The sequence below is a fragment of the Pseudomonas sp. W2-17 genome (assembly GCF_041060445.1).
In the GTDB taxonomy this organism is placed as follows: Bacteria; Pseudomonadota; Gammaproteobacteria; order Pseudomonadales; family Pseudomonadaceae; genus Aquipseudomonas.
The window spans coordinates 1-214,507 of sequence record NZ_JAUFNS010000010.1 but is presented as its reverse complement, the minus strand read 5'-3'; the positions used below and the strand labels follow the sequence as shown (position 1 = coordinate 214,507).

The 214,507-nt window shown below is 60.8% G+C and carries 190 protein-coding genes, 1 tRNA gene and 4 pseudogenes; 111 read left to right on the top strand and 84 right to left on the bottom strand.

All coding sequences use genetic code 11. The features are described 5' to 3' along the window. Together QWI20_RS15075 and QWI20_RS15070 are read right to left on the bottom strand one after the other, a co-directional pair. Nucleotides 1-2,172: DUF6531 domain-containing protein (locus tag QWI20_RS15075; protein WP_369306170.1), on the bottom strand; the 2,172-nt coding region annotated here is incomplete at its 3' end. A 411-nt stretch (nucleotides 2,173-2,583) separates the two neighbouring features. Beyond that, nucleotides 2,584-3,027, bottom strand: coding sequence for a hemerythrin domain-containing protein (locus QWI20_RS15070; protein WP_369306169.1), 444 nt, complete (start codon nucleotides 3,025-3,027; stop codon nucleotides 2,584-2,586). A gap of 208 nt (nucleotides 3,028-3,235) precedes the next feature. Between QWI20_RS15070 and QWI20_RS15065 the strand changes: the two are divergent. The 4 genes and pseudogenes from QWI20_RS15065 (at nucleotide 3,236) to QWI20_RS15050 (ending at nucleotide 6,613) form a co-directional block, all read left to right on the top strand. After that, nucleotides 3,236-4,169, top strand: a pseudogene (locus QWI20_RS15065) (aliphatic sulfonate ABC transporter substrate-binding protein). A gap of 15 nt (nucleotides 4,170-4,184) precedes the next feature. Beyond that, nucleotides 4,185-5,510, top strand: a complete 1,326-nt coding sequence (locus QWI20_RS15060; RefSeq protein WP_369306168.1) for an LLM class flavin-dependent oxidoreductase — start codon at nucleotides 4,185-4,187, stop codon at nucleotides 5,508-5,510. Nucleotides 5,511-5,636: 126 nt separating this feature from the next. Continuing rightward, a complete protein-coding gene (locus tag QWI20_RS15055; protein ID WP_369306167.1) occupies nucleotides 5,637-6,359 on the top strand; it encodes an alpha/beta hydrolase in 723 nt (240 codons plus the stop codon). Nucleotides 6,360-6,442: 83 nt separating this feature from the next. After that, the gene (locus QWI20_RS15050) at nucleotides 6,443-6,613 is read left to right on the top strand and encodes a hypothetical protein (protein ID WP_369306166.1); all 171 of its coding nucleotides are present in this window, start codon (nucleotides 6,443-6,445) and stop codon (nucleotides 6,611-6,613) included. Nucleotides 6,614-6,714: 101 nt separating this feature from the next. Here the strand turns inward: QWI20_RS15050 and QWI20_RS15045 are convergent, their stop codons facing one another. After that, complete coding sequence (locus QWI20_RS15045; protein WP_369306165.1) at nucleotides 6,715-7,899, bottom strand: MFS transporter; 1,185 nt, start codon at nucleotides 7,897-7,899, stop codon at nucleotides 6,715-6,717. A 279-nt stretch (nucleotides 7,900-8,178) separates the two neighbouring features. Between QWI20_RS15045 and QWI20_RS15040 the strand changes: the two genes are divergently transcribed. The 3 genes and pseudogenes from QWI20_RS15040 to QWI20_RS15030 form a co-directional block, all read left to right on the top strand. Continuing rightward, nucleotides 8,179-9,099 carry a Ku protein gene (locus tag QWI20_RS15040; RefSeq protein ID WP_369306164.1) on the top strand — a complete coding sequence of 307 codons (921 nt, stop codon included), beginning with the start codon at nucleotides 8,179-8,181 and terminating at the stop codon, nucleotides 9,097-9,099. A 60-nt stretch (nucleotides 9,100-9,159) separates the two neighbouring features. Then, nucleotides 9,160-11,835 carry a DNA ligase D gene (ligD, locus tag QWI20_RS15035; RefSeq protein WP_369306163.1) on the top strand — a complete coding sequence of 892 codons (2,676 nt, stop codon included), beginning with the start codon at nucleotides 9,160-9,162 and terminating at the stop codon, nucleotides 11,833-11,835. A gap of 18 nt (nucleotides 11,836-11,853) precedes the next feature. Beyond that, a pseudogene (locus QWI20_RS15030) lies at nucleotides 11,854-11,954 on the top strand (carboxymuconolactone decarboxylase family protein); the annotation flags it as partial. A gap of 79 nt (nucleotides 11,955-12,033) precedes the next feature. Here the strand turns inward: QWI20_RS15030 and QWI20_RS15025 are convergent. After that, nucleotides 12,034-12,369, bottom strand: coding sequence for a hypothetical protein (locus tag QWI20_RS15025; protein ID WP_369306162.1), 336 nt, complete (start codon nucleotides 12,367-12,369; stop codon nucleotides 12,034-12,036). Between the two features lie 502 nt (nucleotides 12,370-12,871). Between QWI20_RS15025 and QWI20_RS15020 the strand changes: the two genes are divergently transcribed. Next, on the top strand, nucleotides 12,872-13,819 hold the full coding sequence (locus QWI20_RS15020; protein ID WP_369306177.1) for an aldo/keto reductase: 948 nt from the start codon (nucleotides 12,872-12,874) through the stop codon (nucleotides 13,817-13,819). 53 nt (nucleotides 13,820-13,872) lie between these two features. Here QWI20_RS15020 and QWI20_RS15015 read toward each other — a convergent pair whose 3' ends face one another. The 5 genes from QWI20_RS15015 to QWI20_RS14995 form a co-directional block, all read right to left on the bottom strand. Next, complete coding sequence (locus QWI20_RS15015) at nucleotides 13,873-14,949, bottom strand: nucleoside hydrolase (protein ID WP_369306161.1); 1,077 nt, start codon at nucleotides 14,947-14,949, stop codon at nucleotides 13,873-13,875. Nucleotides 14,950-15,105: 156 nt separating this feature from the next. Then, nucleotides 15,106-16,419, bottom strand: a complete 1,314-nt coding sequence (locus QWI20_RS15010) for an MFS transporter (protein WP_369306160.1) — start codon at nucleotides 16,417-16,419, stop codon at nucleotides 15,106-15,108. A gap of 147 nt (nucleotides 16,420-16,566) precedes the next feature. Beyond that, complete coding sequence (locus QWI20_RS15005; RefSeq protein WP_369306159.1) at nucleotides 16,567-17,214, bottom strand: N-carbamoylsarcosine amidohydrolase; 648 nt, start codon at nucleotides 17,212-17,214, stop codon at nucleotides 16,567-16,569. A 35-nt stretch (nucleotides 17,215-17,249) separates the two neighbouring features. Continuing rightward, nucleotides 17,250-18,068, bottom strand: coding sequence for an alpha/beta fold hydrolase (locus QWI20_RS15000; RefSeq protein WP_369306158.1), 819 nt, complete (start codon nucleotides 18,066-18,068; stop codon nucleotides 17,250-17,252). Beyond that, nucleotides 18,065-19,213, bottom strand: coding sequence for an FAD-dependent monooxygenase (locus tag QWI20_RS14995; protein WP_369306157.1), 1,149 nt, complete (start codon nucleotides 19,211-19,213; stop codon nucleotides 18,065-18,067). The genes QWI20_RS15000 and QWI20_RS14995 overlap by 4 nt, the downstream gene beginning before the upstream one ends. Nucleotides 19,214-19,573: 360 nt before the next feature. On the opposite strand from QWI20_RS14995, the gene QWI20_RS14990 reads away from it, so the two are divergent. From QWI20_RS14990 to QWI20_RS14975, 4 genes are all read left to right on the top strand, one after another. Further along, the gene (locus QWI20_RS14990; protein ID WP_369306156.1) at nucleotides 19,574-20,623 is read left to right on the top strand and encodes a 2,5-dihydroxypyridine 5,6-dioxygenase; all 1,050 of its coding nucleotides are present in this window, start codon (nucleotides 19,574-19,576) and stop codon (nucleotides 20,621-20,623) included. A gap of 228 nt (nucleotides 20,624-20,851) precedes the next feature. Beyond that, on the top strand, nucleotides 20,852-21,310 hold the full coding sequence (locus tag QWI20_RS14985; RefSeq protein WP_192174747.1) for a MarR family winged helix-turn-helix transcriptional regulator: 459 nt from the start codon (nucleotides 20,852-20,854) through the stop codon (nucleotides 21,308-21,310). A gap of 260 nt (nucleotides 21,311-21,570) precedes the next feature. Next, nucleotides 21,571-22,089 (top strand): (2Fe-2S)-binding protein, encoded by a 519-nt coding sequence (locus tag QWI20_RS14980; RefSeq protein ID WP_369306155.1) that lies wholly within the window; start codon nucleotides 21,571-21,573, stop codon nucleotides 22,087-22,089. Then, on the top strand, nucleotides 22,086-25,667 hold the full coding sequence (locus tag QWI20_RS14975; RefSeq protein WP_369306154.1) for a molybdopterin cofactor-binding domain-containing protein: 3,582 nt from the start codon (nucleotides 22,086-22,088) through the stop codon (nucleotides 25,665-25,667). Before QWI20_RS14980 ends, QWI20_RS14975 begins: the two co-directional genes overlap by 4 nt. Before the next feature lie 450 nt (nucleotides 25,668-26,117). Here QWI20_RS14975 and QWI20_RS14970 read toward each other — a convergent pair whose 3' ends face one another. The 3 genes from QWI20_RS14970 to QWI20_RS14960 form a co-directional block, all read right to left on the bottom strand. After that, nucleotides 26,118-26,762, bottom strand: coding sequence for a TetR/AcrR family transcriptional regulator (locus QWI20_RS14970; RefSeq protein WP_346628331.1), 645 nt, complete (start codon nucleotides 26,760-26,762; stop codon nucleotides 26,118-26,120). A gap of 5 nt (nucleotides 26,763-26,767) precedes the next feature. After that, nucleotides 26,768-28,111: a CDP-diacylglycerol--serine O-phosphatidyltransferase gene (pssA, locus tag QWI20_RS14965; RefSeq protein WP_192174743.1), complete on the bottom strand. Its 1,344-nt coding sequence runs from the start codon at nucleotides 28,109-28,111 to the stop codon at nucleotides 26,768-26,770. A 136-nt stretch (nucleotides 28,112-28,247) separates the two neighbouring features. Then, nucleotides 28,248-29,252, bottom strand: a complete 1,005-nt coding sequence (locus QWI20_RS14960) for an NADP-dependent oxidoreductase (RefSeq protein ID WP_369306153.1) — start codon at nucleotides 29,250-29,252, stop codon at nucleotides 28,248-28,250. Between the two features lie 252 nt (nucleotides 29,253-29,504). Here QWI20_RS14960 and QWI20_RS14955 point away from each other — a divergent pair, with 252 nt between their 5' ends. The 10 genes and pseudogenes from QWI20_RS14955 to QWI20_RS14910 all read left to right on the top strand — a co-directional run bounded on the left by QWI20_RS14955 (nucleotide 29,505) and on the right by QWI20_RS14910 (nucleotide 36,360). Next, the gene (locus QWI20_RS14955; protein WP_369306152.1) at nucleotides 29,505-30,266 is read left to right on the top strand and encodes an SDR family oxidoreductase; all 762 of its coding nucleotides are present in this window, start codon (nucleotides 29,505-29,507) and stop codon (nucleotides 30,264-30,266) included. A gap of 92 nt (nucleotides 30,267-30,358) precedes the next feature. Further along, a complete protein-coding gene (locus QWI20_RS14950; RefSeq protein WP_369306151.1) occupies nucleotides 30,359-31,831 on the top strand; it encodes a mechanosensitive ion channel domain-containing protein in 1,473 nt (490 codons plus the stop codon). A 53-nt stretch (nucleotides 31,832-31,884) separates the two neighbouring features. Further along, nucleotides 31,885-32,145 (top strand): hypothetical protein, encoded by a 261-nt coding sequence (locus tag QWI20_RS14945; RefSeq protein WP_369306150.1) that lies wholly within the window; start codon nucleotides 31,885-31,887, stop codon nucleotides 32,143-32,145. Nucleotides 32,146-32,175: 30 nt separating this feature from the next. Next, entirely contained in the window at nucleotides 32,176-32,514 is a 339-nt protein-coding gene (locus QWI20_RS14940) for a hypothetical protein (protein ID WP_369306149.1), read from the top strand. A gap of 105 nt (nucleotides 32,515-32,619) precedes the next feature. Further along, the gene (gene sseB / locus QWI20_RS14935; RefSeq protein WP_369306148.1) at nucleotides 32,620-33,420 is read left to right on the top strand and encodes an enhanced serine sensitivity protein SseB; all 801 of its coding nucleotides are present in this window, start codon (nucleotides 32,620-32,622) and stop codon (nucleotides 33,418-33,420) included. Nucleotides 33,421-33,502: 82 nt separating this feature from the next. After that, the gene (locus tag QWI20_RS14930) at nucleotides 33,503-33,943 is read left to right on the top strand and encodes a hypothetical protein (RefSeq protein WP_369306147.1); all 441 of its coding nucleotides are present in this window, start codon (nucleotides 33,503-33,505) and stop codon (nucleotides 33,941-33,943) included. A 141-nt stretch (nucleotides 33,944-34,084) separates the two neighbouring features. After that, the gene (locus QWI20_RS14925) at nucleotides 34,085-34,531 is read left to right on the top strand and encodes a GNAT family N-acetyltransferase (RefSeq protein WP_369306146.1); all 447 of its coding nucleotides are present in this window, start codon (nucleotides 34,085-34,087) and stop codon (nucleotides 34,529-34,531) included. 151 nt (nucleotides 34,532-34,682) lie between these two features. Further along, nucleotides 34,683-35,246, top strand: a complete 564-nt coding sequence (locus QWI20_RS14920; protein WP_369306145.1) for a hypothetical protein — start codon at nucleotides 34,683-34,685, stop codon at nucleotides 35,244-35,246. Nucleotides 35,247-35,587: 341 nt separating this feature from the next. Further along, the gene (locus QWI20_RS14915; RefSeq protein ID WP_369306176.1) at nucleotides 35,588-35,938 is read left to right on the top strand and encodes a T6SS immunity protein Tdi1 domain-containing protein; all 351 of its coding nucleotides are present in this window, start codon (nucleotides 35,588-35,590) and stop codon (nucleotides 35,936-35,938) included. Between the two features lie 121 nt (nucleotides 35,939-36,059). Next, nucleotides 36,060-36,360: pseudogene (locus QWI20_RS14910) on the top strand (hypothetical protein). Between the two features lie 197 nt (nucleotides 36,361-36,557). Here the strand turns inward: QWI20_RS14910 and QWI20_RS14905 are convergent. From QWI20_RS14905 to QWI20_RS14895, 3 genes are all read right to left on the bottom strand, one after another. Next, nucleotides 36,558-36,869: a hypothetical protein gene (locus tag QWI20_RS14905; RefSeq protein WP_369306144.1), complete on the bottom strand. Its 312-nt coding sequence runs from the start codon at nucleotides 36,867-36,869 to the stop codon at nucleotides 36,558-36,560. A 134-nt stretch (nucleotides 36,870-37,003) separates the two neighbouring features. Beyond that, the gene (locus tag QWI20_RS14900) at nucleotides 37,004-37,402 is read right to left on the bottom strand and encodes a YrhB domain-containing protein (RefSeq protein WP_369306143.1); all 399 of its coding nucleotides are present in this window, start codon (nucleotides 37,400-37,402) and stop codon (nucleotides 37,004-37,006) included. Between the two features lie 388 nt (nucleotides 37,403-37,790). Then, nucleotides 37,791-39,530 (bottom strand): hypothetical protein, encoded by a 1,740-nt coding sequence (locus QWI20_RS14895; protein ID WP_369306142.1) that lies wholly within the window; start codon nucleotides 39,528-39,530, stop codon nucleotides 37,791-37,793. Between the two features lie 25 nt (nucleotides 39,531-39,555). Here QWI20_RS14895 and QWI20_RS14890 point away from each other — a divergent pair, with 25 nt between their 5' ends. The 5 genes from QWI20_RS14890 (at nucleotide 39,556) to QWI20_RS14870 (ending at nucleotide 47,080) form a co-directional block, all read left to right on the top strand. Further along, complete coding sequence (locus QWI20_RS14890) at nucleotides 39,556-39,804, top strand: hypothetical protein (RefSeq protein WP_369306141.1); 249 nt, start codon at nucleotides 39,556-39,558, stop codon at nucleotides 39,802-39,804. A gap of 232 nt (nucleotides 39,805-40,036) precedes the next feature. Further along, nucleotides 40,037-41,383 carry an antiviral reverse transcriptase Drt3a gene (gene drt3a / locus QWI20_RS14885; RefSeq protein WP_369306140.1) on the top strand — a complete coding sequence of 449 codons (1,347 nt, stop codon included), beginning with the start codon at nucleotides 40,037-40,039 and terminating at the stop codon, nucleotides 41,381-41,383. Nucleotides 41,384-41,729: 346 nt separating this feature from the next. Further along, nucleotides 41,730-43,424: an antiviral reverse transcriptase Drt3b gene (drt3b, locus tag QWI20_RS14880; protein ID WP_369306139.1), complete on the top strand. Its 1,695-nt coding sequence runs from the start codon at nucleotides 41,730-41,732 to the stop codon at nucleotides 43,422-43,424. 590 nt (nucleotides 43,425-44,014) lie between these two features. After that, the gene (locus tag QWI20_RS14875) at nucleotides 44,015-44,944 is read left to right on the top strand and encodes an LD-carboxypeptidase (protein ID WP_369306138.1); all 930 of its coding nucleotides are present in this window, start codon (nucleotides 44,015-44,017) and stop codon (nucleotides 44,942-44,944) included. Between the two features lie 165 nt (nucleotides 44,945-45,109). Beyond that, nucleotides 45,110-47,080, top strand: a complete 1,971-nt coding sequence (locus tag QWI20_RS14870; RefSeq protein WP_369306137.1) for a methyl-accepting chemotaxis protein — start codon at nucleotides 45,110-45,112, stop codon at nucleotides 47,078-47,080. 412 nt (nucleotides 47,081-47,492) lie between these two features. Here QWI20_RS14870 and QWI20_RS14865 read toward each other — a convergent pair whose 3' ends face one another. Both QWI20_RS14865 and QWI20_RS14860 read right to left on the bottom strand, forming a co-directional pair. Continuing rightward, a complete protein-coding gene (locus tag QWI20_RS14865) occupies nucleotides 47,493-48,680 on the bottom strand; it encodes a benzoate/H(+) symporter BenE family transporter (RefSeq protein WP_369306136.1) in 1,188 nt (395 codons plus the stop codon). 129 nt (nucleotides 48,681-48,809) lie between these two features. Then, complete coding sequence (locus tag QWI20_RS14860) at nucleotides 48,810-49,253, bottom strand: MarR family transcriptional regulator (protein ID WP_192175054.1); 444 nt, start codon at nucleotides 49,251-49,253, stop codon at nucleotides 48,810-48,812. 81 nt (nucleotides 49,254-49,334) lie between these two features. Between QWI20_RS14860 and QWI20_RS14855 the strand changes: the two genes are divergently transcribed. From QWI20_RS14855 to QWI20_RS14845, 3 genes are read left to right on the top strand one after another with little or no spacing between them, the layout of a single operon-like run. Beyond that, nucleotides 49,335-50,501, top strand: a complete 1,167-nt coding sequence (locus tag QWI20_RS14855; protein ID WP_369306135.1) for a PLP-dependent aminotransferase family protein — start codon at nucleotides 49,335-49,337, stop codon at nucleotides 50,499-50,501. Between the two features lie 60 nt (nucleotides 50,502-50,561). Continuing rightward, the gene (locus QWI20_RS14850) at nucleotides 50,562-51,164 is read left to right on the top strand and encodes a glutathione S-transferase family protein (RefSeq protein WP_369306134.1); all 603 of its coding nucleotides are present in this window, start codon (nucleotides 50,562-50,564) and stop codon (nucleotides 51,162-51,164) included. Between the two features lie 33 nt (nucleotides 51,165-51,197). Further along, nucleotides 51,198-51,584, top strand: coding sequence for a lysozyme inhibitor LprI family protein (locus tag QWI20_RS14845; RefSeq protein WP_369306133.1), 387 nt, complete (start codon nucleotides 51,198-51,200; stop codon nucleotides 51,582-51,584). Between the two features lie 421 nt (nucleotides 51,585-52,005). Here the strand turns inward: QWI20_RS14845 and QWI20_RS14840 are convergent, their stop codons facing one another. Continuing rightward, on the bottom strand, nucleotides 52,006-52,371 hold the full coding sequence (locus tag QWI20_RS14840) for a glutathione S-transferase N-terminal domain-containing protein (protein ID WP_282373082.1): 366 nt from the start codon (nucleotides 52,369-52,371) through the stop codon (nucleotides 52,006-52,008). Between the two features lie 79 nt (nucleotides 52,372-52,450). Continuing rightward, nucleotides 52,451-52,996 (bottom strand): GTP cyclohydrolase I FolE, encoded by a 546-nt coding sequence (gene folE / locus QWI20_RS14835; RefSeq protein WP_065989346.1) that lies wholly within the window; start codon nucleotides 52,994-52,996, stop codon nucleotides 52,451-52,453. A 235-nt stretch (nucleotides 52,997-53,231) separates the two neighbouring features. On the opposite strand from folE, the gene QWI20_RS14830 reads away from it, so the two are divergent. Together QWI20_RS14830 and QWI20_RS14825 are read left to right on the top strand one after the other, a co-directional pair. Continuing rightward, the gene (locus QWI20_RS14830) at nucleotides 53,232-53,426 is read left to right on the top strand and encodes a hypothetical protein (RefSeq protein ID WP_369306132.1); all 195 of its coding nucleotides are present in this window, start codon (nucleotides 53,232-53,234) and stop codon (nucleotides 53,424-53,426) included. Nucleotides 53,427-53,626: 200 nt separating this feature from the next. Next, nucleotides 53,627-53,806, top strand: a complete 180-nt coding sequence (locus tag QWI20_RS14825) for a hypothetical protein (RefSeq protein WP_369306131.1) — start codon at nucleotides 53,627-53,629, stop codon at nucleotides 53,804-53,806. 110 nt (nucleotides 53,807-53,916) lie between these two features. Here the strand turns inward: QWI20_RS14825 and QWI20_RS14820 are convergent, their stop codons facing one another. From QWI20_RS14820 to QWI20_RS14810, 3 genes are all read right to left on the bottom strand, one after another. Then, nucleotides 53,917-54,477, bottom strand: a complete 561-nt coding sequence (locus tag QWI20_RS14820; RefSeq protein ID WP_369306130.1) for a Smr/MutS family protein — start codon at nucleotides 54,475-54,477, stop codon at nucleotides 53,917-53,919. 106 nt (nucleotides 54,478-54,583) lie between these two features. After that, nucleotides 54,584-54,901, bottom strand: a complete 318-nt coding sequence (locus QWI20_RS14815) for a hypothetical protein (protein ID WP_369306129.1) — start codon at nucleotides 54,899-54,901, stop codon at nucleotides 54,584-54,586. Nucleotides 54,902-55,136: 235 nt separating this feature from the next. After that, on the bottom strand, nucleotides 55,137-55,760 hold the full coding sequence (locus tag QWI20_RS14810) for a cysteine hydrolase family protein (protein WP_282373320.1): 624 nt from the start codon (nucleotides 55,758-55,760) through the stop codon (nucleotides 55,137-55,139). A gap of 253 nt (nucleotides 55,761-56,013) precedes the next feature. On the opposite strand from QWI20_RS14810, the gene prmB reads away from it, so the two are divergent. Further along, the gene (gene prmB, locus QWI20_RS14805) at nucleotides 56,014-56,922 is read left to right on the top strand and encodes a 50S ribosomal protein L3 N(5)-glutamine methyltransferase (protein WP_369306128.1); all 909 of its coding nucleotides are present in this window, start codon (nucleotides 56,014-56,016) and stop codon (nucleotides 56,920-56,922) included. 264 nt (nucleotides 56,923-57,186) lie between these two features. Here prmB and QWI20_RS14800 read toward each other — a convergent pair whose 3' ends face one another. Together QWI20_RS14800 and QWI20_RS14795 are read right to left on the bottom strand one after the other, a co-directional pair. Further along, complete coding sequence (locus QWI20_RS14800; protein ID WP_369306127.1) at nucleotides 57,187-57,987, bottom strand: hypothetical protein; 801 nt, start codon at nucleotides 57,985-57,987, stop codon at nucleotides 57,187-57,189. 135 nt (nucleotides 57,988-58,122) lie between these two features. Further along, on the bottom strand, nucleotides 58,123-59,118 hold the full coding sequence (locus QWI20_RS14795) for an alpha/beta hydrolase (RefSeq protein WP_369306126.1): 996 nt from the start codon (nucleotides 59,116-59,118) through the stop codon (nucleotides 58,123-58,125). Nucleotides 59,119-59,245: 127 nt separating this feature from the next. On the opposite strand from QWI20_RS14795, the gene aroC reads away from it, so the two are divergent. The 6 genes from aroC to QWI20_RS14765 all read left to right on the top strand — a co-directional run bounded on the left by aroC (nucleotide 59,246) and on the right by QWI20_RS14765 (nucleotide 64,514). Then, nucleotides 59,246-60,337, top strand: a complete 1,092-nt coding sequence (gene aroC, locus QWI20_RS14790; RefSeq protein ID WP_369306125.1) for a chorismate synthase — start codon at nucleotides 59,246-59,248, stop codon at nucleotides 60,335-60,337. 31 nt (nucleotides 60,338-60,368) lie between these two features. Continuing rightward, nucleotides 60,369-61,523 (top strand): MFS transporter, encoded by a 1,155-nt coding sequence (locus QWI20_RS14785; RefSeq protein ID WP_369306175.1) that lies wholly within the window; start codon nucleotides 60,369-60,371, stop codon nucleotides 61,521-61,523. After that, nucleotides 61,520-62,134: a methylthioribulose 1-phosphate dehydratase gene (locus QWI20_RS14780; protein WP_369306124.1), complete on the top strand. Its 615-nt coding sequence runs from the start codon at nucleotides 61,520-61,522 to the stop codon at nucleotides 62,132-62,134. The genes QWI20_RS14785 and QWI20_RS14780 overlap by 4 nt, the downstream gene beginning before the upstream one ends. Nucleotides 62,135-62,240: 106 nt before the next feature. Next, complete coding sequence (locus QWI20_RS14775) at nucleotides 62,241-62,786, top strand: acireductone dioxygenase (RefSeq protein ID WP_133776627.1); 546 nt, start codon at nucleotides 62,241-62,243, stop codon at nucleotides 62,784-62,786. Nucleotides 62,787-62,791: 5 nt separating this feature from the next. After that, nucleotides 62,792-63,475 carry an acireductone synthase gene (gene mtnC / locus QWI20_RS14770; protein WP_369306123.1) on the top strand — a complete coding sequence of 228 codons (684 nt, stop codon included), beginning with the start codon at nucleotides 62,792-62,794 and terminating at the stop codon, nucleotides 63,473-63,475. Nucleotides 63,476-63,797: 322 nt separating this feature from the next. Continuing rightward, on the top strand, nucleotides 63,798-64,514 hold the full coding sequence (locus QWI20_RS14765; RefSeq protein ID WP_369306122.1) for a LuxR C-terminal-related transcriptional regulator: 717 nt from the start codon (nucleotides 63,798-63,800) through the stop codon (nucleotides 64,512-64,514). Between the two features lie 155 nt (nucleotides 64,515-64,669). Here QWI20_RS14765 and QWI20_RS14760 read toward each other — a convergent pair whose 3' ends face one another. Further along, nucleotides 64,670-64,948, bottom strand: a complete 279-nt coding sequence (locus QWI20_RS14760; RefSeq protein WP_074891912.1) for a DUF3509 domain-containing protein — start codon at nucleotides 64,946-64,948, stop codon at nucleotides 64,670-64,672. Between the two features lie 512 nt (nucleotides 64,949-65,460). Between QWI20_RS14760 and QWI20_RS14755 the strand changes: the two genes are divergently transcribed. The 15 genes from QWI20_RS14755 (at nucleotide 65,461) to QWI20_RS14685 (ending at nucleotide 81,618) form a co-directional block, all read left to right on the top strand. Next, on the top strand, nucleotides 65,461-65,997 hold the full coding sequence (locus tag QWI20_RS14755; RefSeq protein ID WP_122624151.1) for an ankyrin repeat domain-containing protein: 537 nt from the start codon (nucleotides 65,461-65,463) through the stop codon (nucleotides 65,995-65,997). A 66-nt stretch (nucleotides 65,998-66,063) separates the two neighbouring features. After that, on the top strand, nucleotides 66,064-66,588 hold the full coding sequence (locus QWI20_RS14750; protein WP_369306121.1) for a hypothetical protein: 525 nt from the start codon (nucleotides 66,064-66,066) through the stop codon (nucleotides 66,586-66,588). Nucleotides 66,589-66,697: 109 nt separating this feature from the next. After that, nucleotides 66,698-66,889, top strand: coding sequence for a PLDc N-terminal domain-containing protein (locus QWI20_RS14745; RefSeq protein ID WP_037009073.1), 192 nt, complete (start codon nucleotides 66,698-66,700; stop codon nucleotides 66,887-66,889). Nucleotides 66,890-67,070: 181 nt separating this feature from the next. Continuing rightward, complete coding sequence (gene speE, locus QWI20_RS14740) at nucleotides 67,071-67,931, top strand: polyamine aminopropyltransferase (RefSeq protein ID WP_369306120.1); 861 nt, start codon at nucleotides 67,071-67,073, stop codon at nucleotides 67,929-67,931. Nucleotides 67,932-68,057: 126 nt separating this feature from the next. Further along, nucleotides 68,058-68,309: a helix-turn-helix domain-containing protein gene (locus QWI20_RS14735; RefSeq protein WP_192175037.1), complete on the top strand. Its 252-nt coding sequence runs from the start codon at nucleotides 68,058-68,060 to the stop codon at nucleotides 68,307-68,309. Nucleotides 68,310-68,314: 5 nt separating this feature from the next. Further along, nucleotides 68,315-69,517: a type II toxin-antitoxin system HipA family toxin gene (locus QWI20_RS14730; RefSeq protein WP_369306174.1), complete on the top strand. Its 1,203-nt coding sequence runs from the start codon at nucleotides 68,315-68,317 to the stop codon at nucleotides 69,515-69,517. 270 nt (nucleotides 69,518-69,787) lie between these two features. After that, nucleotides 69,788-71,860 (top strand): LTA synthase family protein, encoded by a 2,073-nt coding sequence (locus QWI20_RS14725; RefSeq protein WP_369306119.1) that lies wholly within the window; start codon nucleotides 69,788-69,790, stop codon nucleotides 71,858-71,860. Between the two features lie 168 nt (nucleotides 71,861-72,028). Continuing rightward, on the top strand, nucleotides 72,029-72,265 hold the full coding sequence (locus QWI20_RS14720) for a hypothetical protein (protein WP_369306118.1): 237 nt from the start codon (nucleotides 72,029-72,031) through the stop codon (nucleotides 72,263-72,265). A gap of 249 nt (nucleotides 72,266-72,514) precedes the next feature. Further along, nucleotides 72,515-72,853 carry a ribonuclease E inhibitor RraB gene (locus tag QWI20_RS14715; RefSeq protein WP_065989401.1) on the top strand — a complete coding sequence of 113 codons (339 nt, stop codon included), beginning with the start codon at nucleotides 72,515-72,517 and terminating at the stop codon, nucleotides 72,851-72,853. A gap of 454 nt (nucleotides 72,854-73,307) precedes the next feature. Continuing rightward, a complete protein-coding gene (locus QWI20_RS14710; RefSeq protein WP_074891898.1) occupies nucleotides 73,308-74,717 on the top strand; it encodes a circularly permuted type 2 ATP-grasp protein in 1,410 nt (469 codons plus the stop codon). A 12-nt stretch (nucleotides 74,718-74,729) separates the two neighbouring features. Next, on the top strand, nucleotides 74,730-75,689 hold the full coding sequence (locus tag QWI20_RS14705; protein ID WP_065989404.1) for an alpha-E domain-containing protein: 960 nt from the start codon (nucleotides 74,730-74,732) through the stop codon (nucleotides 75,687-75,689). Then, nucleotides 75,686-76,540 carry a transglutaminase N-terminal domain-containing protein gene (locus QWI20_RS14700; protein ID WP_369306117.1) on the top strand — a complete coding sequence of 285 codons (855 nt, stop codon included), beginning with the start codon at nucleotides 75,686-75,688 and terminating at the stop codon, nucleotides 76,538-76,540. Before QWI20_RS14705 ends, QWI20_RS14700 begins: the two co-directional genes overlap by 4 nt. Before the next feature lie 792 nt (nucleotides 76,541-77,332). Next, a complete protein-coding gene (locus tag QWI20_RS14695) occupies nucleotides 77,333-78,538 on the top strand; it encodes an acetyl-CoA C-acetyltransferase (RefSeq protein ID WP_369306116.1) in 1,206 nt (401 codons plus the stop codon). 67 nt (nucleotides 78,539-78,605) lie between these two features. Next, nucleotides 78,606-80,747: a 3-hydroxyacyl-CoA dehydrogenase NAD-binding domain-containing protein gene (locus QWI20_RS14690; protein ID WP_369306115.1), complete on the top strand. Its 2,142-nt coding sequence runs from the start codon at nucleotides 78,606-78,608 to the stop codon at nucleotides 80,745-80,747. A 148-nt stretch (nucleotides 80,748-80,895) separates the two neighbouring features. Then, on the top strand, nucleotides 80,896-81,618 hold the full coding sequence (locus QWI20_RS14685; protein WP_369306114.1) for an amidotransferase: 723 nt from the start codon (nucleotides 80,896-80,898) through the stop codon (nucleotides 81,616-81,618). A gap of 234 nt (nucleotides 81,619-81,852) precedes the next feature. On the opposite strand, the gene QWI20_RS14680 is transcribed toward QWI20_RS14685, so the two are convergent. From QWI20_RS14680 to QWI20_RS14635, 10 genes are all read right to left on the bottom strand, one after another. After that, nucleotides 81,853-82,824 (bottom strand): magnesium and cobalt transport protein CorA, encoded by a 972-nt coding sequence (locus QWI20_RS14680; protein ID WP_192175029.1) that lies wholly within the window; start codon nucleotides 82,822-82,824, stop codon nucleotides 81,853-81,855. 92 nt (nucleotides 82,825-82,916) lie between these two features. Continuing rightward, nucleotides 82,917-83,672, bottom strand: a complete 756-nt coding sequence (locus QWI20_RS14675; RefSeq protein ID WP_369306113.1) for a lysophospholipid acyltransferase family protein — start codon at nucleotides 83,670-83,672, stop codon at nucleotides 82,917-82,919. A gap of 152 nt (nucleotides 83,673-83,824) precedes the next feature. After that, complete coding sequence (locus QWI20_RS14670) at nucleotides 83,825-84,514, bottom strand: crotonase/enoyl-CoA hydratase family protein (RefSeq protein WP_369306112.1); 690 nt, start codon at nucleotides 84,512-84,514, stop codon at nucleotides 83,825-83,827. Nucleotides 84,515-84,653: 139 nt separating this feature from the next. Next, on the bottom strand, nucleotides 84,654-84,947 hold the full coding sequence (locus QWI20_RS14665; protein ID WP_122537871.1) for a DUF6388 family protein: 294 nt from the start codon (nucleotides 84,945-84,947) through the stop codon (nucleotides 84,654-84,656). Between the two features lie 192 nt (nucleotides 84,948-85,139). Continuing rightward, nucleotides 85,140-86,642, bottom strand: coding sequence for a cytosine permease (locus QWI20_RS14660; RefSeq protein ID WP_369306111.1), 1,503 nt, complete (start codon nucleotides 86,640-86,642; stop codon nucleotides 85,140-85,142). Between the two features lie 184 nt (nucleotides 86,643-86,826). Continuing rightward, nucleotides 86,827-87,225, bottom strand: coding sequence for a nuclear transport factor 2 family protein (locus QWI20_RS14655; protein WP_369306110.1), 399 nt, complete (start codon nucleotides 87,223-87,225; stop codon nucleotides 86,827-86,829). 162 nt (nucleotides 87,226-87,387) lie between these two features. After that, nucleotides 87,388-87,804: a DUF4124 domain-containing protein gene (locus tag QWI20_RS14650; protein WP_369306109.1), complete on the bottom strand. Its 417-nt coding sequence runs from the start codon at nucleotides 87,802-87,804 to the stop codon at nucleotides 87,388-87,390. Between the two features lie 85 nt (nucleotides 87,805-87,889). Then, a complete protein-coding gene (locus QWI20_RS14645) occupies nucleotides 87,890-88,384 on the bottom strand; it encodes a helix-turn-helix domain-containing protein (protein WP_369306108.1) in 495 nt (164 codons plus the stop codon). Between the two features lie 470 nt (nucleotides 88,385-88,854). After that, nucleotides 88,855-88,944: transfer RNA gene (locus tag QWI20_RS14640), tRNA-Ser, on the bottom strand. Nucleotides 88,945-89,108: 164 nt separating this feature from the next. Next, entirely contained in the window at nucleotides 89,109-89,858 is a 750-nt protein-coding gene (locus tag QWI20_RS14635; RefSeq protein WP_369306107.1) for a 3-oxoacyl-ACP reductase family protein, read from the bottom strand. Between the two features lie 119 nt (nucleotides 89,859-89,977). Here QWI20_RS14635 and QWI20_RS14630 point away from each other — a divergent pair, with 119 nt between their 5' ends. Together QWI20_RS14630 and QWI20_RS14625 are read left to right on the top strand one after the other, a co-directional pair. Next, nucleotides 89,978-90,901, top strand: coding sequence for a LysR substrate-binding domain-containing protein (locus QWI20_RS14630; protein ID WP_369306173.1), 924 nt, complete (start codon nucleotides 89,978-89,980; stop codon nucleotides 90,899-90,901). A gap of 248 nt (nucleotides 90,902-91,149) precedes the next feature. Then, nucleotides 91,150-91,713, top strand: coding sequence for a cysteine hydrolase family protein (locus QWI20_RS14625; protein WP_369306106.1), 564 nt, complete (start codon nucleotides 91,150-91,152; stop codon nucleotides 91,711-91,713). Between the two features lie 6 nt (nucleotides 91,714-91,719). Here the strand turns inward: QWI20_RS14625 and QWI20_RS14620 are convergent. After that, nucleotides 91,720-93,658, bottom strand: a pseudogene (locus QWI20_RS14620) (methyl-accepting chemotaxis protein). A 339-nt stretch (nucleotides 93,659-93,997) separates the two neighbouring features. Continuing rightward, nucleotides 93,998-95,443 carry a SulP family inorganic anion transporter gene (locus tag QWI20_RS14615; protein WP_369306105.1) on the bottom strand — a complete coding sequence of 482 codons (1,446 nt, stop codon included), beginning with the start codon at nucleotides 95,441-95,443 and terminating at the stop codon, nucleotides 93,998-94,000. A gap of 203 nt (nucleotides 95,444-95,646) precedes the next feature. Here QWI20_RS14615 and QWI20_RS14610 point away from each other — a divergent pair, with 203 nt between their 5' ends. Continuing rightward, nucleotides 95,647-96,855: an MFS transporter gene (locus tag QWI20_RS14610; RefSeq protein ID WP_369306172.1), complete on the top strand. Its 1,209-nt coding sequence runs from the start codon at nucleotides 95,647-95,649 to the stop codon at nucleotides 96,853-96,855. Between the two features lie 9 nt (nucleotides 96,856-96,864). Then, the gene (zapE, locus tag QWI20_RS14605) at nucleotides 96,865-97,986 is read left to right on the top strand and encodes a cell division protein ZapE (RefSeq protein WP_369306104.1); all 1,122 of its coding nucleotides are present in this window, start codon (nucleotides 96,865-96,867) and stop codon (nucleotides 97,984-97,986) included. 125 nt (nucleotides 97,987-98,111) lie between these two features. Here zapE and rarD read toward each other — a convergent pair whose 3' ends face one another. Further along, a complete protein-coding gene (gene rarD, locus QWI20_RS14600) occupies nucleotides 98,112-98,996 on the bottom strand; it encodes an EamA family transporter RarD (RefSeq protein WP_369306103.1) in 885 nt (294 codons plus the stop codon). A gap of 280 nt (nucleotides 98,997-99,276) precedes the next feature. Between rarD and QWI20_RS14595 the strand changes: the two genes are divergently transcribed. Together QWI20_RS14595 and QWI20_RS14590 are read left to right on the top strand one after the other, a co-directional pair. Continuing rightward, nucleotides 99,277-99,918: an HD domain-containing protein gene (locus QWI20_RS14595; RefSeq protein WP_369306102.1), complete on the top strand. Its 642-nt coding sequence runs from the start codon at nucleotides 99,277-99,279 to the stop codon at nucleotides 99,916-99,918. Nucleotides 99,919-100,624: 706 nt separating this feature from the next. After that, the gene (locus QWI20_RS14590; protein WP_369306101.1) at nucleotides 100,625-101,776 is read left to right on the top strand and encodes an MFS transporter; all 1,152 of its coding nucleotides are present in this window, start codon (nucleotides 100,625-100,627) and stop codon (nucleotides 101,774-101,776) included. Nucleotides 101,777-101,791: 15 nt separating this feature from the next. Here the strand turns inward: QWI20_RS14590 and QWI20_RS14585 are convergent, their stop codons facing one another. Continuing rightward, complete coding sequence (locus QWI20_RS14585; protein WP_282370820.1) at nucleotides 101,792-102,229, bottom strand: carboxymuconolactone decarboxylase family protein; 438 nt, start codon at nucleotides 102,227-102,229, stop codon at nucleotides 101,792-101,794. 118 nt (nucleotides 102,230-102,347) lie between these two features. Then, nucleotides 102,348-102,836 (bottom strand): multidrug/biocide efflux PACE transporter, encoded by a 489-nt coding sequence (locus tag QWI20_RS14580; protein WP_369306100.1) that lies wholly within the window; start codon nucleotides 102,834-102,836, stop codon nucleotides 102,348-102,350. A 120-nt stretch (nucleotides 102,837-102,956) separates the two neighbouring features. On the opposite strand from QWI20_RS14580, the gene QWI20_RS14575 reads away from it, so the two are divergent. Continuing rightward, the gene (locus QWI20_RS14575) at nucleotides 102,957-103,844 is read left to right on the top strand and encodes a LysR family transcriptional regulator (protein WP_369306099.1); all 888 of its coding nucleotides are present in this window, start codon (nucleotides 102,957-102,959) and stop codon (nucleotides 103,842-103,844) included. A gap of 6 nt (nucleotides 103,845-103,850) precedes the next feature. Here the strand turns inward: QWI20_RS14575 and QWI20_RS14570 are convergent, their stop codons facing one another. Then, nucleotides 103,851-104,777, bottom strand: a complete 927-nt coding sequence (locus QWI20_RS14570) for a LysR family transcriptional regulator (protein ID WP_369306098.1) — start codon at nucleotides 104,775-104,777, stop codon at nucleotides 103,851-103,853. 307 nt (nucleotides 104,778-105,084) lie between these two features. Between QWI20_RS14570 and QWI20_RS14565 the strand changes: the two genes are divergently transcribed. The 5 genes from QWI20_RS14565 to QWI20_RS14545 all read left to right on the top strand — a co-directional run bounded on the left by QWI20_RS14565 (nucleotide 105,085) and on the right by QWI20_RS14545 (nucleotide 110,503). Beyond that, complete coding sequence (locus QWI20_RS14565; protein ID WP_369306097.1) at nucleotides 105,085-105,813, top strand: DUF969 domain-containing protein; 729 nt, start codon at nucleotides 105,085-105,087, stop codon at nucleotides 105,811-105,813. Beyond that, on the top strand, nucleotides 105,810-106,760 hold the full coding sequence (locus tag QWI20_RS14560; protein ID WP_369306096.1) for a DUF979 domain-containing protein: 951 nt from the start codon (nucleotides 105,810-105,812) through the stop codon (nucleotides 106,758-106,760). The genes QWI20_RS14565 and QWI20_RS14560 overlap by 4 nt, the downstream gene beginning before the upstream one ends. Before the next feature lie 340 nt (nucleotides 106,761-107,100). Further along, nucleotides 107,101-108,021, top strand: a complete 921-nt coding sequence (rbsK, locus tag QWI20_RS14555) for a ribokinase (RefSeq protein WP_369306095.1) — start codon at nucleotides 107,101-107,103, stop codon at nucleotides 108,019-108,021. 68 nt (nucleotides 108,022-108,089) lie between these two features. Continuing rightward, nucleotides 108,090-109,421 (top strand): L-fucose:H+ symporter permease, encoded by a 1,332-nt coding sequence (fucP, locus tag QWI20_RS14550; RefSeq protein WP_369306094.1) that lies wholly within the window; start codon nucleotides 108,090-108,092, stop codon nucleotides 109,419-109,421. Continuing rightward, on the top strand, nucleotides 109,418-110,503 hold the full coding sequence (locus QWI20_RS14545; RefSeq protein ID WP_369306093.1) for an aldose 1-epimerase family protein: 1,086 nt from the start codon (nucleotides 109,418-109,420) through the stop codon (nucleotides 110,501-110,503). The genes fucP and QWI20_RS14545 overlap by 4 nt, the downstream gene beginning before the upstream one ends. Nucleotides 110,504-110,650: 147 nt before the next feature. On the opposite strand, the gene deoR is transcribed toward QWI20_RS14545, so the two are convergent. Further along, nucleotides 110,651-111,421: a DNA-binding transcriptional repressor DeoR gene (gene deoR / locus QWI20_RS14540; protein ID WP_172611587.1), complete on the bottom strand. Its 771-nt coding sequence runs from the start codon at nucleotides 111,419-111,421 to the stop codon at nucleotides 110,651-110,653. Between the two features lie 130 nt (nucleotides 111,422-111,551). Between deoR and deoC the strand changes: the two genes are divergently transcribed. The 4 genes from deoC (at nucleotide 111,552) to QWI20_RS14520 (ending at nucleotide 115,100) form a co-directional block, all read left to right on the top strand. After that, on the top strand, nucleotides 111,552-112,232 hold the full coding sequence (gene deoC / locus QWI20_RS14535) for a deoxyribose-phosphate aldolase (RefSeq protein ID WP_369306092.1): 681 nt from the start codon (nucleotides 111,552-111,554) through the stop codon (nucleotides 112,230-112,232). 178 nt (nucleotides 112,233-112,410) lie between these two features. Continuing rightward, nucleotides 112,411-113,364 carry an alpha/beta hydrolase gene (locus tag QWI20_RS14530; RefSeq protein WP_369306091.1) on the top strand — a complete coding sequence of 318 codons (954 nt, stop codon included), beginning with the start codon at nucleotides 112,411-112,413 and terminating at the stop codon, nucleotides 113,362-113,364. Between the two features lie 66 nt (nucleotides 113,365-113,430). Further along, nucleotides 113,431-114,270, top strand: coding sequence for an AraC family transcriptional regulator (locus QWI20_RS14525; RefSeq protein ID WP_369306090.1), 840 nt, complete (start codon nucleotides 113,431-113,433; stop codon nucleotides 114,268-114,270). A gap of 449 nt (nucleotides 114,271-114,719) precedes the next feature. After that, nucleotides 114,720-115,100 (top strand): cupin domain-containing protein, encoded by a 381-nt coding sequence (locus QWI20_RS14520; RefSeq protein ID WP_369306089.1) that lies wholly within the window; start codon nucleotides 114,720-114,722, stop codon nucleotides 115,098-115,100. On the opposite strand, the gene QWI20_RS14515 is transcribed toward QWI20_RS14520, so the two are convergent. Next, nucleotides 115,101-116,021: a LysR family transcriptional regulator gene (locus QWI20_RS14515; RefSeq protein WP_369306088.1), complete on the bottom strand. Its 921-nt coding sequence runs from the start codon at nucleotides 116,019-116,021 to the stop codon at nucleotides 115,101-115,103. A gap of 129 nt (nucleotides 116,022-116,150) precedes the next feature. Here QWI20_RS14515 and QWI20_RS14510 point away from each other — a divergent pair, with 129 nt between their 5' ends. From QWI20_RS14510 to dctM, 8 genes are all read left to right on the top strand, one after another. Next, on the top strand, nucleotides 116,151-116,990 hold the full coding sequence (locus QWI20_RS14510; protein WP_369306087.1) for a MaoC family dehydratase N-terminal domain-containing protein: 840 nt from the start codon (nucleotides 116,151-116,153) through the stop codon (nucleotides 116,988-116,990). A gap of 63 nt (nucleotides 116,991-117,053) precedes the next feature. Beyond that, a complete protein-coding gene (locus tag QWI20_RS14505) occupies nucleotides 117,054-118,217 on the top strand; it encodes an acyl-CoA dehydrogenase family protein (protein WP_369306086.1) in 1,164 nt (387 codons plus the stop codon). Nucleotides 118,218-118,227: 10 nt separating this feature from the next. Further along, on the top strand, nucleotides 118,228-119,577 hold the full coding sequence (locus QWI20_RS14500) for an MmgE/PrpD family protein (RefSeq protein WP_369306085.1): 1,350 nt from the start codon (nucleotides 118,228-118,230) through the stop codon (nucleotides 119,575-119,577). A 129-nt stretch (nucleotides 119,578-119,706) separates the two neighbouring features. Beyond that, nucleotides 119,707-120,906 (top strand): CaiB/BaiF CoA transferase family protein, encoded by a 1,200-nt coding sequence (locus QWI20_RS14495; protein WP_369306084.1) that lies wholly within the window; start codon nucleotides 119,707-119,709, stop codon nucleotides 120,904-120,906. Between the two features lie 69 nt (nucleotides 120,907-120,975). Beyond that, on the top strand, nucleotides 120,976-121,800 hold the full coding sequence (locus tag QWI20_RS14490; protein WP_369306083.1) for a CoA ester lyase: 825 nt from the start codon (nucleotides 120,976-120,978) through the stop codon (nucleotides 121,798-121,800). A gap of 181 nt (nucleotides 121,801-121,981) precedes the next feature. After that, nucleotides 121,982-122,980, top strand: a complete 999-nt coding sequence (locus QWI20_RS14485; RefSeq protein WP_369306082.1) for a TRAP transporter substrate-binding protein — start codon at nucleotides 121,982-121,984, stop codon at nucleotides 122,978-122,980. A 120-nt stretch (nucleotides 122,981-123,100) separates the two neighbouring features. Beyond that, nucleotides 123,101-123,733 (top strand): TRAP transporter small permease, encoded by a 633-nt coding sequence (locus tag QWI20_RS14480; protein WP_369306081.1) that lies wholly within the window; start codon nucleotides 123,101-123,103, stop codon nucleotides 123,731-123,733. After that, nucleotides 123,733-125,016 carry a C4-dicarboxylate TRAP transporter large permease protein DctM gene (gene dctM / locus QWI20_RS14475; RefSeq protein ID WP_369306080.1) on the top strand — a complete coding sequence of 428 codons (1,284 nt, stop codon included), beginning with the start codon at nucleotides 123,733-123,735 and terminating at the stop codon, nucleotides 125,014-125,016. Before QWI20_RS14480 ends, dctM begins: the two co-directional genes overlap by 1 nt. 1,049 nt (nucleotides 125,017-126,065) lie before the next feature. Here dctM and QWI20_RS14470 read toward each other — a convergent pair. Next, nucleotides 126,066-126,998, bottom strand: coding sequence for a hypothetical protein (locus tag QWI20_RS14470; RefSeq protein ID WP_369306079.1), 933 nt, complete (start codon nucleotides 126,996-126,998; stop codon nucleotides 126,066-126,068). A 343-nt stretch (nucleotides 126,999-127,341) separates the two neighbouring features. Here QWI20_RS14470 and QWI20_RS14465 point away from each other — a divergent pair, with 343 nt between their 5' ends. From QWI20_RS14465 to QWI20_RS14455, 3 genes are all read left to right on the top strand, one after another. Further along, nucleotides 127,342-127,818 (top strand): GNAT family N-acetyltransferase, encoded by a 477-nt coding sequence (locus tag QWI20_RS14465; RefSeq protein WP_192174343.1) that lies wholly within the window; start codon nucleotides 127,342-127,344, stop codon nucleotides 127,816-127,818. A 361-nt stretch (nucleotides 127,819-128,179) separates the two neighbouring features. After that, nucleotides 128,180-128,440 (top strand): DUF1652 domain-containing protein, encoded by a 261-nt coding sequence (locus tag QWI20_RS14460; RefSeq protein WP_369306078.1) that lies wholly within the window; start codon nucleotides 128,180-128,182, stop codon nucleotides 128,438-128,440. An 86-nt stretch (nucleotides 128,441-128,526) separates the two neighbouring features. Further along, nucleotides 128,527-129,000 carry a hypothetical protein gene (locus QWI20_RS14455; RefSeq protein WP_369306077.1) on the top strand — a complete coding sequence of 158 codons (474 nt, stop codon included), beginning with the start codon at nucleotides 128,527-128,529 and terminating at the stop codon, nucleotides 128,998-129,000. A gap of 11 nt (nucleotides 129,001-129,011) precedes the next feature. Here QWI20_RS14455 and QWI20_RS14450 read toward each other — a convergent pair whose 3' ends face one another. Beyond that, nucleotides 129,012-129,326 carry a hypothetical protein gene (locus QWI20_RS14450; protein ID WP_346626473.1) on the bottom strand — a complete coding sequence of 105 codons (315 nt, stop codon included), beginning with the start codon at nucleotides 129,324-129,326 and terminating at the stop codon, nucleotides 129,012-129,014. Between the two features lie 888 nt (nucleotides 129,327-130,214). Between QWI20_RS14450 and QWI20_RS14445 the strand changes: the two genes are divergently transcribed. After that, nucleotides 130,215-131,642 carry a pyridine nucleotide-disulfide oxidoreductase gene (locus QWI20_RS14445; RefSeq protein WP_369306076.1) on the top strand — a complete coding sequence of 476 codons (1,428 nt, stop codon included), beginning with the start codon at nucleotides 130,215-130,217 and terminating at the stop codon, nucleotides 131,640-131,642. Nucleotides 131,643-131,822: 180 nt separating this feature from the next. Further along, entirely contained in the window at nucleotides 131,823-132,755 is a 933-nt protein-coding gene (locus QWI20_RS14440; protein WP_369306075.1) for a ketopantoate reductase family protein, read from the top strand. Between the two features lie 22 nt (nucleotides 132,756-132,777). On the opposite strand, the gene QWI20_RS14435 is transcribed toward QWI20_RS14440, so the two are convergent. Beyond that, on the bottom strand, nucleotides 132,778-134,031 hold the full coding sequence (locus tag QWI20_RS14435; protein ID WP_369306074.1) for a M20/M25/M40 family metallo-hydrolase: 1,254 nt from the start codon (nucleotides 134,029-134,031) through the stop codon (nucleotides 132,778-132,780). A gap of 163 nt (nucleotides 134,032-134,194) precedes the next feature. Here QWI20_RS14435 and QWI20_RS14430 point away from each other — a divergent pair, with 163 nt between their 5' ends. Then, on the top strand, nucleotides 134,195-134,431 hold the full coding sequence (locus tag QWI20_RS14430) for a DUF465 domain-containing protein (RefSeq protein ID WP_192174336.1): 237 nt from the start codon (nucleotides 134,195-134,197) through the stop codon (nucleotides 134,429-134,431). Nucleotides 134,432-134,710: 279 nt separating this feature from the next. On the opposite strand, the gene csrA is transcribed toward QWI20_RS14430, so the two are convergent. The 3 genes from csrA to QWI20_RS14415 form a co-directional block, all read right to left on the bottom strand. Then, a complete protein-coding gene (gene csrA / locus QWI20_RS14425; protein WP_065989520.1) occupies nucleotides 134,711-134,899 on the bottom strand; it encodes a carbon storage regulator CsrA in 189 nt (62 codons plus the stop codon). Nucleotides 134,900-135,487: 588 nt separating this feature from the next. After that, nucleotides 135,488-136,840, bottom strand: a complete 1,353-nt coding sequence (locus QWI20_RS14420) for a GntP family permease (protein WP_065989522.1) — start codon at nucleotides 136,838-136,840, stop codon at nucleotides 135,488-135,490. Between the two features lie 128 nt (nucleotides 136,841-136,968). Further along, a complete protein-coding gene (locus QWI20_RS14415; RefSeq protein ID WP_369306171.1) occupies nucleotides 136,969-137,496 on the bottom strand; it encodes a gluconokinase in 528 nt (175 codons plus the stop codon). 268 nt (nucleotides 137,497-137,764) lie between these two features. Between QWI20_RS14415 and QWI20_RS14410 the strand changes: the two genes are divergently transcribed. Then, nucleotides 137,765-138,781 (top strand): LacI family DNA-binding transcriptional regulator, encoded by a 1,017-nt coding sequence (locus tag QWI20_RS14410; RefSeq protein ID WP_369306073.1) that lies wholly within the window; start codon nucleotides 137,765-137,767, stop codon nucleotides 138,779-138,781. A gap of 616 nt (nucleotides 138,782-139,397) precedes the next feature. Here the strand turns inward: QWI20_RS14410 and QWI20_RS14405 are convergent. From QWI20_RS14405 to glcD, 5 genes are all read right to left on the bottom strand, one after another. Further along, nucleotides 139,398-141,575, bottom strand: coding sequence for a malate synthase G (locus QWI20_RS14405; protein ID WP_369306072.1), 2,178 nt, complete (start codon nucleotides 141,573-141,575; stop codon nucleotides 139,398-139,400). Nucleotides 141,576-141,633: 58 nt separating this feature from the next. After that, a complete protein-coding gene (locus tag QWI20_RS14400; RefSeq protein ID WP_369306071.1) occupies nucleotides 141,634-142,041 on the bottom strand; it encodes a heme-binding protein in 408 nt (135 codons plus the stop codon). 66 nt (nucleotides 142,042-142,107) lie between these two features. Next, the gene (gene glcF, locus QWI20_RS14395) at nucleotides 142,108-143,331 is read right to left on the bottom strand and encodes a glycolate oxidase subunit GlcF (protein WP_369306070.1); all 1,224 of its coding nucleotides are present in this window, start codon (nucleotides 143,329-143,331) and stop codon (nucleotides 142,108-142,110) included. Between the two features lie 3 nt (nucleotides 143,332-143,334). Beyond that, nucleotides 143,335-144,447 carry a glycolate oxidase subunit GlcE gene (gene glcE / locus QWI20_RS14390; RefSeq protein ID WP_369306069.1) on the bottom strand — a complete coding sequence of 371 codons (1,113 nt, stop codon included), beginning with the start codon at nucleotides 144,445-144,447 and terminating at the stop codon, nucleotides 143,335-143,337. Then, nucleotides 144,447-145,946, bottom strand: a complete 1,500-nt coding sequence (glcD, locus tag QWI20_RS14385; protein ID WP_369306068.1) for a glycolate oxidase subunit GlcD — start codon at nucleotides 145,944-145,946, stop codon at nucleotides 144,447-144,449. The genes glcE and glcD overlap by 1 nt, the downstream gene beginning before the upstream one ends. Before the next feature lie 286 nt (nucleotides 145,947-146,232). Here glcD and glcC point away from each other — a divergent pair, with 286 nt between their 5' ends. From glcC to hppD, 3 genes are all read left to right on the top strand, one after another. Further along, nucleotides 146,233-147,018 carry a transcriptional regulator GlcC gene (gene glcC / locus QWI20_RS14380; protein ID WP_369306067.1) on the top strand — a complete coding sequence of 262 codons (786 nt, stop codon included), beginning with the start codon at nucleotides 146,233-146,235 and terminating at the stop codon, nucleotides 147,016-147,018. Nucleotides 147,019-147,160: 142 nt separating this feature from the next. Next, nucleotides 147,161-147,793, top strand: a complete 633-nt coding sequence (gene maiA / locus QWI20_RS14375) for a maleylacetoacetate isomerase (RefSeq protein WP_369306066.1) — start codon at nucleotides 147,161-147,163, stop codon at nucleotides 147,791-147,793. 142 nt (nucleotides 147,794-147,935) lie between these two features. After that, nucleotides 147,936-149,012, top strand: coding sequence for a 4-hydroxyphenylpyruvate dioxygenase (hppD, locus tag QWI20_RS14370; protein ID WP_369306065.1), 1,077 nt, complete (start codon nucleotides 147,936-147,938; stop codon nucleotides 149,010-149,012). Nucleotides 149,013-149,209: 197 nt separating this feature from the next. Here the strand turns inward: hppD and QWI20_RS14365 are convergent, their stop codons facing one another. Beyond that, nucleotides 149,210-150,004, bottom strand: a complete 795-nt coding sequence (locus QWI20_RS14365; RefSeq protein WP_369306064.1) for an IclR family transcriptional regulator — start codon at nucleotides 150,002-150,004, stop codon at nucleotides 149,210-149,212. Nucleotides 150,005-150,112: 108 nt separating this feature from the next. On the opposite strand from QWI20_RS14365, the gene hmgA reads away from it, so the two are divergent. Together hmgA and fahA are read left to right on the top strand one after the other, a co-directional pair. Continuing rightward, nucleotides 150,113-151,429: a homogentisate 1,2-dioxygenase gene (hmgA, locus tag QWI20_RS14360; RefSeq protein ID WP_369306063.1), complete on the top strand. Its 1,317-nt coding sequence runs from the start codon at nucleotides 150,113-150,115 to the stop codon at nucleotides 151,427-151,429. Beyond that, nucleotides 151,426-152,724 carry a fumarylacetoacetase gene (gene fahA, locus QWI20_RS14355; RefSeq protein WP_369306062.1) on the top strand — a complete coding sequence of 433 codons (1,299 nt, stop codon included), beginning with the start codon at nucleotides 151,426-151,428 and terminating at the stop codon, nucleotides 152,722-152,724. The genes hmgA and fahA overlap by 4 nt, the downstream gene beginning before the upstream one ends. 115 nt (nucleotides 152,725-152,839) lie before the next feature. On the opposite strand, the gene QWI20_RS14350 is transcribed toward fahA, so the two are convergent. The 4 genes from QWI20_RS14350 to QWI20_RS14335 all read right to left on the bottom strand — a co-directional run bounded on the left by QWI20_RS14350 (nucleotide 152,840) and on the right by QWI20_RS14335 (nucleotide 158,174). Next, on the bottom strand, nucleotides 152,840-154,297 hold the full coding sequence (locus QWI20_RS14350) for an amidohydrolase family protein (protein WP_369306061.1): 1,458 nt from the start codon (nucleotides 154,295-154,297) through the stop codon (nucleotides 152,840-152,842). 4 nt (nucleotides 154,298-154,301) lie between these two features. Continuing rightward, entirely contained in the window at nucleotides 154,302-155,162 is an 861-nt protein-coding gene (locus tag QWI20_RS14345; protein ID WP_369306060.1) for a MurR/RpiR family transcriptional regulator, read from the bottom strand. Then, a complete protein-coding gene (locus QWI20_RS14340) occupies nucleotides 155,163-156,512 on the bottom strand; it encodes a gluconate:H+ symporter (RefSeq protein ID WP_369306059.1) in 1,350 nt (449 codons plus the stop codon). A gap of 678 nt (nucleotides 156,513-157,190) precedes the next feature. Next, nucleotides 157,191-158,174 (bottom strand): GlxA family transcriptional regulator, encoded by a 984-nt coding sequence (locus tag QWI20_RS14335; protein WP_369306058.1) that lies wholly within the window; start codon nucleotides 158,172-158,174, stop codon nucleotides 157,191-157,193. 161 nt (nucleotides 158,175-158,335) lie between these two features. Here QWI20_RS14335 and QWI20_RS14330 point away from each other — a divergent pair, with 161 nt between their 5' ends. Further along, nucleotides 158,336-159,016, top strand: coding sequence for a DJ-1/PfpI family protein (locus tag QWI20_RS14330; protein WP_369306057.1), 681 nt, complete (start codon nucleotides 158,336-158,338; stop codon nucleotides 159,014-159,016). A gap of 9 nt (nucleotides 159,017-159,025) precedes the next feature. Here QWI20_RS14330 and QWI20_RS14325 read toward each other — a convergent pair whose 3' ends face one another. After that, nucleotides 159,026-159,655: a TetR/AcrR family transcriptional regulator gene (locus QWI20_RS14325; RefSeq protein ID WP_369306056.1), complete on the bottom strand. Its 630-nt coding sequence runs from the start codon at nucleotides 159,653-159,655 to the stop codon at nucleotides 159,026-159,028. A gap of 236 nt (nucleotides 159,656-159,891) precedes the next feature. Between QWI20_RS14325 and QWI20_RS14320 the strand changes: the two genes are divergently transcribed. After that, the gene (locus QWI20_RS14320) at nucleotides 159,892-160,989 is read left to right on the top strand and encodes an MBL fold metallo-hydrolase (RefSeq protein ID WP_369306055.1); all 1,098 of its coding nucleotides are present in this window, start codon (nucleotides 159,892-159,894) and stop codon (nucleotides 160,987-160,989) included. Nucleotides 160,990-160,999: 10 nt separating this feature from the next. Here QWI20_RS14320 and QWI20_RS14315 read toward each other — a convergent pair whose 3' ends face one another. The 3 genes from QWI20_RS14315 to QWI20_RS14305 all read right to left on the bottom strand — a co-directional run bounded on the left by QWI20_RS14315 (nucleotide 161,000) and on the right by QWI20_RS14305 (nucleotide 163,403). After that, nucleotides 161,000-161,155 (bottom strand): hypothetical protein, encoded by a 156-nt coding sequence (locus tag QWI20_RS14315; protein ID WP_192174314.1) that lies wholly within the window; start codon nucleotides 161,153-161,155, stop codon nucleotides 161,000-161,002. Between the two features lie 46 nt (nucleotides 161,156-161,201). Then, nucleotides 161,202-162,749 (bottom strand): FAD-dependent oxidoreductase, encoded by a 1,548-nt coding sequence (locus QWI20_RS14310; RefSeq protein ID WP_369306054.1) that lies wholly within the window; start codon nucleotides 162,747-162,749, stop codon nucleotides 161,202-161,204. Between the two features lie 165 nt (nucleotides 162,750-162,914). Then, a complete protein-coding gene (locus QWI20_RS14305) occupies nucleotides 162,915-163,403 on the bottom strand; it encodes a GFA family protein (RefSeq protein ID WP_369306053.1) in 489 nt (162 codons plus the stop codon). Between the two features lie 192 nt (nucleotides 163,404-163,595). Here QWI20_RS14305 and QWI20_RS14300 point away from each other — a divergent pair, with 192 nt between their 5' ends. After that, a complete protein-coding gene (locus tag QWI20_RS14300) occupies nucleotides 163,596-165,221 on the top strand; it encodes a methyl-accepting chemotaxis protein (protein ID WP_369306052.1) in 1,626 nt (541 codons plus the stop codon). A 264-nt stretch (nucleotides 165,222-165,485) separates the two neighbouring features. Then, nucleotides 165,486-166,730, top strand: a complete 1,245-nt coding sequence (locus QWI20_RS14295) for an AGE family epimerase/isomerase (RefSeq protein ID WP_369306051.1) — start codon at nucleotides 165,486-165,488, stop codon at nucleotides 166,728-166,730. A gap of 376 nt (nucleotides 166,731-167,106) precedes the next feature. On the opposite strand, the gene QWI20_RS14290 is transcribed toward QWI20_RS14295, so the two are convergent. Together QWI20_RS14290 and QWI20_RS14285 are read right to left on the bottom strand one after the other, a co-directional pair. Next, a complete protein-coding gene (locus QWI20_RS14290; protein WP_369306050.1) occupies nucleotides 167,107-167,889 on the bottom strand; it encodes an exodeoxyribonuclease III in 783 nt (260 codons plus the stop codon). Between the two features lie 107 nt (nucleotides 167,890-167,996). After that, nucleotides 167,997-169,094, bottom strand: coding sequence for an AbrB family transcriptional regulator (locus QWI20_RS14285; protein WP_369306049.1), 1,098 nt, complete (start codon nucleotides 169,092-169,094; stop codon nucleotides 167,997-167,999). A 147-nt stretch (nucleotides 169,095-169,241) separates the two neighbouring features. Between QWI20_RS14285 and QWI20_RS14280 the strand changes: the two genes are divergently transcribed. Together QWI20_RS14280 and QWI20_RS14275 are read left to right on the top strand one after the other, a co-directional pair. After that, nucleotides 169,242-170,144, top strand: a complete 903-nt coding sequence (locus QWI20_RS14280) for a LysR family transcriptional regulator (protein WP_282373606.1) — start codon at nucleotides 169,242-169,244, stop codon at nucleotides 170,142-170,144. 65 nt (nucleotides 170,145-170,209) lie between these two features. Then, nucleotides 170,210-170,419 carry a hypothetical protein gene (locus QWI20_RS14275; protein ID WP_369306048.1) on the top strand — a complete coding sequence of 70 codons (210 nt, stop codon included), beginning with the start codon at nucleotides 170,210-170,212 and terminating at the stop codon, nucleotides 170,417-170,419. A gap of 177 nt (nucleotides 170,420-170,596) precedes the next feature. Here the strand turns inward: QWI20_RS14275 and QWI20_RS14270 are convergent, their stop codons facing one another. Further along, nucleotides 170,597-171,100: a nucleoside 2-deoxyribosyltransferase gene (locus QWI20_RS14270; protein WP_369306047.1), complete on the bottom strand. Its 504-nt coding sequence runs from the start codon at nucleotides 171,098-171,100 to the stop codon at nucleotides 170,597-170,599. A gap of 163 nt (nucleotides 171,101-171,263) precedes the next feature. Between QWI20_RS14270 and QWI20_RS14265 the strand changes: the two genes are divergently transcribed. After that, nucleotides 171,264-172,925 (top strand): VRR-NUC domain-containing protein, encoded by a 1,662-nt coding sequence (locus QWI20_RS14265; protein ID WP_369306046.1) that lies wholly within the window; start codon nucleotides 171,264-171,266, stop codon nucleotides 172,923-172,925. A 577-nt stretch (nucleotides 172,926-173,502) separates the two neighbouring features. Here QWI20_RS14265 and QWI20_RS14260 read toward each other — a convergent pair. From QWI20_RS14260 to mfd, 3 genes are read right to left on the bottom strand one after another with little or no spacing between them, the layout of a single operon-like run. Then, the gene (locus QWI20_RS14260; RefSeq protein WP_369306045.1) at nucleotides 173,503-176,211 is read right to left on the bottom strand and encodes a DEAD/DEAH box helicase; all 2,709 of its coding nucleotides are present in this window, start codon (nucleotides 176,209-176,211) and stop codon (nucleotides 173,503-173,505) included. Between the two features lie 13 nt (nucleotides 176,212-176,224). Then, nucleotides 176,225-176,761 (bottom strand): CsiV family protein, encoded by a 537-nt coding sequence (locus tag QWI20_RS14255; RefSeq protein ID WP_369306044.1) that lies wholly within the window; start codon nucleotides 176,759-176,761, stop codon nucleotides 176,225-176,227. 9 nt (nucleotides 176,762-176,770) lie between these two features. Beyond that, nucleotides 176,771-180,235, bottom strand: coding sequence for a transcription-repair coupling factor (mfd, locus tag QWI20_RS14250; protein ID WP_369306043.1), 3,465 nt, complete (start codon nucleotides 180,233-180,235; stop codon nucleotides 176,771-176,773). A gap of 169 nt (nucleotides 180,236-180,404) precedes the next feature. On the opposite strand from mfd, the gene QWI20_RS14245 reads away from it, so the two are divergent. Next, the gene (locus QWI20_RS14245) at nucleotides 180,405-181,868 is read left to right on the top strand and encodes a glyceraldehyde-3-phosphate dehydrogenase (protein ID WP_122538023.1); all 1,464 of its coding nucleotides are present in this window, start codon (nucleotides 180,405-180,407) and stop codon (nucleotides 181,866-181,868) included. Between the two features lie 510 nt (nucleotides 181,869-182,378). Here the strand turns inward: QWI20_RS14245 and QWI20_RS14240 are convergent. Continuing rightward, nucleotides 182,379-183,671 carry an MFS transporter gene (locus QWI20_RS14240; RefSeq protein WP_369306042.1) on the bottom strand — a complete coding sequence of 431 codons (1,293 nt, stop codon included), beginning with the start codon at nucleotides 183,669-183,671 and terminating at the stop codon, nucleotides 182,379-182,381. Nucleotides 183,672-183,967: 296 nt separating this feature from the next. On the opposite strand from QWI20_RS14240, the gene QWI20_RS14235 reads away from it, so the two are divergent. Next, entirely contained in the window at nucleotides 183,968-188,530 is a 4,563-nt protein-coding gene (locus QWI20_RS14235) for a DUF6543 domain-containing protein (RefSeq protein ID WP_369306041.1), read from the top strand. Nucleotides 188,531-188,816: 286 nt separating this feature from the next. Next, nucleotides 188,817-190,211, top strand: a complete 1,395-nt coding sequence (gene sthA / locus QWI20_RS14230; RefSeq protein WP_122538030.1) for a Si-specific NAD(P)(+) transhydrogenase — start codon at nucleotides 188,817-188,819, stop codon at nucleotides 190,209-190,211. 42 nt (nucleotides 190,212-190,253) lie between these two features. On the opposite strand, the gene QWI20_RS14225 is transcribed toward sthA, so the two are convergent. Both QWI20_RS14225 and QWI20_RS14220 read right to left on the bottom strand, forming a co-directional pair. Then, on the bottom strand, nucleotides 190,254-190,976 hold the full coding sequence (locus QWI20_RS14225) for a glycerophosphodiester phosphodiesterase (protein WP_369306040.1): 723 nt from the start codon (nucleotides 190,974-190,976) through the stop codon (nucleotides 190,254-190,256). A gap of 60 nt (nucleotides 190,977-191,036) precedes the next feature. Next, nucleotides 191,037-191,630: a PilZ domain-containing protein gene (locus QWI20_RS14220; protein WP_369306039.1), complete on the bottom strand. Its 594-nt coding sequence runs from the start codon at nucleotides 191,628-191,630 to the stop codon at nucleotides 191,037-191,039. A 149-nt stretch (nucleotides 191,631-191,779) separates the two neighbouring features. On the opposite strand from QWI20_RS14220, the gene QWI20_RS14215 reads away from it, so the two are divergent. The 5 genes from QWI20_RS14215 to queF all read left to right on the top strand — a co-directional run bounded on the left by QWI20_RS14215 (nucleotide 191,780) and on the right by queF (nucleotide 196,488). Continuing rightward, nucleotides 191,780-193,030 carry a lipoprotein-releasing ABC transporter permease subunit gene (locus tag QWI20_RS14215; protein WP_108119677.1) on the top strand — a complete coding sequence of 417 codons (1,251 nt, stop codon included), beginning with the start codon at nucleotides 191,780-191,782 and terminating at the stop codon, nucleotides 193,028-193,030. 7 nt (nucleotides 193,031-193,037) lie between these two features. After that, entirely contained in the window at nucleotides 193,038-193,721 is a 684-nt protein-coding gene (lolD, locus tag QWI20_RS14210) for a lipoprotein-releasing ABC transporter ATP-binding protein LolD (protein ID WP_167355799.1), read from the top strand. A gap of 68 nt (nucleotides 193,722-193,789) precedes the next feature. After that, a complete protein-coding gene (locus QWI20_RS14205) occupies nucleotides 193,790-195,034 on the top strand; it encodes a lipoprotein-releasing ABC transporter permease subunit (protein WP_369306038.1) in 1,245 nt (414 codons plus the stop codon). A gap of 3 nt (nucleotides 195,035-195,037) precedes the next feature. Further along, nucleotides 195,038-195,577, top strand: a complete 540-nt coding sequence (locus QWI20_RS14200) for a plastocyanin/azurin family copper-binding protein (protein WP_369306037.1) — start codon at nucleotides 195,038-195,040, stop codon at nucleotides 195,575-195,577. Nucleotides 195,578-195,657: 80 nt separating this feature from the next. After that, nucleotides 195,658-196,488 (top strand): NADPH-dependent 7-cyano-7-deazaguanine reductase QueF, encoded by an 831-nt coding sequence (gene queF / locus QWI20_RS14195; protein WP_369306036.1) that lies wholly within the window; start codon nucleotides 195,658-195,660, stop codon nucleotides 196,486-196,488. A gap of 79 nt (nucleotides 196,489-196,567) precedes the next feature. Here queF and QWI20_RS14190 read toward each other — a convergent pair whose 3' ends face one another. Together QWI20_RS14190 and QWI20_RS14185 are read right to left on the bottom strand one after the other, a co-directional pair. Then, nucleotides 196,568-196,831, bottom strand: coding sequence for a DUF4404 family protein (locus tag QWI20_RS14190; RefSeq protein WP_074885178.1), 264 nt, complete (start codon nucleotides 196,829-196,831; stop codon nucleotides 196,568-196,570). A gap of 111 nt (nucleotides 196,832-196,942) precedes the next feature. After that, nucleotides 196,943-197,578 carry an HAD family phosphatase gene (locus QWI20_RS14185; RefSeq protein WP_369306035.1) on the bottom strand — a complete coding sequence of 212 codons (636 nt, stop codon included), beginning with the start codon at nucleotides 197,576-197,578 and terminating at the stop codon, nucleotides 196,943-196,945. 201 nt (nucleotides 197,579-197,779) lie between these two features. Here QWI20_RS14185 and QWI20_RS14180 point away from each other — a divergent pair, with 201 nt between their 5' ends. Continuing rightward, a complete protein-coding gene (locus QWI20_RS14180) occupies nucleotides 197,780-198,481 on the top strand; it encodes a VacJ family lipoprotein (protein WP_369306034.1) in 702 nt (233 codons plus the stop codon). A gap of 97 nt (nucleotides 198,482-198,578) precedes the next feature. Here the strand turns inward: QWI20_RS14180 and QWI20_RS14175 are convergent, their stop codons facing one another. Beyond that, nucleotides 198,579-198,878 (bottom strand): PilZ domain-containing protein, encoded by a 300-nt coding sequence (locus QWI20_RS14175; protein WP_192174294.1) that lies wholly within the window; start codon nucleotides 198,876-198,878, stop codon nucleotides 198,579-198,581. 264 nt (nucleotides 198,879-199,142) lie between these two features. Here QWI20_RS14175 and rssB point away from each other — a divergent pair, with 264 nt between their 5' ends. Beyond that, nucleotides 199,143-200,324 carry a two-component system response regulator RssB gene (gene rssB / locus QWI20_RS14170; protein WP_282372705.1) on the top strand — a complete coding sequence of 394 codons (1,182 nt, stop codon included), beginning with the start codon at nucleotides 199,143-199,145 and terminating at the stop codon, nucleotides 200,322-200,324. Further along, on the top strand, nucleotides 200,324-200,806 hold the full coding sequence (gene rssC / locus QWI20_RS14165) for an anti-sigma factor antagonist RssC (RefSeq protein ID WP_037009276.1): 483 nt from the start codon (nucleotides 200,324-200,326) through the stop codon (nucleotides 200,804-200,806). Before rssB ends, rssC begins: the two co-directional genes overlap by 1 nt. Nucleotides 200,807-200,908: 102 nt before the next feature. Here rssC and tal read toward each other — a convergent pair whose 3' ends face one another. The 5 genes from tal to QWI20_RS14140 all read right to left on the bottom strand — a co-directional run bounded on the left by tal (nucleotide 200,909) and on the right by QWI20_RS14140 (nucleotide 204,208). Next, nucleotides 200,909-201,835: a transaldolase gene (gene tal, locus QWI20_RS14160; protein WP_369306033.1), complete on the bottom strand. Its 927-nt coding sequence runs from the start codon at nucleotides 201,833-201,835 to the stop codon at nucleotides 200,909-200,911. 340 nt (nucleotides 201,836-202,175) lie between these two features. Then, on the bottom strand, nucleotides 202,176-202,484 hold the full coding sequence (csgH, locus tag QWI20_RS14155; RefSeq protein ID WP_369306032.1) for a curli-like amyloid fiber formation chaperone CsgH: 309 nt from the start codon (nucleotides 202,482-202,484) through the stop codon (nucleotides 202,176-202,178). A gap of 5 nt (nucleotides 202,485-202,489) precedes the next feature. Continuing rightward, nucleotides 202,490-202,654 carry a hypothetical protein gene (locus QWI20_RS14150; RefSeq protein ID WP_369306031.1) on the bottom strand — a complete coding sequence of 55 codons (165 nt, stop codon included), beginning with the start codon at nucleotides 202,652-202,654 and terminating at the stop codon, nucleotides 202,490-202,492. A 128-nt stretch (nucleotides 202,655-202,782) separates the two neighbouring features. Beyond that, nucleotides 202,783-203,277 carry a hypothetical protein gene (locus QWI20_RS14145; RefSeq protein WP_369306030.1) on the bottom strand — a complete coding sequence of 165 codons (495 nt, stop codon included), beginning with the start codon at nucleotides 203,275-203,277 and terminating at the stop codon, nucleotides 202,783-202,785. 1 nt (nucleotide 203,278) lies between these two features. Continuing rightward, a complete protein-coding gene (locus QWI20_RS14140; RefSeq protein ID WP_369306029.1) occupies nucleotides 203,279-204,208 on the bottom strand; it encodes a hypothetical protein in 930 nt (309 codons plus the stop codon). Between the two features lie 193 nt (nucleotides 204,209-204,401). Here QWI20_RS14140 and dusA point away from each other — a divergent pair, with 193 nt between their 5' ends. Then, nucleotides 204,402-205,397, top strand: a complete 996-nt coding sequence (gene dusA, locus QWI20_RS14135) for a tRNA dihydrouridine(20/20a) synthase DusA (protein ID WP_369306028.1) — start codon at nucleotides 204,402-204,404, stop codon at nucleotides 205,395-205,397. Between the two features lie 730 nt (nucleotides 205,398-206,127). Here the strand turns inward: dusA and QWI20_RS14130 are convergent. The 4 genes from QWI20_RS14130 to xylA form a co-directional block, all read right to left on the bottom strand. Next, nucleotides 206,128-207,264 carry a sugar ABC transporter permease gene (locus QWI20_RS14130; protein WP_369306027.1) on the bottom strand — a complete coding sequence of 379 codons (1,137 nt, stop codon included), beginning with the start codon at nucleotides 207,262-207,264 and terminating at the stop codon, nucleotides 206,128-206,130. Next, nucleotides 207,261-208,847 (bottom strand): D-xylose ABC transporter ATP-binding protein, encoded by a 1,587-nt coding sequence (gene xylG / locus QWI20_RS14125; RefSeq protein WP_369306026.1) that lies wholly within the window; start codon nucleotides 208,845-208,847, stop codon nucleotides 207,261-207,263. Before xylG ends, QWI20_RS14130 begins: the two co-directional genes overlap by 4 nt. A gap of 227 nt (nucleotides 208,848-209,074) precedes the next feature. Next, nucleotides 209,075-210,076, bottom strand: coding sequence for a D-xylose ABC transporter substrate-binding protein (gene xylF, locus QWI20_RS14120; RefSeq protein ID WP_369306025.1), 1,002 nt, complete (start codon nucleotides 210,074-210,076; stop codon nucleotides 209,075-209,077). A 305-nt stretch (nucleotides 210,077-210,381) separates the two neighbouring features. Further along, a complete protein-coding gene (xylA, locus tag QWI20_RS14115) occupies nucleotides 210,382-211,698 on the bottom strand; it encodes a xylose isomerase (RefSeq protein WP_369306024.1) in 1,317 nt (438 codons plus the stop codon). A 190-nt stretch (nucleotides 211,699-211,888) separates the two neighbouring features. Here xylA and QWI20_RS14110 point away from each other — a divergent pair, with 190 nt between their 5' ends. Next, nucleotides 211,889-213,076 carry a XylR family transcriptional regulator gene (locus QWI20_RS14110; RefSeq protein WP_369306023.1) on the top strand — a complete coding sequence of 396 codons (1,188 nt, stop codon included), beginning with the start codon at nucleotides 211,889-211,891 and terminating at the stop codon, nucleotides 213,074-213,076. Nucleotides 213,077-213,142: 66 nt separating this feature from the next. After that, nucleotides 213,143-214,069, top strand: coding sequence for a Gfo/Idh/MocA family protein (locus QWI20_RS14105; RefSeq protein WP_369306022.1), 927 nt, complete (start codon nucleotides 213,143-213,145; stop codon nucleotides 214,067-214,069). Nucleotides 214,070-214,507: the final 438 nt, after the last annotated feature.

Genomic DNA, 214,507 nt, shown 5'->3' with positions numbered 1-214,507 from the left:
GCCGCCCTCGCCATCGCTGATTTTGATCAGATGGCTTTTGTCGTCGTAGGCATAGTTCATCACGCTGTGATCAGCGCGGGTGTGCTCGGTCAGGTTGCTGAGTTTGTCGTACCGATAGCGGTCTGTACTGCCATCGGTATGGATGTGGCGAATGATGTTCTTCGCCTGATCACGAAAGAACCACTCGGAGCGCCCGTCGGCGTGGCAAATGCGATAGGTGTAACCGAGGCTGTCGTAGTAGTGCCGGGTTTCATGACCCAAAGCGTCAGTGACGTAGGTCAGACGGATGTTTTCATCCCACGCCAATCGCGTGTCAAAACTGCCGTCGTCCGCCCATTCGCGGATGGCTTTCGCGTCGGGGCCCGTGCCTTGCCACTGCAAATTCAAGCCACGATTGGTGCGGTCTGTGTAGCGAGTGATCAGGTGGTGTTGGTATTGATAACGCCATGTAGCGCCGTTCTCGTCCTGAGCTAGAACAAGATCGCCAGAATCATCGTACTGATACGCGCACAGTTGGCGTTTAACGTCGCCATCACGTATTTCCCAAACACCCATCAGCCGCCCCTGATCATCGATCAACGTGCCCAGGCGCAGATGGACTTTGTTTACATCTTTCTGCGAGTACGTCACCAGCTCGGAGAGCACCGAATGCCCGTCATGCCGATGCTCGTAATGCAGCATCACCCCGGCGCCATTCGGCAAAACCTTATTGATCAGAACGAAACGATCACCCCGGCGAACATAGGTTTCCCTGTGCTCAAGGCCCCGCATCAGCACCAACCGATCTTTGCTGAGGCGAACGACGGTCAGATTTTCAATGGCGTTGAAGTGAAACAGCTTGACCTTGGGAAGGGGGAACTCATGGCTGCGTCCGTCGAAGTCATGAAACACCAAACTGTCGCCGACGAGATCGAAACGTGTAGTAAACGCCGTAATCCACCGCGCACCGACAACATCCTCATCGAACGCATCCAGACTCGAACAGTAAGTCCGAGTCCACTCAATGGGAAAAGGCCCCAGCAGGCTGAAATCGGTATGGGTAACCGACTCCGAACCCATCGCAAAACTGATGCTCCTGGCCGTCGACCCACAAGCACATTCACAAGGGCACGGACACGTACAGTTCTTCCGCTTGTTGGGCCGGGCTTTCGCAGGCTTCTCGAAACCAACCGCCTCCAGCTTCCCTTCGCCGCCCTGGCGCCTGGCCTGATTAACAACCCTCGGCTTGATGTTGAAGGCTTGCCCATGCCCATTGCGCGAACGCCAACTGACAACCGCGCCCGCCAATGTCTGCAGCAACGCTCCAATCGAGTTCTGAACCCCTGGATCCGCCAGACGATTTATCTGGGCCCGAAGCTCTGACCCCATGGCACGCAACGACTCAGCCTGCCTGCGGATCGAGTCTTTCAGCGCTTCAGGCACAAGATGTTCGACGGTGCCGTTGACGATTTTTTGGCCGGCTGCGATGTAAACATCGGCAACCGCGATGAAGATGTTGGAAATCGCGCCTTTGGGATCGTAGTCCCACTGCTTGCGCCCATCGCTGATCAGTTGCACCGCCTCAAGCAGATTGCCCTCGGCATCGAGATCGCCGTCGACCACGCTCTCCAGACCCTTGGCGATCTCGTTCAGCACGCCTTCGCCAAGCTTCCCCGCCTCATCGAGAATGCCAGCGAGCTTGCCCTGCGCCTGAGTCACAAAGTCATCAAGCGTCCCGACGATGTCGGCATTGAGGTGCCCGATCAGCACCTCGATCAGCGAATCGCCAAGCACCACTTTCCCCGCCTGACGCATCTCCTGGCGCACCAGAAACAGCGTCGGCCGCAGGCTCATCCGCGCTGCCGCCATGGTCGGCGGCGTTGGCAGCACACCAATCAAATTGATGCCCAAGCTGACCCAATCCAGCGGGTCGCGCTTCTCGCTCGTCGCCAGCCGAACGATGTCATTCAGCGCATCAACCAGCGCCATGATGTTGCCCACCACGGGCAAAAAGCCCGCAGCGTTCTTGATCCTCTCAAGCGAAATGACCCCGCCGCTGATGTCCCGCAGCCAGGCATCGACATTGGCCGCACCGGCGCCAACGTCCTCAAGCTGAATCAGATCAAGCGGAACGATCGCCACCTGAGCCTCGTTTTTTGCGTCACTGCCGGACGTAACTGCGGGGTTTGCCAACGATGCTCTCCGTGCTCAAAAACCATCCGGCAGGCGTGAATGCCGATCCGGGGGGCACGGAGATATCAAGGGCTGTGCCAGCTATGAATTAGCCAATAAAAATCAATGACTTAATAAATAATGAGGAAGGTTTGAGCGACCGCCAAACCAGTGAACCCATAAACCCTGCGCAAGAAGTTGCGCACTGCTGTGCAACTTCTTGCGCACTCGCCTGCAGGCCACAAACGACCTGGCTTCTCGAGCAGTAAGGCCCCTAAGACACACAATCAAATGCGCAACTTCTTGCGCACTCCATCAGACCCGCACCCAACCGCTCTTCACCCGAAACACCGCATCGCCAACAAAATGCGGCAGCGAAAAATGGCCAAAAAAAAGCCCCGAACATTCGGGGCTTTGAGCATTCAGAGCGGCTTAAGCTTTAGCCAGTTGCTCCTCATACTCCTTGTGATACTCACGGGCCAGCGATTGCTTCTGCTGGTCATCCAGCAGTTTGCCCGCCGACTGGAAGAACTTCTGCTCTTCTTCCTTCAGGTGGTGGTGGACCTTCTCCGACAGCTTCTTGGCCGTGGCCATCCAGGACGGGCTGGACATCTCGGTCTCGTCGAGCTCTTCCATCATCTCGTCCATTTCATGGTGCTCGGAAATGGCATGGCGGCTGAGGTCGACACCGTTGTCGAACTGCATCAGCGGGATATAGAAGAAGCGCTCTTCGGCGGTTTCATGGGCCTGCAGTTCAGCTTTCAGCTGTTTGTAGACCTCGACACGCTCCTCGCTGTCGCCATGGGTTTGGATCAAGGCATCGGCATAGCCGCGTTGCCGTTCATGACTCTCTCTCAGGGCTTCGAAAATGTTCACGGGTGCTCCTTGGTTCGGCGACGGACTGATGTGCTTATCCCTAGACCGCAGCGGGTATTCAGCCGTTCCGTTGCGCGTCGGGCATATGCATAGATCTATAAGTTTCTTTCATAACCTGTGTCGTTTTTTATAATGAAAGTGAAGCTGTTTCGATGTGCTCATTCGTTTTCGCGCTGAGCGCTCCTCCTGTGCCCGTTCAAGGATCCTCATGTCCCTGCGAAAGATCATCGTGGCCGCCGCGTTAATGCTGGCTACCTTCACCGCTCACGCCGAGCAGGTCATCAACATCGGTTATCAGCGCTCGTCCACGCTGTGGATTCTGCTCAAAAACGACGGGCAGCTTGAGGAACGGCTCAAGCCGCTGGGCTTCACCGTCAACTGGCATGAATTCAGCAGCGGGCTGCTCAGCGCGATGAACGCCGGCAGTGTGGACCTGCATGCCGACGTCGCCGATGCGTTTGCCTTGTTCACGCAAGCGGCGAACGCGCCGCTGACCTACTACGCCCGTGAGAATCCTTCCCCGACAGCGCAGGCCATCATCGTCCCGGACAGCTCACCGATTCGCAGCGTTGCCGATCTCAGGGGCAAAACCGTCGCGGTGTCGAAAGGCTCGGGCAGTCATTTTCTGTTGATTTCGGCCCTGAAGAGCGCCAGGCTGACCCTCAAGGACATCAAGCCAATTTACCTGGAGGCGCCCGACGGCGTCGCCGCGTTTGCCAGCGGCAACGTCGACGCCTGGGCGATCTGGGACCCGTTCCTGGCGACCCAGCAACGCGAGCATCATGTCCGCGTGCTGACCGACGGCTCCGGCGGCATTGCCAACTACAACCGTTTTTACGTGGCCAACACGAGTTTCGCCAAGGCCCATCCCGAGGTGCTGCAAGTGGTGTTCGACACCCTGCATCAGGCCGGGCAGTGGGTGAAAGGTCATCCCCAGGAAGCCGCGGCGAATCTGGCGCCGCTGTGGGGCAACATCCCGCCTGAGACCGTCGAGCTGGCCAACAGCCGACGCAGTTACGACATCGTCCCGGTCAAGGTGGATGAACTTGCCGAACAGCGCCGACTTCTATTTTGAAGCCGGGATGATCCCCAAAGCGCTGAAGGTGTCCGACATCGCTGTCTGGACCCCGCACGCCCAATAAGTCAGGAGCGCGATCATGAGTCGTCACATTCACCTGTCGGCGTTCCTGCTGACCGGGCCGGTTATCCACAGTCATGCGGTCTGGCGTCACCCCGAGACGGTCGGCCATTACCTGGATCCCGAGTATTACGCCCGCACGGCGCGGGTGGTGGAGGAGGGGCTGTTCGATTTTCTGTTCTTCGCCGACCGGCTGGCGGTGGGTGACCAGATGGGCGGCTCGCGGGACGTGGCCCTGCGGTATGGCGCGCAGGATGCGACGCGTCTGGACCCGCTGCCGATTCTGTCCTACCTGGTCGGGCAAACCAGCAAGCTGGGCCTGGGCGCTACCCGCTCAACGACCTATTACGAGCCGGCGCACATCGCCCGGGAGTTCGCCACGCTGGATCATCTGTCCAAAGGCCGCGCCGCCTGGAACATCGTCACGTCGATGAACGACAGCGAAGGGCGGCTGTTCGGCAAGGACAAGCACCTTGAGCACGACCTGCGCTACGACAGCGCTGACGAGTTCGTCGAAGTGGCGCTGAAGTTGTGGCGCAGCTGGGCGCCGGATGCGTTGAAGCTGGACCGGGAAAGCGGCGTGCTGGCCGACCCGTCGAAAATCACGTCGGTGCAGCATCACGGCGAGTGGTTCAAGGTTGAAGGGCCGCTGAACATTCCGCGCACGCCGCAGGGGCGTCCGGTGCTGATTCAGGCCGGTTCGTCGGGGCGTGGACGGCGTTTCGGCGCGCGCTGGGCCGAGGCGATTTTCACCATTCACCCGCACCTCAAGGCCATGCACGCGTTTCGCCAGGACGTTCGCGAACAGGTCGTCGAGCAAGGGCGCCACGCCGACAGCTGCAAGGTGCTGACGGCGGTGATGCCGTTCATCGGCGGCAGCGAAGCCGAAGCGAAGGCCAAGCGCGACAAGCACAACGCATTGGCGCGCCCGGAACTGGGTCTGGTCACGCTGGCGTCGCAACTGAACGTGGATCTCTCGCCGTTTCCGCTGTCCGCGACCCTGGCGGAGATCGCACGCTCGCCGTCTATACCGCCTGCTGCGGCGGAGAAGCTGCTGATGCAGGGGCCGGACACGACGCTGGAGGAACTGGGCCGGATTTTCGCCAGCAGCGTACGGGTGCCGCAACTGGTCGGCACGGGGGCACAGATTGCCGATCAACTGGCGGAGATGTTCACGTTGGGCGGTTGCGACGGCTTCGTCATTTCCCCGGCGTATCTGCCGGGCTCGTTCAGCGAATTCGTTGAAAGCGTCATTCCACACCTGCAACGCAAAGGGCTGTTTCGCACCGCCTACGAGGGCTCGACCCTGCGCGAGCATCTGGGGTTGGGGGCGTTGGAGTCGTGAACCGGCCCCTGTGAAATTCATCCTCCGTACAGCCACCTGACAGCTTTGCGCGATCATTGACGGGCTGACATTCGCGACATGCTGCGTATGATGAGCCCGACGTTTTTCGCAAAAAGGCTCACGCTCATGATGAAGTTTTTCGCCGCGCTGCTGTGTGTGTTCACCGGCATGGCCCACGCAGAACCCGCGCTGCTCAACGATCTTGCGCTGCCGTACCTGGCGGCGGCGCCCGCTGAATCCAAAGACAAACCGCTGATCATTTTCCTGCACGGCTATGGCAGCGACGAGCGCGACCTGCTCGACATCAAAAACGATCTCTCCCCGAGTTACACCTACCTTTCCGTGCGCGCGCCACAGGAAGTCGATGGCGGCGGCTACAAGTGGTTCACCCAGGACACCGATCAGGCCGAATACGAAGGCGTGACCAGCGATGTCGACAAAAGCACCGACTTGCTGCGGACCTTCATCCAGCAGGCCACCGAGAAATACCAGACCCAGCCCGACAAAGTGATCCTGGTCGGCTTCAGCCAGGGCGCGATGATGAGCTACCAGATCGGCCTGCAATACCCGGAACTGGTGCACGGTATCGCACCCCTGAGCGGCAAGATTCTCGCGTCCCTCCATTCACGCCTGAAGCCCGATGAGCGCCTGAAATCGCTGAAAGTGTTCATCGGCCACGGCTCGGCCGACACCCGCGTGCCTTACTCGGGCGCAACCGATGCCAAGGCGATGCTGGAGAATCTGCTGATCGTTCCGGAGTTTCATGCCTACGCCGGGGCAGGGCATACGATTACAACGGCTGAAGTGGCGGACTTGAAGCACTGGCTGGAAGGTCAGCTGCAAAACTAAGTCGACGTTGAAGAGTCCCGGGCTGTTGCAAGCCCTGACGTCTACGAATCAGTTCATACGCCCGTGAGAGCAAGGAGGTGCTTATGAAAACAAGGAAACGCAGAGAAAAACTTCAGGCTATTGCTGAATTCCGTGCCGAAGCGCGCAAGCGCGCGGCTGAAATAATCCCCTTGCAAATACACTTTCTGAGCGGAGCGCTCGAAATTGGAAGAGACCTTGAACCAGCTGGCCCGATGGCTGGGTTCAGGGGCTGATTCCTCAAAAGAAAACCGCCGATATCGGCGGTTTTTCTTGAGCGGCGATCAGCGCCTCACGCCTTTGGCCTGAGCATCCTGCGCGGGCCGTGCTTCATTATTCATGGCCGTGAGTTCTTCAAAAACCCTAACAACGCCAACACCGGAAACACGCTCCCCACAATGACAATCCAGACCCAGCCACCGTGGTCATACAGCGCGCTCGCCACCACCGAACCAATCGCGCCGCCGATGAAGATGCTGGTCATGTACAGCGCGTTGAGCCGGCTGCGGCTTTTGGCGTCGAGGGCGTAGACCGCGCGCTGGCCGAGGACCATGTTCATCTGCACGCAGAAATCGAGGATGACCCCGGTGACTGCCATGCCAATCACGGCGTATGCCGGTTCGATCAGGCTGGGCAGAAAGCTCAGTGCGGCGAACAGCATGGCGCACAGGCTGGCGACGCGGGTGTGGCCGGCATCCGCCAGGCGGCCGGCGATGGGCGCGGCGATGGCGCCGATGGCCCCGACCAGGGCGAAGAGCGCGATCTGGCTTTGCGACAAGCCGTGATTGCGTGCCAGTTCCAGCGGCACGGCGGTCCAGAACAGGCTGAAGGTGGCGAACATGCACGCCTGATAAAACGCGCGCTGGCGCAGCACCGGCTGTTTGCGCAGCAGGGTCCATAACGATTTGAGCAACTGGCCATAGGTGGCGCTGTGGGCAGGCTGATGTTTCGGAATGGTGGTCGCCAGCACCACGCTGATCAGCAGCATCACTACGGCGGCCGTGCCGAACACCGCGCGCCAGCCAAAGTGGTCGGCGATCAGACTGGCAGCGGGCCTTGCCAGCAGAATCCCCAGCAGCAGGCCGCCCATGATGCTGCCGACTACGCGCCCGCGTGTTTCTTCCGGTGCGAGGTTGGCGGCCAGCGGCACCAGAATCTGTACCGCCACCGAGCTGAAACCCACCAGCAGCGAGGCGATAAGAAACAGATTGGGCGTCTGCGCGAAGGCCGCGCTGAGCAAACTGAGCATGGCGACGCCGGAGGTGACGATCATCAGGCGTCGGTTTTCCAGCAAGTCGCCCAACGGCACGAGGAAAAACAGGCCGAGGGCATAGCCGATCTGGGTCAGCGACACGATGAAGCTGGCGAGGGCGCCGGACAGCCCGATGTCTGGCGCGATCAAGCCAATGATGGGCTGGGCGTAATACAGGTTGGCCACGATCGCGCCGCAGCAGAACGCAAACAGCATCGCCAGGCCCTTGGTCATGGTGGCGCCGTGGGTCGCGGGAGGAATGGACGTCATGGGAATACCTGGAGAGGTTGCAGGCTCGGCAGAACGATTCTGGTACGGCGTGCAAAATAGAGTGGCGCGAGGTTAACGCTTTTTCGTTGCGTTAAGAAGGGGTGGCAGGGGAATGGCCCAGCGTTGGTCGGCGCACGTTGTGGAGTGACGCCTCACCCGCACCAAAGCCGTGCAGCCCACGACAATAGCGACGTTCCGGTCGCTCGGTCGAAACTTTTCCGCGTGCGCTTCGGTCACTGCTTACACATACCCCCTCACACCCCATCGGAAATAAAAAATATGCCTCGGGCAATCTGGAAAGGCGCGATCAGTTTTGGACTGGTGCATATTCCTGTGGCGCTGGTGTCGGCGACGTCCCGCCAGGGTGTCGACTTCGATTGGCTGGACAAGCGCAGCATGGACCCGGTCGGATATAAGCGCATCAACAAGGTTTCCGGCAAGGAGATCAATAAAGAGAACATCGTCAAGGGCGTGCAGTACGAGAAAGGGCGTTACGTCGTCATCAGCGAGGACGAAATTCGCTCGGCGCACCCCAAATCGACCCAGACCATCGACATTTTCGGTTTCGTCGACAGCGACCAGATACCGCTGCAGCACATCGACACGCCGTACTTTCTCGCCCCCGACAAGCGCGGCGAGAAAGTCTACGCGTTGTTGCGCCAGGCGCTGGTCGACACCGGCAAGGTGGCGCTGGCCCATGTGGTGATTCGTACCAGCCAGCACTTGGCGGCGGTGATGCCGCTGGAGTCGGCGATCGTGCTTGTGCTGCTGCGCTGGCCCTCGGAGGTGCGCGGGCTCGACAGCCTCGAGCTGCCCATGGAAGCCACCGACGTCAAGCTCAGTAAGAGCGAGCTGGACATGGCCAAGCGCCTGATCAAAGACATGAGCACCGAGTGGACGCCGGACGCGGAAGAATACCGCGACACCTTCCAGGACCAGATCATGTCGCTGGTGGAAACCAAGGCCCGCGAAGGCAAGATCGAGAACGTCGAGACCGATGCTGGCGACACTGAGCGTAAGTCGGCTGATGTCATCGATCTGACCGAATTGCTCAAGCGCAGCCTGGGCGGTCGTGGCGCTGCAGCGAAGGCGGCGCCCGCCAAAGCCAAACCGGCGAGCAAAGGCAAAGCCGAGTCCAAGGACGATGCGCCGGCGAAACGCCGTGCTCCGCCCCGAAAGAAGACCACCAAGGCCTCTTGAACGCATGTCCTGTTGTAGCGTTAAAAGATGCACCGTTCCAATGCGCAGAGGTTCATCGTCATGACAAAACCTGTGAGTGAATACACCCGCAAGCGCAACTTCGATGTCACGTCCGAGCCGGCGGAAAGCGAGGGCAAGACGCGAAGCAAGAAAGGCAAAGCGCTGAGTTTCGTCATTCACAAGCACGACGCGCGCAACCTGCATTACGATTTTCGCCTTGAGTTGGATGGCACGCTGAAAAGCTGGGCGGTGCCGAAAGGACCGAGCCTGGACCCGAAGAACAAGCGCCTGGCGGTGCACGTCGAAGACCACCCGCTGGGCTACGGCACGTTTGAGGGCAGCATTCCCGAAGGCCAATACGGCGCTGGCGACGTGATCGTCTGGGATCGCGGTATCTGGCAGCCCCACGGCGACCCGCAGGAAACCTACAAGGCCGGCAAACTCAAATTCACCCTGATCGGTGAAAAACTCACCGGCGACTGGGCGCTGGTGCGGACCCGCTTGCCCGGCAACAGCGACAAGGAGCAGTGGCTGTTGATCAAGGAAAAGGACGATGCTGTTCGCTCGGGCGAGGAATACGACATCGTCGTCGACAAGCCGGAAAGCGTGGTCAGTGGCGCAACGGTGGGCGAAGGAAGGAAGCCGGCCAAGAACGCCAAACCTAAATCGGCCGCGTCTGAAGCCGCAGCCGAGACCTCTGCCGCGAAAAAGCCCGGAAAAAAGCCAGCGGGGAAAAAAACCAAAGCGCCTTCGCCCAAAAAGAGCGGCGTGCCGGCCAAGCTCTCGCCGCAGCTGGCGACGCTCATGGACACCCCGCCCGAAGGCACATGGCATTACGAAATCAAGTACGACGGTTATCGGATCCTGACCCGCATCATCGATGGCGAGGTGAAGTTCTTTACCCGCAACGGCAATGACTGGACCGAGCGCCTGCCGCTGCAAGCCAAGGCAATCGGCGATTTGAAACTGGACAACACCTGGCTGGACGGCGAAGTCGTGGTGCTAAACGACGCCGGGTTGCCGGACTTTCAGGCGCTGCAGAATGCATTCGACATCGACCGCAGCATGGACATCATTTATTACCTGTTTGACGTGCCGTTCCTCAACGGAGAAGACCTGCGCGAGTCGCCCGTCGAAGACCGTCGTGCGGCGCTGAAGAAAGTGCTGGGGCGACAGAAAAAGGGCCTGCTCCGGTTCTCCGAAGCCTTCTCTGCCGGCCATCGCGACATCATCGAAAGCGCGAGCCTGATGTCCCTCGAAGGCGTCATCGGCAAGCGGGCTGGCAGCGTGTATCAGTCCAAACGCAATGCCGACTGGATCAAGCTCAAGTGCAAGCTGCGCCAGGAGTTCGTCGTCGTCGGCTTCACCAAACCTCAGGGCGCGCGCAATGGTTTTGGCGCGCTGCTGCTGGCGGTGAACGAGGAGGGCGCGGGTCTGGTGTATGCCGGTCGGGTCGGCACGGGGTTCAATCAGCAGATGCTCGGCGACTTGCTTGAGCAGATGAAGCCGCTGGAACAGGACGCCTCGCCGCTGGCGAAGAAGGTGACCAGCGCGCAAGGCCGGGGTGTGCACTGGATAAAGCCGACATTGGTGGCGGAGGTCGAGTTCGGCGAATGGACCCGCGACGGCATCATTCGTCACTCGGCGTTTGTCTCGTTACGCAGCGACAAGCCGGCCAGTGAAGTGGTCCACGAATACCCCAGGACGCCGAAAGACATCAAGGCACCGTTCAAGCCCAGCGCCGCCAAAGCCAACGTGCCGAGCAAGAAATCCGCGACCCGCGCCGATTCTTCAGCCGAGAAGCCCAAGCCGGTCAGCAAACGTGCAGGCAAGGACCGCATCGACGTGGCCGGCGTGATGGTCAGCCACCCCGAACGGGTGATCGACGCGGAGAGCGGTCTGCACAAGATCGAGCTGGCGCAGTATTACGAATCGGTGGCGGACTGGATTCTGCCGCACCTCGACCATCGGCCCGTGGCGCTGTTGCGTTGCCCCGAAGGCGTCGAGGGCGAGCAGTTTTTCCAGAAACATTCCGAGCGCATGGCGATCCCCAACATCAAGCAGCTGGACCCCAAGCTCGACCCTGGCCATGCGCGGTTGATGGAGATCGACAGCGTCAAGGCGCTGGTCGGTGCGGCGCAGATGGGCACCATCGAACTGCACACGTGGGGCGCGACCTACGATCAGATCGAGCTGCCGGACCACTTCGTCCTCGATCTCGACCCGGACGATCAGTTGCCTTGGCGCAGCATGATCGAAGCCACGCAACTGACGCTGTCGACCCTCGACGAGTTGGGCCTGGATGCGTACGTCAAGACCAGCGGCGGCAAGGGCATGCACATCGTCGTACCACTGGCGCGCCGGGCCGATTGGGAGTCGGTCAAAGCCTTCGCCAAGGCGCTGGCGCAATTCATGTCCCGGGAGCTGCCGGACCGATTCACCGCGACGTCCGGGCCGAAGAACCGGGTGGGCAAGATCTTCATCGATTACCTGCGTAACAGCCGGGGTGCCAGTACGGTCGTGGCCTATTCAGCGAGGGCGCGGCCGGGGTTGCCGGTGTCGGTGCCGATCAGCCGTGACGAGCTGACGGAGGTGAAGTCCTCGGCGCAGTGGAACATCGCCAACCTGCAGCAGCGGTTGCGCAAGCTGAAAGCGGATCCGTGGGCCGGTTACAAGCACACCCAGCGCCTGACCAAACCGATGTGGAAGCGTCTGGGCGCCACGCCGCCGGCCTGAAGCATTGGGTCAGCCTTCGAAGTCGCCGCCGCACGGGCTACCGCGATCTCGTTGAACGCTGGCGCTGCGTACATCTACTCGATGCACGCGTTAATGCGTATGACGCGCTGAAGCCATAAATCACGGTCACTCGCGGCGATACGCAAAGGCTGGCAGGGTGCTTGCCGGCCTAACGCGTAGCCTCTGCACTCGGTTAAATCATTTGACCCCGTCCGTCCGCTCGCCCACTTCCGCCGGATAAAACTCCCCTTCAAGGCCTGCGGTCAGCAGGCGTTCACGCACTTGTGTCTCGACTTCCAGTACTTGCTCGGAGTTGTCGATGTCGTCAACCACCAGCCAGACCGGCATGACGTTCTGACCATGGGTGCCTTCGCTGAGCATGTCGTGGGAAAAGACTTGATTGGCGCGCCACAGGCACAGTTCGTCATCGGTGTGGTGGGGTTCGCGAACGGCAGTTGGCGAGGTCAGCCAGATTTCGGTGTAGGGGCGCAGGTCGGCGTTGGCGAGTTCGTTCAGGGTAATCACGGTTTTCATTTTGTGTCCTCCAGTGTTCAAGATGGAGTTGTGACGCATGGGGCCGCCCAGCGTTCCCGCGATCTGCGCAGATGGTCGCAGTATCTGCCGAGATCAAGAGCGTCTGCCCTGAGGCAGACTGTGAAGACTAAAAGCGCGATAAAGCAGATCAACAGCTTCCCGGATAAAGCCGGTCCTACGGTGCGCCGCCGATGCCATTGGATGCACGCGTTGCTTTTCGTGGGACCGGCTTTAGCCGGGAAGAGGCCCGTCCAGGCGCTGATGTTCAATTGTTCCCACGCCCTGCGTGGGAATGCATCCCGAGACGCTCTGCGTCATCCCGGGCCGTCAGAAGGGATGATTTAACTACAGCGCCAACCGCGATCTGCGCTGATGGTCGTGCGGACTTGAACCGACGCCGCGTGCGTGGGGTCGACCATTCACTGTGCGCTCACGTCAGTCCGACCCGGAGACATGCCCCGTGACCGACCGAAACCTGCTCACCCGCAGACGACTGCTCAACATGGCGGCAGGTGCCTCGGCGGCGTTGGTGTTTGACGCAGCGGTCGGTGATGCAAGTGCAGGCGTCCACGCTAGAGCATCCGAACCGCCACAACCCGGCACATCGGCCGGTCAATCAGGAGAGCGGAACATGCTCACGCGAGACATTCCATCCAGCGGCGAAGCGTTGCCGATGATCGGCCTCGGCACCTATCGCGGGTTCGATGTCGAGCCCGGCAGCGATGCGTACACACTGCTGCCCGCCGTGGTGGACCAGCTGTTCCACGCCGGCGGCACCGTGATCGACAGTTCGCCGATGTACGGCCGCGCCGAGGAAACCACGGGTGAGTTGCTGGCGATCCATCAGCCGTCATCGCCAGCGTTTCTGGCGACCAAGGTCTGGACCCGAGGACGCGACGAAGGCATTGCCCAGATGGAAGCGTCGTTCAGGCTGTTGCGGACCCAGCGCATCGACCTTATGCAGATCCACAACCTGCTGGACTGGAAAACCCACCTGCCGACCCTGCGTCAGTGGAAAGAGGAAGGGCGCATTCGCTACATTGGCCTGACGCACTACACCCCATCGGCCTACGCTGATGTGGAAGCGGCGCTGAAGGCCGAGGCGTTCGATTTTCTGCAGATCAATTACGCGCTGGACGACCGCGCCGTCGAAGCGCGGTTGCTGCCGCTGTGCCGTGAACGGGGAGTGGCGGTGATCTGCAACCGGCCGTTTGGTGGCGGCGGTCTGCTCGGCCGCTTGCGCAACACGCCGCTGCCGGGCTGGGCGGGAGAAGTTCAGGCCAGGAGCTGGGCGCAACTGGCGCTGAAGTTTCTGATCTCACACCCCGCGGTGACGTGCGCGATTCCCGGTACGGGGAATCCGAAATACATGAAGGAAAACGCCGACGCCGCCAGAGGGCCTTTGCTTACCGATGCCCAGCGCCAGCAGCTGATTGCCTTGATCGGCTGATCCTGCCTACCGCCGGTTGGGCCGATTCATATCATCGGCGCGAACTGAGAAGGTCAGCGTTTGACCGGCGCAGGCAGAGTGACCAGATTCACGTACGCATCCCAGAACTTCTTCTGGTCCACGGCGTACACCACTTTCGCCTTCTGTGTGCCGACGGGCGCGCCCTTCTTGTAGCCCATGGAGCGGCCGTAATCCGGTCCGAAGTGGGCGTCGACATCGACCCACAGGTCTTTGGACTCGGTGACCAGTTCCGGATGCACCAGGTACAGCGCGGGCAGGCTGTCCCAAGTGAAACTGTGATGGTTCGGGTCCTTGTCGAACTCAGGCCCCAGCACCGTTTTGTACAGGTCCGGAATCACGCCTTTGCTGGCGACGATGCGCTGGTAGACCGAGGCGTCGAAGATGACCTTTTCGCAGACATCGTTGGGGAAAATCACGTGTTCGATGGGCGAGCGCAGGACGATTTTTGCGGCCTCGGGGTCGAACCACCAGTTGAATTCCGCCGCTGGCGTCGTGTTGCCGGGGATCTCGATGGCGCCGCCCATGTACACGATGCGTTTGATCAGCGGCACGATTTCCGGCGCGCTGCGAATCGCCAGAGCGATGTTGGTCAATGGGCCAACGGCCAGGAGGGTCACTTCGTGAGGGTTTTGCTTCACGCTGTCGACGATGAACTGCGCGGCGGATTTGCTGCGCAATGTGGTGTGCGTAGCCAGCCCGTCCGGCGGCGAAACCAGTTGCGAGGCCGAGGTCGGACGCGGGGTCTTGAACGCCCCCGGCCAGCCTGTGCCGAACAGGGCTTTTTCCTGGTCATACGTGGCGATGTCGTGCAGCAGCGGGTAGGCCGCGCCGGAGTACACGCCGATGTCCTTTTCCACGCCCATGCGCTCGACAGCCTTTAGCGCATCGACCTGCTCCTGATCAACCCACGCGTTGCCACTGACGAGGGTCATTCCCAGCAGGTCGATGCGCTTTTGCGCGTGCAGTTGCGCCAGCATGATGAAGGCCTGGCCGTCGTCGTTGAGCACGTTGAAATCGGTGTCGAAGATGACCTTTTCCGCCGCCTGCAACGAGGTCGCGGACAGTCCCAGCGTCAGGGCCAGGGCACAGCTTTTCACAAACGCCTGCATGGTCTGATTCCACAGTTGTGATGGGATGAATGGGATTCGCAGTGCAGGAGCGTGGCGTGTCCCGCGAACGCGGTGGGTCAGTGAACGAAAGGCTGACGGATACACCGCATTCGCCAGCCAGTTGGCTCCCACAGGATAGGCGTCCAGCGCGACGAGTTACCGATTCACCAGCTTCGCCGGCAGCGCCACCACCAGCAGGCTGCTCAAAATCAGGCACCCGGCAAAGAACCACAACGCCCCGGCGCTGCTGCCCGTGACGTCGATGGCGATGCCCATCATCGAGTTGCTCACCAGCCCGGCGATGTTCGCCAGCGAGCAGGCCAACGCAAACCCTGTCGCCGCCGCCCGGCCTTTGAGGAACGTTGCCGGCAGGCTGAAGAACACCGGCACCGCGCCGATGATGGCGGCCGATGCGACGGCAAACAGCGCGACAGTGGCAACCACGTTATGGGTGAAGAACGGGCTGGCGGCCATGGCCACTGCGCCGATCCAGAACGGCACGATGATGTGCCAGCGACGTTCGCGACGGCGGTCGGAGCTGGCGCCGATCATCAGCATGCCGATCAGCGCCGCGACGCTGGGCAACGCGGTCAACACGCCGATGTGGAAGGTGTCGGTGACCCCGGCGTTCTTGATGAACGTCGGCATCCAGAAGCCCATGGCGTAGGCGCTGAGCAAGATCGAGAAATCAATACCGCCGAGCATCCACACTTTCAGATTGAAAAAACCGTCGCGAAAGCTGTGCTTGCTGTCCTTGCCCTCAACGTCGTCCAGGCGCAGCTCGCCTTCCAGCAAGGTTTGTTCGGCGCTGTTCAGCCATTTGGCTTCTGTCGGATTGTTCGGCAGCGCCCAGAACGTCATCACCCCGAGCAGCACGCTGGGAATGCCTTCGATCAGGAACAGCCACTGCCAGCCACGCAGCCCGGCAGTCTGGTCGAAATGGCCCATGATCCAGCCCGACAGCGGGCCGCCGATGACGCTGGAAAGCGGCAGGCCGATCATGAACAGCGCGATGATGCGGCCACGGCGGTAGGTCGGGAACCAGGTGGTCAGGTAGAACAGCACGCCGGGCAGGAAGCCCGCTTCAGCGGCGCCGAGCAAAAACCGCAGCACGTAAAACTGCGTCGGCGTGCTGACGAACAACGTGCAGGAGGACAGCAAGCCCCAGGTGATCATGATCCGCGCGATCCAGATCTTCGCACCGACCTTTTCCAGCACCAGGTTGCTTGGCACTTCGAAGAGGATGTAGCCAACGAAAAACAGCCCGGCGCCTAACCCGAACGCAGTCTCGCTGAAGTGCAACTGGTCGAGCATCTGCAGCTTGGCGAAGCCGATGTTGATGCGGTCCAGGTAAGCGGCCAGGTAGCAGAAACACAGGAAGGGGATGAGCTTCCAGGTGATCTTGGTGTACAGCGCTTTGATCGGGTCCGCGGCTAGGTTCGCGGAAGTTTCTACATTCGCAGAGGGCATGGGTGTCTCCTGGCGTTTCTTCGACCGGTGAGCGCGGCGGCTGATTTTGCCTGCGTTTGCGGTGTTGTCATATGGGGGACGAAGCGGCAAGCGCCAAGCTTCAAGCTTCAAGCTGCAAGAGGGGACCGCATGCTCTTGACTTGCGGCTTATCGCTTGAAGCTTGCAGCTCGCAACTGTGTCATCGCCTCCTGCTTGCTCACCACATCTCCGTACTTGCTGTCGATGTCGAACAGGTTCGCTTCATGGGGATCGGGATGTCGGTCGCCCACGCATTCGCGCACGACGATGGTCCGGAAACCGTGCTGCACGGCATCCACCGCGGTCGCCCGGATGCAGCCGCTGGTGGAGCAGCCAGCCAGCACGACGGTGTCGATCCCTTGAGCGTGCAGCATTGATGCCAGTGACGTGCCGAAGAACGAACTCGCGTACTGCTTGCTGATCACGACCTCTTCGGACAATGGCTGTACGGCCTCGCAGAATGCGGCCAGCGGATTGCCTTCGACCATGTCCTTCATCACCGGCGCTTTTTTCACCCACATGCCGCCGTCCGCGAAATGCGTGGGGTGGTAGCGGATGTTGGTGTGCACCACCGCGATACCGTGTTCCCGCGCGCAGGCCAGCAGCTCGACGCTTTCGGCCACCGCACTGACCACGCCAGGCGCATATAAAGGCGCGCCAGGCTGGGTGTAGCCCTGCATGAAATCGATCATCAGCAAGGCCGGTTTCGCACCAAAACCGATGCGATTGCCCCAGACGCCCTGATAGTTGGCGTCCGCGCTTTGTGGGTCGGTCATTGCGTTCTCCTGTTCATCGTTTTAAGCAAGGACCGTCAGGTCAGCGGCGTACCGAGAAAGTCGCCGAACGCGGCGAAGAAGCCCGGCAGGTTGTCCCACGGAATCATGTGTCCGGCGTTCTCCACTCGGGCGATCAGAATGTTCGGTTGTAGCTGTCGGATTTCGGCTTCGTCTTCTGGCTGAATCACGCCGCCGCGGCCAGCGACGATGAGCAGGGCAGGGACCGGAAGGTTCGGCAGGTCCTGGTGGAAATCCACGTCGTGGAAGTCATTGAAGGCACGGACGATGGCGGGTTCGTAACAGGTATGCAGCCACTCGGCGCGCAGCTGCAGTTGCTCCTCGGTCCAGGTCGGGCAGAACGTGCGCATGTCCTCGGCGCTCATGCCCTGTTGCGACTGGCGGATCGAATCGACGTACCACGGCAACTTCGCCGGGTATTCACGACGGCCCGGACCGGACACCGGCGGGTCGATCAGCACCAGGCTTTTCAGGCCCTGGGGGCAGCGAATCGAAGCCCGTACGGCGAAACGCGCGCCCATCGAATGACCGGCGAGGTGATAGCTGTCGATGCCCATGGCGGCGGCGAACGCGCCGATGTCATCGGCGCAGGTGTCGACGCTGTAATCCAGATCCGGCCCCGTGGAAGAAAGTCCGCGACCGCGCGCATCCAGCACGTAGGTGTCGAAAGACTGGCCCAGGCGTTCAGCGACGAACCCCCAGGTAATCGCCGGGCTGGTGATGCCCGGAATCAGGATCAGCGCCGGTTTGCCAGAGTGAATGTCGCCGCCGTAGCGCAGGTAATGCTGACGGATGAAGTTGGCCTGGACGTTGCCGCCATGGATGAATGTGCTCACGCCGCCACCCCCGATTTCAGCTCCTGGCCGTACAGGTCGTAACCGTAAACCCAAGCCGGATCTTCCTGGGTGCGCAGCCAGGTGTTGGCGTTGGAAACCGCTTGCACCCGAGAGGCGCGCTCCTTGCGATTGGCTTCGTACAGCTGGAACGCGGTGCGGTAGTCGCTGAGGCCGGTTTCCTGCAGGCAGCGGGTGAGCATCGCGGCGTCTTCAATGGCCATGCCGGCGCCCTGGGCCATGTGCGGCTTCATCGGGTGGCAGGCATCGCCCAGCAAAACGAGGCGGCCGCGACTCCACAAAGGCAACGGGTTGCGGTTGAGCAGCGGCCACTTGGTCACGCTGTCGGTGGATTCGATCAAGGCCTGCACGGTGGGGTGATAACCGGCGAACGCTTCGTACATTTCGTCCCGGCTGCTGTCGACCCAATTGCCCTCGAAATCCCATGCCGCGTGGGGCACGCCGGTGACGTAGTAGTACTCATCGCGCTTGCCGGTGGTGTGATAAACCATCATGTGACGGTCCTCGCTCCACCATTTCACGCAGTTCTCGAAATTCAGGTTGTATTTGGTCAGCACCTCGCTGGGGATCAGCGCGCGGTGGGCGACCCAGCCGCTGTACAGCGGTTTTTCATGGCCCAGCAGCTCTTCGCGAATCTTGGAGTTGATGCCGTCGGCGCCGATCACGATGTCGGCGTCGGCGTGGGTGCCATCGGCGAAGTTCAGGCGCACGCCGTTGTCGCGTTCCTCCAGGGTGGTCAGGCATTTGCTGAAGTGCACGCTGCCCGGCGCCAGCGTCGACATTTGCAGCGCGTGCAGATCACCGCGGTGCACGGTGATGTAGGCCGCGCCGTACTCCTTGAGGGAGAACTCGCCCAGGGCGATGCGCGACAGGTAATCGCCGGTCGCACCGTCGCGGCTGAACCAGAAATCCGGGTGCGAACCCATGTCGCTGAGCTGTTGCTCGATGCCCATGCGACGGAAGATTTTCATGATGTTCGGGCCCATGTGGATCCCGGCGCCGATGCGAGAAAACGCGGGGGCTTGTTCGTAAATATCGACGTGGAAGCCGGCTTTCTGCAACAGCGTCGCAGCCGCAGCGCCCCCCAGACCGGATCCGACGATGGCGATTTTTTGCGTGGTTGGCATGGCGCGCATTCCTTTGTGTTTCATGAGCTCTGAATGACCGGAGCTCTGGATGACGGCGAGGCGAAAAAAGTCTGTCGCGTCGCAAGGTTTTTAAAGTGTATACGCTGATATTTTTAAAAGTGAACCGATATTTCCAGAAACGGCAGGCGGTGTCGCAAACAGATATGTCACCTGCTGTAACCCTTATTTACTGGGATCTGTGTGGTTAGGTAACAGAGTGGCGTGCCTATTGCAGCGGCGTCCAGATTGATGTCTTATCGCTTTTAATAAGTGTGTACGCTTTAAAAAATGCACTGGTCTGATGCGCGACGCCTTGCAATGGTGCATCCGGCTCGTCATCCGCCCCAGAGGAGAAAAGAGATGCCGGTTAGCGATTGCGAATTGACTCAGATGTTCGAGCACGTCCTGAAACTGTCGAAAGTGGACGCGACCCAGAGCGTGGCGGTGCTCAAGAGCCACTACTCCGATGCGCGTACGGTGCGCGCTGCGATGGACGCCGCCCAACGCCTTGGCGCGAAGGTCTATGCGGTCGAGCTGCCGTCGTTCAACCACCCCAAAGCCATGGGCAACGACATGACCGCCTACTGCGGCGACACCGCGCTGACCGGCAACATTGCCGCGCAACGTGCCCTTGAGGCGGCGGACCTGATCGTCGACACGATGATGCTGCTCCACTCGCCGGAGCAGGAGCAGATCCTCAAGACCGGCACGCGGATTCTGCTGGCGGTGGAGCCCCCGGAGGTGCTGGCGCGGATGCTGCCGACGGTGGCGGACAAGGAACGGGTGCTGGCCGCCGAACAGGTGCTGAAGGCGGCGCGCTCGATTCAGGTGAAGTCACGGGCCGGCAGCGATTTCCGTGCGCAACTGGGGCAATATCCTTCGGTCACCGAATACGGTTTCGCCGACGAGCCTGGGCGTTGGGATCACTGGCCCAGCGGCTTCCTGTTTTCCTGGCCCAACGAAGAGACCGCCGAGGGCACGCTGGTCATTGATGTCGGCGACATCGTGCTGCCGTTCAAAACCTACTCTCGCGAGCAGATCACCCTGGAAATCGATAAGGGTTTTATCACCGGGATTCAAGGTGGTTTCGAGGCCGAGTACCTGCGTGATTACCTGAAGTACTTCAATGACCCGGAGGTCTACGGCATTTCCCATATCGGCTGGGGCCTGCAACCCCGCGCCCAGTGGACGGCCATGGGCCTGCACGACAAGAACGACGGCATGTGCATGGATGCCCGGGCGTTCTATGGCAATTTCCTGTTCTCCACGGGGCCGAATACTGAAGTCGGCGGCACCCGCAAAACCCCGTGCCATCTGGATATCCCGCTGCGCCGCTGCGACATTTATCTCGACGACCAGGCCGTGGTGCTGGCAGGCGAAGTGGTGGCGCCCGAGGCGTCGAAAGCCTGACGCAGATCTTCAGGCGACCGTCAGACCTGTAGGAGTGAGCTTGCTCGCGATCGCATTCATTCGGGCAATGTAGGGGTAAATGACGCCCAGGGATCGCGAGCAAGCTCACTCCTACAGTTCGGGGATGCCCGGTCCATTTAGTTCTGGCCCGGCTGAACGAGATTCCCCTCAACCCCCGCAAACGTTACTGTAGCCACTACTTTTCAGATCCTGCCGAACGAGCCACCCGTGTCCACTGACAACCCTTCCAATAACAATCCGTCCTACACCTTTTCCGAGCAAGTGGGCCATCTGCTGCGCAAGGCCTACCAGCGGCATCTGGCGATCTTCCAGCAGAACGTCGGCGATTCACAGCTCACGGCGGTGCAGTTCGTGACCCTGTGCGCGCTGCGCGATCACGGCCCCAGTTCGCAAACCGAGCTGGTCAAGGCCACGGCGGTGGATCAGGCGACCATTCGCGGCATCGTCGATCGCCTGAAAGCCCGGGACCTGATCAGCCTCGACCCGGACCCGCAGGATCGCCGCAAAGTGATCTGCAGCCTGACCGACAGCGGCCTGCAACTGGTGCAGGAAACCGTGCCTCGCGCCGCGCAGATCAGCGAGCTGACCCTGAGCAAACTCAACCCCGCCGAGCGCGTGGCCGTGTTGTTTCTGCTGCGCAAGCTGATCGACGAGGGCGATGAATAACGCCGCCTGACAGCACCGCTGTAGGAGCGCGCTTGCCCGCGAACACGATCTGCCCGCGACATTTATGTGCCTGACCCACTGCATTCGCGAGCAAGCTCACTCCTACATGGAGAATGTTCAGTCCACCAAATTGCGACGTCGAAACGACCAAACCCACCCCAATACTCCAACGTCCTACAGCCTTTTCTCCGCTGGCATGCTTCCTGCTCTCGTTTCATGAAGTAATCACTTCATCAAATGCAAGCTACAGCGGGTAACACATGAAGGCTGACACGAGCGAGCCACAGCGGGCGGCGGAGAAGACCGTGACCCTGAACGTCAACGGTCAGGCCACACGCGTCACGGCAATGCCTGACACGCCGCTGTTACTGATCCTGCGCAACGATTTGCACCTCAATGGCCCCAAATACGGCTGCGGCCTGGGCGAGTGCGGCGCCTGCACGGTGATCATCGACGGCGTCGCCGCACGCTCCTGCGTGTTTCCCCTGGCCGGCGCCCAAGGGCGCGAGATCACCACGCTGGAAGGCATCGGTTCGCGAGACCGCCCGCATCCGGTGCAGCAAGCCTTCATCGACGAACAGGCCGCGCAATGTGGCTACTGCATGAACGGCATGATCATGACCGCCAAGGCCTTGCTCGACCGCAACCCGCACCCCACCGAAGCGCAGATTCGCAACGAACTGTCAGCCAACCTGTGCCGCTGCGGCACGCACCTTGAAATCCTCAGTGCGGTCATGCGTGCCGCGCGTCATCAGCCCAGCCCGGATCCCGTCCAATGACCCAGACCTTGCCCACGCGCGATGAATTGCTCGCCCAAAACGGCGTGCTGCTGATCGTCGACGACATCCTGCCGCCGTCCGGTCCGGTCGCCAAAGGTGGCATTCCCACGGTCAGGCCCATGGAATTGGGGCTGTTCATTGCCATCGATCAGGACAGCCGCGTCTATGCGTTCAACGGCCATGTTGACCTCGGCACCGGCATTCGCACCTCGCTGACGCAGATTGTCGCCGAAGAGCTGGACCTGCAGATGGATCAGGTGACGATGATTCTGGGCGACACCGAGCGTGCGCCGAATCAGGGCGCGACCATCGCCAGCGCCACCTTGCAGATTTCCGCCATCCCGCTGCGCAACGCGGCGGCCGAGGCGCGGCGTTACCTGCTGCAACAAGCCGCGCAGCAGTGGTCGGTCGATCTGGATTCGTTAGTCATCGACAGCGGCGTGATCAAGGCACAGGACGGTCGCGAACTGACCTTTGGCCAACTGCTGGTGGATCAGCGTGTCGAATTGCGCATCTCCGGCAACGCACCCCTCAAGCGGCTGCAGGACTACAAACTGGTGGGGCAGGGCGCCGCCCGTGTCGACATTCCGGGCAAGGCCACCGGCGAATTGACCTACGTGCACGACATGCGTTTACCGGACATGCTCCACGGCCGTGTCGTACGTCCGCCCTACGCCGGTTACGACACCGGCGACTTCGTCGGCACCAGCCTGCTGGAGGTGGACGAATCTTCTATCGCGCACATTCCCGGCATCGTCCGCGTGGTGGTGATTCGGGATTTCGTCGGCATCGTCGCAATGCGCGAAGAGCAGGCGGCCAAGGCGGCGCGGGAACTCAAGGTCACCTGGAAGCCTTGGCAGCACAATTTGCCGGACATGAGCAACATCGAGCAGGCGATACGCGACAACCCCAGCATTCAGCGAGTGGTGCTCGATCAGGGCAATGTCGAAGACGCCTTGGCCCAGGCCAGCGAGCGGATGACGCGAACCTATCTGTGGCCCTACCAGATTCACGGCTCCATCGGACCTTCGTGCGGGCTGGCGGACTACAGCGAAGAAGGCATTCGGGTCTGGTCCGGCACGCAGAACCCCCACATGCTGCGCGCCGATCTGGCCTGGCTGCTGGAATACCCCGAAGAGCAGATCGACATCATCCGCATGGAAGCGGCCGGCTGTTACGGGCGCAATTGCGCTGATGACGTCTGCGCCGACGCGGTGTTGCTGTCCCGCGCCGTGGGCCGGCCGGTGCGCGTGCAACTGACCCGCGAGCAGGAACATGCCTGGGAGCCGAAAGGCACCGCCCAATTGATGGAAGTCGAGGGCGGGCTGAACGCCGATGGCGGCATTGCCGGTTATGACTTCAGCACCCGTTATCCGTCGAACAACTCACCGACCCTGGCCTTGCTGTTGACCGGGCGCGTGGAGCCGGTGGCGACGATGTTCGAAATGGGCGACCGCACTTCGATCCCGCCCTATGACATCGAGCACATGCGCGTCACCATTCACGACATGGCGCCGATTGTGCGGGCCTCGTGGATGCGCGGTGTGTCGGCACTTCCCAATACGTTCGCTCACGAGTCCTACATCGATGAGTTGGCTTTCGCCGCTGGCGTTGACCCCATCGAATACCGCCTGCGCTACTTGCACGACGAGCGCGCTGCCGAACTGGTCCGCGCCACCGCCGCCCGGGCCGACTGGGCGCCGCGCACCCAGCCGATGCAGATCCCGGAAGAAGACGGTGTCTTGCGCGGGCGCGGTTTTGCCTACGCGCGCTACATCCACAGCAAGTTTCCCGGCTTCGGCGCGGCGTGGGCGGCGTGGGTCGCGGATGTCGCGATCGACAAGCACACCGGCGATGTGTCGGTGACTCGCGTGGTGATCGGCCACGATGCCGGCATGATGGTCAACCCGGCCGGCGTGCAGCATCAGATTCACGGCAATGTCATCCAGTCCACCAGCCGGGTGCTCAAGGAGCGGGTGACATTTGAGGAATCCACGGTGGCAAGCAAGGAGTGGGGCGGCTACCCGATTCTGACGTTCCCCGAAGTGCCGAAGGTCGACGTCATGATGATGCCGCGCCAGGCCGAGCCACCCATGGGCGCCGGGGAATCGGCGTCGGTCCCGAGTGCGGCGGCCATTGCCAATGCCGTGTATGACGCGACCGGGATTCGCTTTCGCGAGCTGCCGATCACGGCGGAACGCATTCTCGCCGCGCTGAACAGCGCTGGCGTGGAATCCAACAGCCAGCCGCCGCAGTCGCCGAAAGCCAAGCGTTCGAAATGGCTGTTCGGTTCGTTGTTTGCGGCATTCGGCGCGTTGCTGGGTATGGCCGCGACGGCGTTGCCCTGGCGTGCTGAAATCGCGCCGATCACGCCGCCCGCAGCGGGCACCTGGTCATCGGCAACCCTGGAACGCGGGCGATTGCTGGCAGCGGTCGGCGACTGCGCGGTCTGCCACACCGCCCCAAATGGCGCCAGCAATGCCGGCGGGCTGGCGATGCAGACGCCGTTTGGCACTTTATATAGCAGCAATATCACCCCGGACCCGGAGACCGGCATCGGCAACTGGTCGTATCCGGCGTTCGAGCGGGCGATGCGTGACGGCATCAGTCGCGATGGCAAACACCTTTACCCGGCGTTTCCCTACACGGCCTTCAGAAACATCGAGGACGCCGACATGCAGGCGCTGTACGCGTACCTGATGTCGCAGACGCGGGTGAAACAGGTTCAGCCCGCCAACGACATGCGCTTTCCGTTCAATGTGCGGCCGTTGATGGCCGGCTGGAACGCGCTGTACCTGCGCAAAGGCGAGGTGCAGACGCAGCCACAGCAAAGCGCGCAATGGAATCGCGGTCAGTATCTGGTCAACGGTCTGGGGCATTGCGCCGCCTGCCATTCGCCTCGGGATCTGCTGGGGGCGGAGAAGGGCGGCACGTCGTTTCTTGCCGGCGGCACGGTGGACGGCTGGGAAGCGCCGGCGCTCAACAGCCTGTCGAAAGCGCCGACGCCGTGGACCGAGGACCAGTTGTTCAATTACCTGAGCAGCGGGTATTCCGATGCCCATGGTGTCGCCGCAGGACCGATGGGCCCGGTGGTGTCGGAACTGGCGAAACTGCCGAAGAGTGACGTGCGGGCGATTGCGGTGTATCTGGCGGCGTTGAATGAGCCTGCGTCTGGCAGTGCTGACATCCGTCCCGCGACGGTGACCGGTCTGGCAGAGAAACCGCGCGTTTCGCTCCAGTCGTTGAGCAACGGCCAGCGGGTGTTCGAAGGCTCGTGCCAGGGTTGTCATGCGGACGGTCTGGGGCCGAAGCTGTTTGGCGTGAGCCCATCGCTGGCGACCAATACCAACGTCCACAGCACGCTGCCCGACAACCTGATCAAAGTGATTCAGCAGGGGATCGACAAGCCGGCGACGGCGGATCTGGGTTACATGCCGGCCTTTAAGGACAGCCTGTCCAATACCCAGATCAGCGACCTGGCCGCGTACTTGCGCAACCGATTTGCGCCGAATGAGCCGCAGTGGGCGGGGTTGAAGGACAAGGTGGCACATTTGAAAGCCAATCCCGGAACGCACTGATTGGGTATGCCTGAGGGATTTACTTACTCTTCAGGGACTGCGCTGGACCTGTGCTGAATAAAGTCCGTGTGGGAGTGAGGTTGCTCACGAAGACTGCATTTCGACCGCTAAATATCTGGCGGATGTACTGGCCCCTGTGGGAGTGAGCTTGCTCACGAAAGCGGTATCTCAGCCACAGAATATTCAGCGGATGTACCGGCGCCTTCGCGAGCAAGCTCGCTCCCACAGACTGCATTTCAACCGCTAAATATCTAGCGGATGTACAGGCCTCTGTGGGAGTGAGCTTGCTCACGAAAGCTGCATCTCAACCGCTAAATATCTGGCGGATGTACTGGCCCCTGTGGGAGTGAGCTTGCTCACGAAAGCATTATTCCAGCCACAGAATACTCAGCGGATGTACCGGCGCCTTCGCGAGCAAGCTCGCTCCCACAGGGGCACCGTTTGCTGCACCTACTCCGGCAACACCCTCACACCCCGCATCACCAGATCCTGAATAAACGCCAGCCAATCCGTCCGCTCTCCCTCTGCGGCCATGTCCTGGCCGAGGAACGAGCTGAGGGTGTGCAGGTTGGAGTTATAGAAGTAGCACAGCGACGCGATCATCAAATACACGTGCTTGATGTCCAGGTCCTGCCGAAACAAACCCTGTGCCTGACCGGCATCGATGATCGGTCTGAGCACGCCGACGGCTTCGCCTGACAACCGTCGAAGCTCGCCGGACTGGCGCGCGTGCCTGCCCTTGTGCAGGTTTTCGATGCTGAGGATGGCGACGAATTCCGGGTGGCTGACGTAATAGTCCCAGACAAACGCCACCAACTGCCGCAGCGTCTGCACCGGCGTCGACGGGTCCAGTGACAGCAGGCTTTCGGCGCGGTTGAACTGCTCGTAGGTGTGCTCAAGCACTTTGACGAACAGCTTCTCCTTGCTGCCGAAGTAGTAATAAATCATCCGGTCGTTGGATTCGGCTTCGGCGGAGATCTTCTCGATGCGCCCGCCGGAATACCCGTCGCGGGTGAACACCGTGATCGCCGCCTGAAGAATGCGCGCGCGGGTTTGATCGGCCTGTTGCGCGCGAACGCCAGTGCTTTTGCCCATGGTCGTCAGAGAATCCGGTAGAGCAGGCGCTCGACGCGGACCCGGCTGACCCGGCGCAGAAAAGTGCGCACGCCAACCGGGTATTCGCTCAGAGTATCGAGCTCGTCAAACTTGCCGACCCGATGGGTATTGCGCATCAGCAGCGCGATTTCCTCGGCGCGCGGCTTCAGCCATTCGCCCTTGGGGTCATCGATCAGCACGGCGTTTTCCAGGTCCAGCTGAAAGGCCCGCGGATTCAGGTTGTTGCCGGTCAGCAGGGTATAGCGGTCGTCCGACCACAGGCCCTTGAGGTGATAGGTGTTGTCGCCGTCTTTCCACAGATGGATGTTCAGCTGGTGCTTGGCGATCGCCGTCTGATGCTTCTGCATGAAGCGCCGCAGGCTGATCTCATACAGATACGGCAGCGCAGAGATCACCTTGAATGGCTCCTCCGGCGAAATGAAAAAGTCGTTGGCGGTCTTGTCGCCGATGATGATGTCGACCTTTACACCCCGCTTCAGCGCGCGATTGATCTCGCGCTTCACCACCAGCGGCATGTTGAAGTACGGCGTGCACAGCGTCAGTTGCTCATCGGTCGCGGCAATCAGATCGCAGAGGGTTTTGCTCAGCGGGTTCTTGTTGCCGATGCCCAACAGCGGAATGACGCGCATCTCGCCATTGTCACGCACGCCATCATTGACGTCGTAGCTGGCGCGCTTGAGGTGCTGGCGGAACTGACGAATCTCCCCGCGCAGGCTACGAGAGCTGGGCGGCGAGGGCAGGTCGAGGCGATGCACGGCGTCGGACGGCAGAATGTCCTGCTGGACCAGACGCTGGAACGAGTCGGCCAGGCCTTTGCTGTCAATCAGGTGATAGCGATCGAGCCGGTATTTGCCGAGCTTGTGCAGATAGACATTATTGATGCTGGCGCCGCTGTAGATCACGCAGTCGTCGATGACGCAGCCCTTGAGGTGCAATACGCCGAACAGCTCGCGGGTTTGCACGGGCACGCCGTACACCGGCACTTCCTGATCGTGTTCCAGGTTCTGCGCCTGATACCACGCCGAGTTCCCGGCCTGCTTGCCGGCGCCGATCAGGCCGCGTTGGGCGCGGAACCAGTCGACCAGCACCACGACGTCCAGCTCCGGCCGCGCAGCCTTGGCGGCGTACAGCGCATCGAGAATCTCCTGCCCGGCTTCATCCTGCTGCAAGTACAGGGCGACGATGTAAATCCGCCGGGTGGCGGCGGCAATCTTCGCCAGCAGTGTCTGCCGGTAATCGGCGGCACTCGGCAGAATCGTGATCGCCGTGCCGGAGGATTCAAAACCACGCAGCGCTGCAAGGGTAGAACGTCGGAAGGGAGCCCGCATAAGCCTCTCGATGGGTCGGATCAACAGCGCACGAGCTTACACCAGAGTGCGCCCTCTGGTGGTTTCGGCAGCGTTATCCGTGAGTTGTTCAGCGGATTATCAGCGAAGGCTCACAGGTTGAGCCCACCCATTCAGCTCACACCTTCAAGATCAACTTGCCGCTGTTCTCGCCCTTGAAGAGCATCTGCAGGGTTTCGGGGAAGGTCTCAAGGCCCTCAACGATGTGCTCTTTGCTCTTCAGCTTGCCCTGGGCCAGCCAGCCGGCCATTTCCATCCCGGCTTTGGCGAAGTTTTCGGCATGGTCCATCACCACGAAACCTTCCATGCGCGCGCGATTGACCAGCAGCGACAGGTAATTGGCCGGGCCTTTGACGGCTTCCTTGTTGTTGTACTGACTGATGGCGCCGCAGATCACCACCCGCGCCTTCAACGCCAGGCGGGTCAGGACCGCATCGAGGATGTCGCCGCCGACGTTATCGAAATACACGTCCACGCCTTTGGGGCACTCGCGTTTCAGCGCCGCATGAATGTCCTCGTTCTTATAGTCGATCGCGCCGTCGAAACCGAACTCATCGATCAGCGTCTGGCACTTTTCCTCGCCGCCGGCGATACCGATGACCCGGCAGCCTTTGATTTTGGCGATCTGACCGGCAATGCTGCCGACCGCACCGGCGGCGCCGGAAATCACCACGGTGTCACCGGCCTTGGGCTGGCCGACTTCGAGCAGGGCGAAATACGCCGACATACCGGTCATGCCCAGCGCCGCCAGGTACACCGGCAGCGGCACGAGTTTGGGGTCGACCTTGTTGAAGCCCTTGGGCTCGCCGACGAAATAATCCTGCACCCCGAGCACGCCCTGAACGTAATCGCCCACGGCGAATTTCGGGTGTTGCGACTCAATGACCTTGCCCGCACCCAACGCGCGCATCACCGCACCCAGCTCGACCGGCGCGATATACGACTTGCCTTCGTTCATCCAGCCGCGCATGGCCGGGTCCAGGGACAGGTATTCGCTTTTCACCAAGATCTGGCCTTCGGCGAGTTCCGCAACAGGCACGGTCTGGAAGGTGAAATCTTCACGGCTGGCGGCACCCACCGGGCGGCGCGCGAGGAGGAATTGGCGGTTGTTCAGGGCGGTCATGGCAGGGCTCTCGATTATCGGCGAAGCGGCAGTGATAGACCGGAACGGTCCCGACAGCAAGGATTGCCAGTGCACCGAATGCCCGCCGATCCATGCTGATGATGGCCCTTGTCGCGGATCATCATCGCCACCAATGGCCCGGCAACCGGCCACTTGATAGTGCTGACGCTGATTGTGCCGCGACCGCTAAGCTGCGGCCCATCACGGCATGTGCCGAGCCTCCTATTAATACGTACAAAAAAGGACGATCCCATGAGCATGACGTTTTCCGGTCAGGTTGCGTTGGTCACCGGCGCCGCGGCGGGCATTGGCCGAGCGACCGCGCTGGCATTTGCCGAACACGGCCTGAAAGTGCTAGTGGTGGATCTGGACAGCGCGGGCGGCGAGGGCACGGCCGAGTTGATTCGTCAGGCGGGCGGGGAAGCGCTGTTTCTGTCGTGCGACGTGACCAAGGACGTCCAGGTGCAGCAGATGATGGCTCATGCCGTGGACGCCTACGGCCGCGTCGATTACGCCTTCAACAACGCCGGCATCGAAATCGAGAAGGGCCGCCTCGCCGAAGGCAGCGAAGCCGAGTTCGACGCGATCATGGGCGTCAACGTCAAGGGCGTCTGGCTGTGCATGAAATACCAGTTGCCGCTGATGCTGGCCCAGGGCGGCGGGGCAATCGTCAACACCGCATCCGTCGCCGGGCTGGGCGCGGCGCCGAAGATGAGCATCTACAGCGCGTCCAAGCACGCGGTGATCGGCCTGACCAAATCGGCCGCCATCGAGTACGCCAAAAAACACATCCGCGTGAACGCCGTGTGCCCGGCGGTGATCGACACCGACATGTTCCGCCGCGCCCACGAAGCCGACCCGCGCAAGGCCGAATTCGCCGCGACCATGCACCCGGTCGGGCGGATCGGCAAAGTCGAAGAAATCGCCGCCGCCGTGCTTTACCTGTGCAGCGACGGCGCCGCGTTCACCACCGGGCACTCACTGGCGGTGGACGGGGGCGTGACGGCGTTCTGATCGGTCATGCTGTGTCAGCGAAAAAGCACACCGGCGCTCCCGGCGAGGTATTCAGCTAAGCTGCACGGGCTGTCCACCCCCAGGGAATGTCGATGGATCATTTGTGGTTCGCCTATCCGCTGATCAGCGCTGCCGTGCTGCTGGTCATCGACCTCACGCTCTGGCAATGGCTGCACCCGCGCTGGCTGCGGCGCAAGCTGGCGTGCCGGCTGGTGCTGTTCGTGCTGTTCAGCATGGCGCTGCTGGATGGCGGGCTGAGTCCGCTGTATCCGGTGCCCGCGGACTGGTCCGTTCCCCGGCATGTGCTGGGCACCATCCTGACCATCGCCTGGTGGCTGTTCGGCGCGCGGACACTCACCGTGCTCGCCGTCGTGGTCATGGAACCGCGCATCGGCGGCAAGGGCCACCTGCTGCAAGACGTCATGGGCGCGATCATCTTCCTCGTCGCATCAGTGGCGGCGGCCGGCTACGTGCTCGACCTGCCGGTCAAAGGCCTGCTGGCCACCTCCGGCGCCGTGGCGATCATCTTCGGCCTCGCTGTGCAAAGCACGCTGGGCGATGTGTTCTCCGGCATTGTCCTCAATGCGACCAAACCGTTTCGGGTGGACGACTGGATTCGCGTCGACGACATCGAAGGCAAGGTCATCGAAATCGACTGGCGCTCCACCCATCTGCTGACCTCCGAAGGCAGCATGGCCGTGATCCCCAACGCCATGGCTGCCAAGACCCGCATCGTCAACTTCAGCCGCCCGGACCATTTCCATTCGGTCACCCTGTCCATCGAACTGTCGACCCGCCTGCGACCCAGCCTGGTGCTGGACTCCCTGGAGAAAGCGCTGCTCGGCTGCCGCGAATTACTGGCCCAGCCCGCGCCCTCTGCGGTGGTGGTCAAATCCGGCCTGCGCATCGTCGAATACGAAGTCACCGGCTACGTGAAATCCCGAGACCGGCGCTCAGCGGTGCGTAATCAGCTGTTCGACCTCATTCACCGGCAACTGGCCTCGACCGAAACCCGCCAGGACCAGCAGCGCGCCGCAACCCGCCAGTCTGCGGTGCTCAACACCGTGAATGCGTTGCGCATGCTCAGCGACGCCGACCGCGCGCAACTGGAACAGCACATGCGCCTGAGCGCTTATCCGGCGAAAGACATCGTGCTCGCCGAAGGGGCGGTGCCTGATGCGCTGTTCATTATTGAATCCGGGGTGGTGTCGGCGTCGCTGCAACGGCCGGATGGCTGGCTGGAAGTGGGGCGCATGGGGCCGGGTGAGCTGCTGGGTGAGACCGGCTTCCTCGACGCGACGCCGACGCTGGCTCGATTCTGTGCGTACACCGATTGCATGATTTACCGGATCGACAAGGCCGATCTGGAGCCGTGGCTGGCGGAGCATCCGGAGTTGATTGGGGCGTTGGCTGGGTTGGCGAAGTTTCGGGCGAAGGCGAGGGCGGCGATGCTGGAGGCTAAGCCGGTGGTGGCTGATACGGGTGGGTTTCTGGGTTGGTTGCGCAAGAATGTCAGGCGGTTTGAGGTGACGCGCGGGCCGGGGGCGGATGAAAAGAGAGGCTGACGAAAATAGCTGATGAGCCTGCTTTAGGTAAGGGGAATTTCCGCGATCAATCGATGTTTAGCCGCAAGCAGCCGCTCTACTATGTTGAAAGTAGCTCTCTTATTGGAAGTTTGGCAGGAGCAGGTTTCATGGGGTATGTAGGCGGCTTTGCTGCAGGAGCTGCTTGCGTAATCATTGGTGTTCCCACTGGCGGAATGGGTACACTCGCGTGCGGAGTTGTCGGAGGAGCATTAGGAGGAATGGGAGGAGGAGCCTTAGGTGGAGCAGGCGGCGAAGCATTTGGTGATGTTTTATACGGTAAATTCGGAAAATGAACAGCTTTCAGCTTGGCTAACGGGGTCGTATTGTTGCTTCTGCTGTTAGTGTGTTTTTCAATAGCGTTCATTGCCCATAAGTATATTGACGCTATCGAGAGTCGTCTGACCAACTGCTCTTATGTGATTGATACGCGAGAAGTGTGGGGTAATGCTGGTTTGATCGGTAAAGTCATGAGGGGTGGAATTATTGCTACCGTAGTAATGATGCCAAAGATCCATGCTAAACGAGGTTTGGTCGACGCCGGAGAGGTTGAACGCCTCCCTGGTGCCTACAAGAAGCTGCTGGTTATGCCCATTGCTTTGGGTTCTTTATTAATTCTTTGTCTCATCGCTCTTCGAATAGCGTCGCGTCTACTTGACCAATGATTACATCGCAGGGGCGTGTCGGGCCTGTTGTAGCGTGGGAACCTGTCCCGTGGAAAACTACGCGCGCTTTGCACTCATTTTTTGTCTGTTTTGATGGAGCCACGGATGGAAATCATGAACAACCAGCAAGAAAACGCCCTCGAACAATCCCTCAGGCTGGCGGCGGATGAGCCGGCCCATCGACCTGACTTCTTCAAGACGCTGTTGGACTCCACCGTCTACGTGCTTGGCACTGCCGGGACTGGCAAAGGTCATGTCACGCTCGAAGCGGGTAGCAACATCAGCATCGCGAATTGGCACAAGGCTGACGGCTCACCTGTCATCCCGTTTTTCTCTTCGCTGCAAACACTGCAAGCATCCATAGATGGCGAAGAGTCCTACGTGGAAATCCCGGCCAGATCGCTGTTTGAAATCACGCTGGGCGCCCCTCTTTTCCTCAATCCAAAGTCGCCTTACGGGAAAGAGTTTCTGCCGGAGGAAGTGCGCCATCTGCTCGCCGACGGGATCGGCCAGAAGCCAGCGCAGCGCACGGTCGAAAAAGACACGACCGTGCTGCTCGGACAGCCGTCGCAATACCCGTCCAGGATGATCCACTCACTCACGCAGTTACTCGCCAAACATCGCAACGTAAAACGTGCATTTCTGGCGTTGATGCATGACCCATCGGTTGATCAAAAGCCTCATCTGATCGTTGGTATTGAAGCGGACGGAGATTTTGAACGGGTCATGCGCGAGGCCGGTAACGTTGCCGGAGATACCGCCCCGGAAGGCGAACCCGTTGACCTCTATCGCGTGACCGAAGGGGGTGAAGGCCTTAGCGATTACTTCCTCAAGGAAACAACGCCTTTCTATGAAAGGAAGTCGGCAGGGTGGCTGCGGTCATTGCTTGGTATTGGCAAAGCGTGACAGCGATCAAGCCCGGGCTAAGCGCAGAGCAGGCTTGCGAAATCTTGGTTGGGCTATGCAGTTTTTTAATGGAGAAACAAGAATGGCTGAAATAAGCAAAGTGTCCGCCGAGTTGGTAGAGCAGATCAAAGTGCTGAGTCGCCAGGGACTCGCCTTACTCGGCCTTACAGGGGATTATGCGCCGGCCGATGTGGTTGCGGCGATTACGGAGCGGGTGCGCAATTGCAAAGCGACTGGCACAACGCTGTCCGAGGAGGAAATGTACGCGCTTGGAGCGTTGCTAGGTAACCAGTACGTAGAAGGCCAGGGCTGGCACTGGGGCGATGTCGTTTGGGATTATGATGAGACCACTGCTGCTGTAGGCGTGCTCAACCACGACAACTCATTGTTCATCAATCCTATTGGCTGGGTGGCTCAGGTGATGGAGTCCGAGGGTGGTGTCGGCTTCATGCTCAACTACAACATGGTCAGCGTGCACCAGGTTCCGGTACGCGAACCTGATAGCGCGACAGGCCTGTACTGACGCCTCACTCTGAAGAAGCGTGCCGCCCTCAAATTGAACGCTGGTATTCCAGGGTCTAACAACCGCTACTTGCGTTGCCAATAGCTATGCACTGTAAACCTCTCTAAGCCAGATAGCTCTCCACCCAATCAAGGAAGATCCATGGGCCAAGTCGACATTCAACTGACCACCCATCTGCCCCCGCAGATTCGGGTGCTGGAAAAAGAGGCGGTTGGAGAGGGCTTCAGGTTTCTTACGCGCCTGATTGCCGAGTGGCACTCCGGGATCAATCGCTTCAATGCCCCTGGAGAATGTCTAATGGCCGCATACCGAAACCAGCAGCTAATAGGCATCGGAGGCCTCGCAGTTGATCCCTACGCCGAGAAGAACATGGCGAGGTTGCGACGTGTCTATGTCAGCGCTTCATCAAGGCGGCATCACGTGGGACAGACGTTGGTAAAGGCGCTTGTTGCCCATGCGGCTCTGCGCTTTCAGAGCGTGTGCCTTTTCACCGATACCGCCGCCGGCGACGCGTTTTATCTGAAGTGTGGCTTCATGCGAACAGATGATGAGCATGCCACCCATGTGATGTGCTTGAGCAACATCTGACTCAAGCAACTGTAGGCCAAGACTGATGATTGCAGCGCAGATGCCTCGACCTTTAGGGTGCACCTAAACCCATATTAGGCGATGAATTAGCGGGACAACGCTGACTGGCTGCATTTTTACTTTGGCACTGTGAGACCAAGGATACCCCCTCATGCAATATATGTTTTCCGAAGTCCTTAATGACCTCATCGACTACTTCCTGCTCGGTGACCTTCAACTGTTGAGGCGCTTCAAGCAAGAGCATCAACTTGCAGACGATCTGGCTGGCGAGTTTGTGTCCAGTGAAAGCGGCGACAAGGCCGTTCTTGATGGCGTCCTCATCCCGCTCGCCGGTGTGGAAAACCATCCTTACACCGTTGTTTTCACGTTGGCCGGCGTTGAACCTCAAATGCCCCGGCACGAAGGTCGGGTGCAACATCGTCGCGGCGGTTATTCGCTGCGTGTCGAGCACGGTCGCATACATTTGTTCACGTGGCGCATTCTGCAGGCGTTCACGGATGAGAATCTCGATGAGTTGCTCGAGCGTTATGAGCAATCAAACAGGCCGACTATTGAAGTCCAGAATGGTTGGTATGAAGTGGAAGTGCTGGCGGGTGAAATCCTGCGTGATGAATACTTCGAGCCAGCATTCGAGTTTGTACTGACCAAAACCGCTCTGCCGGTAGATGCCAGCGAGGTGGATATCAACTATCGCTTTGAGGTGGAGTTGCGTTAGGACCCCGCAGGGTAATCGCCTTAACGAGCCCGAGCATCGGCATGTGGCTTTGCAAGCAAATCGCAGTGTCGGGCTCAAGCCAGGACGACTTCAAAGTCGTTGCGACGAAACGTGAGATCTGCGGCAGGCCGCCAAATCGAATAGGGCTTCCTGTCGTTTTCGACCACAAAATTTACAAGCGCGTTCTTGCTGCCAAGCGCTCAACTTGAGGTGTCACCTTGGGACTTTTCTCCAAAATATTCGGAAAGCCATCCGAACCAATTCTCTACACACTCTTTTCGGTTCGACCCTCGAGCGACTTGGGAGCGTGGGCCGCCAGCTTCCCGAACCACACTGAGGTTGTGGGTTACTCAAGCCTCGGCCATTTCTTTCTTCGCAATCCACACGACTCGGAGTACCTCGTACTGCACCCTTTCAAGTGCGCGGCGAAGTCGTGCGGAAGCCACCCGTCAGTCGAAGACTTTGAAGCGGAGGTACTGAAAGAGCCGGGGTTCGAGCTGTATGTGTTGGATTCGGACCACGTTGCCGATCTATTCCGACATCTGGGCCCCCTTGCTGAAAACCAGGTCTACATCCCGCAGCCGTACCCATTTCTTGGCGGTAGCGAAGCCCTCGAGACGTACGAAAAGGGTGATGCCTGGGTCTTTATGCACGTTGTCGCCCACATGCATGGCCTCGACGGCGGCGCCTAAAAGGCCGCCCAGTGACGCCGAAAGACGTTGGGATCATATGCGGCCGGGCATCCTATCCTGTGTGACCAGTCCGCAAGACCCCTTGTCAGCTAGATAGGTCTGCACCCATCAAGGGCTATGGATGGGCCAAGTCGACATTCAAGTGATCACCCATCTCCCCCAGACTCAGGCTAGCGAAAGAGGCGTTTGGACAAGGCTTCAGGTTCCTTTCCCGTCTGATTGACGAGTGGAACCCAGGGTCAAAGAGGCAGCACGTGGGACAGAAGATGGTAAATGCGCTTGTTGCACATGCCGCTCAGCGGTTCCAGAACCTATGCCTATTCACCGATACCGCCGCCGGCGACGCGTTTTATCTGAAGTGCGGCTTCATGCGAACAGACTATGACCATGCGACCCACGTAATGTGCTTGAGCAACAGCTAACTCAGACGAGCAAAAAGGGGACGGATTGATTTTTCAACCAAAATAAATCAGTCTCCTTATCTCGTCCTTATGGTTCCAAACTGCGCAGCCTCGAGCCTCTGAATCGCTTTTGCCTTTTCTAAATGATCCAAGGCTAGCGATCCACGCGGCACGGGTGCGCGCTGTCTGGCACACAGAGCGAATCACGATTCCTGCGATTAACGTCGGTCGAAGCCTTTATCTGACTCTGACTCTGACTCAGTCTTGAAACCAAAAATCAAACCGACCTCCAGAAGTTTTATTGCCGCCTTTCCAGATAACTTGAAAGGAAAAACTTCAAGCATAGAAACGACGTTTTCATACACCAGACCATACTCTCCCGCGTCATCCACCCACTCAGACAACTGATCGATCTGCTCCTGATAAGATAAGGATTCAGGGGGGAAGAACGAAGCTACCTCCGGCTGAGATCCGAGCTCTGCAAGGACGAAGCTGAGGTTGTTTTCAATCAATCGGTAATCTGTCTTCATAGCATATGTTCTTTCTTTAAGTGTCGGCCGGGTGTCCGGTCACTACCCGGTCTATCGCCGTAGCATAAGCCACTCTTATGCCTACACCCACGTGCTTCGAAGAGTTGTCATGTAGCCGCTCATATTTACGACGCCTAGCGCTCTTGAAGGTGATCGTCAATGTACTCTGCTATAGGCTTAACCGTGCCCAGTTCTAACAACTCACCGGTATTCCGGTCAATCAGAAATGGGCTATTTCCCGCTAGCTGATCAGACGAATCGCCAGTTCGTAAGTACTCAGCTGACTGATAGCAAAAGAACCACCCCTCCGCGAACTCACATTCATACGTAATCTGCAAAGGTATCTCTGAATCCTCAAGATACTCTTTCGCCTTATTCAGCGCATATTCATAGTCGAACATCAATTGGTTCTCAACAGCTGCAATGCCCGCCTGCCATTCCGCTTGATAAAACGCAGACCTGACGCTCTCGACGCGGCGGATATTCAGGCTGAGGGACGGGGCAGGCTCCCCAATGGTTTCTAAACTGAGCACCACCTTGGTAGCCCATTTCCTGCCTTATTCGATCTTCGATCTGATGCCACGTGGGCACGATATGCCACAAGAACACTCAACGTCTCCCTGACAATTCCCAGCTTGGGACGCCGCTCGCTTTTTATCATGGTTAAGCGAGTGCAAGAAATTTGGGAACCGAGTATTTCATGACCCAAGCGGGCACCCTAGGTCCCGACCTCCCGCGATGACGTAGGAAGCTTCTGAACTTAAGCAATAGAATGTGCCACATCTGGATTTCCTGGATCGCTAAACCTTCGCGTCTGCCGCTGCACACGGGTGCTCGCGTCCAACAGCAGGAACATCAGACCTGCCAGCAGCCCTCTGACGACGGCAGCCGGCGGTTTCACACTTTAGTTGTATGGCTCGCTCAAGCCTGGCTTTGCGGCGGAGTGTGGTAGACCGATCCGTTATCTGAAGAACCCGACGTCGCAGTGTGATAGCTGGCGTCGTCATCCGAGGAATCATCCACCGGCACCGGGGTTTGGACCTGGAGCGGGGCAGGTGCCGCCGAAGCCACCGACCCAGGGCGCGCTGCTTCGCCAGAGGGTCCGCCGCTGGCCGTGGGTTGCGTCTGCTCGCCCTTAAGGCTTGCGCGAACACTGCCTGCCGGGGACTTGGTAGAGGCGGGTGCCGGGTTCTCGGCATTCGTGATCCGGTTGCCGGTGAGGCTGGTTCGCGGAAGAGATCCCGAATCAGACGCCGCGCGTTGGGACCGCTGACTGGACGGTCTGCTGACACGGCCTGGCTCTTCGCCGAGAGTCTCACCCGGAGCGTCGGCCGGATCTTCATGCACGGATTGAGCGGTTTCGGTAGCGCCTGCCGTGGGTTCCGCTGTTGTCTTGCGTCGCGATTTGAAGTCGTCAACCAGCTTGTCCCCGACTGCCACACCCGCAGCGTTGCTGCCGAACACGACCGAGCCGCCCACTGTATTGACGGCATGTTTTGCGAATGAACCAAGTGCGGGGTGCTGCTTGCTCAAGGCGTCGACCGCGGCGCCTTTACCGGCTTCCAGCGCGGTGAAGCCAGCGGTCAGCGTGCTGACGTTGGCGGCGCCGGAAGGTGTGAAAGTGGCTTTGGCGGTTCTCGATGCCGCCCCGAGCGGATCGCTTACCAGGGTGCGGCCGGCGTCGGCCAGACGTCCCCCTCCATTGGCGAGCGGCGTACGGATGGTTTTCGCGTCCCGCAATGCCTTCAACGCGTCGATCCATTCGGTTTCCTGACTCAGATCCTCTTTGGCCTCGGCATCTCTTCGTCCCAACAACAGCGCGGGTCCACTGGTGCCTTGCTCGGTGCGCCGACTGTTGGCGAGGTACCCGGTGCCGGTCCCGGCAGCGAGACCACCTGCAATGGCAATAGCTGTGTCCACAATGGGCTCGGCCTTCGGGTTGATCGCCGCTACCACCGGGCCTACCACCGTCCGGATCCCATTCCGGATCGTGAACGTCTGCGCCTCCTTGGCGTTCTGGATGGCCAGGTTCGCGGTGGTATCGATAGTCGCCAGCGCGGCATTCAACGACTCATGCAGTTTGTCTGCGGGCGCATGCACGTAATACGCGTCTTCCCTAAGTTTTTTAATGGAAGCGCCGCCGACCTGATCCATCCCTGATGCGGCCGCGAGTGAAATCGTCCCCAGTGCTGCCGCTTTTGCCACCGGGTTTTGTACGTTTGCCCCAATTCCCGTGATCGCCGGAATGGCCGCCTGGAGCGACGACGCCACCGCAAACGGCACGCCGCCCGTTGTACCCGACACCATTGAAGCGTTGCGGTCCATTTTCTCGGCTTTTTCCATCAACGTTCCAAGCTCCTGGAACGAGATGTTCTCCTCCATCAGCTTGTTGACTCGGCTCTCTACGATTCGATCGATTTCTCCCCGGTGCCCGGATTCCGGATCCAGACGATCTTTGTAGGGCTGGAACTGATTGCTCACGTAGGTAGTGAGCAAATGCTTCATGCTTTGGGTCTGGTTCAGCGCCGCTGCACTGATCTCAGCGGATTGAGGATGACCCTGCCCCACGGAAGCGTGGCCGGTGGCGGCGGTCGAGTTTGATCGTTGCTGAAGTTCGATGGAGGCGGAGGTAACGGGGGGTTGCTGGCCAGACACGCGCATGGTGAGGTCCTCTCTGGTTGTAGGGATGCAGCAAGACACGGCTGCTATCAATGATGGTTTTCCAGAGGGTGTGGGGCCGGGAGCGGTGTTCCGGTTCCTGTTGGAAAGGCGGCATTTGACGATTCTGTTTCAGGGTGATGACGATTTGCTGCTGGCGAAGGTGCGCATGAGGGTAACGCGAACCGGCGTGACTGCTACGCGGATGCGTTATGTGAGGTATTGCAGTGCGGCAGCGGAAGAATACGAGCGGTCGTTCAGTTCAGTCTCGCAATAAGGGCTCCAATTTCCCTTCCGGTCACCCTGTCCATCGAACTGTCGCCCGCTTGCGGCCCATTACGCGATTCATTAAACATTTTGCATCCGAGGGCGTACATCCGAAACAGGCGCAAGCTAGCCAAATCTGTAGCGGAGCCGTACTGTAGGCCCCGAGAAGATGTATAGAGTCGCTTTCTGACCTTATCGGATAGACATCCAGCAAGTATAAATATGGAAGGTTCTTTTTAACTATGGATCAGTCGTTTTCGATAAATAATCTTAATGAATTGCTCGGCGTCGATCGGGAAAAGGGCGGAGACCTTGAGCAGCGCTATATTCCTGCTGCCTATAGTATAAGAGTCAAACTCTATAATTTATATAAGCTCCGGTCATTTTCGCGATATAGATTCCGCACTGGAAAAATCACTACCGCATTCTATGATGTGCGTCTGTCACGCCTGACTATGGTGATAGATAAGCGCAAAGTTCATCATGCGCGTTTGATTGAATCTGAACTCGAAAGCATTTCAAAGATTATCGGTGGTAAAGAGTTCAGGCTAAAAGTTTCTCTCTTGCCGGTTATGGTTGGAGGGAAGAGAGTTTACGGAGTCGGGAATAGTTTAGATCAAATTCTGGCAGTTCGATTTGTTCAGAGAGCAATGAAGGTTTTGTACGAGCTTCGTATGCCGTCACGTGATATATTAGTGAGTCAAATAAAGTCACTAGCTTTAGATGGTGTGCCTAAATATATAATAAGATCGGATGTAGAGTCGTTTTATGAATCCGTTAGGCATAAGGAGTTGCTAGATGGTATTCATCAGGCTCCAGAGCTCTCGGTTCTAATTAAACGAATTTTAACAAGACTTATGAAGGATTATGTCGTGGTCTCTGGCGACAAAAACGGGTTGCCACGCGGTATAGGCATTAGTGCGTATCTCTCTGAAATATATCTGTCGAGCATTGATGCTGAAATTAGGCGGCAAGATGATCTATTTTATTATGCCAGATACGTTGACGATATGGTGCTCATGTATGCCCCCCAGCGAAAAGAGCTTGCAGAAAAATATCTAACCACGCTTGGCGAGATATTGCATGAGAAAGGTCTAAGATTTAATGATAAAACTAAATCTATTGACTTGTTAGAAGTGTTCAAAGGAAAGTTTGATTACCTTGGATATGCATTTGACGTATCCAGCAGTACTTCAGGAGTGCGACTAAGTCAAAGGAAATTCGACAAGTACAAATCACGCATCGACAAGGCTTTCTCAGATTATGCGTCAAATTCTCGGTTTATTCCAAAAAAGTCAGAAGAAGAATTGATGTTGAGGTGCCTTTTTTTAACTGGAAACATGCGTCTCTTCAATAAAAAAAGTAATGCATTCATAGGTGTATATTTTAGCAATAAATACATAACTGATACCAGTCAGCTATCGGGGCTGGATAGCTTCTTTAAAAACAAGCTTAAAAGCATTGCTAATCCTTCATTAGTGAGAAAGCTGTCTAAGCTATCCTTTGAAAAAGGATTCAAAGAAAAATTATTCAGAAATTTTGACTCAAAGCAGCTTTCAGAACTTTCGCGAGGTTGGAAGCATGTCTAGGAAAAAAGCTCTTTCCATAAATTTCCCAGTCGAGCGAGTTGTTCTGTCTGATGTGCTTCCTTACGAGGTTCCTATTGTCTTCTCAAATAGGTATTTTTACAGGTTTTTATGTGACCACTCCATTAAGTGTTCCGGAAATCAAATTACATGGGGTCGTAAAGATGGAGTTTTAGATGATCTTGTAAAGATGGTGCTCGGAGTTCAACCTGGCAAGCCTGTGCGGCATGCTACCCATGATGGCAGAAATGTCTGCACAATAGACCTGGATAAATCAGATTCCGCTCACACTGTTCCGTTCATATTTTCCACTACTCATAAGCAAGATCAGTTACGTCAGCTGTAACTAATGCATCCAAAAGGACAGTTATTAGTGGTTGATTTTTACGACCAATTCAAAGACCTGATGATTTATTATACCGGTCGAAGTGAGTTCAGCCTGCGTTCACCACGACGGATAGCCGGGTGTACATTTATTGATTTTCGCTCGCAAATCGAACGACATGATAAGTCCGACACACTGGTAGAAGTCGATGGGGAGAATTACGAGAACTTAAAATCCTTTTTTGTGTACGAGCGATTCAGTAATGTATTCAAGTTCTACGAGTCGAGGGAGCACCTCCGTAGTGAGCGTGATTTTAGATACCTAACTAAGTTCGACGTCTCAGGATGTTTTGATAACATATATACCCACTCGCTTGCATGGGCTATATATGGGAAAGATTTTGCAAAGCAAAACTTGAAGAGTATCTTAGGGTCGTTTGCAGGCAAGTTTGATTCGTTAATGCAAAAGTTGAATCATAACGAAACTAATGGGATATTGATCGGCCCTGAGATATCAAGAATTTTCGCTGAAATAATTCTCCAGGCAGTCGACGTTGAGATCGCGCAAAAGCTGCTCGAGAAGGGATATATCCATGGTTCAGACTTCAAAATTTATCGGTATGTAGATGATTATTTTGTATTTTACAATCATGATGAAGTATGTCATCAAATAAAAATGACACTGCAGGAAAGCCTTAAGCTATATAAGTTATCACTAAATAAAGGGAAGGAGGAGACGTTAGCGCGCCCCATAATCACGCCGATTTCTATCGCAAAAAAACGTATATCCGATCTTTTTGATCGTGCTCTTGCTTACGACATCGCTTCGTCGATTAAAGACGGAGAGACCTTGCCAAGAGGAAACCTTTATATTGGTAGATCTTCGCTAATTACTGATTTCAAGTCGATTCTAGCAATCTCCGGAGTCAACTATGGAGAAATCTTAAATTACTCACTTTCCGTTATTGAGCGCAAGGTAGGCTCTTTGATTGACTCTTACAAAAAAATAGAGAATATCAGGGGGGGAGATAAGAGCTTCTCGAAATCCATGGAAGCACTACTTGGGTTTGTATTTTTTATCTATGCGGTATCGCCGAAGGTAAACACCACCATTAAGCTTTGTCGCATATGCCAGCGTGTTCTTTCTTTTTACAAAGATGAGCCAATAGGCTTGGATTATGGAGGGCTAATCTCGCAAGTGATTTATGAGAGGTGTCGAAGCGTTATGGATCATAACTCAGACGGAAAGAGCGCCAAGATCGAAGTCATGTATCTTTTGGTTTTGATGCGCCAATTAGGCAGAAATTATCGCGTAGATGAAAAGGTGCTCGGATACAGCTTTGGTTTTGAGTTATTAAATGGCGAATATGTGACGAAGTCCAGTTTGAATTATTTCTCAATAGTTACTCTGATTTTTTATATAGAAAACAAATCTCGGTATTCGTTGCTAAGACGTGCTTTGGAGAAGCATGTGTTAGAGAAGTTCAGATTAAAGCAAGACTCTCTAGTCGGAGATTCGGAAATGGTGCATTTAGCCTTAGATCTTATAGTATGCCCTTTCGTCAATAACAGTTCTAAAATAGAAATTCTGCAAATGTATGGCCTGCCAGCAAACAACCTTCTAAGACTTCAAAAATATACTGAATATTGGTTCACTAAATGGGGGGATTTCGATTTTTCCAAAGAGCTAGACGCGAAGGTTAGTCAAGAAGTATATTGATCATGATGCATCACGCACATCGAAGACCGTTTGCGGTCGCACACACCAGCATCATGGCTAGGTTGTTCTATGCACGAAAGCCTTGCCTCGTTGAATCCTCGTGAGTTCTCCGGTCCTGACTCCTTCACTTTCCTTACAGCTTAAGGCCTTCAAGGAAAGTGAGGGGAGCTCGATTTTCTTCTTTTTTCCCCACTCAATTGTCGACCGTCGCGCATTTCGGCTGCTTCTGGCCATTGGCCGCGTCTCGTGAGAGGCAGCTTTAAAGCCATAGCTGCCATTCACATATGATCTTGCAAAGGTCACGCCAATAAGCGGCTGCTAAAAAGCGCTGTTGTCCACTCGCTGACTGTCGGGCAAGCGCATATCTAGGGCGTTGATCCTCCACCGACAAACCAGCAACAACACTGCGTGCCGCAATCTTTAAAATGCCCCGCGATAGGCTCGATCTATCATCCTTCGTTCCAGCATGCTGACCGATTCGCGATCATGTCTCCAGCCGCTCCTACAAACCACATCAACACCCCCCACTGGATTCACTCCCCCCACTGCTCTACATTGCACCCATCACCAAACACCCGCCGAGCCTCCAAATGCCTGCCTCCCGCCCAACCCTCCACCCCCAACCCCTCCGCGCTGGCGACGCCGTAGCGCTGGTATCCCCAGCCGGCCCAGTCGCCGAAGCCCGGGTGGAAGCAGCCGTGCGGGAGCTAACATCCTGGGGATTACGCCCCCGCGTCTACCCCCACGCACTGGACAACATCGGCTTCCTCGCAGGCACCGACGCCGATCGCATTTCCGACCTAAACGACGCCCTGGCCGACCCTGAAATCCGCGCTGTGCTTTGCAATAGGGGCGGCTACGGCGTGCAACGCATCCTCGGGCAACTCGACTACGACGCCGTACTCCGCGACCCAAAACTGGTCGTCGGCTTCTCAGACATTACCGCCTTGCACGCCGCGCTCTGGACCCACACGGGCCTGGCCACCGTTCACGGCCCGATAGCAGCGCAGCTGGAACGAGGCGGCATCTTCGCCAGCACTCTCAAGCAGGCATTGATGAGCACCGAGCCTTCCATCGTTCATGCAAACCCGGCAGAACCCACCTTCACCGTGCGTACGTCGGGGACGGTGGAGGGCGTCTTGCTGGGCGGCAATCTGAGCATGCTGAGCACCTGCATCGGCACGCCGTTCATGCCGGATCTGGAAGGCGCGATCCTGCTGCTCGAAGACGTCGGCGAGCTGGCGTATCGGGTTGATCGCAATCTCACGCACCTGCTCAATTGCGGGATTCTCCAACGGCTCGGGGGTATCGCGTTGGGTCAGTTCAGCGAGCCGGGTCACGGCAATAACCCGATCCGGCCGCCCGATGTCTTGATCGAGCGCCTGGGAGATCTGGGCATTCCGGTCTTGGGCGGTCTGTCCATCGGGCACGGCGACCGCAATCTGGCGGTGGCGTTGGGCAGTCGTGCGGTGCTGGATACCGAGGCGGGCACGCTGACCGTGGCCCCGGCCACGCGCTAGTACGACGATCACCGTTCTGTAAGCGACCTCGCTCTAGCTATTTGCCATCATTCTGACGTCAAGACCTTGTTTTGCCCCGTGGGCATTGCGAATCTTCACGGATATTGATTGGCCTCGCGCGGATGGCCTTGCCATGCGCGCCCTCAAGCTGTGGAGCGGAAACTGATGATGTCGGCCGTGAAGACGCGTTTCGCCAATCTGGGGATGGCCAAGAAGCTGGGCATCGGGTTCGTGCTGGTGCTGCTGTTGACAGCGCTGGTCGCGGCCATCGGGGTCTGGTCGCTGCGCTCGATCAGTTCGCATTTCGGCAGTCTCAAGGCGATGACCGCACTCAATAGCGATGTGAATCGTGTGCGGCTGCTGGAGCAGGATTACGCCTTGCACGGCGATCCGAAGGTGGTCGATCAGGTTCACGCCGGGCTCGACGGCCTGAATGCCCAGGCGGAGCAGCTCAAGGCCGGCGCGCCGATCAACGAGCAGGTGATGGGCCAGGTGCAGCAGGCGCTGGCGGCCTACCGCGCCTCCTTCGATGAATTCGTCAGCATCAGCCAGAGCAAGGATCTGGCGCTGGAAATGGCCAGTTGGTCGGTGTCCAGCGTCGCCAATAACCTTGACGTGTTGCAGGCGGGGCTGGCCGATGATGGCGCCTACACGCTGAAGGATTCCCAGGGCCAGCAGGGCGCGGAGTTCATCGAGCAGGCCGGTCAGGTCAGCCAGGTGTCCAAACTGATGATGCAGGCCATGGACGAGGCCCGGGTGCGCCTCGACAAGAGCCGCAAGACGGGCTCGGGCGAGGAGGTTAAGACCGGCAAAATCGAGCAGGCGGTTCAGGCGCAGGAACTGGCCGAGCAGCTCAAGGGTGTGATCAAGGACGCCGGCTACCTCACGGTGCTGACCGAGGTGGGCGGGCACATCAGCAACTTCAGCGACAAACTCAACGAATACACCGGGCTGCTGGAATCGGAAGCGAAGGTCTCGCAACAACTGGCGAGCAACGCCAAAATCGTCGTGCAGCAGGTCAACCAGGCTTATGACGCCGAAGGCCAGTCGATGCAGAGCGAGCTGCAGGCCAACTCGATGATGATCATCGGTTCTTCCGTGCTGGCGCTGGTGGTCGGGCTGATCGCGGCGCTGGTGATCACGCGCCTGATCGTCGCGCCGTTGCGCAGCGTGATTGCCACGGCTCAGCGGATTGCGGCCGGCGACCTGAGCCGCACCGTGAATGTCACCCGCAAGGACGAAATCGGCCAGTTGATGCAAGCGATGCAGCAGATGGGCGCAGGCTTGAGCACCATCGTCAGCGGGCTGCAGGCGGGTATCGAGCAGTTGGCGACGTCCGCCCATTCCCTGTCGGCCGTGACCGAGCAGACCAATCTGGAAGTCAGCAGCCAGAAGGAAGAAACCGAGCAGGTGGCGACGGCGATGAACCAGATGACCGCCACCGTTCACGACGTTGCACGCAACGCCGAAGAAGCCGCGCTCGCGGCGCAGACTGCCGACACCAAGGTCGATTCGGGCCAGGCCGTGGTGCGCCAGAGCATGCAGCGGATCGAGCAGTTGGCGTCGTCGTCCCGTTCCGCCAGCGATTCGATCGAGAACCTCAGCGCGGAAATCCAGAACATCGGCACAGTGCTTGGCGTGATCAAAAGCGTCGCCGAGCAGACCAACCTGCTGGCACTGAACGCGGCCATCGAAGCGGCGCGGGCGGGGGAGCAGGGCAGAGGGTTTGCGGTGGTGGCCGATGAAGTCCGCGCGCTGGCCAAGCGCACGCAACAGTCCACGGAAGAAATCGAGCGGTTGGTCAGTCGTCTGCAAAGCGGTGCCCAGGCGTCGGTGGTGCAAATCCGCAGCAGCGGCGAGCTGGTCAAACTGGCGGTGAGTGATGCGCTGCAGACCGAAAGCGCGCTGGGCAGCATTGCCGCGGCCGTGTCGATGATTCAACAGATGAACCAGCAGATTGCCGCTGCGGCGGAAGAGCAGAGTTCGGTGGCGGAAGAGATCAACCGCAGCGTCACCAGCATCCGCGCCAGCGCCGATCAGTCCGCGCTGGCGATGCAGGGCAACGCGGCGTCAAGCATCGAACTGGCGTCGCTGGGCATGGAACTGAAAGGCATGGTCGGGCATTTCAAATTATGAGTCGGGCTTGCAAGCCATGCTCCGCTGCTTGGCCGGAGCATGATCCCGCGCCTTTGCAGTTCAGTCGTCGCTGAGGTCCACCCCCGAACCCGGTGTCCAACGTGCAACCTGCAGATGATCCCCATCGTCCAGACAGCCGCGCTGTGGCGCAACAAACACAATTCCTGTGGGAGCGAGCTTGCTCGCGAAGACGGCATTTCAGCCACTGAAGACTCAGCGGATATCCCGGCCTCTTCGCGAGCAAGCTCGCTCCCACAATCCGTAGGTCGCCAGATACATCGGCGGAGTTGGTATGTTTGACGAGCGCGCGCTTGCCCGCGAATGCAATCTGCCTGCTGCTATTGATGTCGACTGACTCACCGCGAATCGCGGGCAAGCGCGCTCCTACAGAAGAGTGGCATGCCGCGAGCGCTCATTTGCGATAGTTGAGAATCAGCAGCGTCAACACTCCCGCGACGATCCCCCAGAACGCCGAACCGATGGAAAACAGCGTCAGCCCCGACGCTGTGACCATGAAGGTGATCAGCGCGGCTTCGCGTTCCTTGGGCTCGTTCATGGCCACGGTCAGGCCGTTGATGATGGAACCGAACAGCGCCAGGGCGGCAATCGACAGCACCAGTTCCCTGGGAAACGCGGCGAACAGTGCCGCCAGCGTCGCGCCGAACACCCCCGCGATGGCGTAGAAAATCCCGCACCAGATCGCCGCCGTGTAGCGCTTGTCGCGGTCTTCATGGGCATGGGGGCCGGTGCAGATCGCGGCGCTGATGGCCGCGAGGTTGATGCCGTGGGCGCCGAACGGCGCAGTGATCAGCGAGATAATTCCGGTGGCGGTGATCAGGGGCGAGGCGGGGACCTGATAACCGTCTGCGCGCAACACCGCAACGCCCGGCATGTTCTGTGAAGTCATGGCGACGACAAACAGCGGAATGCCGATGCTGACGGTCGCAGCGATGGAGAACGACGGCGTGGTCCACACCGGCATCGCCACTTCCAGTGCGAAGCCGCTGAAGTTCAGCAGGCCGAGCATGCCCGACAGCGCGACACCAACCAGCAAGGTGACCAACACGGCGTAGCGCGGCGAATAGCGTTTGACGATCAGGTACGTGAAGAACATGCCCAGCACCAGGCCGGTACGGTGTTGCGCAGCGACGAAGATCTCGCTGCCGATCTTGAACAGAATGCCGGCCAGCAGTGCGGCCGCTAGTGACGTCGGCAAGCGCTTGACCAGCCGTTCGAAGCTGCCGGTGATCCCGCAAATGATCACCAATACTGCGCACGTGATGAACGCGCCGATGGCTTCGGGGTAAGCGACGCCTCCCAGGCTGGTGATCAGCAACGCCGCACCCGGCGTCGACCATGCCACCGTGATGGGCGAGCGATAGCGCAGCGACAGGCCGATGCTGCACACCGCCATGCCCATGAACAGCGCCCAGATCCATGAGGAAATCTGCGCCGAAGTCAGCCCGGCGGCCTGGCCGGCCTGAAACATCAGCACCAGTGAACTGGTGACCCCGGTCATCATGGCGATGAAGCCGGCGACGATGGCGGAGGGCGAAGAGTCGGTCAGCGGTCGCAATGGCGCGAGGGGCACGTCAGTCATGCGGGTCTATCCTTGGCGCAGCGGTTGAACAGAGCTGCCAGCCTATACGCAGTGGTCATGCCCCGTTGCAATACAGCCATCGGCGCAATGGTCGGCACAGTTGTCGGGGGTGGTCTGCAAACCGGCGGGTCAGCCGCGGGTCATCGTGTTGCCCAGCGCCTGATTCACCGCCATCCAGCCATCCACCGCGTCTTGCCCGGCTTCGGCGAACACCCGTTGCAGCAGCTTGACCTGCTCGCGGCGCAGGGACTCTTCAAATTTGCGTCCCTCGGCGGTCAGCTCCAGCAGGCGCTTACGTTTGTCGTCCTCTGGCGCGACGCTGAGCACCAGCTCCATCTCGATCAACTGCCGCAGCGGCGTGTTCAGCGCCTGCTTGCTCACCCCCAGCTTGCCGAGCAGTTCCTTAACGCTCAGGCCCGGATAGCGGGCGATGAAAAACACGATGCGCTGGTGCACCCGACTCAGGCCCCGGCGGTCGAGCATTTCATCGGCTTTGGCGGTGAACGCCTGGTAGCCGAAGAAAAACGCCTCCATGGCAATTTGCTGGGTGGATGAATTTTTAAGGTCAAGCATATTGACGTATCCGTGTGCGGCATCGTAATTTCGGTCAACCAGTTTGACGTATTCCCCTTTCTTTCCGCCAGCGGTGATCCGATGCCATTTTCCGAACGCGTTACCCGTTTGAAGAGTTCACTGATTCGCGAAATCCTCGCCGCCGCCCAGCGCCCGGAGATGATGTCGTTCGCAGGCGGATTGCCGGCCGAGGCCATGCTGCCGAAGAGCGAGTGGTCTGACATGCCGCGCAGCATCGGCCAGTACGGCATGAGCGAGGGCGAACCGCAGCTGCGTGAGGCGCTGGCCGCCCAGGCGCGGGCGTTGGGCATCGACTGCGACGCGAGTCAGGTGATGATCGTCAGCGGTTCCCAGCAGACGCTGGACCTGGCCGCCAAGCTGTACATCGACAAGGGCACCGAGATCCTGCTCGAGGCGCCGACCTATCTGGCGGCGTTGCAGATTTTCCAGCTGTTCGGCGCCGACTGCCTGACCGTTCCGCTGCTCGCCGAAGGCCCGGACATTGAAGCGCTGCGTCAGCGACTGGAGCAACACTCGCCGTCGTTCGCGTACCTGATTCCCACATTCCAGAACCCGTCGGCGGTGCGTTACAGCGAAGCTGCGCGGGATGCGGTGGCGGCGTTGCTCGACGAGTTTGGCGTCACCCTGATCGAAGACGAGCCTTACCGCGAGCTGACGTTTGACGGCGGCAGTGCCCGGCCCATCGTCAGCCGCCTGAAAAACGCCAGCTGGATCTACACCGGCACGGTGTCGAAAACCCTGATGCCGGGCTTGCGCGTCGGCTACCTGATCGCCACGCCCGACCTGTTCCCGCACCTGCTCAAGCTCAAGCAATCGGCGGATCTGCACACCAATCGCGTGGGCCAATGGCAGGCGTTGCAGTGGATCGGCAGCGAGCATTACGAGCAGCATCTGCTGGAGTTGCGCAGCTTCTATCGCACCCGTCGCGATGCGTTCGAAGCCGCGCTGCAGCGGCACTTCGCTGATCTGGCCGAGTGGAACAGCCCCCAGGGCGGCCTGTTTTTCTGGCTGACGCTCAAGCACAAGCTCGACACCCGCAGGTTGCTCGACAGCGCGCTGGCGCAGAATGTCGCGTTTATGCCGGGCGAGCCGTTCTTCGCCGACCCGGACGCCAACCCGGGTTACCTGCGGCTCAATTTCAGTCACATCGACCCCGAGCGCCTGGACGAAGGCTTGAAACGATTGGCCGCCGTCATTCGGCACACACAGCTTTCACAGGCGGCCTGATACATTACGCACACGCACGACCGGCACGACTGACGGCACACGATTGAGGGGAGAGGGCTGATGTACAAGGTTTACGGCGATTACAACTCGGGCAACTGCTACAAGATCAAGCTGATGCTCAACCTGCTCGGCGCGGAATACGAGTGGGTGCCGGTGGACATCCTCAAGGGCGAGACCGAAACCGAAGCGTTTCTGGCGAAGAACCCCAACGGCAAGATTCCGGTCCTTGAGCTCGAAGACGGCACCTGCCTGTGGGAGTCCAACGCGATTCTCAACTTCCTCGCCGAAGGCACGCCTTACCTGCTGACCGAGCCCCGCCTGCGCACGCAAATGCTGCAATGGCAGTTCTTCGAGCAATACAGCCACGAGCCGACGCTGGCGGTGGCGCGCTTCATTCAGTTTTACTTGGGGATGCCAGAGGAGCGGATGGAGGAATACCACTCTCTGCACCGGCGCGGCAACAAGGCACTGAAAGTCATGGAGCAGCAGTTGCTGCGCACGCCGTTTCTGGTGGGCGACAACTTCTCCATCGCTGACATCGCGCTGTACGCCTACACCCACGTCGCCGATCAGGGCGGCTTCGACCTGACGCAGTTCCCGGCGATTCAAGCCTGGCTTGCGCGGGTCAAGCAGCAACCGGGTTATGTCGGCATGCTGGACTGACTTCAGCGTTGTTCACTTATCAGGAGATAAGACATGCAGTACAGGATGATCGCAGTCGGGATGTTGATGGCGCTGGGCATCGGCTGCTCGGCCCAGGCTCAGGACTGCGACGCCAATCAGGCGTCGATGAACCAGTGCGCGAGCCAGGAATACGCGGCGCTGGACGCTGAATTGAACACCCAATACAACGCGCAGATGGGCTACCTGAAGACCCCGGCACGCAAAAAAGCGCTGCAGGATGCGCAGAAGAAGTGGATCGCGTTTCGCGACGCCGATTGCCAGTACCAGGCCGGCAAGCGGGAGGAGGGCGGAAGCATGTGGCCGCTGGTGCAGGCGCAATGCCTGTCAGCGCAGACCAAAGTGCGCGTTGAGCAATTGAAGGCGTATACGGCGTGTCGACAGGAAGGCTGCCCGAGGTAACTGCTCACTTTTTTTGGGTGGCTTTGTGGCATTGATACCACGTTGACACGCAGATAACGCAACTCCTGTGGGAGCGAGCTTGCTCGCGAATATGGCGGTACATTCGCTAAATCTTCAGCGGTTGAAACGCCGCCTTCGCGAGCAAGCTCGCTCCCACAGGTTTTGCGGAATGGCTGAGAGGGTGAGTCGACCCCGGATCCCACAGGTTTTGCGGAATGGCTGAGAACTGAGTCGACCCCCGATCCCGTGGGAGCGAGCTTGCTCGCGAAGAGGCCATTCAACGCACTGAATCTCCATCGGCAGGCACGCCGCTTTCGCGAGCAAGCTCGCTCCCACAGTTTTTGGGAAATGGCTGAGAGGGTGAGCCGACCCCCGATCACGTTAGAGCGGCGTTGATGCATCGGATATGTAAGCAGCATCGTCAAACCGCTGAGAAGCGTTTCTCCAGGTAATCAACGATCACTTTCGATTCATACATCCACACCGTCTGGCCTTCTTCCTCGATCCGCAGGCAAGGCACCTTGATCCGGCCGCCACCGCTGAGCAGCGCCTGACGATCCGGCTCGTTGTTCTTCGCGTCACGAAGGGCCACAGGCACATTCAAACGGCGCAGTGCCCGGCGGGTTTTCACGCAGAACGGGCACGCGTGGAACTGATACAGCGTCAGCGCTTTTGCCGACGCATCGACGGCAGCCTGGGCTTCGGGAGAACGCTTCTTCTTGCTCGGCCGGGTCAGGAAATCGCCCGCGATCACGAGCTGGCCGAGGCCGACTCTCACTGCTTTCATCAACACGCTAAAACCTCACTCGGCGGCACGAACCGCCAGACAGCCGCAGCCTGATGCTGCGGCTTTCAGGACGCCGGGATCACTTGATCAGGCTGAGAAACTCGGTACGGGTGGCGGCGTTTTCGCGGAATTCACCCAGCATTACCGAGGTGATCATCGACGAATTCTGCTTCTCGACACCGCGCATCATCATGCACATGTGCTTGGCTTCGATGACCACTGCCACACCCAGCGCGCCGGTGACCTGTTGAATGGCTTCGGCGATCTGGCGGCTGAGGTTCTCCTGGATCTGCAGGCGACGGGCGTACATGTCGACGATGCGCGCGACCTTCGACAGGCCCAGCACTTTGCCGCTCGGGATATAGGCGACGTGGGCCTTGCCGATGAAGGGCAGCAAATGGTGTTCGCAGAGCGAATACAGCTCGATGTCCTTGACCACCACCATTTCGCTGTTGTCGGAGCTGAACAGCGCACCGTTGGTGACTTCTTCGAGGGTTTGCTCATAGCCGCGGCAAAGGTACTGCATGGCTTTGGCTGCGCGTTTAGGGGTGTCGCGCAGGCCTTCGCGGGAGACGTCTTCGCCGAGTTGACCGAGGATGGCGGTGTAGTTCTGTTCCAGAGTCACAGGGGTGTGTTCCGTGTGGGTTCAAAAAACGCAGGGTTGCGGGCCTGCAAAGGCGCACATAGTAGCGTAGCTGGACGCGCAGGGGTACGGCAGGCGGCCGAGAGGCCTGCGGCATGGCGCCGCCGTGACGGTGTCAGCTGACCTTTACCCAACCTTTACCGAGGGGGTATTTCGGAATGTGTCGGCTTGATGTCTGAAGTAACGGGTGACAGATGCCCGGATGAAGAGAGTGCTTATGATGTTTAGCCGAATCGCGAAAATCGCACTGGTGATTGCCCTGGCGTCGTCGGTTTCGGGGTGTTTTTTCGGACCGGGTTGGGGCCGCCACGGCGGTGGCTGGCATGAACACCGTTATTACGACGGTGGCCCATACGATGGCGGACGGGGCGGTTACGGCCCTGGACCTGGACCGGGTTACTACCGCCGCTGATTTTTACTGATCATTTGACGCATGAAGCACAGGCCGCGAAGGGAACCCATCCCTCGCGGCCTTTTTGTTGGGTGCAATGTTCGTATCAGGCTCGATACCTGATCGGTACCAAACCACGACGCGGATTCACAGGCCCGTGCTGTCAGAAGGAGCAGGTGATGAATACCTGTGATCAAGCCCGTTTTAAGAGAGAAATCGAAATGTTGAGTCGTATAGCGAAAGTCGCGATGGTCATCGCGGTGATGTCGGCCATGTCCGGATGCTGGCCATTCTGGGGCCCGGGCGGGGGAGGCCACGGCGGTGGTGGCGGTGGTGGCGGTCACTATGAAGGCGGCGGCCCTGGTGGTGGCGGAGGCGGCGGTGGTCCAGGTCCGCGTTGATCGGCTAATTGGTCAATGAAACGAGGGAGCCCCTTATCGGAGGCTCCCTCGCTGACAGTGCTGGCCCCATGACGGCGATCAGTGCATCTCAAACACAACAAACGCCTGCCTTACTCGTCACGCCCTTCCATCATGGTCCGCTTCAGGATCACGTACACCGCACCTGCGCCGCCATGCTTGGCAATGCAGGAAGCAAACCCCAATACCTGCTGATGCTGACGCAACCACGTATTGACGTGGCTCTTGATCATCGGCCGCTTGCCATCCAGCCGCACCGCCTTGCCGTGGGTAATCCGCACGCAGCGCACTTCCAGCTTGGCCGCTTCGGCGAGAAATTCCCACATCGTCTCGCGCGCCATTTCGACGCTCATGCCATGCAGGTCCAGGCTGCCTTCAAAGCTGATCTGCCCCAGCTTGAGCTTGCGCATCTGGCCTTCCTGCACCCCGTCCCGCGCCCAGTACAGCGCGTCTTCAGGCCCGACATCGATCACGAACTGGTCTGACAGACCATCAACCGTAATCGTCGCATCGGAGCGCACGGTGGCGGCCTGACGCAGCTTGGCCAGGTTCTTACGGTCGGTTTTGGGTTTTCCTACGTCCGCATGTTCAGTCTTGATGGGCTTTACGCCGCGAATCTCACTTCTGAACAGGGAAAAATCGTCGTCTTGCATGGTGGTCTCCGCGAAGGGGGCCAGTTTAACCGCGTCACGCCGGAATCGGCGCGACTATCGATGATTAGGGCTCTCGATGATTAAACGGCAGCGGATGACGCGAAGGTCAGTCGTGCTTCTTCATCAGGTGGGGAGACATGTTCAGTTCGCCGGCACGACGGCGGCGGCGGCGACTGCGGCGCCAGAACCAGATGCCGACATACAGCATCAACAAACCGACGATGACTGTGACCGCAGCGCCCGCTGGACTGGCGTTGAGTTCGCCCAGTGCGACGGGGTCGATCAGGCTGGCGACACCGGCCATTGCCAGCAGCACGCCGGCGGTGGCCAGAACGGCCGAAATCGCTGCAATAATGCGCATCCGCCAGCTGCCCTGGCCCTTGGGGCGCAGGCGACGGGCATCAAAACCATCGGATATTTTCATTCCGATTTCCTCTATGGGTATCGGCGCTCTGACCAGCACAGCGTGGGGGTGGTTCCCGCCTGGCCAGGTTTCAGGGACATTACGAATCGATTACGGATAGGCGGTCAGGTGAACAGGGGTAACCCCGCCTGACGACTGCATTTGTACGCCTTTTCTTCAGGAACTGCCGGAAAATGATCCGCGTGAGGGGGACGCGCAGTCAGCTCGGTCGCAACAGCTCCTGTCGAGGGAGGATTCAGATCAGGTCTTTGGTCAGCGCCAGTTTGGCGAAGTTGTCGTTCATGATTGCCATCTCCGCCTGCTGCACCAGCTCGGCCTTGATGACGCCGCTCGGGGTCGGCAGATCGCGGGTGGCGCAGGCGTCTTCCACCAGCGTGCAGCGAAACCCGTAATCCTTGGCCGCGCGCACGGTAGTGCTGACGCTGGAATGGCTCATGAAACCGCACACCACCAGATCCAGCCGGCCGCGGCTTTCCAGCAGGCTGTGCAGGGTCGTGCGGTCATCGGTGGAGACGGTCCCGTTCAGCGCGTTCGGCAGGCGTTTCTCGATGATGATTTCGTCACCCTGCGGCTGCAGTTCAGGCACGAATTGCCCGCGCTCGCCCTGGGGATCGAACATTCCGCCCACGGTGCCCAGATGACGCACGTGAATGATCGGCGACTTCGCTGCACGCGCGGCGGCGACCAGTTTGACAATGTTGTCGATGGCGTCCTGAACGCCGGTCAGGGCGAGAGGGCCGCTGAGGTATTCCTTCTGCGCATCGATGATGATCAGGGTGGCATTACTCAATGTGGCCGCTGCGTATTCACGGCCACTGAGTTGAAACATGGTCTTGGGACCAGTGTTTGAAACAGACATCGGGGGGCTCCTTCGAGTGGGGCTTTTGCCACATTGTCCACTGGCAGAGCGATTCTGTGAATCGCCATGCTCACAGACCTCGCTTTTTTGCCGGGCTTCAAGCCGTCGAGCAGGTCGCGGTTGCTGTCATAGTGCCTGCAAAACGAGGTAAAGACTGTGGAAAGTTTTGCGCGAGGCCTCTGCGCCCGGTGCGGGATCGTTTGTTGCGTGGATGGCTGATAGAATCGCCCGTCGTTTTTTCAAGGAGTCTGCCGTGATCACTTCCCGCCTGCGCACCCTGCGCGATCATATCCGTTGGGCTGTCAGCCGTTTCCACGGGGAAGACCTGTTTTTCGGCCATGGCACCGACAACGCGTGGGACGAAGCCCGCCAACTGGTGCTCGGCGCCCTGCACCTGCCGTGGGAAATTGCCGACAGTTACCTGGACTGCAACCTTGAAGACGAAGAGCTGGTGGCGGTGCAACACCTGATCAAGCGACGCATCGAAGAGCGCGTGCCCACGGCGTATCTGCTGGGTGAAGCGTGGTTCTGCGGGATGTCATTCATCGTTGATGAGCGCGTGCTGATTCCGCGCTCGCCCATCGGTGAACTGATCGAGCAGCGGTTTGCCCCTTGGCTGGCCAGCGATCCGGCCCGCATCCTCGACCTCTGCACCGGCTCCGGCTGCATTGGCATCGCCTGCGCCGACGTGTTCCCCGACGCTGAGGTGGTGTTGGCCGACCTGTCGTTCGAGGCGCTGGAAGTGGCGAATCAGAACATCGAGCGCCATGGCGTGGACCAGCGCGTGTACACCGTGCAGGGCGATGGTTTCGACGGCCTGCCGGGCCAGCGTTTTGACCTGATCGTGTCCAATCCGCCGTACGTCGATGCCGAAGATTTCGCCGACATGCCTGACGAATACCAGCACGAACCCGAGCTGGCGCTGGCCTGCGGTGAAGACGGCTTGAATCTGGTGCGGCGCATGCTGGCGCAGGCCGCCAATCATCTGAACGAGAAGGGCTTGTTGATCGTGGAAGTCGGCAACAGCCAGGTTCACGTCGAAGCGCTGTACCCGGAAGTGGATTTCGCCTGGCTGGAATTCGAGCGTGGCGGCCACGGCGTGTTCATGCTGACAGCCGAGCAGTGCCGCAATCACCAGGATCTGTTTGCAGCGCGGGTCTAGTCAGGCAATCGGCGGGCGTGTCCCCGGCTAAAGCCGGTCCTACTATGGATACGCGGTCAAACAGTGGGACCGGCTTCAGCCGGAAAGGCGTCGGACGTCACACCGCAAATCTGATGGCGAATACACCGGCCTCTTCCCGGCTAAAGCCGGTCCCACTATGGATACGCGGTCAAACAGTGGGACCGGCTTCAGCCGGGAAGGCGTCGGTCGTTACACCCTAAATCTGATTTCGAACACACCGGCCTTTGCCCTGTTAACGCCGCATCACCGGTGCGTCGCAATCCAGATCAGCAGGCCGGCCTGAAACACGGCGAAGGTGACCAGACAGGCGATGGTGAAGCGCAAGCCGGCGTCGTCCCGGCGGTATTTGCTGACCTTGTCTTCGGACTTTTTGATCGTGACGTCCTGTTCCTGAATCCTCTGCTCGGCCTGCTGCAACATCTGCGCGGCGTCGAGGATCTGCACGATCTGGATTTTGTCGGCGTTCCAGGTGTTATTGAGGTTGCCGACCTTGGCGTCCTTGATGGTGCCTTTCAGGTGCTGCGCATCGGCGTAAACGACTTCGAAACCCTGGGTCTTGAGGAAGTGATCGCGACGCAGGCGCGTGTCCTCGTTGAGCGCATCCTTATTCGCCAGTGCGACGCCTTCAATCTTGTACTCGGCGCATCGCTTCTGCGCCCAGGCGATGCCCTGGGCCAGCATGAAACGGCCCAGCCCTCGGTTCCACGGATCGATCTGCAAGCCGGACGCCGGGCCCACGCGAACGCTGCGATTGGCGTGATCCACCCAGATGTCCAGGCAGTTCTGTTCTTTGCGGGTCTTCTGCCCCGGCAACTGATAGGTCATGCGCAGCAGGCTGAATTCCTTGTTGTGGCGCTCGGCCTTGCCGAACTCGACGAAGCGCAGCGGGCGGGCGCCGGTCGCGCGGTCGGTCGGCAGGGGCGCCAGACGCAGCATCGAGAAGTGCTCCGCATGCACTTCTTCCCACAAGACAGGCGCGGCGACTTCGCCTTCTTTGGCTTCGGTCGGCTCGACCGCGTCGGTTTGCATGGTTGCTTCTGTCATCACGGCGATCCTGTTATCGACATTTGCCCGGCACATGGCACCGGCACACGATGCCAGCAGACAGCTATCGGCCGTTTCTGACGAAGCTAAAGGGATCGTGCGTCGACTCGCGCGTCGACGAGAAGAGCACCGGCCTCAGGCGGCCGGTACCGAGTCGAGAAACTTCAGGATGCGATCGGTGACTTCGCTGGCCAACGGCAACTGCGGATCCTTGTAGGACGCCAACTGCCGCTTGATGTCCATCGGCACGATGCGCAGCACGTGGTTCATGCCGTCGATGATCGCCAGTTGCGAGTCGGGTTTGGCCTTGTGCAGCAGCTCGGCGTCGCCCACGCCCACCTGCATGTCGTTGCGGCCCTGAATGATCAATGTCGGGATTTTCAGTTGCCCGAACGCTGCGGTCGGGTTCTGCCGGAACAGTGAAATCAGGTAAGGCTGCACGCTCGGGCGGAACACCACCTGAAGGGGCTCAGGCACGTCGTTGTCAGTCTTGCCGGCCTTGATCTCCTCGATCAGTTGCTCACTGCGCGCCAGCAGCGGAGGCGGGAGGCGATCCTGCAGTTGCTCGCGGACCACTTGATCCACCGGGCGACCGGTGCCGGCAACGGAGATCAACGCCACGGCCCCCGCACGTTCTGCCGCCAGAGTGGCGACCAGTGCGCCTTCACTGTGGCCCATCAGAATCAGAGGGCCCAGGCGCGCGTCGGTCTTGAGTTTGGCGGCCCAGGCGACGGCGTCGTCGACGTACTTCTCGATGCTCAGATCGCGCTCGTCCGGGGTGGCGGGGCGACTGGCCGCAACGCCGCGTTTGTCATAACGCACGCTGGCAATGTTGTGCTTGGCGAGGATCAGGGCAAGACGCTTCATGCTGTCGTTGCGTCCGCCGTCGGAGTTGTTGCCGTCACGGTCGGTCGGCCCTGAACCGGCGATGATCAACACCACCGGGACCGGATTCGGTGACTTGGGCAGCAGCAGCGTGCCGAACAGCTCGCCGGTGCCGGTGTCCAGGCTGATGGGGCGCTGCAGCACGACGGGCGTTCCGGCGTGGGCGATGGATGACAGCAGGGTCAGGCTCAAGATGATCGCTCGCAGCGGCCAGAAGCCGCGAATCAGGGGTAAGGCGCTTAGCATTGCAGGACCGTCATCAATAAAGTGTCAATTGGACGCGGGCAAATGAATAAGGTTCGAGGATGAACTGCGCCATAAGCCTGCGTATACTGGCGCGCTTGAGTTTTTGAACGTCCTCGGAGCCTCCCGCATGTCCGGCAATACCTACGGCAAGCTGTTCACTGTCACCACTGCCGGCGAAAGCCACGGTCCGGCACTGGTTGCCATCGTTGACGGCTGCCCGCCGGGCATCGAGCTGTCGCTGGAAGACCTGCAGCGTGACCTCGACCGCCGCAAGCCGGGGACCAGTCGCCACACCACCCAGCGTCAGGAGCCCGACGAGGTCGAAATTCTGTCTGGCGTCTTCGAAGGCAAGACCACCGGTGCGTCCATCGGCCTGCTGATTCGCAACACCGATCAGAAGTCCAAAGACTACTCGGCGATCAAGGACCTGTTCCGCCCCGCCCACGCCGATTACACCTACCACCATAAATACGGCATCCGCGACTACCGTGGCGGCGGTCGCAGCTCTGCGCGGGAAACCGCCATGCGCGTCGCCGCCGGGGCCATCGCCAAGAAGTTTCTCGCCACCCAGGGCATTACCGTTCGCGGCTACATGAGCCAGCTCGGCCCGATCGAAATCCCGTTCAAGACCTGGGATTCGGTGGAAGACAACGCCTTCTTCAGCCCTGACCCGAGCAAGGTGCCGGAGCTGGAAGCCTACATGGACCAGTTGCGTCGCGATCAGGACTCGGTGGGCGCGAAAATCACGGTCGTGGCCGAAGGGGTAATGCCGGGCCTGGGCGAGCCGATTTTCGACCGTCTCGATGCCGAACTGGCCCATGCGTTGATGAGCATCAACGCAGTCAAGGGCGTCGAGATCGGCGCCGGCTTTGCCTGCGTGGCCCAGCGCGGCACCGAGCATCGCGACGAACTGAGCCCCGAAGGTTTTCTGTCGAACAACGCCGGCGGCATCCTCGGCGGGATTTCGTCCGGCCAGCCGATCGTTGCGCATTTGGCCCTGAAAGCGACCTCCAGCATTACCACGCCGGGGCACTCGATCGACGTCGATGGCAACTCCGTCGAAGTCATCACCAAGGGCCGCCATGACCCCTGCGTCGGCATCCGCGCCACGCCCATTGCCGAGGCGATGATGGCCATCGTGCTGGTTGACCACCTGCTGCGCCACCGCGGGCAAAACGCTGACGTGCGTGTTACGACGCCGATTCTGGGTCAGCTGTAATGCCTGAGCCGCGCGCCGCCGCCGCAGTCATCTGAGCGTGGCGGCGCTTCCTTACTGGCGGCTCGCCAGCTTCTATCTCTTCTATTTCGCCCTGCTCGGGGCCACGGCGCCCTACATGGCGCTGTATTTCAGTCACCTGGGATTTTCCGCCGCGCGCATCGGCGAACTGGTGGCAATCCCGATGCTGATGCGCTGCGTTGCGCCCAACGTCTGGGGCTGGCTCGGCGATTACACCGGCCGACGCCTGACCATCGTGCGCTTCGGCGCCATTTGCGGACTGGCCTGTTTCAGCCTGATTCTCGTCGACACGTCCTACGCCTGGCTGGCGATGGTCATGGCGCTCTATGCGTTTTTCTGGCACGCGGTGCTGCCGCAATTCGAAGTCATCACGCTGACGCATTTGCAGGGCCAGACTTCCCGCTACAGCCAGATCCGGCTGTGGGGATCGATTGGCTTCATTCTTTCGGTCGTGGTGTTGGGCCGGATGCTGGAGTGGTTCAGCCTGGATTACTACCCGCAACTGCTGCTATTGATCCTGCTCGGCATTATCGCCAGCAGTTGGTGGGTGCCGAATGCTCAACCGGTGGTCTCGGGCGTGCGGGTCGCGGGAGAGGGCTTTCTCAGGCAGCTGATCAGGCCGGGCGTGCTGGCGTTTTATGTCAGCGTCGCCCTGATACAACTGAGCCACGGGCCGTATAACACCTTTCTAACGCTGCACCTGGAACACCTCGGTTACACCCGCGGCATGATTGGCCTGCTGTGGGCGCTGGGGGTGATCGCTGAAGTGTTGATGTTCATGGTGATGAGCCGTGTGCTGCAGCGCTTCAGTGTTCGTCAGGTGCTGATCACCAGCTTTGTGATCGCCGCATTGCGCTGGCTTTTGCTGGGTAATCTGGCCGATCATCTGGCGGTTCTGATCGTCGCCCAACTGATGCACGCAGCCACTTTCGGCAGCTTTCATGCGTCGGCCGTGCATTATGTGCAACGCAGCTTCGGCCCACGGCAGCAAGGTCAGGGTCAGGCGTTGTACGCTGCCCTTTCCGGCACCGGCGGGGCGATGGGCGCGTTGTATTCCGGTTACAGCTGGAACGCGCTGGGCGCCAGTTGGACCTTTGCCATTGCGAGTCTGGCGGCCGTGGCCGCTGCTGTCCTGACCGCCACATGTATGAAAGAGGAGCGCGTATGAGTCGCGAAGCACTGGCTCGGGAAATCATCGAAGCGGGGCAGTTTCTGTACGCCCGGGGCTGGTCGCCCGCCACCAGCAGCAATTATTCCGTGCGCCTGTCGCCGACCGAAGCGCTGCTCACCGTCTCCGGCAAGCACAAGGGCCAGTTGGGTATGGGCGACGTGCTGGCCACCGACCTTGCCGGCAACAGTCTGGAGCCCAGCAAAAAACCGTCGGCTGAAACCCTGCTGCACACGCAGCTTTATAGCTGCAAGCCGGCGGTGGGCGCCGTGCTCCATACTCATTCGGTCAACGCCACCGTGCTGTCCCGGCTCACTGCTGGCGATCATCTGGTGTTCGAGGACTACGAGCTGCAAAAAGCCTTCAGCGGCGTTTCCACCCATGAATCAAAAGTGGTGGTGCCGATTTTCGACAACGATCAGGACATCGCCCGGCTCGCAGATAAGGTTCAGCCCTGGCTGGATCAACACCCTGACTGCGCCGGTTACCTGATTCGCGGTCATGGTTTGTACACGTGGGGCGCGAAGATGAGCGATGCCTTGCGCCAGATCGAAGCGTTCGAATTCCTGTTCGAATGCGAGCTCAAGACGCTGTCCGTGCTCAACCGCTGATCGCTGCAGCGTTGAAGGTTGCACGCAGCGTCCCCACTGCCTGAATCAAACGCATCTGATCGGCCCCAGAGCCGACAGACGCGGACCGAACCGAGGAAGCCCCCCAATGAGCAGTCTGTCCGTTTACCACGTGTCATCCCCCGAACTGCCCAACAAGGTCCTGACCCACCTGGAAGACATTGCCTCGACTCTGGCCGAGCATGGCGTGGCCTTCGACCGTTGGCAGGCGGCAACGCCGATCACCCCCGGCGCCAGTCAGGAGGAGGTCATCGCGGCCTACCGCACCCAGATCGACAGGCTGATGACCGAGCGGGGTTACGTGACCGTCGATGTGATCAGCCTCAACAGTGACCACCCGCAGAAGGCCGAACTGCGCGCCAAGTTCCTCGAGGAGCATCAGCATGGCGAAGATGAGGTGCGTTTCTTCGTCGCCGGTCGCGGGCTGTTTACCCTGCACATCGACGACTTCGTCTACGCCGTGCTGTGCGAGAAAAACGACCTGATCTCGGTTCCGGCCGGTACCCGTCACTGGTTCGACATGGGCGAGCATCCGCATTTCGTTGCCATTCGCCTGTTCAACAACCCGGATGGCTGGGTGGCCAAATTCACCGGTGAAAGCATCGCCAGCCAGTTCCCGCGCCTGGAAGACTGATCAACATGACCATCAAAGCGATCCTGACTGACATCGAAGGCACCACCAGCGCGGTGAGCTTCGTCTTCGACGTGCTCTTTCCGTACGCCAGGCAGCATCTGCCCGAATTCGTTCGCCAGCATGCCGGCGAACCCGACGTGGCCGCGCAGTTGCAGGCCGTGCGCAACGACAGCGGTGAACCTGACGCGAGTGTCGATCGGGTGATAGAGATCCTCTTGCAATGGATCGCCGAAGACCTTAAAGCCACGCCGCTCAAAGCATTGCAGGGCATGGTCTGGCAGCAGGGTTACCAGGCCGGGCAGCTCAAGGGACACGTTTACCCGGATGCCGTTGAGGCGCTGAAACGCTGGCATCAGGCGGGGTATGCGCTTTACGTCTACTCCTCGGGTTCGATCCAGGCACAGAAGCTGATCTTCGGCTGCTCCGAGGCGGGCGATCTGTCCGGGCTGTTCAGCGGCTACTTCGACACCACCTCCGGGCCCAAGCGCGAGGAGGCGTCCTATCGATCGATTGCGTCGAGCATCGGGCATCCGGCGGAAGCGATCCTGTTTCTGTCCGACATCGTCGAAGAACTCGATGCAGCGCAACAGGCCGGCATGGCCACCTGCGCACTGGTGCGCGATGGCGGAGAACTGAACGGGCATATCAACGTGAACAGTTTTACGGCGATAGAGCCCAGCGCTTTCTGACGCATCAGGTGTGCTGAAAACCGACGGCCGATGTCTCTGACATTGGCCGTTTTTGTATCCAAATGCGGAAAAATGTAAGTTGGTTTTTGTTCGTTTGTGGGAAGTTGCTTGTTTCACGGTCAGGCATGCCTGTTTGTTTTCGACGCTGTGTTTAACCCTCCTCGACTGTGTAACCCTTCGCCTGTCGCACCCTGACAGCTTTTGAATGCGCCTCGTGCGGTCGTGTTGACGACAGCACCTGACGCCGTTTTCAGCTGCCATGCATAAAAAATCCAAGGGGCATCAGGGCTGCGCATTTGATGGTTTTAAACGGGAGGGGAACATGAAAAACGCACAGACAGGGACGCTGAGTCCGTTGATACAACAAATGGTCAGCAGCATCACTGAACAGGACGGCGATGCGGCCATCGCCAACGCACTTGACTGGCTACGGGCCGAATGCCGCAGCGAACGGGCCATGCTTTATCAGTATCGCAATGGCGTGCTGCTCAGTTGCATCACGTCGAACGTCGACAGCTACTGGAAGGATCTTTATTGCCAGGGACGCCTGATGATCGAAGACCCGGTTATCCGTTGCTACCGCCACACCATGGGTTTTCTGAATTGGGAAGAGGCCTTCAAGACCTACCCGCCGTCTGCTGCCTACATGGCTGCCGTGGAGGACTGCGACCTGCTTCCGGCGTTTTCCTATGGGTACAGCAGCCAGACGCGCGCCAATCAAGGCGTCGTCACCATCTGCACGCTCAACGGCATGGAGCGACCGCTGACCCACAACGATCGCTACCTGCTCACCAGTCTGGTGCCGATGCTTCACGTGGCGGGGAAGGGCCGACAACTGCAGACGCGGGCGCTGTCTCCGAAAGAACTGGAGATCCTCAAATGGGCGCGGGAAGGCAAGACGGCGTGGGAGATCGGGCTGATAAAAGAAGTCTCGGAGGCGACCGTCAAGCATCACTTCAAGAGCATCTACGCCAAGCTCGGGGTCACCAACCGCGCTCAGGCCGTGGGCGAGGCATTGTGTCGGGGGATCATTCAGTAGAAGGAGGCTGCATGCGCGCCGGCGTCTAACGTCGCCCTCAGCAAAAAAAGCCCAAAAAAAACCGCGATAGCATCAACTATCGCGGGAATCTACAAGGGATGCTTCGATGAGAGTGAAACATGCTGCTGCCGGAACGCCAGGTTCCGGCTTCGTACTTATCGGGTGTGATAAGTAGGCAGATCAAAACGGTGCTGGCTTTGCAACATCGAGATAGCGGGCAGCTCGCTGGCTTGTGCGGCCAGGTCACGACGAATCGCGCTGATCACCCATTCCAGTTGCACTGGGGTGTGCAATTGAGCGTAAGACACGCAGCGGCGGATGTTGGTGCCTTCTTCATTGCGCAGAGTCAACAGAACGCCACCGTCCGGACGCGGCTGGGTGGTGACTTCGAAATCGGAAAATACGGATGCGAATTTTTCTTGGATGAAAGTCATGTCTAGAGGCTCCATTGCTCATGGGATAACAAGCTTGGAATGACTAGTGCAGTGACTGTGCCAGCTTTTGCAGTTAAATAAAAGTCAATAAAATCAAGGGCTTACAGTTTTGATAAGAATTCTGCTTCGTGCAATTTGCATGAATGCCTTTCGTGCATCCTGCAATTTACCGGAGTGGGGGGTGATGAAGGGGTGTTGCGGGGAGGGAGTCGCGCATTGCGGACATAACTGAGACAGCGGTATCCGGGATTTATTTCGTCTTGTTGCGAAATTTTCTCGCCGGGCTCTCAGCCCGCGCTATCGGGCTCATTGAAACTGATCGTTTGGCGCCGGTTGGTGAAGCTGGCATCGTTAGTGTCATCTGCGGCGGCGCTGTCGACGGTGCGCCATGAGCGATGGCGTCATCAGTGGAACTACACGCTTTATCCACGGCTCATAGATTGCCTGGCCCATGAATCGCCGCATCCTTTGATTTTGTCCCGCGCAATGCCTTGCGCTACTGGAGTTAAGAAATGTCAGAAGCCCCCACCACGCCCGGTTCTGCCACGCGCATGACAGACGAAGAGGCACTGGAATTTGCCGAGCAGGTGTTCGACCGGGCTCGTGCCGGCGACGCCCCGATGCTCGATCGGCTGCTGGAAAACGGCTTGACCCCCAATCTTCGCAACCATAAAGGCGACACGCTGTTGATGCTGGCCAGCTACCACGGTCATCAAGATGCCGTGCGGGTCCTGCTCAAGCACAAGGCTGACCCGGAACTGCGCAACGACAACGGCCAGAGCCCGATCGCTGGCGCTGCGTTCAAGGGCGATCTGGAAACCGTGAAGATCCTTGTGGAAGGCGGCGCAGACGTCGAAGGCGCATCAGCCGACGGCCGTACCGCATTGATGATGGCGGCGATGTTCAACCGTACCGCGATCGTCGACTACCTGATCTCCAAGGGTGCCAACCCTCACATCCAGGATGCCAAGGGCGTCACCCCGCTGATGGCCGCACAGACCATGGGCGCGACCGAGACCGCCGAGCAGCTCACCCGTCTGGGGGCGTAAGCGATAGAGGCGCGCAGCATTTCCAGCTATCCTGCGCGCCTGTTTCCAGCCCCCGGACGATCTGCCATGAAAGCTTCACTCATCGAATTCATCAGCAAGATCAGCTCCGGCTGCATGAGCGATGAAGAAATCGAAAAAATCGCCGACGAAGCCGCCCAGGCTTACGCCGACCCCGAAGCATTTCAGGCCGCCAACCCCGACATCAATTTCGACGACACCTTCCCGATCCCGCTGGGCGAGTGGGTCGTCATCGGCAGCCTGCCTGATACTGTCTTGCTTCAGGCTGATACCTACCCTGATCTGCTGACCGAGATCATGGCGTCGTTCGGCCCCAACGTGCCGTTCAACATCAAGCCCAAACAGCTGACTAAAGCTGAACCCCTGGCCGCGCTTAACCGTATTCAGATTCAGCTGTCCAGCATGAACAAGGACATGGGCGGGTATGTGCTGATGGACATCAGCGAGCCGCTGGACCACGTGTTGCAGACGGTGCTGGTCTACGGCGCTGACGTTGAGCGGGTCATGGCACTCGGCGTCGAGCTCGGCATATTGATCGAGCCCGCGCTGGAGGCGCTCAAGGCGCAGGTTTGATCTCCGTCACCGCGTTTTGCTGCGCCGAGAAATATCCCTGCCGACCAACGGAACCCTCATTGCAGCCCGCCACTCTCAAGTGAGCAAGCCTTCAATTAGGAGCAACACCATGGGTTCTACCTTCAACGGTCTGATTGGCCTGATCATTCTGGCTCTGGATATCTGGGCGATCATCAACGTGCTGAAAAGCGGCGCGGAAACCGGGAAGAAAATTCTCTGGATTTTGCTGATCGTCATCCTGCCGGTGCTGGGCCTGATCATCTGGGCAATCGCTGGCCCACGTGGCAATGTGCGTATCTAGTATTGCAGCAAGGCTTCAGAACACATGATGCCCGACTGGCCTGGCCAGTCGGGCGTTTTTGTTTTGCCAGATCACCCACGCCACCACGACATTCGACCTGTCATGCTCCGCGACGTAGAATGCGCGCCTTCTTGTGGGCGGCCTGCCGTCCTGTCATCAGTAGTTATCGGGGACTCCATCCATGAGCGATTATCAAGAAACGTTGTACGAAGGCTATGGCCAGCGCTTTCGCATGGAAAAGATGCTGCATGAAGTGCGCACCGAGCATCAGCATCTGGTGATTTTTCAGAACCCGCGCATGGGCCGGGTCATGGCGCTGGACGGCGTGATTCAGACCACCGAAGCCGACGAGTTCATCTATCACGAGATGCTCACCCACGTGCCGATCCTGGCCCACGGCCGCGCCAAACGTGTGCTGATCATCGGCGGTGGCGATGGCGGCATGCTGCGCGAAGTCGCCAAGCACGCGACGGTCGAGCACATCACCATGGTCGAGATCGACGGCACTGTGGTCGAGATGTGCAAGGAATACCTGCCGAACCACTCCAAAGGCGCTTTCGATGATGCGCGTCTGAACCTGGTCATCGACGACGGCATGCGCTTCGTTGCCACCACCGAGGAAAAATTCGACGTCATCATTTCCGATTCGACGGACCCGATCGGGCCGGGCGAAGTGCTGTTTTCGGAAAACTTCTATCAGGCCTGCCATCGCTGCCTCAACGAAGGCGGGATTCTGGTCACGCAGAACGGCACGCCGTTCATGCAGCTGAGCGAAGTGCAGACCACGGCAGGGCGCATGAATGGCCTGTTCGCCGACTGGCATTTCTATCAGGCAGCGGTGCCCACCTATATTGGTGGCGCGATGACGTTTGCCTGGGGCGCGACGGATTCCGAGCACCGCAAGATTTCGCTGGATACCCTGCGTCAGCGATTCGCCGGCAGCGGCATCGTCACCCGTTACTACAATCCTGAGGTCCACATCGGCGCCTTCGCATTGCCACAGTACGTTCTTCAGGCGATCAGCAAGCCAAGCAACGCCTGACGGCTTGTTATGTTACGTAAATCTGACATCCGTCAGGCAATGTCAGGTTTGCGTAACTTCTCCTTGCTCGCCAGTCATGTCACGTATACATTCCATTGATCGTTGAATGTTATGCAGGCGTGACAAATGGACGCGACATTATTGCTCGAGCGCTTGGGCAGCCAGATCGAAGAGATGCGCAAATCCCGCGGCCTTACCCAAGTGCAGTTGGCCTACCAGTCGGGCATGACACGGCAAAAGCTCGCAGAAGTCGAAAAAGGCAGCCCGACCGTGGCGGTGAATTTCTACGCCAAGGTGCTGGCCGCGTTGAATGCCGAGATAAAAGTCGTTTCCGCCCGACGCCCGACCTTTGAAGAGCTGCGCGAGGTGTTCCAGTGAAACCGCTGGATCGTGTACGCATTTTTACCCCGGAAGGTGAGAGCGGTGAGCTGTCGGCGTCTGAGTCCGGCGACTACCTGTTTCGCTATGGCCTGGACGCCAGCCCGGTGTCGCAGATCAGCCTGACCATGGGCGTGCGCGATGCGGCTTACGTCTCGCGCAGCCTGCATCCCGTCTTCCAGATGAACCTGCCCGAAGGCTTCGTGCTGGAACAGCTGCGCAATCGCCTCGCCAAAACCACGCCCATCAACCCCATGCTGCTCATGGCATTGACCGGTAGCGGTTCGCCCGTCGGCCGCGTCGCCGTGGCATCGCCCATGATCGACGACTTGCTGGGTGGGGTGGGCCCTGTTGCAGGCAAAAGCCTGGGGCAGATACTCAGTTGGGACGGGACGCAGGATCTGTTTGCCGAACTGGTCGATCAGTACATTTTGCGCACGGGGATTTCAGGCGTTCAGCCCAAGGTCATCGTGCCCGATTCGGATTTCGTTACGGACCCGAAAGCCACGCTGCTGATGCCCGAATTGATCGTCAAGTCGGGGAGGGCCGACTTTCCCGGGCTGGCCGTCAACGAGTACGTGTGCATGGACGCGGCGCGCAGAGCCGGCATGCCAGTACCGGAATTTTATCTGTCGGATAACCGCCAGCTGTTCGTCATGCGCCGCTTTGATCGGGACGCTGACCAGCGTGCCATCGGCTTCGAGGACATGGCCGTACTGATGGGCCTGGGCACGGAACAGAAATATGACTCCAGCTATGAAAACATCGCCAAGGCCATTCGCCTGTTCTGCGCGCCGGAGCATGTGCGTGATTCGCTGGATCAGTTCTTCGACATCGTCGCGCTCAGCTGCATGGTCGGCAACGGCGATGCCCATCTGAAGAATTTCGGGGTGCTGTATCGCGACCCGCTGGGGGCGGACGCTCAATTGGCGCCAGCCTACGACATCGTCAACACCACCGCGTACATAAAGGACGACGCGCTCGCCCTGCGCCTGGATGGCTCGAAAAGCCTGTTCGGCTCGAGGCTCGGCATTCTGACCCTCGCGTCGACCTGCGACATCCGCAAACCGAACGTGCGCATCGAAAGGCTGATCGCAGCGGTGCAGGCGTCGCTGCAGGAAAACGCCTCGCTCAACTCCCACGCACCCCATGTTTTCGACGCCATCGAACACGCCGTCGAGCGGTATGCCCAGACGTTCAAGGTGTAAGCGTTATTCAAGGCTTTGTAAGAAAATATGAGTGGCGTCGTTAATGAACGGAATTTTCACCGTTTCTTCGGGAAGATTCGCGCCGTTCCACGGCTACCCACTGATTGAGATAAATGTTTGTGCCGATCCGTCATGAAGAATGCGCGGGATCGGTGGTAAACCGCGAGGGTTCACGTAATATTTGGCCCCCGTAGCCCGGACCGGCATTTCGATGTGATCGGGCGCACCGCTTTTTGAACCTAAACCTGAATCCAACGGATCCCACAACACATGGCCAAAACGGACGCCCCGGCGCGCGCGCCGCAACCTACCGTCAAATCGCACCTGGCCTATACGCTCCTGAGCGGCCTGGTGCTGATGGTCCTGTACACCCTTTTGCGCGTTGCGCTGCTGGTCTATAACCGCGAAGGCATCGGCGCGACGCCGGCTTCAACGTTTGTCGAGGCGTTCGGCAATGGCCTGCGATTCGATCTGCGTCTGGTCGTGTACATCCTGATTCCCCTCCTGCTGTCCCTGTTCAGCGCGCGCCTGATGGCGGCCCGTGGGGTGTTTCGCTTCTGGCTGACGCTGGTTGCGAGCCTGACCGCGTTCTTCGGCCTGATGGAGATGGACTTCTACCGTGAATTCCACCAGCGCCTGAACGGCCTGGTTTTCCAATACGTCAAAGAAGACCCGAAAACCGTTCTGAGCATGATCTGGTACGGCTACCCGGTGGTTCGTTATCTGTTGGCGTGGGCACTGGTGACCTGGCTGCTGAGCCTGGTCTTCAAAGGTGTCGATCGCGTGACCCGGCCCCGTGGCGGGTTCAACGTCGCCAGCGCCGACAACCGTGTGGTCGCGCCGTTGTACAAACGCGCCGTGGTCTTCCTGCTGTGTCTGGTGGTGGCCGTCATCGCCGCTCGCGGCACCTTGCGCCAGGGCCCGCCGCTGCGTTGGGGCGACGCGTACACCACTGACTCCAACTTCGCCAACACCCTTGGCCTGAACGGCACGCTGACGCTGATCGCGGCGGCGAAGAGCCGGATGTCCGAGGACCGCGACAACATCTGGAAAGCGACCCTGCCTGTGGCTGAAGCCCAGCAGACCGTACGCGACATGCTGCTGACCGCCAACGACAAGCTGATCGATCCAGACAAAGCCGCTGTCCGTCGCGATTTCACGCCGCCGCCGGCCAACACGCTGCCGATCAAGAACGTCGTCGTGATCCTGATGGAAAGCTTCGCCGGCCATTCGGTGGGTGCGCTGGGCGACGAATCGAACATCACGCCTTACTTCGACAAACTGTCCCAGGAAGGGCTGCTGTTCGATCGCTTCTTCTCCAACGGCACGCACACCCATCAGGGCATGTTCGCCACTATGGCGTGCTTCCCGAACCTGCCGGGCTTCGAATACCTGATGCAGACGCCGGAAGGCAGTCACAAGCTGTCCGGTCTGCCGCAACTGCTCAGCGCGCGCAAGTACGATGACGTTTACGTCTATAACGGTGACTTCGCCTGGGACAACCAGTCAGGCTTCTTCAGCAACCAGGGCATGACCAACTTCATTGGCCGCAACGACTTCGTCAACCCGGTGTTCTCGGACCCGACCTGGGGCGTGTCCGATCAGGACATGTTCGACCGTGGCGCCGAGGAGCTGAAAGCCCGCGAGGCCAAAGGCAAGCCGTTCTATGCCTTGCTGCAAACCCTGTCCAACCACACGCCGTACGCACTGCCGGCGAATCTGCCGGTCGAGCGCGTCACCGGGCATGGCACGCTGGATGAGCACCTCACCGCCATGCGTTATTCGGACTGGGCGCTGGGTCAGTTCTTCGAGAAGGCCAAGAAAGAGCCGTATTACAAAGACACGCTGTTCGTGGTCGTCGGTGACCACGGCTTCGGCAACAACGAGCAGATCACCGAGATGGACCTGGGCCGCTTCAACGTCCCTATGCTGATGATCGCCCCGGGCCTGCAAGACAAGTTCGGCAAGCGCAGCAGCATCGTCGGCACGCAGATCGACATCGTGCCGACCATCATGGGCCGCCTGGGTGGCGACACCGTGCACCAGTGCTGGGGCCGCGACCTGCTCAATCTGCCAGCGGGAGACGAGGGCTTTGGCGTGATCAAGCCATCGGGCAGCGAGCAGACCGTGGCGCTGGTCACCGGCAACCGGATCCTGATCGAACCCAAGGAAATGGAGCCGAAGGTCTACAGCTACGAGTTGGGCACCAAGCCCCATGCCGAGCTGATGCCGAATGCGCCGGACGTCGCCGAGTTGCGCAAGAAGCTCGACAGCTTCCTGCAGACCGCGACCAAGAGCCTGCTGGACAACACGGCAGGGGTCAAAGACGCCAAGCCACAATGACCGCAGCCTGATGAAAACGCCCCGATACCGGGGCGTTTTTTTTGCCTGCGAATCCTTGGCTTCAGGCTGCCAACGTCAGCTGTGCGCTGACGATTCGGGTTGAACGTCGTTGCGCTGTAAGGGTCAAGATCATCAGGCCGTTGTCAGGCCTTTACTGAGGAGACATTGATGAAAGTGTGGACTATTTCGTATCTGGACAAAGACGGTGTGCAGCAAACCCTCGATCTTGAATCCGATCACCGTCCCAGTGAAGAAGAGGCTGCGCAGCAACTCCGTCCGATCCTGTTTCCGGTCGCCAGTGATCTTGATCTGAACGACCTCGACGGTCGCACTGCCGAGCCCACCGTTAAGACACTCAAAGAGCAGAACGCGGTACAGATCATCTCCATCGTCGAGGCTTCGTAAGAAGCCTGCATTTCCCGCCATCCTGCCAATTGGCAACGCCCAGCCAATGGGCGTACTCTGCGAGCGAGGTCGGTGATGCATCTACCCGAGTCCGCTCGCGTACGTATGCCCGTTTTGTAAAACGCACCGGCCTTGTCAGCGACATGCTTGAGTCCCGGGCGGCAGATGACCTGCCGCTACACGCCTCGCCATCGAGGTGTGTTTCGGGATAGTTGAAACTCTATCTATCGTTGCATAGGAGGACGTTTCATGAGCACAGCCTATCAAGAAGACGTCAGCAGCCATGTTCTGCGCTGCATGAAAGAAGGCGGTTTCGACTTCGCACGCATTCACCCCATCGAGTTCTATGCCACCTTTCCGGATGAGGACCGGGCGCGTCAGGCTGCGGAAAAATTTCGTGGCGAGTCAGTCAATGTCCAGCTCAATGCACTGGAAGACGGTGCCTGGCACCTGGAACTGAGCAAGTTGATGTACGCAACCTACGACGGGATAGGCGACTTCGAGCAGGATTTCCAGACGGCGATTTTCGGTCTGGACGGGGAGGTCGAAGGCTGGGGCGTCAAACAGGAGCTCAAGCGCCTTCATTGAGCTGATCAACCGTCATGCGCCGAAGCAAGGCGCTGATCGGTGAAAATTGTCTCCCGCCTTCACGACCAAGCGTGGAGCGGGAGATGCACCGAGCTGAATCACAGGCAAAAAAAGGCCGCTCTCTTGGGAGCGGCGGAAAGGGAATATCGGGTGGCGTTGCCAATCAGGTGTTGAGCCAATCGCCTTGTGTGATCCGGCGGGTTGGTCTGCGGTATAGGGCGATTATGCTCAGCCCCTTAGCCGCACGGAAATGAACTGTCGCTATGCCCGCGATAGATTTTAAAAGTGAACGACGCTTCGCCATGAAGCGTCGGGGAACGGGTTAGGGCGCATCGTGCACAGGAATGGTGCGGACGCTCTGGCTGTTTAATTCAACCCATTGATATTAAAGCGTTTATGCCGATGGCACGGGCCTTGCGAAGGCTCTGGTGTCCATGGTGACAAGGAGTACGGCATGATCCGCACCTTTTATGACGAGATGTACGATGCGGGCGGCATAGTTCGTCCGCATTATCGGGAATTCGCCCGCTGGTTGGGCGAAGCGCCGCCTGAGTTGCTCGCTCAGCGCCGGCGTGAGGCCGATTTATTGTTTCATCGCGCCGGGATCACGTTCACGCTGTACGGCGACGAGCAGGGCACCGAGCGGCTGATCCCCTTCGACACCATTCCGCGGAGCATTCCGGCCAGCGAATGGCGGGTGGTGGAGCGCGGCTGCATTCAGCGCGTCAAGGCACTGAACATGTTTCTCGCTGACCTCTATCACGATCAGCGCATCATCAAGGCCGGGATCATTCCCGCCGAACAGGTCCTTGCCAACGAGCAATACCAGTTGGCGATGCAGGGCCTGAATCTTCATCGTGACCTGTATTCGCACATCTCCGGCGTCGATCTGGTGCGTGATGGCGACGGCACGTATTACGTGCTCGAAGACAACCTGCGCACGCCAAGCGGCGTGAGCTACATGCTCGAAGACCGCAAGATGATGATGCGGTTGTTCCCCGAGCTGTTCGCCGCGCAACGCATTGCGCCGATCGATCACTACCCGAATCTGTTGCTGGACACCCTGAAAAGCTCGAGCCCGCTGGATAACCCGAGCGTCGTCGTGCTGACCCCTGGGCGCTTCAACAGCGCGTTTTTCGAGCACGCGTTTCTGGCCCGGGAAATGGGTGTCGAGCTGGTGGAAGGCGCTGACCTGTTCGTGCGCGATGACCGCGTGTTCATGCGCACCACCGACGGCCCGAAAGCGGTCGACGTGATTTACCGCAGGCTCGACGACGCTTTTCTTGATCCGCTGGCGTTCAATCCGGATTCGATGCTCGGCGTGCCGGGCCTGCTGGCGGCGTACCGCTCGGGCAATGTGGTGCTGGCCAATGCCATCGGCACCGGCGTGGCGGACGACAAGTCGGTCTACCCCTTTGTGACCGACATGATCCGTTTCTACCTCGACGAAGAGCCGATCCTCAAGAACGTGCCGACCTGGCAGTGCCGCAAGCCCGAGGAGTTGTCCCACGTGCTCGCCAATCTGGGCGATCTGGTGGTCAAGGAAACCCAGGGCTCCGGCGGTTACGGCATGCTCGTGGGCCCCGCAGCCACCGCCGCTGAAATCGAGTCGTTCCGGGCGCGGCTCAAAGCCAAGCCCCATGCGTATATCGCGCAACCGACCTTGTGCCTGTCGACCTGTCCGACCTTCGTCGAGAACGGCATCGCCCCGCGCCACATCGACCTTCGCCCGTTCGTCCTGGCTGGCCGCGAAACCCGTGTAGTGCCCGGTGGTCTCACGCGTGTTGCCCTGCGCGAAGGCTCGCTGGTGGTTAACTCGTCGCAGGGTGGCGGAACCAAGGACACCTGGGTGGTCGAGGATTAAGGATGCCTGCCAATGCTAAGTAGAACTGCCTCGGATTTATATTGGATGTCGCGGTACCTGGAGCGCGCCGAAAACCTCGCGCGGATGCTCGACGTCAGTTACTCGCTGTCGCTGATGCCACAGGACGGACGCGGGGATGGCCTCAATGAAATCGCCATGCCCCTGCTGATCACTGGAACCCTGGACGATTACCTGGAGCGCCACGGCGACCTGCACGCCGAACGCTTGCTGCACTTTTTCGCGCTGGACGCCGAAAACCCGGCAAGCATCTTCAGTTGCCTGGGTGCGGCGCGGGCCAGTGCCCATGCCGTGCGTGGGCGGATTACCGCGGACATGTGGGAAAACATCAACGCCACGTACCTGGAAATTCGCGGCATCGCCGAACAGGGTTTGAGTCGATACGGCATGAGCCGTTTCTGTGAGTGGGTCAAGGAGCGTTCGCACCTGTTCCGCGGCGCGACCTATGGCACCATCATGCGCAACGACGCGTTCCGTTTCATTCGCCTGGGGACGTTCATCGAGCGCGCCGACAACACCCTGCGCATGCTCGATGCGCGTTATGAAATGCTCGAATTGCGCGGCCCGTCCGCCAACGCGGCAGCAGACAGTTCCGCTGCCGGCTACTACCAATGGAGTGCGCTGTTGCGCGCATTGTCCTCATTCGAGGCGTACACGGAAGTCTATCGCGATGCACCGGGTGCCCGTCAGGTCGCTGAATTGCTGCTGTTGCGTGCGGACATTCCGCGCTCATTGCGTGCGTGTCTGGAGGAGCTGGACATCATTCTCGCCAGTCTGCCCGGGGCCAATGGCCGTCCCGCCCAGCGTCTGGCCGCCGAGCTGGACGCTCGCCTGCGCTACACCGGCATCGACGAGATCCTCGATGAAGGCCTGCATGAGTGGTTGAACGAATTCATTCCACTTCTGGCCCAACTGGGTAGCGTCATTCACACTTCTTACTTGGAGGCTGCATGAGACTCTCAATTAGCCACGAGACCACCTATCACTACGACGATCAGGTCCGCGCCAGCATCCAGTATTTGCGTCTGACCCCCCACGACAGCGAGCGCCAGCAGGTGTTGAGCTGGCAGTTGGCATTGCCGCGCCCGGTGCGTGCGCAGATCGATCCGTTCGGCAATATTCTCCACGTGCTGACCCTGGACGAACCCCACGAAGCCATCGTGATTGGCGCGCGCGGCCAGGTCGAGATCGACGAGAAGCGCGAGGCGGAACACGAGACTCAGTCGTCGCTGCCGTTTCTGCGCTTCACCCGCCTGACCGAGGCTGACGAAGCGATTCGTGCCTTTGCCATCGCGCAGACCCACCAGCGCACTGACCGCACCGCGCTGATCGATATGATGCACGCGCTCAACGAGCACATCACCTACACGCCAGGCTCCACCGCCGTCGATACCAGCGCCGCGCAAGCGTTCGCCAGCCGTGTTGGCGTCTGTCAGGATCACACCCACGCGTTTCTGGCCTGTGCTCGCAGTCTTGGGGTGCCGGCGCGCTATGTGTCGGGTTATCTCTACAGTGACAGCAGCGAACATCTGTCCAGCCATGCGTGGGCGGAGGCGTGGATTGACGACGCGTGGTACAGCTTTGATGTGACCAACCAGTTGGCGATCCCGGAGCGGCATCTGAAGCTGGCGGTCGGCCTGGATTACCTGGACGCCTGCCCGGTGCGCGGCATGCGCCGTGGCGGGGGTTGCGAGCAGATGCACGCCAAGGTGCTGGTGTCGCCGTCAGCACCGATTGCTGTTCCGACGGCTGCGAAGAAAGAGCCCGTCCCGGCGCCGATGATTCAGGTGCAACGCCAGGGTTGATCAACCCGTAGCGGCCGGGCGTCTAGCTTGGCCGCCTTCCCACGGTCTGCGCACTACTCAGTGCGGCAGGCAGCCACTCCCCCCGCCACAGAAACAGCAGACACTCCGCGACATAACCACCTGATACCCATGCGACCGCCGTTCACCCTGTATGAGACAGGGAATCAGAGGACGCCGTTGTAGGGTGCTGCACGTGCCGAGCGCAGGATGCTCAGCCAAACAACCGCGTCATGTTCGGCAAGATCAGCAGCAGCGTAGTGGCGAAAACGATAAGTCCGGCCTGACGTATTTTCGAGCGCTTGAACTTGAACTTGAACATGGTAAATGCCTTTTCTTGTTATTCCTGAGCGACAGAAACCCATGGGCTTTGGTCGAGGCCAAGGCGGGGGTTGGCAAAGGTGAGGCAAAAGAGCAGGTGCCCCGATCAGCAGATCGTGGACGGCGGGCGCAGGGTGAATCGATTTGTTATGGCGCCACTGCTACTGACTAAACCTTAGAGCCCGCGTGCTGTGCGGTTTAGATCTTTGAGGATTATCCAGTCGAATTCTTATAACTTCGTTAGGATTGGCGAATAGCCATCGCTCAGATATTCGCCTGCTAGACACCTGCGACCGAAACTGCCTGCGTTCAATAGCCCGCTACCGTTCGTCCGAGTCCGAAACTTCCCACAACCAGCTACCCTGTCGATGGATACGGCGGAAAGACGCGCGCTGTGATAGACAGTGCTCCCATGACAGTTCGACTGTCGGCCAGACTTATAAGAAAGCATTTCATCGGTTTAGCGAGGACAGCATGACCGAAGCGTTTATTTACGATGCCTTGCGCACGCCGCGGGGCAGGGGCAAGCCGGATGGCGCGTTGTACAGCGTCAAACCGGTGGATCTGGTGGCAGGGCTGTTGAAAGAACTGCAAGTGCGCAATCACCTCGACACCCACCACGTCGATGACATTGTGCTGGGCTGCGTTACGCCCATCGGCGATCAGGGGGCCGACATCGCCAAAACCGCAGCGCTGGTCGCCGATTGGGCCGTGAGCGTGGCCGGGGTTCAGATCAACCGGTTCTGCGCGTCGGGGCTTGAAGCGGTGAATATGGGCGCGATGAAGCTCCGTTCCGGGTTCGAGGATCTGGTGGTGGTCGGCGGGGTCGAGTCGATGTCGCGGGTGCCGATGGGCAGTGATGGCGGCGCTTGGGTACTTGATCCGCAAACCAACCTGCACACTCACTTCACGCCTCAGGGGATCGGCGCCGATCTGATCGCCACCCTTGAAGGCTTCAGCCGCGATGACGTGGACCTGTTCGCCGTGCAATCCCAGCACAAGGCGGCGCTGGCCCGGGAGCGGGGTGCGTTTCGCCGTTCGCTGGTGCCGGTCAGGGACCGGAACGGCCTGCTTTTGCTCGACCATGACGAGTTCATCCGCCCCGACACCACGCTGGAGGCGCTGGGCAACCTGCGCCCGAGTTTCGAGGCCATCGGCAAAATGGGCTATGACGCCACGGCGCTGCGCGTCTACAGCCATGTCGAACGCATCGAGCACGTGCACACGCCGGGCAACAGCTCCGGCATCGTCGATGGCGCCGCGTTGATGCTGCTCGGCACCGCGCAAAAAGGTCAGTCCCTGGGACTGCGGCCCCGGGCGCGCATCGTGGTGACGGCGGTGACCAGCACCGATCCGACCATCATGCTCACAGGACCTGCGCCCGCCACGCGCAAAGCCCTGGCGCGGGCGGGGCTGAGCATTGATGACATCGACCTGTTCGAGGTCAACGAGGCCTTCGCCTCGGTGGTGCTCAAGTTCATCAAGGACATGGGTGTCGACCCCGACAAGGTCAACGTCAACGGCGGCTCGATTGCCCTCGGCCACCCGCTGGGCGCCACGGGCTGCATCATTCTCGGCACGCTGCTCGACGAGCTGGAAGCCCGGCAGTTGCGTTACGGTCTGGCGACCCTGTGCGTCGGCGGCGGGATGGGCATCGCGACGATCATCGAGCGGGTTTGAACGTGGAGCACGATAACCGCTACGCCGACCGCCTTTACTCGATAACCGTTTCAGGAAGAACGACCGCATGAGCGATGCCATCTGCTACGAAACCGGCCCGGATCAGATCGTGACGCTGACCCTCGACATGCCCGGCCAGCAGGCCAATACCATGAATGCGGCGTATCGCCAGGCCATGGCCGAAACCCTTGAACGCCTGCAGGCGGACAAAGAGACCATCGCCGGCGTGATCATCCGCTCGGCGAAGAAGACGTTTTTTGCCGGCGGCGACCTCAATGAGCTGAGTCAGGTCGACGCCACCCGCGCCGCCGCCTTCTACCAGATGACCATGGACCTCAAGGCTCAGCTTCGCGCGCTGGAAACATTCGGCAAACCGGTGGTGGCGGCCATCGAAGGTTCGGCACTGGGCGGTGGCCTGGAGCTGTGTCTGGCCTGCCACCATCGCATCGCAATCAACGGTGGCCACGTGAAACTGGGCCTGCCGGAGGTCACCCTCGGTTTGCTTCCGGGCGGGGGCGGCACCGTGCGGCTGGTGCGCATGTTGGGGCTGGAGAAAGCGCTGCCGTTGCTGATGGAAGGCCGGACCATGGGCGTCGAGCACGCCTTGAAAACAGGTGTGATCGATCAACTGGCCAGCGATGCCGATGACCTGATGGCCAAGGCGCGCGAATGGATTCTGGCGAATCCGGCGCCAATCAAAGCCTGGGATCAAGCGGGGTTTCAATTGCCCGGCGGCACGCCTGCGCACCCGAAAGTGGCGCAGATGCTGGCCATCGCGCCGTCTATGTTGCGCAGCAAAACCTGGGGCTGCTACCCGGCGCCGGAGAAGATCCTGGCCGCTGCTGTGGAAGGCGCGCAGGTGGATTTCCATACAGCGGAGAAAATCGAGGCGCGTTACTTCACCGAGCTCGCCACGGGACCTGTCGCGAAGAACATGATCGGCAGCTGGTTTCAGCTCAACCGGGTCAAGGCCGCAGAGGCGCGGCCCAAGGCGCCGCCGGTGTTCAACATGCGCAAGGTCGGCATCCTCGGGGCGGGGCTGATGGGCGGCGGCATTGCCTATGTCACGGCGGTGGCGGGCGTCAGCGTGATCCTCAAGGACGTCAATCTGGCCGCGGCGCAGAAGGGCAAGGATTACTCGGCGCGACTGCTGAACAAGCAGCTTGCCAGAGGCCGCATCACCGAGGCTCAGCGCGATGCCGTGCTGGGCCGTATCAAGCCGACGGGCCGGGACAGCGATCTCGAAGGTTGCGATCTGATCATTGAAGCGGTGTTCGAGAATCGCGAGCTGAAAGCGCAGGTCAGCGCCGCCGCCGAGCAAGTGGTGGTGCCGAATGCGGTCATTGCCTCCAACACCTCGACGCTGCCGATCACGGGCCTTGCCAGCGCCATCAGCCGGCAGGAGCGCTTCATTGGTCTGCATTTCTTCAGCCCGGTGGAGAAGATGCGCCTGGTGGAAATCATCAAGGGCGCGCGCACCAACGACATGACCCTGGCGCGGGCCTTCGACTTCGTTCAGCAGATCGGCAAGACCGCGATTCTGGTCAATGACACGCGCGGCTTCTTCACCTCGCGGGTGTTCGCCACCTACGCCGACGAAGGCATTGCAATGCTCGGCGAGGGCGTCAGTGCACCGATGATCGAGACCGAGGCGCGCAAGGCCGGGATGCCGATCGGGCCGCTGGCGGTGTCCGATGAAGTGTCGTTGCGGCTGATGAGCCAGATTCGCCAGCAGACGCGCAAGGACCTGGCCGAGCAGGGCGTCGAGCTCGCCGGGCATCCGGCCGACGCGGTGATCGAGCAGCTGTTGCATGAATTCGATCGCGCAGGGAAAACCTCCGGTGCGGGCTTTTATGACTATCCCGACGTCGGACCCAAGCACTTGTGGCCAGAGCTGAAAACCCGATTCGAGAAGGCCGACGCACAGATCAGTTGCCAGGATATTCGCGATCGGTTGCTGTTCATTCAGGCCCTTGAAACCGTGCGTTGCATGGAGGAGGGGGTGCTGCGATCAACGGCGGACGCCAACGTCGGCTCGATGCTTGGCATCAGCTTTCCGGCCTGGACTGGCGGTGCGTTGCAGTTCGTCAATCAATACGGGCTTAAGCCGTTTATTGCCCGCGCCCGCGCCCTGGCCGAGCGCTATGGCGAACGGTTTCAGCCGCCTGCGTTGCTGTTGGAGAAAGCCGAAGAAGGGACGTTGTTCTAGCGAAGACTCCTCGCCGTGCCGTCTCAAGGTTGGGACAGCGAGGGTTCAGTTGACGACGGCGCGCGGGCACAACTGGGCCTTGCCTTGCCCCGGCCTTCAAGGCAGGCTTGGGCCCACGCATTTTCGCTTTGTCGCTTCAGGGATTTTTATGTCGTTACGCATCTGCATTCTGGAAACCGACGTACTTCGCCCGGAACTGGTCGATCAATACCAGGGTTACGGGCGGATGTTCGAAAAACTCTTTGCTCAACAGCCGGTGCCTGCGGAGTTCGTCGTCTACAACGTCATGCAGGGCGATTACCCGCCGGATGACGAGCAGTTCGACGCGTATCTGGTGACGGGCTCCAAGGCCGATTCCTTCGGCACCGATCCGTGGATCGAAACCCTGAAAACTTATCTGCTCGACCGCTACAAGCGCGGCGACAAGCTGCTCGGTGTGTGTTTCGGCCATCAGTTGCTGGCGCTGCTGCTGGGCGGCAAGACCGAGCGCGCGCCACAGGGGTGGGGCGTCGGGATTCATCATTACAACCTCACACCGACCCAATCGTGGATGACGCCGGCGCTGGACAAACTCACGCTGCTGATCAGCCATCAGGATCAGGTCACTGCCCTGCCTGAAGGCGCGACGGTCATTGCCACCAGCAAGTTCTGCCCATTCGCCGCGTATCACATCAACGACCAGGTGCTGTGCTTCCAGGGTCACCCGGAATTCATCCACGACTACTCGCGCATCTTGCTCGACATCCGTCAGGACGCGCTGGGTGAGCAGGTCTACGGCAAGGGCATCGCCAGCCTGGAAGAAGACCACCACGGCACAGCGGTAGCGGAATGGATGATGCGGTTTGTGGCGAACAAGCGGCCGGTGAGCTGACAGCGTGGTTGCGCTCATTTTGCAACCACGCAGGTGCATCTGCCGAACGATCAATTGTGGGAGCGAGCTTGCTCGCGAAGAGGCTGGAGCATCCGCTACATCTACGGCGGCTGAAACGCCGTCTTCGCGAGCAAGCTCGCTCCCACAGATTAAGAGTTCGTCAGTCCCCACGCCGAGCCCCGTGGGAGCACCCGGTGAGTCATTGAAGATTCAATACCATGGCGCGCCAAACCGTCAAAGCCAACCCGACCGCTTGAAGCTCGCGAACAAAATCCCGCACCCCCCGACGATCACGCCCAACACCATGTAGTACCCGTAGTGCCAGGTCAGCTCGGGCATGTTCTGGAAATTCATCCCGTAGATCCCGGCGATGGCGGTGGGGAAAGCCAGAATCGCGGCCCAGGCGGCAAATTTGCGTTGAGTCAGGCTCTGCCGTGAAGACTCCAGCAGCAGGCTGATTTCGATGGTCTGGCTGGCGATGTCGCGCAGGTTGGAAAGGTCTTCCATCTGCCGTTTGACGTGGATCTCCACGTCGCGGAAGTACGGCCGCATGTTCTTGTCGATGAAGGGGAAACTGAGCTTCTGCAGCTCTTCACCAATCTCCACCATCGGCGCCACGTAACGGCGCAGGCGCAGCAGGTCACGACGCAGGGCGTGGATGCGGTGGATGTCGGCTTCGTTGAGGTCCTTGCGCAGCACATTGTGCTCAAGCTCTTCCAGCTCGCAGTGAATCGATTCGGTGACCGGCTGATAGTTCTCGGTGACGAAATCCAGCAGCGCATACAGGACGAAGTCTTCCCCGTGCTCCAGCAGCAGCGGCCGGGCCTCGCAGCGCTGCCGTACCACCCCGTAGGACTTCGAATCGCCGTTGCGCGAGGTGATGACGTAGCCCTTGCCCGCGAAGATGTGGGTTTCGATGAAGATCAGCTTGCCGTTCTCGCGGATCGGCGCGTAGGTCACGATGAACAGCGCGTCGCCGAAGGTCTCCAGTTTCGGCCGGCTGTGGACTTCCAGCGCGTCTTCGATGGCCAGTTCGTGCAGATTGAACTGTCGCTGCAGCGTGGTCAGTTGTTCGAGGTCTGGCTGCTCAAGGCCGATCCAGACGAAATGCCCGGGTTTTGCCGCCCAGGCCGCGCCTTCGTCGAGGGAGATGTTGGTGACTTTCTTTCCGGCGCTGTAAACGGCAGCGGCAACCACTCGACCCATAATGTCTGCTTCTTCTTTTAGGGAGAACTGACGCGCAGCTTAGCGCGCTCCCTGATCAGAGTCGGCGGATTTAAACGAGTTCGCAGGTTTTTTCAGTGCTGTTCAGCGTCTGTTTGGACGGCGGCCGTCGACCCGCGGACGTGCGCGTCCATGCTGGCGATGCAGGTCTGCATCTGGCCGTGACAGAGCCCGATGAGCTGCGGAATGTCGTCGCTGGTCAGGCCCGCTGTCGGGATCGCGGGCAGCGTGCGGATGATCACCTCACCACTGTTCCGTCGATTCAAATCCATGCTGCGCACGTAAGTGCTTACGCAGACGGGCACGATGGGCACACCGGCCTCGATCGCCATCTGAAACGCCCCACGTTTGAACGGCAGTAATGCCGCGCCCTTGTTGCGTGTGCCTTCGGGGAACACCCAGATTGAAGTGTCTTTGTGCTGCAGGGTTTCGGTGGTCTGGAGAATGGCGCGGCGTGCCCGCTGCGGGTTGCCGCGATCAATCAGCACGTTGCCCGCCAGCCAGAACAGCTGGCCAAAGAACGGCACCCACTTGAGGCTTTTCTTGCCGATGCAGACCGTGCGCGGTGGCACGATGTTGCCGAGGACAAACAGGTCGTAATTGGACTGGTGATTACAGATGATCACGCAAGGCCTGGCGTGCTCGAACTGAGGGCTGAGCTGCGCATTCAGGCGCAGGCCGAGGATGCGCATGGCGGGGAGGGCGTAGAGGCGAGCACACAGGCGGCTGTTGTCAGGGTTGAACGGGCGGCACAAGCCCAGCAAAAGCCCCAGCGCGCCGGCGACAAGAAAGTGCAGGCCCATCAACAACATACGCAATACGAACAGCATGCAAAGACCACCCGGTAGGCGAATAGCCGCGCAGTGTACGGATGTGCACTGGAATCGGCAATCGTCCACGGCCCGGGCGGAGGGTCAGGAATTTAACGGGATGTTTCGGGGGAATGCGCTGCAGGGGAATGCAGCGCGTTGTCGGTGATGCCTCAGAGCGGGATCTGACGATCCAGCTCGATCGCCCGGTCGAGGGTCTCGAGGAATTCCTTGCGCACTTTCAACTTGGTTTGCTTGTGGGCGCGCATGTTGATCTTCTTCATCTGCAGCGCCACGGTGCGCGCGGCTTCGGTGAGTTCTTCCGGAGCGACCACTTTGTCGAAGAAGCCGGCTTGCAGCGCGCCCTTGGGGTCGAACATTTCGCCGCAGATCACCGAGCGACCGAAGGCACTCTTGCGCAGGCGGTCACGGGCCAGTTCGATGCCGGCGTGGTGCATGGTCATGCCGATTTGCACCTCGTTCAGACCAATGCTGAACGGACCTTCAACGCCGATACGGTAATCCGCCGACAGCAGCAGGAAGGCGCCCTTCGCGACAGCATGACCGCCGCACGCGACCACGACGGGGAACGGGAACGAGAGCATGCGCCGCGCCAGCGTGGAGCCTTCGGCGACCAGGGCCAAGGCGGCTTCCGGCGACGAGGTCATGATTTTCAGGTCGTACCCGCCCGAGAGAATCCCCGGCTGGCCGGTGATGATCACCACTGCGCGGTCCTGCTCGGCGCGGTCGAGTGCGGCATTGAACGCGGCGACCACCTCGTTGCTGATTGCATTGACCTTGCCGTTGGCCAGGGTCAGCGTCGCAACGCCGTCATCCAGTTGATAGGCGACCAAATCACTCATGGAGCGAGTCCTTTTTTGTTTTGAAGTGGCGCAGACGTTACCCACCCGGCAGGGCAAGGTAAAGCGCAAAGGATGACTGGCAAGTCAGGGGGCGGGTCGCCAGGCCTGGCGACCCTGAGATCGAGCGGAGAGGGCGCGGCTAAACCTCGACTTCGTTCAGTTCGCAGTACTCTTCCCAGTCCATGTCCAGTGCCTCGGCCGCTTCCTTGTGTGCAGCAAGGCGCAACTCCTTCAGCTGCTCGGGGGTTTCGGCAATGAAAGTCAGCGCCAGCTCCCAGGTCGGGATGCCCAGATTTTCGGCTTCGTCTTCGAAGGCCCAGAGGGTCTGCTGTTGCTGCTCTTTCGGACTCAAATCCTGGATTTCAGCCTGCAACATCGGATTGGTCACGATGTACTTCGCCAAGGCAGCTTCAGTCCAGTCGTTTGCGTTCATGCGGGGGTGATCTCCTGTGGGTCGAGCTGACGTGTTGCTGTGGGTGGATGCTGAGGTGAGGGGCGATTGTGCGTGATGTAAATCACTGGCGCCAGCGGCACACGCCCCGTCGGTCGGGGTAGCCCCGTGCGCAGGCCGCCGAACAAAAAGGGCCCGCTTTGCAGCGAGCCCTCGGTCAACGGCGTCGGAATATCAACCGATCGCCATTGGCTTCTTCACATTGCGGTGTGCGTTATTGCCCAACAGCGGGTGAGGGCCCTGGGGGCCATACACGCCAACCGGTTCCGGGAAGGTGCGCAGCAAGGTGATGTACAGCAGCGCCGCGAGGCCAAGGGTGATCGGCAGGCTAATGTCGATGCCGCCCGCCAGATTGCCCAGTGGACCGACAAACTGCCCCGGCAAGTTGACGAAGCACAGGCCCACCGCTGCGCTCGGAAGCCACGCGCCCAGGCCGCGCCAGTTCCAGCCGTGTTCGAACCAGTAATGGCCGCCGCTCTGGCCACGGGTGAACACTTGCAGGTCCGCCGGGTGATAGAAGCCACGGCGAACGATCAGGCCGAGCACCATGATGACGATCCACGGCGAGGTGCAGGTCACGATCAGCACCGCGAAGGTCGAGACGCTTTGCACCAGATTGAACGCGAAACGGCCGATGAAGATGAAGGCGATGGCCGCGATGCCGATCAGAATCGTTGCCTGAGCACGATTGAGCAGGCGCGGAAACATGCTCGACATGTCCAGCCCGGTGCCGTAGAGCGACGTCGTACCGGTCGACATCCCGCCGATGATCGCGATCAGGCACACCGGCAGAAAGAACCAGCTGGGCGAGACCGCCAGCAGGCCGCCGACGTAGTTGTTGTCCGTGATGTACTGCGGCGCCTGGGTGGCCACGATGGTCGCCGTGCACAGGCCGAACAGAAACGGAATCAGCGTGCAGATCTGGGCCAGGAACACCGACGCCATGATGCGTTTTTTCGATGTCTGGCGTGGGATGTAGCGCGACCAGTCACCGAGAAACGCACCGAACGACACCGGATTGCTCATCGCCAGAAGCGCCGCTCCGATGAACGCCGCCCAGAAGCCCTCGCTGCCACGATTGACCGTGCCGGCGAAGCCCGCATCGAAACTGCCGCTGAAGGCAAAGATACCCAGCAGGAACAACAGGCTTGAAGCGAACACCGCGATCTTGTTGACCCACAGCATGAAGCGGAAACCGTAGATGCACACCACCAGCACCAGCACGGCGAAAACGCCGTAGGCCAACGCCAGAGTGAAGTCGTTTTCCGGCAGGCCGACCATGCGTTTGGCGCCGCCGATCAACGCATCGCCCGAGCTCCAGACCGACAGCGAGAAGAACGCCACCGCCGTAAGCAGTGACAGAAACGAGCCGACAATGCGCCCGTGAACGCCAAAGTGCGCGCCGGAAGAAACCGCGTTGTTGGTGCCGTTGAGGGCGCCGAACAGACCCATCGGGGCAAGGATGATCGACCCGAGCACGACGCCCAGCAGGATTGACCAGACGCCGGCCTGGAACGACAGGCCAAACAGCACCGGAAAACTGCCGAGCACGGCGGTGGCGAAGGTGTTGGCGCCGCCGAAGGTCAGACGAAACAGGTCGAGGGGCGCAGCGTCGCGCTGATGGTCAGGGATCTGTTCGACCCCGAAGGTTTCGATCGTGGTGGTGGGGTGAGCCATGGGATGTTCCTGCGCGCTGTCGTGTTGTTATAAGCCCGGCGCAAAAGCGCTGGCCCGTTATCTCGACCGGTGAACCCGATCGTGGCATTGGCAGTGGTCGGCATTGCGACCCTGAATCAGGTAAGGCAGTGCGTTTTACGTGCGGCAGCCTCTGAGGACCGCTCGCATTGGTGGCCCGTCCGAGCTAGCCCGTCTTCACCGACAGGTGTTCGTGGCAGGCCAGCCAGCGCGCGCCATATTGCCGAAAGGCAATGGTTTCGCGCTCGCTGAAATGGCTTTCTTCATCGCCGAAGCGGACGTGGGTGTCGACGTCGTGCATGAAAATCGCCACATCACCCTGAACGCTGATGTGCGCGTTGCGCGACTGGCAACCGAGCACTGCAAAGCCGTCGGCCTGCCAGCCCGCCCACACATCGCGGTAAGCGGCGCGGGACAGCAGGGGTGCAGGGAGGGTGTGAAAGAGGAAGGTGGCGTCGTCAGCGAATGCGGCGAAGTAGGCCTCGGTGTCGTTGCGGGCGAACGCCTCGATCAGCGCTTGTGCGGCGTGTTGAACGGCGTCGTGGCGGGTGTCGGTGGAGGTCATGGCCGGCTCGTTTTTGTGATTCTGGCGATGGGGCCCGACTGTAAGCAGCTCTCACGGGGCGTCACATCGGCGCCGGTAAAAACTTAGTTCAGAAAATTGAGAAGTAATGGTGAGCGGCAAGCCTCAAGCGACAAGCCGCGAGTGGTAAGCAGCGGTGCGGAGTCAGTTTCCTGAGGATTTCATCAGGCCGCTTTTGACGGGCTGACGAACACGGCCGCCGGAAGGATCGAAGCAGGCGCTTTCATAGCGAGGGGCGACGCACGTCGAGGGGAGGCCAGGGGGCGGCGGGCGAATGCTCTGCAACCGGTCGGCAATTTCACGCTCGTTGGTGATGATCAGCTTTCTACGCCGGCTGACTTGCAAAATCTCGGTAGCGTTCTTGTTCAGGCGATAGGGGAAGTCGGTCTCCTCCCATTCGCTGGAAAGTCGAGACGGAGGCGGGCGCAGAGCTGTGGATTCGCCCACGTAGGTCGGGCAAGGGCTTTGGGCGAAACTGACCGCGCCGTTGGCGGCAACGCACTTGAACACGTCGGCATGCGTCACGTCGCACAAGAGCAACGTTATGACCGCTGCGGACATTACTGGAAATCTGTTCATCGAAACCTCCCTGGATGGCGCAAGGCTACCATCCGGGAGGTGCAGTTGTCAGTGATCCTGATCGGGATCAGTGGGTTTCGTGGGCGGCTTTCTGGACTTTCGCCAACGCCAGGGCCGCGAACATGTCAGCGTCGCCCTGCAACACCTTCAGGTGATCTTCGACATGATCGGCGCTCGAGCGCGGCGCTTCGGAGTCAACCAGTCGGGTCACTTCGCACAATGCATTCGCCGTGATCCACAGGCTCTGGCGCAATTGGCTGATGATTTTCACCATGCTTTCCGAGCTGTCGAGATCGGCTTCACTCGCCGACTCCTCATTGGCCTGCATCGTCGAAAACGAGGGCAATTCAACGCGAGCCGAGGCATCCACTCCAGTGACGACGCGGGTGATGTCCACGCCGGCGGCGGCGATCTTGAACAGATAATCCGCCCTGGGCAGTCGCTGCCCGCTTTCGTAATGCCCCTGAGCGTTGGCTTCCACACCACCAATGGCGCCCAGTGCGCTTTGTGTCAATTTCAGACGTTTTCTTTCTTGGCGCAAACGTTTACCGATGCCATTCATCTACCTTCTCCTGCGAATTCGCACCCTGCATGTGTCTCTCGCGGGTGCGCAATGGGGGCCGGAATACGGACTGTTTTTTTGGGTGTAGCGCTAGTCGTGTATGGGAATTGAATTCATTCACACAGTCCGACGGGTAGACCTTAGCTGCTCAGACACCCAAATGGCGATTTTTCCGACGCTTTGCGTGGAAAAATCAACGCGGGACGATTCTAGTTAGTCCGGTGGGTGGGGTCACGTGGTCGTTTGCAGGGTGGGATGGCGGATGGCACGGGGCAGATACATCACCGCTGTACCAGTCGATGAAGGAACTGTGGGAGCGAGCTTGCTCGCGAAGAGAAGTTGTGGCCGGAGAAGACTGGCGGTCGACATGCCGTCTTCGTGAGCAAGCTCACTCCCACCAAGACGGTTTTGCCAAGCGACACAAACAAAAATCCCCGCACGCCATAAGCGTTGCGGGGATCTTTTTAATGTGGCGGTGAAGGAGAGATTCGAACTCTCGATACAATTTCTTGTATACACACTTTCCAGGCGTGCTCCTTAAGCCACTCGGACACTTCACCGTATCTCTTCAGACGTTCAGTCTGTCGAGGCGCGCTAATGTAGTCGAAAGCTTTGGCGAAGGCAAAACTTTTTTTCAGAATTTTCATGCGGTTAAGCAAAAAGCGCGAAGCCCCTTGTGCTCATAAAGGTCCGGGGCTTTGCGTTGAAGGCGAGGGCGCCGGGATCAGGCGCCGAAGCCGCCGTCGATGGTCAGGCTGGCGCCGGTGACGTAGCCCGCTTCCGGGCCGGCGAGGTAGGCGACCATCGCGGCGATTTCTTCGGATTTACCGTAGCGCGGAATGGCCATAAGGCCCATCAGTGTTTCGGCGAAATCGCTGTCGGCCGGGTTCATGTCGGTGTCGACCGGTCCAGGCTGAACGTTGTTGATGGTGATGCCCCGCGGGCCGAGGTCGCGTGCCAGGCCTTTGGTCAACCCGACCAGCGCTGATTTGCTCATGGCGTAGACGCCGCCACCGGCGAAGGGCATGCGGTCGGCGTTGGTGCTGCCGATGTTGATGATGCGGCCGCCGTCCTTCATGTGCCGCGCCGCTTCCTGGCTGGCGATGAACACGCTGCGTACGTTGATGGCCAGGGTTCGGTCGAAATCTTCGAGGCTGAACTCTTCGAGCGGCGCAATGGCCAGCACACCGGCGTTGTTGACGAGGATGTCGAGGCCGCCGAAGGCCTGCACGGTCTTGGCGACGGCGCCACGAATGTCTTCTGCGCTGGCGCTGTCGGCCTTGATGGCCAGGGCTTTGCCGCCGGCTGCGGTGATGCTGTCCTGCAACTCTTGCGCTTTGGCTTCCGAGCTGACGAAGGTGAAGGCCACTGCGGCGCCTTGTTCGACCAGCCGTTTGACGATCGCAGCGCCGATGCCGCGTGAGCCGCCTTGGACCAGTGCTGTTTTGCCGATCAGGTTGGTGGGATGCGTCATGTCGATCTCCGATGAATGTGAGGAGTGGGTGGATGGGCACGAGTATCTGCCGATGATTACCCGCGCGGTAGCCGGTAATCGAGATAGTCTGTGTAAACCGGAAGTTGTGAGTGAGTGCGATGGAGAACTTCAGCAGCATTGAATGCTTCGTGCGCAGTGCCGAGGTCGGCAGCTTTGCCGAGGCTGCACGCCGCCTGAGCCTGACCCCCGCTGCCGTCGGCAAGAGCGTCGCCAAGCTTGAGGCGAAGCTGGGCGTGAGACTGTTCCAGCGCAGCACGCGCAAGTTGACGCTGACCGAAGCGGGCCAGCGGTTTCTCGGCGAGGTCAGCGCCAGCCTCAATACCATTCAGAACGCTGTCGCCAACCTGGCCAGCGCCGAGGGCAGTCCCGCCGGCACGTTGAAAGTCAGCGTCGGCACCGTGTTCGGCTGCCTGTATGTGGTGCCGCTGCTGGCCGATTTTCTGCAGCATTATCCGGCCATCACCCCCGACTGGCATTTCGATAACCGGCAGGTTGACCTGATCGGGCAGGGCTTCGACGCCGCCATCGGCGGTGGATTCGATCTGCCTCAGGGCGTTGTCGCGCGCAAACTGGCGCCCGCTCACCGCGTGCTGGTGGCGTCGCCGCAATGGGTCGACGCCCACGAAGGCATCACGCACCCGGACGATTTGCACGACTGCGACGGCATTCTGATCCGTTCGCCGCAAACCGGGCGGATTCGGTCCTGGCCGTTGAGCCATCGCAGTCAGGAGCAAAGCCCGCTGCGCATGAAGGTGCGTATGACCCTGAGCGATTCCGAGGCTGCCTGCCGCGCGGCGACTCAGAGTCTGGGCGTCGCGCTGGTGAGCATGCCGTTTGCCCTGCCGTACCTGCGCAGCGGTGCGCTGCAACGGGTGCTGCCCGAGTGGTATGTCGAGGACGGCAACATTTCCATCTATTACAGTGAGCACAAGTTACTGCCGGGCAAGACCCGTGCGTTCGTCGATTTCATCATCGAGCAGTTCGCCGAACAGCAATGGGCGCGGCATTTCAGTGCCGTTTAATTAGGCAAACGATAGCTGCTGACGCAGCCCCTGTAGGAGTGAGCTTGCTCGCGATTGCGGTCAGTGGGCAATAAGACATCTGAAGGTGCGCGCTTGCCCGCGAAGAGGTTCTTTCAGCAGACATTGATGTCGCTGAAAAAATGGAATCGCGAGCAAGCTCACTCCTACAGTGAGTGCCGTCACATTGAATTTCGCGTCAAACCATCAGCAAAGCGGGGTACGCCCCTTAAGTCATGAAAGGAAGAGCAGTGGACATCCAACCGAAAGCCGCGCTGGTCCTCATCGACATGCAGCAGGGCATCAACCACCCGAAGCTGGGCCGACGCAACAACCCTGACGCCGAGCAGCGGATGCTGGAACTGCTGAGCGCCTGGCGCGACAGCGGGCGCACGGTGATTCACGTGCGGCATTTCTCCCGCTCACCGGACTCGGTGTTCTGGCCGCAGCAATCAGGTGTCGAGTTTCAACCGGCATTTATGCCGTGGGACGACGAAGGCGAGCTGCACAAACAGGTGCCCGATGCGTTCTGCCATTCGGCGCTGGAAGGTTGGTTGCGTGCGGACGGAATCAATCAGGTGGTGATCGTCGGCGTGGTGACCAACAATTCCGTGGAGTCGACTGCGCGCACTGGCGGCAATCTTGGCTTCGAGGTCATCGTGCCCCACGACGCCTGCTTCACCTTCGACGGCGCGGACTTCTTCGGACAGCCACGCACTGCCGAAGACATCCACGCCATGTCGCTGGCCAACCTGCACGGTGAGTACGCGCAGGTGGTGGCGACCGAGGCTATTTTGCGCGCTTGCGCACCGTGATCGTTTTCAGAGGCGAAAGCGCGCCATCTGCGCCCCAAGGTGTTCGGCCTGTTCCGACAGCTTCAGGCAATCTTCCCGACAGGCTTTGACATCGCTGACCGTTGACTGCGCCAGGTCGGCAATGCCTTGCACGTTGCGGTTGATCTCTTCCGTCACGGTGCTTTGTTCCTCGGTGGCGGCAGCGACCTGCTGGTTGCGATCAGTGAGTTCTTCGACATGGCCGGCAATGGCATCCAGCGAATTGCCGGTGCGACGGCTGGCTTCGACGCCGGTGCCAGTGGCCGCTTGTCCGGCACGCATCGAGGTGACGGCCTGATCGGCACCGCTCTTGAGTTCACCCATCATTTGCTGGATCTCCGAGGTGGCGCTCTGGGTACGGCCGGCGAGGGTGCGAACTTCATCGGCGACCACGGCGAAGCCCCGGCCCATTTCGCCGGCACGAGCCGCTTCGATGGCCGCGTTCAGCGCCAGCAGGTTGGTCTGCTCGGAGATGCTGCGAATCACGCTGAGCACCTGATCGATGGTGGAAATCCGGGTCGCCAGGTTCTCCACCGCGCCAGCCGCCGTGCCGACACCGTCGGACATGCTCTGAATGTGGCCGAGGGATTCACCCACCACTTTTTTCGCGGACATCGCTTCCTGATGGGTACTACGCGAGACGTCGGCAGCGGCGCCCGCATTTCGGGCGATTTCCTGCACGGTCAGGCCCATCTCATGAACAGCGGTGGCGACCATGTCAGTCATCTGCTGTTGCTGCATCGCACGGGTTGACGTGCTGTCGACCACCCGGGTGACATCTACCACGCTGTGGCGCAATTGCTCGCTGGTCTTGAGCGCATCGCCGATCAGCAAACGCAGGCTTTCGATGAATCGATTGAAGCCCCGGGCCAGATCGCCCAGCTCGTTAGCGCGGCTGTCATCCAGACGTCGGGTCAGGTCGCCCTGGCCGCCGCCGATGTCCACCAGCGCCGTCGTCACCTGCTGGATGGGCCGGACGATACCGCGGGCAATCCAGGCGACAAAGCCGAGGAAACACAACACCACCGCCAGACTGATCGCCGAAATGGTCCTCAACGCATCCTTGGCCGGGCCATACACTTCGGCCAGCGGCACCTCGCTCACCAGCGTCCACCCCAGCGAGGCGACGGGTTTGGCGACCGCCACATACGCCTCGCCATTGCGTTCGAACTCCAGCGCCTGACCGTTTCCGTTACCGGCCAGCAGGTTGCGCGCTGCGGCGTCGCCCACCAATTGGGTGAGGGATTGGCGATCGTTCAGCTCGGCGTTCGGGTGGACTTTGACCTGGCCGTCCTGGCTGACCAGATACACCTGGCCGTGCTCGCCGAAGTGGAAGTCACGGACCATCTGCGACAGCGCGCTCATGCTGAAACCCAGTCCGGCCACGCCGACCACGGTGCCGTTGTGCTCGATGCGCTGGTTAATGAACAGCGTCGGCACCTTGGTCGTGGCATCGATATCGATGTCCAGCGAGCGCTGCTTGTTGCTGTCGAGAAATCCGTAGAACCAGCCGTTCTCCGCCGGGCCGCGCTGGAGGGTGCGATCGGCGCCTTTGTTGGTGATGTAGTGGCCGCTGCCCTTGGCGACGATGAAGGTCGTCAGCGCGTTGTGCTGTTGCTGCACCTTCGCCAGATAACGAATGAATGCAGGCTGCTGTGCGCCGTCCTCGCCGTTGCCGAGCCATTCGGAAACCAGTGTGTTGTCACCGATGTCGCTGGCCGCCGTCAAGGGGCGCCGCCAGTAACCGTTCGAGATCGTTGCGGATCGCGTCGACGCTGGCTGGCATCGCCTGCTGCAACAGGTAGCGGTCGGTCAGTTTGTTCAGCGCGAATGCGTAGATGGCGATCACGATCAGGCTGCTGATCACCAACGCGGCCCCCATGCTCAATGTCAGCTGCCACTGAATACTCTTTCGCCAGACAGGCATAGAAAACTCCGCAAAACCAAAGCGCACAACCAAGACGGAACAGTGCTGATGGCTTGCCCGGAGCAATTACCGGGCCACGGAGCTGATCAAGTGGTCAAGTTACGCTGGGCGGCTGGCCTTGCGCCACTTGGGGCCTGAATGTGAGGGTGTTGCGGATGATCATGAAGAGACCGCGCGGCGGGTTGTGTACAAAAATTGAGTCTTTTTGGAACAAATGCTTTGCCGGTGCGCAGAAAAGTGGCGAGCCCTCGTCGCTGGATGAGCCCTGCGCCAGTTACCTGACGCGCAGTGCCGAGCCGTCAGGCCCTGCGCCGCGCATTCTTCGGCGGGTGACTCGCCTCATGCGTGCTGCACGCCCGCGCGCTTGAGCAGCTTTTTGCAGCGCTCCGACAGATGCACCACGCGCAGGTGCTTGCCCGCCTTGTGATACCGCTCGCGCAGGGTTTTCAACGCGGCGATTGCCGAATAGTCCACGAAGATCAGATGTCGGCAATCCAGCGTGACCTGCTGCGGATCGTTGAGGTGATCGAACTGATCGAGGAACGGCGTGGTGGAGGCGAAGAACAGCGTGCCGTGGAGGTGATACATCTTGCTGCCGTCGGGTTCGGTGTGGCTGTCGGCGTACAGTTCGCGGGCCTGTTGCCAGGCGAAGTTCAGCGCCGCGATGAGGATGCCGAACAGCACGGCCGTGGCCAAGTCGGTGAGGACAGTCACGATGGTCACGGCGATGATTGCGAAGACGTCATTCAGCGGCACTTTGCGCAGCACCCGCAGGGAGGCCCAGGCGAAGGTCTGCTGAGCGACCACGAACATCACGCCGACCAGCGCCGCCAGCGGAATGCGCTCGATGAGGGGCGACAGGAACAGCACGAACATCAGGATCATCACGCCGGCGACGATGCCGGACAGGCGACCCCGACCGCCGGAGCTGAGGTTGATGACGGTCTGGCCGATCATTGCGCAGCCGCCCATGCCGCCGCACAGGCCGGACGCCAGGTTGGCGACGCCGAGGGCGACGCACTCGCGGTCGGGGTAGCCGCGGCTTTCGGTGATCTCATCGGTGAGGTTCAGGGTCAGCAGGGTTTCCAGCAGGCCGACCAGCGCCATCAGGATCGCGTAGGGCGCGATGATGCGCAGGGTGTCCAGGTTCCACGGCACGTCCGGCAGCGACAGGCCCGGCAGACCGCCGGCGATGTGCGCCATGTCGCCGAGGGTGCGCGTCGGCAGGTCGAACAGGTACACCAGCAGACCGACGCCGAGGATGGCCACCAGCGCCGGGGGCACCGACCGGGTCAGGCGCGGCAGCAGATACACCACCGCCATGGTCATCGCCACCAGGCCGATCATCAGGTACAGCGGCGTACTACTGAGCCAGGTTTCGCCGCTTTTGAAGTGCTCCAGCTGCGCCATGGCGATGACGATCGCGAGGCCGTTAACGAACCCGAGCATGACCGGATACGGCACCATCCGCACCAGTTTGCCCAGGCGCAGCAGTCCGAACGCGATCATCACCAACCCGCCCAGCAGCACCGTCGCCAGCAGGTACTGCACGCCGTGCTGCACCACCAGCGCCACAATGACCACGGCCATCGAACCCGCCGCACCCGAGACCATACCGGGACGCCCACCGAACAGGGCGGTCAGCGTGCAGATGATAAAGGCCCCATACAGGCCCATCAGCGGATTGAGGTGCGCGACCAGCGCGAAGGCGATGCACTCGGGCACCAGGGCGAAAGAGGTGGTGAGTCCGGCGAGGACATCGGCGCGAAGACGGGCGGGTTTCATTGAGTACCTAGCGGGCGGCGTGCAAAAGGAGGGGATGTTACGGAATGTGAACGCAGACGGCCAGTTGGGGAAATGCCGCACCCTGCCAGGTTCACTCATTCTTCAGGTGTCCTGTCGCGGTCGATTGTGTAACGATGTTTGACTCAAACAGCTCGCCGATTCCTGTCAGCCAGGCTCGGCACGTCATGAAGGACAGAACACGGATGCTCGCTGCGCTCAGACACTACCCGGCTTCAGTCAATCTCCTGCTTTCGTCGTCGTTGTTTCTGACGCTGGGCAGGGCGATCACCCTGCCGTACCTGGTGATCTACCTTTCTTCGAATTTCGTCTTGAGCATGAGCGACATCGGCATGGTCGTCGGCGGGGCGCTGATTGTGGGTTCGTTGTTGAGCCTGTACGGCGGCTACCTCACCGACAAACTGTCCAGCTATCGATTGATTCTGTGTTTCACCGGGTTCTTCGTCGCCGGCTTTATCGGCATGTGCGTGACCAGCAAGCTGTGGCTGTTCTTCCTGTTTCTGGTGTCGTTCAATTTCGCGTATTCGGTCATCGATATCGTGGTCAAGGCCGCGTTCGGCAAGCTGTTGCCGGTGGCCGACCAGAGCAAAGTGTTCTCGGTGCGCTACACACTGATCAACATCGGCTATGCGGTCGGGCCGTTCATTGGCGCCGGGTTGGCCCACTGGGACATGAAGCTGCCATTTGTGGTGTCGGCGGCGCTGGGCCTGGGCTTCTTGCTGGTCTACGCAATGTACGGGGACCGCAAGCTGAGTTCGGCGGACCCGGCCAATGCGCCAGTTTCCTTCATCGCCGTCGGACGCATCCTGCTCAAGGACTACCGGCTGGTGTGCTTCACCGTCGGCGGTGTGCTCAGCGCGGTGGTGTTCGGGCAGTTCACCGCGTACCTCTCGCAATACCTGGTCACCACCAGCACGCCGGAATTCACCTATCAGGTCATCAGCTCGGTGGTCGCGGTGAACGCGGCGGTGGTGATCTGCTTGCAGTACCTGGTCGGCAAACGCATCAGCCATCAGTACCTGAACCAGTGGCTGACCGCAGGTTTCAGCCTGTTCCTGATGGGCGTGGTCGGGTTTGCCTTGTCGACGACGGTGCTGCACTGGTCGCTGGCGGTGGCCGTGTTCACCCTCGGCGAGATCATCGTGTTCCCGGCCGAGTACATGTTCATCGACCGCATCGCGCCGACCCATTTGCGCGGCATGTATTACGGCGCGCAGAACCTGTCCAACCTCGGCGGCGCACTGGGGCCGGTACTGTGCGGTTTCGCTCTGGCGACCCGGTCGGCGCATTTCATGTTTTACATGCTGGCGGCGTTCATCATTGCCGGCGGCTGTTTTTATCTGCTGGGCGCCTCTTATTCCAGACGCCACGATCAATCTTCCACTGCCGAATGAAGCGTTTTGATGACCGTTCTGTCTCCACTTGAGGCCTGGCAGCAGGCCGTTGATGCCCAGGGCTTTCAGCCGGACGAAGCCCAGCGCAATGCCGCGCTGCACTTGCAGGCGTGCTGGCAGGCGCTGAATGGCGGCAAGCGCGGCGCCGCGGTCAAGGGCGTTTATCTGTGGGGCCCGGTGGGGCGCGGCAAGACTTGGCTCATGGACCGTTTTTACGACAGCCTGCAGGTCCCGGCCCGGCGCCAGCATTTTCATCATTTCATGCGATGGGTGCACCAGCGTCTGTTCCAGCTCACCGGCGTGGCCAAACCGCTGCAGGTGCTGGCTCGGGAGCTGGCTCAGGACGTACGCGTGCTGTGCTTTGACGAGTTGTTCGTCAACGACATCGGCGATGCGGTGATTCTCGGCGGTCTGTTGCGCGCGATGTTCGACGAGGGCGTGGTGCTGGTGTGCACCTCCAATCAATTGCCCGAACAGCTGTACGCCACGGGTCATAACCGCGAGCGTTTCGTGCCCGCAATCACGGCGATCAACCAGTTCATGGAGGTGGTCTCGGTCGACGGCGGCGAGGACCACCGTCTGCATCCCGGTCAGGCTCAGCAGCGCTACTGGGTGAAGGCGGAGCAGGGGCCGAGCGCGTTGGTCGAGGTGTTCGAGACGTTGAGCAGCGGTGAGTCGGTGTCGATTCAGCCGGTGCCGCTGGGTCGGCGCCATGTGCCGGTGGTGCGCAGCAGTCGAACGGTGATCTGGTGCCGCTATGCCGACCTGTGCGAGCAACCGCTGGCGGCGATGGATTTCATTGAGCTGTGCGATCGCTATAAAGCGGTCTTGTTGAGTGAGGTGCCGGCGTTGAGCGCACCCCAGCGCGAGGGGCGCATTGCCCGTGGCACCGAGGATGGCGTTGAACAGGTCACCGCGGGGGACCGCGAGCTGCCGCAGCTGTCGCCCTATGACGATGGCGTGCGGCGCTTCATTGCGCTGGTGGACGAGTGCTATGACCGCAAGGTGCCGCTGTACATCGAAGCCGCGATGCCGATGGCCGAGCTGTACACCGAAGGTTATCTTGCGTTTGCGTTTCGGCGCACGCTGAGCCGCCTGCAGGAGATGCAGCTGGCGCGGTTTGGGTGTTGATGCTCATGCAGGTTCGCTGGATGCACAGGCCCATTCGTGAGCAAGGTGGAGCGCCACCCCGGTCACTCCCACAAGTTTCTCATTGGGCCGCTCCAGAGTGGCAATGGCCAGCTGCCGAGAGCCATTCAAACGCTGTTGCGTCGTCGCTGGGCCAACACATGCTTGGCGCCTTCTCCCACCAGAACCATGACCGCCAGCCAGATGGGCAGGTAGGTCATCCATTCGTCGCGGCCGATGGATTCGCCCAGCAGCAGGGCGACACCGACCAGCAGCACCGGCTCGACGTAGCTCAGCAAGCCGAACACGCTGAACGCCAGCAGGCGGCTGGCGCGAATGTAGCTGACCAGGGCCGAGGCACTGATCGCCCCCAACACCGGAATCAGCACATAAAAGCGTGGGAATTGTTCCACCACTGACGGGTTGCCCTGGCAGATGAACAGCACCGCGACGGGCAGGATCAGCAGCATGTCCCACCACAGACCGCCGAGGTTGTCGGTCTTGAGCTTGCGCCGCAGCACGAAGTACAGCGGATAACCCAGGCACACGAGCAGGGTTTCCCAGGAAAAACTGCCGAGACGCAGCAGCTCGTTGCCGACCCCGACCAGCGCGCAGCACGCGGCGATTTTCTGCAGGTGCGACAGGTGTTCGCCGTACACCACACGCCCGGTGAGGATCATGGTCAGCGGCAACAGAAAATACCCCAGCGACACCTCCAGGCTGCGGCCGTGCAGCGGCGCCCACATGAACAGCCACAGCTGCGCACCCATCAACGTTGCCGACAGTGCCATCCCGGCCAACAGGGCAGGCGTCTGGCGCACCCGGACGGCGAGGGCGCGGGCGAGTTTCCAGTCTCCGCTGGAGAGCATGAACAGCGTCACGCAGGGCAGGGTCAGCAGCATGCGCCAACCGAAGATTTCTTCACCGCTCAGTGGCGTGAGCAATGAGGTGTAGTAGTACATGACCGCGAACAGGCAGGAGGCCATGACCGATAACGCAACGCCCTTGTACACAGGGGCTCCTTGTTTTCGATTCATCAGGTGTGGGGTGCAGGAATGCTTCTGTCGGCGGGCTCTGACGGCACGCTTTGAAGAACAGGGTATAACGACGGCGCAGAGTTTATCCGAGGTCGTGCGGGCGGTCCGCAGCAATCTGGTAAACCGCAGGTGGGCTGGCAGTAAACGATGCACGTTTGGCAGAGATCGAGACCGCGTGCCGATTGAGCCGGTATGCGCCCTCGCCCAGACTTCTCTTCAACGCGCCACACCGGTGCGGCCGCTGGAGAGACTTCCCATGACTCAATCAATTGCCGGCATCAAGATCCCCGACAGCGCGTTGGCCCGCGCCACGACCGAGTACATCCGCGAGCAGGAGGACGATTTGCTGTTCCATCACTCGCGCCGGGTGTTTTTGTGGGGTGCGCTGACGGGGGAGCGCAAGGGGCTGAAATATGACGCCGAACAGCTTTACGTCGGGGCGATGTTTCATGACGTGGGTCTGGTGGAGCGGCATCGCAGTGCGCACCTGCGTTTCGAGGTGGATTCGGCCAATGCGGCGCGGGCGTTCATGCAGCCGTTTGGGTTGTCCGAGGGGGATGTGGAGCAGGTGTGGTTGTCGATTGCGCTGCACACGACGCCGGGCGTGCCGGAGCATTTGCGGCCGAACGTGGCGCTGGTCACGGCGGGCGTCGAGATGGATGTGCTTGGGATCAATTATGCGCAGTTCAGTGATGAGCAGCGTGAGGTCGTGACCCATGCTCACCCGCGCGGTGAGGATTTCAAGGAGTGCATTTTGTGTGCGTTTGCCAATGGGTTCCGGCATAAGCCTGATACGACGTTCGGGACGGTGAATGCGGATGTGTTGGTGGATGAGGACCCGACGTTCAAGCCGCTGAATTTCGTGGAGATCATTCGGCAGTCGCCTTGGAAGGCGTGATCTGGATCAACGTCCTTAAGATCAAGGGCGTCTGCCTGGGGGCAGACGTTTCGCCTTCGGCGAGTTACTTGGAAAAGCACCCCAAGTAACCAAGGGTGCTTGCTCTCGGTTGGGCCCTTCCTTCGTCAGGGTTCCTTCACTCCGGTCTCGCTCCGTGGGCCCGCCGCCATCCGCCATCCATGGCGGGGGGCGGCTCTCGCGGCATCCATGCCGCTCGGCCCACTCCGCAAGACCTGCGTTCAGCCTGCACCAAAGTCGCGATTGGTGTTGTCTGGGCTTTCTGTGTTTGAAGATCAGGATCAGGATCAGGATCAGGATCTGGATCAAAAGCAGATCAAAGGCTTCCCGGCTAAAGCCGGTCCTACGACGTGCGCGTTCGAATAGTGGGACCGGCTTTAGCCGGGAAGGCGTCGGGCGTCACGCTGCAAAATGATGGGTGTACGCACAGGCCTCTTTCCCGGCTGAAGCCGGTCCCACTGAAGCAATCGATCGTTCCCACGCTCCGCGTGGGAATGCATCCTTTGACGCTCCGCGTCCGTGTCTTGAAGATCGAGTGAGGCGTTCCTGAGGCCGCTGCCTTCAACATCCCTTCTTCGGCATTGTTTCAAGCTTTGTTAGGCTGGTCCCTTTTTCGAGGGGACTGATTTATTTACAGCGCTTCACCGTAGATGAATCTGTCCCCGTCCAAGCATGCAAGGGAGCGGCAATGACTTCCATCAGCACCGCAGCGCCCGTGGTACCGGGGCGGCTGGAGCAGTTTTCGACGCGGATCGCTTTTTTTGTCACCGGGTTCAGCATGTCGGCCTGGGCGCCGCTGGTGCCTTATGCGAAAAGCCGTCTGGGTCTGGACGACGCCGGCCTCGGGTTGTTGCTGTTGTGTCTGGGCATTGGCTCGATCGTTTCCATGCCGTTGGCCGGGGCGATGACGGTGCGTTATGGCTGTCGGCGTTTGATCGTGATGACGGGTGCAATCGCCTGTGTGTGCCTGCCTTTACTGGCCACCCTCAGCTCGGTGCCACTGATGGTCGCCACGCTGTTTGTCTATGGCGCGAGCATGGGCGCGCTGGGTTGCGTGACCAACATTCAGGCGATCATCGTCGAGCGGGCCAGCGGCAAGACCATGATGTCCGGGTTTCACGGCCTGTTCAGTTGCGGCGGGATTCTGGGGGCCGCAGGCGTATCGGCGTTATTGAGCGTCGGCGTCTGGCCGTGGCTGGCGATGGCCGTCGTCGCGTTGTTCATCGCGATCGCGCTGTACAAAGCCGCGCCCCACTTGTTGCCGTACGGCAGCGAACCGGGAGGACCGGCATTTGCGATTCCCAGGGGCGTGGTGCTGTTCATCGGGCTGATGTGCTTCACGGTGTTCCTCACCGAAGGCGCGATGCTCGACTGGAGCGCGGTGTTCCTCAGCGCCCAGCGCGGCGTCGAGCCGTCCTACGCTGGATTCGGTTATGCGGTGTTTGCGCTGGCCATGGCGATCGGGCGTCTGTGCGGCGATCCGATTGTCCGGCGCTTGGGCGTGCACAAAATCATTCTGTTTGGCGGGCTGTGCGCGGCCGCCGGGATGACCGTTGCGACGTTGATCCCGGTCTGGCAAGCGGCGCTGTGCGGCTACGCGCTGGTGGGAATCGGCTGTTCCAACATCGTCCCGGTGTTTTACAGCGCGGTCGGTCGGCAGAAAACCATGCCGGAGAACGTGGCGGTGCCGGCGATCACCACACTGGGCTACATCGGTATTTTGATGGGGCCGGCCGGGATCGGGTTCGTTGCCCACCTCAGCAGCCTCGGCGCGGCGTTCATGATCATCGCCGTGATGCTGCTGGGTGTGGCGATCAGCGGACGGTTCTTGCGGGTGTGAGGCCAATAACGGGAATCAGCTCGGCATCATCGCAAAGCCCACGCCGAAGCGGTTCCAGGCGTTGATGGTGGCGGCGGCCAGGGTAATGTTGACCACGTCGGCTTCGCTGTAATGCTTGAGCAGCGCTTCGTACTGATGTTGCGGCGCGCGGTGCACGGGCAGCAGGGTCAGGCTTTCAACCCAGGCGAGTACGACTTTTTCCTTCTCGGTGAAGAATTCGGTTTCTTCCCACACGCTGAGGGTTTGCAGACGGGCCTCGGTTTCGCCGGCCTTGCGTGCGTCATTGGCGTGCATGTTGACGCAATACGCGCAGCCGTTGAGCTGCGACGCCCGCAGACGGATCAGCTCCAGCAGCGAGTGGTCCAGCCCGGATTTGCTCAGCGCAGTCTCCAGACCGACCATGGCTTTGTAGGCTTCCGGCGATTTCTGGGCCCAGTTGATTCGGTTGTTCATGGTGGGTGCTCTCTTCAAAGTGACCGGCGCAAGCCGCGGGACGTGGCGAAATGTTACGCCCGCGCTGCGACCCGTCGAATAGCCAATGAAGGAGGTTTAGGGGAGACCAATTACGCGGTTATCGATCAGCGGCGCACGGGTGCGGGCGGTCGAGCAGACGCTCGCGAATCCGGTCATACGCCAGGTTGAACAGCATCGTGTACGGCAGAAACAGCAGCAACAGGCCGATGTCCAGCACAAAGGCTTCCAGCAGGCTGATCGACAGCCACCACGCCACCATCGGCACCACCATGAACACCAGCCCCACTTCAAAGCTGATGGCATGCAGCGCCCGCGCCTTGAAATTCAGGACGAAACCCAACCGTGCGCGCAGACGGTCGAACCCGGCGTTGAAGACCATGTTCCAGAGCATGGCGACCGTGGAAATCATCACCGTCATCGCGCCCATCTTGCCGATGGACTGGCCGAGCACCCAGGCCAGCCCGGGCGCGAACATCAGCACGCCGATGAGCTCGAACAGCAGCGCATGCAGGGCGCGTTCTTTGACGGATTTCGGCGTAACGACCGGCTTCGCGGTCTTGGGGGGCGTGAGGGTGTGCAGAGGCATGTCGGTGATCACTTTGTCGCGGGCAGGTGTGCATTGTCGGGGCGCGATGGGCTAGAGTGAAAATCGGTCCCATCGGAAAAACCGATGGCGGCGTCGCATGCGCCTCAGAGGTATCCACCCGTGAGCTATTCCCCCGAAGCACTTGAAGCGTTTGCCCAGACCATCGCGCTGGGTTCGTTCAGCGCCGCCGCCCGGCGTCTGGGCAAGAGCCAGTCGACCATCAGCGAGGCGATTTCGCGGCTGGAGATCGACCTGGGCCTGGAACTGTTTGACCGCTCGACCCGCCATCCCGCGTTGACTGAAGCGGGCAGGGCGCTGGAAGGGCGCATCGAAGACGTGCTCGCGGCGTCCGATACGCTGCGTCGTGCGGCGGGGCGTCTGGCTGAGGGCATGGAGCCGCGCCTGACGCTGGTGCTGTCCGACGCCAACCAGTTCGCCGAATTCCAGACGCGCATGACTGAGCTCGATCAGCGCTTTCCGGAGCTGGAACTGGAGTGCGTATTTGCCGAACACGGCGACGCGATCAACCTGATCCAGACGGGCCGGGCGTCCCTGGGTTTGCTGTCCGCTCAGGCCTCGTACCCGCCGGAAGTGGGTTACGCGACCATCGTCGAGCGCGCTGACTTCGGCATCTTCGTGTCCCACAGCCACCCGCTGGCCGCTGAAGAAGCCGTCGATTACCGCCATCTCGCGCAGCATCGGGCGTTGCGCCTGAACACCATCGTCGACGAGAGCGTGCCCACCGACGACCTGCCCAGCGGCGCGCGGCGTAGCTGGTCAGCGCCCAATTACCTGCTGTTGATGGACATGGCGATCTTCGGATTCGGCTGGTCGGCGCTGCCGCGCTGGCTGGTCAGCACCTGCGGCCAGGACCGGTTGAAGGAACTCAAGGTGCCGGGCTGGCCGCGCAGCTCGGCGGTCGACGTGATCTGGTCCCGGCAAAAAAGCCTGGGCCCGGCGGGGACCTGGTTGCTGGACACGTTGCTGGAGGGGCGGGGAGGGTATTGATCCGGCTCACTCCGGTCCGCCCTCGAGCACAAACCCCTCCGGCATTTCCTGAGCAAAGGTGCTCACGACCTCGCGGGTCAGGCTGACGATGTCTTCCACCAACTCCATTCCCGCCCCGGTGCGCCAACTGGCGACGATGTCCATCAGCGGCGGCAGCGGGACGTTCTCGATCAGTGTCAACGCGCCCTGGGCCAGTTCGCCATGCACCAGCGTCACCGGCAGCGCGCCGATACCGAAGCCGTCGCGCACCAGCCGGGTAATGGCCGAGGCGGAGTTCACGCAGTTGATCCGTGGCGTGACGATGTTGGCGGTGTGCAGCATATTGAGGATGTCCTGATGGGGCCGCGAGTTGCGCGAGAACGTGACGATGCGCGCCTCGGCGATCTCTTCCAGGCTCACGTCCGGGCGGTCGAACGCCGAGCCCGTCGGCACCACCCAGCGCAGGGGGTAGCGCGCCAGTATCGCGTTGCGCACGCTGTCGAAACGCAGCACGTCGGTCTGGAAAATGATGTCCTGATACCCCTTTTCCAGCTGCGAGCAGAGGTTACTGGCGGTCTCGGCGGTGAGCTCGATTTCCAGATTGGGGTAACACTTCATTAGGCGTGTTACCAGGGGGCTGAGCCAGGTGTGTATCACCGTATCCATGGCGCCGATGCGGATTCGGCCGCGCACCTGGCTGGGGTCTTTGATCGCCGCCTTCATGCTTTGCATCGTGTCCATGATGTGTTCGGCGTATTCGAGCACGCGCGCGCCCTCTTGCGTCAGCGACACGCCCCTGGAATCCCGCACGAACAGGCGCACGCCCATTTCGTCCTCCAGCGCGGCGATGCGGCTGGAGATGGAGGCCTGGGTGCTGAACAGTTTTTCCGCCGTCAGGCGAAAGCTTTTCAGCCGCGCGACCCAGACGAAGGTTTCCAGAAACTTGAGATTCACCGATGGATTTCCTTGAGCAATTGGGCGCCGGCGCACGTAAAGGAAGAGGTGTGGCCGGCAGACGCTGGCGGCACGACCTGTGCAAAGTGAGCACTGGAACAGCAGGTTGCATGCCACCCCGGCAACAGAAAATCTTATGGGCCATAGCGGGTTTTTCCCGTTGGACGCCCCGGCGTTGACTGCGGTGCCATGGGGCAGCAGCACTCTCACTTCGTTTAGCACAGGTGCCGCGATCGCTCGTTTCTCGAACACGTTCCTCATTCGTGCCCCAGCAAGGTACCGCCACTGCCAACGAGAGTCCCCCATCATGCAAACCGCTATCAACCTCTGGCCGCTGCTTGGCGTGCTGGTCATCGTTCTGGGCTTCGTCCTGCGTTTCAACCCGATGCTGGTCGTGGCGCTCGCCGCCCTGGCCACCGGCCTTGCCGCCAGCATGCCGCTGGAGACCATCCTGGCGACCATCGGCACAGGCTTCATCAAAACGCGCACGCTGCCGCTGATCATCCTCTTGCCCCTGGCGGTGATCGGTTTACTTGAACGCCACGGCCTGCGTCTGCATGCGCAGAACTGGATCGCCCGGTTCACTGGCGCCACGGTCGGACGCCTGTTGATCGCGTATCTCTTCGTGCGGGAAACCACTGCAGCCCTGGGGCTGACCAGTCTCGGCGGCCATCCGCAGATGGTGCGGCCGTTGCTCGCGCCCATGGCCGAAGGCGCCGCTGAATCGCGTTTCGGCAAGCTCCCCGAGGCGTTGCGCATCAAGCTGCTGGCATTGTGCGCGGCGACCGACAATGTCGGGCTGTTCTTCGGCGAAGACATCTTCGTCGCCTTCGGTGCGATTGCGTTGATGCACACCTTCCTGCTCGGCTCCGGCATTGATGTCGACCCGATGCACATCGCGTTCTGGGGGATCCCGACAGCCATCTGCGCATTCGTCATCCACGCCATCCGCCTGCACCGTTTCGATCAGCGCCTGAATCGTGAATTGACGGTGCTGACGCCGGCCTCCGCGGTCGACAAGGAGCTGGCGCGATGATCATTTCCATTCAATACCTGTACTGGCTGGCGGGCGTGATCCTGGCGATCACCGCGTTCATGACCGCGACCGATCGGAGCAATCCCAAGCGCTGGACCACGGGGTTGTTCTGGGGCTTGTTCGCCATCGCGTTTCTGGTCGGCGAGAAACTGCCGCCGGTGTGGGTGGGCGTCGGCGTGATCGTCATGGCGGTGATCGCCGGGTTCGGCGGCGTGGGTTTTGGCCAGCATGAGAACCTCAACGACCGGGCGCGGCGGGAGAGTGCAGGGCGCTTGAAGAACAAGCTGTTCATTCCGGCGCTGGCGATTCCACTGGTCACCGTGATTGGCGCGGTGCTGCTGAAGAACATCAAGTTTGGCGACGTCTTTCTGCTGGACCCGGCCAACAGCACCTTCGTGTCCCTGGGGATTGGCAGTCTGGTAGCGCTGGCTCTGGCCTGCTGGCTGACCCGCGATACGCCCGTGCAGGCCATGCGCGAATCGCGGCGCCTGACCGAAGCGCTGGGTTGGGCGCTGGTATTGCCGCAGATGCTGGCGATGCTCGGGCTGGTGTTCAATGACGCGGGCGTCGGCAAGGCCGTGGCGCATCTGGCCACGGCCTACATCAACCTGGATTTCCGCCTCGTCGCGGTGATGGTGTATGTGCTCGGCATGGCGCTGTTCACCGTCGTCATGGGCAACGGTTTTGCCGCGTTTCCGGTGATGACCGGCGGCATCGGCGTGCCGGTACTGGTGGGCATGTATGGCGCCAACCCGGCGGTCATGGCCGCGATCGGTATGTTCTCGGGTTACTGCGGCACGCTGATGACGCCGATGGCCGCGAACTACAACCTGATTCCCGCAGCGTTGCTGGAACTGCCTGACAAATACGCCGTGATCAAAGCGCAGATTCCCACGGCGCTGGCGATGATGGTGGCGAATATTCTGCTGCTGTATTTCCTGATGTAGTGGTTTCCTTATCCAGATACAGCGCCCGGCCCGCAGGGTTTTTGCGGGCAAATCTCCTCCCTCAGTTCTTTCAACTGCGCAAAGTTCGATGATGTTTTATCTCCATCGCAAACGTTTGCGCGAATCCATGGTCTGTACGACCAGTGGCTGCAATCGCTCTGCCTCAGGGCTTCCAACCCGCTTCCTTTGAACGACATGTGCCTCAGGCGCCAAGCCGCATGTCTCCCTCGGAAGAAATAGGTTGAATAGTCACACAAAATGTTATTTAAATAACAAAAATAAAACCGCGAAAGCGGCTCGTCTTTCGGGCCCGGCGCGTGAACAAGGTACTCACACACACATGAACAAGATCGCGGTCATTGGCAGCAATATGGTGGATTTGATCACCTACATCGACCGGATGCCGGCGCAGGGCGAGACCCTCGAAGCACCGAATTTCGCCATGGGCTGCGGCGGCAAGGGTGCCAATCAGGCGGTTGCGGCGGCCAAGCTGGGCGCTGACGTGTTGATGCTGAGCAAGGTCGGTGACGACATGTTCGCCGACAACACCTTGGCCAATTTCAAGCGTTATGGCATCGATACCCAGTTCGTCCAGCGCGTGCCCGGCGTTTCCAGCGGTGTAGCGCCGATCTTCGTGCAGAGCGATTCCCACAACAGCATCCTCATCGTCAAAGGCGCCAATGCGCACCTGAAACCTGCGGACATCGACGCTGCCCAGGCCGCCTTGCGCGACTGCACGCTCATCGTGCTGCAACTGGAAATCGAGCTGGATACCGTCTACTACGCCATCGAATTCGCCAAGGCCAACGGCATCCCGGTGCTGCTCAACCCTGCGCCTGCCGTGAAGGGCTTGAGCCGCGAGCACCTGTCGCAGCTGGATTTCTTCATTCCCAACGAGACCGAGCTGGCGCTGATCACTGGCCAGACTGTCGACTCCATCGAATCCGCCCGCGCGGCCGCCCTGCAGCTGGTGCAGGACGGGATTCGTCACGTCATCATCACCCTGGGTGAAAAGGGCGCGCTGTACGTCGGCGAAGAAGGCGAATTTCGCGTCGAAGGCATCAAGGTCGATGCCCGCGACACCACGGGCGCCGGCGACGCGTTCATCGGTTGCTTCGCCCGCCACTGGAGCGAAGACGGCGACATGCGCAACGCCATGACCCGCGCGGTGGCCTATTCCGCCTGCTCGGTCACCGGCCTCGGCACCCAGAGTTCCTACCCGGACGCTGCCGCGTTCGGCCACTTTCTCGACACCCTTTGAGCCGCCGCGCCCTGCCGATCGCCTGATCGGTGGGGCGGGGTATTCCCTGTACTTCCCGGAGAACAACAATGACAAAGCCCGCGCTCCAACAATCACCGGACGGGTTCTATCTGAACCGCACGCCGTGGTTCGCCTTCCTCCTGCTGTGCTGCTGCTTCGCGCTGTGGGCAGCGGCCGCGAGCATGAACGACGTGCTCATCGCCCACTTCAAGAAAGCCTTCCTGCTCAGCGATGTGCAGACCTCGTTCGTGCAATCGGCGTTCTACCTCGGTTACTTCTTCGTGGCGATTCCGGCAGCGATGGTCGTCAGACGTTTCAGCTACAAGACCACCATCCTCATCGGCCTGGTGCTGTACATGGCAGGCTGCTCGCTGTTCTTCCCCGCGGCATCGATGGCCAAATACGGCATGTTCCTGATGGCGCTGTTCGTCATCGCCGCCGGCCTGGCCTTCCTCGAAACCGCCTGCAACACCTACTCGACGCTGATGGGCCCCCGTGAAACCGGCACCCGTCGCCTGAACATTTCCCAGACCTTTCACCCGTTCGGCGCGATGACCGGCGTGTACGTCGGCAGCTTCGTGATGTTCAAGGACACCGACGCTACCCGCGAGCAGTTGACGCAGATGAGCGCCTCGGAAGCCGCAGTTCAGCAATTGCAGATGATCCAGTCGACGCTGCTGCCGTATAAATGGATGATCGCAGTGCTGGTGCTGATGTTCGTGCTGATCGCGTTCACCAAGTTCCCGGCGTGCAAGGGCAAGGTCACGGCCAACGTCAAATCGAGCAGCATCGGCCAGAGCCTGTCGCGTCTGTGGCGCAACCCGCGCTTCACCTTCGGCGTGCTGGCGCAGTTTCTGTATGTCGGCGCGCAAGTGGGCGTGTGGAGTTTCACCATTCGCCTGGCGATGCAGATGGGCGGGATGAACGAACGCAGCGCCTCCTGGTTCCTGCTGACCACCTTCGCCGCGTACTTCGTCGGCAAGATGGTCGCCAACCTGCTGATGCGCAAAATGTCCCCGGCCAAGGTGCTGGCGATCTACGGCGTGCTGGCCATCGTGCTGCTAGCCTACACGATTCTGGTGCCGAACATCAGCGCGGTGTATGCGGCCGTGGGTGTGAGTATTTTCCTCGGTCCGTGCTGGCCGACCATTTATGGCTTGACCATCGACGGTCTGGGTGAGGACACCGGGGTCGGCGGTTCGCTGCTGGTGATGAGTATTGTGGGCGGCGGCGTGATGCCGATCTTCCAGGGTCTGCTCTCCGACGCCACCGGCGGAAACATGCAGATCGCCTACACCGTGCCACTGCTGTGCTTTGTGGCGATCGTCGCTTATGCCATTAAATGCATGCGTGATCCGCTGCCGGCCCAGGCACCGGCTGGTGCGGTGACGGCATCATGAGGGGCACCGAAAAGCGCACCACGGTTTCCCTGTACCCGGAGCTGTTCAGCGGCGATGAAAAGACGCTGCTTGAATCCGCGGACTTTCGCGTGCTGGCCTGGACCTATCCCAGCGGCGTGAAAGCCCTGGCGCTGGAGAACGATCGCGGCCGGGTCGTTGTGCTGCCTTATCAGGGGCAAATGGTCTGGTCAGCGGTGTTCGATGGCTGCGACCTGACCATGCGCAACATGTTCGAGCAGCCACGCCCGAGCCCGACGGTGATCGGCACCTACGGCTGCTTCATGTTCCACAGCGGGATTTTGCGCAACGGCTGCCCGACGCCGGAAGACGATCATCGGTTGCACGGCGAAATGCCCTGCGCGCCGATGGACAGTGCCTGGCTGGAAGTCGGCGAGGACGCGGGCGGCGCGTTTCTGCGCATCGGCGGCGAGTACGAATACGTGATGGGCTTTGGCGACCACTATAGCGCCAGGCCCAGCGTGACCTTGCGGCCGGGTTCGGCGCTGTTCGACATCGGCATGGACGTGCGCAACCTGGCCGGCAAGCCGATGGAGCTGATGTACATGGCGCACATGAATTACGCCTACGTCGACGGCGGACGTTTCGTCGAGCCATTGGGCATGGCGCGCACGCGGGTTCGCAGCAGCGTGCCGGCTCACGTCAAGCCGACGCCGGCGTGGTCGTCGTACATGGCCGAGCTGACGGAAGACCCTTCGCGGCTGGAAAGCCTGAACACGCCTGAGTTGTACGACCCGGAGATCGTCTGCTTCTTCGAGGGCGTCCACGCGGATGGTCAGGGCAATGCGCATTTTCTGCTCAAGCACCCGGAAGGCCCGGCGTTCTATACGCGGTATCAGCCGGTGCAGTTCGATCATGCGGCGCGCTGGATCCTGCACAACGCTGATCAGCAGGTGGCCGCATTTGTGCTGCCGGCGACCTGTGAGCCCGAGGGGTATCTGGCGGAAAAGGCCAAAGGGAATGTGCGCCAGTTGAGCGCAGGGGAGAGCGCGTCGTTCAGCGTGACGACGGGGTATCTGGGGGCTGAAGAGGTGCAGAAGCTGGAAGGGGATTTGAAACGCTGAAGGCCTCTTCGCGAGCAAGGTGGAGCGCCACCCCGGTCGCTCCCACAAATGTTGTATCCGACGCGGGAATCCGGCTGTACGCGACACCCTGTGGGAGCGAGCTTGCTCGCGAATTCGGTATTCCAGGCGACGCGAATTCAGGACTGATCAAACCACCCAACGCGCCCCATACCCCTCAATCAGATCCCGATACGCTTTCGGCAGCTTCTTGTCGCTCACCACCACATGGAAGTCCTGCAATGTCGCGAAATGCGCCGTGCGCACGGCATCGAACTTGGAATGATCGGCCAGCAACATACAGTGCCGGGCTTGCCGCAGAACCTTCTGCTTCACCTCCACTTCGTTGAAGTTGAAGCAGGTCACGCCCAGCTCGTCGCTGACCCCGGCCGCTGACACGAACGCCCAGGTCAGGCGGATGCCGTCCAGAATGGTCGCTTCGCTGTGGTGCTCGAACACCTGATTCTTGCGGTGAAAGGTGCCGCCGCACAGCACGATGGAGCAGTTGGGCTTCTGCTGCAGCTTGAGCAGGACGTTGAGTGAATTGCACACGGCGGTGAATTCCAGCTCGTCCGGGATGAAGTCGATGACGAAAGGGATCGTCGTGCCGCAGTCGAAAAACACCGTGTCGCCGGGTTGAATGAATGCGGCGGCGAGCTTGCCGACCCGGCGCTTTTCCTCGACGTGGCGGGTGCCTTGCTCGGTGACCTTGTAATCACTGGCCTCGGACGGATCAAACGCCAGGGTGATATGCCCACCCAACAGGTGGAATTTGTCGGGGTGCCGGGTCAGATCGCGACGCAGGGTCATCTCCGAAACGTCCAGCAGGGCGGCCATTTCCTTCAGGTGAATGGCCTTCTGATCTTGCAGGGCTTGCTGGATCAGCTTGATACGGTCGGATTTTTTACTGTCCACGGGCATTCCGATTGTCGAATGGATATGGTAAAAAAATAACATTCATTGTTATATTTACAACATAAAATGATGCGCTCAGGCATGAAGCTTAAAGCGTGTCGCTGGTTACCGCCTTACTATCAGGAAACGATTGGCCATGAAGATCGAACCCGCAGCACTCGCCCAGTACATCGACCACACCTTGCTGGCCGCCGACGCCAGCCGCGAGCAGATCGCAACCCTGTGCCGCGAAGCGCAGGAGCACGGATTCTATTCGGTGTGCGTGAATTCTGGCCAGGTGCCCTATGCCGCTTCCATGCTGGAAGGCCAGGCCGTCAAGGTCTGCGCCGTGGTCGGTTTCCCGCTGGGCGCCGGGCTGAGCGACACCAAGGCTTTCGAGGCGAAGCAGGCCATCGCGGCTGGCGCGGGCGAGATCGACATGGTCCTGAACATCGGCGGGTTGAAGGACGGCCTGTTTGACGAGGTGCGCGACGACATCGCTGCCGTCAAAGATGCCTGTGGCGCGGTGCCGCTGAAGGTGATCTTCGAAACCTGCCTGCTGGACGATGCGCAGAAAACCCGCGCCGCCGAGATCTGCCGTGACCTTAACGTGGCTTTCGTCAAGACCTCCACCGGCTTCAGCCGCAGCGGCGCGACCCTGGAAGACGTCGCCCTGATGCGTAAAGTCGTGGGCCAGAGTGTTGGCGTGAAAGCCTCCGGCGGCGTGCGTGATTATGCGACGGCGGTGGCGATGATCGAAGCGGGCGCTACGCGGCTGGGGACCAGCTCCGGGATCGCGATCGTCAGTGGTGCGGCGGCGTCGGGCTCGGGTTACTGATCCTGCTAGGTGGGGCGGGGCCGGGCGCTGAGCATCGCAGGTCACCGTCCCTGATGTGGGCGGGCCTTTCGACAGAATGCCTTTCGACAGAAGCCTTTCGCCTAAAAGAGCAGGACCCACACCGCCAATGAATGGCAAACTGCCGGTGCATTCACTTCTGCACCGGACACCTTTCTCAATGCGAACATTCTCCCTGTCGCGGCTCAAGGCCCGCTGGTTTTTCTGGCTGTGCATGGTGCTGATCGTCGTCGGTCTGCCGGTCGGTTGCGCGGCGTTGCAGCATAAGGAGCGTGAGCTGGTCTTCATGATCGAGCCCGGCACGGCGAGCTGGTACCACGGCCTGCCGTCCGATGTGCAAGAGCTTGAGCTGAAGGGGCCATCGTTCGGCCTCGGGCAGAACGTTCATGCCTGGTGGTGGCCTTCGGAGAAGAAGGACGCACCGGCCATTCTTTATCTGCATGGCTCGCGCTGGAACCTCACCGGCCAGTTGTTCCGCATCGAACAACTGCGCGCCCTGGGCTTTTCCATCCTCGCCATCGACTACCGCGGTTTTGGCCAGAGCAAGGGCCAGTTGCCGTCGGAAGCGTCGGTCTATGAAGACGCGCGCATCGCCTGGGAGCGCTTGAAGCAGATTCAACCCGACCCGCAAAAGCGCCTGATCTACGGGCATTCGCTGGGGGGCGCAGTGGCCGTCGATCTGGCCGCCGAACTGGGCCGGGATGCGCAAAAAGGTGATGAGCCCATTCAGGCGCGGGGGCTGATCATCGAATCGACCTTCACCAACCTCGCCGACGTCGCGTCTTCCGTCGCCAGCAAACGCACCTCGTTGCCGGTGCGCTGGCTGGTCTCGCAGAAATTCGACTCCATCGACAAGATCGCCGACGTGCATATGCCGGTGCTGATCGTGCATGGCACGGCGGATCAGTTCGTCGCGCCGCAGTTCAGCGAAGCGCTGTTCGACGCGGCGCAGGCGCCGAAGAACCTGCTGATGGTGCCGGGCGGCAACCACAACAACAGCATGAATCTCGGGCGCGAAGCGTACAGCCAGGCGATTCAGAATTTGCTCAACGAGAAGCCTGCGCCGGTGCATGCGTCCAATGCATCGGCGGCGCTGCTCAAGCAGCCCGGTTAGCTTTTTTCACGACGGCGGCCGGTGTCCTCTCAAAGCACCTGCCGTCCACTGCCGCGAGCGCTGCCGATGGACTCACATGCAGACGAAGACGCCCACCTCACTCATTCCGCACAGGACTGGGTGCTGCGTGCCGCGCCGCTGCCGCAGATCGAGCGGATCGAGGCGTTTTTCCATGGCCACGGTTTTGAGATGCACCGCCACGACACCTACGCCATCGGCCACACGATGTCGGGGGTGCAGAGCTTTCAGTACGGCAAGGAACGGGTCAACAACCTGCCGGGGCAGACGATGGTGTTGCATCCCGACGAAGCCCATGATGGCCATGCCGGGACCGAAGACGGTTTTCGCTACCGGATGTTCTATCTGGAACCGGCGATGATTCAGCAGGTGCTCGGCGGCAAGCCGCTGCCGTTCATCAAGGGTGGAACGTCGAATGATCCGCGCCTGTTCAGGGCGACGCAGGCGCTGCTGTCCGATCTGAATAACGCGCTGGACCCTCTGGAACTGGACGACGCGATCTACGACCTCGCCATCGCCCTGCAAGGGGCCGCCGGTGTGCGCAAGGGCCGCCAGAGCGTCAACTACGCCGGCGCGCAACGTGCGCGGGAAATGCTCATGGCCAGTCTGGAGCAGGGCGTGAGCCTCACTGATCTGGAACAGGCCAGCGACACCGATCGTTGGCGCCTGTCGCGGGATTTCCGCGTGCTGTTCGGCACCACGCCCTATCGCTACCTGACCCTGCGCCGGCTGGACCTGGTGCGGCATTCGATAGCGTTGGGGGTTTCGCTGAGCGACGCATCGGTGATGGCGGGGTTCTCCGACCAGAGCCACATGACACGGCATTTCGTGAAGACCTTCGGCTATCCGCCGGGGCGGTGGTTGAAGATGTTGCGAGCAGGCGCATAGCGGATCGAACGCCCTTGGTGGGACTGGCCTTGGCTGGGAAGGCTGTACACCTTGTGGGACCGGGTACCTCCTGACACCCTGCGTTATAGGACTGGCTTTAGCCGGGAAAGCGTCAGTTGCAACTCCGCAGAATGGATGGCGTACACACCGGCCTATTCCCGGCTAAAGCCGGTCCCACTATGAGTGCGCGGTGTTTCATTGGGACCGGCTTCAGCCGGGAAGGCGTCAGGCGTCGCGCCGCAAAATGGATGGCGTCCATGAGGGCCTCTTCCCGGCTGAAGCCGGTCCCACTATAAGTGCGCGGTGTTTCAGTGGGACTGGCTTTAGCCGGGAAGGCGTCAGGTGAAGCACCGCAACACCAACCCACCCGCCACCGTGCAATAACGTACAAGACCCCACCCACCCCGCGCTCTAGATTGGCCCGACATCAACCCTTCGGAGCCGCCCTCGTGTCCACGTCCAAAACCCAACACACCCCCATCAATTTCGCCCAGAAATACAGCCTGTTCACCGAGCAGTGGCAGCCTAAAGTCATCGCGCAGATGAACGACTACCAGTTCAAGCTGGCGCGGCTGGAAGGGGAGTTTCTCTGGCACAGCCACGCTGACACCGACGAAACCTTCATCGTGATCGAAGGCTGCTTGCGCATCGATTTTCGCGACGGTTTCGTCGAGCTAAATGCGGGCGAGTTGTACGTAGTCCCTAAGGGCGTCGAGCACAAACCTTACGCCGAGAAGGAAGTGAAACTGATGCTGATTGAGCCTAGCGGCGTGATCAACACCGGTGACAACACCAACGAGCGCACCGCGCAAAACGACGTCTGGATCTGATTACGCTTTGGACGTCGCGGGCTCGGTTTCAGCTTCGGGCGCAGGCAACAACACCGAAATCAACGCCCTGACCACCCCCGGCAGGGCGTCCAGTTCGCGGACCAAAATGCTCCGTTCGCGCACCGCCCAGGGTTCGTCGAGCTCGATGGTCACCAGCTCCATCGTCCGGCTGTGCCGCGACGCCGCCGACTCCGGGATGACCCCGATGCCCACCCCGGCTTCCACCATCCGGCAGATGGCTTCGAAGCTAGACACCTGAATCCGCAACGACAGGCTCTGCCCCAGCCGCTCAACGTGATCGCGCAGGAAACTCAGCAGCGTGCTGCCTTCGTGCAGGCCGGTGTGCTGGAACGCCAGGGTCTGCTTGAACGTGACTTTTTTCTCGGCCGCCAGCTCATGGCCCACCGGCACGATGAGTACCAGCCGGTCGGTGCTGAAGTGGATGACCTGCAAACCCGCGGCTTCCACCGGCCCGGCGATGATGCCCATGTCGGTGCTGCCGTCGAGCACGCCGCGCACGATGTCTCGGGACAGGCGCTCTTGCAGATCCACCGTGACGCCGGGCCGTTTCGCCAGAAACCCGGCCAGCACTTCAGGCAGAAACTCGGTGACGGCGGTGGTGTTGGCGAAGATGCGAATGTGCCCGGCCGAATCAGTCCCGTACTGGGTGAACTCGCTTTTCAGGTAATCCACCTGGCTCATGATCAGTCGCGCGTGTTTGAGCAGGCGCTGACCGGCGGGGGTCAGTTCGACGCCACGGCTGTCGCGGTACAGCAGGCGCGTGCCGAGTTGGCCTTCCAGCGCCTTGATCCGCGCACTGGCAGCTGCTGGAGAGAGAAACGCCCGGCGCGCGCCCTGGGTCAGGCTCGGTGATTCGCCGATGTGAATGAAGAGGCGCAAGTCAGCCAGGTCGAAATGCATGGTAGGTGTCCGGACGTTGCATAAGGCGTTCAGCATACCCGAACGCCGCTATACGCAAATGCAAATTCACAGAATGCCGGCGCACTTCCATGATCGGGCCATAACAACAAACCCAGAGGGTTGCCGCCCATGAGCGCTGCAGAGTCATCCGTGAATTTTACGGACTGGATTGGCCGCACCGAACAAGCCCAGGATCATCTGAGCGTCAACCTGATCAAGCGCATCGCAGCCACCTTTGGCGAGCCCACGCCCGCTGTGGGTGATCCACTGCCGCCGCTGTGGCAATGGTGTTTTTTCCAGGAGCCGGTGTTCGAAACGCAACTCGGCGGTGACGGCCACCCGGTCCGTGGCGGCTTTCTGCCCCCTGCGGACAATCGCAACCGCATGTGGGCCGGTGGCCGCGTCGAGTTCATTCAGCCGCTGAAAGTCGGCGCCGATGCCCATCGCCTGTCGACCATTCTGCACATCGAGGAAAAGCACGGCCGCACCGGCTCGCTGCTGTTCGTGACGGTGCACCACGATTACTCGCAACACGGCGAGCTGTGCGTGCGTGATGAGCAGGACATCGTTTACCGCGAGCCCAATCCGCCAAAGCTCAACAGCGGTGACGCGCCAGAGCAGGGCGAGTGGAGCGAGGTCATCGAGCCGACGCCGACCCTGTTGTTCCGCTATTCGGCCGTGACCTTCAACGGCCACCGCATTCACTACGACTATCCCTACGTCACCGGCACCGAAGGCTATTCCGGCCTGGTCGTGCACGGGCCGATGATCGCCACCTTCAACCTGCGCGCATTCATTCGCGCCAACCCCGACAAGCGCGTGCGGCATTTCGCCTATCGCGGCGTGCGCCCGTTGAACGTGCCTGCTGCCTTCCGCGTCGGCGGACGAATCGTTGAACCGGGCAAGGCGCAGCTGTGGGCCGGCAATGCTGCCGGCGTCGCCCAGAGCGCCGAAGTCGTTTTTGACTGAATCCTTCCTTTACACAGCCAGGCGCGCCGATCCCATGGCCGCCGGCCGATGCGAGTGGACACCATGAATCCCTACGAAAACGAAGACCTCAATGCCATCCGTGACGGCGTGCGCGCGCTGTGTGCGCAGTTTCCGGCCGAGTACTGGCGCAAGATCGATGAACAGAAAGGTTTCCCGGAAGCCTTCGTCAAAGCGCTGACCGATGAAGGCTGGCTGTCGGCGATGATCCCCGAAGAATATGGCGGCTCCGGTCTGGGCCTGGCGGAAGCCTCGGTGATACTCGAAGAAGTGAACGCCTGCGGCGGCAATTCCGGCACCGTGCACGGCCAGATGTACAACATGTTCACCCTGTTGCGTCACGGCAGCGACGCGCAGAAAAGCTATTACTTGCCCAAGCTCGCCAGCGGCGAACTGCGCCTGCAATCCATGGGCGTGACCGAACCGAGCACCGGCACCGACACCACCAAGATCAAAACCACGGCGGTGAAGCAGGGCGACAAGTACGTGATCAACGGCCAGAAGGTCTGGATCTCCCGCGTGCAGCATTCCGATTTGATGATCCTCCTGGCGCGCACCACGCCGCTGGCGGAAGTGACGAAAAAGTCCGAAGGCATGTCGATCTTCCTCGTCGACCTGCGGGATGCCATCGGCAACGGCCTGACCGTTCAGCCCATCGCCAACATGGTCAACCACGAAACCAACGAACTGTTCTTCGACAACCTCGAACTGCCCGCCGACAGTTTGATCGGCGAGGAAGGCAAGGGCTTCCGCTACATCCTCGACGGCCTCAACGCCGAGCGCACATTGATCGCCGCCGAGTGCATTGGCGACGGCCGCTGGTTCATTGAAAAGTCCGCCGCTTATGCCCGTGATCGCGTGGTGTTCGGCCGCCCGATCGGTCAGAACCAGGGCGTGCAGTTTCCCATCGCCGAGGCGCACATCGAAATCGAAGCGGCCGACCTGATGCGCTGGCGTGCCTGCGAGGAATACGACAGCGGCAAGAACGCCGGTGCCAGCGCCAACATGGCCAAATACCTCGCGGCAAAAGCCTCATGGGAAGCGGCCAATGCGTGCCTGCAAACCCATGGTGGTTTTGGCTTCGCCTGCGAGTACGACGTGGAGCGCAAATTCCGCGAAACCCGTCTGTATCAGGTGGCGCCGATCTCCACCAACCTGATTCTTTCCTACGTTGCCGAGCACCTGCTCGACCTGCCACGCAGCTTCTGAGGACGCCGAAATGAGCCATACCCAGGCATTGGCGGGTTTCCTCGCCGAGCTGACCTACGAGCAGATTCCCGGCGTCGTGCTGGACCGCACCGAAGACCTGTTCCTCGACTGGATCGGCTCGGCGCTGGCCAGCCAGGGCGCGCGGCCGATTCCGCTGTTCGAGCGCTACGCCGAACGCATGGGCCCGCGAGAGGGCAAGGCGAAGATTCTGGTCAGCGGTCGCGGCACCTCCGCGTACTTCGCCGCGCTGGTCAACGGGGCGTCTTCGCACCTGGTCGAGCAGGACGATCTGCACAACAGTTCGGTGCTGCACCCCGCGACCGTGGTGTTCTCGGCTGTGCTCGCAGCGGCCCAGGACCTCGGCAAGACCGGGCAGGATGTATTGCTGGCGTCGGTCGCCGGTTATGAAGCCGGCATCCGCATCGGCGAATTCATGGGCCGCTCCCACTACCGCATCTTCCACACCACCGCGACGGTTGGCACCCTCGCTGCTGCGGTCGGCGTCGGCAAGCTGCTGAACTTCGACAAAGAGCAGTTCATCAACCTGCTGGGCACGGCGGGCACCCAGGCCGCCGGGCTGTGGGAGTTTCTGCGTGACGCGGCGGATTCCAAACAGCTGCACACCGCCAAGGCCGCCGCCGATGGTCTGCTGGCGGCGTACCTCACCGAAGACGGCCTGACCGGCGCGCGGAATATTCTCGAAGGCGATCAGGGCATGGCCGCAGGGATGTCCAGGGACAGCGATCCCGCCAAGCTGTCCGACCGTTTGGGCAGCCGATGGGCGTTGATCGAGACCTCGTTCAAGTTTCACGCGTCGTGCCGCCACACCCATCCGGCGGCCGATGCCTTGCTGCACCTGATGCAGCGCGAAGGCCTGCGCCATGACCAGATCGCCAAGGTGGTCACGCGGGTTCATCAGGGCGCCATCGATGTGCTCGGCCGGGTCGATGTGCCGCAGACCGTGCACCAGGCCAAGTTTTCCATGGGCGCGGTGCTCGGGCTGATCGCGGTTCACGGCAGTGCGCAGTTGATCGAGTTCCGCGACCTGGCCCTGACCGATGCCGACGTCGCTGCTTTCCGCGAAAAAGTCACGATGGAGCTGGACCCGGAGGTCGATGGCGCCTATCCCGCGCGCTGGCTGGGTCGGGTGATCGTGACCACCACCGATGGCCGCACCATCAACGCCGGCATCGATGAGCCGAAAGGCGACCCGGGCAACACCCTGTCGCGGCCTGAGCTGGAGGACAAGGTTCAGCGCCTGCTGGCGTTCTCCGGCGCACGCACGGTGGAGCAGGGCACGGCATTGATCCAGCGGGTCTGGCAACTGCGCGATGCGCAGGATTTGGTCACTTTGATCTAGGGCGAACGCCAACCCTTGTAGGAGTGAGCTTGCTCGCGATTGCAGTGTGTCAGCCCCATCAGCCCTGACTGACAAAATGCTATCGCGAGCAAGCTCACTCCTACAGGGGATTTGAAGAGGTTTACGAACATGACTCAACAACCCCCGCGTCCTCTGGACGGCATCACCGTCGTCAGTCTTGAGCACGCCATCGCGGCGCCGTTCTGCACACGCCAACTGGCGGATCTGGGCGCCCGCGTGATCAAGATCGAGCGCCCCGGTGTCGGCGATTTCGCCCGTGGCTACGACCAGCGCGTCGACGGCCTGGCCTCGCATTTCGTCTGGACCAATCGCTCCAAGGAAAGCCTGACCCTGGACCTCAAGCAGGGGGAGGCCGGCGACATTCTTGAGTCGCTGCTCGCCAAGGCCGACGTGCTGGTGCAGAACCTGGCGCCCGGCGCCGCTGCTCGCATGGGGCTGTCATTCGAAGCGTTGCACGCGCGTTTTCCGCGACTGATCGTCTGTGACATTTCCGGCTACGGCGAAGGCGGGCCCTATGAGAAGAAAAAGGCCTACGACCTGTTGATTCAGAGCGAAGGCGGCTTCCTGTCGGTCACCGGTGGCCCCGGCGAAAACGGGATGGCCAAGGCCGGTTGCTCCATCGCCGACATCGCTGCCGGCATGTACGCCTACACCGGGATTCTGTCGGCGCTGATGCTGCGGGACAAAACCGGGGAAGGCAGCCGCATCGACGTCAGCATGCTCGAAAGTCTGGTGGAGTGGATGGGCTACCCGATGTATTACGCCTACAACGGCGCGCCGCCACCGCCCCGGGCCGGTGCGTCCCACTCGACGATCTATCCTTACGGGCCGTTTCCCACGGGCGGGGGCGGCACGATCATGCTGGGCCTGCAGAACGAACGCGAATGGGCGCTGTTCTGCGAGAAGGTCCTGCTCGATCCGGCGCTGGCCACCGACGAACGCTTTTCGGCGAACTTCAAACGCTCGGAAAACCGTGAGGTTCTGCGGCAGATCATCGTCGACGGCTTCGCCTCATTGAGCGTCGATGACGTGGTTGCCCGTCTGGAAGACGCGCAGATCGCCAACGCCCGGGTCAACGACATGCAAGGCGTCTGGGACCATCCGCAGCTCAAGGCCCGTGACCGCTGGCGCGAAGTCGACAGCCCGTCCGGCCCGCTGCCGTCGCTGCTGCCGCCGGGCCACAACACTGCATTTACGCCGCGCATGGACGGGGTGCCGGGCCTGGGTCAGCACACCGGCAGCATCCTCGACGAGCTGGGATTTTCGGCGCAAGACCAGACGCGGATGGCGGCGGGCGGAGTGGTCTAGCGCCTGTTTCTGCAAAAGGCTCTTTTGCGCGGCGCACCCCTTCCCACAGGACACTCTCAGGACACCGACATGGCCCACACCCTCATCCGCTCCGCTCTGTTCGTCCCCGGCAGCCGCCCCGATCGTTTTGCCAAAGCCCTGGCGGCCGGCGCCGATGCGGTGATCGTCGATTTTGAAGACGCTGTCGAAGAACCCCTCAAGCGGCAGGCGCGGGACAATCTCGCGGCCTTCCTGAACGACAACCCCCAGGCCTGCGTATGGGTGCGCGTGAATGCGCCGGCTCATGCCGAACATACCGATGACTTGGTGTTTTGCCGGCAGCACGCGGGCGTCGCCGGGGTGCTGCTGCCGAAAGTCGAAAGCGCCGCTCACGTCGGGGCGGTCTGGCAGACCGGCAAACCGGTCCTGCCGATCATTGAGAGCGCCAAAGGCCTGCTGGCCCTGGAGCAGATCGCCCATGCCGAGGGGGTCGAGCGTTTGTCGTTTGGCGGGCTCGACCTGGCGCTGGACCTGAACCTCAACAGCGGCACCCACGCCGCGCAGATGTTTCTCGATCAGGCGCGGATGTCGGTGCAACTGCATTCTCGGGGTGCTGACCTGTTGCCACCGCTGGACGGCGTGCACCCGGCCATCGGTGACCCTCAAGGCCTTCACCGCGCCATTCGCCACGCCTACGACATGGGTTACGGCGGCGCGCTGTGCATCCATCCCGCCCAGGTGCCGGTGATTCATGCGGCCTTGACCCCCAGCGCTGATGACCTGAAATGGGCGCAGAAGGTGATCAAGGCCAGCGCGGCGGCCAAGGGTGCAGGTGCGTTTCAGCTGGAAGGGCAGATGGTCGACGCGCCGGTGCTGCTCAGGGCTCAACGGTTGCTGGCGCTGGCGGCAGGGTGAATCCCATCGCCGCCGGCGATCGGTTTAACGCCTCATCGCGTTCATCAACCCCGAACGCCGGCTTACACAAATGCTGATTCTCTAAACACCGGGGCTTCGTCATGGTGGAGTTGAACTACGCTAATGCGCTCTACCTGCTCCCGCCAACATAAGCTCCTACAAAAATAAGAAGGTGATATCAATGTTGAAGCTGACCAAAGCGCTTTTCTGCGCGGCCGCGGTGTCTGTGGCCGGCCTTGCACAGGCCGCTGACCCGATCACGATCAAGTTCGCCCACGTGGTGGCGGAAAACACGCCGAAGGGGCAGGGCGCGCTGCTTTTCCAGAAGATGGTCGCCGCCGACCCGGCCTTGAAAGACAAGGTCAAAGTCGAGGTCTATCCCAACTCTTCGCTGTTCGGCGATGGCAAGGAAATGGAAGCCCTGTTGCTCGGCGACGTGCAGATGCTGGCGCCCTCCCTGGCAAAATTCGAGCAGTACACCAAGAAAGTGCAGATCTTCGACCTGCCGTTCCTGTTCAACGACCTCGCCGCCGTCGACCGCTTCCAGCAGGGCCCTCAAGGCAAAGCGTTGCTGACCGCAATGGACGACAAGGGCATTCATGGCCTGGCCTATTGGCACAACGGCCTCAAGCAACTGTCCGCCAACAAAAAGCTGGTTGAACCTAAAGATGCCCGTGGCCTGAAATTCCGCGTTCAAGCCTCCAGCGTGCTCGAGGCCCAATTCGTCGCCCTGCACGCCAACCCGCGCAAGATGAGCTTCGCCGAGGTCTATCAGGGCCTGCAGACCGGCACGGTCAACGGCACCGAAAATACTTGGTCGAACTACGAAAGCCAGAAGGTCAACGAGGTGCAGCCGTTCTTCACCGAGTCCAACCATGGCCTGATCGACTACATGGTGATCACCAATTCCAAGTTCTGGAACGGCCTGCCGGCGGACGTGCGCGACGAACTGCAAAAGATCATGGATCAGGTCACCGTCGAGGTGAACAAGCAGGCCGAGGCGCTGAACCAGACCGCCAAGCAGAAAATCATCGATTCCAAAACCAGCGAAATCGTGACGCTCACCCCCGAGCAGCGCGCCAAATGGCGTGACGTCATGAAGCCGGTCTGGGACAAATTCTCCGAAGAAATCGGTGCCGACCTGATCAAGGCCGCCGACGATTCGAACAAGGCGCCTTGAGCCCTTCCTTCGCTTTTTGATACAGACCGTGACGGCCCGGCGGCCACCCGATCATCGGGTGGTCTCCCTGCCCGGCCATCGCCATGCCTGGCTACATCGGGCTTCGTTCGGAGACTGCTTATGCACCCGCTGACGCGACTCTGGGAGCATCTGGAGGAGGGCATCATTGCCTTCCTGCTGGCTGCCATGACCCTCGTGACGTTCGTCTACGTGGCGTTGAATAACATCTACACCCTTTTTTATTCCCTCAGCGATCAATGGGCGGTAAGCAGTGACTTTTTCGCCGCCATCGGCGACCACCTGATGGGCTACGCCCAGAGCATGACCTGGAGCGTGGCGCTGACCAAAGCGCTGTTTGGCTGGTTGATCTTCTTCGGGATTTCCTACGGCGTGCGCACGGCGGGCCACCTGGGGGTCGACGCGCTGGTCAAGAAAACCAGCAAGCCGGTCCAGCGAATCCTCGCCATGCTGGCCTGCGCCTGCTGCCTGGCGTACGCCGGTCTGTTCCTCGTTGCCAGCTACAAATGGGTGGCAGCGCTGTTCATGGCCGGCATCGGTGCCGAGGATCTCGATCGGTTCGGCATCAAAGTCGCCTACATCGCGGTCATCGTGCCGATCGGCTTTGCTCTGGTGATTGCGCGTTATCTGGAAATTCTCTACCGCATCTGGACGCACCGGCAGACCGGTCTGGGTCTGGCCGACGAAGCGGCTGAAGCGAGCAAACTCGCCAACCCTGCCGAGGAGCAGCACTGATGACCGTTATCTGCCTGTTCCTGCTGCTGTTCGTTTTCATGTTTCTGGGCGTGCCCATCGCCATTTCCCTGGGCTTGTCCGGCGCCGTTTCGATCCTGCTGTTCAGCCCGGACTCGTTGAGTTCGCTGGCGATCAAACTGTTCGAAACCTCTGACAGCTACACCTTTCTGGCGATCCCGTTCTTCCTCTTGTCCGGCGCCTTCATGACCACCGGCGGGGTCGCGCAGCGGCTGATCGACTTCGCCAACGCCTGCGTCGGCCACATTCGTGGTGGCCTGGCGATCGCGGCGGTGCTGGCGTGCATGCTGTTCGCGGCGTTGTCCGGTTCATCCCCTGCCACCGTTGCAGCCGTGGGTTCCATAGCCGTTGCCGGCATGGTCCGCTCCGGTTATCCGAAGGAGTTCGGCGCCGGGATCATCTGCAACGCCGGTACGCTGGGCATTCTGATTCCGCCTTCCATCGTGATGGTGGTGTACGCCGCCGCGACGGAAACCTCGGTCGGCAAGCTGTTTATTGCCGGTGTGATCCCCGGCATCCTGTTGGGTCTGGCGCTGATGGTGGTGATCTACATCGTCGCCCGGGTCAAGAAACTCCCTGCCCAGCCACGGGTGACCTTTCGCCAATGGCTGCACACGGCGCAACGGGCGTTCTGGGGCCTGATGCTGCTGGTCATCATTCTGGGCGGGATCTACAGCGGCATGTTCACCCCGACCGAAGCGGCGGCGGTGGCGGCGGTGTATTCGGCGTTCATCGCGCTGTTCGTCTACAAGGACATGAGTTTCAAGGACTGCCCGAAAGTGCTGCTGGAATCCGGCCGGCTGTCGATCATGCTGATGTTCATCATCGCCAACGCCATGCTGTTCGCCCACGTCCTGACGACGGAGCAGATTCCGCAGCAGATTACGGCCTGGGTCATCTCCGAAGGCCTGACTCCGATCGGCTTCCTGATCATGGTGAACATTGTGTTGTTGGTCGCGGGCAGCTTCATGGAGCCGTCGGCCATCATCCTGATCCTCGCGCCGATCTTCTTCCCGATCGCGATGAAGCTCGGCATTGACCCGATTCATCTGGGCATCGTCATGGTGGTCAATATGGAGATCGGACTGGTCCACCCTCCGGTGGGGCTCAACCTGTTTGTGACGTCCGCGGTGACCGGTCTGACGTTGGGCGAGACCATTCGCGCGGCGTTGCCATGGCTGTCGATCCTGCTGGTATTTCTGTTGCTGGTGACGTACGTGCCATACGTTTCGCTGGCGCTGCCGAACTGGTTGGGGATGCCATGATCGATGGCGTGGCTGAATGCGCTTAAGATCAAGATCACAAGCGTCTGCCTAGGGGCAGACGTTTCGCCTTCGGCGACTTACTTTTGAAAAGCACCAAAAGTAAGCAAAAGTGCCTGCTCTCGGTTTGGCCCGACTTCGTCGGGTTCCCTCACTCCGACGACGCTCCGTCGGCCCGCGCCGAACGGACATCCATGTCCTAGCGGCGCTCTCGCGGCATCCATGCCGCTCGGCCGACTCCGCGTCGTCTGCGTTCGGCCTGCACCCAAGTCGCGATTTGTGTCGTCTGGGCTTTTTGTGTATGAAGATCAAGATCAACAGCAGATCACGATCATGGGCAGATCAAGGGAGATCAAACGCTGAGGACTTGTAGGAGTGAGCTTGCTCGCGAAGGGGTCGGTACATTCACCGGATTTCTGGTGTTTGGAATACAGCATTCGCGAGCAAGCTCGCTCCCACATGTAGGGGGCGATCAGCAAAATTGTTGGCGCCTGCGCTGGCCTCTTCCCGGCTAAAGCCGGTCCCACTAAAAGCAACGCGCGCAGTCAGTGGGATCGGCGCTGATTGTAGGACCGGCTTCAGCCGGGAAGCTCTTGATCTGCTTAAACGCGCTTTTGATCTTCGTACGCAGAAAGTCCAGACACCGCCAATCGCGACTTGGGTGCAGGCTGAACGGAGGTCTCGCGGAGTGGGTCGAGACGCATGGATGCGGCGAGAGCGCCGTCAGGACATGGATGTCCGTTCGGCGCGGGCCCACGGAGCGGGACCGGAGTGAAGGAACCCTGACGAAGGAAGGGCCCAACCAGGAGCAGGCACTTTTGCTTACTTTTGGTGCTTTTTAAAAGTAAGTCGCCGAAGGCGAAACCATCTGCCCCCAGGCAGATGCTTTACCAACTTTGGGCCAGACGAAAAAAATCCGCGCTGCCTCGGGGAGAACAGCGCGGATTTGATCAATCACTCAATCAATGCACAAACAGTGCAATCAAAATAATGATCGGGATTGGGATGCCGAGGAACCACAGAAGTAGTGAACGCATGATGACTCTCCTTAATCAGCGAATGCTGGAAGTAGTGGAATAAGCACGGGTTTCGACATACGTCACCGCATCACGACGACGACCACCCCAGATAGCGGCAAGGCTTGCCACGAACGCACCGCACAGCAGCGAAACGAATGTCCACAGCGCAGCCGTTGCAGCGGCCTTCGCGGCAGCATCAGCAGCCTGTTGAGCTTTCAGCTTGGCATCGGCAACAGCTTGCTTGGCCTGACCGTAAACCTGATCAACACGCGCCTGGGCATCGGCCTGACTCAAGTTGGTACGCTGAGCGACCAGCTGTGCCAGATAGGTACGGTCTTCCGGAGCCAGCTGACCATCGTTGGCCATCGTCTTGGTGAAGATACGCACCACCACGCCGTGGGCAGCATCATCGCTGACGGCAGCAGGACGATCATCGCGGAACAGCGAATCGATGTAGTAACCGTATTGGTCACTGCTGGTATTGCCCGCTGCAGAACCGGCTGCAGTGGCGGCAGTACCTGCAACACCGGCAACCGTGGTAGCGCCGGCTTTCACGCCGCTGCCGACGATGCCGCTGACCGAACCGACGATCAACACGGCAGCGACCAGCGTAGCGACAGCCCACGACAGGAAGCCGTGTGCGGTGTCACGGAAGTAGACTTCGTCACCGTGCATGTTGGCCCATTTGACGCGCAGACGACCTGCGAGATAACCGCCAAGACCGGATGCCACGATCTGCGTCAGCGCAAGCCAGACGACGGTCGAGATACCGATGGCCTTGGCGCTCGCGCCTTCGTTGGCCCAGGGCGACATCGCCGAGAAACCAAGACCCGACCCCAGCAGAACCAGGATGAGGGACAACGCGGCGGCACCCGCGGCGCCAGCAAATATGGCGCCCCAGGACACGCCCGAGACCGAGGAGGATTCTTCTACAGCGGCAGGATAAGAATCAGGTGAGACGTTCATTGTGCTGCTCCGTGCGAATGATGTTGTGCTTCTCCCCATTGCGGTGCACTGCCTGTGCCAGCTGCGGATTCGAATAAAACCTGATTAAAAACAATGATCTGTAAATTCCGTCATCCACAGAGGCCGTGCAAAATGCATGAACGTCGCAAAAGAGCGGATGCGTTCTGCCCGGTGACGGGATTCCCATGGCTGTCAGAGGTTTGCGACAATCTTCTGCGACTGATTCCGTCAACGCGCAACATTCCGGCACATTTATGCCTGGATGGTGTCTTATAACGTCAGCTCCGCAGGTTGACAGCTATAGTCCGCCCACGGCTCCTGTTTCTTCGAGAGGTAACCCAGCATGTTTGTCCATCGCCCCCTGGAAGAAAAAGACGTCCCTTTCATCTGCGACATGCCCCAGAGCATTGACGAGCTCTTTTATATGTTTCCGAAGGCGGTATTCCCGCTGACACCGGAGCAGCTCAATGAATCCATCGCGCAGCGCTCGGACAACACCGTCATCGAGCTGGACGGCCAAGTGGTGGGATTCGCCAATTTCTCCCGCTACGACTTCAGAGGCCGCTGCTCCATGGGCAACGTCATCATCGACCCGCGCTTTCGCTCCAAGGGCGTTGGCCGCTACATGATTGGCTGCATGATGGAACTGGCGTTCGGCAAACATGAAGCGGCGGAACTGACCGCTTCCTGCTTCAACCATAACGTTCCCGGATTGCTCTTCTACCCCAAGCTGGGATTCAAACCCTTTGCCATTGAAGAGCGCCAGGACAAAAAGGGCGCTCGCGTTGCCCTTATTCATCTCAAGTTGCCACGCAGCTAACCACCCGAAGCGTAAATGACGTCACTCGTCGGGCACTCAACCTGTGCCCGACGAGCGGGGAGGCACATGTGATCCGCACGGTTGTGCGGATTCATCTGCCTATTCCCTCAATTAACGTGTTCATGCGGCGCGTTCTGTTCCAGTGAATCGATTTTTCTGACACAACCTTACTTCCGGCATACCTACGTGTGGTCGGGGAGGTCGTTTGCTTCACTCTGGGGCGCGGCGTATAACTTGGATATCCCTGTTTGCCGAATGGCAGGCGGGGCACGGGATACATTTCCACCTTCGGGGAAATGGTGACTTATAGTCAGGCGAGTGGCTGAACGCATCACCCAGTCCTGCCTGTGGAGGATTGACGATGATTGCCTGTACGCTGTCTAACCTTGAACTGCGCAGCATTATAGAAAGCGCGTTTCTGCCCCTTCGATGCAACTGCACCGTGCTTGAGGATGTGATGACGGTTGAAGTCATCGACCCCGCTACCGAGCATGTCGATTTGTTCATTTCCAATATTGCCCTGGACTCACTTGATAACAGTCACGCCTTGTGCGTGCTGATTCGAGATCTTCAGGCCGAGCTCGAACGGGCCAGGCATTACCCCCACGCATTGGCGGGGTGAGCGCGGGGCTCTAGCAATAATCGCCATTGGGCCTTATGTTGGTCTGTATCGGCCCAAAGCGGCCAGGCGGGATATTGAGGATTTGCATGGCGAACGGGCAACCCGAGATCGAGGCATTAAAACAGCAGGAACGAACGGCGCCCTTGCGCCGTCGTCGCAAGATCGTGGTCGGCGTCGGCTGTCTGCTGGGCATTGTCGTGGTGGGCGCGGCGACGATCGTTACGATGCTGGAGCGCCTGGAAACGCGTAATGCCAGCTTTCGGCCGCCCATGACATCGCTGGAGAGGGAACAGCTCCTGCCGCCGGAGCCGGTGCTGGAGGTGAAACCTCAGGTTGAAGGGCTGCGCTACGGCGATGCCATTTTGCCGGCGACCCATTCTCCGAGCGCCGATTCCGTCAGGCCTGAAGAAACGGCAACGTCGCCAGCGGCGCTGCTCTTCAGCTCACCACCACTGACTCCTGCACCGCTGAGCCCCTCAGCGCTGGGTGCTTCAGAGACTCGATCCAGCAAACCGCTGGGCATCGCTCAGGCCATTCACGTGCACAACGGCCAGCCATAGTCCAACCTTTCTCAATGCATCCGGCGACGGTGCTCGTTTTCGAAGAGCAGTTTGAACTGCTCTTCGCCGTTGTCTTGAACCGCATAGTGTTCTCGCACAGGCCCTGCTTCCACGCGTCCATCCATCGCAACGCGAATGATCGCTGACTTGTGCAAATAATCCGGCACGTCGCCGATGATCGTCAGCTCGCGCAGGCTGTGACCGTCATGCTCAATGGTGGCCAGTCGCACCCGGCAGGTGGCCTGCATGGGGATAGGGCCAAACAGCGTATCCCGCGAATAATCAATTTCGGCAATGCTGGACCGACGGGTTTTATCAGCATTCATCAGGGTCACCTCTCTGTCCGTGGAAAGTGCTCAGCATGACAATGGAGGCATGCGAGGGCGGAATAGTTCTCATCGCCGATCACGATAATTCTCCATTCATCGGATACGCCAGAGAGTGCCTCTGCTCTCCAGGGGGAAGTAAATGTAGTTGAAGATGAAAAACTTCTGACGTCAATAAACGCTGCAAGACGTCCCCAGTGATGGGTAGCTGCAACTAAGGATGACGCTTACGCACAATGACTTATTGCGAATAAGAGCACTTATCCATTGGCGACCTGAGTTTTGCAGCGAAATTGCCGGGCCTTCCTATTTTATAAATACATGGGGCGCTGACAGGGCGACGTAATAATGGCGTCATATTTATTGATCTCTTTTAAAACAATGAGTTAGGTATCAAACAAGGCTCGTATAGCGTTTTCTCAAAAAATTGACACTTCATCTGATCCCTGCAAACATCACGTTACGTTTTCAACTTAGATAACCCGCGCTTAGTGCAAGCGCCCGATACTTCTCGTTTCAGAATTATTCCCTTCAGACGCGCAATGAGTTGGCGGTAGCGTCCCTCTAAGAAACCTGACGAAGGGCAGCCTGACAGGTGGCGACCGGCTGGCTCATAAAACGAGCTGCTGCCCCGAAAGTGGCGTGCCAGAGCCTGCGCCAATCGACCGACCTCGCGGCGATCATCCGACCCTTTATCACCACCGACGTGATGCAAATCACTGCGGTAGTCGTGTCTGCCAGAAGTGCAGTAGTTCAGTAATTGCTCATTTATTTATCAACTTGAAAGTCCAGACATCGCTTCAGCGGTAGCGGTTGAACGCGCACGCAAGTGCGGCGGTTTATAACGCACGTGGCGATACGGTAACGAACCAGCGTGGAGTGACAGTTATGCAAGGAGATCTGGAAACCGTTTGCGGTTGCGTAGTAGGAGGTGCCGGACCTGCGGGGATGGGACTGCTTTTCAACGCATTGAAAAGTGGCGCCATGCCAGAACTGGCCAAGGAAGGTTTAATCATTGTCGACGCCAGTCCCACGCCGGGCACGGGTCGCTTGGGCGATTACCGGATCACCGCCAACTCAGTGGGCGATGTGTTCCTTGATTGTCTGCGCGACCCGGCGTTGCGTGATGTATTCGAACCTCTCGAGCATTCGCCCGCCTACTGGCGCATCCGTCGTCAGGCGCAAAGCGCGCCGCAGTTGGCGGACGTCGCTGAACTGCTGGCGGAAGCTTCGAAGCTGGTGCTCGACTTTATTGTCGAGCGCTACGGCGTGAAGCTATGGAGCAGCACGACGATCACCGAGATCGTGCGCGAAGGTGACGAGTATCAAGTGTGGGTCGAATCCGAAGGCCGCAGTCGGCGTATTCGCAGCCGCGCCGTCGTTCTCAATCTGGGCGGCTGGCAGGACCCGCAGCATCTGCTCGACAGCCTGGCGGATCAAGGCCTCGCGGTGCCACCTTCCGCGCGGATCGAGAGCGCCGACGCACTGCTGAGAATGAACGCCGTGCAGTTGCGCCATCTTTTTGCGACGACGCTGGCGGCCAAGGGCCGTGTGTGCGTCGTGGGTGGCTCCCATAGCGCGTTCTCGGTGCTGGAAAACCTGGCCGACGCGCTGGAGTTCGCCGGCCTGGAGGAGGTGACGCTGGTCCACCGTTCGCCGATCCGCCTGTTTTACGAAACTGCCCAGGCCGCGCTGGACGCCGGCTATGCCTTCGATGCGGCCAGGGATGTCTGCCCGGTTTCGGGTCGGGTCAACCGCTCGGGCGGTTTGCGCTACCGGGCGCTGGACGTGGGCCGTGAAGCCCTGTCCAAAGGCCAGATCGGCAAGACCGGCGTCCGCGTGCAGTTGCTGCAGACCCATCAGGGCTCGGCCGATCAGTTCGAGCGCGCCCGTCAGGCGCTGGCGGAAGCCGACATTGTCGTGCAGTGCACCGGTTATCAGCCGGTACTGCCGGCATTGAGGCATGCCGGGGGCAAGGCCATCACGCTGATGGAGGTCAAGGGCGGACTGGATTCCGACCCGTCGGGCTGTCCGCTGGATGCCAGCGGTCAGCGCCTGCACGGCCTTCACCTGTTCGGTCTGGGGGCAGGGCTGGGGGTTGATCCGCGATTGGGCAGCGAGGCGTCGTTTGATGGCCGCATCTACGGCGTCTGGCAGTTCCATCACGACGCCAGCGGCGTGGTGATCGACTCGGTCCTGACCCGCTTGCAGACCCCGGCCGTGCAGCCCATCCCTGCGGCGCCACGGCTGGTGTCCAGTCGCAGCGAAGAACGCCTGCCATTCCTTTGGCCGGTGCTGGTCAACGCGCAGTCCTGATGCTCCTTGCAACACCCGAATCCCGGCGCTCCTTTGGTTAGGCAGCCCGGGATTTTTTTTGCCCGTGACCCCGTCGCGCAAACTAGATGTTGGCCGCCATATAAGCAATTCGCCAGAGTCCGGCCGCTGATCTATTCTGCTTGCCTGACCCTCGACGTTGCATCGAACAGGAACTGACCAATGCGTATTTTGATGGTGGGCGCGGGTGCGATCGGTGGCTATTTCGGTGGCCGATTGCTGGACGCCGGGCGAGACGTGACGTTTCTGGTGCGCGAAGGACGGGCGCAGGAACTGGAGCGTGACGGGCTGATCGTGCGCAGCCCGCTGGGTAACATCGAATACCCCTCGCCGCCGCAGGTCATGGCGGCGATGCTGGACACGCCATTCGACCTGATCGTCCTCAGCTGCAAGGCCTACGACCTTGACACCGCCATGGAGTCCTTCGCGCCAGCGGTCGGACCGGAGACGTTGATCCTGCCGCTGCTCAATGGCATGGCGCATCTGGATCGCCTTGCCGAGCGGTTCTCCCCCGCCAACGTGCTCGGCGGCCAATGCCTGATCTCGCTGGATCGTGATGCCTCGGGCGCCATCCTTCACTTGAACGAGACTAACCAGCTCTCGTTTGGCGAACGGGACGGTGGACTGACCCCGCGCATTCAGCAGGTCGCCGAGGCGCTGGGCAATGCAGGGTTCGACGCGATTCTGAGTGAGCAGATTACTCAGGAGATGTGGGAAAAATGGTGCTTCATCGCGACCGGGGCCGGCATTACCGGATCGATGCGCGCGAGCATCGGCGACGTGGTCGCCAGTGGCGGGGAAGGGCTGATTCTGACGCTGCTGGATGAGTGCGCCCAAGTGGCAGAGCACGCCGGGCACCCGCTGCGCAGTGAAGTCCGCCAACGCTTCGAGAACATGCTGACCACCCCCGGCTCGAAGATGACCGCCTCGATGCTCAGGGACATCGAGCGCGGCGCGCCGATTGAAGTGGAGCATGTGTTCGGTGAGCTGATTGCCCGGCGGCCAGGCGCCGACAGGTCACCTCAAGATTCACTGTCGGCACTCGATTACGTGTCTCTGCACCTGCGCGCGTACGAGGCGCGGCGCCTCGCGTGACAGCTCAGGGAGCAGGTGTCAGTCATTTGGCCGGGGTGTGCGTCGCCAGCTCCATGATCATCCGCGTCAGCAGGTAAATGCGCGGCGACACGCTGTCGACTTCGGCATATTCCTCGGGCGTGTGAATGTTCCCGCCGACGATGCCGAAGCCATCCAGCGTTGGCACACCGACCCCGGCCGAGAGGCTCGCATCGGCCGCGCCGCCGCTGCCTTCGATGGTCAGCTTGCGGCCGATCTCGCCGTAGATGCCTTGGGCGATATCGACCAGCTTGTCGGTTTCCGGCGTCTGCGGCATGGGCGGCAAACCGCGCTCCAGCCGGGTCGTCACTTGGGTGTCCGGGATCAGTTTGTCCGCCGAGACGCGGGCCAGGTCCTTCTCGATGCGGTCAAATTCCTCCGGCACGGCGGCGCGCACATCGGCCTTGGCGGTGGCCTGATCGGGGATCACGTTGGTGCGATCGCCCGCGTTGAGCACGGTGAAGTTGATCGTGGTCTTCTTCTCGGCATCGCCCAGTTTGCCCAGTTGCAGAATCTGATGCGCCACCTCCATGGCCGCGTTACGCCCCAGCTCCGGCGCGACGCCGGCGTGGGACGCCTTGCCCTTGACCTCGACCACCGCGGTGGCGCTGCCTTTGCGCCAGACCACCAAACCATCGGCGGGACGTCCCGGCTCCAGGTTCAGGGTCACATCGTGCTGTTTGGCGACGTTCTGAATCAGCGCGGTGGCGGCGGCCGAGCCGGTCTCTTCGCTGGCGTCCAGCAGGAAGGTAATCTGCGCGTAGTCCTTGAAGTCGAGCTTCTTCAGAATCTTCAGCGCGTAAAGCCCGGCAACGATACCGCCCTTGTCGTCCATCACCCCCGGCCCGTAGGCACGACCGTCCTTGATGTGGAAAGGTCGGGCCGCGGCGGAGCCTTCCTTGAATACGGTGTCCATGTGCGCCATCAGCAGGATCTTCGCCTTTCCGGTGCCCTTGAGCGTCGCGACCACATGCTGGCTCTTGTCCGGCGCGGTATTGGGGATCATCTCGATGGTTGCGCCCAGCGCCTTGAGCTGTGCGACGACGATGTCACGCACTTGGGTCAGTCCCGGCTCGTAGCCGGAGCCCGAATCGATATTGACCAGTTGCTCCAGCAGTTTCAACGCTTCGTCTTTGGATTGTTCGGCATCGGCCTGGACCTGTTTGTCGGGCTCGGCGAAAGCAGGCGCTGCCGCTGAAAACGCGATACCGAAAGCCAGCGCGCTGGCGAGAAGGGAGCGGGAAAAGGGTGAGGTCATTGTCGATCCTTGTAATGGCATGAAGAGGGCTCGATCGACACCCTAGCCCGTTGCACAGGATCGTGCATGTCAAAACGCGATATTCACGTCGGCAAAAACGTCGAACCTTTCCGGTGGGCTACCCTCAACATTCCTACATCAGCCATCAGAGGAGAGGCATCCCATGCCGGTTAAGCACGATTTGTACGCGGACCTGAGCATCACCAAAGAAGAGCTTGCCAAGCGCAAAGGCAGCGACGCGAAGCTCAATGCCCTGGTCGAGCACTATGATGAGCTGGACATCCAGATTGTCAGCGCCGAAGAGGCGGGCGATATCCCCGACGAGGAGTTGAAGAAACTCAAGGAAAAACGGCTGCAGGCAAAAGACACCATCGCCAGTCACCTGAACACCCCGGACTGATCGGGTTAAACGGGTCAGTTACTAAAACGGCCGATCTCTTATGGAGATCGGCCGTTTTTAGTTGGCGATACCCGATGTCTGACAACTTGGCTCGACATCCGGAAGTGCATCGTCCAATGCGCTGAATCAGTGTCTTCGCTCGGGTTTAGTTGTCAGCGGGGCGATTTCCAAGGATCCAAAGTTCAGACGAAAAAAAACGGCGTCTGGTCAGTCGCCGTCGCCGATCTGTCAGCACCGGGTGGCCGCTGACAGTTATCGAATAAGCATAAACCGGTGGGTTTATTGCGGATCCTGGTCAGGTGCAGCCTCGGCCTTGATGCGCTTGTAGATTTCTTCGCGGTGCACGGAAACATCTTTCGGAGCGTTGATGCCAAGACGAACCTGGAGGCCCTGAACGCCCAGAATGGTGACGGTAATGTCGTCACCAATGTTTATGCTTTCGCCGACTTTGCGGGTGAGTATCAACATAATCTTTTCCTTGATGGCCTCATGAAGCGCCTCTACCGGGAGGCTGGCGTGAGCCTTTGGGTGATGGTAATTGCCGAATGCATCCAAATGCGGTCATCAGTATGACGCCATTGGTACGATTTTAATTCCCCAGGTTCATCGTCTCGTCACAGTTAGCGTGGCTCCTGGGTCGAACGGCAGGTGAATCTTGCCTGATGCTGGCGGGAGATTCCCGCGCAAATCGGCTATCGCGTTGATAGCCGGATTCCGGGCGGCGCCTATTCCACACTCCTTTGAGCTTTATTGCAAAGAACTCATGCTGGGCAGCGATGAAATTTTCATTAGATTGTCCCGTGCGAGTTCTCTGAAAGGAGTGTAGGAGACTTCCCAAATGAGTACCGGCAAAACGCCGTAACTTTAATCCAATTGATGGCGGGATGTGTGAACGGTTTTGTATCAGGCCCGATTCACCTGCCCTGCAGGCGCTAGACTCAGCATCCGGAGCGTGGCGGTGAACGGTTTGAGGGGGGCAGAAACGACATGCCCACCGCGAGGGTGGGCATGGGAACAGCGAAGAAACCGCAGCGTCAATTTGCCGCGATCAATTCATCAGACGACCAGCGACAACAGCATGATCAGGATGATGCCTACCACCGACAGGATGGTTTCCATCACGGTCCAGGTTTTCAGGGTTTCGGCCACGGTCATGTTGAAGTACTGCTTGACCAGCCAGAAACCCGCGTCGTTCACGTGGGAAAGGATCAGCGAACCGGCACCGGTTGCCAGAACCAGCAGTTCACGGTTCACGCCCGGGATCATGCCGACCACAGGGGCCACAATCCCGGCACCGGTGATGGTGGCGACGGTCGCAGAGCCGGTGGCAATACGGATCACCGCAGCCACCAGCCACGCCAGGAGAATCGGCGAGATCTGCGCCTGCACGGCCATGTGGCCGATCAGGTTACCGACACCACTGTCCACCAGCATCTGCTTGAAGCCACCGCCGGCACCAACGATCAGCACGATTGCGGCCACGGGCGCCAGGCTCTGGTCGAGCAGCTTGATGATGTGATCGCGGCTGAAACCACGCGCCGAACCGAAGGTGTAGAACGCTAGCAGCAGGGCGAACAGCAGGGCAGCGATCGGGTGACCGATGAAGTCCATCCATATGCGGAAGATGTGACCGGCTGGCAGCGCGACGTCGGCGAACGTCTTGAGCAGCATCAGGAACACAGGCAGCAGGATCGTCACCAGGGTGATGGCGAAGCTCGGCAAGTTGTCGTTGGTCGACTCTTTGGCAATCTGGTCCATCAGCTCTTTCGACGGGTTGCCCGGAATGCGCTTGGCAATCCACTTACCGTAGATGGGACCGGCGATGATCGCAGTCGGGAACGCCACGATCAGACCGTAGAAAATGGTCTTGCCGATGTCTGCGTTGAAAATGCCGATGGCCAGCAGCGGACCCGGGTGCGGAGGCACCAGGCCGTGGACGGCCGACAGACCTGCCAGCAACGGGATACCGATCTTGACGATGGACACACCGCTGCGACGGGCAACGATGAACACCAGCGGGATCAGCAGCACGAAGCCGATTTCGAAGAACAGCGGGATGCCCACCAGAAACGCCGAAAACATCATGGCCCAGTGCACGCGGTCCTTGCCGAAGCGACGGATCAGCGTCTGGGCGATCTGGTCAGCACCGCCGGAATCGGCCATCAGCTTGCCGAGCATGGTGCCCAGGCCAAGGATGATGCCGACGAAACCGAGCACGCCGCCGAAACCGTCCTGGAACGATTTCATCACTTTGTCGACCGGCATCCCGGAGGTCAGCCCGAGAAAGCCTGCAGCGATGGTCAATGCAATAAAGGGGTGGACTTTGAACTTGGTGATCAGAAGCACAAGGCCAATGATGGTCACCAACGCATCGACCAGCAGATACGTGTCTTGAGTCATGCCGAACATGGGGGTGTCTCTCCGTTGTATTTTGTTTTTTTGGAGCTACTGCTTGACGCTGTTGCTCTCTGCCCTGTGAAGCGAGGGCAGCGTCATCAGAGACAGCGCTACCTTTGCCGCTCACGCCTGATCGAGGATCAAGAGCCGGTGCGCGCGGTGACGGATGGGGTGTGTGGCTCGGAGCCGGACTCGCTCCACCAGGTGGCCGCTTCCTTACCGATGGTCTCGATCGATTTGGTTGCGTCCACTACCAGCGTGCGGTCTTCGTTGTACGGAGGCTCGAGGGTCGCAAACTGGCTGTCGACCAGACTGGCCGGCATGAAGTGCCCCGGGCGATGGGAGCAGCGTTCGGTGGCGAGTTCTTTGGTCAGCTCGAGAAACACGAAGCCCAGCTCCGGGACGGCTGCACGCAGACGTTCACGGTAGATGAGTTTGAGGGAGGAGCAGGTCAGGACGGGCTTTTCGCCGTTCTTTACAGCGGAGGCCACTTCTTCGCCGAGGCGGGTCAGCCAGCCGGCGCGATCGTTGTCGTCGAGGGGATGGCCCGCGCTCATCTTGTCGATGTTGGCTTGAGGATGGAACGCATCACCCTCGATCAGGCGACCGCCGCTGTTTTTAGCGATGGCCTCGCCGACGGCACTCTTGCCGCAGCCGGAAACACCCATTACCACGATGGCGGAAATAGCATGTGGAGCAGTAGTCATAAAAACCTCTTCCCGGAGACAGCGCTGTCTTCGCCGAATGGTGTGCAAGTCCGGCGAGACTGTTTCCAGGTGTAGTCATTGTTATGGGTATCTCGCTGATCCATGAGATGCATCAATCCAGTCGTCTGTACGATCGAAAAGTTGCGGGCCTCCGTGAGATAGCGCTACCTTAGAGCCCATCCCACACAATCGCAACCCCCGCAGCTTCCTTCCAACCAGTTGGCAACGCATGACACGTATTGGTTCCCGCTCCACCGGTCGTCCTACTCTCAACGAAGTCGCCAAACTGGCCGCCGTCTCGCCGATTACCGCGTCCCGAGCCTTGCGTGGCGTGGCCACTGTGGCGCCGGATCTGGTGGAAAAGGTTCGCGCTGCTGCGCTGAGTCTAGGCTATGTCGCCAATCCTGCCGCACGGGCGCTGGCGTCTTCGCAGAGTCAGTCAGTGGTGGTGCTGGTGCCGTCGCTGTCCAACCAGTTGTTCATCGAAACCCTTGAAGCCATTCAGACGGTTTTGCGTCCGCGCGGGCTGGAAGTGGTGATCGGTAATTACCACTACTCGCCTATAGAAGAAGAGAACCTGCTGCGCAGTCATCTGTCCCACCGACCGCGCGGCATTCTGCTGACCGGCTTTGACCGCAGCGTGGCGGCGCAGCAATTGCTGGCGTCCAGCGGCGTGCCGTGCGTGCACATGATGGAACTGGACCCGACCCGTGCCGAACCCTGCGTGGGGTTTTCCCAGCAACAGGCGGGTGCCGAGGCGGCGCGGCATCTGTTGAGTCGTGGCCGGCGGCGACTGGCGTACGTGTCGGCGCAGCTCGATCCACGGGTGATTCAACGGGGCGTCGGTTTTCGCGGCGTGCTGGAGCAGGAAGGGCTGTATGACGAGGCGCTGCAGATGGCATCGCCGCTGCCGTCGTCCATTGGCCTGGGCAGTGAGCTGTTCGCCCGATTGCTGGAAGCGCATCCGGATGTAGACGGGGTGTTTTTCTGCAACGACGACCTGGCCCAGGGCGCATCGCTGGAAGCCCTGCGGCAGGGCATTCGTATCCCGGAGCAGGTGTCGCTGATCGGCTTCAACGACCTGCCGGGCTCGGCGCACATGGTGCCGCGCCTGACCTCCATCCGCACCCCGCGCGAACAGGTCGGCCAGCGCGCCGCGCAACTATTGCTCGGCTTGCTGGACGGCACGGTTCATGAGGCGCAGGTGGATCTGGGGTTTGAACTGGTGGTGCGGGAAAGCACTTAGGCGTTTTCGTGAGCAATGTGGCGCGCCACTCCGTTCACTCCCGCAATCCTCAAGCAGCCCCGAAGCTAAGTCAGACGCTGATCCTGTAGGAGTGAGCTTGCTCGCGAATGCTGACTTCCAGCCGCTAGGGATGCAGCGGCTGGAATGGCCCCTTCGTGAGCAAGGTGGAACGCCACCCCGGTCACTCCCACAAGTCCTCGGCTCGGTCCGGAATCTCGCCTCGAGCCACTATCCTGTAGGAGTGAGCTTGCTCGCGAATGCTGACTTCCAGCCACTAGAGATGCATGGGCTCGACTGGGCCCTTCGTGAGCAAGCTCACTCCCACAAGTCCTCGGCTCGATACGAAATCTCGAGTCGAGCCACTATCCCGTGGGAGCGAGCTTGCTCGCGAAGGCTGACTTCCAGCCACTAGAGATGCATGGGCTCGACTGGGCCCTTCGTGAGCAAGGTCACTCCCACAAGTCCTCGGCTCGGTCCGGAATCTCGAGTCGAGCCACTATCCCGTGGGAGCGAGCTTGCTCGCGAAGGCATTCTGTCAGCCAGCCTGAATGCTGCTGACCCACCCCATTCGTGAGCAAGTCACCCCCACTTCAAAATCCCCAGCGCTTCCGCTCGATCAATGCTCCTTTTTGAACGCCAGCCGGAACTCGTGCAACAGCGGTTCGGTGTAGCCGCTCGGCTGCTCACGACCTTTGAAGACCAGCGCGCTGGCGGCCTGGAAGGCCACTGACTTCTCGAAATTGCCGGCCATTGGCGTGTAAGCCGAGTCCCCGGCGTTTTGCCGGTCGACCACCTTCGCCATACGTTTCAAAGCGTCCTTCACATAGTCCTCGGAGATCACACCGTGGCGCAGCCAGTTGGCGATGTGCTGGCTGGAAATGCGCAGCGTCGCGCGGTCTTCCATCAGGCCGACGTTGTGAATGTCCGGCACCTTCGAACAGCCAACGCCTTGCTCCACCCAGCGCACCACATAACCCAGCAGACCCTGGGCGTTGTTTTCCACTTCTTCGCGGATCTGATCCTCGCTCCATTCTGCCTTTTCGACGACGGGGATGGTCAGGAGGTCCAGCAGAATGTCTTCGCTGATGCTGTCCAGATCAACCTGTTCCAGCTCCTGCTGCACCGCCTTTACGTCCACTTTGTGGTAGTGCAGGGCGTGCAAAGTGGCCGCCGTCGGTGAGGGCACCCACGCGGTGGTCGCGCCGGATTTCGGGTGCCCGATTTTTTGCTCCAGCATGTCGGCCATCAGGTCCGGCATCGCCCACATGCCCTTGCCGATCTGCGCGCGCCCGCGCAGTCCGCACGCCAGGCCGACCAGCACATTGTTGCGCTCGTACGCCTTGATCCACGGCGTGGCTTTCATGTCGCCCTTGCGCAGCATCGGCCCGGCTTCCATCGAGCTGTGCATCTCGTCGCCGGTGCGGTCGAGGAAACCGGTGTTAATGAACGCGACTCGCGATGAAGCGGCTTCGATGCACGCCTTGAGGTTGACGCTGGTGCGCCGCTCCTCGTCCATGATCCCCATTTTGAGGGTGTTGCGCGGGATCTTCAGCGCGTCTTCGATGCGGCTGAACAGCGTGTCGGCGAACGCCACTTCGTCCGGACCGTGCATCTTCGGTTTGACGATGTAGACGCTGCCAGCGCGGGAGTTGGTGCGGTTATGCAGGTCGTGCAAGGCGATCAGGCTGGTGATGACGCCGTCGAGAATGCCTTCGGGGATTTCCTTGTTGCCGTCGTAGAGAATCGCCGGGTTGGTCATCAGGTGGCCGACGTTGCGGATGAACAGCAGCGAGCGCCCGTGCAGGGTGATCGCACTGCCGTCGGCGGCGGTGTACTGGCGGTCGGCGTTCAGGCGACGGGTGATGGTCTTGCCGTTCTTGACCAGCGCTTCGGTCAGGTCGCCCTTCATCAAGCCCAGCCAGTTGCGGTAGATCACCAGCTTGTCCTCGGCATCGACGGCGGCGACCGAGTCTTCGCAGTCGATGATGGTCGACAGCGCGGCTTCCAGCAGCAAGTCCTTGATCCCGGCCGGATCAGTGCCACCAATCGGGCTGGCGGGGTCAATCTGGATGTCGATGTGCAGGCCGTTGTTCTTCAGCAGGATCGCATTCGGCTGGCGCGGCTCGCCCTGATAGCCGACGTACTTCTCGGGCTGGGCAAGGCGCGACTGGCTGCCGTCGGCGAGGGTAACCAGCAACTCGCCGCTGTCCACTGCGTAGGCCTTGGCACCAACGTGGGAACCCGACGCCAGGGGCGCGGCTTCGTCCAGCAAGGCACGGGCGAAGGCGATGACTTTCTCGCCCCGCAACGGGTTATAGCCGGCCTTGATTTCGGCGCCGTTGGCCGAGGAAATCGCATCGGTGCCGTACAGCGCGTCGTACAGCGAACCCCAGCGCGCATTGGCCGCGTTCAGGGCGTAACGGGCGTTGGCAGCGGGCACCACCAGTTGCGGGCCGGCCTGCTCGCTGACTTCGATATCGACCTTGTTGGTGGACACCTGAACCTGCGCCGGCACCTGCTTCAGGTAACCGATACTGTCGAGGAGCGCGATGTACGCCGGCATGTCGGTGACCGGGCCGGGATTGGATTTGTGCCACTTGTCCAACTGAGCCTGTATGCGGTCACGCTCTTTCAGCAGTTCGCGGTTAATCGGCGCGAGGTCGTGGACCAGCGAGTCGAAATCGGCCCAGAACAGTTCCGGGGTCAGGCCTGTCCCGGGGATCACTTCCTCGTCGACGAAACGCTTGATGTTGGCCGCCACCTTGAGGTTGTGGCAATTGACGAACTCGGTCATCTGGGGTCTCCATCATGAATTGGGTTTGCAGCGTTGCTGCAGGCGATCGCTGCGGACGTTACTGCGCGCTTACCGCCGCAACCCCGGCCTTGGCCACTTGCGCATCCTGATCGGCTTTCACTCCGGACACGCCCACCGCGCCGATGGTCTGGCCATCGATGATCACCGGCACGCCGCCCTCCAGCGAGGTCAGCAGCGGGGCAGTGACAAACGCAGTACGACCGCCGTTGACCATTTCCTCATAATCCTTGGATTCGCGACGACCCAGCGCCGAGGTGCGGGCTTTTTCGATGGCGATGTAGCCACCGATGGGCGCGCAGCCGTCGAGGCGCTCGAAACCCAGCAGGTGACCGCCGTCATCGGTGACGGCGATGGACACGGCCCAGCCGTTGTTCTGCGCTTCGGTGCGGGCCGCGGCGAGGATCTGGGTGACTTCGGTCTGGGTCAGTACGGATTTGGTTTTCATGCAGTTCTCCTGAAGGGCAAAGGGTGTCATGCGTGTCGGTCTGATACGGAGCCAGTGCGCCCGCAATCAACTTGGAGGCAGGGCGTCCTCGATGAGTTCGATCCAGTGTTTGACCGGCGTGCGGTTGGCGCTGGCCAGATGGGTCTGACAGCCAATGTTGGCCGTCGCGATCACGTCCGGGTTGCCGCTTTCCAGCGCGTTCATCTTGTTGTCCCGCAGCTGTTTCGCCAGCACCGGCTGGGTGATCGAATAGGTGCCGGCCGAGCCGCAGCATAAGTGACTGTCGGGCACGGGTGTGAGATTGAAGCCCAGTCGGGTCAACACAGATTCAACGGCGCCGCCAAGTTTCTGCGCGTGCTGCAGCGTACACGGGCAATGGAAGGCCAGGGTCTGGCGCGTGCAACCGCCGAGCTGCTCCAGGGGTTCCGCGCGCAGCACTTCAACCAGGTCCTTGGTACGTTCGCTGATGGCTGCCGCTTTCTGGGCGTAAGCCGGGTCGTTGCGCAGCAGGTGGCCGTAGTCTTTAACGAAGGCGCCGCAGCCGCTGGCGGTCTGGACGATGGCCTCGGCACCGGCCTGAATGCTCGGCCACCACGCATCGATATTCCGCCGCGCCCGCTGCAGGCCTTGTTCCTGCGCATTCAAATGGTAATCCACGGCGCCGCAGCAACCGGCCTGGGCGATGGAGGTGACGCTGATGCCCAGTCGATCCAGCACTCGCGCCGTGGCCGCATTGGTGTTGGGCGACAAACCGGGTTGCACGCAGCCTTCGAGAATCAACATCTGCCGCGCGTGCTGCCGGGTCGGCCGAGCCTTGGCGGGACGAATGTTGCCGGGCAGCTTGGTCTTCAGCGCAACCGGCAGCAGCGGCCTGAAGGAGTTGCCCAACTGGGTCAGCGACTTGAACAGGCCGGCATTGGGCACAACGGCACGCAGGCTGTCGCGCAGCAGGCGCTGGCCCAGCGGGCGCGGCACGGCGGCGTCAACCACCTCGCGGCCAATGTCCAGCAGGTTGTGGTAATCGACGCCGGAAGGGCAGGTGGTTTCGCAGTTGCGGCAGGACAGGCAGCGGTCCAGGTGCAACTGGGTTTTTTCGGTGACTTCCTTGCCTTCCAGTACTTGCTTGATCAGGTAGATGCGCCCACGTGGCCCATCCAGCTCGTCGCCGAGCAACTGATAGGTCGGGCAGGTCGCGTTGCAGAAACCGCAGTGCACGCAGCTGCGCAGAATGCTTTCCGCTTCTTCGCCACGGGGCAGGCTTCTAGCGTGTTCGCTCAGGGTCGTCTGCATGGTTCAGATCTCCGCGTACATTCGGCCCGGATTGAAAATTCCGTGCGGATCGAGTTGTGCCTTGAGCTGGCGGTGGTAGCGCAGCAACGGCGTGGCCAACGGCTGAAACGGGCTGTCTTCAAGGCCATGGCTGTAGCACGTGGCGTGGCCGCCCGCGGCGCTGACGATGCGACGAATCTCGCTGCCGCTGGCGTCGGATTTCAACCAGCGTTGCGCACCGGCCCAGTCGATCAATTGATCCCCCGGCAGGTCCAGCGCAGCCGAGCTGACGGGCAGCGACAGGCGCCACAACGGACGACCATCCGTGAAGAAATCCAGGCGGTGTTCGTTCAGTGCGCGCCAGTAAGCCGGGTCGATGGATTCGCCGCCCAGGCGGTCATGGGCTGCCGCGACCGAACCTTCGCCGCCTTCAAGACGCAAGCGCAGCACGCGGCCGTCGTGGCTGGCGGCGCTGATCGGCAGGGGCTCCTGACCCCATTGCGCCAGACGCGCGAGGGCGGTGGCGCTGTCCATTTCCAGGGCAATGCTGGTGCACAGTCGCGGCTTGGGCAGGACTTTCAACGAGACTTCGGTGATCAGGCCCAGGCAACCAAAGCTCCCAGCCATCAAGCGCGACAGGTCGTAGCCGGCAACGTTTTTCATCACTTCGCCGCCGAAGCGCAAATGCTTGCCGAGGCCGGTGATCACCCGCGTGCCCAGCACGAAGTCACGCACCGAGCCCGACCACGGCCGGCGCGGCCCGGACAAGCCCGCCGCGACCATCCCGCCCACGGTCCCATCGCCTGCGCCGCTGTCGCTCGCATCACCATGGCTATAGCTGGGCGGCTCGCAGGGCAGCATCTGACCGGCTTCTTCCAGCGCGGCGTTCAGCACGGACAACGGCGTGCCGGCGCGGGCGGTGATCACCAGTTCGGTGGGGTCGTAAGTGACGATGCCGCAGTGCAGGCGGGTATCGAGCACTTCACCCGCCACCTCGCGACCAAGGAATGCCTTGCTGTTGGCACCCTGAATACGCAGCGGCAGGGCGGACTGAATCGCCTGATTGACCTGTTCCAGCAGTGCGTCGCTGGCGTCGCGGTCCTGGGCCACGAAGGCGGGCTGACGTTGGGCATCCATCAGAAACGCTCCAGTTCAGGGAAGGGCAGCTTGCCCATGTGCACGTGCATCGCGCCGAATTCGGCGCAACGGTGCAGGGTCGGGATGTTCTTGCCGGGGTTGAGGGTGCCGGCCGGGTCGAACGCGGCTTTTACGGCGTGAAACAACGTCAGCTCGTCACTGTTGAATTGCGCACACATCTGATTGATCTTCTCGCGGCCCACGCCGTGCTCGCCGGTGATGCTGCCGCCGACTTTCACGCACAGCTCCAGAATCTTTCCGCCCAGCGCTTCGGCGCGGTCCAGTTCACCGGGTTGATTGGCATCGAAGAGGATCAGCGGGTGCATGTTGCCGTCGCCGGCGTGGAAAACGTTGGCGACGCGCAGACCGTACTCTTCCGACAGCGCGGAAATACCCTTCAGCACGCCGGGCAATTCCCGACGCGGAATGGTGCCGTCCATGCAGTAGTAATCTGGCGACAGCCGACCGACTGCCGGGAAGGCGTTCTTGCGCCCGGCCCAGAAACGCACGCGTTCGGCTTCGTCCTTCGCCTGACGAATTTCGGTCGCACCGGCGTTCTCCAGCACCGCGCGAACCCGGTCGCAATCTGCGTGAACGTCGGCTTCCACGCCATCGAGTTCGCACAACAGGATGGCTTCGGCGTCCACCGGGTAGCCGGCGTGAATGAAGTCCTCGGCGGCGCGAATGGCGAGGTTGTCCATCATTTCCAGGCCGCCGGGGATGATGCCTTCGGCGATGATGTCGCCGACCGCGCGCCCGGCTTTTTCCACCGAGTCAAAGGCGGCCAGCAGCACCCGCGCAATTTGCGGTTTGGGCAGCAGTTTGACCGTGACTTCAGTGATCACGCCGAGCATGCCTTCGGAGCCGGTAAACAGTGCGAGCAGATCAAAGCCTGGCGAGTCCAGTGCGTCGGAGCCCAACACCATGTGCTCGCCCTCGACCGTGAGGATGTCGACCTTGAGCAGGTTGTGCACGGTCAGGCCGTATTTCAGGCAATGCACGCCGCCGGCGTTTTCCGCGACGTTGCCGCCGATGGAGCAGGCAATTTGCGAGGAGGGGTCAGGCGCGTAATAAAGGTCGTAGGGCGCGGCGGCCTGGGAGATGGCCAGGTTGCGCACGCCGGGCTGCACGCGGGCATAGCGCCCGGCGGGGTCGATGTGGAGAATTTTGTTGAACCGCGCCATCACCAGCAGCACGCCTTTTTCCAGGGGCAGCGCGCCGCCGGACAGTCCGGTCCCGGCACCGCGCGCCACCACCGGCACGCCGCGCTCGTGGCAGACCTTCAGCAGCGTCTGCACTTGCTCGATACGCTGGGGCAACACCACCAGCATCGGCGTCGTGCGGTACGCAGAGAGTCCGTCGCATTCGTAGGGGCGCAGTTCTTCCTCGCGGTGGAGGATGTCCAGATCAGGCAGGCGGGCTTGCAGCGCGTGCAGCAGCTGTTGTTTGTCGATGACCGGCAGAACGCCGTCGACGCGTTCGTCGTACAGGATATTCATGATGGGCTCGCAACCCTGTCTTGTTTTTATTGGAGGCCCGTTCCGTGACGGAACATGAATGGCTGGCTTGCATCATTGGCTCAGCGGGGCTTAGTGTCTACCGGGTGGAGCAGTGGTCGAACCAGTTTCGCGATAGGGCTGAATCAAATAAACGGCTAAAAGACTTGTTTATCAGTGAGATAGATCTCACGCCAATTCTTATGGTTTTTATCGCCGTCCATGGTCATACCAGTGAGGGCAAGCGATAGGCCTCTATTCATCCAACGCAACGAAGCAGGTCCGACCCATGGAAGTCACTCACGCCCAGCCCCACACCAAACGCCCGCAGCAGGTTGCCGATGTTGTCAGCGAGCGCATCGAGCGGCTGATTGTCGACGGGGTGCTCAAGGTCGGTCAGCTGTTGCCTTCCGAACGGCGGCTGACCGAAAAGCTGGGGGTGTCGCGCACCGCCCTGCGCGAAGGCCTGCAGTTGCTGCGCGCCAGGGGCATCATCGAAACCCGTCAGGGCAAGGGCTCGTTCGTCGCGCAGATGGGCGGGCTGGGGCTGACCGCCGCCTCGCCGCTGATGCATTTGTTCGCCTCCCAGCCGCGCACGCTGTACGACCTGTTTGAAGTGCGCAGCCTGCTGGAAGGGGAGTCCGCCCGGCTGGCGGCGCTACGCGGCACCGACGCGGATTTTGTTCTGATCACCCGGGCCTACGACGCCTTGGTTGCCGGCCATGACCACCCGTTGCCGGCCTCCGAACACGCGCGGCTTGACCACGCCTTTCACTTGGCCATCTGCGAAGCGTCGCACAACCCGGTGCTGGTGCAGACCCTGCGCTCATTGACGGACCTGCTGCTGAACACGGTATTCGCCTCGGTCAACAACCTCTATCACCGCGACGCGCAGAAACGGCAGATCGACCGCCATCACGCCCGGCTGTACAACGCAGTCATCGGGCGATTGCCCGAGCAGGCGCGCAAGGCCGCTGTGGCGCACATCCAGAACATCTGCGACAACCTGCGGGAGATCGAAAGCGAAGAGCAGCGGCTGGTGCGCGCCACCCTGCGGCTGGAGGGGTGGGCTTAAGCCAGGCCCAAGCTGAACCACGCTGGCGCTTTGCCTGGCGGGAGCTGAACTTGACAGGCATCCCGCATTGCCGCAGTTTACGCATTGCGTAAGCCGCTTACGCCGTAGTGAAAAACCAAAACAACAATAACAGGCCATTCCCGTGGATCTTTTCACCTACTACCGATCGACCTCGAGCTACCGGGTGCGCATTGCCCTGGCGTTGAAAGGACTCGCATTCAACGCCATTCCGGTCAACCTGATCCGCGACGGCGGCGAGCATCACCAGTCCAACTACCTGGCGATCAACCCCCAGGGCCGGGTTCCCGCCCTGAAGCTGGACGACGGTGAAGTGATCATTCAGTCCATGGCGATCATCGAATACCTGGAAGAATTCTCCCCGGAACCTGCATTGCTCCCCGACGCGCTGCTCGACCGTGCGCGCCATCGGCAAGTCGCCGCTCTGATCGGCTGCGACATTCACCCCCTGCACAACGTCGCGGTGCTCAATCGCTTGCGCGGCATGGGCCACGACGAAGGCGATGTGACGGCGTGGATCGGCCACTGGATCAACCAAGGCTTCGCCGCCGTGGAAGCCCTGATTGGCGATACTGAGTTTTGTTACGGCGCGGTTGGCCTGGCCGATGTGTACCTGCTGCCCCAAGTTTACGCGGCGCGACGCTTCAACGTGGACATGAGGCCGTTCCCGCGAATTTGCCGGGTCGAAGCGCTGGCCTTGCAGCATCCGGCGTTTCAGACCGCCCATCCCGATGCGCAATCGGACAAGCCGGAGTAATCTTTCCCACATGAAAAGCTTCGGTCTGCAACTGATCTTCGGCGACTTCCTCGCCCGCAGCGTGCGGGGGATTTCCTGCGCGCCACCCGCTGAATAGTGATCCGAGCCGCTGTGCCTCTCACTATTTAGCAGGAGCAAGACCGTGACTGATCTCTACGAAAACCCGATGGGCCTGATGGGCTTTGAATTCATCGAATTCGCCTCGCCCACCCCGAACGTGCTGGAGCCTGTGTTCCAGATCATGGGCTTCACCAAAGTCGCCCATCACCGCTCGAAGAACGTGTCGCTGTACCGCCAGGGCGCGATCAACATCATCCTCAACAACGAGCCCAACAGCGAAGCGTCCTACTTCGCTGCGGAGCACGGTCCTTCGGTGTGCGGCATGGCATTCCGGGTCAAGGATTCGCAACGGGCCTACAAGCGCGCCCTGGAACTGGGCGCCCAGCCTGTCGAGATCGGCACCGGGCCCATGGAACTGCGTTTGCCGGCCATCAAGGGGATTGGCGGCGCGCCGTTGTACCTGATCGACCGTTTCGGTGAAGGCACCTCGATCTACGACATCGACTTCGTGTACCTCGAAGGCGTCGACCGCCACCCCAAGGGCGCCGGCCTGCAATTCATCGATCACCTGACCCACAACGTCTATCGCGGGCGGATGGCTTATTGGGCGAACTTCTACGAGAAGCTGTTCAACTTCCGCGAGCTGCGCTATTTCGACATCAAGGGCGAGTACACCGGCCTGACCTCTAAAGCGATGACCGCGCCGGACGGCATGATCCGCATCCCGCTGAACGAGGAATCGTCCAAGGGCGCCGGGCAGATCGAAGAGTTTCTGATGAAGTTCAACGGCGAAGGCATTCAGCACGTTGCGTTCTTCACCGAAGACCTCATCGACACCTGGGACCGGCTCAAGGCGCTGGGCATGCGCTTCATGACCCCGCCGCCGGACACCTACTACGAAATGCTTGAAGGCCGGCTGCCTGATCACGGCGAACCGGAGCACGAGCTGAAGGCGCGGGGGATTCTGCTGGACGGCACTTCCGACGGCGGAAACAAGCGACTGCTGCTGCAGATCTTCTCGGAAACCCTGATGGGGCCAGTGTTCTTCGAATTCATCCAGCGCAAGGGCGACGATGGCTTCGGTGAGGGCAACTTCAAGGCGCTGTTTGAATCGATCGAGCGCGATCAAGTGAGAAGGGGGGTGTTGGCGGTGGATTGAGGCTGACGCCTCGTAGTCACGTGTTAACGCGATACCTGTAGGAGTGAGGCTAACGCCTCGTATTCACGTGTTAACGCGATACCTGTAGGAGTGAGCTTGCTCGCGAAGACGCCAATCCGGCCACTGAAGATTTAGCGGCTGTACCAACGTCTTCGCGAGCAAGCTCACTCCTACAGTATGACCATGATCCTGAAGAATCACGCCAGCTGCGGCATTTCCCCACCCATCCGCGCGCTGATCGCCTGCGCCGTCTGCAGCAGTTTCTGCGCGGCGAGGGCCTGGCGCTGATCGGTGAACACCGACGCCGAACCCACCACCGTTACCACACCCACCAGCTTGTTGCCCATGGCAAACACCGGCGACGACACCGCATTGACGCCGGCCATCAACAAGCCATGAATCTGGTGCACCCCGGTGCTGCGGATCTCGTGGAGGTGCCGGTCAATCTCCGTCAACTGCGCGGCGTTCAACGAGGCCGATTCTGCCTCTCTCAACGCGGCGGTTTCGGTCGGCGACAGAAAGGTGTCGAACACCAGCCCGGTGGACGAACTGAGCAGCGGCAGCACCGAACCGATCTGCGTGACCAGCGTGACCGCCCCCAGCGACTGCTCGACGTACACGACCGTGGGACCTTTGTTGCCCCACACCGCCAGAAAGCAGGTTTCGTTGAGTTCGTCGCGCAGTGCGATAAGCGCCGGCGCAGAGGTCTTCAGCACATCCAGCTGACTCAGCGCCGCTAGCCCGACCTGCAACGCCGAGCGCCCCAGACGGTAGTGATTGCTGGCCGGGTCCTGCTCGGCAAATTCGCTGTCCACCAGCGCCTGCAGGTAGCGATGCACCTTGCTCGCGGGCATGCCGACGTATTCGGCGAGTTTCGACAGTGACGTGGCGGGCGCCAGTTCGGCCAACGCCTTGAGGATGCCGACGCCGACCTCAGCCGACTGGACTTTCTGCTGGCGGGGCGCGGTGGCGGGGGTGGAATCGTCGGTCATGGAAGGGAGGCCCCCGGTCTGGAAAGGCTGCTTTATAGCTTGACCCTTCCCCAAACTCAAATTACGTTATGCGTAACACGCTTACGAAAAAAACAATAAGAGGTCGTCATGTCGACAGCACCCCGGTCCGAGCCCCTGCGCTACCAGCGCGGCTTCGGCAATCAATTCAGCAGCGAGGCGATGCCGGGCGGTTTGCCCCACGGGCAGAACTCGCCGCAACGTCACCCTCTGGGCCTGTACGCCGAGCAATTCTCCGGGACCGCGTTCACCGTCCCCCGCGCCGAAGCCCGGCGCACCTGGCTCTACCGCATTCAACCGTCCGCCGCGCACCCCCGTTTTCAGCGCCTTGAGCGCCAGATTACGGGTCAACAGCAAGGCCCCGTGACACCCAATCGCCTGCGCTGGAATGCGTTCGACATCCCCGCCGAACCGGCCGACTTCATCGACGGCCTGCACGCGCTGGCCAGCACCTCGTCTGCCGAGCAGGCCGAGGGCGTGAGCGTCTACGTCTACACCGCCAACCGTTCCATGCAGCGGGCGTTCTTCAACGCCGACGGCGAGTGGCTGATCGTCCCCCAGCAGGGCCGACTGCGCATCACCACCGAACTGGGCCTGCTCGACCTCGAGCCGCAGGAAATCGCCGTGCTCCCTCGGGGTTTGAAATTCAGCGTCGAGCTGCTCGACGGCACAGCGCGGGGCTACATCTGCGAGAACCACGGCTGCGCCCTGCGCCTGCCTGACCTCGGGCCCATTGGCAGTAACGGCCTGGCCAATCCGCGGGATTTCCAGGTGCCCCACGCGCATTTTGAAGACAGCGTGCAACCCACTGTGCTGGTGCAGAAATTCCTCGGCGAACTGTGGGCGACCCTGCTCGGTCATTCCCCCTTCGATGTCGTCGCGTGGCACGGCAACAACGTCCCTTTCAAATACGACCTGCGCCTGTTCAACACCATGGGCACGGTGAGTTACGACCACCCCGATCCGTCGATCTTCACGGTGCTGACCTCGCCGGGCGCTGTCGACGGTCAGGCGAACGTCGATTTCGTGATCTTCCCGCCGCGCTGGATGGTGGCGGAAAACACCTTCCGGCCACCGTGGTTTCACCGCAACCTGATGAACGAATTCATGGGCCTTATCGATGGCGCCTACGACGCCAAGGCCGCAGGGTTCATGCCCGGCGGGGCGTCGCTGCACAACTGCATGAGCGCCCACGGCCCGGACAACGCCAGCGCCGAAAAGGCCATCGCCGCCGAACTCACGCCGCACAAGATTGAGCAGACCATGGCCTTCATGTTCGAGACCGGCAAAGTCCTGCGCCCCAGCTACCACGCGCTGGAATGCCCACAGCTGCAAAGCGACTACGATGCCTGCTGGGATGGCATCGCCAGAACGTTCACGCCTTTCGACACGGACAGCCAACGATGAGCATTTCACACCACCCGCGCAGTTGGGTTGCCAGCGCCAACGACCATCCCGATTTCCCCCTGCAAAACCTGCCCCTGGGCGTGTTCAGCCGCCCCGGTTTCGGCAAGCGCGGCGGCGTTGCCATCGGCGATTTCATTCTGGATCTGCAAACGGCGCTTGAGGCCAGCCTGTTCAACGGCGCCGCGCGCGTGGCCGTGGAGGCCGCCAGCCGAGGGCAACTGAACGACTTTTTCGCCTTGGGCGGTTCGTCGCGGCAGGCGCTGCGCCATGAATTGCTGCACCTGCTCGACGAAAGAACCCTGCAGCGTGAACGCTTGCAGGCCATGGGCGACCGTCTGCTGGTGCCAATGGCTGACTGCCGGATGCACATGCCGGCACAGGTCGGCGACTACACCGATTTCTACGTCGGCATTCATCACGCGATGAACGTCGGCAAGCTGTTCCGCCCGGACAACCCGCTGTTGCCGAACTACAAATACGTGCCGATTGCCTACCACGGGCGGGCGTCGACGCTGGGTGTGTCCGGCATGCCGGTCAAGCGCCCCAGCGGGCAGACCTTGAAACCGGGTGCCGAGACGCCGGATTTCGGGCCGAGCAAGCGCCTGGATTACGAACTGGAAATGGGCGTGTGGATCGGGCAGGGCAACGAGGCGGGCCAGCCTGTCGCCATCGGCAAGGCGGGCGAGCACATCGCCGGTTTCTGTCTGCTCAACGATTGGTCGGCTCGCGACCTGCAGGCCTGGGAATACCAGCCGCTGGGGCCGTTTCTGTCGAAGAGTTTTGCCACAAGCATTTCGCCGTGGGTGGTCACGGCCGAAGCCCTTGCGCCGTTTCGCGCGGCCCAACCGGCGCGCCCCGAGGGTGACCCGCAGCCGATGCCTTATCTGTTCGACGAGCAGGATCAGGCCGGCGGCGCGCTGGACATCGAGCTGGAAGTGCTGCTGCTCACCGCGCAGATGAGAGAGCAGGGCGTCGCGCCCCAGCGTCTGTCCCTCAGCAACACGCTGAACATGTACTGGACCGTCGCGCAAATGGTGGCCCACCACAGCGTCAACGGCTGCAAGCTGCAAGCGGGCGATCTGTTCGGCACCGGCACCTTGTCAGGCCCGCAACCCGGCCAACACGGCAGCCTGCTGGAAATGACCGAAGGCGGTAAGCGCGCTGTCGAATTGCCCAACGGGGAGACGCGGACCTTTCTGGAGGCGGGCGATGAGGTCATCCTCAAAGCGCGCTGCCGCAAGGAGGGCGAAGTGAGCATCGGGTTTGGCGAATGCCGTGGGGTGGTGATTGGCTAAAGCCGCATGCGATGTTTTAGTAGGACCGGCTTCAGCCGGGAAGAGGCCAGCGCGTGCAGCTCAGATTTGCGGTGTGCCGCTGACGTCTTCCCGGCTAAAGCCAGTCCTACAGAAATTAACGAAACCCACCCACCAACGACCCACTTCGCGGCAGGAACCTCCCTTGCCGCTCCCCCTGCGGTTTGCCTTCGGCGTAACTCAAATGCCCGTTCACCCAGACCGCATCGATCCCCTCGGCCGCGCGCTTTGGCTCTTTGAAATCCGCCACATCGCGCACGGTGTCGGCGTTGAACAGCACCAGGTCCGCGCAATACCCTTCGCGCACGAAGCCACGCTCATGCAGCCCGAAGCGCGTGGCGGTCAGGCCGGTCATCTTGTGCACGGCGGTGTGCAGCGGAAACAGCCCCACATCCCGACTGAAATGTCCGAGCACCCGGGGGAACGCACCCCACAGGCGCGGGTGCGGAAACGGGTCTTCCGGCAGACCGTCCGAACCGATCATCGACAGCGGGTGCTTCATGATCCGCTGCACGTCGTTCTCATCCATGCCGTAATACACGGCGCCGGCCGGCTGCAGTTTTCGCGCGGCGTCCACCAGCGACAGTCCCCAGTCGGCGGCAATGTCTTTCAACTCGCGCCCACCCTGTTCCGGGTGCGGCGTCGACCAGGTGATGGTGATCGGAAACGCATCGGTCACCTGTTTCAGATCCAGCGTCGAAGAACTGGCCGCATAGGGGTAGCAATCGCAGCCCACCGGGTGGTTCAGCGCGGCGTTCTCCAGGGACGCCAGCAGTTGCGGGCTGCGGCCCCAGTTGCCTGCGCCTGCGCATTTCATATGGGAAATCACCACCGGCGATTTCGCGTGGCGGCCGATCTCGAACGCTTCGTCCATGGCCTCCAGCACCGGTTCGAACTCACTGCGCAGGTGCGTCGTGTACACCGCGCCGAACGCCGTCAGCTCCTCGGCCAGCTGTTTCACTTCGTCGGTTTCGGCCGAAAAAGCCGAGGCATAGGCCAGACCGGTGGACAGGCCCAGCGCGCCGTCCGCCAGGCTGTCGCGCAATTGCCCGCGCATGGCGCTGATTTCATCAGCGCGCGCCGTTCGAAAAAGATCGTCCATGTGATTGCTGCGCAGCGCGGTGTGGCCGATCAGCGCCGCCACATTGACCGCCGGACGCGCCGCGTCCACCGCGTTGCGGTAATCGATAAAGCGCGGATAAACGAATGCAGTGGCGGGGCCCAGCAGGTTCATCGGATCCGGCGGATCCCCCGCCAGGGAAACCGGTGAGGCGCTGATGCCGCAGTTGCCGACGATCACCGTGGTCACGCCCTGGGTAATCTTCGGCAGCATCGCCGGCTGACGAATCACCACGGTGTCGTCGTGGGTGTGGACGTCGATGAAACCCGGCGCCAATACGCGGCCGGCGGCGTTGATCTCCTCGCTGCCGGAGACGTCGTGCAGGTCACCGATGCGCTGGATGCGGCCGTCGCGGAGGGCCACATCGGCGCGGTAACCGGGGGTATCGCTGCCGTCGATCACCAGCGCGTCGCGAATGATCAGGTCATAAAGCATGGGGTCAGTCTCCAAGGGGCAGGCCGTCGTCGCCGCCGCGGTAGTCATCCAGCGCGAGCTTGATCCGCCGCAGCCGTTCGCGGTTGGCGTCGGGCGCAGTCAGTGCCAGCTCGGTGGCCAGCACGTCGATGGTCAGCAGCATGCCGTAGCGCGCGGCTGTGGGTTTGTAGATGAAATTGGTTTCGGCGATCTGCAGCGGCAGCAGGACATCCGCCCGTTCCGCCAGCGGGGAGCCGGGCAGGGTGATGGCGAGAATCTTCGCGCCATAACTGCGGGCCAGATCCACCACGTCGAGCAGTTCAGGGGTGCGCCCGCTCAGCGAGCAGACAATGACGCTGTGCTCGGGACCGAGGGTCGCGGCGATCAGGCGCATCATCACCGGGTCGCGGCTGGCAGCAATCGGGTAACCGAGGCGCACCAGCCGGGTCTGCAGTTCTTCACTGCACAGGCTCGACGCGCCGCCCATGCCAAAGCTGTGAATCATCCGCGCTGGCGTCAGCAGGGCCAGCGCTGCCTGGAAGCGCGATTCATCGAAACCGGCCAGGTGCTGACGCAGGGTGGATTCAATGTCGCCGACGATCTGGGTGAAAAACGCCGACTGTTCCGGTGCCTGCTCCGGGGTGAGGAAGCGGTTGCCCACGGCGCTGGCCTGGGCCAGTTGCAGACGCAGGTCGCGCAGGTCCTTGCAGCCCACCGTGCGGGCGAAACGCGACAGCGTGGCGCTGCTGACCTCGGCGCGGGCGGCGAGGTCGTCAAGGCTGGCGCTGGCGGCAAACGCCACGTCGCTGAGCACCAGTCTGGCGATACGGCCTTCGCCGGCGCTGAAGGAGTCCTGACGGGCGCGGATCTGGTAAAGAATGTCCACTCAGATCACCTGCGCCAGCCCGAGGGTCAGCACGAAAGCGATCACCGAAATCAGCGTCTCCAGCACCGTCCAGGTTTTGAAGGTCTGTGCCACGGTCATGTTGAAATACTCCTTGATCAGCCAGAACCCGCCGTCGTTGACGTGGGAAAAAATTACTGAGCCGGCGCCAGTCGCCAAGACCAGCAGCTCTGGATGGGGATAGCCCAGGCCCAGCGCCACAGGGGCCACGATGCCGGACGCCGTGGTCATTGCCACGGTGGCCGACCCGGTGGCGACGCGCATCAATGCGGCGAATAGCCAGCCCATCAACAGCGGCGACAGATGCCAGTCCTGCGCCAGGCCGACGATCTCGTTGGTTACGCCGCTGTCGACGAGAATTTTGTTCAGACCGCCGCCGGCGCCCACCAGCAACGTGATGCTGGCCGTGGGCGCCAGGCATTCCTGGGTGAATTTCAGGATCGAATCGCGGGAGAACCCTTGGGCAATGCCCAACGTCCAGAAGCTTAGCAACGTGGCCAGCAGCAGCGCGATCACCGAGTTGCCGATGAACAGCAGGAAGCTGTTGAAGCCGCTGCCCGGCGTGGAAATCAGGTTGGCCCAGCCACCCAGCAACATGAGCACCACCGGCAACAGAATGGTCGCCATGGTGATGCCGAAGCTCGGCAGTTGGGCGCGGGGTTCACGGTCGAGAAATTGTTTGGCGAGCGGGTTTTCATCGGGCAAATGAATGTGCGGCACGATGAAGCGCGCGTAGATCGGGCCGGCAATGATCGCGGTAGGGATGCCGATGAGGATGGCGTAAAACAGGGTCTGGCCCACCGACGCCTGATAGGCCTGCACCGCCAGCATCGCGGCAGGGTGCGGCGGCACCAGGGCGTGGACCACCGACAGGCCGGCGACCATCGGTAGGCCGACCATCAGAATCGACACGCCGACCCGACGCGCGACAGTGAACGCGATCGGCACCAGCAGCACGAAACCCACTTCGAAGAACAGCGGCAGCCCCACCAGAAACGCGATGCAGACCATCGCCCAGTGCGCGTGGCGCTCGCCGAAGCGGTCGATCAAGGTGCGTGCCACCTGCTCGGCGCCGCCGGACTCGGCCATCATTTTGCCGAGCATGGTGCCCAGCGCCACGACCAGCGCGATATGCCCCAGCGTCTTGCCGACGCCGCCCTCATAGGACGCGACGACGGCATTGGCCGGCATGCCCGCGACCAGCGCAAGGCCGACGGACACCAGGGTGATGACGATGAACGGGTTGAGACGAAAGCGCGCGATGAGCACGATCAGGGCGATGATCGCGACGGCGGCATAGACCAACAGAGACAGGCCGGTTGACGGAGGCATGCAACGGATTCCTTGCTGAGAATGAGGAGGTCAGGGCTTGGGCGGCGGCGGGGGCTGAGCCTGTCGAGCTAAAACTGAGCAGGACTCACCCGCGCAGTGGCGTTAACCGGTGCGCAGCCAGGCGGTGAAAGCGATCTCGGCAGTAGGTGTTGCAAGCGCCATGAACGGCGAAAGAAGAGCAGGAGCGGGACGATCACAGGCAGTCATTATTGTTATCTCTGATTTCGTGATGGAAATTAAATTACACGAAGCAGGATAAAAAGATCAAATAATGAAAATTAATTTCGCTTCGATGATGTGCTTTGCGACCCATCAATTTGTGGCAGCGAGCTTGCTCGCGAAAGGGGTCAGATAACAGCCAACCACTTTCTGTGGGGAACGACAGTCAGCATTCGCGAGCAAGCTCGCTCCCACAGGATCGTGGGTCACCTCAGGATTTCGGCCAGTTTCGCTGGACTTGTGGGAGCGAGCTGGCTCGCGAAGGGGCCAGATAACAGCCAGCCACTTTCTGTGGGGAAGGACAGTCAGCATTCGCGAGCAAGCTCGCCCATAGGATCGAGGGTCGCCTCAGGATTTCGGCCAGTTTCGCTGGACTTGTGGGAGTGAGCTTGCTCGCGAAGGGGCCAGATAACAGCCAGCCACTTTCTCTGCGGAGGACAGTCAGCATTCGCGACCGCTTCATGCCGCAGTGAACCGCTCCCGATACGCCTGGGGCGTTACTGATACCGCGCGCATGAAGCTGCGCCGCAACGTTTCTTCCGTACCAAACCCGCAGTGGTCGGCGATGCGCTTGATCGGCAGCGCGCTGTCTCCCAACAGTCGTCGCGCCGCTTCGACGCGCAATTGCTCGATGGCCCGCGCTGGCGTGTTCCCGGTGTGGGCGCGGTAGTGGCGGACGAAACTGCGCTCGCTCATGCCGACCTGCGCCGCCAGCGTGCCGACGGACAGGTCACTGGCGAGATTGTCGAGAATCCAGGCGTGCAGGTCGCCAAACCGGCTGCCTTGATCACGAGTCTGGTGCTGCATCGACAGCGCTGTGCTGAACTGCGATTGCCCGCCCGGGCGCTTGAGAAACACCACCAGATCCCGCGCGACGGCCAGCGCGATGTCGCGGCCCAGGTCCGCCTCGACCATCGCCAGGGCCAGATCGATTCCTGCCGTCACCCCGGCGGACGTCCACAGTGTGTTCTCGTTGATGAAGATCGGGTCCGGGTCGATGCGCAGTTGCGGAAAACGCCGCGCCAGTTCGTCGCAACTGTCCCAATGAGTGACCACCCGATGGCCGTCCAGCACGCCCGCTGCCGCCAGTAAAAATGCGCCGGTACACACCGACGCCACCCGACGGGCGCTGGCCGATTGCGTTCGCACCCAGTCCACCAGAACCGGATCCAGCAGCGCCGTATGCACACCGCCGCCCCCGGCGATGATCAGGGTGTCCGAAGGCGTGGACGGCAGCGGGTGGGTAAGCAGCCCGAGCCCGGCGGAGGAGACCACGCTGCCGGCTTCCCGGGCGATGACCTCGGGCCGGTAGGGGATTTTTTTCACGCCGGCTTCGTGCGCCATGACGTTCGCCGAGGCAAACACCTGCAGCGGTCCGGTGACGTCGAGTAACTGAACGTTGGCAAAGGCCAGAACATGAACCGGCCTGGGCTGATGGGGCATGGCGCTCTCGCTGTGAAGATTGGCGTGAATTGTCGGCTTTATGGCGTATCCGCCAGAGGCTAGCTCGCTACAGTGGTTTCGTCCAGTCGCTGGCCGAGCCCCATCGGCAGCGTCACTTCATACCGTCAGTGTGAATCACTTCCAGTACAAGGAAACGCGCCATGACCCTGCATATCGGCCTTCTGGTATTCCCCAAAGTCCAGCAACTGGACCTCACCGGTCCCTACGATGTTTTCGCCACCATGCCTGGCGTGGTCGTGCACCTGGTCTGGAAAAACCTTGAGCCGCTGCAGTCCAGCACCGGCCTGACCCTGGTCCCGACCGCGACCTTCGCCGATTGCATGGACCTGGACGTGATCTGCGTGCCGGGTGGGGTAGGGATCGATGCACTGATGGAAGACGCGGAAACCCTGGCCTTCATTCAGCATCAGGCGGCCACGGCGCAGTATGTGACTTCCGTCTGCACCGGCGCGCTGGTGCTCGGCGCGGCAGGGCTGTTGAAAGGCCGCCGCGCGACCACCCATTGGGCATCTCATTCGCTGCTGGAGCAGTTCGGTGCGATTCCGGTGCACGAACGTGTGGTGCGCGACGGCAACCTGATGACCGGCGGCGGCGTGACGGCGGGGATCGATTTTGCGCTGACGCTGATCAGTGAAGTGTTCGACGCCGATACCGCCCGCACCCTTCAGCTGCAATTGGAGTACGCGCCGGCACCGCCCTACGATTCCGGCCGACCGGATACCGCACCGGCGAACATCCTCGCCGTCGCTACCGATCGCGCCATGCAGGGTTTGCTGGCGCGTCGGCAGATCGTCGAGCGCGTGACGGCGGCGATGGATTAACCGGCGGGATTAGATCGGAGATGCAGTGAGCGGGATTTCATACCAGCACAGGAACAGGTCCAGCGCAGACTCCACCACTTCGCGCTGCTTGTCCGGCGCAAGCAGGGGCTCGTTGAGGGTGACTTGCGGCCAGAAGGCGAAGGCCTTGAGCAACGCATGGATCTGCGACGCGGCGAACACCGGCTCGACGGCCTTGAGGCGGCCATCATGCTGGGCGCCGCGCACCCAGACGGTGAAGGTTTCTTCCCGCTGATTGAGTCGGCTGACCCAGATCTGCGCACGGTCGGGAGAGTGGATGGTCGCGCCGATGGCCACACGGGCCAAGTCGATGAAATTGCTGTCGCCGAGGGTTTTCATCTTCGCGTCGAGCAATTCGCGCAATTGATCGCGCAGGGGCACACCGGGTTTGTACACTGCATCGGTCTGCGTCGCGGCGGAGGACCACAGGCGATGGAGCATTTCGGAAAACAATTCCTCCTTGCTGGGGAAGTGGTTGTAGACCGTGCGCTTCGATACCTCTGCCCGGGCGGCAATCCGGTCCATGCTCGTGACCTCGAAACCGTTATCGCGGAATTCGGCTATCGCCGCCTGAACAATGGCTTCGCGTTTACGGTCGGTCAGTCGCAGTGGGGCAGTCATGGATTCGCTTCTGTGAGGTGACGCGGACGACCTAACCGCCCGACAAGAAAATTACACCGGGCAGTTTACTTCTCTTTGCCCATCGTGCAAGCTTGAAACTACACTGTGTAGTGTAAGGGCAGCCCCGAGCTTCAAGTTTTAAGCTTCAAGCTAAAGCTCCAGGCGTACGCCATGCTTTTGCCGCTTGCCGCTCGCGCAGCGCTCACCTTCACCCGTTTCATGGAGTCAGCACCCTCATGGCCTCGATCGAAAAAAACCTTGATTCAAATCCTGCGCTGCCCGTCCTGACTCGGCGTGAAGGTCGCTATTTCAATCACAAGCCGATGGCGCGCGCTAGCGTGGGCAAAACCCTGCGCATCTTCTGGAACGCCCTGTTCAACAAACCCCACCACACCCGCCCGGCCGGGGAGATCCCGGTTCAGCCGCTGTCGCGCCAGCAACTGTTCGCGGCGCCCGACAACACGGTCTACCGGCTCGGCCACTCCACGGTGCTGCTGAAACTGCGCGGTGAATACTTCCTGACCGACCCTGTATTTGCCGAGCGTGCCTCGCCGGTGCAATGGGCCGGTCCGCAGCGCTTCCATCAGCCGCCGATCCGCCTGGAAGACCTGCCGCCGCTCAAGGCCGTGATCCTCTCCCACAACCACTACGACCACCTCGATCACATGACCATTCAAGTGCTCAAGGACAAGGCCGAGCATTTCATTACGCCGCTGGGGGTCGGGGACACGCTGATCGAGTGGGGCGTGCCGGCCGCCAAGGTTCAGCAGTTGAACTGGTGGCAGTCGACGGAGATTCATGGCGTTCGCTTTGTGGCCACCCCGGCGCAGCACTTTTCAGGCCGGACGTTGCGCGACGGCAACCAGACCCTGTGGGCATCGTGGGTGATGCTTGATGGCGAGCAGCGCATCTTCTTCAGCGGTGACACCGGCTATCACGCCGGTTTCAAGCTAATCGGCGAGCAGTACGGCCCGTTCGACCTGACCCTGATGGAGACCGGCGCGTACAACGAAGACTGGCCGGACGTGCACATGCAGCCCGAAGAGACGCTGCAGGCGCACATCGACCTGCGCGGCAAGTGGCTGCTGCCGATCCACAACGGCACCTTTGACCTGGCGATGCACGCATGGCACGAGCCATTCGACCGTATTCTCGCGCTGGCGTGGGACCGCAGCATCTCCATCACCACGCCGGAAATGGGCCAGCCGTTTTACGTTCAGTACCCCAGCCGAGGCGAGGCGTGGTGGCTGAAAGTGGACAAGGCTGCCGAGCCTGCGACCGACCGCTGCTCGAAACGGCGGGACGATCGCCAGCAGGCCACCAGTCGCGGCTAAGCCGGCTGTTTCAGGGTTTGGCGTCAGTGGAATCTGCCGGATGCTCCGTTTCCGGTGGTCGCTGCTGTTCACCGCTCTGATTGGCTTGTTTGTGTTCCTCGCCGACCTTGCCTGCATTCTCAGGCTTGTGGTCGAGGTCTTCGCGATTGGACTCTTTATCAGGCATGGTGCCCTCCGGTGTGCAGGGTGAATGGTTGATTTGAAGCACGTGCTTAATCGTCGATCTGGTTGATCAGCATCAGCGCTTCATCTTTGAACAGCGGTCGTTTCATGCGTTCGGCGAGCATCGCCATGGGCCGTTCCCGATCACAGCCGACCACGGCCGCGACAACGCCCTGCTTGCAGATAAGCGCCAGGAAATCGAAGCGCTCCGGCTCGCCCAAGTAGACGATGTCGTCCCAGTCTTCGGCGTGGCCGAGATAATCCAGACGCTTCTCAAAATGGTAGGTCCAGAAATACGGCACGTCGGTGTAACGCAGGTCTTCGCCGAGCATGTTGCCCGCCGCAATTCGGGCCTGCTGTTGGGCCAGGCGCCAGTGCTCGATGCGCCGGGGCTGATGGTTAAGCGGAAAGGTGGCGATATCGCCGGCCGCCCACAGATCCTTGCCCGCGCGCATGCCGTCGTCGACCGACAGTGAGCCATCGACTTCCAGCTGAAGCCCGTCGATGAAACTCGTCACCGGGCTCACGCCGACGCCGACCAAGGCAAGATCCACCTGCAGTCGTTCACCGTTGCTGAGCACCGCCATCTTCAGAACCTGCTGCCCATCCCGTTCAACACCCTCGAAACGGCTGACGTCCACGTGGGTGCGGAACAGCACGCCGTTCTGCTCATGCAGCGCCCGCAGGGCTTTGCCGATGCGCTCACCCAGCTGACCGGCAAACGGCACTTCATGACGGGCCAGAATCGTCACGTTCACACCCTGTGTGCGCAACGCCGACGCCGCTTCCAGCCCGATAAAACTGTCGCCAACGAGCAGTGCGTGGCTGCCGGGGTGGACCGACGCAAGAATTCGGCTGGCGTCATCGCGGCTGCGCAGCGTCAGCACTTGCGGCAGATCCGCGCCCTCCAGAGACAGCGCGCGCGGCTCGCCACCGGTGGTGACGAGCGCCGCGTCGTAGTCAAAGCGGCGCCCGTCCGCCAGGGTGACGCGCTTGTTGACGACGTCCAGCTTCATCACTTCGCCGTGCACCCGCTCGATGCGGTTGCTCAGGTAGAACCCGTCGTCGCGCAGGGCAGGGATCTCATCGGTATCCATTTCGGCGGACAAGACAAATTTGCTCAGCGCCGTGCGGTCGTACCCGGGCGCGGCTTCTCGGTCGATGAGCCGTAATTGACCGTTGAAGCCTTTTTCCCTCAGCGCGCAGGCAGCGGCTGTACCCGCCGCGCCAGCGCCAATGATGACGAAGCAGCGGCTGTCCTCGGCCAGCGTCGGCGTGCCGGCGGTGATGGTCTGGTCATCGACGTGCACATGGCCATCGATGACGTGGACGGGGTATTGAGTAAGGGCATCCAGCGCAGGCGGTTCGCAGAGATGGCCGTCGTCGATGGAAAATTCGGCCTTGTGCCAGGGGCATATCAGGTGGCCGTTGCAGATGGCGCCGTCGGCCAGTGGCGCGCCGGCATGGGGGCAGAAGGCTTGAAACGCGCGGACTTCGTCGCCGTGCAGAACCAGCAGCGCCTTGGTTTCGCCAAACTCGACCTGGAGACCGCGGTCTTGCTGAATATCAGTCAGGGTGGCGACTCGATGCAGAGGCATGTGCGCTTCCTTGTGGGCTTTTATTGGGCTTAGGGGCTTTTAGTTGGGAGTCGGCCGTCGGGGGAGAGGTTCAGGGAATTATCGGGTAGTCGGTTGGGCGGGCGCTCCGTTCGCTTCAACTGCCGGAGGAGCGCCTAAAATCCGAGGTCATTTCACTGCGCCAGGCTATTGGGTCAACTTCAGCCGCTCATGCCAGTCGGCAATCGACTCTTCAGGAAATGCCTCGAACTGCTGGTCATTCGGCCCTGCAGAGACTTCCACCCACGATGCCTTGGAATTCAGCAGCAAGTGCGTGTGCTCCGGCGGGGTCGGCAACGGCGTGTCGATGGCCGATGCGAAGGGATGGATCAGCTCCGGCCACTCGGGGCTGAACAACCACAACCCGCTGCCGCACCGTTTGCAGAAATGCCGTTCTGCGCTGCTGATGTGGGTCTCGTGATGGTCGTCATCGCGCATCTTGGCGTGGTAGATGGCGATGCTGTCCTTGCCTTTGACGTCGAGGCTTTTCGCATCGCCGCCCAGGTTGATGGCGTAACCGCCGCCGCCCTGAGTCTTGCGGCAGATCGAGCAATAGCAGCGTTGATAAGGGTAGGGATGGGCGCTTGTCAGGCTGAATTCGACGGCGCCGCAATGGCAGGAACCTTCCAGATGCATGATTCACCTCCGCTTCAATTTGATGTCGGGTCTAAGGGTCTAGACCGCTCAAGCGGGCGGGGTTCGATGTTTTCTCGAACGGGCGTTCGGATTCTTCATGGGCCGGCGGCTCAAGAAGCCTGCGGCAGCGTCGATAAGCGGTAGTCATATGACGACTTAGCGTCCCGCCCCTACAAGAATGAGCCGACCGTTATGAGCCTACGCAACCTCACCATCGCCCGCCGCGCCGGCCTTGGGTTTACCCTGATTTCCCTGTTGGTCGCGTTGCTCGGCTGGTTCGCCCTCAGCCAGATGTCGACGATCCGCCAGAGCGAAGTGGCCGTCGAAAGCAACTGGATGCCGAGCATGCGTCTGGTCAACGACATCCGCGAAGCCATGCTGCGCATCCGTACGATTTCCCTGCGCATGGCCCTCGACACCGATCCGAAAAACGTCAGCGTCTACAAAGGACAGATGGACGCGCGGGCGAAGATCCTCGACGAGAAACTCACGAGCCTCGACACCTTCGTCGACACCCCGGAAGAGAAGGCGTTGTACGACAAATTCCGCGCGACCCTGGCCGATTATCAGCGCGGTTTGACCCAGTCATTCGTGCTCGCCGAGAGCGGTGACCTCAAAGGGCTGAACAAACTGCTGCTGGTGGACATGAAAACCGCCGTTGACAACTCCGGCGCGCAATTGGGCGATCTAAGCGATTTCTACTCCCATCAGGTCGAGCTCGAAGGCGCTGCCGCCGAAGCGCAATACGGTAACTCCCGAAACGTGGTGCTGGTGTTCGTGCTGATCGCGGCACTGGCCACCGTGGTGCTCGCGGTGTGGCTGACTCGCAGCATCGTTCGCCCGCTGCAGGAGGCGGTTGATGCCGCCGAATACGTGGCCAAGGGCGATTTGACCCATGACATTCGCGTCGAGGGCAATGACGAAGTCACCCGCTTGCAGAGCGCGTTGCAGCAGATGCAAACCAACCTGCGCTCGACCCTGAGCCTGATCGGCAATTCGGCGAGCCAGCTGGCGTCGGCTGCCACCGAGCTGAACTCCGTGACCGAGGATAGCCACCGCGGCCTGCACCAGCAGAACGCCGAAATCGAACAGGCCGCCACGGCGGTGAACGAGATGACCTCGGCGGTCGAGGAAGTCGCGCGCAACGCGGTGTCGACGTCCCAGGCGTCGAGCGAATCGAACGCGGCGGCCCGCGACGGCCAGAGCCGGGTCATCGACACGGTCAATTCGATCCAGACCCTGTCCGGCAACGTGCAGCACACCTCGGACCTGGTGCAGAACCTGGCCGATCAGTCCAAGGACATTGGCAAGGTGCTGGACGTGATTCGTTCTATCGCCGAGCAGACCAACCTGCTGGCATTGAACGCTGCCATCGAAGCCGCACGGGCCGGTGAGTCCGGACGCGGATTCGCCGTGGTCGCCGATGAAGTGCGCGCACTGGCCCACCGCACCCAGCAGTCGACCCTGGAAATCGACAAGATGGTCACGACCATGCGCAGCGGTTCCACCGAAGCAGTGGAGTCGATGTCGATCAGCCGCTCACGGGCGACCGAAACACTGGGGCTGGCCCAAGGTGCCGGCGAGTCGCTGAGCCGGATCACTACGTCGATTAACGAGATTTCCGAACGCAATCTGGTCATCGCCAGCGCCGCCGAAGAGCAGGCGCAAGTCGCCCGGGAAGTGGACCGCAACATCGTCAACATCCGCGACCTGTCGATGCAGTCGTCGTCCGGCGCCAACCAGATCAGCGCGTCGAGCAACGAACTGTCCCGGCTGGCGGCGGAGTTGAACCAGGTGGTGACGCGCTTTCGGGTCTAGGGGTTGCAACACCGCTTTTGTGGGAGCGACCGGGGTGGCGCTCCACCTTGCTCGCGAAGGCTTAAGTCCAAGCGCTGCATTACTCAGCGGATTTACCGGCCTCTTCGTGAGCAAGCTCACTCCCACAAATGGATGACGCAGCCTACCTCGCGGCGTAAACGTTTCACCTCATTCACTTGCCTGTCGCTGCCCTCGGCTTGCATGATTCGCCCCGACTAATAATTCCTGGCGGGCCGAACCTGCCGACGAGATAGGTGAAGGGCAATGGATGACGTGAATCGCGATTTCAGCAGTTGGCTGCGCTCCCCGGGTCACAAGGCCTGGCTGATTCAGGAGGGCAATCGGCTGCTGGCGTTTGCCAAGGCCTCGAAGCTGCCCCAGGGCTTCGGCAATCTGGATGACCTCGGCCGGCTCCCCGCCGATGCCGTGGCCGAAACCATGAACACCGCACGCATGACCCACAGTTTCGCCATGGCCCACATCAACGGCATTCCCGGTTGCGCCGCGCTGGTCGATCACGGCATTGCGGCGCTGGCCGGGCCGTTGCGTGACGCCGAACACGGCGGCTGGTTCGCCAAACCCCTGGAGCACAGCGCCGACACCGGCAAGAACGCTTACCTGCACGCGTTCGTCGCCCTGGCCGCCAGTTCGGCAGTCGTCGCCCGTCGCCCCGGCGCCCAGGCGTTGCTGGAACAGGCGATTCAGGTGATCACCGGGCATTTCTGGAGCGAGGAAGAAGGCGCCATGCGCGAATCCTTCGACCGCGACTGGAGCAACGAGGAAAGCTATCGCGGCGCCAACAGCAACATGCACAGCACCGAGGCGTTCCTTGCCCTGGCCGACGTCACCGGCGATGCGCGCTGGCTGGATCGGGCGTTAAGCATCGTCGAGCGGGTCATTCATCAGCACGCCGCCGGCAACAATCATCAAGTGATCGAACATTTCACCCTGCAGTGGCAGCCGATGCTCGACTACAACGTCGACAAGCCCGACGACGGTTTCCGCCCTTACGGCACCACGCCCGGCCATGCCTTCGAGTGGGCGCGGCTGGTGCTGCACCTGGAAGCCGCGCGGCGCAAGGCCGGGCTGGAAACGCCGGCCTGGCTGCTGGAAGACGCTCGCGGTTTATTCGAAAACGCCTGCCGCTATGGCTGGGACGTCGATGGCGCGCCGGGGATCGTCTACACCCTCGACTGGGAAAACCGCCCGGTGGTCCGCCATCGCCTCCACTGGACCCACGCCGAAGCGGCTGCCGCCTCTGCGGCGTTGTTGCAACGCACCCACGAGCAGCAATACGAAGACTGGTACCGGACGTTCTGGGAATTCAGCGAGACGCTGTTCATCGACTACGAAAACGGCAGCTGGCGCCACGAGCTCAACCCGCAAAACCAGCCCAGCGCCGACATCTGGGCCGGCAAGCCGGATTTGTATCACGCCTATCAGGCGACGCTGCTGCCGGTGTTGCCGCTGGAACAAAGCCTGGCGACGGCGTTGGCGCACAGGGCCTAGTCCGCGGGATCCTGTGCTGTCTCGAGGTCAACGCGATCTGTGTAGGAGCGACCGGGGTGGCGCTCCACCTTGCTCGCGAAGAGGCCAGTACATCCGCTATATCTTTAGCGCCTGAACTGCCGCCTTCGTGAGCAAGCTCACTCCCACAGGTTTGTGCGTGTGCTTTCTGTTGTGCGTCCGCCACAAAACCGGTGGTGCGCACCACCGCCGCTACTGGATCAGGCGCAGTTCCATGTGGGAGCCGAGCTTGCTCGCGAAGGCGGTGTCTCAGCCGCTGAAGATGTAGCGCATGTCCCGGCCTCTTCGCGAGCAAGGTGGAGCCCCACCCCGGTCACTCCTGCAGGTTATGTGTTGTTTGAGGATCTGCGCATCTCGGTCAAACCTTCAACTCAATCCAAGTCGGTGCATGGTCACTGGCGTGGGGCAGGTCCCTGACCCAGCGATCCACTCCCGCGTTTTTCAGCTTGGGCTTCAGGTCCTTGCTCAACAGAAGGTGGTCAATGCGCAGGCCTGAGTTGGTCTTCCAGTGGTTGCGGAAATAATCCCAGAACGTGTAAATCCGCTCGTCCGGGAATTTAGCGCGCAGGGCGTCGGTCCAGCCCTGGTCCAGCAACCGCTCAAAGCACGCGCGGCTTTCCGGTTGCAGCAAGGCATCCTTCAGCCATGAGCGGGTGTTGTAGATGTCGTTGTCGGTGGGGATGACGTTGTAGTCTCCGGCCAGTACCACCGGATGCTCGCTCTTGAACAGCGAGTCGGCGTGCGTAATGAAGTGCTCGAGCCAGTCCAGTTTGTACTCGAACTTCGGTCCTGGCTGCGGGTTGCCGTTGGGCAGGTACAGGCAGCCGACGATCACGCCCTGAACAGCCGCCTCCAGATAGCGGCTGTGTTTGTCCTTTTCATTGCCCGGCAAACCCCGGCGAATCTCCAGCGGCTCACTGTCCCGGGACAGGATCGCTACGCCGTTCCACGACGGCTCGCCCTGCCAGATCACGCCGTAGCCGGCATTGCGGATATCGTCGGCGGGGAAGGCCGTGTCGGCCGCTTTCAGTTCCTGCAGGCAGACGATGTCGGGCGCTTCCTTTTCCAGCCACTGCAACAGAATGGGCAAACGCGCGCGGATGCCGTTGATGTTGAACGTGGCGATTTTCAGCGTGGCCATGGCGTTCGCCTCCAATGAGTGTGCAGCGTTGGAGGTCGCCTGCCGGCCGAAGATTCCATCGGTGTGCGCGCCGCTGCCTTGCTCGACGATCAGCCGGCTTCGCTCAGTCAGGCAAAGCGTTGCGACACACGAATCACCTGCCGGGCGATATAGGTCCCCGTCACAATCACCGCAAAGAGTCGCAGGGTCTGCATCGCCAGCACGAAGCCGACGTCGGAATGAGTGTCGATGGCAATGATCGCCATGGCATCAAGGCCGCCGGGGCTGGTGGCCAGGTACACCGAGAGAAAGTCCTTGCCCATGATTTCCGCGATGCCCCAGGCCGACAGGGCGCAGAGCAGTATCAGCACCAGCGCCCCGGCGATCATCGCGGGCAGCCGCCGCCAGACGTAGCTGATGGTCACGCGATCAAAGCGCAGGCCGATGTAGCTGCCGATCGCGCCGTAGGCAATTGCCAGCACCCAGGCAGGCAGGGTGATTTGCAGCAGGCCGCTCAACTGCAGCGCGCCGCCGAGCAGCAAGGGCACCAGCAAGGCGCCGGCGGGCAAGCGACTGCCGAGGATCACGCCGACCCCGATCACCAGCAGGCTCAAACCCAGATTCAGCAGGTTCATCCCGTGCAACAGCGCGTCCGTGCTATGGGCCTCCGAACCGCCGGCATCGGCGCCGATCAGCCGACTGACCAGCGCGCCGACCATCACCACGCAGACCACCCGCACGTATTGCATGGTGGCGACCACCCGAGAGTCGGCGCCGTCATCCTCGGCCATCGCGACCATCGCCGACGCCGCGCCTGGCGAAGTGCCCCACGCTGCGGTGCTGCTCTGGATGCCGCCCCAGCGCGCCATGGCGATGCCGACCACGGCGCTCAACGCGACGGTGAGCAAGGTGGCGAACACCATGACATGCCAGGACTGCATCGCCGCGAGCAGCACGCCGACGGTCATGGAGTGGGCGACCAGCACGCCGACCGTGCCCTGGCCGAGGCGGAACACCTGCTTGTTCAAGCGAACGCTGGCCCCGGCGACGCCGAAGCCGATCGCCACCAGCATGGGCCCGAGAAACAGTGCGGCGGGGACGTGGAAGTATTTGAACAGCTGGCCGGCGCTACCGGCCATGAGGATGAGCAGCAGCCATTGGGTCAGCGGGTGCTGGTGGGCGAGGGCAAACGAGGCGGGGCGTGGCAACGCGGATCTCCAGAGCATTGGCTTTTCCTGGCAATTGGCTTCTCCTGATAAGGAGTAGCTGAGGTGCTTCCGTGCCGAGTGCATGTCCAATGACGCCCAGTATCGACAGCGCAATCGATCAAGTCTATTTTCTAATAATCATGAATCGATAACTTTGGTTGATATATGGACCTGCGTGACCTGACCTATTTCGAAACCATCGCCGAACTCGGTCATCTGGGACGCGCGGCGGAAAAGCTCAATCGCAGCCAGCCGGCGCTGACTAAAAGCATCCAGCGGCTGGAGGAATCCTTCGGCACCAAGCTGTTCCAGCGCGACGGTCGCCGAATCAAACTCACCCCGGTCGGCGAACTGCTGCAGGCGCGGGGCAAGGTGCTGCAGCAAAGCATTGCCCAGACCCAGCGCGAGGTGCGGGATTTCGCCAGTGGCGCGGTAGGGGATATCCGGCTGGGCTGTGCGGCCACCATGGCCGAATACCTGCTGCCGGAACTGACCAGCGCGCTGCTCAAACGCTCGCCGCAGGTGACGCTCAAGCTGGTCATCGGTCAGGACGACATGCTGCGCGAGCAGCTGCGCTCCGGGCACCTGGACATGATCATCTGCGCCCAGCGCAGTGCCGAAGAGGAATTCAGCTTTTACCCGATCCTGACCGACGAAGCCGTGGTGATCGCCAGCCGCAACCATCCGATCTTCCAGGCGCCGTTCGAGATGCGCGACTTGTGCCGCTATCGTTGGGTGTTGCCGCCGTCCGGCGTGTCGTCGCGCATCTGGGTCGATGACGCCTTCGCCCGCCACGACCTGCCGCTGCCGGAAGTGCAGATCGAGTCCAACTCGATCTCCCTGTTGCCCCGACTGATCGCCCAGACCAGCCTGCTGAGTTTCATCGCCCGGGAGACCCTGGAGTTCGGCAAGAACATGCAGGACCTGCGCGAGGTGCCGCTGGAGCAGACCACCATGACGCGGACCATTTGCGTCATGCTGCGCCGCGAAGGCTATCTGTCGCCTGCCGCCCACGCCATGGTGCAGATGCTGCGCGACGACGGCGGATCCTTCCTCAATTGGTCGTGACCTGTGCTTTTACCCCGCCGGCTGGGTTAGCCTGCTTAACGACATTCACTTACGGAGCGTCAAGGATGCAGGTACAGACAAGTCAGATCGACACCCGCGCAATTGCTTATTGGGCACACGATGGCGAGCATTTCGGCGGCGACCAGTCGCCGCTCAACGACGCCGATTCCGACGAAGACCGCGACCCGGAGGGCGAGCTGGATTTAAGTGACCTGGATCTGGACGAGTTTGCCGATGCCGACAAGCTGGACATCAGTTCGTCGAATCTGGAGTAGGTGAGGGCGTTGGTGCTCGATTGTCGGATATCTCCAGTCGTGAACCGCTCCGCGGTCTGGCAGCAGATGCAAACCTTGTGTGCGAGCTTGCTCGCGAAGAGGCCAGTACACCCGCTGGATATTCAGTGGTAAATACGACGCCTTCGCGAGCAAGCTCGCTCCCACAGGGATCTGCATTCAGCCAGACAAATACGCTGCCAATGCCTTAACCGCCTGTTCCGCCGTCTCGCTATTGCCAGCCCAGGTACAGGCCAGCATTAGATTGCGCGGCAGGCCAAAATCCTCCACCTGAAACCCTTGCCCATCGAAGCCTGCCGCGTCATGGGCGATCTGCTCGCGCAACGCGCCATTCGCTGCGAAATACGCCCACACCGGTTTGCCCAGCGCAACCGCCATGCCTACTTCGAAGGCCGTGCCTGAATCCGGCTCGGCGCCGCGAAAGGGGTTCAAGTTCGCCAGTACCGCGTCGCAGCGTTTGATCATCGCAATGTTGGCGTTGCAAATGACCGCGGCCGCCTCTTCAGGGCTCAGCGCCTGCGGCACTTCGTTGTCAAACGGGTACAAACCCTCAAGACCGTGCTGATCGCACAGGACTTTCAGATAGCGGCCGTGCTCGATGGCGTCGGCGCGAAATACGTCGAAGCCCGCGAGATAGATAAGGGGTTGGCTGGCGGAAGGCATGGCGATCTCCTGGAAAATGCGTGGAGCGAGTCTAACGGGTGAGCAGTGCTCTTTGGTCCGCGCCGTTGATCGGGACGGCGCCATCCTACAGCAGGCAGGGCTGGAATCTGTACGGATAACCAGTATCCTGACGCTCTTCCGTCAGCCTTTACGTGACCTCGCCGTGAGCCTTTCCCCCCTCGACAATCCGTTTTACTACCTGGAAAACTTCCGCCAGGTGCTGAACTGGATCGCCCAGCGCTACGACGACCTGCTCGATGAAGATGAGCGGCGTTTCATCGACGATTTTGCCCAGCTGCCGCAACCTGCGCAGGCCTTGCTGGTGCGCATGGTCATGCGCAAAGGCACGCTGTTCCGCGCCAGCAAGCTGGATTACGCAGAAATCGGTGATGTCCGACTGGCCGCCGCACCCTTGCTGGAATCCGGTTGGGTGGACGGCCAACCCCATCTGGACCTTCACGCCCTGTTTGCGTTGCTGCGCAAAGACGAACTGGGCCAGTGCTTCAAGGCCCACGGCGTCAAAAGCGCCGAGAAAAAATCCGACCTCCTGCAGCGTCTGCTGCCGATCTACGAAGCACCCCAGCGCCTGGAGCACTGGTTTGCCGGGTTCGAAGAAGTGATCTTCGCCCTCCAGGTCATGCCGCTGTGCGACCGGCTTCGCCTGCTGTACTTCGGTAACCTGTATCAGGAGTGGTCGGAGTTCGTGCTGGCGGACCTGGGCATCTATCGCTACGAAAAAGTCGAATTTTCCGTCGAGTCCCGTGGCATCAACCAACGCGCCGACATCGACATCTGCCTGCACCTGCACACCTGTCGGCAGGCGCTGGACGACGGCATGGCACTGGCCGACCTGGCGCCTCAAGCGCTGGCCGTCGAGACCGACAACCCCTGGCTGGCCATGCGTCGCGCCAAGCTCTTGTTCAAGATCGGTCAGCAGGCCGAACGCGAGCAGGACTGGCCGCTGGCATTGAGCGTCTACGCGCAGTCGAGCTACCCAGGCGCCCGCGTACGCAGGATCCGCGTGCTCGAACGCAGCGAGCAATTCCTGGATGCAATGACCTTATTGCTGGAAGCCCAATCGGCGCCGGAAAACGACGAAGAAACCCAACATCTGCTGCGCATACAGCCGCGTCTGAAGCGCAAGTTGGGCGAGGGCAGCGTGCAGAAACGGTTGAAACGAGCCGTCACTCGGCTTGATTTGAGCGTGCTGCCGCTGCCCGACCACAGCGTCGAACGGCTGATCCAGCAGCACCTGGCGGAAGAGGGCAGCGAGGTGCACTACGTCGAGAACGCGCTGGTCAATTCGCTGTTCGGCCTGCTCTGTTGGCGGGCGATCTTTGCGCCGCTGCCCGGCGCGTTTTTTCACCCGTTCCACAGCGCACCGAGCGACCTCTACAGCCCTGACTTCTACCAGCGCCGCGCGGCCCTGTTCGACGAATGCCTGGCGCAGCTGGACGACCAGCGCTACGAAGCGGTGATCCGCGACACCTACGCCAGCAAATTCGGCCTGCAATCGCCCTTCGTATTCTGGGGCACCCTGACCCCCGAACTGCTGGATCAAGCGCTGCACTGCCTGCCGGCGCAACACCTCAAACGCTGGTTCCGACGCCTGCTGCAGGACATCAAAGCCAACCGCACCGGCATGCCTGACCTCATCCAGTTCTACCCCGAACAACGCCGCTACCGAATGATCGAAGTCAAAGGCCCCGGCGACCGCCTGCAAGACAACCAACTGCGCTGGATCGACTTCTGCGCCGAACATGAAATGCCGGTGGTGGTGTGCTATGTGAAATGGGCGGAAGAAGACGTGCGGGCGGCGGGGTGAAACGGAATTGGCTGAGGCGGGGACAGATTAATTTACGGTGAAGCGCTGTAAATAAATCAGTCCCCTTCAAACACAGCCAACAATCCCGGCGCCTCAGCTGGCCTCTTCCCGGCTAAAGCCGGTCCCACTAACAGCGCGCGTTGCATCAGTGAGACCGGTGACGCGGAGCGTCAGAGGATGCATTCCCACGCAGAGCGTGGGAACGATCAAGATCAGGTTGAGGGGTAAGGATTGTGCTGTTGATGTTGATCTTCCACCGAGAAAGTTCAGACGCCGCCAATCGCGACTTTGGTGCAGGCCGAACGCAGACGACGCGGAGTGGGCCGAGCCGCATGGATGCGGCGAGAGCGCCGTCAGGACATGGATGTCCGTTCGGCGCGGGCCCACGGAGCGTCGTCGGAGTGAGGGTACCCTGACGAAGGAAGGGCCCAACCGAGAGCAAGCACCTTTGGTTACTTGGGGTGCTTTTCCAAGTAACTCGCCGAAGGCGAAACAGTCTGCCCCCAGGCAGACGCTTGTGATCTTGATCTTGATCTTGATCTTAAGGATATTGATCTTGATCCTAAAAACAACCCGCCTAGCGCTTGAGCTTCTTGGCCACCACCGGCAACGGTGCAAACAACGCCGCAATATCCTCATCCTGCAACTTCCAGTCCCCGGCCTTGCGCCCATCCAGCACACCGGCCGCCAGCGCCGCCTTCTCCTGCTGCAAATGCTGAATCTTCTCCTCCACCGTCCCCCGCGCAATCATCTTGTACACGAACACCGGCTTATCCTGACCAATCCGATACGCCCGATCCGTCGCCTGATTCTCCGCCGCAGGGTTCCACCACGGATCGTAGTGAATCACCGTATCGGCCGCCGTCAGATTCAACCCCGTGCCACCCGCCTTCAGACTGATCAAAAAGATCGGATGCTTGCCGCTCTGGAAATCCTGCACCGGCACCCGCCGATCCTTGGTCTTCCCGGTCAGCAGCGAATACGCGATCCCGCGCTGCTTCAACTCCGCCTCGATCAACTCAAGCATCGACGTAAACTGCGAAAACAACAGAATCTTGCGATTCTCCGCAAACAACTCCTCCAGCATCTCCATCAGGCTGTCCAGCTTGCCCGAACTCGACTGCCGCGGACTGACCGGCGCACTGTTGACCAGCCGCAGATCACAACAGACCTGACGCAACTTGAGCAACGCCTCAAGAATGATGATCTGACTGCGCCCCACGCCCTTAAGGGTGATCTCGTCGCGGACCTTCTTGTCCATCGCCAGGCGCATGGTTTCGTACACATCGCGCTGGGTGTCGTTGAGCTCGACCCAATGCACGATCTCGGTTTTCGGCGGCAGTTCGGTGGCTACCTGCTCCTTGGTCCTGCGCAGCAGGAACGGCTTGATTCGTGCGTTGAGGTGCTCCAGACGCTGCTCGTTGCCCAACTTCTCGATCGGCGTGCGGTAATTGCTGTTGAACTGCTTGGCATCGCCCAGCCAGCCGGGCATCAGGAAATGGAACAGCGACCACAGCTCGCCCAAGTGGTTTTCCAGCGGCGTACCGCTCAGACACAGACGCTGCCGAGCATTCAGCTGACGCGCCGCCTGCGCCGCTTTGCTGGTGGGGTTCTTGATGTATTGCGCTTCATCGAGCACCAGCACATGCAGCAGTTGCTGGCTGAGCACCTCGACGTCACGGGGCAGCAGCGCGTACGTGGTCAGGATCAGGTCGTAATCCTGCAGCCGTTTGAAATCCTGATGGCGCTGGGTGCCGAACAGCGCCAGCACCTTCAGCTGCGGCGTGAAATGCTTCGCCTCGTCCATCCAGTTGGGGATCAGGCTGGTGGGCATGACCACCAGTGCTGGGCGGTCGAGACGTCCGGCCTGTTTTTCCAGCAGCAGGTGCGCCAGGGTTTGCAGGGTCTTGCCCAGGCCCATGTCATCAGCGAGCACGCCGCCGACTTCCAGCTCGCGCAGCGCCTGCATCCAGCTCAGGCCCTCCAGCTGATAAGGCCGCAACGTGGCATTCAGGCCTTCCGGCACCTCACCGCGCACGTCCTTGATGTTCACCAGTCGCTCGGAAAACTGCCGCAGCCGGTCGCCGCCCTGCCACACCAGCGGCAGGTCATCGAGCTGCCGCAGCCGCGCGGCGTCGGCGGTGTTCAGGCGAATGGCGTTGTTGCCATCCTCGCGCCAGTAGAAATCGCCGAGGGTCGCCAGCACCGGTTTCAGCCGCCCATAAGGCAGCGCCACCTGAATCGGCACGCCGCCGCGCTGGGTGAAATGATTGAGCTGAACCAGCAATTGCTCGTCGTCGCGGCGCTTGGCGATGCCGCTGGCGGTCATCAATTCCGGGTGCGTGCGCAGCAGATTGATCAGGATCGGCAGCAGGCTCAGCCGCTCGCCGTTGACGATGATCCCCAGCTCCAGATCGAACCAGTCGCGCTCCGGCTCGTCGTCGACCACGGCATACCAATCGTCCACCGGCGTCACGTCGAAGCCAAAGTCTTCGCTCATCTCGATCTGCCAGCCTTCGGCGCGCAGCCGGGGCAGGTCATCGAGAATGAAACTCAGCCAGGCCTTATCGGTGGGCAGTTCGAACATCTCGCCGGCACTGTCGGGCAGCGCCTTGCTCTGCCGGGTGGCGATGCGAAAGCCCAGCTCCTGAAGCTGCTTGCGGTACTCGCCCTCGCGCTCGGGATGCCGGCGCATGCGTAGGGTTTCATCCGGCAGGTGCCAGAGGATGTCGCCGCCACGGCCGGGGGCAGGCACGCCGGACACGTAGGATTCACGGTAGCGAAACGCCAGGGCTGCGCGGTGCTGGATGTGCCGCTGCATCTTGCCGTTGCGTGGCTCGTAGGCGCTGTACTCGAAGCTGGCGAGAATCAGCCGCGGCTCCGGCTTAATGTTCTTTTCCAGGCGCTCGGGCAACTTGGGTTTTTGCTCGACGACTTTCGGTCTGCGCGCAATGGGCTCGCCGTCCACCGCTGCAAAAATGCCGGGGCTGTTTGCCGGATCCTGCAAAAAGAACAGCGCCGCCGCACAGTGCTTGCAGTTGTTTCTCACCGGGCAGGTGCATTTGCCGACAATGAAATTGCGCGTGCGCTCAGGGTCCTTGAACAACAACGTCTGGGTGTAGTTCTCCAGGCTTGAACCCCGGCACACCGTGCGCACGACATCGCCGCTCAAGTGTTCGAGCATCACGCGCTTCTGCCGCGCGTACTCCAGCCCCCGCTCGACCGCCTGGGTTTTGAACAGCGGTTCCCACGGCAGGGCGAGGGCTTTTTCCAGTAGGGACGCCACGTCTAGGCCTGCGTCAACGCGGAGGCTGGACGGGAGAAACCTTGATCAGCATGGCAAGGCTTCCGTTGTCCATATAAGTAAGTTCTCCGTTTCTGACGCGAGTGGCCTGACGCATGCGCTCGCTGGTCACCAGCACGCCGTGGCTGTCCAGCTGGTTGACCCAGAAATTCGCGTCGATGTCGGTAAAACGTGCCAGACCCAGGCTCACCGTACCCTCGATTGGGAAGTGGCCGAACTGCTCCTGGCCGTCGCTGATCGCCACCTTGCTCGGCGTGGCACTGAGGTCCTGTTGCCAGGCGGTGTGCAGCAGCACTTTATAGCCATCGCTCGATTCGAGCTTGTTCACCAGCGTATCCAGCGCCGTGGGCGTCTGGCTGTCCGCGCCCAGCCGTTGCGCCCCGGCGGCCCAGTCTTCCGGCGCGGGTTGATTGGTCGCCGCCGGCTCGCCGTTCTGGCGGAACAGGATCAGTTCCACCTGATAGGCGCCATCGGCGAAGGCCGCCGGGGCAAACAGCACCAGCAGCAGGGTGAAGGAGCGGATCAAACCCATGGTGAATCCTTAAGCCGATTTTTTGGAAGGCGGTGGGGTCAAGCGTTCGAACAGCGCCTCCAGTGTGGCGAAGCGTTCCTCGGGACGCTCCATCGGCACCATGAATTTGAACAGCGTGGCGCCTTCGAACTTGTAGCGTTTGGGCTGGCTCTGGATCAGCTTGATCAGCGTCAGCGGGTCTACCGGGGTCTCCGCCGCGAATTCGATGCGTCCGCCCTGGGGACCGGCATCGACTTTCTTGATGCCCAGTTGCTCGGCCTTCAGCTTGAGCGAGGTCAGGCGCACCAGATTTTTGGTCGGTTCCGGCAGCAGCCCGAAGCGGTCGATCATCTCGACCTGCAGGTCCTTGAGGCCCTCTTCGTCGGCGGCGTTGGCGATGCGCTTGTACAGAATCAGGCGCGTGTGCACGTCCGGCAGATAGGCTTCCGGAATCAGCCCCGGCACCCGCAGATTGACCTCGGGACCGCCACCCAGCGGCTGGTCGAGATTGGGCTGCTCGCCCTTGCGGATCGATTTGACCGCGCGTTCGAGCATTTCCATGTACAGGGTGAAGCCCACCGCCTGGATCTGCCCGCTCTGTCCATCGCCCAGCAGTTCGCCGGCGCCACGGATTTCCAGGTCGTTGGTGGCGAGCACGAAGCCCGCGCCGAGGTCCTGGGTATTGGCGATCGCCTCCAGACGCTTCTCGGCATCCGGGGTGATCTGCTTGCGCGGCGGCGTCAGCAGGTAGGCGTAGGCCTGGTGGTGACTGCGCCCGACCCGACCGCGCAACTGGTGCAGCTGGGCCAGACCGAATTTGTCGGCGCGCTCGATGATGATGGTGTTGGCGCTCGGCACGTCGATGCCGGTCTCGATGATGGTCGAGGCGATCAGCACGTTGAAGCGCTTGTGGTAGAAGTCGCTCATCACCTGTTCGAGATCACGCTCGTGCATCTGCCCGTGGCCAATGCCGATGCGCGCTTCCGGCACCAGTTCGGCCAGGTCCGCCGCGCATTTCTCGATGGTCTTCACGTCGTTGTGCAGGTAGTACACCTGACCGCCGCGCAGCAACTCACGCAGCAACGCCTCTTTCACGGTCGGCTTGTTCTGCTCCATGACGAAGGTGCGCACCGACAGCCGACGCGCCGGCGGGGTGGCGATGATCGACAGGTCGCGCATGCCGGCCACGGCCATGTTCAGGGTGCGCGGGATCGGTGTGGCGGTGAGGGTCAGGATGTCGACCTCGCTGCGCAGGGCCTTGAGCTGTTCCTTCTGACGCACACCGAAGCGGTGCTCTTCGTCGATGATCACCAGCCCCAGGTTTTTGATCTTGACGTCGTCCTGCAGCAACTTGTGGGTGCCGATGACGATGTCGATCTTGCCCTCGGCCAGGTCGGCCACGGCGGCGTTGATCTCTTTCGCCGATTTGAAGCGGCTCATCACTTCAACCGTCACCGGCCAGTCAGCGAAACGGTCGCGGAAACTGTTGTAGTGCTGCTGGGCGAGGAGGGTGGTCGGCACCAGAATCGCCACTTGCCGGCCGCCGTGCACGGCGATGAACGCCGCACGCATGGCCACTTCGGTCTTGCCGAAACCGACATCGCCGCAGACCAGACGGTCCATGGGCTTGGGCGCGAGCATGTCGGCGCGCACGGCTTCGATGGTGGTCTGCTGGTCCGGGGTTTCTTCGAACGGGAAGCCGGCGCTGAAGGTGTCGTAGTCCAGCTTCGGATCGGCGAAGGCATACCCTTCGCGAGCCGCGCGGCGGGCATAGATGTCGAGCAGCTCGGCGGCCACGTCGCGGACCTGTTCGGCGGCCTTGCGCTTGGCTTTCTGCCAGGTCTCGGAACCCAGGCGGTGCAACGGCGCGAGCTCGTCATCGCTGCCGGTGTAACGGGCGATCAGGTGCAGGTTGGTCACCGGCACGTACAGTTTGGCTTCCTCGGCGTAGGCCAGCATGAGGAACTCGGCGACCTGATTTTCGACTTCCAGCGTTGCCAGCCCCAGATAACGGCCGACCCCGTGGTCGATGTGCACCACCGGGGCGCCTTCACGCAGCTCGGCCAGGTTCTTGATCACTGCATCGCTGGCGTGGCTGTCGGCGCGCTTGTCGCGGCGACGACGCTGCATGACCCGCTGACCGAACAGCGGGCTTTCCGCCACCAGCGCCAGCGCTGGCTCCTCCAGCACCAGGCCTTCATCCAGCGGCGCGATGGTGATTGCCAGGCGCTCCTTGCTGTCGACGAACTCCTGCCAGCTGTCCAGGGTTTTCGGGCGCAGCTTCAGGCGTTCGAGCAGCTCCAGCAGCACTTCGCGGCGACCGGCGGATTCAGCGGTAAACAGCACGCGGCCCGGAAACTCGCCGAGGAATTTCGACAGCGCCGCCAGCGGTTGACTGGCCTTGGCTTCGATGGCCAGATCAGGCAGCACCTGCGCCGGAAAACGCTCGCGGCCAACGCCGCTTTCGACGTCGTCCTGGCTGGCGACCACCCGCGGCCAGTTCCTCAGGCGCGCGAAGCAGTCGTCCACCGGCAGGAACAGCTCGGCCGGCGGCAGCAAAGGGCGTTCGGGGTCGACACGGCGCTCTTCGTAACGGTTGCGCACGTCCTTCCAGAACGTCTCGGCCGCCGCTTCGATGCCCGGCATGGAAAACACCTGGGTGTCCTGGGGCAGGTAGTCGAACAGCGTGGAGGTTTCTTCGAAGAACAACGGAATGTAGTACTCGATACCGGCCGGCGTGATGCCGCTGTTCAAGTCCTGGAAGATCGGGCTGCGGCGGAAATCGACGTCGAAGCGCTCGCGGAAACGCGCCTTGAAGCGCGTCACGGCTTCCTTCTGCAGCGGGAATTCTTTCGCGGGCAACAGCCGCACCGAATCGACCTTGTCGATGGAGCGCTGGGTTTCCGGCTCGAAGGTGCGCAGGGTTTCGATTTCGTCATCGAACAGGTCGATGCGGTAAGGCAGTTTGCTGCCCATCGGGAACAGGTCGATCAGCGCACCACGGACGGTGAACTCGCCGTGCTCGTACACCGTGTCGACATAGCGATAGCCGCTGGCTTCAAGGCGAGTGCGCATGGCGTCGACGTCGAGCTTCTGGCCGACGTCGAGGACCAGGCTGCTGCCCAGCAGAAAACTGGTCGGCGCCAGACGGTGCAGGGCGGTGGTGATCGGCACCACCAGCACGCCATGCACCAGTTCCGGCAGCCGGTACAGGCTGGCGATGCGCTGGGAGATGATGTCCTGATGGGGCGAGAACAGATCGTAGGGCAGGGTTTCCCAATCGGGGAAATGCAGGACCGGCAGATCAGGGGCAAAAAACTTCAGTTCCTGCTCCAGTCGCTCGGCGCTCTGGCTGTCTGCGGTGAGCAGCAGGGTGAAGCGTTTCGCGGCGCTGGCAGCCTCGGCGATGGCGAGACTCAGGGCGGCACCGGGGAGGTTACCCCAATGTTGTTTGCCTGCTGCAGCAGGCAGAATCGGAAGGCGCAGAACGGGCACGGAAGTTAAAGCTCCAGGCGTTGCGGCAAAGCCGGGGAGTGTAACTAATCCGCAGAGACGCTGTCAGTTTTGTGCGCTCGCAATTATGTAGTGCTCCACGTCTTGGAAAGTCTGGATTGCTCATAAACAAAGGCCTGTGCATAATGTAGTCCCTTTTTTCAGCCCCTACATGTGGAAGGTTCCCGTGACTCAGAAGCCCGACCAGTGTCTTGGTGAATGGATCGATCGTGAAGCCCTCGCCGAGGCGATGATCCCGCTTATCGGTCAGCTCTACCGCAATAATAATGTGGTGAGTTCGATCTATGGCCGCAGCCTGATCAACCGTTCAGTCATCGCGATTCTCAAAGCACACCGCTTTGCGCGTCACCGCCAGGCCGACGCCAGCGAGTTGTCCGTACACGAGACGTTCCCCCTCGTCAAAGCCATGAGCGAGCTCAAACTGGGCGCCGCTTCGGTGGACCTGGGCAAGCTGGCGGTGAAGTACAAGGCCGAAGCCAATGGCCGCACCCCTGAAGAATTCATCCGCGAAGAAATGGCCGAAGTCATTGGCCAGCAGAACTCCGGCGAGCGCAAGGGCACTGACGTCGTACTGTACGGCTTCGGTCGCATCGGTCGTCTGCTGGCACGCATCCTGATCGAAAAAACCGGTGGCGGCGACGGCCTGCGTCTACGCGCCATCGTGGTCCGCAAGGGTGCTGAAAACGATCTGGTCAAGCGCGCAAGCCTGCTGCGCCGTGATTCGGTCCACGGTCCTTTCGATGGCACCATCACCATCGATGAAGCCAACAACACCATTTGCGCCAACGGCAACCTGATTCAGGTGATTTACGCCAAGAACCCGGCCGAGGTGGATTACACCCAGTACGGTATCAAGGACGCGCTGCTGGTCGACAACACCGGTGTATGGCGTGATGCCGACGGTCTGGGCCAGCACCTGCAGTGCCCGGGCATCGACCGCGTGGTCCTGACCGCGCCGGGCAAGGGCAAGCTGAAGAACATCGTGCACGGCATCAACCACCAGCAGATCACCGCCGATGACAAGATCATCTCCGCGGCATCCTGCACCACCAACGCCATCGTGCCGGTGCTGAAGGCCGTCAACGACAAGTTCGGCATCGTCAACGGTCACGTCGAAACCGTTCACTCGTACACCAACGACCAGAACCTGATCGACAACTTCCACAAGGGCGATCGCCGTGGCCGCAGCGCCGCGCTGAACATGGTCATCACCGAAACCGGCGCCGCCACCGCTGCAGCGAAGGCACTGCCCGAGCTGGCCGGCAAGCTGACCGGCAACGCGATCCGCGTTCCAACGCCAAACGTCTCGATGGCCATCCTTAACCTGAACCTGGGGACGGCGACCACTCGCGAAGAGATGAACGAATACCTGCGCCACACCGCGCTGTATTCGGATCTGCACAAACAGATCGACTTCGTGAACTCCCTGGAAGTGGTGTCCACCGACTTCGTCGGCTCGCGTTACGCCGGCGTCGTAGACGCTGAGGCGACCATCGCCATGGATAACCGCGTTGTGCTGTACGTCTGGTACGACAACGAATTCGGCTACAGCTGCCAGGTGGTCCGCGTGATGGAAGAAATGACCGGGGTCAACCCGCCAGCTTTCCCGAAGTAGGTTGAAAGCAGCGGTAAGCGGTGAGCTGAAACGCTAAGCACAAAAAAACGCCCCGACTGGTTCGGGGCGTTTTCATGTGTGAGCAAGTCCAGCGAACTGGCAGAAATCCCGAGGCGACCCACGATCCTGTGGGAACGAGCTTGCTCGCGAAGGCTGACTTTCATTCCCCAGAGAAAATAGCTGGCTGTCCCGGCCTCTTCGTGAGCAAGCTCACTCCCACAAGTCTACGAACCGGCTGAAATCCCGAGGCGACCCACGATCCTGTGGGAGCGAGCTTGCTCGCGAAGGCTGACTTTCATTCCCCAGAGAAAGTGGCTGGCAGTCCTGGCCTCTTCGTGAGCAGATCTCACTCCCACAGGGACCGTGTTTGCTGCGCGACCGCGCGGGTTCTGGACAACGATGGGTTGCAGTGACACTCATGTCATCTGGAAATAAAAAACGCCCCGACTGGTTCGGGGCGTTTTTGTTTTTACTTGCTGCTTGAAGCTTGCCGCTTACAGCTCTCGGCGATCAGCTCACCGCCGTCACGCCCTGAATCCGTGTCTGACCCTTGCGGAACAGCACCAGCGTGGCGATCAGGCCCAGTACCGCAGCGCCGCTCAGCCAGATGCCCGGTGCCGCTTTGTTGTCCAGCACGTGAATCAGGTAAGTACAGGCCGCCGGCGTGAAACCGCCGAACGTCGCGGTCGCCAGGCTGTAGGCCAGGGAGAAGCCGGTGGTGCGCACTTCAACCGGCATGATTTCGGTGAGGGAAACCACCATCGCGCCGTTGTACGAGCCGTACAGGAAGGACAGCCATAGCTCGACCATCAGCAGGTTGCCGAAGCTCGGGTTGGCGGTCAGCCAGGACAGGGCAGGGTACGCCGTGATGATCGCCAGAATGGTCGCCGCCAGCAGCAGGGGCTTGCGGCCGATCCTGTCCGACAGCGCACCCATGACCGGCAGCCAGATGAAGTTCGAAATACCGACGCAGACGGTCACCAGCAAGCTGTCCAGATCAGACAGGTGCAGCTCGTTTTTGCCGAACGTCGGGGTGTAGGCGGTGATCAGGTAGAACGACACCGTGGTCATGACCACCAGCGCCATGCCGGCGATGACCAGTCCGAAGTTCTGGCCGATCGACTTGACCACTTCGCCCAGGCTTGGGCGGTGGTGTTGCGCGCGGGCTTCGAACTCAGGGGTTTCTTCCAGCGAGCGACGGATCACGAAGATCGCCGGAACGATCAGGCAGCCGATCAGGAACGGTACGCGCCAGCCCCATTGGCCCATGTCTTCCGGGCTCAGCCAGTGGTTCAGACCCACGCCCAAAAGACCTGCGAAAACGACGGCTGCCTGTTGGCTTGCCGACTGCCAGCTGACGAAGAAGCCCTTGCGCCCCGGCGTGGAAATCTCCGCCAGATAAACCGAGACGCCGCCCAGCTCAACGCCGGCCGAGAAGCCTTGCAGCAGGCGGCCAATCAACACCAGGATCGGTGCGGCAACGCCCAGGGTCGCGTAACCCGGCACGCAGGCAATCAGCACCGTACCCATGGCCATCATCGCCAGCGTAATCACCAGGCCCTTTTTCCGGCCGTGATGGTCGATGTAGGCGCCGAGGAAAATCGCACCCAGCGGGCGCATGAGGAAACCGGCGCCGAAGGTCGCCAGCGACAGCATCAGCGATGCGAATTCACTGTCGGCGGGGAAGAAGGTTTTGGCGATGGCCGTGGCGTAAAAGCCATAGACCATGAAGTCAAACATTTCAAGAAAGTTGCCGCTCACAACGCGAAATATCGCCTTGCCTTTGCCCGTGTTCGAGGCCATCTGGAATTACTCACTTAGCTGTCTAGCTGGGGGGATCCGTTATATTTATGCGTCCTCTGCTGCGGCGCCCGCGCTTGGCCTCGAGCACCCCAGATTTGTAACGATATGTGTAAAGCTGGCGGTTGGCAATCAGAACGCCCCGCCCATCGACCACGGACCTCCCGCTGCGCCCGCGTGAAAACAATATTTATGTATCCCATCGATGGACTCATTCCCGGTTTAACTCTCCGCAAATTCTCTCAGTGCCTCACGAGGCCCTGAGCGATCCTCAATACATTGCACGAGTTAACTGGCCAATGAGCTCAACCCTTCATCTGGTCGCTGGGGTTTCCCGGCGACCGACCTTGCATGACGTCGCGATCAAACAGCTGCAATCCGCGCTGCAAGAACAATTTCCGGACCTTGAAATCGCTCCCGAGATTTGCGTCATCACCCGAACCGCCTCCGACGGCACCCAGCGCGCGGAAACGCTGTTGAGAAATCTGCAGCAGGCATTCCTGACCGGCAAGACTCCTCTCTGGCGCTCCGAGGCCAACACACTGGTCATCGATCCCGCCATCCAGGACGCCACCCCGACGCCGATCGATTTTGATCAGCTGAATATTCTGATCGATACGGTTGCTCTGGGGCTGAACGAGCAGTTCCAGCAGGCGCTGATGGATTTCTGGGAAGCGCCGGCCGCTGATGGGCAGAGCCCCTGGGCGCAACTGTCCGATGCGCTGAAGAAGGGCTATCTGCAAGCGTTGAACGACACCCCGGCGCTGCACGACAACGAGCGCGATTTCCTTCGTCCCATCGCTTATTTTCCCGACCAGACCCAGCGCAGCTTCATGCTGAGTATCGACGAGGCCCATGCGGACGACGTCATTCGCGCCTGCATCCCCCAGGCAGTGGACCCTTCGTCACCGGCGTCAGTGCTGCCCGTGCTGGCAGCGACCGGTATGTGGGGCGGCACGGAGATGTTTCTCACCTGGCAGTCGCCGGGTCTGATCGTCAGGCATGGCTCGCTGACAGAACTACTGGCCAGCATCGATACTTCGCCGTCAGCCACCCACCCCGAGACCTGGGCACTGCGCGAGGTTGAGGGAGACCCGTTCGACGCATTGGCCCAGTCAATCCTTGCCTGCCAATTGCAGCAGATCACCCGGCTCGATCACGCCGACGCAGAGGATTTTGCCGATCTTGATCGCCGGATGACCACTGCCACAGACATCACGCCTTTTCTGATCCCCGCCATCCCTGGGATGGAAACCCCCGAAACCCTTCCTGACTGGTTGCGCAACGCCAGCGTTGCCGACCGCATGGATTTCAGCCGTCGAATGATTGCGTTGGCGAGCACTCCAGCGAGCGCAGGGAGCACGTTCAACGAAGACATGCCGCCGTTGCTCGATTACGCCAGTCAGCAACTGCAGCGCGAAATGCTCGCCGATCACCCGGAGGCCGCAGATCTGCTGATAGCCGATCTGGACGTCGTTATCCGCAAAGTGGTCGCCGCCGCGATTCCCGGCGGTGGTCAGGTGGTCACCTCGGGCGTGGTCGAGCCAGTGCGCATGAGCCTCGCCGAGTTTGCTCTGGAAAACCTTTCCGGCGAGCCGGCCGGTGCGCTGCACGTCGTGCACAGGGACGGCACCCCGGCGCCGGCCTGGTTCAGCGCCGATTATCTGCGGCTGCTGGTGTGTCAGGTGGACATCGGGCGCCACTACCCCGCGCTGCTGAAACGGGTGCTGGTGACTGACCCCGGTGAATCCGCCAAGCATCAGGCGGCGTACATCGAGCAGCTTCGCGCGCAACTGCCACTGCGGGCGCTGGAGCTGAAAATACGGAGCGAGGGGCACTTTTGCGACAGCGCCTGTCAGCGTGTTGCCGCCCTCGTTCAGCCGTCGGAACAGCGTCCTTCAGCGCTGCGCAACACGACGCTGCGTCCGCTGGCATTCCGCGCAATGGCTGGCAAGAAAGCTGATGCAGTCGCCAACATGTTCGTGATCGGTGACCGCGATACATCCAGGGGCCCGTTGGTGCTGTATCGACCGTTTTCCCGTCATTCGCTGATCGAATTCGAATCCTGGGCAGCCCTGCGCGCCGCCATCGTCGAACCCGGTGAGCTTCAGGACGATGTGCTGACGTGGATGGACGATCATCCGCGGCAGGTGTACGGCAATGGCGGCTTCGATCAGCCGCACATCGTGCGCTTCGGTCAGGGTTCGGAGTTCGCACCGCTGGAAACCCCGGCGCCTGCGCAGTTGGCTGTCGACGAGGTCGGCGGTGACCCGCTGGTTGCGCTGTTCAAGGCCAATGCAGCCGCGCTGGTCGAGCTGGCGGACAGGCAGTCCACGTCCAACGCCGAAAGTCGCTGGGCCTTGCTCAAGCGCGGTGGCTGGCTGGCGCTGGAGACCCTCATGCCGGTTGTCTCCGGCCCCGTCGGCAATGCGCTGTGGCTGGTGCAGATGATGAACGAGGCGCAAGGGGCCCTGGCCTCTGAGCGCAATGCCACTGACCGTGATCGTGAAGAGTCCATGAGCAATTTGCTGCTCACCGTGGCGATGTTGCTGCTGCATAGCACCCAGGCTAATCGTGTCATCCCGGCGCGCGGGCGAGCAGCAGGGGTAGTTCGGCCGAATCTGGCAGACCTGCTGGCAGCACCCAGTCCGACCCTTGCCGCGGAGACAACGCCTGTAGTGGAGACGAACCCGCTGCCCGGCACAGTGAGAACCCAACTGGATTTTTCCTGGTCGCGCGCCGACCTGAGCCTGACGGCTGCCCAGCAGGTTGCGCTGCAGGCGTTTGAAGTCCGGCCAGCACCTTTGCTGCCGGAGCCATCAGGCGCCGCTGGCACCCAAGGGCTGTATGAGCTGAATGGCGCGTGGTACGCGCGCATCGATGGCGCGGTGTACAGGGTTCAGGTCAACGACCACGTGCAGATTGTCGACCCGCGAAACGATGAATTCACCGGGCCCTGGCTTGCGCGTGAGAGTCAGGTCTGGCGTCTCGACCTTGGGCTGCGCCTTCGCGGCGGCGGCCCCAAGCGCAGCGCCCGGCAACTCGCGCTGGAAAACGCCGCCCGACTCAAGCTGGCCATCGCGGAAAAGTCCGAGCTGCTCAAGCGCCAGAACGATCTTTACATCAGGATTGTGGAGAACGACAACCGTATCGATGCCCTGCCGCTCGAAAGGCACCATGAGATCACTTCGTTGCTGGAAGCAGACATCCGCGCCGTGATGGAGATCATCGACCGCAAAAATGCCATCGACCAGTCATTGCGTCCTGCCGATCGCACCCCTGACAAAACCTATGCCAAGGACCTGCAAGGCATCGTCAGGCGGATCTGTCTGCTTGAGGGCGTGCTGCTCAGCGACATGCTCATCGTCGCCAAAGAAGAGTTGGCCCGGATGCGCGCCGTGTCCGGGATTCTCTCTCTCGAGAATGTCGGGATCTATCTGGGGCTGTTCGAGAAGTCCCTGGTGCTGCAAGAGAGCGGAGTTCACTGGGCGCTGGTCAGAGAAGGGCTGTGGCAGCGGTTGCGCGAGGTGCCGAAAGTCGGCGAGGCATACTGGCGCACGGAGGCGCTGGAGTTTTACAACAACCGGATGTTCTCCCTCGTCGATTGGCGCGCCAGTCGCATGTGGTCGTCCCTCGAACTGTGTTTCAACGCCGAGACCATTCTGGATACCCACAGGGCGGTGACGCTCAAGCGCATGCTCAACGACGACTCGCTGCACTCGGCGCTGAGCTCTCAGGCCGAGCTGGAAAGGCCACACGATTACACGATCGCCGAACAGATCGCTGTGCTGGAAAGCTCCCTCAGGGAATATGACCGGGCCTCGATAGTCGCCCTAGCAGCCTTTGAAAGTGAGCCCGAAGCGCTCAATACCGGGCATTTCAACCGTTTCCTCGAGGATCTTTCGTTGATCTCCGACCGCGCCGAGCATCGGCTTTCGGACCTCATTCGCGAGAGCGAGGAGCCCGCCGAGACGCTTGCCGAATATGTTCCGCGGGCGGCTCAGACGCGCAAGCGGGTGATCAAGACCCGAAGCCAACGCACGTTGATTGGCCGTCTGCGCGAAGGTGAAGAGCCTTCACTGGGTGAAGTCGTGGAGGTCAAGGACGCTGCCGGTGATCGCGTCGTCGGCACGTACCACCAGCACGCGGAAGGGGAGTGGGTTGAACTCGAGGACCAGCGCCGCCAGCCGGTCAATCGAGAGAGCATCGTCCCGCCCGCAGAACTCATGCGCCGCGGACGCGCCTTGCTGGAGCGGGTCGAGCCCGATATCGCCAACGCAGTGCGCCAGTCTCGCCGGGCCAATGAGCCCGAGGACATGGAAGACATCCTGGTGCAAAAGGCCGACAAGCTGGGTGAGCTGGCGGAGAAGCTGCAGATTCATCTGGACGATCCCCACGCGGAAGACAGCAAGGGGCAGTCAGTCCAGACCTTGCTGGACGATTTGCGCGGGGCCGAACAGCGATTGCGCGAGCAGGGACGTCAGCTGCGTATCGAGATGATCAAGCGCCAGCCGCCCACGGCCGGTCGCATCAGTTATCTGGATCGACAGCACGAGGTGCACATCGCCCGGGTTGACGGCCGAAAAAATATGTCGGGTGCCCGCCGCAACGACTTCGTGCAGGAATACGCCATTCGCGACAGGGAAGACCATCTGCTGTGGTGGGCGCATTTTCACTACGCCAGCGATGACGCGGCGGCGGATGCCTTCACCGCAGCGCACCTTAAACTGCCGGAACAGCGGCTGATGGGTTACAGGGCGATGCTCACGGCGGCCAAGGACAACAAGGAAGTGGTGAGCATTTATCGCAGCGCCATCGGCAAGGAACTGGCGCAGCGGTTGTTTCTCCATCTGGCCGAGTAAATTCCAGGGCCGCTGGAAAGGCAGTTGTCCGGACGTGCGATTTTTTTAGGATTCGTCACGCAAGGGATTTATCATCCGCAGCAATTCTGCAGTCGAGTAAGGTTTCCGCCCCTCGACCGGCGACAGTGCAGTGAAGTCTGCCGAGGGACGCGACCAAGGGTTAATGGTCGTTTGCCCTCGGTGCGACTAGACTGCGCCGCGAGTTTCGATCCTTCATGCCGCCCGGAGCGGCATGATTCAGCCAGAGGCACCAGAGTGGTGGCTCGGCCAGTTCTGAGGAGTACGCATGGCTGTCTACAACTACGACGTGGTAGTGCTGGGTTCGGGCCCGGCGGGTGAAGGCGCGGCAATGAACGCTGCCAAGGCCGGGCGTAAGGTGGCAATGGTCGACAGCCGTCGGCAGGTCGGCGGCAACTGCACGCACCTGGGCACGATCCCGTCGAAGGCCCTGCGTCACTCGGTCAAACAGATCATTCAGTTCAACACCAACCCGATGTTCCGGGCCATTGGCGAGCCACGCTGGTTCTCGTTCCCGGACGTTCTGAAGAACGCCGAGAAGGTCATCAACAAGCAAGTGGCGTCGCGCACCGGTTACTACGCGCGCAACCGTGTCGACGTGTTCTTCGGCACCGGCAGCTTCGCCGACGAGCGCAGCATTGATGTCGTGTGCAACACCGGCGTCGTGGAAAAGCTGGTTGCCAACCAGATCATCATCGCCACCGGCTCGCGGCCTTATCGGCCCGCCGATATCGACTTTTCCCACAAGCGCATCTACGACAGCGACACCATCCTCAGCCTGGGTCACACCCCGCGCAAACTGATCATCTACGGTGCAGGCGTCATCGGCTGCGAATACGCGTCGATTTTCAGTGGCCTCGGCGTCGAGATCGAACTGATCGACAACCGTGACCAACTGCTGAGCTTCCTCGACTCGGAAATCTCCCAGGGCCTGAGCTATCACTTCAGCAACAACAACGTGATGGTTCGCCACAACGAGGAGTACGAGCGCGTTGAAGGGCTGGACAACGGTGTGATCCTGCACCTCAAGTCCGGCAAGAAGGTCAAGGCCGACGCCTTGCTGTGGTGTAACGGCCGTACCGGCAACACCGACAAGCTGGGTCTGGAAAACGTCGGCATCAAGGCCAACGGTCGCGGTCAGATCGATGTCGACGAAGCCTACCGCACCAGCCAGCCGAACATTTATGGCGCAGGCGACGTGATCGGCTGGCCGAGTCTGGCCAGTGCGGCGTATGACCAGGGTCGGTCGGCCTCGGGCAGTGCGGTGGACAACGGCGCGTGGCGCTTCGTCAACGACGTGCCGACCGGGATCTACACCATCCCCGAGATCAGCTCCATCGGTCAGAACGAACACGACCTGACCGTGGCCAAAGTGCCGTACGAAGTGGGCAAGGCGTTTTTCAAGAGCATGGCCCGCGCGCAGATTTCCAACGAGCCGGTCGGCATGCTGAAGATCCTGTTTCACCGGGAAACCCTGCAGATCCTCGGCGTGCACTGCTTCGGCGACCAGGCATCGGAGATCGTGCACATCGGTCAGGCGATCATGAATCAGCCGGGCGAGGCGAACACCATCAAGTATTTCGTCAACACCACGTTCAACTACCCGACCATGGCCGAGGCCTATCGGGTCGCGGCGTACGACGGCCTCAACCGGCTTTTTTGAGCGGCTCCGGCCGGTGGCCTGAGCCGGCCGGGGAGACCGATTTCAGTACTTCCCAAGGGTGGCGCTGGCCAAACCGGGAAAGTCTGTAATCAGGCTGTCAACGCCGAAGTCGGCGAGTCTGCGCATCAGTGCCGGCTCGTTGACTGTCCACACCGACACATGCAGGCCCTGATTCTGGGCTTTCTTCAAGCGCTCGGGCGTGCACAGCGTCCAGTTCAGCGCGAGTATCTCGCAGCCATAGCCCTGGGCGACTTTCAGCGGGTCGAGCCAGGCGTATTCCGCCACCAGCCCACGTGAAAGGTCCGGCGTCAGCTCCAGTGCGGCGCGAAGCACTTCCCGGGAACTGGATGTGATTGTCACTTTATCCAGCAATCCGTGGCGCTGAGCCATTTCGCGAATCGCCAGCACGGTGGTCGCCGCGCGGGTGCGTGACGCGCTTTTGACTTCCAGCTGCCAGTGATCGAAGGGGCATTTCTCGAACAGTTCTTCCAGACGGGGAATGGGGCAGGGCTGCACCCAGCCCGGTCCACCCTTGCGCGCGTCGTAGGTCACCAGATCGGCGGCATCGTGTTCGACGACTTTGCCGCGCCGGTCGGTGGTGCGCTTGAGTGTAGGGTCATGGATCACCATCAGCTCGCCATCGCGGGACAGGTGCAGATCCAGTTCGCAACGTTTGACGCCGTGTTTGAGGCATTCCTGAAAGCTGTTCAGGGTGTTTTCCGGTGCTTCGCCCTTGGCGCCGCGGTGGCCGTAAATAAAGGTCACAATCACTCCTTGGTACGCATGGCGCGGGAATAAGTCGCTCTGAAATAAGTCGCGCTGGAATCAGTTCGGCCTTACGTCGGGGTCACTTTGCTCACGGGCCAGTCGCCTCTGAGCGGCTTGTCGTTGCAGGATGTGTCGGGCCAGCAGCTGGCGCTGGGCATCGGTGAGGTCGATCCACTCCGTGCCGACGTCAAAATCGCCAATGGTCAGGGCATGGCACTGCGTCACCCGTGCGCGCAGCATCATCCCGGAAGCCTGGGGCATCAGCACCATTTTCACCGACAGCAGGGTGCCGGGCTGGAAGGGTTGAGGGGTTTCAAATTGCAGGCCACCCTCGGACATGATCACGCGCTGCGGGGCGCCGAGCTTGCCCAGTGCGGTATGCGCAACCACTTGGCCGAGCAGGTCGATGCGTTTGCTCATGGCCCGAAGGAAGCTGTTGGTGGTGCGGTCACGATCATCCAGCTGACGCAGCAGATGCTGGGATTCGAACTCGGCGACGTGCAATTCGCTCAGCAGATCGAAGAGCGTGGACGTGTCGTGATGGCCAGGTTCATCTCCCGTGTCGGGGCCGGCGATGCGGTTAATTTCCAGTGCGACGCTGTCCTCGATACGGTAGTATTCGCGGCGTTCTTCTTCATCTAGTGTCGGCATGGCGAACCCATGGTAGCGGCGGTTGTCAGAGTGATTGCTCAAGATCATAGCTCAGCTTCCCGAGCATGATTCGGCTGTGATTCGAGTGTAAAGCCGCTTGCCCCAGGCCCGCCACAAGCACGTTCCCATTCCTCCGAACAAGCGCCTAAATGTTCAGACCTCTTTTTGTATTCATCGGCACGCGCTACACCCGTGCAAAGCGCCGTAATCACTTTGTCTCCTTCATTTCCCTGACGTCGATGATCGGCCTCGCCCTGGGCGTGGTCGTGATGATCGTCGTGCTGTCGGTCATGAACGGCTTCGACCATGAGATGCGCACCCGCGTGCTGGGCATGGTGCCCCACGCCACCATCGAGTCCGGCGAACCGATCAATGACTGGCAGGCCCTGGCCGCCCGGGTCAAACAGAACAAACAGGTCGAAGCCGTTGCGCCGTTCACCCAGATGCAAGGCCTGCTGACCAACAACGGCAATGTGCAGAAAATCCTGCTCAACGCCATCGATCCGGCGCAGGAGCGCAAGGTGTCGATCATCGACGGCTTCATGAAGCAGGGCAGCCTCGACGATCTGGTCGCGGGCGGGTTCGGCGTGGTGATCGGCGACAAGGCCGCGACCAAGCTCGGTGTCGGCATGGGCGACAAAGTCACTTTCGTCTCCCCGGAAGTCACTGTGACCCCGGCCGGCATGTTCCCGCGCATGAAGCGCTTCACCGTGGTCGGCATCTTTCATGTCGGCGCCGGCGAGCTGGACGGCTACCTGGGCGTCACCAACCTGCAGGACCTGGCGCGGCTGCACCGCTGGAAGCCGGATCAGGTTCAGGGCTTGCGCCTGAAATTCACCGATCTGTTCAAGGCACCACGCACCGCGTACGAAATCGCCCAGAATCTCGGCGAGCACCAGTATTACTCCCGCGACTGGACGCGCACCCACGGCAACCTCTATCAGGCGATCGGTATGGAAAAATCCATCATCGGCCTGCTGCTGCTGCTGATCGTGGCGGTCGCGGCGTTCAACATCATTTCCACGCTGGTGATGGTGGTCAACGACAAGCGCGGTGACATCGCCATCCTTCGCACGCTGGGCGCGACCCCGGGCCAGATCATGGCGATCTTCATGGTCCAGGGCACGGTCATTGGCGTGGTCGGCACGCTGATCGGCGCCGGCGTCGGCATTCTCGCGGCCCTCAATGTCAGTTCGGCGATTTCCGCGCTGGAAGGTTTGATCGGCCACAAGTTCCTCAATGCGGATGTCTACTTCATCGACTATCTGCCTTCGCAATTGATGGCCCAGGACGTGCTGCTGGTATGCGGCGCGGCGCTGGTCCTGAGTTTCCTCGCCACCCTGTATCCAGCCTGGCGTGCTGCGCGCACCCAGCCGGCGGAGGCGCTACGTTATGAGTGAGTCGGGCATGAGTGATAAAGCTGTACTGAGCTGCCGCAACCTGGGCAAATCCTACGAGGAGGGTCCGGAATCCGTGGTCGTGCTGTCCGGGCTGCAACTGGAATTGCACCCGGGCGAACGCGTGGCGATCGTCGGCAGTTCGGGATCGGGCAAAAGTACTTTGCTCAACCTGCTCGGCGGCCTCGACACGCCCACCGAAGGCAGCGTCTGGCTGGCCGGTGAAGAGCTCTCGGCGCTGAACGAGAAAGCCCGCGGCCTGCTGCGCAATCGCGCCCTGGGCTTCGTCTATCAGTTCCACCACTTGCTGGCCGAGTTCACGGCGCTGGAAAACGTCTGCATGCCATTGTTGATTGGCAAGACGCCGATTCCGGAAGCCCGTCAGCGTGCAACCGCGCTGTTGGAGCGGGTAGGGCTCAAGCACCGCCTGGCGCACAAGCCGTCGGAGTTGTCGGGTGGCGAACGTCAGCGGGTGGCGATTGCCCGCGCTCTGGTGAACCAGCCGGGTCTGGTGATGCTCGACGAGCCCACCGGCAACCTCGATTCGCATACCGCACAAGGGATTCAGGACCTGATGCTGGAACTCAGCACGTCGTCGCGCACCGCGTTTCTGGTGGTGACCCACGACATGACGCTGGCCCGGCAGATGGACCGCGTGTGGCGTCTCGAAGAAGGTCGTCTGGTCGAAGCCTGACCCGTGCAACCGGTGTCTCTCGGGCATCGGCTTTTTACTTTTAGCTGCTTAGTTACGGTGCTCCACGAATGTTCAGACCGTTATCCATCTTTATCGGTACGCGCTACACGCGGGCCAAGCGTCGCAACCACTTCATCTCGTTCATTTCCATGACCTCGATGATCGGGCTGGCGCTGGGCGTGCTGGCGATGATCGTGGTGCTGTCCGTGATGAACGGTTTCCAGCAGGAAATGAGTTCGCGGATCCTCGGCATGGTCCCCCATGCAGTGATCTCTGGCGTGAAGCCGCTGGACGACTGGCAGCCCGCTGCGAAGGCGTCGCTGAAAGACCCGCAGGTGACGGCCGCCGTGCCGTTCACTGAAATGGACGGCATGCTGTCGTACAAAGGTTCGATGCAGCCGATTCAGATCAACGGCGTCGACCCGGCCCTGGAATCCAAAGTCTCCATCGTGACCCAGCATATCGTGCAGGGCCGGCTGCAGGACTTGAAGGCCGGTGAGTTTGGGGTGGTGATCGGTGAAATCACCGCCCGGCGCTTTCGCCTGAACGTCGGCGACAAACTGACACTGATCGTCCCGGAAATCAGCAGTGCCCCGGGTGGCATCACCCCGCGCCTGCAGCGTTTGACGGTGGTTGGCGTGTTCAAGGTCGGCGCTGAGCTGGACGGTTCCATGGCGCTGGTCAACGTGGCCGATGCCGCCGTGATCCAGCGCTGGCAGCCCAATCAGGTGCAGGGTGTGCGCTTGGCGCTGACCGATCTGTACGCCGCGCCGCAGGTGTCGACGGCCATCGCCGCCGGACTCGGTCCGGACTACAAGGCGGATGACTGGACCCACAGCCAGGGCAGCCTGTTCAGCGCGATGAAGATGGAAAAGACCATGATCGGTCTGCTGTTGCTGATGATCGTTGCCGTGGCGGCGTTTAACATCATCGCCACGCTGATCATGGTGGTAAACGATAAGGGCGCCGACATCGCGATCCTGCGCACCATCGGCGCGACACCGGGCCAGATTATGAGCATTTTCATGGTTCAGGGCACCGTCATCGGCATCGTCGGTACCGTGATCGGCGGCGTGCTGGGCGTGATTGCAGCGATTAACGTCAGCCAGATCGTCGGCTGGGTCGAGCGCGTGACGGGCCAGCACATCTTCACGTCGGACGTGTACTTCATCAGCAATCTGCCGTCGAAGCTCGAAGGCAGTGACGTGGCGCTGATCTGCAGTGCCGGGTTTATCCTCAGCTTCCTGGCAACGATCTACCCGGCCTACCGCGCCGCTCAGATCCAGCCGGCCCACGCCTTGCGCTACGAATAGGAAATGACGATGACCCGTCTTTTCGCCATTGCCCTGTTGCTGGGTGCAAGCCTCCCGGCGCAGGCGTCACCCGGCGAGCATTTCGCCTTCGGTCATCCCGCCGATGCGGCTCAGGCAACGCGCACGGTTGAAGTGACCCTGGGCGATATCTACTTTGAGCCTAAATCGCTGGACGTAAAAAAGGGCGAGACCGTGCGCTTCGTGCTGGTCAACAAGGGCCGCCTGTTGCACGAGTTCAACCTCGGTGATGCAGCCATGCATGCGGCGCATCAGCATGAAATGCTGAAAATGACGGCCAGCGGCATGCTCACCCCGACCGGCATGAAGCACGACATGGCCGGGATGGATCACGGCATGGCGCATGGCTCGGAGCAGGGCGCCGGGAGCATGAAACATGACGATCCCAACAGCGTGCTGGTCGAACCGGGCAAAACCGCCGAGCTGACCTGGACGTTCACCGACGCCACGGGCCTGGAGTTCGCCTGCAATATCCCCGGGCATTACCAGGCGGGCATGGTCGGCAAGGTGGCGATCAGTCAGTAAACGCTGAAAACCCGGTCCGAACCCGATAAACTTCGCGGCCTTGGTTTTTAACAGCCGCTTTTTAAGGTTCAGGTCCCGCCATGCATCCCGCAGCCGAACACTCGCCGCTGGGCAAGTCCAGCGAGTACATCGCCACCTACACGCCGTCTCTGCTGTTCCCGATTCCGCGCGCTGCCAAATGGGCAGAGCTTGGGCTGACCGCCGAGACGCTGCCTTATCAGGGTGTCGATTTCTGGAATTGCTACGAGCTGTCCTGGCTGATGCCGTCGGGCAAGCCGGTGGTGGCTATCGGTGAGTTCAGCATTCCGGCGGACTCGGCCAATATCATCGAATCCAAGTCGTTCAAGCTCTACCTCAATTCGCTCAATCAGACCGCGTTTGCGTCTGAATCCGAGCTGATCGCCACGCTGGAGAAGGATCTGTCGGCTGCCGCGGGCAAGCCGGTGGGGGTGCGCGTTCGCAGCCTCAAGGACATCGAGGCCGAGGGTATCGTCGCGGTGCCGGGTTTGTGCGTGGATGACCTTGACGTGAGCATTTCAAGCTACGACCGTCCTCAACCTGAACTGCTGCGCTGCGATGAGTCGAGAGTGGTAGACGACGCGCTGCACAGCCATTTGCTTAAATCCAACTGCCCGGTGACGAGCCAGCCGGACTGGGGCAGCGTTGCGGTTGAATACCGTGGCGCGGCGCTTGATCACGCAAGTTTCCTGGCCTACATCGTCAGCTTCCGCCAGCATTCGGATTTCCACGAGCAGTGCGTGGAGCGCATCTTCATGGACCTGCAGCGCTTGCTGAAGCCCGAGAAACTGACGGTGTACGCGCGTTACGTGCGCCGCGGCGGGCTGGACATCAACCCCTACCGCAGCACTGAAACACTGACGCTGGAGAACGGACGTCTCGCGCGGCAGTAATTTCTCACTCATGTTCTGCAAGTGAACGCACCGTGGGAGCGACCGGCTTGGCGCTCTCACATGAATGGGAAGGGATGATTCAGATCCCCATGCTGCCCAGTGTGACCAATACATTGCGCAGGGTGCCGGCAATGGTGGGGTGATCGACTTCAAAGCGCTCGACCGCCAGGTTGACGCCATCGGAGATACTCGGGTCTTGAGAGACTGTCTCGAGTTCGATCTGCGCCTGGATCTGCTCCATGACCTCGGTCAGATTCCCGCGCTCCTCCAGCGTCAGCTGCGGATTCTGCTCGAGCTGCTCGCGCAGCGTGTTGAGTTGTAGTTGCAAGTCACTGACGGACATGGGGTGTTCCTTAATCTGATTAGTCTCTCGATGGACCGCAATGCGCAGGCAAAGGTCCTTTACGGTCATAGACTAATCCACTCCAGCCCGCTGTGCATGACGCCAGTCAGATCAAGGCTTTTCCGACTTCTGCCGGCGGAGCGTGATATCCGCCAGACACGACTCCAGTTCGCCCAGGTGATCGATGACCGAATGCGCGCCGGCGGCATACAGCTCAAGGGTGGCGCGGCCCCGACGGCGCTCGCGATCCAGGTCGCTCAACGCCTCCCATTGCTCGGGTGACAAACCGCACAGCGGCCCGCAGGACGCCAGCCCGACCGTCCACAGTCCTGCGTTGATCCCGGCCATCAGCAGACGCGGATCGCCGCTGACCAGCACACAGCCGTCCAGTTGCTGGACGCCAAGAGTCATCAGCGCCTGCCAGCACGCATCAGGCGCTGGCCAGCGGTTGGTCGGCGCGGGAGTAGGAACAATCAAGCTGCTGAGTGGCGCAGCCAGTTGATCGGTGATAGAGGAGGGGTATTCATCGATCCAGGCGCAGGGAATGCCGTGCTGCTTGAGATGCTTCAGCGCATTGATCGCACCGGGCGCCAGTGCTGCAAAGGGTTGGGCGTCCTGGGAGACAAGGGACTTGCCATCACTGGCAAGCAGCGTGCGCGTCTGGGCGCCGAAGTCGACGAGGCATCCGCTCAACCCGAACAATACAGCGGTGAACGACGGAGCAGCGACGGCAACCGGGGCGAGCATGGCATTCCCTCTCAAAGCCGTTGACGCTAAGGGATTGTCATGACAAATCGATGACTGAACGATGACAGTGATTCAGGAGGTTTATTGCCCTACAAAACACCGACCATTTCAGCGACGTAAATAGTCACAGAAGGCTTTATACTCTCGCCTTTGGTTTGGGGCGTAGCGCCCGCTTCATTACTTTGACTGGGAGTCTCAGCTATGCCCGAGAACGGTGCAGGCTTTATCAATCGTCTGGTTCGAACATGCGTGTGGGCCAGCCTGGCCGTGGCGCCGATGGCTGCAAACGCGGCGGACGAAGATCCGTGGGAAGGCGTCAACCGTGCGATTTTCCGTTTTAACGACACCGTCGACACCTACGCGCTGAAACCCATTGCCCAAGGCTATGAGTTCATCACGCCGCAGTTCCTCGAAGACGGCATCCACAACATGTTCAAGAACGTCGGCGAAGTGACCAACTTTGCCAACGATGTGCTCCAGGCCAAGCCTGAGGCAGCCGGCGTCGACACCGCCCGCCTGATCTTCAACACCACTTTCGGCCTGCTCGGCTTCTTCGACGTCGGCACCAAGATGGGCCTGCAGCGCAACGACGAAGACTTCGGCCAGACCCTCGGCCACTGGGGCGTGCCCAGCGGTCCGTTCGTAATGGTGCCACTGCTCGGTCCAAGTACCGTGCGTGACGCGTTCGCCAAATACCCGGACACCTACACTCAGCCTTGGCGTTACATCGATCACGTGCCGACGCGCAACACTGCGCTGGGCGTGAGCGTTGTCGACACTCGCGCCAGCCTGCTGTCGGCTGAAAAGCTGATCAATGGTGACAAGTACATCTTCATCCGCAACGCTTACCTGCAGAATCGCGAGTTCAAGGTCAAAGACGGTAAGGTCGTCGACGACTTCTGATCCGGCCGGTCTGCAAAACGATGCTAAAAAGGCGACCTAAGGGTCGCCTTTTTATTTTCGCTATTTTTCGAAAATGTGACGGAGTTCCGTGCTGCCGTCACTTCATCGCCAGAATCGTCAGCCCCAGTTTCTGCTCGCCGCCGTCGATGTCGGCGATCCAGACCACTTCGGTATCGGCCTCCAGGCCCTTGAGCGCAGCGTGCTCGGAATCGATGCTCACGCTGATCTTGTCGCCCACCTGAAACGAGCGGGGCGCCTGTATCTGCATGCCTGAGCTGGAGAGATCCACGCAGACCGCCGGGATAATCTGGCCGGCGTAGATCAGGTTGATGTCCGCATCGACCCGCATGCGAATGTAATCCCGTTTTTCTTCGTAATCGCGATCGAGCTGGCCCATGGCACATCCTTTGTTTTGATTGCTGATTTAACGGTTCTTATAACTCCGGGTGATTTGCGATGTAAAGACACCGCTCGGCAGCGGGGCCCGCTTGAAACGCCAGGCGGATGGGAGTACCGTCTGCGCCTTGAAGGGCAGCTCTGTCATGTGAAGCGTTTGACCAAAAGTCCGCTACCTGAGCCAGAGAGGCTAGAAGCGAATCCAGTACGCGGGCTGACTGCAACCAGCCGCCTACGCCAACCTAATCTGGCGCCGTTTGCCCACATGCAAAAAACCAGTGCCACGCTGCTGATCATCGATGACGACGAAGTAGTGCGCGCGAGTCTCGCAGCCTATTTGGAAGACAGCGGGTTCAGCGTTCTGCAAGCCGGTAATGGCCTGCAGGGTCTACAGACTTTCGAGCAGGAAAAGCCCGATCTGCTGATCTGCGATCTGCGCATGCCGCAGGTGGGCGGTCTCGAACTGATTCGTCAGGTCACCAGCCTCGCGCCGGAAACGCCGGTCATTGTGGTGTCTGGCGCCGGCGTCATGAGCGATGCCGTCGAAGCACTGCGCCTTGGCGCTGCCGATTACCTGATCAAACCCCTCGAAGACCTTGCCGTGCTGGAGCACTCTGTCAGACGCGCGCTGGATCGGGCGCGCCTGCTCCACGAGAACCAGGAATACCGACAGAAGCTGGAGACCGCCAACCGCGAGCTCGAGGCCAGTCTGCATTTGCTGCAGGAAGACCAGGACGCAGGCCGTCAGGTGCAGATGAACATGCTGCCCACCAGCCCCTGGGCCATCGACGCGTTCGAATTCGAACATGAGATCATTCCGTCGCTGTACCTGTCGGGCGATTTCGTGGATTATTTTCGGGTCGATGAGCGACGTGTTGCGTTTTATCTGGCGGACGTGTCCGGCCATGGCGCATCGTCAGCGTTCATCACTGTGCTGTTGAAGTTCATGACCACGCGCCTGCTGTTCGAGTCCAAGCGCGGCGGCAGTCTGCCGGAGTTCAAGCCGTCCGACGTGCTGGGCCACATCAATCGCGGGCTGATCAGCTGCAAGCTGGGCAAGCACGTGACGATGGTGGGCGGCGTGATCGACGAGGAAACCGGGCAATTGACCTACAGCGTCGGCGGTCATCTGCCGCTGCCGGTGTTCTACACCCCGGGCGACACGCATTACCTTGAGGGCCGCGGTCTGCCCGTCGGGCTGTTCAACGAAGCGACTTACACGGATCACGTCATCGACCTGCCCGAGTCCTTTAGTCTGACGCTGCTGTCCGATGGCATTCTGGACCTTCTGCCAGGTGATACACTCAAAGAGAAAGAAGCCAACTTGCCCGAACTGGTCAAGGCGGCGGGGGGCAGCCTGGATGGTCTGCGCCAGACGTTTGGATTGGCCACGCTAGGGGAGATGCCGGATGATATCGCCTTGTTAGTGTTGAGCAGGAACCTTTAATGAGTACCGGTAGAATCCAGTTCGCCGAGCAAGACGGCACATTCGTCCTCAAGTTTGTGGGCGAAGTGCGTCTGACACTGTGCTCGGCGTTGGATGCGACAATTGAGCGGATCTTCACCTCGATGAACTTTTCGACGGTGGTCATCGATCTGACCGAAACCCGCAGCATCGACAGCACGACCCTCGGTCTGCTGGCCAAGCTGTCGATCCTCTCGCGCCAGAAGGCCGGGTTGTTGCCGACAGTCGTGACCACCCACGAAGACATCACGCGCCTGTTGCAGTCCATGGGCTTCGATCAGGTGTTCAACATCGTCGGTCGGCCGATTCCGCGTCCTGAGGCCCTGAGCGACCTGCCTAGCCAGGATCAGTGCGAAGACGTGGTCAAGGCCAAAGTGCTTGAGGCCCACAAGATCCTCATGGGCTTGAACGATTCGAACCGCGAAGCCTTCCGTGATCTGGTCAACGCGCTGGAACACCAGTAGCAACGCCATCAGTAAGATCAGTAACACGCCCCGGTCCTGAACCGAGGCAATAAAAAAGGGCGGCACCCTCACAGGTGCCGCCCTTTTTACATCCCTGACGCGTTAGGCTTTGGCCGACAGCATCTTTTCCAGTGCCACCTGGTCACGGGCGAACTGACGAATGCCTTCGGCCAGTTTCTCGGTGGCCATGGCGTCTTCGTTGGAAGCCCAGCGGAACTGGCTTTCGTTGAGGGTCACCCGTGGCTCGCCGCCATTGCCTGGCTTGAGTTTCTGCACCAGCGTGCCGTTGTCTTCTGCCAGCTTCTGCAGCAGGTCAGGGCTGATGGTCAGACGGTCGCAGCCAGCCAGTTCTTCGATCTGGCTGAGGTTACGGAAACTGGCGCCCATGACCACGGTCTTGTAGTCGTTGGCCTTGTAGTAGTTGTAGATGCGGGTCACTGACTGCACGCCCGGATCTTCTGCACCGACGTAGTCTTTGCCTTCGGCTTTCTTGTACCAGTCGTAGATGCGACCCACGAATGGCGAGATCAGGAACACGCCGGCGTCGGCACAGGCCTGAGCCTGAGCGAAAGAAAACAGCAGGGTCAGGTTGCACTGGATGCCTTTCTTTTCCAGCACCTCAGCGGCCTTGATGCCTTCCCAGGTGGACGCCAGCTTGATCAGGATACGGTCGCGACCGATGCCGAAATCTTCGTACAAACCGACGATGCGGTCGGCGCGTTCGATGCAGGCCTGGGTGTCGAACGACAGGCGCGCGTCCACTTCGGTGGAAACGCGGCCCGGGACCACTTTCAGAATTTCACGGCCGATGGCGACGGCGAAACGGTCGCTGGCGACGTTGATGTCGTTGTTGCTGCCGGCGAACGCTTCTTTCAACCGGTCGCTGTTGCTCTCGCTGGAAGCAGCCTTGAGCAAGAGGGAAGGGTTGGTGGTGGCGTCGACGGGCTTGAGTTTTTCGATGGCAGCGAAATCGCCGGTGTCGGCCACGACGGTGGTGAATTGCTTGAGTTGTTCCAGCTTGGAAGTCATGAGCGTGCTCTGTCCTGTGGTTGTGCTGACATTACCCGAGCGCCGCCGGTCACTCAAGGGCGTAAACCGCGACAGACACGCCGGTTTAGACGCCTGCGTTTGCGCAAACGGCCTGCCTGCGCGTCAGCCATGATCCGGGCGATCCGAGCTTTTTACAAAGGGCGGCGCGGGGTCATGGTCTGTCGGTTCCCGAGGAGGGCGGATACTCGATCCAGACTGGTTGGAGCCCGGACCGCCCGGGATGTTCCCGGCGCCTGGCATCTAATCCGCCGACGGTCAGGGACTGGCCCGGGCAGGGTGCTCCGAGCGGCTGATCCTCCCGAACCTGCCGCGGTCTGAATCAGCGAGCGGGTATCTTGCCGCAATCGCTGTCCACCGCTTTGATCAGGGTGGTTCGGTCGAAGACTTCCAGATGAACCTGACACGTCGCCTCGGCCGGCAGGGTGAGGCTCACGCTGTTCGCCGCCACACCGTTCTGTAGATCGCCCTGCTGGTTGATGGCCGACGTGCCTTGCGCGCTGGTCTGCCTGACGGTCATTCGGTACTGCAGCGTCAGCGGCGCAGGATTTTCCAGGTGCGGGCGGATCACCACCGTCGAACCGCTGCGCTGGGCGTCAACCGTCACCACCAACTGCGTGAAGTCCATCATCGGGGTCACCGTTGGGTCGCGCTGGCGTTCATGTTGTCGCCGAACTGCTTGATGGAGACGGCGCCGCCGAATCCGGCCTGGGTAACACTGGCCTGATTCGCCTGACCATACTGTCCGACGAAGGCCTGGTTGTAGGCGCCGGTCTGCACCTGTTGGTAGATCGTTGCCACGTTGCCACGTTGCCACGTTGCCGCTGCAGCCGGTCTGGCTGACGTTGGCGACCATGTTCATTGGAGGTCCCCAGGGACTGACCTCGATATTATGAATCTGCCCCCCCCCTCACACATCAAATCAAACTCTATTCCCCGTACATGGAAACCTCTGCTCGCAAACTATTTGCCGTAACAAACCCGGCTAACTGAACGCATACCACGACAATAACGCTCAACAAACAAGCGCCACGTAGAGATTGCACACCCCACGTCCAATACGATGTATAGCTCAGCCTTTGTATAAATTCCATTTCCCCAAATGCACCAGCAAAAAATGCTAAAACCAACAAGACAACAACTAGCAGCACATTACTAATGACTTCTCGCTTCAAATCCGTCAACGCATTTACGACTAAGGAATACAGTTCAAAATTCTTCATTTTTAACTTTTTCGGAACATCCTTCATAATCCCTTCAATATAATTAAAGAACGCCAGAGATAAAGCTCCAAACATTGCACCCAAAACATAAATAACCGAATTAATACTTCCAAACATAGGGGTAGCATCCCCGTCCGTCCCCCACAGCAGCAGAAAGGAAAGGCTAAATGACGTTAAAAAAACAACTAGTAAACGAAGCATACTAACGCCTCAATAAGCTGCTTATAGCTGAATAGACTTCAGATACCATCCGGACATCGTTGCCAGTACGCCCCGGCGCAGGGAGGCCTGTTTCCAGCTCTAACTGTCCCTCATGAATTAAAATTTCATCCGAAGGAACTTCAAGATCAATTTTGACTATAGCGGATATACTCTTATAAATTTTTTTACCGCCATTCTCACCCTCCGTTGTAATACTCCACTTGCCTTCACCTTCTTCAATATAATCAAGATAGTCATCGAGTGGAGCTTTCGGAGCTTTGAGATCACCATACTCATTACTCAGAACAATCTTAACCTCCTCCTGACCAAATAACTTTTTCATAGCTGCGAGTGCATCACGCGCTTTGATATTAGTCTCTAGAATATTTGGGGAAATCAGCTCCAACTCGATCTCAAAAACCTTTTCATGAGAATTAACAATACTCCAAAATTCCCCTTTAGTGGTTTTAGGCTCAATAAATATTGAATAGTTATACTCATCCAAAATAGCATTTTTTAACCCAGCATGAATGGCATTAGCTATCTGCTCCTCCGTACCAAACCTCCAATCATGTTGCACAAAAACATATTGATCAACAATATCAACAATTGTGATTACAGGAACCCAATCATCGGCGTCATGAGGAACGATGTCCCCAGGAATTTTATCACCCACCTTAGTTATTTTGTGTTTTGCAGTTTTCCCGACCAAAAACCTTCCCTTGGGAAACTCGTCGACTATTGGATCAACATAAGAAAAACCCACAAAACTATAGCGAACCTTATTCTTAATAAACTCACGACCATCGTCTTGGAGGGCCGAAACTACGGCAGCGCCTTTAGGGCGTGGAAGAGGCTTAGAGACGAGGGCTGCCTGTTTATTTTCGATCAGCATGTACCGCAACACCAAAAATGACTTGAGTCCTTTCACAAAAAATCCTTAAAAAATTAATCTAGGAGGGCGACAGCGCACTTCAACGTACCTGTTTTGCGAAGTGATCTCAATATGAGATCATAACGCCCATGCTAAGCCCTACTTACCCGTAACGCAAAACCATCAAGGCTGTCGCTACCCCGTTCCTGCTAAACTCCGGCCCTCTGTCTCATCTATTCAGATCTCCCTAATGCCCGTGAACACGACTATACCCAACTCTCTCTCCCGCCGCTTCTCCGTGGCCCCGATGATGGACTGGACGGATCGTCACTGTCGTTTCTTCCTGCGTCTGCTGTCGAAGAATGCGCTGCTCTACACCGAGATGGTCACCACCGGCGCGTTGCTCCACGGCGACACCGAGCGCTTCTTGCGCCACGACGAGGCGGAGCATCCGCTGGCCCTGCAGCTGGGTGGCAGCAACCCGGCCGACCTCGCCGCCAGTGCGCGTTTGGCTCAGGCGGCGGGCTTTGACGAGGTCAACCTCAACGTCGGTTGCCCGAGCGATCGCGTGCAGAACAACATGATCGGCGCGGTGTTGATGGGGCATCCGCAGTTGGTGGCCGATTGCGTCAAAGCCATGCGCGACGCGGTGACGATTCCGGTGACGGTCAAGCACCGCATCGGCATCAGCGGCCGCGACAGCTACGAGCAGCTTTGTGAGTTTGTCGGCACCGTGCGCGACGCCGGCTGCACCAGTTTCACTGTGCATGCGCGTATCGCCATTCTTGAAGGCCTGTCGCCCAAGGAAAATCGCGACATCCCGCCACTGCGCTATGACATCGCCGCGCAGTTGAAGCAGGACTTTCCCGAGCTGGAGATCATCCTCAACGGCGGCATCAAAACCCTGGAGCAATGTCAGAAACACCTGAACACCTTCGACGGCGTGATGCTCGGTCGCGAGGCGTATCACAACCCGTACCTGCTGGCGGAGGTGGACCGCGAACTGTTCGGCAGCGACGCCCCGCAGATCACCCGCGCGGAAGCCCTGGCGCTGCTGCGCCCTTATGTTGAAACGCACCTTCGCGACGGTGGCTCCATGCACCACATCACCCGCCACGTGCTGGGCCTGGGCACCGGCTTTCCCGGGGCGCGCAAGTTTCGGCAGATGCTCTCGGTGGACATTCACAAGACGGACGATCCGCTGGGGTTGCTGGATCGGGCGGGGGAGTTGCTGGAGGGGCGGTGAGTGAGCTACTGCTTCCAGCGCGGGGCTCGCATATTGGCTTGACGGGGAATCCTTGTTTGGGAGCGACCGGGGTGGCGCTCCACTTTGCTCGCGAATGCTGTATTTCAGACGCTGAAAATGCGGCGGCTGTACCGACCCCTTCGTGAGCAAGCTCACTCCCACAGTTTTTGCAACAACCGGAAATCCCTAGCCAGACCACCACCCCGTGGTAGCGAGCGAGCTTGCTCGCGAAGGCTGTAGTCCAGACGCTGAAAATGCGGCGGCTGTACCGACCTCTTCGTGAGCGGCGGGACGACTCCCACAGTTTTTGCAACAACCGGAAATCCCTAGCCAGGCCACCATCCCGTGGGAGCGACCGGGGTGGCGCTCCACCTTGCTCGCGAAGGCTGTAGTCCAGACGCTGAAAATGCGGCGGCTGTTCCGGCCCCTTCGCGAGCAAGCTCACTCCCACCGGTTTTGCAACAACCGGAAATCCCTATCCAGACCACCATCCCGTGGGAGCGACCGGGGTGGCGCTCCACCTTGCTCGCGAAGGCGGTATTTCAAGCGATGAAATTGCGGCGGCTGTACCGACCTCTTCGCGAGCAAGCTCACTCCTACAGGTTTTGTAACAACCGGAAATCCCTAGCCAGTCCACCACCCCGTGGGAGCGACCGGGGTGGCGCTTCACCTTGCTCGCGAATGCAGTATGCCAAGCGCTGAAAATGCAGCGGCTTGACCTGATCCACCCTCACCGCCGCCCAGCCCGGGTACTCACATCCACCCACACCGCCAGCACCAGAATGCTGCCCTTGACGATCATCTGCCAGTAACTGTCGACGTCGAGCATGGACATGCCGTTGTCGAGGCTGGTGATGACGAGGGCGCCGAGGAGTGCGCCGTACACGGTGCCCGAGCCGCCACGCATGGAGGTGCCGCCGATGAAGCAGGCGGCGATGGCGTCGAGTTCACCCATGTTGCCCGCCGACGGTGAACCGGCGGCCAGGCGGGCGGTGTTGACCAGGCCGGCAAGGGCGCACATGACGCCCATGATGCCGAAGATCCACAACTTCACCGCCTGCACGTTGATGCCAGACAGGCGTGTGGCTTCCATGTTGCTGCCCACCGAATAGATCCGCCGGCCGAACACGGTCTGGCTGGTGATGTAGCTGAACACCCCAAGCAGGACCAACAGCAGCAACACGGGCACCGGAATCCCGTCATAGCTGTTCAGCGTGTAGACGAAGCCCGCCAGCACTGCACCGATCGCCACCACGCGCACCACATCCCGTACCAGCGAGTGGGCGGCCAGCCCGTGCAATGCGCGGTTGCTGCGCTGACGCCAGGTCAGAAACAGCGTCAGCGCAAAGAGCAGCACGCCGAGCACGATCCCCACCAGCGGCGGCAGGTAACCCTGGCCGATGTAGACCAGTTCCGGCGACACCGGCGCGATGGTGGTGCCGCCGGTGATCCCCAGCAGAATCCCGCGAAACGCCAGCATGCCGCCCAGCCCCACGATGAACGATGGGATGCGCAGGTACGCGGTCATGCAGCCGTTGGCAAGGCCGATCAGCAGTCCGCATCCGGCGACGATGCACAGGTTCAGTGGCAACGGCAGGTGGTAGACCACGTCGAGAATGGCCGCCACGCCGCCGAGCAAGCCGAGCAGCGACCCCACCGACAGGTCGATCTCGCCGCTGATGATCACCAGCACCATGCCGCAGGCGAGAATCCCGGTGATCGACATCTGCCGCAGCAGGTTCGACAGGTTGCGCGGCGTCAGAAAGCCCCCGTCGGTTTGCCAACTGAAGAACAGCCAGATCACCGCGATGGCGATCACCAGCGCGAGCATTTTGTAGCGGGTGAACAGTTGCTTGAGCTGATTCATTGACGCGCGTCTCCCACAGCACCTGGCCGGTCGTTATTGTTTTTGTTGTACGCAGTGTCGCCGGACTGGCTGAGTGCGGCCGCGAGCACCTGTTCCTGGGTCAGGCCCTGATTGATGAAGTCGCCGCGCAACTGGCCGTCGCCGATCACCAGCACCCGGTCGGACACGCCCAGCACCTCGGCCAGCTCCGACGACACCATGATGATCGACACGCCGCTGGCCGCCAGCGCGCCCATCAGTTTGTAGATCTCGTACTTGGCGCCGACGTCCACGCCGCGGGTGGGTTCGTCGAGAATCAGCACCCGTGGCTTTGTCAGCAGCATTTTCGCCAGCACGGCCTTTTGCTGATTGCCCCCGGACAGGCTGGTGATCGGCAGGAACGGGCTCGCGGTCTTCAGGTGCATGCGCGCGATTTCCTTGTCGATGCTGCCCAGCTCGGCTTCGGCGTCGATGCGCGTCAGGTGGGCGAAGCTGTCGAGCACGGCGAGGGTAATGTTCTGGCCCACGCCCAGGTCCGGAATGATGCCCTGGCGCTTGCGGTCTTCGGGGACCATGCACAGCCCCGCGCGGATTGATTTGAGCGGCGTGCGGGTGTCGATGGCTTTGCCGTCCAGCCACACTTCGCCGGTGTAGCGCCCCGGGTAGGCGCCGAACAGCGCCGAGACCAGTTCGGTGCGCCCGGCCCCGACCAGCCCGGCGATGCCGAGGATTTCCCCGCGCCTGAGCACGAACGAGATGTCATCGACGCGCTTGCGTTTGGGGTTATCAACGTCGTAGCAGGTGACGTGGCGCGCCTCGAAAATCACTTCGCCGACGGTATGGGGTTCGGTGGGGTAGAGGTTGCTCATCTCGCGGCCGACCATCTGCGTGATGATCTTCGGGATGTCCATGTCGGCCATGGCCGTGGTCGCGATGTGCTTGCCGTCGCGGATCACCGAGATGGTGTCGCAGACGGCGGCGACTTCATCGAGCTTGTGGGAGATGTAGACGCAGGCGACGCCCTTGGCTTTGAGCTCGCGGATGATGTCGAGCAGGACTTCTATTTCCGAGCGGGTCAGGGCCGAAGAGGGTTCGTCGAGGATCAGCAGGCGAGCCTGCTTGTTTAAAGCCTTGGCGATTTCCACCAGTTGCTGATAGCCTCCGCCGTATTGCGAGACCGGCAGGGCGACGTTCATGTCCGGTACTTTCAGTTCGCGCATCAAGGCTTCGGCGCGGTGGATCATCGCCGGGTAATTCATGCGCCCGCCCGGCAGGGTCAGTTCGTGGCCCATGAAGATGTTTTCCGCCACCGACAGGTCGGGGACGAGGGTGAGTTCCTGGTGAATGATGACGATCCCGGCAGCCTCGGTTTCGCTGATGGATTGCGCCTTCAGCGGCTGGCCGTCCCAGAGGATTTCACCCTCCCAGGTGCCGTGGGGATAGACCGCCGAGAGAACCTTCATCAGCGTCGATTTGCCGGCGCCGTTCTCGCCGCACAGGCCGACGCATTCGCCGGCCCGCACCTTGATGTCGATGCCGTTGAGCGCCTTGACGCCGCCGAAGGATTTGACGATGCCGTTCATTTGCAGCAGGTAATCGGACATTGCGGGATCTCGCGCAGAAGCAGCCAGTAAGGGATCGAGCACCCCTCGCACTGGATTCACACAGCGGTTCTCACGGCAGGTGAGCATGGGTGGGCGACCTCGACCTTGCTCGCGAAAGCGGTATCCCTGGCGCTGAATAATGCAGCGGTCTTTAGGGCCTCTTCGCGAGCAAGCTCGCTCCCACACGTTGTGTGTTGGCTGGGAATCAGTACGGATGAGCCGCGAGCTTACTTACCCGCGATCTGATCCTTGGTGTAGAACCCGTCCTTCTCCAGCAGATCGATGTTGTCCTTGGTCAGCGGCGTCGGGGTCAGGAGGATGGTGTCGACCTTCTTCGCGCCGTTGTCGTACTGCGAGCTGAACTGGGGCTTCTCGTTGCGCGCCAGTTGCACCGACAGTTTCGCCGCTTCCGAGGCGATCAGTTTCAGCGGTTTGTAGACGGTCATGGTTTGCGTCCCGTCGATCACGCGCTTGACCGCTGCCAGGTCAGCGTCCTGGCCGGAGATCGGCACTTTGCCGGCCAGTTTCTGCGCGGCGAGGGCCTGAATGGCGCCGCCGGCGGTGGCGTCGTTGGAAGCGACGATGCCGTCGATCTTGTTGCTGTTTTTGGTCAGGGCGTTTTCGACGATGCTCAGGGCTTCGGTCGGGTTCCACTCCTTGACCCACTGCTGACCGACAATCTTGATGTCGCCCTTGTCGATGGCCGGCTGCAGCACTTTCATCTGGCCTTCGCGCAGGACCTTGGCGTTGTTGTCGGTGGGCGCGCCGCCGAGCAGGAAGTAATTGCCTTTTGGGGCGGCCTTGAGCACGCCGGTCGCCTGCATCTCACCGACTTTTTCGTTATCGAAGGAGATGTAGGCGTCGATGTCGGCGTTGAGGATCAGCCGGTCGTAGGACACCACTTTGATGCCGGCCTTCTTGGCTTCGGCGACGGCGTTGGTCAGCACGGTGGCGTTGAACGGCACGATGACGATGACATCGACGCCCCGAGAGATCAGGTTTTCGATCTGGGAGATCTGTTTGCCTTCGTTGGCATCGGCGGACTGGACGTACACCTTGGCGTCCATTTTCTCCGCGGCAGCAACGAAGTAGTCGCGATCCCGGGCCCAGCGTTCCAGGCGCAGGTCATCGATGGAAAAGCCGATTTTCGGATGGGCTGAATCGGCCATGACGGGCAGGCTGAGCAGGGCCAGGGCACTGGCGAGCAGGGTGGTCTTGAAACTCTTCATGGGGGTGCGTCCTGTTATTTTTGTTTAGAGACACTGTCCGAGCGTGTACGGGTTTTCCGGTGGAACTGTAGATACTGGTTGTGCGCCGCGAGCGGGGAATTGTCGTGAGAATGTAACCAGCCTCGCTGTGCAGCAGGACCGGCTGACGTTAGTAGGACCGGCTTTAGCCGGGCAGCTGTTGGCGTCATGCCGCACGATTGATGCTGCACACACTGGCTTCTTCCCGGCTGAAGCCGGTCCTACAGAAACATCGCATGCCTTTAGTGGGACCGGCTTTAGCCGGGAAGCTTTGCGATCATCACCTGTCAGGGATAGATAAACCGGTTCACCACGCCTTCGAGCATTTCCTGGCGGCCGCTCACGGCGTGCGGGTTGAGTTCGTTGTCCAGCGCGTGCTGCGCCAGGGCATCCAGACTGAAATCCCCCGACAGCACGGCGCGCCCGAACGGTTGGTCCCAGCCGGCATAGCGCTGGTCTTTGAACGCCTGCAGTTTATCGTCCTGAATCATCGCCGCCGCCCGTTCCAGCGACAGCGCGAGGACGTCCATGGCCGCGACGTGGCCGTAGAACAGGTCGATTTCGTCCAGGCTCTGCCGGCGCACTTTGGAATCGAAGTTGTAGCCGCCGTTCTTGAAGCCGCCCGCCTTGAGGATTTCGTAGGTGGCCAGGGTCAGCTCTTCAACGCTGTTGGGAAACTGGTCGGTGTCCCAGCCGTTCTGCGGATCACCCCGGTTGGCGTCGATGCTGCCGAAGATGCCGAGGGACGCCGCCGTGGCGATTTCATGGTGAAAACTGTGGCCGGCGAGGGTGGCGTGGTTGGCCTCGATATTGACCTTGATCTCTTTCTCCAGACCGAACTGTTGCAGAAAGCCGAACACCGTGGCCGTGTCGTAATCGTATTGGTGTTTGGTCGGCTCCTGGGGTTTGGGCTCGATCAACAGGTCGCCGGTAAAGCCGATCTTGTGTTTGTGCTCGACCACCATGCGCATGAAGCGGCCCAGTTGCTCGCGCTCGCGCGCAAGGTCGGTGTTGAGCAGCGTCTCGTAACCCTCGCGACCGCCCCACAGCACGTAGTTCGAGCCCTTGAGTCGATGGGTCGCGTTCATCGCGCTGAACACTTGAGCGGCGGCGAAGGCGAACACTTCCGGGTCCGGGTTACTCGCGGCGCCGGCAGCGAAGCGCGGGTTGCTGAAGCAGTTGGCGGTGCCCCACAGCAGCTGAATGCCGCTCTGCTCCTGATGGCGTTCGAGCTCGTCGACCATCTGCGCGAAGTTGTGGCTGTACTCTTTCAGGCTCGCGCCTTCGGGTGCGACGTCGGTGTCGTGGAAGCTGTAATAGTCGATGCCCAGTTTTGAGAAGAACTCGAACGCCGCATCGGCCTTCAAACGCGCCAGGTCCATGGCGTCCCCCGGCTTGACCCACGGACGCTTGAAGGTGCCGACGCCGAACATGTCCGCGCCCGGCCAGACGAAGGTGTGCCAGTAGCACGCGGCCATGCGCAGGTGTTCGCGCATGGGCTTGCCGAGGATGATCTTGTTGGCGTCGTAATGTCGGAAGGCGAGGGGCGACTCGCTGCCGGGACCTTCGTAGCGAATGGTGTCGACATCGGGGAAGCAGGGCATCGGGGTTTCCTTATTGTTTTGTCGGCGGCGTTCTGCACGTTTTTTTGTTCTTGGCTGTACCCGATACTAGCAACGGCCCCGTCCGCGCCGATTGCGAAAATCACCAACCCGGTGTTCGATTTTGAGTATTGAGATTCGTGCAGCTCAGGCCTAGTCTGTGCCGACTCGCTTCACAGGCCCGGGGAAAATAATGAAAACCGTCCCGCCCGCTCACCGCATCGCGCTGTTGTTCAACGGCGGCAAGATCTATGACCGCGGCATCATCACCGGCATCGGCAATTACCTGAGCAGCACCCGCGCGACCTGGGATCTGTTTCTGGAAGAGGATTTTCTCTGTCGCCTGAAAGGCATCGAGCGCTGGCAGGGCGACGGGATCATTGCCGACTTCGACGATCCGCTGATTGGCGAGGCGCTGGCCGGAAGCACGTTGCCGGTGGTGGCCGTGGGCGGTTCCTACGAGGACGAGCGGGCCTACCCGAAGCACATCCCCTACGTTGCGACCGACAATTTCGCCCTGATCAAGCTGGCGTACGAGCACCTGATCGAGGCCGGTCTGACGCGCTTCGCCTGTTTCAGCCTGCCGGAGGCACAAAGCAATCGCTGGGCCCAGGAGCGTGAAAAAGCCTTCCGCCGGCTTTTGCAGCGCGACGGGTTACGCGGTGAGGTCTATCGCGGCCTGAGCACCAGCGCGCCGTTGTGGGACAGCGCCGTCGAACAACAGATCACCTGGCTGCAAAGCCTGCCCAAACCCATCGGCATCATCGCCGTCAGCGACGCCCGCGCGCGGCAGTTGCTGCAGGCGTGCCTGACGGCAGGCATTGCGGTGCCCGAGCAGGTGGCGCTGATCGGCATCGACAACGACCCACTGACCCGCACCCTGACGCGGGTGCCGCTCAGTTCGGTGACTCAGGGGACTCAACTGATGGGGCGCATGGCGGCGCAGTTGCTGCACCAGATGCTCCACGGCATGCCCTCGACTGCCAGCCAGATTCTGGTGCCGCCCGAGGCCATCAACGTTCAGGCCTCCAGCCTGCATCAGCCTCTGGGCAACCCTTATGTCATGCAGGCGCTGCACTTCATTCGCCAGTACGCGTGCCAGGGCATCAAAACCGCCCAGGTCGCGGGCTACGTCGGCATTTCCCGTTCTTCGCTGGAATCGCACTTTCGCAAGGCGCGCGGCTGCAGCGTGCATGATGAAATTCTGAGCTTCAAACTGACCGCCGCCGCGTCAGGGCTGAAACACGGTGATACGGCCATCGCCGACATCGCACAGAACTGTGGCTTCAAATCCGCGCAATACCTGCACACGGTGTTCCGCCGGGAGTTCAACTGCACCCCGCGCGAATATCAGCAGGGCGAGGCCGCACCGATTCATTGATTTGCTTTAGGGCGCCCCGTATGGGGCGCGTCTGTCATAACAACGACAACATCACAGGAGTCATCGATGCATCCGATTCGTTTAGGGCTGGTGGGTTACGGCAAGATCGCCCAGGACCAGCACGTGCCGGCGATCCACGCCAGTGACCGCTTTGAGCTGGTGGCCGTGGCGACGCTGGGTCAGCACTGTCCGGGCGTGGCCAATTTCAGCTCGCTGGCTGAGTTGCTCGCCCAAGGCCCGGCGGTGGACGCCATCGCCTTTTGCACGCCGCCTCAGGGGCGTTTTGCGCTGGTTGAAGAAGCGCTGAAGGCCGGCAAACACGTGCTGGTGGAAAAACCGGCGTGCTCGACCCTGGGCGAAGCCCTTGCCCTGATCGATGAGGTCAATGCAGCGGGCGTCAGCGGGCTGTTCGCCTGGCATTCACGCTTCGCCCCGGGCGTACGCAACGCGGTGCAGTGGCTTGAGGGCAAGACCCTCAAGCAGGTGCGGATTGACTGGAAAGAGCAGGTGCGCAAATGGCACCCGGGTCAGGCGTGGATCTGGCAGGCGGGCGGTCTGGGGGTGTTCGATCCGGGGATCAACGCGCTGTCGATCGTGACCGAACTGCTGCCCCGCGCGCTGTTCGTCGAATCGGCGAACCTCAGCGTGCCGAGCAACTGCCAGTCGCCGATTGCAGCGTCGTTGCAGATGCGTTCCGGCGAGGAGGTGCGGGTGATCGCCGAGCTGGATTTCGATCACAGCGTGAACGAGCAGTGGAGCATCGAGCTGCACTGCAACGAAGGCGTGATGCGCCTGGACGCCGGCGGCGCGCAGGTCAGCATCGACGGCGTGGCGCAGACCGTGTCGGAGGAGGGCGAATACCCGGCCATGTACGGGCACTTCGCGCGACTGATCGACGCGGGCAAGAGCGATCTGGATTTGCAGCCGCTGCGCATCGTCGCCGACAGTTTCTTTGTCGGCAGCAAGGAGACGGTGGCGGCTTTTCACGAATAAACAAGTGACGATCGATGGCCCGGTCTGGTGTGCTGGATCGGGCTTCGGCGCTGACTGCGCTTGTGCAGCCAGCGTCAGATCAGATGTGCACCACGCCGGCCAGAGCGATTGAGAACGAAACGATCAGGGTCAACAGAATGGTCATGTTGATGGACATTGCGGGCAAATCCTTGTCTGGTTAATCAGTGCCGCCATCATCCGGATTTGCACGGGCAAACAGAACGGCGTTCGTGCCTATGTTGGCAATCGATGGAAACAATAGTTCGGGGTATTTGAGGAGAAAGCAGGTACATGCGGCAGATGTTGAACGTGTGGGAGTGAGCTTGCTCTGAAGTGGTCAACTTTTTCCGGACACCTCAATCGGTGATTGTCAGGCCGCTTGCCGCTCGTACTGATTGGGCGTCATGTTGCCCAACGTCGAGTGCAGTCGCCCCTCGT

Coding starts and splice junctions, on each gene's coding strand:
- QWI20_RS15060 (WP_369306168.1), top strand. CDS start 4,185: ATGAGTCGTCACATTCACCTGTCGGCGTTCCTGCTGACCGGGCCGGTT.
- QWI20_RS15055 (WP_369306167.1), top strand. CDS start 5,637: ATGATGAAGTTTTTCGCCGCGCTGCTGTGTGTGTTCACCGGCATGGCC.
- QWI20_RS15050 (WP_369306166.1), top strand. CDS start 6,443: ATGAAAACAAGGAAACGCAGAGAAAAACTTCAGGCTATTGCTGAATTC.
- QWI20_RS15045 (WP_369306165.1), bottom strand. CDS start 7,899: ATGACGTCCATTCCTCCCGCGACCCACGGCGCCACCATGACCAAGGGC.
- QWI20_RS15040 (WP_369306164.1), top strand. CDS start 8,179: ATGCCTCGGGCAATCTGGAAAGGCGCGATCAGTTTTGGACTGGTGCAT.
- ligD (WP_369306163.1), top strand. CDS start 9,160: ATGACAAAACCTGTGAGTGAATACACCCGCAAGCGCAACTTCGATGTC.
- QWI20_RS15025 (WP_369306162.1), bottom strand. CDS start 12,369: ATGAAAACCGTGATTACCCTGAACGAACTCGCCAACGCCGACCTGCGC.
- QWI20_RS15020 (WP_369306177.1), top strand. CDS start 12,872: ATGGCGGCAGGTGCCTCGGCGGCGTTGGTGTTTGACGCAGCGGTCGGT.
- QWI20_RS15015 (WP_369306161.1), bottom strand. CDS start 14,949: ATGCAGGCGTTTGTGAAAAGCTGTGCCCTGGCCCTGACGCTGGGACTG.
- QWI20_RS15010 (WP_369306160.1), bottom strand. CDS start 16,419: ATGCCCTCTGCGAATGTAGAAACTTCCGCGAACCTAGCCGCGGACCCG.
- QWI20_RS15005 (WP_369306159.1), bottom strand. CDS start 17,214: ATGACCGACCCACAAAGCGCGGACGCCAACTATCAGGGCGTCTGGGGC.
- QWI20_RS14995 (WP_369306157.1), bottom strand. CDS start 19,213: ATGCCAACCACGCAAAAAATCGCCATCGTCGGATCCGGTCTGGGGGGC.
- QWI20_RS14990 (WP_369306156.1), top strand. CDS start 19,574: ATGCCGGTTAGCGATTGCGAATTGACTCAGATGTTCGAGCACGTCCTG.
- QWI20_RS14980 (WP_369306155.1), top strand. CDS start 21,571: ATGAAGGCTGACACGAGCGAGCCACAGCGGGCGGCGGAGAAGACCGTG.
- QWI20_RS14975 (WP_369306154.1), top strand. CDS start 22,086: ATGACCCAGACCTTGCCCACGCGCGATGAATTGCTCGCCCAAAACGGC.
- QWI20_RS14970 (WP_346628331.1), bottom strand. CDS start 26,762: ATGGGCAAAAGCACTGGCGTTCGCGCGCAACAGGCCGATCAAACCCGC.
- pssA (WP_192174743.1), bottom strand. CDS start 28,111: ATGCGGGCTCCCTTCCGACGTTCTACCCTTGCAGCGCTGCGTGGTTTT.
- QWI20_RS14960 (WP_369306153.1), bottom strand. CDS start 29,252: ATGACCGCCCTGAACAACCGCCAATTCCTCCTCGCGCGCCGCCCGGTG.
- QWI20_RS14955 (WP_369306152.1), top strand. CDS start 29,505: ATGAGCATGACGTTTTCCGGTCAGGTTGCGTTGGTCACCGGCGCCGCG.
- QWI20_RS14950 (WP_369306151.1), top strand. CDS start 30,359: ATGGATCATTTGTGGTTCGCCTATCCGCTGATCAGCGCTGCCGTGCTG.
- QWI20_RS14945 (WP_369306150.1), top strand. CDS start 31,885: ATGTTTAGCCGCAAGCAGCCGCTCTACTATGTTGAAAGTAGCTCTCTT.
- sseB (WP_369306148.1), top strand. CDS start 32,620: ATGGAAATCATGAACAACCAGCAAGAAAACGCCCTCGAACAATCCCTC.
- QWI20_RS14930 (WP_369306147.1), top strand. CDS start 33,503: ATGGCTGAAATAAGCAAAGTGTCCGCCGAGTTGGTAGAGCAGATCAAA.
- QWI20_RS14925 (WP_369306146.1), top strand. CDS start 34,085: ATGGGCCAAGTCGACATTCAACTGACCACCCATCTGCCCCCGCAGATT.
- QWI20_RS14920 (WP_369306145.1), top strand. CDS start 34,683: ATGCAATATATGTTTTCCGAAGTCCTTAATGACCTCATCGACTACTTC.
- QWI20_RS14905 (WP_369306144.1), bottom strand. CDS start 36,869: ATGAAGACAGATTACCGATTGATTGAAAACAACCTCAGCTTCGTCCTT.
- QWI20_RS14895 (WP_369306142.1), bottom strand. CDS start 39,530: ATGCGCGTGTCTGGCCAGCAACCCCCCGTTACCTCCGCCTCCATCGAA.
- QWI20_RS14890 (WP_369306141.1), top strand. CDS start 39,556: ATGCAGCAAGACACGGCTGCTATCAATGATGGTTTTCCAGAGGGTGTG.
- drt3a (WP_369306140.1), top strand. CDS start 40,037: ATGGATCAGTCGTTTTCGATAAATAATCTTAATGAATTGCTCGGCGTC.
- drt3b (WP_369306139.1), top strand. CDS start 41,730: ATGCATCCAAAAGGACAGTTATTAGTGGTTGATTTTTACGACCAATTC.
- QWI20_RS14875 (WP_369306138.1), top strand. CDS start 44,015: ATGCCTGCCTCCCGCCCAACCCTCCACCCCCAACCCCTCCGCGCTGGC.
- QWI20_RS14870 (WP_369306137.1), top strand. CDS start 45,110: ATGATGTCGGCCGTGAAGACGCGTTTCGCCAATCTGGGGATGGCCAAG.
- QWI20_RS14865 (WP_369306136.1), bottom strand. CDS start 48,680: ATGACTGACGTGCCCCTCGCGCCATTGCGACCGCTGACCGACTCTTCG.
- QWI20_RS14860 (WP_192175054.1), bottom strand. CDS start 49,253: ATGCTTGACCTTAAAAATTCATCCACCCAGCAAATTGCCATGGAGGCG.
- QWI20_RS14855 (WP_369306135.1), top strand. CDS start 49,335: ATGCCATTTTCCGAACGCGTTACCCGTTTGAAGAGTTCACTGATTCGC.
- QWI20_RS14850 (WP_369306134.1), top strand. CDS start 50,562: ATGTACAAGGTTTACGGCGATTACAACTCGGGCAACTGCTACAAGATC.
- QWI20_RS14845 (WP_369306133.1), top strand. CDS start 51,198: ATGCAGTACAGGATGATCGCAGTCGGGATGTTGATGGCGCTGGGCATC.
- QWI20_RS14840 (WP_282373082.1), bottom strand. CDS start 52,371: ATGAAAGCAGTGAGAGTCGGCCTCGGCCAGCTCGTGATCGCGGGCGAT.
- QWI20_RS14830 (WP_369306132.1), top strand. CDS start 53,232: ATGATGTTTAGCCGAATCGCGAAAATCGCACTGGTGATTGCCCTGGCG.
- QWI20_RS14825 (WP_369306131.1), top strand. CDS start 53,627: ATGTTGAGTCGTATAGCGAAAGTCGCGATGGTCATCGCGGTGATGTCG.
- QWI20_RS14820 (WP_369306130.1), bottom strand. CDS start 54,477: ATGCAAGACGACGATTTTTCCCTGTTCAGAAGTGAGATTCGCGGCGTA.
- QWI20_RS14815 (WP_369306129.1), bottom strand. CDS start 54,901: ATGAAAATATCCGATGGTTTTGATGCCCGTCGCCTGCGCCCCAAGGGC.
- QWI20_RS14810 (WP_282373320.1), bottom strand. CDS start 55,760: ATGTCTGTTTCAAACACTGGTCCCAAGACCATGTTTCAACTCAGTGGC.
- QWI20_RS14800 (WP_369306127.1), bottom strand. CDS start 57,987: ATGACAGAAGCAACCATGCAAACCGACGCGGTCGAGCCGACCGAAGCC.
- QWI20_RS14795 (WP_369306126.1), bottom strand. CDS start 59,118: ATGCTAAGCGCCTTACCCCTGATTCGCGGCTTCTGGCCGCTGCGAGCG.
- aroC (WP_369306125.1), top strand. CDS start 59,246: ATGTCCGGCAATACCTACGGCAAGCTGTTCACTGTCACCACTGCCGGC.
- QWI20_RS14780 (WP_369306124.1), top strand. CDS start 61,520: ATGAGTCGCGAAGCACTGGCTCGGGAAATCATCGAAGCGGGGCAGTTT.
- QWI20_RS14775 (WP_133776627.1), top strand. CDS start 62,241: ATGAGCAGTCTGTCCGTTTACCACGTGTCATCCCCCGAACTGCCCAAC.
- mtnC (WP_369306123.1), top strand. CDS start 62,792: ATGACCATCAAAGCGATCCTGACTGACATCGAAGGCACCACCAGCGCG.
- QWI20_RS14765 (WP_369306122.1), top strand. CDS start 63,798: ATGAAAAACGCACAGACAGGGACGCTGAGTCCGTTGATACAACAAATG.
- QWI20_RS14760 (WP_074891912.1), bottom strand. CDS start 64,948: ATGACTTTCATCCAAGAAAAATTCGCATCCGTATTTTCCGATTTCGAA.
- QWI20_RS14755 (WP_122624151.1), top strand. CDS start 65,461: ATGTCAGAAGCCCCCACCACGCCCGGTTCTGCCACGCGCATGACAGAC.
- QWI20_RS14750 (WP_369306121.1), top strand. CDS start 66,064: ATGAAAGCTTCACTCATCGAATTCATCAGCAAGATCAGCTCCGGCTGC.
- QWI20_RS14745 (WP_037009073.1), top strand. CDS start 66,698: ATGGGTTCTACCTTCAACGGTCTGATTGGCCTGATCATTCTGGCTCTG.
- speE (WP_369306120.1), top strand. CDS start 67,071: ATGAGCGATTATCAAGAAACGTTGTACGAAGGCTATGGCCAGCGCTTT.
- QWI20_RS14735 (WP_192175037.1), top strand. CDS start 68,058: ATGGACGCGACATTATTGCTCGAGCGCTTGGGCAGCCAGATCGAAGAG.
- QWI20_RS14725 (WP_369306119.1), top strand. CDS start 69,788: ATGGCCAAAACGGACGCCCCGGCGCGCGCGCCGCAACCTACCGTCAAA.
- QWI20_RS14720 (WP_369306118.1), top strand. CDS start 72,029: ATGAAAGTGTGGACTATTTCGTATCTGGACAAAGACGGTGTGCAGCAA.
- QWI20_RS14715 (WP_065989401.1), top strand. CDS start 72,515: ATGAGCACAGCCTATCAAGAAGACGTCAGCAGCCATGTTCTGCGCTGC.
- QWI20_RS14710 (WP_074891898.1), top strand. CDS start 73,308: ATGATCCGCACCTTTTATGACGAGATGTACGATGCGGGCGGCATAGTT.
- QWI20_RS14705 (WP_065989404.1), top strand. CDS start 74,730: ATGCTAAGTAGAACTGCCTCGGATTTATATTGGATGTCGCGGTACCTG.
- QWI20_RS14700 (WP_369306117.1), top strand. CDS start 75,686: ATGAGACTCTCAATTAGCCACGAGACCACCTATCACTACGACGATCAG.
- QWI20_RS14695 (WP_369306116.1), top strand. CDS start 77,333: ATGACCGAAGCGTTTATTTACGATGCCTTGCGCACGCCGCGGGGCAGG.
- QWI20_RS14690 (WP_369306115.1), top strand. CDS start 78,606: ATGAGCGATGCCATCTGCTACGAAACCGGCCCGGATCAGATCGTGACG.
- QWI20_RS14685 (WP_369306114.1), top strand. CDS start 80,896: ATGTCGTTACGCATCTGCATTCTGGAAACCGACGTACTTCGCCCGGAA.
- QWI20_RS14680 (WP_192175029.1), bottom strand. CDS start 82,824: ATGGGTCGAGTGGTTGCCGCTGCCGTTTACAGCGCCGGAAAGAAAGTC.
- QWI20_RS14675 (WP_369306113.1), bottom strand. CDS start 83,672: ATGCTGTTCGTATTGCGTATGTTGTTGATGGGCCTGCACTTTCTTGTC.
- QWI20_RS14670 (WP_369306112.1), bottom strand. CDS start 84,514: ATGAGTGATTTGGTCGCCTATCAACTGGATGACGGCGTTGCGACGCTG.
- QWI20_RS14665 (WP_122537871.1), bottom strand. CDS start 84,947: ATGAACGCAAACGACTGGACTGAAGCTGCCTTGGCGAAGTACATCGTG.
- QWI20_RS14660 (WP_369306111.1), bottom strand. CDS start 86,642: ATGGCTCACCCCACCACCACGATCGAAACCTTCGGGGTCGAACAGATC.
- QWI20_RS14655 (WP_369306110.1), bottom strand. CDS start 87,225: ATGACCTCCACCGACACCCGCCACGACGCCGTTCAACACGCCGCACAA.
- QWI20_RS14650 (WP_369306109.1), bottom strand. CDS start 87,804: ATGTCCGCAGCGGTCATAACGTTGCTCTTGTGCGACGTGACGCATGCC.
- QWI20_RS14645 (WP_369306108.1), bottom strand. CDS start 88,384: ATGAATGGCATCGGTAAACGTTTGCGCCAAGAAAGAAAACGTCTGAAA.
- QWI20_RS14635 (WP_369306107.1), bottom strand. CDS start 89,858: ATGACGCATCCCACCAACCTGATCGGCAAAACAGCACTGGTCCAAGGC.
- QWI20_RS14630 (WP_369306173.1), top strand. CDS start 89,978: ATGGAGAACTTCAGCAGCATTGAATGCTTCGTGCGCAGTGCCGAGGTC.
- QWI20_RS14615 (WP_369306105.1), bottom strand. CDS start 95,443: ATGAAACCCGCCCGTCTTCGCGCCGATGTCCTCGCCGGACTCACCACC.
- QWI20_RS14610 (WP_369306172.1), top strand. CDS start 95,647: ATGCTCGCTGCGCTCAGACACTACCCGGCTTCAGTCAATCTCCTGCTT.
- zapE (WP_369306104.1), top strand. CDS start 96,865: ATGACCGTTCTGTCTCCACTTGAGGCCTGGCAGCAGGCCGTTGATGCC.
- QWI20_RS14595 (WP_369306102.1), top strand. CDS start 99,277: ATGACTCAATCAATTGCCGGCATCAAGATCCCCGACAGCGCGTTGGCC.
- QWI20_RS14590 (WP_369306101.1), top strand. CDS start 100,625: ATGACTTCCATCAGCACCGCAGCGCCCGTGGTACCGGGGCGGCTGGAG.
- QWI20_RS14585 (WP_282370820.1), bottom strand. CDS start 102,229: ATGAACAACCGAATCAACTGGGCCCAGAAATCGCCGGAAGCCTACAAA.
- QWI20_RS14580 (WP_369306100.1), bottom strand. CDS start 102,836: ATGCCTCTGCACACCCTCACGCCCCCCAAGACCGCGAAGCCGGTCGTT.
- QWI20_RS14565 (WP_369306097.1), top strand. CDS start 105,085: ATGCAAACCGCTATCAACCTCTGGCCGCTGCTTGGCGTGCTGGTCATC.
- QWI20_RS14560 (WP_369306096.1), top strand. CDS start 105,810: ATGATCATTTCCATTCAATACCTGTACTGGCTGGCGGGCGTGATCCTG.
- rbsK (WP_369306095.1), top strand. CDS start 107,101: ATGAACAAGATCGCGGTCATTGGCAGCAATATGGTGGATTTGATCACC.
- fucP (WP_369306094.1), top strand. CDS start 108,090: ATGACAAAGCCCGCGCTCCAACAATCACCGGACGGGTTCTATCTGAAC.
- QWI20_RS14545 (WP_369306093.1), top strand. CDS start 109,418: ATGAGGGGCACCGAAAAGCGCACCACGGTTTCCCTGTACCCGGAGCTG.
- deoR (WP_172611587.1), bottom strand. CDS start 111,421: ATGCCCGTGGACAGTAAAAAATCCGACCGTATCAAGCTGATCCAGCAA.
- deoC (WP_369306092.1), top strand. CDS start 111,552: ATGAAGATCGAACCCGCAGCACTCGCCCAGTACATCGACCACACCTTG.
- QWI20_RS14530 (WP_369306091.1), top strand. CDS start 112,411: ATGCGAACATTCTCCCTGTCGCGGCTCAAGGCCCGCTGGTTTTTCTGG.
- QWI20_RS14525 (WP_369306090.1), top strand. CDS start 113,431: ATGGACTCACATGCAGACGAAGACGCCCACCTCACTCATTCCGCACAG.
- QWI20_RS14515 (WP_369306088.1), bottom strand. CDS start 116,021: ATGCATTTCGACCTGGCTGACTTGCGCCTCTTCATTCACATCGGCGAA.
- QWI20_RS14510 (WP_369306087.1), top strand. CDS start 116,151: ATGAGCGCTGCAGAGTCATCCGTGAATTTTACGGACTGGATTGGCCGC.
- QWI20_RS14505 (WP_369306086.1), top strand. CDS start 117,054: ATGAATCCCTACGAAAACGAAGACCTCAATGCCATCCGTGACGGCGTG.
- QWI20_RS14500 (WP_369306085.1), top strand. CDS start 118,228: ATGAGCCATACCCAGGCATTGGCGGGTTTCCTCGCCGAGCTGACCTAC.
- QWI20_RS14495 (WP_369306084.1), top strand. CDS start 119,707: ATGACTCAACAACCCCCGCGTCCTCTGGACGGCATCACCGTCGTCAGT.
- QWI20_RS14490 (WP_369306083.1), top strand. CDS start 120,976: ATGGCCCACACCCTCATCCGCTCCGCTCTGTTCGTCCCCGGCAGCCGC.
- QWI20_RS14485 (WP_369306082.1), top strand. CDS start 121,982: ATGTTGAAGCTGACCAAAGCGCTTTTCTGCGCGGCCGCGGTGTCTGTG.
- QWI20_RS14480 (WP_369306081.1), top strand. CDS start 123,101: ATGCACCCGCTGACGCGACTCTGGGAGCATCTGGAGGAGGGCATCATT.
- dctM (WP_369306080.1), top strand. CDS start 123,733: ATGACCGTTATCTGCCTGTTCCTGCTGCTGTTCGTTTTCATGTTTCTG.
- QWI20_RS14470 (WP_369306079.1), bottom strand. CDS start 126,998: ATGAACGTCTCACCTGATTCTTATCCTGCCGCTGTAGAAGAATCCTCC.
- QWI20_RS14465 (WP_192174343.1), top strand. CDS start 127,342: ATGTTTGTCCATCGCCCCCTGGAAGAAAAAGACGTCCCTTTCATCTGC.
- QWI20_RS14460 (WP_369306078.1), top strand. CDS start 128,180: ATGATTGCCTGTACGCTGTCTAACCTTGAACTGCGCAGCATTATAGAA.
- QWI20_RS14455 (WP_369306077.1), top strand. CDS start 128,527: ATGGCGAACGGGCAACCCGAGATCGAGGCATTAAAACAGCAGGAACGA.
- QWI20_RS14450 (WP_346626473.1), bottom strand. CDS start 129,326: ATGAATGCTGATAAAACCCGTCGGTCCAGCATTGCCGAAATTGATTAT.
- QWI20_RS14445 (WP_369306076.1), top strand. CDS start 130,215: ATGCAAGGAGATCTGGAAACCGTTTGCGGTTGCGTAGTAGGAGGTGCC.
- QWI20_RS14440 (WP_369306075.1), top strand. CDS start 131,823: ATGCGTATTTTGATGGTGGGCGCGGGTGCGATCGGTGGCTATTTCGGT.
- QWI20_RS14435 (WP_369306074.1), bottom strand. CDS start 134,031: ATGACCTCACCCTTTTCCCGCTCCCTTCTCGCCAGCGCGCTGGCTTTC.
- QWI20_RS14430 (WP_192174336.1), top strand. CDS start 134,195: ATGCCGGTTAAGCACGATTTGTACGCGGACCTGAGCATCACCAAAGAA.
- csrA (WP_065989520.1), bottom strand. CDS start 134,899: ATGTTGATACTCACCCGCAAAGTCGGCGAAAGCATAAACATTGGTGAC.
- QWI20_RS14420 (WP_065989522.1), bottom strand. CDS start 136,840: ATGTTCGGCATGACTCAAGACACGTATCTGCTGGTCGATGCGTTGGTG.
- QWI20_RS14415 (WP_369306171.1), bottom strand. CDS start 137,496: ATGGGTGTTTCCGGCTGCGGCAAGAGTGCCGTCGGCGAGGCCATCGCT.
- QWI20_RS14410 (WP_369306073.1), top strand. CDS start 137,765: ATGACACGTATTGGTTCCCGCTCCACCGGTCGTCCTACTCTCAACGAA.
- QWI20_RS14405 (WP_369306072.1), bottom strand. CDS start 141,575: ATGACCGAGTTCGTCAATTGCCACAACCTCAAGGTGGCGGCCAACATC.
- QWI20_RS14400 (WP_369306071.1), bottom strand. CDS start 142,041: ATGAAAACCAAATCCGTACTGACCCAGACCGAAGTCACCCAGATCCTC.
- glcF (WP_369306070.1), bottom strand. CDS start 143,331: ATGCAGACGACCCTGAGCGAACACGCTAGAAGCCTGCCCCGTGGCGAA.
- glcE (WP_369306069.1), bottom strand. CDS start 144,447: ATGGATGCCCAACGTCAGCCCGCCTTCGTGGCCCAGGACCGCGACGCC.
- glcD (WP_369306068.1), bottom strand. CDS start 145,946: ATGAATATCCTGTACGACGAACGCGTCGACGGCGTTCTGCCGGTCATC.
- glcC (WP_369306067.1), top strand. CDS start 146,233: ATGGAAGTCACTCACGCCCAGCCCCACACCAAACGCCCGCAGCAGGTT.
- QWI20_RS14365 (WP_369306064.1), bottom strand. CDS start 150,004: ATGACCGACGATTCCACCCCCGCCACCGCGCCCCGCCAGCAGAAAGTC.
- hmgA (WP_369306063.1), top strand. CDS start 150,113: ATGTCGACAGCACCCCGGTCCGAGCCCCTGCGCTACCAGCGCGGCTTC.
- fahA (WP_369306062.1), top strand. CDS start 151,426: ATGAGCATTTCACACCACCCGCGCAGTTGGGTTGCCAGCGCCAACGAC.
- QWI20_RS14350 (WP_369306061.1), bottom strand. CDS start 154,297: ATGCTTTATGACCTGATCATTCGCGACGCGCTGGTGATCGACGGCAGC.
- QWI20_RS14340 (WP_369306059.1), bottom strand. CDS start 156,512: ATGCCTCCGTCAACCGGCCTGTCTCTGTTGGTCTATGCCGCCGTCGCG.
- QWI20_RS14335 (WP_369306058.1), bottom strand. CDS start 158,174: ATGCCCCATCAGCCCAGGCCGGTTCATGTTCTGGCCTTTGCCAACGTT.
- QWI20_RS14330 (WP_369306057.1), top strand. CDS start 158,336: ATGACCCTGCATATCGGCCTTCTGGTATTCCCCAAAGTCCAGCAACTG.
- QWI20_RS14325 (WP_369306056.1), bottom strand. CDS start 159,655: ATGACTGCCCCACTGCGACTGACCGACCGTAAACGCGAAGCCATTGTT.
- QWI20_RS14320 (WP_369306055.1), top strand. CDS start 159,892: ATGGCCTCGATCGAAAAAAACCTTGATTCAAATCCTGCGCTGCCCGTC.
- QWI20_RS14315 (WP_192174314.1), bottom strand. CDS start 161,155: ATGCCTGATAAAGAGTCCAATCGCGAAGACCTCGACCACAAGCCTGAG.
- QWI20_RS14310 (WP_369306054.1), bottom strand. CDS start 162,749: ATGCCTCTGCATCGAGTCGCCACCCTGACTGATATTCAGCAAGACCGC.
- QWI20_RS14305 (WP_369306053.1), bottom strand. CDS start 163,403: ATGCATCTGGAAGGTTCCTGCCATTGCGGCGCCGTCGAATTCAGCCTG.
- QWI20_RS14300 (WP_369306052.1), top strand. CDS start 163,596: ATGAGCCTACGCAACCTCACCATCGCCCGCCGCGCCGGCCTTGGGTTT.
- QWI20_RS14295 (WP_369306051.1), top strand. CDS start 165,486: ATGGATGACGTGAATCGCGATTTCAGCAGTTGGCTGCGCTCCCCGGGT.
- QWI20_RS14290 (WP_369306050.1), bottom strand. CDS start 167,889: ATGGCCACGCTGAAAATCGCCACGTTCAACATCAACGGCATCCGCGCG.
- QWI20_RS14285 (WP_369306049.1), bottom strand. CDS start 169,094: ATGCTCTGGAGATCCGCGTTGCCACGCCCCGCCTCGTTTGCCCTCGCC.
- QWI20_RS14280 (WP_282373606.1), top strand. CDS start 169,242: ATGGACCTGCGTGACCTGACCTATTTCGAAACCATCGCCGAACTCGGT.
- QWI20_RS14275 (WP_369306048.1), top strand. CDS start 170,210: ATGCAGGTACAGACAAGTCAGATCGACACCCGCGCAATTGCTTATTGG.
- QWI20_RS14270 (WP_369306047.1), bottom strand. CDS start 171,100: ATGCCTTCCGCCAGCCAACCCCTTATCTATCTCGCGGGCTTCGACGTA.
- QWI20_RS14255 (WP_369306044.1), bottom strand. CDS start 176,761: ATGGGTTTGATCCGCTCCTTCACCCTGCTGCTGGTGCTGTTTGCCCCG.
- QWI20_RS14245 (WP_122538023.1), top strand. CDS start 180,405: ATGTGGAAGGTTCCCGTGACTCAGAAGCCCGACCAGTGTCTTGGTGAA.
- QWI20_RS14240 (WP_369306042.1), bottom strand. CDS start 183,671: ATGGCCTCGAACACGGGCAAAGGCAAGGCGATATTTCGCGTTGTGAGC.
- QWI20_RS14235 (WP_369306041.1), top strand. CDS start 183,968: ATGAGCTCAACCCTTCATCTGGTCGCTGGGGTTTCCCGGCGACCGACC.
- sthA (WP_122538030.1), top strand. CDS start 188,817: ATGGCTGTCTACAACTACGACGTGGTAGTGCTGGGTTCGGGCCCGGCG.
- QWI20_RS14220 (WP_369306039.1), bottom strand. CDS start 191,630: ATGCCGACACTAGATGAAGAAGAACGCCGCGAATACTACCGTATCGAG.
- QWI20_RS14215 (WP_108119677.1), top strand. CDS start 191,780: ATGTTCAGACCTCTTTTTGTATTCATCGGCACGCGCTACACCCGTGCA.
- lolD (WP_167355799.1), top strand. CDS start 193,038: ATGAGTGATAAAGCTGTACTGAGCTGCCGCAACCTGGGCAAATCCTAC.
- QWI20_RS14205 (WP_369306038.1), top strand. CDS start 193,790: ATGTTCAGACCGTTATCCATCTTTATCGGTACGCGCTACACGCGGGCC.
- QWI20_RS14200 (WP_369306037.1), top strand. CDS start 195,038: ATGACGATGACCCGTCTTTTCGCCATTGCCCTGTTGCTGGGTGCAAGC.
- queF (WP_369306036.1), top strand. CDS start 195,658: ATGCATCCCGCAGCCGAACACTCGCCGCTGGGCAAGTCCAGCGAGTAC.
- QWI20_RS14190 (WP_074885178.1), bottom strand. CDS start 196,831: ATGTCCGTCAGTGACTTGCAACTACAACTCAACACGCTGCGCGAGCAG.
- QWI20_RS14185 (WP_369306035.1), bottom strand. CDS start 197,578: ATGCTCGCCCCGGTTGCCGTCGCTGCTCCGTCGTTCACCGCTGTATTG.
- QWI20_RS14180 (WP_369306034.1), top strand. CDS start 197,780: ATGCCCGAGAACGGTGCAGGCTTTATCAATCGTCTGGTTCGAACATGC.
- QWI20_RS14175 (WP_192174294.1), bottom strand. CDS start 198,878: ATGGGCCAGCTCGATCGCGATTACGAAGAAAAACGGGATTACATTCGC.
- rssB (WP_282372705.1), top strand. CDS start 199,143: ATGCAAAAAACCAGTGCCACGCTGCTGATCATCGATGACGACGAAGTA.
- rssC (WP_037009276.1), top strand. CDS start 200,324: ATGAGTACCGGTAGAATCCAGTTCGCCGAGCAAGACGGCACATTCGTC.
- tal (WP_369306033.1), bottom strand. CDS start 201,835: ATGACTTCCAAGCTGGAACAACTCAAGCAATTCACCACCGTCGTGGCC.
- csgH (WP_369306032.1), bottom strand. CDS start 202,484: ATGATGGACTTCACGCAGTTGGTGGTGACGGTTGACGCCCAGCGCAGC.
- QWI20_RS14145 (WP_369306030.1), bottom strand. CDS start 203,277: ATGCTTCGTTTACTAGTTGTTTTTTTAACGTCATTTAGCCTTTCCTTT.
- dusA (WP_369306028.1), top strand. CDS start 204,402: ATGCCCGTGAACACGACTATACCCAACTCTCTCTCCCGCCGCTTCTCC.
- QWI20_RS14130 (WP_369306027.1), bottom strand. CDS start 207,264: ATGAATCAGCTCAAGCAACTGTTCACCCGCTACAAAATGCTCGCGCTG.
- xylG (WP_369306026.1), bottom strand. CDS start 208,847: ATGTCCGATTACCTGCTGCAAATGAACGGCATCGTCAAATCCTTCGGC.
- xylF (WP_369306025.1), bottom strand. CDS start 210,076: ATGAAGAGTTTCAAGACCACCCTGCTCGCCAGTGCCCTGGCCCTGCTC.
- xylA (WP_369306024.1), bottom strand. CDS start 211,698: ATGCCCTGCTTCCCCGATGTCGACACCATTCGCTACGAAGGTCCCGGC.
- QWI20_RS14110 (WP_369306023.1), top strand. CDS start 211,889: ATGAAAACCGTCCCGCCCGCTCACCGCATCGCGCTGTTGTTCAACGGC.
- QWI20_RS14105 (WP_369306022.1), top strand. CDS start 213,143: ATGCATCCGATTCGTTTAGGGCTGGTGGGTTACGGCAAGATCGCCCAG.